Here is a 230686-nt window from a genome sequence, read left to right on the forward strand (position 1 = left end):
AACCCGGTGAGCCCGTCAACGCAGACGATGAGGACATCGCGGACACCACGGTTGGCGAGTTCGGCGCAGACGGACGCCCAGAACTTCGCGCCCTCGGCGTGTTGGACCCAGATCCCGAGGACGTGCTTGATGCCGTCCATATCAACGCCGACAGCGATGTGCGCGGCCTTGTTGCGGACGTGGCCGCCGTCACGGACCTTGATCACCAGGGCATCGAGGTAGATGACGGGGTAGAACGCCTCCAGCGGCCGTGACTGCCAGGCCAGGACCTCGTCGGCGATCTCCTCGGTGATGTTGGAGATCGTCTCGTGGCTGAGGTCGACGCCGAGGGTTGCGACAAGGTGATGCTCGATGTCGCGGACGGTCATCCCGCCGGCGTAGAGCGAGACGATCATCTCGTCCAACTGCGACAACCGTCGCGACCCGGTCGGGACCAGCCGCGGCGTGAACGTGCCGTTGCGGTCCCGGGGGATCTGCAACTCGACCTCGCCCGCCGTGGTCCCCACCGTCTTCGGAAACGACCCATTCCGGGAGTTCGGATGCAGCGCCGCTTCGGGGTCGCCCTTCTCATAACCGACGTGCTCGGTCAGCTCCGCCTGCAGCCCCCGCTCGAGACCGGTCTTGATCAGCTGCTGAATGAAGCCGCCGTCGCCATCGAGCTGAACCTCGCCGGCGTCGATCTTCGCGAACAAGTCATCCAGCATCCCGGACTCGATCAGACGCTGAGCACCCTCAGCCTGGGCCTTACGCCGCTCTTCACGCGACGCCTTGTCGATAGCCAACAGTGTGATTCCTTTCGTAAGGAGACCCACCCCTTACACACACCATTTGACACGCTCTCGACCGATACGCCGCGGAGAATCAGTTCAAAAAAGGGATGCTCAGCACAGCTTCGGACCCCACCGGATTCGGCACCCACACCCTTCGTATCGAGTGGACTGCCGACGCCAATGCGTCGACTGCATCAGCCAAGAGCATTCATCTCGACTCGTTCGAGATCCTCGATTTCTCTGCTATCGAGGGCAGGCCCATCACGGCAACCCCTCCGTCCGCCTCAGAGCCGTACGCCAAACGATCGGGGCTCACGCTGAGCTGGCCGCAAGTCGAAGCTGCGAACAAGTACTACATATACAGGTCATCGTCCGGGCAGCCTCGCGAACGCGTCCTCACCGTCGAAGGGCACGAAAACACCCAGGCCTTCGACGCAGGACTCGAGTTCGGGCGGACCTATACCTACGACGTGACTGCCGTCTCATTTGGCGGCACCGAATCGCAGCGATCGCAAACCGTCGTGCACCAGCAGCCGTACCTCCAGCCTCGCTCGGCGGACGTCTCCACTTGCCCACCACCCACAGTCGTAGTGTCGAACACGGAGGACGCGAACGCTGCGATCGCAGCCGCTACGCCCGGTACATCGATCCGCCTCTCGGACGGGGTCTATGGCCCACTGACCGTCAGCCACAAACACGGCAGCGCATCACAGATGATCTCCCTTTGTGGGTCTCGCAATGCAGTGGTTCAGGCCTACCCAAACCCTGTCAACATGAACGGCGACATCGGAGTGCGCGTCTACAACAGCTCGTTCATTCACGTAAATGGCTTCACCATCACCAACGCTCAGAAGGGCGTGGAGTTGCGATACACGGACGACTCCCGCTTCTACGGGTTGCGAATCAAGAACACTGCACAAGGCGGCATGTACGCGCAGAAGAACTCCAGTAACAACCTCTTCGCCGCAAACACGATCTCCGACACGGGCCTCGACGGGACGATACCCGGCGACGGCGTGACATGGTTCCAAGACGGCCGATATGGCGAGGGCATCTACATCGGCAACTCCCAAGGCAACAACAGCTGCACCGGCCCGTGCGATGTGGACAACAGCGACGGAAACATCGTCGTCTGGAACACCATCACCAACGTCACCGCCGAGGGAATCGAAGCCAAAGAGAGCTCAACCGGAGGCCTCATCTACAACAACACCATCGTCTTCTCCGCCCAGCACGAACAAAGCATCTACGCCGCTCTCCAGGTCAAAGGCGACGACTATCTCGTGATGAAAAACACAGTCACCAGCGGGCTGAGGTTCGGGATGCGAACGACCACCACGCAAATCGGTACCCGCGATTGGGGGTACCGAAACGTCTTCGCGGACAACGCCATCACCCTCACGGGAGCCATCGAGCCTCCCGAGATGGGCTTCTACGAGAGGGAGGACCGTTCTCGCAACGTCTTTGGATGCGACAACACGCTGGCATCCAGTTCGCCTGTCCCTCTGCACCCGGCGACGACCGTGTGCGAGAAGTAGCGCCGCAATCGGAGTACAAGAGGCCGCCCCTGGGACACCCACCCCTCCCATGCCCAGCGCTTCGCTCCTCGACTTACCCTCTTCCCCCGGGGTCTTCGATGGGGTCAACTTGGCGAGGTTCGCGGTTTCTTCGGCGCGGGCGGCTTGAAAATCGTTGAGAAGCCGGCACCGACAATGAGTGCGACTACCAAGGCGAGTAGGACGCACGCAGGGGCAACGAGCCAGGAGGCGGGCGTACCCCAGACGCTGGCGGACCAGTTCCAAAGCCAGAACGCAGTGAGCGCGCCGACTGCCCCAAGGATGATCGCAAAGACGAGGTTGAAGACGTTGAGATTCCGGGCCAGCCTCACGGTCTCTCGTCCTCGTAGCCCCTCGGCCTGAACTGCCACGAGTTTGTCGAGGGCATCGAACGCGGCCGACTCGGCGGGCACAGCCGAAAGGGCTTCTGCGGCGTGCTTGAGTCGACGGTACTCCCCAGGGTCCCGGTTGCTCGTAAGCAGTGAGCCAAGCAGGCCGAGCACGGGGACGGCGAACGCTACGAATATCTGCCAGGTCATAGCTGGAGCATAGGGTCTAATCTCGACTCAAGAATGGGGGGCGTGATGAGCGAGTCACAGGCACGAATCGGCGAGTCACCACCACGCCCGAGGCGACGGGCGTGGCCATGGATCGCGGGTGGCGTTGGTGTTCTCGTCGTCGCCGTTGCGATCGCCATTCCGGTATCCGTGCACGCTGCCCAACAAGCTGCCGCTGACGAAGCCGCACGTATCGCTGCGGAACAGGAAGCCGCCGAGGCGGCGCGCCTGGACACGTTTCGGGACCGACTCACGAAATGCGGGGTCACGTTCTCGAGTACCGTACAGATCCTTGACTCCGGAGAGGCCGTGCAGTTGAACCGGGTCACGAAGTACGACGGCCCGACCTACTCGCAGATGACGTGCGTCCTCAATAGTCTCGACGCGCCGGCTGCGATCGAGGCCGAGATCAGTCAGACCCGGGCGCTCGACGGCCGCCAGACTGACGAATGGGACGGCTACTCGATCTCATGGTCGTATCACCCGCACAACGGCGCGAGCATTCTTATCGAGCACGCGGACTGAGATCTCCCGGCTGAGTCGGCTTCACGAATGCATTCGGGATGCGTTCTTCGATCACGCGGCGGGAACGCGCCGCAGGCGGCCAGCCTTGTTGATGCCGAGCGACGATGATCTAGACGCGGTCGCGGCCGCCTTGGACACCGCTCGAACTCGAGAATCGGAACGGAGTCAAGGATGAACCACGTAGCCCCGCCTGGGACACTCGCAGAGAGCTACCTGCCCGACCTTACGAGTCTTTCCGCGGATCAGAGGGCGACGTTCCGCATCGGTCTCATGGCGAGGCTCGCAGTGGCGATGGAAAGCACCGCTCGAGACGTGCACGGATGGCTACAGGACCGCCCGAATCCTGCAGATCTCAAAGACGGACCACAGAACTTTGCCGAGCTGGTGCGGGAAATCAAGAGAAGACTCGGTCCGGCCGACGAATATTTCGCGGACGCAGCCAAAGCAGCTCTCGACGACATCTACGCGGCCTATCAAGAGAGAAACCGGTACGTCCATGACCTGCTCCATGAGACAGACCTGGGTCAGTGGTCGCGCGAGAGTCTCGAATTTCACACGCCCCGACACCGCAAACCCGTGGACGAAGAAGCGCTAGTGGACGCTGTGCTGTCGATCGTGAGAGCCAACTGGCGTCTCGACGCGCTCGCTTGCCTTGTTTCCCATGCGCGTCAACATGAGACGGAACCCGAAGCGGGAGACGTTCCTCCTGACCCGCAGGAGTGGAAACCGATTCTCGAGAATCGCTTCGTTCTTACCCCCGGCGGTGGCGCCTCGATCACTTCGGAAGCCTAAAGCTTCTAGGAAATGTTGCCACCGTGTTGCCATGAGGTAAGGGACCGCGGGTCTGAATGACCCGCGATCCCTTGTCCCGACTGGTGCCCCCGACAGGAATCGAACCTGCGACCTTTGGTACCGGAAACCAACGCTCTATCCCCTGAGCTACGGAGGCGGACGGTCAAGGTTATCACCGCGCCACGACCGCCCCCGACGCCGCGGGGCCGGAGCGACCCGCGCGGCGCCGGGGCGCGGCATCCGGATCACTCGTCGCCGATGACGCCGATCCCGGTCGCCTGGTGGTCGACGTTCGGGTCGTCCTTCGTCGGGGCCTTCGACGCCTCGTCGGGGTCGTTCTCCTGGCTCGGCTTGACCGTGGGGTCGTCGCCGAGGTCGGCCGCGTCGTCGGCGGGTGCGGAGTTTTGGGGGTCGCTCATGGCATTCCTCTCGTCGCGTGTGCGTCCAGCCTGGCAAGGAGGCCGCGGGCGCTGCAGAGGCTTGACCGAGGGCGCGGCCGGGCCTATCGGCCGAACAGCGCCCGCACGCGACGGCCGAGAGACGGGGTGAGCACGACCGCGCGGCCGTTGACGTCGACGGTCACCGACGTCGCGCCGAACATCCCCGCGGGGACGGGGACCGCATCGCCGCGGACGTACGCCTCGGCCACGTCGACGTAGACGGCCAGGAGGCGGGCGCTCTCATCTTTCGACGAGGTGGCGTCGACGAGCTGCATACGGTGGCCGGTGTCGGTCTTGACCGAGAACCAGCGCGATCCCGGCGTCGAGACGACCGCCCAGCGTGCACCGCGGGCGAAACGCGCATGCGCGGCCCCGTCGCGAAGGTCCGTGGTCACCTCGAGGTCGGTGTGGGCCAAGGCGAGGATCTCGAGCATGGCCAGAGCCTCCGCCGCGGTGACGTAGTCGGCGCGATCGGCGCTCAAGCCGCCCCACTCGAATCGGCGCTCGCCCATGTCCCTCCCCGAATCGCGTTCCCCGAGCGTAACCCCGGTGAGGAGCGCGGCGGCGGGGCCCGGCATCCGGATCCGAAACCTGAACGGAAGCTGAGAGACCTCTACGATGAGCGCATGCTGACTTCGAGCCCGTCCATCACCGACCAGACCTCGATCTTCGCGCTGAGCGCGACCAACTCGCTCATCGGCCTCGCCGTCTACGTGCTGCTCGTCGTGGCGCTGTGGCGCGTGTTCACCAAGGCCGGGTACCCGGGGTGGCTCGCGATCATCCCGATCGTGAACGTCATCTTCCTGACGAAGATCGCGGGATTCTCGGGCTGGTTCGCACTGCTGTACATCATCCCGATCGTCGGGTTCGTGTTCTACATCATCGTGTCGATCCGCATCGGCCGCGCCTTCGGCCACGGCTGGTTCTTCTCGATCGTGCTGCTGGTGCTGCTGCACATCATCGGGTACCTGATTCTCGCCTTCAGCAGCGACACATACCGCGCTGAGCGCATCTGATCCCGATCGGGATGCCGAGGCGGAGGGCCCCGACGAACGCACGCCCGCGGTCGTCGGGGCCCTCGCGGTCTCGGGCCCGCGTCAGGCGGGACGCAGGCGATCGTCGGGGTGCAGGCTGCGCAAGCGGACCGACCCCTCGACGATCGCCCGCAGCGCCCGCGGGCTGAGCTCGAGCTCGGCCGAGACACGATCGAGCCCCGCCCCCGACGACACGGCCGACCGCAGCGCCGCCTCGGCATCTCGCGCGGCGTCGTCGACGTCGGCGGACGTACTCGCGACGAACGCGGCGAGCCGCGCCTGGGCGGCGCGGATCGCCGCGCGCTGGCGCTCGAGCGCACTCGCAGCGCTCACGGAGACACCTCGGCGGTCTCTCGAGCAGCAGGGCGCAGCCGTGCGCCGAGGCGCGCGGCGCCCGCGAGCGTCAGTCCGGGTACGTAACAGCGCAACAGGGCCAGGCCGATGGCCGGCAGATGCGTGGCGTCGGGGTAGATCATCCACATCGGCGCGAACTCCGGCTGGAACTTCTTCTTGAAGTTCGCGAGGGAGCGGAACCCGTACGCCGGCTCGAGCAGAGCGCTGAGCTGTTCGAGCACACGATCGACGGCGGGGAGGTCGGCGGCATCCCCCTCTCGATGGGATGCCAACGGCGAGCCGGACAGACTGAGGACCGAGCACCCCTCGCCCCGGGTCTGCTCCACCACGGCTCCGATGACGAACTCCATGACACCGTTCATCGCGTCGTCGCGGCGGCGCATGACGTCAAGCGCGTAGCCGACGACGCCGTCCGATCCGCGCACGGGCAGCCAGCTCGTCACCGCGACGATGCGCCCCTCACGATCACGCGCGAGCATGAGACGCACCGCCGGATCCGCCGTCTCGTCGAGACCGCCGAGCGTGAAGCCCATCTCCGGGATCGTCTTGTCGGCGACCCACCCTTCGGAGATCTCGCGCAGCTGCGCGCGGTCGAGGAAGGTGAGGTCCATCCAGCGCGTCCACTGAGTCGTCACGCCCTCACGAGCCGCGCGGTTCGTCGCGGTCCGGACGTCCTGTCGCTTCTTCCCCGTCGGCGTCCACGTGCGCGGGTCGAGCAGGGCCTCATCGGCGACGCTCGTGTGCTGCCATCCGAGATCCGCGAGGGCGTCCCGCGTCTCGTCGTCGGCGCTGTAGAACACGGGGGTCCAGCCGTGCTCGCCGCAGAAGTCGACGAACGCGCGTCCGATATCGGGCCGCGCGCGGTCGGCACCGAACGCTCCCCCGAGCGTCACCGCGACGCCACCGGAGACGCGATACGCGAACGCCGCGTCGGCGTCCGGGGCGAACCAGTAGGCATTGCCCGGCCAGGTCGTCATCCACGCGAGCGTTCCGCCGCCCCCGCGCTCGAGCACCGCGCGCGCCCGCACGCGATCACCCGTGGCATGGGCACCGCTCGGACGGACAACGAGGCGGAGGGCGGCCACGAGGCACACGGCCCAGAAGGCCGCCGGCGGGAGGTACCAGATCGCCTGTGCCCACGGCGTCAGCGGAACGAACTGCACCGACTCGACGGGGAGCAGGGTGGGCGGGAGCAACCGCAGCGGCAGCGTCTGCACGAGGAAAGCCGCGTCCGGGCGGGGGCTGAACTGGTCGGCGAATCCCAGCGTCCCCGCGAGCGTGAACGCCAGGGTCGCCGACGCCGCGATCGCGACGGTCAGCATGAAGGACGAACGCGCGCCGGCGACGGACGGCACGGGCGCGGCTCGACGGAACACGAAGAGCGTCAGTGCGACGACGAGAGGAACCGAAGCGCTGACGGCGAGACCGACGAGCGTCTGCCACACCGAGATCGCGTCGGCCGGACGCACGGCGGCCAGGTCGGCGAGCGTGGAAGGCTCCGTGACCACGAAGAGGTATGCCACCCCGGCGAACACCAGCAGGTTCATCGCGATGGCGAGACCGAGAGCGCCGCGGCGTCCGCGCAGGATCCCCCACGATGCGACGAGGAGGATCGCCAGCGGCAGGATGGCGATCCATCCCGCGAGCGGTTGCAGTTCCGCATAGTTCTCGGCGGACGGGCACGGCAGGGCGGATGAGCCCACGCACACGAACCCGTCGGCCGATGTCAGGGGGTCCATCGACAGCCACCCGTAGACCGAGAGCAGACCGGCACCGCTCCCCCACACCGTGGCGATGACGGGTCCGATCGCCGTCACCGCGGTGAGGGCCGAGAGAAGGACCCGCGTCTCATGGTGGGAGCTCCGCTGGACGCGGAGCCGCGCGCGCCGACCGCCCGCGAGCATGCCGACCGCGAGCCCGACGGGCAGAGCGACGAGGGCGTACAGGTCGCTCGCCGACGCGGAGTAGAGGAACAGGGTCAGGGCGACGAAGACGCTCGCCAGCCGCACACGGCGGCGCCACAGCGCGCCGGCGAAACAGCTGGAGGCCATGGTCACCGCGAGGAGCGCGGCGATCGGCGGTGCACCCTCGAACGGCGGAGAGTTCAGCGGCAACGCGGGCAGGAACGACGTCTCGACCACGCCGATCGCGAGCCCCAGGACCGAGATGGCGACCCCGCCTCCGATATACGCGAGGAGCACGCGCCGAGCCCCCATCACGCGCTCGGCACCGGCCCCGATGAGCAGAATCGCCGCCACGATGAACGGGAGCAGCCGGAGGTCGTCGACCCGGAACAGAGCGACGAGGACGGCACGGAGGTCGAGCGGGGCGTCGAGGAACGCGGCCGCGCCCAGGGGCGAGAGGCTCACCGTCGTCACGACGGCGGCGAGCGCCAGCGCCGCGAACGGCATCGTGAACCGACGAGCGCGGTGAGAATCCACCACAACGTCGATCGAGGGGTCGGTAAGGGGAGGCGGTGCCGAGGCGACGGTCGAGGGCATGAAACAGTGCTCCGAAGCGGTTCGTCGCACGCGCGGAGCGGCGGCGACACTTCATGCTCTCCGACCGAGGTGAACGAAGGCATCCACCTCAGGGTGTATTCGTCTCCGCTGGTCGGCGGGGCTCGCCTCGCTACACCGGGCGATACACGTCGACGCTGTCGGGGCGCTCCGACGCCGCCGCGACGAGCGCGACGACACCCAATCCGAGGGTCGGGGCGAGAAGCGACAGCACCCCGATCATGTTGGCCGCGACCAGGACGTCCTGCCCCGCCCCGGCACCGAAGAGAATGGCAACGAGCGCGTACTGCAACGCCGCCGCGCCGACGCTCACGCAGAGAGCCCACATCGGCATCAACCGCCAGCGGCGCGGCACGCCACCCAGCCGCGCGATCTGCACCGCGGCGACGAGTCCGGCCGCCAGAGAGACGATGGTCCCACCCCAGGAGACGACGGATGCCGCGACGGCCGCGGGATCGTCCGGCGAACGCACCTCCGGCAGGGCGAGGACCACTCCGTCCGAGACCAGCGGGGTCACCGCGACGATGATGAGCGCCGTCATCCCGAGCGGGCGCCGGACGACGACACTCGCATCGCGGGAAAGACCCACCGCGAAGACGAGCACACCGGAGGCCCAGACGAGGTCGATCACGACTCGCAGGGCGAACGCGCTCAGCATGTACTGCCCCGCGAGGAGCGTCAACACTCCCGCGACTCCGAGCAGGATGCCCCCGATCCGCCACGTCCTCTTTCTCGCGCGCATCTCCTCAGGATATGAGGCCGGGCCGAGAACGACGGATGCCACGGACGCGCGGTCGCATCCGTGGCATCCGGTTCAGTCGCCCTTCACGTTGACGATCTGCCGCAGCGTGTGGCGCACGGTCACCAGGTCGGCGGCATCCGCCATCACCCGGTCGATCGGCTTGTACGCCTGCGGGATCTCGTCGATGAACGCGTCGGTGTCGCGGTACTCGATACCCGCCATCGCCTCACGCAGCTGCTCGTGCGTGAAGGTCTTGCGAGCGGCGGAGCGGGAGTATTCCCGGCCCGCGCCGTGCGGCGACGAGTTGAGAGAGAGGGGGTTGCCCTTCCCCTCGACGACGTACGAGGCGGTGCCCATCGAGCCGGGGATCAGCCCCGGGCGACCGGCATCCGCCATGATCGCGCCCTTGCGCGACACCCACACCTGCTTGCCGAAGTGCCTCTCGGACTCCGTGAAGTTGTGGTGGCAGTTGATCCGCTCGCGCTCCTCGACAGGCGTGTCGAGGAAGCGGCCGAGCTGGTTCGCGACGCGGTCCATCATCTCCTCCCGGTTGAGCAGGGCGAAGTGCTGGGCCCACCGCAGCTCGCGGATGTACCGGGTGAACTCCGGCGTCCCCTCGACCAGGTAGGCCAGGTCGGGGTGCGGAAGCTCGATCCACCACTGCTTCGCCAGGCGCTGCGCGACCTTGATGTGGTGCTGCGCGATGCGGTTGCCGACGCCCCGGGAGCCGGAGTGCAGGAACATCCACACGTCGTCGTTCTCGTCGAGCGAGATCTCGATGAAGTGGTTGCCGCTGCCGAGCGAGCCGAGCTGGTTCCGCCAGTGCCCCGCGTAGGCCGCCGGGTCGAACTCGGCCTTCTCGGCGAGCGCTTCCAACTCGGCGACACGCGGCTCGGCGGTGGCGACGATCTTGCGGTTGTCACGACCGGCCGAGAGCGGGATGGCGCGTTCGATCTGCTGCCGCAGCTCCGCGAGGTCCCGGCCCTCGAGGTCGGAGGCGTGGAACTGCGTCTTGACGGCGATCATGCCGCAGCCGATGTCGACGCCGACGGCCGCGGGCATGATGGCGCCGAGCGTCGGGATGACCGAGCCGACCGTCGCGCCCAGGCCCAGGTGGGCGTCGGGCATGAGGGCGAGGTGGGGGTGGATGAACGGCATGGTCGACGAGGTGCGGGCCTGCTCGATGGTCTTGTCATCGATCAGGCTCGCCCACGACACCAGTCGTTCGGTGAGCTTCTGCATGGATCCTTTCCTTCTTGTGGTGCGCGGATGCGCGGTGAGTGAGCCTCGGATCGGGGCACGCTCCCACTCGCGTGGAAAGAGAAACGCCCCGACCTGACGGTGCGGGGCGTTGTGAAGACGGGTGTCTAGACGACCGGCGCCGGAGGGTACGACGGGAGGAGGAACGGCAGGTACTGCTGCTCCGTGCGGCGATCGCGCTTCGCGGTCATCGTCTCGTCTTTCCTCGGCTCTCCGCGCCGGCTGGCACGGGCTTGCGAACATAACGGATGCCGCGGACTCAGCGCAAGAGTCTCGGCATCCTGGTCACCCCTCGATCGATCGGGTGCAGCCGTCAGGCCTGGGTGGGCTGATCGAAATCCCAGTCGATGGCCCCTTCGCCGTCGGCATCCGAATCGGGCTCCACCATGCGCAGCTGCGTGTGCGGGAAGAAGCGGTGGTCACGGAGTTCCTTGGCCGCGTGCGAGAAGTCGGGTTCCTCGTCATCCCATTCGACCGGCGCGGAGAGAACGTCGTTCCCGACGCCGATGACGAGTTCGGCCTGAGCAACCTTGTTGTCGCTCGTGACGATGGGGATGCTCACCGCCTCGGCCTGCCCCTCTTTCGCCACCGCCGCCGTCAACTCGATGAGTGACGAGGCGACGTCGTCGGTCGTCATAACGGTCTCTCCGGCATATGTCACGCAGCGCATGAATTCACCCTGAGGGGATGACACGCACACGGGGGGGTGGGTTGCCGAGATGGGAACCGTACGGTACGGATCAGTCGCGACGCTGCGTGGAACGGAACATCGCCTGGTCGAGTTCGAACCACACCGCGCGGACCGTCTCGAACTCGCCGAACGGTTCGGGAGGCGGGTCGGCGAGCGAGAGGCGGTAGCCGCGGGGTAGGTCGTCGACGTGCTGTCCGTCGCGCGGGCCGCCGACGATCACATAGATCACGAGGACTCGACCGCCGCGTCCTCGATGGCGCCGTGCTCGCCGGAGCCGCCCTCGACGGCGACGCCGTCGACGGCGTCGCTCATCCGGCGGAGGAAGGCCACCACCACGGCGGACTCCTCGGGCGTCATGTCGATGACCGCCGCGAGCATGCGCTCGTGCATGTTGCCCAGCGTCTGGCGCACCTCGGCGTCGGCCCGGGGCGTCGAGCGGATGAAGATACTGCGACGATCGCCGGGGTTGGCGACGCGAACGATGTGGCCGGAGCGTTCCAGCCGGTCCAACAGCGCCGTGGTCGAGGCGGTGGAGAGCCCGAGGTAGCGCGTCAGTTCGCCCGGGCGCACCTCTCGTGACGGGTCGCGCAGAAGGTAGCGCAGCACGAGGAGCTCGTTCTCGCCCATCGACATCGAGTCGCGCGTACGGCGGCGCATGGCCACCTCGGCGGCACGATAGACCCGGAGGGCTTCGAGCACCGTCTGGTGCCGCTGCCGACGATCGGAGGGCGCGTCGCCGTACCAGTAGCTCGGCTGGGCGGCGGTCGTGCCACGGTTCGCGACATCGACATCCGTCATGGCAGACCTCCCCTCAGTTTGGGGCGACTATACCTCAGAATAATAGTTAGGCGAACTAGTTACTAAGCGAGTATGTTCTTAGAAGAGCTAACCGCTGAGGAAGGAGCAACACATGGGCAACATGTTCTACGCCACGTCGACCGAATCGATCGAGATTCCCGACCGCCTGCTTTCGCACGTCAAGGTGGTCGTGACGACCAAGCTCCGCCGTAGCGAGAGCTTCACCCTCAGCTGGACCCACGTCGACGGCACCCCCGGCCGCTCCACCCTCTGGCTGCAGCCCTCGATTCCTCTCCGGTTCGTCTTCGACACGGCCGAACCCGAGACGCTGAACGCGACCGTGTTGAAGAACATGGCCGAGATGGCGAACTCATCGGCCGGGCTCATGGTGGACCTCTCCGCGGAGATCCCAGCGCACGACGCCGAGAAGCGCGTCTCCCCCTCGCGCCCGACCCCCGTCTCCTCGCGACGTTCGTCGCTGACCGCGGCGGCCTGACATGACGATCACGTCCCCACAGGTACCCGCCCCCGCTCGCACGGCGCTCTCTCGCACGGCCCCCGCGCGCACGATGTGGGCGAAGGTCGACACCGGGTTCTGGGTCGCTCACCACGGCGGTGAGTACTTCGGATCCGTCGACGAGGTCGCGGGCGGGTACGTCTCCCGCGACGCGCACGGCATCCCGATCGGCCGGTACGACGATCTCGACGCCGCGAAGGCCTCTCTCCGCTCCACCGCGCATCCCGTGAACGCCGCCCGTCGACGCCGCACCGAACGCCTCTCGCTCGCCGCGGCCACCGCCCTCGGCGCGACCGCCCTCGGCTTCGCCCTGACCGCCGGCGCTCTCGCGCCGCTCCTGTGATGACCGTGGACGGCAGCGACATGCGCCACGTCGACCTTCGCGACGCCGATCTGCGTGACGAGGCGGACGACTTCGAAGACGCCGCGGCTGCGGCCTTCACGGCGCGCTACGGGGTCGTGCCTCTCTAGCGGTGTCGACCCCCTGGACACACCCACCGGGGCATGCCAGCGTCGCTCGCGGGCCACCGAAGCGGCCCGCGACGAGAAGGAGAAGACATGACGAACCACGACGGTCGCGCCGACGACGCCCCCGACGAGAACTCCAACGGGGCCGGAAGCGAGTCACCCGATGAAGGCGCTGCCGCGCAGAAGGATGCCGACGAGGCGGCCACCACGTCGGACTCGCCGGCGGGTGACATCTCGTAGCGGCGCTCAGAACGCGTAACGAACGCGGCAGTACGGCAGCCTCTCGGCGATGAGTCCCGTCAGCGCGGCGACGCTCTGCGCTTTCAGCGGATGGCGGTACCGGACGTTGACGGCACCGTTCTGCGATCGCTTCTCTTCTTGCAGCCGCGGCGTCCACAGAAGCTCTTCACCTCTCGGATGCCAGCCGAGGTTGACCTGGTGCAGGCCCTCGTTGTGTGTGAGGAAGATCACCTCGCACGCGAGCTGCGCCTTGGCGCGCGGGTGCAGAGTGGCATCGATCTCGTCGAGGAGTTCTCGCCAATCGGTGAGCCACGTCGGGGTGAGGATCACCGGCGAGAAGTTCACGTGGACCTCGAACCCCGCGTCGACGAAATCGTTGATCGCGGCGATGCGCTCCGAGATCGGCGACGTGCGGAGGTCGGTGACCTTCGCCGTCGCCGTCGGCATGAGCGAGAAACGGATTCGCGTGCGTCCCGCCGGATCCCACTCGAGGAGGTCACGGTTGACGAACTTGGTCGCAAAGGACGCCTTCGCCGTGGGCATCATGCGGAACAGATCGCACACGTCGCGGACGTTCTCGCTGATCATCGCGTCGACGGAGCAATCGCCGTTCTCTCCGATGTCGTAGACCCACGCCTCGGGGTCGCACTGGTTGGGATCCGTCTTGGGTCCGCGCGCAGCGACATGGCGGGCGAGGTGCTTCGTGATCTGCTCGATGTTCGCGAAGACGGTGATCGGGTTGCTGTAACCCTTCGGTCGCGGCACGTAGCAGTAGCTGCAGGCCATGGCGCAGCCGTTCGACAGAGATGGAGCGATGAAGTCGGCCGACCGGCCGTTGACCCGGGTGGCCACGCTCTTCTTCACCCCCAGGACGAGCGCCTCGGTCTTGATACGCACCCACCGAGCGACGTTCGTCTCGTCGCCGTGGACCTCGGGGATCTGCCAGTGCGAGGCGATCGGAACGATGTCGGCGTCGGGCCACCGCGCGACGATCTCGCGCCCGCGTTCGAGCTCGAGCGCCGCGTCTTCCGCGTAGATGCGGGTGACGCGCAGCAGATCCTCTCGAGCGACGGCCATCGTCCCGTTCTACTCCGGGGTTCCGACATCGGTGCCCGACGGCATCGGCTGGCATCGCGGACACCACCAGGTGCGGCGCTGCTCGGCGTCGCCCGCGACCTCCTCGCGCACGTGCACGCGCGTCCCGCAACGCAGACACGGTCGACCCGCGCGGCCCACCACCCAGTGCGACCGTCCCTTGCCCCGGTCTCCCGTCGTCACCTGGTACATCCCCGGGATCGTCGCCGAGATCCGCAGACACCGCGCGGCCAGAGCGACCAGGGCGTCCAGATCCGTCGCCCCGATGGGAGCGAGGGGATGGATGCCACGCAGGAAGGCGAGCTCGTTGACCCACAGGTTGCCGAGGCCGGCGATCCGCGTCTGATCGAGCAGCGCGGCGACGAAAGGCCGAGCGGGCGAGAGCGACAACCGTCGCACCGCTTCGACGGCATCCCAGTCCTCTCGCAGCGGATCGGGACCGAGATACCCCACGGCGTCGGCCTCTCGCGCGGTCGGGAGGAGTTCGACCACGGGAAGATCGAGCCCCCAGAGCTCACGGCCGTCGTCGAGGCGGAGGCGTACACGGGCCTTGTCCCGCACGGCGGTGGGGAGAGCACGCCCCGCGCGGGTCAGCGTCCAGCTGCCCTGCATCCGCAGGTGCGTGTGCAGGGTGGTGCCGTCGTCGAACCGGGTCAGCAGGTGCTTGCCGTGCGTGTCGTACCCCTGGATCCGTCGGCCCGCGAGCGAGGTGCCGGCGGCAGGGCCCGAACGCAGTTCGCCGTCGCGCACGCGCTCCCCCGTCGTGGCCGCGTCGAAGCGCTGCCGTAGGCGATAGACGCTGTCGCCCTCCGGCACGTCTACGCGGCCGAGACGATCTGGTCGTCGCGCGGCGCGAGATCCGGTCGCAACCGCGTGCCGAACTCGTGCCGCAGGGCGCTGAGCGCCGCCTGCCAGCCCGCGAGCCCGTGCACTCCCGGTCCGGGACTCGTCGACGAGGAGCACAGGTACACCCCTCTGATCGGGGTGCGCCAGGGGTCGGGGCTGTAGACGGGGCGCCCGAGCAGCTGAGTGAACGTGGGGGCTCCGGCGGAGATGTCACCACCGGGGAAGTTGGGATTCCACGCCTCGATGTCTTCCGCGGTCCGCGAGGCCGACGCGAGGACGACGTCACGGAACCCGGGCGCGAATCGCTCGATCTGACGGACGATCGCCTCTTCGCGGTCGGCGGTGCTGCCCGACGGCACGTGCGTGTAGGCCCACAGGACGTGCTTTCCCTCCGGGGCGCGGCTGCGGTCGAACAGCGTCGGCTGGGCGGCGAGCACGTACGGCGCGTCGGGGAGACTCCCGCGGACCACCGCGTTCTCGGCCGCCGCGATCTCGGCCCGGGTGCCGCCGATGTGCACCGTACCCGCGCGGGCGATGTCGGCGTTCGCCCACGGCACGGGCTCGCTCAGCGCGAAGTCGACCTTGGCGACGCCGCCGCCGTAGCGGAACCTTTCGAGGGCACGACGGTAGGCCGCCGGCATCCGATCCCCCGCGAGGCGGACGAGCGCACGCGGCGTGGTGTCGAGCAGGACGGCACGGGAGGGTGGGAGCTCGTCAAGCGAGGTGACCTCGACGTCGGCGTGCAGCATGCCGCCGTGCGCGCGGATGTCGGCGATCATCGCGTCGGCGATCGCCTGGCTGCCGCCGATCGGAATCGGCCACCCGCGACCGTGTCCGTAGGTCGCGAGCACAAGACCCGCCCCGCCCGCAGCCAGGCTCGGCTGCGAGAGGATCGTGTGCGCCGAGACGCCCGTGATGAGCGCCGGAGCGACCTCTTCGCGGAACCGTGTGTTCCACCAGGGGCCGCCCTGTTCGAGCGAGCGGATGCCGAAGAAGAACGCCGCGAGAGGGTCTCCGGGAATGCGCAACAGGGCATTGCCGGTGAAGTCGGCCACGCCGCGGAGATGATCGACCAGTGGACGCATCAGGCGCTCGTACGCCGCTCCATCGACGCCGAGGGCGTCGGCTGCCCGCTCGAGGTCGCGGAAGGCGAGGCCGGCACGGCCCCCGTCGAGCGGGTGGGCGTACGACACCTCCGGCACGACCAGCGGCACCCGGCGATCGAGCCCGAACTCACGGAAGAACCACGACTCCAACGCGAGCGGGTGCACGGCCGAACCGACATCGTGGTGGAAGCCGGGGAGCGTCAGCTCGGCGGTGGAAGCCGCTCCCCCGAAGGTCGCAGAGCGCTCGTACACCGCCACCGACAGTCCCGCGCGGGCGAGGGTCACGGCGGCGGCGAGACCGTTCGGCCCCGAGCCGACGATGATCGCGTCGTAGTTCTCGCTCATCGGTCGATCGGCTCCCGTTCGGCGGTCGACTCGTGACCGCGCGCCGCCGAACCACCGCTCGTCCCGGGCGCACCACCCTCGGCGAGGTAGGCGAGACGGTGAAGCGTCTCGGCGTTGCGCCATCGGGTGATGGCGTCGAAGACGACGTCCGGAAGCAGCGTGGTCGGACCGGTGACGGGTTCCTCTTGCAGGCGGACGACGCACATGTCGCCGCGCGCCTTGACGTCGACCGCCACACGCGCGATGCCGATCGGGCCCCCGTGCGGCTCGAGCACGGCACGCCGGGGCGGATCCCACACCCGCATGATGGTCGTGTCGTTGACCAGAGCGGGCCAGGATCCGAAGGAGTGATGAAGCGTCGCCCCCTCGGCGGGCCACTCCTCCGCCACGTCGCGCATGCGCGAGGCGCCGACGACCCACAGCGGGTAGAGCCATCCGTTGGAGAGCACGCGGAAGACGTCCTCGGGAGCACAGCGCATCAGACGCACATTGCGGGCCACGGTCGCTCCTCCTCGTCGGTGGGATGTCCGTCCACGCTACGGCCCGGTCACGAGGCTCGTCGCGACGGTTGCGCTCAGGCGGATCGCCCGGTAACCGTCACGCCGCCGCCGGGAGCACGAACCACGCGCGCGTCCCGCCCTCCGGAGACGCGTCGAGGCCGATCGAGCCGTTATGCGCGTCGACGATGCGTTGGCAGGTCGCAAGCCCGATGCCGATTCCCGGCACGTCGGCACCGTGTCCACGCTGCATGGGCTCGAAGACGCGGTCGCGCATCTCGGGTTCGAGCGCCTCACCGTTGTCGTCCACGTTGATCCTCCACCCGTCGGGCAGTGTCTCGACCGTGACGCGGATCCGCGGAACCCGCTCGGCGGCGACCGTGAACTTCACCGCGTTCGCGATGAGATTCTGCAGCAGTACCCGCAGGAGGGTGTCGTCGGCGCGGACGAGGGTGGACGCGTCCACCGTCACCTCGGCCCCCGCGCTGACGAGGCTTCCGTCGAGGTCCTCCAGCACGGCGTCGACGGTGTCGGCCACGTCGACCTCGGTCACGCGAGGTCGCGTCCCACCCATTCGAGCGAAATCGAGCAGGTCGGTGACCATTGCGGTCATTCGTCCGGCGGCAGCCTCCGCGCGCGCGAGAGACTGCGCCGCCCGGGGCGCCTCCGCCATCTCGGGGCTGTCGGCGGCGAGTTCGATGAAGCCGGTCAGCGCCGTGAGCGGGTTGCGAAGGTCGTGGCTGACCTGGACCGCGAACTGCTCGAGCTGCGCGTTGGACTCCACCAGCTCACGCTGGATACGCCGCAGTTCGAGGACATCGATCACCTGGTGGGCGAGCAGGTCGAGGGCTCGGCTGCTGGCATCCGAAAGCTCTCCGACGACGTCGTCGAACACGCACAGCGTGCCGATCGCGACGCCCGCGGGCGTGATCAGCGGACTGGAGGCGTAGAACCGGACGCGGGCGATCTCGCCGGTGACGAAGGGATTCTGGGCGAAACGCCTGTCGAGCTGGGCGTCGGGGACGACCACGCGTCCCGGAGAGCTGATCACGGCCGCGCACATCGAGTCCTCGCGGGAGCAGACAGCCGCCTGGATGCCGACAGCCGCGATCTGGTGCTGCATCCGGTCGTCGATGATGTTGATCACCGCGGTGGGAACGCCGCACATCGTGGCCGCGAGTTCGACGAGCCCCTGCAGATCGGGCTCCGACGGCTCCCCGATGAGCCGGTACTGCGCGATCGCCTCGCGTCGCGTCACATCATGCGCTGTGGACACGTCGTCCCCTCTTTGTGGTACTCCCCTCCCCCGAGCCTAGTGCGGTTACACCCCCTGCGGCCGGGGTGGAAGGGGGTCGCATCCGCCCCGACTCGCGCGAAGAGTGACGACATGAGCACTCCGACCCCCTCCCCTCAGACGCCCACCGAACCCGGCACCCCGACAGCGCCCGAGCCCCTCGCCCCGAACCCCGCAGAGCCCACGGTGCCGCTCCCGCCCGAGACCGCCCCGGCTCCTTCCGGAGTCACGCGATGAGCGGCGGGAAGAGCGACGAGTCAGCCGGCGCTTTCGCCGAGGACGAGGCCGAAGCCGTCGGCACCGCGGAGATGGATGCCGACAACCCGGTCGAGGAAGACATGATCGAGGCCGTGGACCCCGGCGGCAGCCCCGACTGACCTCGCGGAACGAACACCCCGCGGAACGACGAGGGGGCGACGCCATCGCGGCGTCGCCCCCTCGTCGTTCGTTCAGGTCACGGGTTCCCGCGGGTCCAGAGCAGAAGGATCGCGACGACCTGCAGGACAAGGCACCCGACCAGGATCGCGGCACGGCGACGCGGGGTCGACGACCAGCGCTCGTCGGCCATCATCGGCGCCATCGGCATGAGCAGACGGAACGTGCTCTGCTGCGGAAGGAACACCGCGAGGATGTAGACCCCGTAACTGAACGCGTACGACACGACCATGAGTCCGAGACGGCGGACCGGACGCGACCACATCAGCGCGACGAAGGCGACGATCAGGGCGATCACCAGCACGATGCCGACGACGCCGAGGTGCGTGCCCGCCTGGCGGAACCACGGCGTGAACGGCGTGAACGCGTCGTTGCCGACGTAGTCGAGCCACCAGCCGAGCTCGGTGCGGATGTAGGCGTTGTGGGTCCCGGTCACGTACTGCGCGATGTGGTTCCACGACAGACCGGCGATCGCGATGGTTCCGCCGGTGACCATGAGAGACGCCCACTCGCGGACGGGGAACGGATCCACGCGGCGACGGAAGAACCGCACCAGGAAGACGATCCCGAGAGCGAGCCCGAGGGCGAGGACACCCGGCCGCGTGTAGGCGGTGATGAGGCCGATGGGGAGGATCCAGAGGTACTTGCGCTTGATAGCGAGCAGCATCGCTCCGAACATCAGCGCCATGAACAGGCCCTCGCTGTACCCGATGACGAAGAGGAACGACATCGGCGCGAAGGAGAAGAACACGACCGCCCACCAGGCCGGCTGGGGCTTGGTGACGGTGCGCAGCAGGAGGAAGAGCAGCCAGGTGGCGCCGAGGCTCGCGCCGAGGCTGAGGAGCACCGCGATGGGCTGCCACCCGAGGCCCGTGGCATCCGAGAGAACCCGGACGAGTCCGGGGAAGACGGGCAGGAACGCCCAGTTGTTGGGGAGGATGTCGCCCGACACGTTCATCGGGAGCGACATCGGGTACCCCTGCGCCGCGATCTGCCCGTAACGGTCGGCGTCCCAGCCGGTGAGGTAGTCGAAGAAGGTGCCGAGGCGCTCGCTGTCGGGACCGAAGCCCCAGCGGGCGGCCTTCGCGATCGAGTAGAAGCCCCAGAGGAATCCGAAGTTCACCGCGCGCGCGACGGCCCAGAGCAGCAGAACCCGGGTGAACGATCCGCGCTCCACGGGCACCGCGCCCTGCGGCGGACGCAGGACGTCTTCGCCGTACTGCCGCAGTGCACGGCCGATGCGCGACCCGCGCAGGCGGTCGAGGCGACGGTATCGGCTCGGGCGCTCGATGACGCGCGAGGGACGCGTCGGGGAGGCAAGCTCGCTCGGCGGTGCGCTCACTCGGAACCTTTCACAGAGGAAGATGTGGGCGAGTGACGACGGTGTCGGGCCCGGACAAGTGCAGTGAAGCCAGATCGTAGCGGATCAAACCGAACGTTCCATCCGGTTGACTTTCAGGAAAAGTCCCTGGTCAGTGGGTGTCGCTGACCAGCTTGAGGCCGACGACGCACCCGACGAGCCCCAGCACGAGCAGCACCTTGACCACCGAGAGCGCCTCAGCTCCCGTGGCCATGGCGAAGACGACCGTCAGGGCCGCACCGATTCCGACCCACACCGCGTACGCGGTGCCGGTGGGAATCTCGCGCATCGCGAAGGCGAGTCCGCCCATGGATGCCACGAGCGCGACGCCGAAGACCACGGTCGGCCAGAGCCTGGTGAAGCCCTCCGAGCGGCCGAGCGCGGTGGCCCAGACCGCCTCGAGGATTCCGGACACGATGAGGACGATCCACGACATGGCTGTACTCCCTGGCCAGTCTTGTCGCGCTCCGGGTACTGATCCCTCGTCCGGGGACGCGATCGAGCGTCCTCCTCCTACGGTAGGGAACGCGCCTGGGCAGAGCCCATGCGGGGCACCGGGGGTCGGCATCCGCTCGTCCGTGATGTGGGTTGCCGGAGCGGGGCGGGTCCTGCGCGGGGTGCGGGTGCGGGCGGGTCCTGCGCGGGGTGCGGGTGCGGGCGGGTCCTGTGCGGGCGGGCGCATAAACGCGATTCGCGCACGGAAACACGCTCTCCTCGCGTTTCTGTGTGTGAACGCCGTTTGTGCGCGAGGCGGCTGCTCCGCGGAGCCCCGACCGGGATACCGACAGCACCCGGAAGGCGCGTCAGAGCAGGAAGATGGATGCCGCCGACGGATTGTGCGCGTGCACGAGCACGCCGAAGACCACGGCGTCGAAGAGCAGGTGCACCGTCACGACGTACCAGAGCGAGTGGGTCTTCAGGAACAGGAAGCCCTGGACGATCGCGAAGGGCACGGTGAGCAGCGGTCCCCACGCCTGGTAGCCGAGCTCCCACAGGAACGAGACGAACACGATCGCCTGCAGGAGGTTCGCTGTGAGGTCGGGGAAGTGCCGGCGCAGCAGCACGAACACGGTGCAGATGAAGAAGAGCTCGTCCCAAATGCCGACCGCGCCGACCCCCACGAACAGGCGCGCGACGAGGTCGGGGGTGTCCACGACGGGCCAGTTCATGTAGACGCCCGAGGTGATGAAGTAGAACGGCAGGATCAGATACCCCAGCACGATCACCCCGGCGAGCCACGCCCACTGCCACCAGGTCCAGCGTCCGCCGCCGCGCCAGGGGAAGCGGATCGCATAGTCGCGGTAGACGAAGCGCGAGATGACGTAGGGAACGACGACCGCACCGCCGAGGGCGAGGGTGAACCGCACGAAGGCGGCGTTGTCGAGTTCGGCGTGCAGCGGGATCAGGCTGACGATGAACTGCCCGATCGCGACGAGCGACACGTCGCGGGCGATGCTGGGCTCTTCGCTCCGGGCGAGGGCGACCCCGTTGCGGCGGTCGACGAGGACCGCGGATGCCACGGCGAGAGCCAGCAGCAACCACCCGAGCCACACGATCTGGACGACGAACAGCACCGGGGCGGCGAGGCACACCAACAGCGCCGGGAGGAGCTTCGGCGTCCAGGTGGAACGCTCGCGCACCGGCACCGCGGTGTGCGCGGTCACGGGGAGACCCGTGTATAGGTCAGGTCGCGGATGTCGCGGCCGACCCGGAGACCCTTGCGCTCGAAGGCGGTGAGCACGCGGCCGTCGAAACGCTCGGCCCACTCCCCCGCGAACGCCCGCTCGAAGCCATCGGCCTCGTCGAGGACGTCGCGCATCTGGTCGGCGTAGTCCTGCCAGTCGGTCGCGAGGCGCAGGGTGCCACCGGGGCGGAGCGCCCGCGCGGCGACGCGGGCGAAGTCGGGGGCGACGAGGCGCCGCTTCATGTGCTTGTTCTTGTGCCACGGGTCGGGGAAGAAGACCCAGAGCTCGTCGACGGATGCCGCGGGCAGCATATGCTCCATCACCTCGGGGGCATTGGCCTCGACGAGGCGTAGATTCTTCACGCCCTCGCGGTCGGCGTCGAGCATGGTGCGCGCGAGGCCCGCCGTGAACACCTCGACCGCGAGGAAGTCGGTCTCGGGGTCGCTGGCTGCGGCCGAAACGATCTGGTGGCCTTGCCCCGAGCCGATCTCGACGACGAGGCGGGCCGAGCGCCCGTAGACCTGCGCGAGGTCGACAGTCGCACCGGCCTTGACGCTCGTCGCCGCCGCGGCGCGCTCCACGGGCAGCAGGTAGAACGGCGAGAGCTCGGCCCACGCGCGGTCCTGCGCCTCGGACATGCGGCCGCTTCGACGCACGAACGACACCGGCTTGTCGCGGAACACGGGCGCGGCATCCATGGCATCCAGGTTATCCGCCGCGTGAGGGGTCATTTTCTGTCGCTCGAGCGACGCGGAAGCGACAGATTCTGACCCCTCACGCGAGAGGGCACGCTTGCGGCCGCTCACGGGACGGTCACGAAATCGATGAGCTCCTCGACGCGGCCGAGCAGGGCCGGTTCGAGGTCGCGGAACGTGGTCACTCTCGACAGGATGTGCTGCCAGGCACGGGCGAGGTCGGCCTGCTCTTCCGCGGGCCAGCCGAGGGCGCGGCACACGCCGACCTTCCACTCGATCGAGCGGGGGACCTCGGGCCAGGCGGCGATCCCCAGGGCACGGGGCGTGACGCACTGCCAGACGTCGACGAAGGGGTGACCGACGATGCGCACGTGTGCCCCGTGCCGCCCCCGGGCGATCTTCTCGGCGATGCGCGACTCCTTGGAGCCCGCGACGAGGTGATCGACGAGCACGCCGTAGCGTCGCTCGGCGGTCGGGGGCTCGGCATCCAGGGTCTGTTCGAGCAGGTCGACGCCCTCGAGGAACTCGACGACGACGCCCTCGGCGCGCAGGTCGGCGCCCCAGACCTTCTCTACGAGCTCGGCGTCGTGCTTGCCCTCGACGAAGATGCGGCTCGCGCGCGCCGTGCGGGCGCGCTGGTCATCGACGGCGAAGGAACCGGATGCCGTGCGCGTACGGCCCTTCGCGGCGGCGGCCGGGGCGGTCAGCACGACCGGCTTGCCGTCGACGAGGAAGCCTCCGCCGAGGGGGAAGAGTCGGCGCTTGCCGAAGCGGTCCTCGAGTTCGACGTTCATGCCCTCGACGCGGGTCACGGCACCCACGAAGTCCGTACCGGCGACCTCGACCACCAGATCGACGGATGCCGCCACCTGGGCGGGCTTTACTCGTCCGGCGTCGCGCCAGCCGCGGGCGAGCACATCGGTGCCGTAGCGGTCGTCCATTCCTACCTCCGAGCGTCCGAGCCTATGCGGCACTCCTGTGCGCTGAGAGCGGACGCGCCGCTCCTACCCCCGTGTCCGAGGTCGTTTATAGAGTGGTCGGGTCCGCAGCCGAAGGGGGAGGGATGCGAAAGCCCGGTGCCGCGAAAGCGACGGTGGCTCTGCTCGTGCTGGTCGCGGGGGTGCTCGGGTGGCCGCTGTCGGCCGCCGCCGTCCCGCCGCCCACGCTGGGCTCGAGCTACGTCCTCGATCAGGCCGACGTACTGACCAACGCCCAAGAGGCCGAGGTGCAGTCCCGGTTGCTGCGGCTCACGAACGAGACCGGCTTCGACATGTGGGTCGCGTACGTCGACGAGTTCACGCAGCCCGAGGCGGCGGCGGACTGGGCCAACGAGACGGCGAACCGCAACAACCTCGGTCCGCACCAGTACCTGCTCGCCGTCTCGGTCGGCGGCCGCGCCTACTACCTGTCGGGCGACGTCGACGACGGTGCCCTCACGTCGACGCAGCTGGCCGACATCGAGCAGGACCTCGTCCAGCCCGCCCTTTCGAACGGTGACTGGGCCGGGGCGGCGATGAAGGCCGCGGACGGGCTCACGGCCGCCGAGCGCGCCGCTCCCGCTCCCGCCCCGCCGACGCCCGCCGGGAGCGGGCCCGACATCGGCCTCATCGCGCTCCTCGTCGTGCTCGTGCTGGCGATCGGCGGCGGCCTGCTGTGGTTCGGGCTGCGCCGTCGGCGCGCGGCATCCGGGGGCTCGTCGACGCGCGAGGAAGACATCGACGATCTCGTGAAGCGGGCGGGGTCGGCGCTCGTCGCCACCGATGACGCGATCAAGAACAGCGAGCAAGAACTCGGGTTCGCCCGCGCGCAGTTCGGCGACGAGGCCGCGGCCCCGTTCGTCGAGGTCCTCGCGCAAGCGAAGGCCGACCTCGACCGTGCTTTCACGATCTCGCAGCAGCTCGACGACGAGACGCCCGAAAGTCCCGAACAGCGCCGCGCGGGGTACACCGAGATCCTCCGCCTATGCGGGTCGGCCGATGAGGCCCTGGATGCCAAGGCGGCGGCGTTCGAAGAGCTTCGCGCTCTCGAGGCCGAGGCCCCGGAGGCCCTGGCGCGCGTGCAGGAGCAGCACGCCGCGGCCGCGGCCGCGCTCCCCGGCGCCGAGGCCGAGCTCGCGCGACTACGCCAGCGATACGCCGACACCGCTCTCGCCCCCGTCGCCGACAACCCGGCGCAGGCGCGGGCGCGGCTCGACCTCGCCGCGCAACAGATCGCGGCGGCCTCGACCGCTCTCGCAGCGGGTGACACGGGCGAGGCAGCCGCCGCCCTGCGCGCGAGCCAGGTGGCCGTCAGCCAAGCCGACACGCTCGAGAAGGCCGTCTCGACGCTGGCCGCCGATCTGGCGACCGCGGAGAAGCGCTGCGCCGACCTCGCGGCCGAGATCGACGGCGACATCGCCGCCGCGGGCGCCCTCCCCGACCCTGACGGCCGGATCGCGGGGGCCGTGGCTGCCGCGACGGCGCAACGCAACGCGGCACGCGCCTCGCTCGGCGGGGAGCGCTCGGACCCTCTCGGAGCACTCGGCACGCTCGAGAAGGCCAACGCGACCATCGATGCGGTCCTCGCCGAAGCGCGGGACGCGGCGGAGCGCCAGCGGCGCGCCGCATCTCAGCTCGACAGCACCCTCGTGCAGGCGCGTGCGCAGGTGTCGTCGACCGAGAGCTTCATCGCCGCGCGGCGAGGAGCCGTCGGGCCCACGGCCCGGACGCGTCTGGCCGAAGCCGGCGCCGCCCTCGTGCAGGCCGAGCAGTTGCGCGCGAGCGATCCGGTGACGGCGCTGTCGCTCGCGCAGCGCGCGGTCCAGCTCTCCGGCGAGGCCGGATCCCTCGCCCAGAACGACGTGGGCGGGTTCGGCGGCGGCTCCGGTGGCGGACCTGATGTGCTCGGCGCGATCCTGGGTGGGATCGCGGTGAACTCGCTGCTCGGCGGGGGCGGTTCGCGCTCGCGCGGCGGCTTCGGCGGCGGTTTCGGCGGAAGCGTTCGCTCCGGCGGCTCCCGATCGCGCTCCGGCGGTGGCGGCATGCGTTCGGGCGGCTCGCGGAGCAGCGGCGGCGGCCGGTCGCGTCGCGGAGGCGGGCGCTTCTGAGCCACCGCCGCAAGCCGATCCCGGCCGTCACAGAAAATTCGTAGCATTCGACACCAGACTCGACATCGTCGCCCTAGGAAGGAACCCCCGCATGGCCAAGCAGTCCATCTTCGGTCGCATGACCACCCTCGTCCGCGCGAACATCAACGCGCTCCTCGACCAAGCCGAGGACCCGCAGAAGATGCTGGATCAGCTCGTCCGCGACTACTCCAACTCGATCGCCGACGCCGAATCGGCGATCGCCGAGACCATCGGCAACCTGCGCCTCCTCGAGCGCGACCACCAGGAAGACCGCCAGGCCGCCGCGGAGTGGGGCAACAAGGCCCTCGCCGCGAGCCGCAAGGGCGACGAGCTCCGCGCGTCGGGCAACATCGCCGAGGCCGACAAGTTCGACAACCTCGCCAAGATCGCCCTCCAGCGTCAGATCACCGCCGAGGGCGAGGCCAAGGCCGCCGAGCCGACCATCGCCGCGCAGACCGAGGTCGTCGACAAGCTCAAAGACGGTCTCAACGGCATGAAGACCAAGCTCGAGCAGCTGAAGGCCAAGCGCAACGAGCTCACGGCACGGGCGAAGGTCGCCGAGGCGCAGAACAAGGTGCACGACGCGGTCCGCTCGATCGACGTCCTCGACCCGACGAGCGAGCTCGGCCGCTTCGAAGACAAGATCCGCCGTCAGGAGGCCCTGGCCGCCGGAAAGCAGGAGCTGGCCGCTTCGAGCATCGACGCGCAGTTCAACGCCCTGGAGGACGTGGGCGAGCTCACCGAGGTCGAGGCGCGCCTCGCCGCCCTCAAGGTCGGCGGACCGCAGCGGGCCGCGATCGACGCCCCGAGCCCCGACCAGGTCTGATCCGTTCCGAGAGTGCATCGCCCGGCCCGCCGGGCGGTGCACTCTCGGTCTCTTCCGGAGGTACCCATGGCGCGTTTCATCGTCGCTCCCCAGTGGCAGGGATCTTCCTCGTCTCGGGCGATGCAGCTCATCGACGGGGCCGAGGCGATCGCGGGCGACCTGCCGCGCGCCTCCACCACGGTGCTCGACGCCGTACCCGAGGCCGGCGACGCGCAGGGCACCGGCATCCACCGGCTCAGCGCGCTGATGCGGATGCGCGAGCGGATCGAAGACGCCGTCCGCGCGAGTGCCGATCCCGCGATCGTCGTCGGCGGCGACTGCGGCGTGGCCCTCGGCGCGGTCTCCCCCGTCGCGGGCGACGACCTCGCCGTCGTGTGGATCGACGCCCACGCCGACCTGAACACCCCCGTCTCCTCCCCCAGCGGGGCGTTCCACGGGATGGTTCTGCGCGCGATCACCGGCGACGGTGAAGATCTCCACCGCCTCGAGCCCGGAATCTCGCCGTCCCGGATCGTTCTCGCAGGAACGCGGGCCCTGGATGCCGAGGAACAGCGCTTCATCGACGAGCACGGCATCCGCGTGATCGCGCCGGACGCTCTCGCCGACCCCGAGGTGCTGGCCGAGGCGGTGCAGGCGACCGGAGCCTCCCGTGTGTACGTGCACGTCGACCTCGACGTGCTCGACCCGGCGGAGATGACCGGCGTCGCCCTGCCCGAGCCCTTCGGCGCGCGCACGACCGACGTCGTGGCATCCCTTCGTCTTCTGCGAGAGCGGGTGCCTCTCGCGGGGGCCACGCTCACCGAGTTCTCGCCGTCGTCGCCCGCGGCCGCCGTCGACGACCTGGGGACGATCCTCCGGCTCATCGGGGCCTTGGCGTGAGCCCGATCCCGAGACCGCCCACCGGATGGCGTGAGCGTGCCGACCGGGCTGTCGCGCGCGGGCGCTTCTGGGACCGCTTCATTCCCGGCTTCCTGCTCGACTCCCCCGTCAGCCGCGTCGGGTACTGGTACGGCTGCACCGTCGGATGGGTGTGGGGATCCCTCTGGAGCACCGGTCGCGTCGAGAAGCGACACGGCCTGTGGGTTTTCCGCGGGCTCCCCTCGTGGGCGTATCCCCGCGGCGGCGTCTGCGTCGGCGGGTGCTTCCTCACCGGCGACGCCCGCCCGACCGACACCGTGCTCGGCCACGAGGCCGTGCACAAACGCCAGTGGCAGCGCTACGGCTTCCTCATGCCGGTCCTTTACGCCCTCGCCGGCCGCGACCCCTTGCGCAACCGCTTCGAGATCGAGGCGGGGCTGGCCGAGGGCAACTACGTGCCGCGGGGCAGCTGAGCGGCGCGGTCTCGCGGCGGCGCGGTGTCGGTGCCGCCTCGTTCCCCGCCGCCCCGGCGCTCCGCGCGCCGGCGCACGGCACCGCCGCCGAACGCGCATAAACGCCATCCGCTCACAGAAACACGAGCACAGCGCGTTTATGCGCGCGGATCGCGTTTATGCCGTACCGAAAGCGCGCACGCGCCGGCGCTCCGGGGCCCAGCGCTCCGCGGGCCCGCGCACGCCGTGCGACGCGACGCCGTGCACACGCATAAACGCCATCCACTCACAGAAACACGAGCACAGCGCGTTTATGCGCGCGGATCGCGTTTATGCAGCGCCGAAACGCGCGCGGCACGCCAATCACGCGCGAGCGAGCCGATCCTCGGCCGCGCTCAGCGCGCGGTCGCGAGGCCGAAGCGCTCGGGCGTGTGGATCGACTGCGCATCGACGCCGTGGCGGGCGACGAGCTCGTCCACGATCTCGGCCGTGCCGAGATATCCGCCCAGCAGGAAGATGCGGGTGTCGTCGTCGTCGCAGCACAGCATCTCGCCGGCCCAGCCCGAGACGGCGCGCACGAGAGCCTCGCCCGCGGCACAGCAGCGTCCCGTTCCGGGCGCACCACCGCGGCGCGAGCGATCGAGCCAGGTCAGGGTCATGCGCGCGGGAGCCGCGATCCGGCCGATCCACGACGCATCGGGGACCTCGATGAACACGCGCCCCGTCGAGCAGATCGGCAGCGTCGCCAGCAGGGCCTCGAGCTCGGCGAGAGAGGTCTCGTCGGCGGTCACGAGGTGCTGCACACGGGTGTGCCGCGACGCACGGCAGGCGGCGTCGTTGTGCTCGGAAGAAAGGGACATGATGCCCCCACTATACCCGCGAAGAAGGGTTGCCTAACCTGAGTTCCTGCTTTGTATCGCGACGTCGAGCAATCGCTCAGTCGATCAGCACGTCGTGCAGGCGGCGCACCTCGTCGTCGCTCATCCCGTGGGCCCGGAGGTATCCGGCGGGTGAGCCGTACGCGCGATCGAGACGGTCCAGCAGAGCACGCATCGCGGGGGCCGGTGACCGGGTCGCCAGGGCCTCGGCGTTGACGTTCTCGGGATGAAACGCTCGGATCGCCCGCAACACGGCCGCGTTGCGCTCGGGCGGCAGGAGGGCCTCGGTACGCGCGTAATCGGCGACCACGGCCTCGCGGTCGACACCCGCCGCCGCGAGCGCGATCGCGACCGTCACCCCGGTGCGATCCTTGCCCACCGTGCAGTGCACGAGTACGGGCTGGGCCTTCAGGATGCCGCGCACCGCCGACACGATCCGATCGGCGGACTCCTCGACGAGCTCCGCGTAGAGCTCGTCGAGCGTCACGTCACGGGCGAAGAACGAGTCGACGGAGCCGAGGAACAGCGGCTCGTGCTGCACCTCCACGGGCAGGTCGTCGAAGCGGCTCGGCGCGTGGGCGAGCTCGGTCCCATCGCGCAGGTCGATGACGCGGCGGATGCCCAGCGCGCGCAGCGTGTCGATGCCGTCGTCGTCGACCGCGACGAGATTGCCGGAGCGGAAGAGGACCCCGCCTCGCGTCCGGCCGTCACCCGCGGGCAGCCCGCCGACGTCGCGGAAGTTCGCCGCCCCCGAGACCAGCGACGTCACGCGGTCTCCCCGTGGTCGTGAGCCGCGCGCGGCGGGACGGGGTATCGTCCCGCGATCGCCACGCGGTTGAACGCGTTGATCGCGACGAGGATCCACGAGAGCGCCACGTACTCGGCTTCGCTCAGGATGCCGCCAGCCTGGTCGTAGACGTCGTCGGGGATGCCGTCCTCGTGGATGAAGGTGAACGACTCGGTGAGTTCGAGAGCCGCCCGCTCCCGCTCGTCGAACACGCCCGACTCCCGCCAGGTGGCGATCTGCGCGATCACGTCGGCGTCGAGGCCGGCCTTGACCGCCGCGTCGACGTGCGCACGCACGCAGTACGCGCAGCCGTTGAGCTGGGAGGCGTGGATCTGCACGATCTCGCGCAAGCGCGCGTCGATACCGGCATCGGCGGCGAGCCGCCCAACGGTGCTCGAGAACGATCGCAGCGCGGCGTACGCCTCGGGGGCCTTCTTCGACAGATGAACGCGCTTCTCCTCACCCATGGCCACAGCCTACGGCGAGCGCGCGACGCGGGCGCCGAAAGGGACGGCGCAGTGGCGGCCCGCGGGCGCGGGTGGGAGGGTGGATGCCATGCCCGAGGTCGACGAGTTCTCGTTCCTTCCCGCCCAGGCCGCCGAGGCCGGCCGCCCGACACCGACCGTCGAGCGCGTGCAGCTGACGCTCGACGACGGGCGCGTCCTGAGCGGTCTGCGGTGGGGCGACGCTCCCCCCGCGGTGACGCTCCTCCACGGCGCGGGCCTGAACGCCCACACGTGGGACACGACGCTGCTGCACCTCGGGCTCCCCGCGCTCGCCCTCGACCTCCCCGGGCACGGCGACTCGTCGTGGCGCGAAGACGCCGCCTACGTCGCGCGCATCCTCGCCCCCGACGTGGTGACGGCGATCGAGACATGGGCGGAGGGACCGCAGACGCTGATCGGCCACTCGCTCGGCGGTCTCACGGGCGCCGCTGTCGCGGCATCCCGTCCCGACCTCATCGAACGACTCCTCGTCGTCGACATCACGCCGGGCATCGACCCGAGCGGCGGTCCCGCGCAGCTGCGGGCGTTCTTCGCCGGCCCCACCGACTGGGCGTCGCGCGACGAGCTGGTGGAGCGCGCGCTGTCGTTCGGTCTGGGCGGTTCGCGCGCCGCCGCGGAACGCGGGGTGTTCCACAGCTCGCGCGTGCGCCCCGACGGGCGGGTCGAGTGGAAGCACCACTTCGCCCACCTCGCCGCCGCCGCGGTGAACGCCGGGGCGGATCCCTCGACCCCGGATGCCGTGCGCGCGGTGCTCGCGACGACGGGCTGGGACGACGTGGCCCAGGTCACTTCCCCGATCACCCTCGCCCGCGGCGAGCGCGGGTTCGTGACCGCCGACGACGCCGACGAGCTCGTGCGGCGCGTGCCGACCGCCGACGTCCGTGTCCTCTCGACCGGACACAACGCCCAGGAGGAAGACCCCGCCGGTCTCGCCGCCCTGATCCGCGAGGTCGCGTCCGCGCACTGACGCCCTGCGCGCGGCGTCATCCTGCGTCGCGCGGCGTCATCAACGGCGTGCGGGGAATACGGGTGAAAGTAGGCTGTTTGCACCCCTGCACGGCATCCACAGCACTCGGATGCCTTCGGCCTGCGAAAGGACATCCCGCAATGCTGCGCCGCACTGCCCTCGCCACGAGCGCGCTCCTGATCTCAGCCCTGCTGCTCACCTCGTGCACGGGCTCGAACACCGCGCCCGGCCCGACCGGCGAGGCCGACCCGAACGCCACTCTCACGGTGCGCCTGTCGCTCGAGCCGTCGAACCTCGACATCCGCCACACCAGCGGAGCCGCCCTCGAGCAAGCCCTCGTCGACAACGTCTACCAGGGCCTCGTGACCCGCAACGGCGACGAGAACAACGCGATCGTGCCCGCGCTGGCCACCGAGTGGAACGTCTCGCCCGACGGTCTGACGTACACGTTCACGCTCCGTCAGGGCGTCACGTTCCACGACGGCAGCGCGCTCACCGCCGACGACGTCGTCACCTCGCTGCAGACCGCGAAAGACGACGCGACGGTGCAGAGCAGCGCCGACCTCGCGAATGTGGCATCCCTCTCCTCCCCCGACGCGTCCACCGTCGTCGTCACGCTCGCGAAGCCCAACATCGACTTCCTGTTCGCGCTGACGGGTCGCGCGGGCCTGATCTTCAAGAACGGCGACACGACGAGCCTCCAAACCGCCGAGAACGGCACGGGTCCCTTCCGCGTCGCGTCGTGGAACACGGGACAGAGCCTCACGCTCGCCCGGTACGACGGCTACTGGGGCGACAAGGCGGGAGTCGCCGAAGTCGTGCTCGACTACATCCCCGACCAGAGCGCGGCCACCAATGCGGCGGTCAGCGGCGACGTCGATGTCGCGCTCGAGATCGACCCCGACCTGCAGGGCCAGATCGAGGGGACCGGCAACTTCACGATCGAGTCCGGGCTCACCACCGACAAGGGCACCCTCGCGTTCAACAACCAGCGCGCCCCCCTGAACGACCAGCGCGTGCGCGAGGCCCTGCGTCTCGCGGTCGACCACAACGCGCTCGTCGAAACGCTGGTCACGGCGCAGCCGCTGAACGGTCCGATCCCCCCGCTCGACCCCGGCTACGAAGACCTCACGGGCAGCGTGTCGTACAACCCCGATCGTGCGCGCGAGCTGCTCGCCGAGGCGGGGGCCGACAACCTCACGCTCACGCTGAAGATCCCGAACGTCTACCCGAGCACGCTCGCCACCTTCCTCGTGTCGTCGTACGCCGATGTGGGAGTCACGCTCAAGGTCGACTCCGTCGACTTCTCCACGTGGCTGACCGACGTGTACACCAACCACGACTACGACCTGAGCTTCGTGCGCCACGTCGAGGCCCGGGACTTCGGCAACTGGGCCGACCCGACCTACTACTTCGGCTTCGACAACGCCGAGGTCCAGCGACTGTACGCGGAGGCCCTGGCGAGCACCGACGACCAGCAGTCGTCCGACCTCCTCGCCGAAGCCGCGCAGATCGTCGATGATCAGGATGCCGCCGACTGGCTGTTTCTCTCGGCCCCGCGCACCGCGGTCGCCACGAACGTGTCGAACTTCCCGAAGAACTCGCTGAACGTGCGCCTGCCGCTGGCGGGCGTGACCGTCTCGTCGGAGTGATCCGCTACGCGCTGACACGGCTGGGCCTGCTCGTGCTGGGCCTGGCCGTGGCCAGCGCGCTGATCTTCCTCTCGCTCCGGGTGCTCCCGGGCGACGTCGCCCAGCTGGTCGGGGGCACGCAGGCGAGCCCCGAGCAGGTCGCCGCGTTGCGCGAGAGGCTCGGGCTGAACGTCCCGCTGTGGCAGCAGTACCTCGACTGGATCGGCGGACTCTTCCGCGGCGACCTCGGCAGTTCGCTTCTCACCGGCACGCCGGTGATGAGCGAGCTGCTCAGCAAGGCGCAGGTGACCGTGCCCCTCGCGGCGATGTCGCTCACGGTGGCCCTCGTCGTCGGCATCCCCCTCGGAGTGATGTCGACCCTGGGCCGTCGGAGCGCGGGCGGGACCGCGATCAGCGTGGGGGCGCAGGCTCTCGCGGCCGTCCCCGTCGTGTGGGCGGGGATGATGCTCGTCGTCGTGTTCGCCGTGTGGCTGGGGTGGCTCCCACCGCAGGGCTTCCCCCGTGCCGGCTGGAACGATCCGGCTGCGGCGTTCCGGGCGCTCGTGCTGCCGGCGGTGACGATCGGCGTGGTCGAGGGGGCGATGCTCCTCCGCTTCGTGCGGAGCGCGACCCTGCAGGCGCTCGGCCAGGACTACGTGCGCACGGCGGCCGCGAAGGGCCTCACCCGGACGCGGGCACTGCTGCGCCACGGCCTGCCCAACGTGGGCCTGTCGATCATCACGGTGCTGGGGCTCCAGATCGCGGGGATCATCGTGGGCGCTGTCGTCATCGAGCAGCTGTTCACCCTCCCCGGCGTGGGGCGCATGCTGGTCGCCGACGTGGCGGCGCGCGACCTCCCCAAGGTGCAGGGAGAGCTGCTCGCCCTGACCGGTTTCGTGCTCATCGTCGGCTTCGTCGTCGATCTCGTCCACCGGCTGATCGACCCCCGGCAGAGGGAGGCCTCGTGAGCACCCTCAGACGTCTCTGGGCCCTCGGCACCGGGCGGTTCGGCATCCTGATCGTCGTTCTGCTGGTCGTGGTCGCCCTCGTCTCGTTCGTGTGGACGCCGTTCGACCCCGCCGCGGTCGATGCCCGCGCGCGCTGGACCGACCCGTCCTGGCCGCACGTACTCGGCACCGACAACAACGGCCGCGACATCGCGAGCCTCCTCATGGCCGGCACGCGCACGACGATCGCGGTCGCGGTGGGCGCCGGGGTCGTCGCCTCGGTGCTCGGCATCGCCCTCGCCGCTCTCGGCTCGCTCACCGCCCGGTGGATCCGCGAAAGCGTCGCGGTGCTCGTCGACATCCTCGTCGCCTTCCCCGTGCTGATCATCGCGATGATGATCTCGGCCGTATGGGGCGGCTCGCTCGCCGTGGTGATCTGGGCCGTCGGGATCGGCTTCGGCGTGAACATCGCGCGCGTCACCCGACCGGAGCTGCGCCGGGTGCTGCAGAGCGACTTCGTCCTGGCGGGGCGCGCGAGCGGGCTCACGACGTGGCAGAACCTCACGCGGCACCTGCTCCCGAACGTCGCGCCCGTCTTCATCGTGCAGTTGTCGTGGGGCATGGCCGTCGCCGTCCTCGCGGAGGCGGGCCTGTCGTACCTCGGCTTCGGCGCCCCGATCACCCAGCCGTCGTGGGGGGTGCTTCTCAACGACCTGCAGGCCTACATCGCCGTGCACCCGCTGACGGTGGTGTGGCCGGGGCTCGCGATCACCCTCACCGTGCTCGGACTCAATCTGCTCGGAGACGCTCTCCGCGAGGCCGCCGATCCGACGCTCGCCGAGCGCACGTCCGCCGCTCGCACCCATGTGCCGGGGGTGGTCGCGTGAGTCTCCGGGTGACCGACCTGCGCGTCGAGATCGACGGTCGCGCCGTCGTCGACGGGATCTCGTTCGAGGTGCCCGACGGTGCCCGCGTCGGTCTGATCGGCGAATCGGGGTCAGGGAAGTCCCTGACGGCCCTCGCGATCCTCGGGCTGCTCCCGGACGGCGCCCGCGCGACGGGGAGCGTCCGCTGGAACGACCGCGAGATCCTCGGCCTTCCGGATCGCGACCTCGCGAGCCTGCGCGGCGACGACATCGGCATGGTCTTCCAGGAGCCCCGCACCGCCCTGAACCCCCTCCACACGGTGGGCCGACAGATCGGCGAATCCGTGCGCATCCACGAGAGGGTCTCGCGTCGTGAAGCGCTCCGACGCGCCGTCATCGAGGCCGAGCGCGTGGCCCTGCCCGACCCCGAGCGCATCGTGTCGCGCTACCCGCACCAGCTCTCGGGCGGTCAGCGTCAGCGGGTCGCGATCGCGATGGCACTCGCATGCCGTCCGCGTCTGCTCATCGCCGACGAGCCGACCACCGCTCTCGACGTGACCATCCAGGCCGGTGTCCTCTCGCTGTTGCGTGAACTGGTCCAGGATGCCGGGATGTCGCTCGTCTTCATCACCCACGACCTCGCGGTCCTCGCGCAGGTCGCGACCCACGCGGTCGTCCTCGAGCACGGACGCGTGGTCGAGCGGGGCGAGGTCTCGGAGCTGCTGCGCGCACCGTCGTCCCCGATCACGCAGGCCCTGCTGCGGGATGCGACGGCGACGCTGTGGCATCCGGAGCATCCTGGTCGGGATGCCGGGACCCCGGACGATCCGCCCACGTTCGCGCACGGCGAAGGTTTCGCGGACGAGGAGGCGCCGTGAGCGAGACGCTGATCCACGCGCGCGGCCTGTCGCGGAGCTACCCCGCACCCCGCCGCGGCTTCGGCCGGCCCGAACGCACGGTCGGTCTCGACGACGTCGACCTGACGGTCCGCGCGGGCTCCGCCGTGGGTGTCATCGGCGAATCGGGATCGGGCAAATCGACGCTCGTCCGCCTGCTGCTGGGTCTCGACGTGCCGACGACCGGCACCGTCGAGGTCGACGGTCGGGCCGTCGACGCGCGCGGGTCGGCCCGGTCGCTGCACTGGCTGCGGCGGGCGACGGGCATCGTCTTCCAGGACCCGTACGCCTCGCTCGACCCCCGCATGAGCGTCGGCCGGATCGTCGGCGAGCCGCTCTGGGCGCTCGGCATCGAGGGCGACCGGCGCGCGCGCGTGCGCGAGGTGCTCGAGCAGGTCGGGCTCGATGCCGACATCGCCGCGCGCTTCCCGCACGAGTTCTCGGGAGGCCAGCGCCAGAGGATCGCCCTCGCGCGCGCGATCGTGCACCGCCCGCGCATCCTCGTCGGCGATGAGCCGCTGTCGGCGCTCGACGTGACCGTGCGCGCGCAGATCCTGCGGCTGCTCGCCCGCCTGCGCGCGGAAGAAGACCTGACGCTCCTGCTCGTCTCGCACGACATCGGTGTGGTGCAGAACGTGTGCGACCAGGTCGTCGTCATGAAGGACGGCCGCGTCGTCGAGCAGGGACCGACCGAGAAGGTGCTGTTGCAGCCCCAGGCCGCGTACACGCGGCAACTGTTGGCATCCGTTCCGACGCTTCCGCGCTGAGCGCACGGATCACTTTGGCGCCACGCGCGAGGTCGGGCACCTGGGCGTGCCGGCGACCGAGGCACGAGAACCGCGAGAGCCGACCCGTCCTCGTCTCGTCCCGTGCTCGGGGCGACGGATGCCGCGCCCCGGCGCCCGCGGACTCTTCGCGCAACTGTGGACAAGGGATGTCTCAACGTCGGAGGTCGGCGCTAGCCTCGGCGCATGATCCCCGGAATCGTTCCCCCCTTCCTGCTCGATCGGCTCGCCTCGACCGATGACCCCCGTCTCGCGCGAGCGGCCGCCGCCGCGCGGAAGACGCTCGCGATGCCGCGGCCGCAGCGTGCCACCCGTCGACGGCTGCGCCTGTCGATCGACGGCGATGCGCTCGTCGCCGAGGCCGTACCGGCACCCGACCGGGTCGTCTCCGACGCACGGAACACCGAGAACCTGCCCGGCCGCCGGGTGCGCAGTGAAGACGAGCCGCCGTCCGTCGACAGCGCCGTCGACGAGGCATACGACGGCCTCGGGGCCACGTACGACTTCTTCTGGGACGCCTTCGCTCGCGACGGCATCGACGCCGCCGGCGGCTCGCTGCTCGCGACCGTCCACTTCGGGGACGACTACGACAACGCGTTCTGGAACGGCGAGCGCATGGTCTTCGGCGACGGCGACGGCGAGGTGTTCGTGGGGTTCACGCGATCACTGAGCGTCATCGCGCACGAGCTGGGGCACGGGGTGACCGAGGCCGCCGGGGGCCTCGAGTACCAGGGGCAGTCGGGTGCGCTGAACGAGTCGCTGTCGGACGTGTTCGGGGCACTCGCCGAGCAGCACCACCGCGGCGAGCGGGCCGACGAGGCGTCGTGGCTGATCGGGTCCGGCATCTTCGCCGAGGCCGTCCAGGGCGAGGCGCTGAGGTCGATGAAGGCGCCGGGTACCGCGTACGACGACGACGTCCTCGGCAAGGACCCGCAGCCGGGGCACATGCGTGACTACGTCGAGACCGACGACGACAACGGCGGTGTACACATCAACTCCGGCATCCCCAACCGGGCCTTCTTCCTGGTCGCGACCCAGCTCGGCGGGTTCGCGTGGGAGCGTGCGGGCCTCATCTGGTACCGCACCCTGACCGCCGGAACGCTCTCGCCCACGGCCGACTTCGCCGCGTTTGCCCGCGCCACCCTGGCCGCGGCGGCGACCGAGTACGGTGAGGAGTCGGAGGAGGTCGCCGCCGTCCGCGCCGCGTGGGCCGGGGTCGGCGTCGAGGAGGATGCCGCAGCCTGACACCGACGAACGCTTCGCCATCGTGGTGGTTCGCTCCGGTGGGATCGCCGGCCTGTCGAAGCAGTGGCGGGCGGAACCCGATCCCGACCGGGCCCCGCATTGGCGCGAGCTCGTCGAGAGCTGCCCGTGGGATGCGCCTCCGACCCCCGCCACCGGGGCCGATCGGTTCCAGTGGCGCATCGAGGTGCGTCGTGGCGACACGGCGGTGCGCCAGGCGCGGCTCAGCGACCAGCAGGTCGAGGGGCCGTGGCGGTCGCTCGTCGACGAAGTGCGCCGGATCGCGGTTCAGGACCGACCGAGCGGGCAGAACTCCTGAGAAACCGGACGTCGATCCTCCCGCAAGCGCGGCACGCCGCATCCGGGGCGGAAACTCAGGAGTTCCGCCCGCCTCCCTGCCGCCGACACCGCGCGCGGCTCAGCCGAACAGCTTCCGCCGCTTCTTCTTCGACGGGATGCTCTTCTGCAGGTAGACCACGCCGAGCCACCGGCCGAACTTGAAGCCGACGCGACCCATACGGCCCACCTCGGTGAAGCCGAGCTTCTCGTGCAGGGCGATCGACGCGTCGGCGCCCTTGTCGCTGATCGCGGCGACCATCTCTCGGATGCCGAGATCCTGGCACGCCGCGATCAGCGCCTCAAGCAGCGCGCGGCCGAGCCCCTTGCCCGCGGCCGCCTGGCCCAGGTAGATCGAGTTCTCGACGGTGTAGCGGTAGGCGGACTTCGACTGCCACGGCTGCACGAGCGCGTATCCGAGCAGTTGGCCGCTCGGCGACTCCGCCACGAGGAACGGAAGTCCGAGCCGCTTCAGCGTCGCGAACTTGTCGCGCCACTTGGCGATCGACCACGCCTTCTCGTCGAAGGTGACCACGGAGTTGCGGACGTAGTAGTTGTAGATCTCGCGGATGTCGGGGATGTCCGCTTCCGTCGCGGGGCGGATCTCGTACGAGAAGGGGCGTTCCGGCTCGGGTGCGCGACGCAGGTGCGCCGGCAGCCGCCGACGGCTCTTCTCGTACTCTTCTTCCAGCACGCACGCCACTCTACGCAGACAGGCGTTTCGGGCGTATGACCCGAGCCGCGTCGACCCCAGCCGCGCGAGGACGTCCTCAGGCCGGAAGGCGCCAGTCCACGGGCTCCGCGCCCTGTTCCTCGAGCAGCGCGTTGACCCGCGAGAACGGCTTCGACCCGAAGAACCCGCGACTCGCCGACAGGGGTGACGGATGCGGCGACGAGACGATCGCCGTGTCGCCGAGCAGGGGCGTGAGGTTCATGGCGTCCCGGCCCCACAGCACCGCCACCAGCGGGGCGTCGCGCGCGACGAGGCAGCGGATCGCGTGCTCGGTGACACGCTCCCAGCCCCAGCCGCGGTGGGAAGCCGGGGCTCCCGGCGCCACCGTCAGCACCCTGTTCAGGAGCATGACGCCCTGCGCCGCCCATGCCGAGAGGTCGCCGTGGGGAGCGGGCGAGATGCCGAGATCGTCGGACAGCTCGCGGTAGATGTTCCCGAGGCTGCGGGGCAGCGGCCGGACGTGCGGGTCGACCGCGAAGGACAGGCCAATCGGATGCCCGGGCGTCGGGTACGGATCCTGGCCGACGATCAGCACGCGCACCGCGTCGATCGGCGTGCGGAATGCCCGCAGCACGAGGTCCCCCGCCGGCAGATAGGGCTTAGCCTCGCTGCGCAGACGCTCACCGATCGCGGCGATGTCGGCGGCCACCGGGGCCAGCGGCTCGACCCACGACGCGTTGATCAGCCCGGCATCCGCGAGCTCGACGAGAGACTTCGCCGTCACGCCGCGTCTTCTTCGTGCACCGACCCCTGGAACGACCAGGGGAAGTCGATCCACAGGTCGGTGTCTTTCCACGAGTAATCGGGCGTGATGATCGTCGACGGCTTGGTGTAGATCACCGCGGATCGCGTCTCGGCACCGTGCCGGGTGAGGAGCTTCACGGCGAGGTCCAGCGTGCGGCCGCTGTCGGCGACGTCGTCGACGAGGAGCACGCGGCGCCCGCTCAGGTACGACAGGTCGAGGGCGGGAGGGAGGACCTCGGGGTCGTCGAGCACCGTGCCGACCCCGGTGTAGAACTCGACGTTCAGCGCCCCGCAGTTCTTGGCTCCCAGGCCGTAGGCGATCGCGCCACCGGGGAGCAGTCCGCCGCGTGCGATCGCGACGACGACCTCGGGCTCGAAGCCATCCGCCACGATCGCTCGCGAGATGTCGCGGGTCGCCGCTCCGAAATCGTCCCAGCTCAACCGCTCACGCTCGTCCGTCACGCCGGACTCCTCTCATCGACTGCTTTCACCCTAGGGCGCGGGCCGCCGCTCTCGCGCCGCGCGCTCGCGAAAGCGACTACCGGATGCCACGCCCCCGCGGTGCTATCGTCGCGCCATGTCGCGCGTCTCCGGCGCGGTCGGCCGGGTGCGCGGGTCCGCGCTCGGGGTGACCGCGGGTCTCATCGGCTGGTTCGTCGTGGTCGAGCTCGCCAGCGGCATCCTGCAGGGGTACTACGTGCCGCTGCTGCCGGACATCGTCGTGCATCTCGGCATCCGCGATGCCGACGTCAACTGGTTCGAGGCCGCCCAGCTCCTGCTGTCGGCGCTCGTCCTCCCGATCCTCGCCAAGCTCGGCGACATGTTCGGGCACAAGCGCATCCTGCTCGCGTCCGCGATCGCGACCGCCGCGGCCAGCTGGTGGCTCGTCTTCGCCGACTCGTTCACGTCGTTCCTGCTCGCGTGGGCGCTGCAGGGGTTCTACGTCGTATGGCTGCCGCTCGAGATCGCCCTCATCTTCGACCGCGGCCGACGCCTCCAGCGCGGCGTCTCGCGCACCCGCAGCGCCGCGGGCCTGCTCGTCGTCGGCCTGCAAGCGGGCGCCATCATCGGCGCTCTCGCTGCCGGCCGCCTGTTCGCCGCGACGGGCGGAGACCTGCGACTCGCCCTCGCCGTCCCCGCGGTGGTGGTGACCCTCGTCTGCCTCGTCATCTGGCTGGGCGTTCCCGAGTCGGAGCGTACTTCCGACCCGCGGCGACTCGATGTCGGCGGCTTCGCGATCCTCGCGGGTGCACTCCTGTGCGTCACGGGCGCCCTCTCGTTCGTCCGGCTGCCGGAGGGGCCCGGACCCGTCGCGATCGGTGCGCTCCTCGTCGCGGGCGTCGCACTCGGCGCGATCTTCGTCTTGTTCGAGCTGCGTCAGCCCGATCCGGCGGTCGACATCCGCGTCCTCCGTCGCCCCGAGATGTGGCCGGTGCAGACGACCGCCTTCCTCGTCGGCATCAGCCTGCTCGGCGCGCAGGGCCCCCTCGCCACGTACGCCGGAACCGACCGGGCGCTCGGGTACGGACTGGGATTGGATGCCACCGACCGCTCGAACGTGATCGGTGTCTACCTCGTCTCGCTCATCGTGGGGGCCGTGCTGTTCGCCGTGACCTCGCGCCGCGCGAGTCCGCGGGCGGTGCTGATCGGCGCGGCGGTCCTCGTCGGTGCGGGATACGCGTTGCTCCTCCCCCTGCACGTCGAGCTGTGGCAGGTGCTGATGTGCCTCGCGATCGCCGGGCTCGGCTCGGGAGCGCTCGTCGCGGCGATGCCCGCGGCAGCCGCCGCCGCCGCACCGCGCGGGCAGACGGGTGTGGCATCCGCTCTCACGAACACGACGAAGACCGTGGGCGGAACGATGTCGTCCGCGGTGTTCGGGGTGGTGCTGGCGGCCGGGGCGGGCTCGGCGGTGGCGGCGACGGCCGCTCCCCTCGCGGGTTACCTGACCGTGTGGTCGATCTGCGCCGCCGGCGGGTTCGCCGCGGCGGTGCTGCTGCTCTTCGTCCCCCGCGTCGCGTTCGCCGACCGCCCCGAGGCCGAGGTGGATGCGCGCGCCGCGCAGGGCGACGTGAGCTGATCCTCGCCGTTCAGGGGCGCCCGAGGAGGAAGAACCCGACGACCAGCGCCACGACGATGCCGAACGACACCCAGGCCGCGAGGCCCCACGACGTCCTCAGACGGCGACCGGCCGGCGCCACCTCACCGGTGTCGCGCCGGAGCCCCGTCACCGCGGGGTCGTCTCGGAGCTGGCCCTCGCGCCAGCGCTCCCACTGCTCGAGCTTCGCGGCGAAGGCGTCCGCGGTGCGCATGACCTCGACCCACCGCTCCGGGTCGGTCGTGACGACATCGCGCGGGTGCACGAGAAGGAGCAGATCGTCGACGATCTCGATGTCCCATCCGCCCGCGTCATCGATCGCCTGGGCCATGACATCGGGCGTGAACAGGTAGAGCGCATCCGCCTCGTACCCCTCGGGGCAGTACAGGTCGAAATGCTCGTCGAAGTCGCCCTCGAGCGAGAGCCTCTGGGCCGAGTCGGGGACGGCCGCCACCGCGAACGCGCGGGTTCCGCGCCGGGCCGCGCGCACGATGATGTGCGGCAGCGGGCGCCGGAGGCCGATCCTGATCCACCCGCCCACGGGCGGGTAGGTGAACCGGCGGGTGGCGTTGCGGATCTCGTAGTCCGCCCACTCGACGGTCCGCCCGTCCGCGTTCTCGCGCGTCATCGCCCGCGAGACGGTGTGGCCCGTGATGCTCCACCACGCGCGCATCGTGCCCGAGCGCGGACCCGGGGTGTAGATGAGGCCGTTGTCTTCCGCGAAGTGCGCGAGGGCCCAGTGTTCGCGGGGGCGCGTGCGCCCTTTGGCCGTGCGGATGACGCCCCACACGCTGAAGACGAACACCCCGAGGAACATGAACGCGAACAGGGCCATCGGCCGGACCTCGTCGGACCCGCCGTGGCGGATCTCCGACGTGATGGTGGCCCACGACCCCAGCGCGCCGATCGTCGACACGATCAGGAGGAAGGTGAAGACGGCCCGCCGCCCCCTCCTCTCGGGGTCGCGGACGCGCGGGTACTCCCGCCGGAACCGCGCCCAGAACTCCCGGAGCTCGGCACGGCTCGGGCGCGCACGCAGCGCCTCGACGTCGAGCGTCGTCGGCTCGGTCACGACAGCGGGCTCTGCGTCACCGGGTTCGCAGAGGTCCCCGCGCCAACAGGTGCTGGGCCGACTGAGCGACCGGCCGCACGGTCACGAGGTCGAGGTTCACGTGCCCCGGGGCGTCGAGGGCGTACGCGATCACGTCGGCGACGTCGTCGGCCACGAGCGGCGCCTCGACGCCCTCGTAGAGCTTGTCGGCGGCATCCTGATCGCCACCCAGCCGGTTCAGCGTGAACTCCTCGGTGCGGACCATGCCCGGCGCGATCTCGATCACGCGGAGGGGCTCGCCGTTCAGCTCCTGACGCAGCGCGTGCACGAGCATGGATTCGCCGGCCTTCGCGGCGTTGTACCCGCCGCCACCGGGGTAGGCGGTCTGGGCGGCGGTCGAGGTGACGAAGAGCAGGTCGGCGTGCCCGGCGGCGTCGGCGGCGCGGCGCAGCGAAGGCAGGAGGGATGCCACGAGCCGCTGCGACGAGAGGACGTTGGCCTCGAACATCCAGCGCCAGTCATCGGGATCGCCGTCTTCGACGCGGTCGCTGCCGCGCGCCCCACCGGCGACGTGCACGAGGGCGTCGACCCCGCCGGTCTCGTCGAGCCAGTCGCTCAGGGCCGTGATGTCGTCGGCGTCGGTCAGGTCGGCCGCGCGGGCGACGACCCCCGTCTCGGCCTCGAGAGCCACGAGTCGGTCGGCGCGGCGGGCGACGCCCACGACGTCCCACCCCCGCGCGCGCAGGAGGCGAGCGGTCGCCTCTCCGATACCCGAACTGGCCCCGGTCACCACTGCGCGTCGCGTCATGGCATCCACGCTACTCGTCCCCTCCGACGTCGAGCCGGCAGGGCCGTGACCGCGTGTGACGGTGGTATTACGGCCCGTGACCCCGGCGGTTGTCGGTGTCGGAGGGGATCCCTACGCTCTCAGAAGGCCACGGCGACCGCCTCGGCCCCCAGACCAGAGGAGCAGCCATGTCGGCACCCGAGAACTGGCGTTTCGAGACCAAGCAGATCCACACGGGCGCGCAGCCCGACCCGGTGACGAAGGCCCGCGCCACCCCGATCTACCAGACCACGTCGTACGTCTTCGACAACGCCGACCACGCCGCGAACCTCTTCGCGCTGGCCGAGTTCGGCAACATCTACACGCGCATCCAGAACCCCACGCAAGACGTCGTCGAGCAGCGCGTCGCGGGCCTCGAGGGCGGCACCGGCGCCCTCCTCGTCGCCAGCGGCCAGGCAGCCGAGACGTTCGCGGTGCTCAACATCGCGCAGGCCGGCGACCACATCGTGTCGTCGAGCTCGATCTACGGGGGCACGTACAACCTCTTCAAGTACACCCTCGCCAAGCTCGGTATCGAGACGACCTTCGTCGAGAACCAGGACGACCCCGAAGAGTGGCGTGCCGCGATCCGCCCGAACACGAAGCTGTTCTTCGCCGAGACGATCGGCAACCCGAAGATCAACGTGCTCGACATCCGCACGGTCGCCGACGTCGCGCACGAGGCCGGCGTCCCCCTCATCGTCGACAACACGATCGCGACGCCGTACCTCATCCGTCCCTTCGAGCACGGGGCCGACATCATCGTGCACTCGGCGACGAAGTTCCTCGGCGGGCACGGCACCACCATCGGCGGTGTCATCGTCGACGGCGGCCGCTTCCCGTGGTCGGAGCACTCCGAGCGCTTCCCGGGCCTGACCACGCCCGACCCCTCGTACCACGGAGCGGTCTACACGCAGGCGGTCGGCGACGGCCTGGCCTACATCATCAAGGCGCGCGTGCAGCTGCTGCGCGACCTCGGTGCCTCGATCTCGCCGCAGAGCGCGTGGCAGCTCATCCAGGGCATCGAGACCCTGTCGCTGCGCATCGAGCGTCACGTGCAGAACGCGCAGGAGATCGCGGAGTGGCTCGAGAGCCACGACGATGTCGCGAGCGTCAACTACTCGGGGCTTCCCACCTCGCCCTGGTACGCCGCCGCGAACAACTACGCCCCCAAGGGCGTCGGCGCCGTGCTGTCGTTCGAGCTCAAGGGCGGCGTCGAGGCGGGTCGCGAGTTCGTCAACTCGCTGAACCTCTTCAGCCACCTCGCGAACATCGGCGACGTGCGCTCGCTCGTCATCCACCCCGCGTCGACCACGCACTCGCAGCTCACCCCCGAGCAGCAGCTGACCGCGGGCGTGACCCCCGGTCTCGTGCGCCTGTCGGTGGGTCTCGAGAACATCGACGACCTCAAGGCCGACCTCGACCAGGCCCTCGCCGCCGCGCGCCGCCTGTCGGAGGCCGCTCGCGCCTGACCCTCGCGCAGACACGCCCCGATCCGGCTTCGGCCGGGTCGGGGCGTCGTCGTGTGCGCCACCCCGTGCCGGTGCCGGGCATTCCGGTGACGAGCGGAGGGCGTGGGATGCCGGGAGGACCCGCGCCGCGAGATCCTCCTCCCTCCGTCCCTGCCCCTCCCTCCGTCACACCTTCTGCCGCGGCCGGAGGCTCCCGAGACCCCCGTCGACGCCGAGCACCTGGCCGGTCATCCAGGCGTTCTCGGGCGACAGCAAGAATTCCACCGCACGGGCGACGTCATCCGGCTCGCCGAGGCGGCCCAGCGGGTGCATCACCTCCGACACCTTCCGCGACAGGTCGCTCGAGGTGAGCTTCTCGGTCAAGCGCGTCTGGACGAGGCCGGGGGCGACCGCGTTCACCCGCAGACCGTGGGCCGCGTAGCTCGCCGCGGCCGACAGCGTCAGCCCGATCACCCCGGCCTTGGCCGCCGCGATCCCGTCGTGGTTCGGAAGCCCCGCGAGCGCCGCCGCCGACGAGACCAGCACGACCGCCCCGCCGCCGCGCAGGTGGGCCCCCGCGGCTCGGACCGCGGCGAACGCGGTCGTCAGCGACGCGGCGATCAGGCCGTCGTACTGTTCGCGCGAGATCAGGTGCGCGGGCTTGAGCAGCATCGATCCCGCGAACACCGCGATGCCGTCGAGCTCGCCCGCCTCGCGCACCACCCGGTCGACGGCGTCGAAGTCGGTGGCATCCAGGACGAAGTCGGGCTCGATGACCGAAGAGTCCCGTGCCGTGGTCAGGACGCGGTGGCCCGCGTCGCGCAGTCGCGTCGTGGTCGCGCGGCCGATGTCGCTCGACGCCGCGATGAGGAGGAAGGTCGCCATGCGGCGATCATCCCCACCCCCGCTTGCGGAGAGCGGGGGCTGGACAAGGCGCTCAGTCGGTGGTGAGCGCCGCGCGCAGCCTCTCGTTCTCGGCGAGCCACTCGGGATCGCCCTCCCACAGATCAGCGAGCTCGCCCTCGCCGGACGTCGCGACGGCGAGCGCCGAAGCGGCGAGGTCCACCAGCTCGGCAGACGGCGGCGACACCCGCGCCACGAACGCCTCGACGCTCTCGGCGGAGTCCGTCACCCGCCCCCGGCCCCGCGCCACGACCTCTGCCGCGGCGATCGCCGTCACCGCGTCGTCGGAGTCGAGGTCTGCCGGCGCCGACTCCGTCGCGACGCGCAGGGCGTCGCTCACGACGCTCCAGTCGCTCGCGTCGTCGAGCTCGTACGCCCAGTCGGCGGCACTGTCGTTTCCGAACGGTTTCGCGCTCCATGTCCCCATGCGTGGCATCGTAGACCGCGGTTCCGACATCGCCGTAACAGTCCGGTGAGGCTCCACCGGACCGGAGAGAATGGATGCCATGGACTGGCAGATCTCCGAAGACACGGTGCCCTCGGCACCGATCACGGAGGCCGACGCCCGCTCCCTGCTCGGCCGTCCTCCCGCGACGGGCGCCTGGCGCGACGGCGACCCGGTGGGCGAGCGCCGTTTCGCCGCTTTCGGAGCGTTCGCGCCCGAGAACGGCGAGTCCCTTCCGGCGTTCCGTCTCGCGTACGAATCGTGGGGTGAGCTCTCCACCGCACGCGACAACGCCGTGATCGTGCTGCACGCCCTGACCGGCGACAGCCACGTGCGCGGAGCGGCAGGTCCGGGCCACCCGACCGCCGGCTGGTGGAGCGATCTCGTCGGCCCGGGAGCCGCGATCGACACCGACCGGTGGTTCGTCGTCGCTCCCAACATGCTCGGCGGATGCCAGGGCTCGACGGGACCGGCGAGCATCGCGCCCGACGGTTACGAGTGGGCGTCGCGCTTCCCTTACCTGACCATCCGCGACCAGGTCCGCGCTCAGGCGCAGTTGGCCGACGCGCTCGGCATCGACCGCTGGGCCGCGGTGATCGGTGGATCGATGGGCGGAATGCACGCCCTCGAATGGGCGGTCGGGCACCCCGACCGGGTGGAGCGCGCCGCGATCCTGTCGGCCCCGCCCATCACCACCGCCGACCAGATCGCGCTCAACTCGGTGCAGCTCGACACGATCCGGATGGACCCGCGCTTCGCGGGCGGCGAGTACTACGACTCCGGCGACGGCGACGGCCCGCACCGCGGACTCGCCCTCGCCCGCCGCATGGCGCTGCTGAACTACCGCAGCCCCACCGAGCTCAACCAGCGTTTCCAGCGGTCGTGGCAGTCGGGCGTGAGCCCGCTCGGGCGCGGTGGCCGTTTCGCGGTCGAGTCGTACCTCGACTTCCACGGCAACAAGTTCACGCGGCGTTTCGACGCGAACAGCTACCTCACCCTCGTCGAGGCGATGAACTCCCACGACGTCGGGCGCGACCGCGACGGCGTCGAAGACGCTCTGCGTCGTGTCACCGCCGCGACGCTCGTGCTCGGCATCGACAGCGACCGTCTGTTCCCGATCGACGGTCAGCACCGCATCGCGCGCGGCATCCCGAACACGCTCGACGGCGACGAGGCGGTGGTCCTCGCGAGCGACTTCGGCCACGACGGCTTCCTGATCGAGACCGCGGCCGTCGCCACGCACCTCCGCCGCCTGCTCGCGACCTGACGATTCCGGATGCCGGGCCCCCGGCATCCGTCCCGCTCGCGCCACTCGCGGTCGGGCTGTGCCGCGCTCGCGTTGACTGTCCAAGACACGCCGTAACCGCCGGGCGCTCTACGGCGTGTCTTGGACACTCAACGGGCTAGGGCGCGGCGCGGGCGCCGCCGGGCTCAGCCCTGCGTCGGGATCGAGCCGGTGATCGCGGTGGTCGCGGCCTCGGCGGCCGGCATCCGGTGCTCGGGGTGACGACCCGAACGGTCCTCGACGCGGTACGACACGACGGCGACGATGAGCCCGCCGAGGGCCAGCACCGCGCCCACCCAGGCGGGGGCCACGAGCCCCAGGCCCGCGGCGATCGCGAGGCCGCCGAGGAACGCACCGAGGCTGTTGCCGATGTTCAACGCCGAGTGGTTCAGCGCGGCGGCGATGGACTGGTTGTCTTCGGCGACGTCCATCAGCCGGGTCTGGATGCCAGGGCTCAGGGCGGCGCCGCAGAACGCGACGAGGAAGGCGAAGACCACGAGCGTGACGATCCATCCGGCGGTGAGCGCGAGCCCGACGGACGCCGCGCCGAGCGCGAGCAGGCCGACGAAGAGCCAGAACCGCAGGTCTTTGTCGGCGAGCGCCCCGCCGACCACGTTGCCCACCGTCATGCCGACGCCGACGAGCACCAGGACGAGCGACACGGCCCATTCCGGCTGCCCCGCGACCTCGGTGATCATGGGCGCGATGTAGCTGTACATCGCGAAGAAGCCGCCGAAGCCGACCGCGCCGATCCCGAGGGCGAACCAGACCTGGCCGATACGGAACACGCGCAGTTCGTCGCGCAGCCGTCGTCCCGGCGCGCCGGGATGCTTCGGGACGAACAGGGCGATGCAGATCGTCGCGAGCACGAAGATGCCGGTGACGACCGCGAACGCGGCGCGCCAGCCGACCTGCTGTCCCAGGAGCGTTCCGAGGGGGACGCCCACCACGTTGGCGATCGTGAGTCCGGTGAGGACGAAGGCGACGCCCTTCGCGCGGTTGCCGGGTCCGAGGGCATCGGCGGCGACGAGAGCGCCGATGCCGAAGTACGCGCCGTGCGGGAGTCCCGCGAGGAATCGCGACGCCGCGACGAGCTCGAACGTCGGGGCGATGACGGTCAGAAGCGTGAAGAACGCCAGGGCGGCCGCGAGCACGATCATCACCCGGTGCCGCGGGAAACGCGCGACCGATCCCGCGATCGTGGGGGCGCCGACGACGACGCCGAGGGCGTAGAGCGACACGAGCCAGCCGGCTTGGGCGATCGCGTCGTCGGGCGACGCGGCCCACACGGTGGGCACCAGTTCGCGGGCGATGTTGGGCAGGAGACCCATCACCACGAACTCGGTCATGCCGATGCCGAAACTGCCGATGGCGAGAGAAAGGAGCGCCCGCATCGCCGCACCTCTCGAGGTCGTCGAAGAGGTCACCCGACGATGGTAGTCGGCGGGAGAACGCCTGTCGAATCGTTTCGAGGCGAGGGGCCGCCGCCCGCGTGAACGCCGGATGCCGACGAACGGCAGTGGGGTCGGATGTCAAGCTCGGCCCCCGAATCCGGCGATGTCAGCGGGACCGACTACGATCGACGGCGGCTGCCGGACGGTGTTCAAGGGGGACGGATGTCAGTGGGGAAACCTGTAAAGGGTCGGCGTGCGCTGCCGCGCGTCATCGCGGCGATGGTCGCTGTCGGCGCGCTCGTCACGGTGACCGCGTGCACGAACGGCGAGGCGCAGATCACGCCCACCCGACTGCTGCAGTCCGTCGCCGTCGGGGTCACCACCGACGCCGCCATCCAGAGCGTGCAGTCCACGACGATCGCCATCGGCAACTCCCCCTCGGAGACGACCAGCGAGACGGCCTCGTTCACCCCGGCCGACGTCGCGAACGACATCCCCGTGCGTATCCGCACCTCGTACCGCACCGCGGACTCGAGCGGCACCGACCTGGGCGACCTCAAAGGCTACTCGGGCCGCGTCGAGATCGACGTCACGGTCGAGAACCTCACCGTGAAGCCCCAGGAGCTGACCTACGACGCCGCGGGTCAGTCGCGCACACGCGAAGCGCTCGTGGGCGCGCCCCTGACGATCGCCGCGTCGACCGTCCTCGGAGGCGTGGCCCCCAGCCGCGTGGTCATCGACTCCGACACCGACTCCGCCGTGACCAACGGCGTGCTGAGCCGCTCCGACGACGGCGACGCCGTGGTGCAGTGGGCGTCGCTGCTCGCCCCGCCCTCCGGTCGCGCCAGCAGTACCCTCACCCTTGTCGCCGACGTCGACGACTTCTCGGTGCCCGCGTTCGACATCGCGGTGCAGCCGGGGATCTCGACCGATCCGTCGATCGGCGGTGTCCTCGACGCGGCGTTCAACGACGACCCCACGTCGCAGCTCGCCCTCCAGCGCCGCACCATCGAGGTCGTCGCGGCGGTCAACGAGGTGCTCGGCCGCGCGGGCACCACGATCACCGAGGTACGCACGAACCTCGAGAGCACGGCCGACACCCTGGGTGTGCGCACGGCGCGAGAGCTCGCCGATAGCACCACCTCGCTCGGAACGTCGATGCGGGGTCTCACCGCGCAGCTCACGGGTCTGCAGTCCGACCTCTCGACGACGGTGAACGGAACCAACTCCGCCGTTCTGCAGCAACTCGGCAGCGCGCTGTCCGCGGTGGACGGCATGCTCGGCGACACCAGCGCACCGCCGCCCCCGTCGATCCCGAGCGGCAGCGGATGCTCCGCGACGTCGACGATGCCGGGCGAAGCGAACACGATCTACGGCAACATCCAGCGTCTCGCGGTCGAGCTCGACAACTACGCCTCCGCCGCCGACGAGTGCAAGGGCGAGGTGCAGAACGCGCTGCGCTCGACCATCGGCCCCGACGCTCCCAGCGCCGACACCTGCCAGACCCCGTCGACGACGTGCGCCCTGTTCAGCGCCCAGGGCGAGGTCAACGCGACCCTCGCCCAGCTGGTGGTCGACGGTCGCGAGCTCGTCGACTCTCTCAAGCCCGAGCTCATGTCGTCGGTCGTGACGCAGTTCGACCATACCTCGCAAGCCGTCGAAGCCGTTCAGGACGCGACGAAGAAGGTCACCGACGGCCTCCCCGACGGCTCCGTCCCGCAGTCGCTGGGCGAGGTCAGCGCGGCGCTCGACACGCTGTCGGGTTCGCTCGGATCGCTCAACTCCGCGCTGTCGCAGGTCAACCAGATCGCTCGCGACGCCCAGACGGAGTTGGGCAACCCGGATGTGCGCGGCTCGATCCGCGAGCAGGCGAACCGACTGGCGGACGAGATCTGCACTCTCGCCCCGGACGACGACGGGACTCCCCCCGGCGGCGGCAACGAGCCCACGCCCAAGCCCACCTCGACGTCCGGAACGGGCGGCGACGGCACCGGTGACGACTCCGACGCGAAGAGCTCCTCCTCCCCGGTCGTCATCGGCGGCCCGACGCTCGCCGAGGTCGACCGTCTGCGCTCCTTCCTCACGTCCGAGGGATGCGAAGGAGACCAGCTCTCGACCCCGTGGGGTTATTCGACACCGCTCCTCGACCGCCTGAAGGCCGACACCGCCGCGTGGATCAGCGTCGATGAGAAGACGCAGCCCTCCGGCGACCTCGGCACCGCCATCGCGGGCCTGCTCGACCAGACCTCGAAGGTCCGCGACGCGGTCAACCGCATCAGCTCCTCCGCGTGGAACGGCAACGAGAACCTCACCGCCCTGGTGACCTCGCTGACCGACTCGACGAAGGCCCTCGCCGACCAGCGCTCCGAGCTCGACCAGCGCATCAACGCCCTCAAGAAGCAGCAGGACGGCCTCGGCCCGAGCATCGAGCGGGCATTCGCCGACGCCGACGCCGAGGCGGCCAAGAAGGTCTCGGCCCTCATCGAGGAGCAGGTGCGCGTCATCTCGGCCCGCGGGAAGACGGATGCCGCCACCATCGGCGCCATGTTCGACCGTTCCGTGTCGGGTCTGACCTCGACCTCGACCGACATCGCGCAGAGCGGCAAAGAGACCGTCGAGTCGCAGCGCGACGATCTCACCGCCGCCGGCGAGGCGATCTCGCAGAGCGTCTCCGCGCAGACCCTGTCGTCGCTGTCGTCGATCTCGTCGAGCATCGGCGCCGCCACCCGTGACACGGACGGCGCGTCCTCGCTCCTGCAGGCCGACCTGAACAAGGTCCTCCTCGACCTCGGCGATCGCCAGGTCAACGGGTCGGGACTGCTGGGGTCGATGGTCACCAGCGCCGCGAAGGTCGACACCGCCGACGTCCAGCTCGCCCTGGCCTCACAGCAGGCGCAGGGGTACGCCAACGTGCGCTCCGAGGACGTCGCCGGCATCCTGCTCCAGCAGGCGCAGACGCAGGCCTCCCTGGAAGCGGGAGCGAAGCTGCCGCCGTTCCACATCGAGGCTCCCGCGGGCGCCGCGACGCAGACGGTGTACACCTTCCGGATCGGAGACGGCAAGTGAAGCGTCGCACCGTCGCCCTGATCGCCGGGGCCGCCGCCGTGGTCCTCGTCGCCGCCGGGGTCACCACCTGGTCGCTCACGCGCCCCACCGAGGCCCAGGCGGTCGGCTCGATCCCCGTCGCGATCTCGGCACCGGTCCCCGATGGCCTGACGATCGGCGTGATCGTCTCGCTCGCCTCCGCTCCGGGCGAAGGCGCGGAGTGGAAGGATGCCGCGAACGGCGCGGTCGTGGCCGCCCGCCGCCTGGCGCTCGGCGGTCACGACATCACGGTCCGCGCCGTGGACGACAAGGGAACCGCCGACGGCGCTCGCGCCGCCGCGCAGGAGCTCGTCGACGACGGAGCCGCCGGCATCGTCATCGCCACGAACGGGTCGCACGTCACCGGCGCGGTCGAGGTCGCCCGCTCGGCGGGCGTCCCCGCCGTCCTTCCGTACGTGAGCGACGGCTCGCTCGCGGGCGACGGCGTCTGGTTGACGGGCCCCACGAGCGACGCGATCAGCGCGGCTCTTCCCGCAGCGCTGAAGGGCGCCTCGTCCGTCCTCCTCGTGGACGCCGGGTACGGTACACCCGCGGGTCTCTCCCCCGCCGCCATCGTGCCGTTCGCCGCCGGCGGTGACGCCGCGGCCTTCCGTGCCGCCGTCGCCGCGGCCCGTGGATCGCGTCCCCTCGACGCGGTTCTCATCAACGGGCCCGCCTCGACGCAGGCGAGCGTGGTGCAGCTGCTCCAGAGCGACGACGCCGATCTCCCGATCGTCGTCACCCCCGAGGCCACGTCGCCGGCGTTCTCCGAGGCGCTCGTGTCCGCGGGCGGCACCCTCTCGACCGACCTGACCACGGTCGGCGCGGGCTGGAGCGACACCGTCGCCCTCTCGTCCGACGCCGATGGCCGAGCCATGTCCGCCTTCCTCGCGGGCGTGCGCGTCGTCGCCGACGACTCCTCGGCCACGACGCTCTTCGAGGACCGCTCGTTCGCCTCCGTCGCCGGCCTCGCCGACTCGCGCAGTCACGACGCCACCGTCCTGCTCGCGCTCGCCGCGGCATCCGCCGGTAGCACCGAACCCTCCGCGGTCGCCTCGGCGCTCGGCACATTGTCGGCCGGCGCGGCCGACGGCATCGCCGGTCCGCAGCTCGACGGCACGAAGCCCACCGCCCTGGTCCCCGGAATCGTTCCCCTGTATTCGGCGGATCAGAACCTGGGTCTGCGCCCCCTGTCGACCGACACCACCGCACCGCTGGTGTGGTTCGCCGGACAGCCCGACTGACATCTCCCGGAGGCTCCGATGCGTCTGCTAATCGCGATCGACGAAGACGAGCAGGTGGTCGACCTCGCCCGTCACCGCAGCCAGGCGACGCTGGGCGAACTGATCGCGGCGGCGACGGGACACGATCTCGCCCCCGACACCCTCGTCGCGGTCGATGCCGAGCGTCACCCCGCCTCGACGGCGCTGAGCGAGGTGCTGATCCTCGAGGGCACCCGCATCGCCCTCTCGGCGTCGCCCCGACCGAAGCCCGCGACAGACTGGACGGCGACCCTGTCCGGCGGGTTGGAGGCCGGACCGGTCGTCGACGTGCCGCGCGGGCGGGCGCTGATCGCGGGACGCTCCCCCCAGGCCGACCTCAGGCTCCCCACCACGAGCGCCTCGTGGGAGCACTTCTCGGCCGCGCGCGACGAAGACGGGCTCCGCGTCGACGACCGCGGATCGACGAACGGCACCCTCGTCGACGGCACAGCCGCCGCCGAGGACGGCACGGTCGTCGAGGGTCCCGCCGTCATCACCGCGGGAGGCACGACCGTGCTCCTGCGCCCCTCGATCGATGAGACCCCCGCCCCCGAGCCCGGTTCGCTGCACAACATCACCCCGGCCGCGACCGCGCCCTTCAACCGTCCGCCTCGGCCCGGTCGGCCCCCGGAGCCCGACCCGATCACCCCGCCCACTCGCAAGGACGTCCCCCCGGCCTCCAAGTTCAGCATCATCACGGTCGCGGCTCCCCTGGTGCTCGCTTTCGCGATGGTTCTCATGCTCGGCGACGCACGGTACGCCCTGTTCGCCGCCCTCAGCCCCGTCCTGGGCGTCGGCGTCTGGTTCGAGCAGAAGCGCCGCCACACGAGGAACGTCAAGGAAGAGGACGAGCGGTTCGCGCAGGCCCTGCAGACCCTGCGCGACGACATCGCCTCGGCCGGTCAGGCCGAGAAGGCCCGGAGGATGGATGCCATCCCCGACCCGGCCACGACGCTCCGGCGCGCCGCGATCCCCGCGACCACGCTGTGGCAGCGCCGCGCGGGCTCGCCCGACCTGCTCGCGCTGCACGCCGGCATCGGCGATGTCCCGTGGCGCCCCGCGATCGACGAGCGTTCCGGCACCCGCCTCGAGGACGAGGTCCGCGAGATCATCGACACCGCCGCGATCCCCGCGGCGCCCGTCGAGATCGACCTCACCGCGGGCGGGGTCGTGGGAATCGTCGGCGACCGCGACGGCGCTCTCGCCCTGGCCCGGAGCCTCGTCATCCAGGCCGGGATCCACGTCGGCCCGGCCGATCTGACCGTCGGCGTTTTCTGCGATGCCGGCCGCTCTCCCGAATGGGCGTGGGCGGGTTGGCTCCCGCACACGCGCCGACAGGGCACGGGCACCCAGGAACGCTGGATGTCCGACAACCGCGAACGCAGCACCGACCTTCTGCGGGGCCTTCGCGACGGCATCCACGACATCCCGACGGCGGCCGTTCTGTTGGTGCTGGACTCCGACGTCCTGACCGAGGGGCGCAATGCTCCCGCGCGCGAGTTGCTCGGCCATGGCCGTCCGGACGGTGCGACCACTCTGTCGCGCGACCGCCAGGGCGTGCAGGTCTCGGGGATCGTCCTCGCGTCGTCCGAAGAGCAGCTCCCCGCCGCGTGCACCGTCGTGGTGCGGGTGGCGCCGGATGCCGCGGCCACCGTCACGCGTCCCGGTGACCTCGTGACGGTCGACGACGTCATCCTCGCGGGCATCGACGTCGACACCGCCGCGGCGGGAGCCCGCGACGTCGCCCGCTTCGACGATCCCGAGCTCGTCGTCCCGGGCGCAGCGCTGCCCGGCCTCGTGCGCCTCCCCCCGCTCCTCGGCCTGGACGAGGTGACGGCGGACGCGGTCCGCGAGCTGTGGGCCAACGCCCGCGGTATCACGGCCCCGATCGGGACGGGCGAGGGCGGCACGATGGAGCTCGACCTCGTGCACGACGGCCCGCACGGCCTCGTCGGCGGCACGACCGGCTCGGGCAAGAGCGAGTTCCTCCGCTCGCTCGTCGCGGGGCTCGCCCTGCGCAACGACCCCACCCGCCTGAGCTTCATCCTCATCGACTTCAAGGGCGGCGCGGCCTTCGCGGCGTGCGAGCGGCTCCCGCACACGATCGGCACCATCAGCAACCTCGACGAGCAGCTGGCCGACCGCGCCCTCCGCTCCCTCGAGGCCGAGATGCGGCGGCGTCAGCGCATCTTCGCCGCGGCGGGCGAAGGCGTCGACAACCTCGACGCCTACCTCGCGACGAAGCCCGCCGAGCCCATGCCGCGGCTGCTGCTCGTCGTCGACGAGTTCGCGATGCTCGCCAAGGACTTCCCCGACGTGCTGTCGTCGCTCGTGAGCGTGGCCGCCGTCGGCCGTACGCTCGGCGTCCACATGATCCTCGCCACCCAGCGCCCCGCGGGTGTCGTCAACGACGACATCCTCGCGAACACGAACCTCCGGGTCGCTCTGCGCGTGCAGAGCCGCGACGACTCGAACAACGTGATCGGTGTCCCGGCGGCATCCGCGATCGGTCGCGCCCAACGCGGTCGCGCGTACATCAAGCGCGGACAGGACGACATCGCGCCCGTGCAGACCGCGCTGGTCACCGGCGCCTCGGAGCGCGCCGTCGTCGAGGCCGTCGAGCTGCAACCGGTGACGTTCTCGGGGATTGCTCCCGCGGCGAAGACGACGGTGGTCGACGACTCGACGACCGACCTCGACGTCGTGATCGAGGCCATCCGCGCGGCGGCCGACGAGGCGGGGATCGCCGCTCCGCGACCGGTGTGGCCCGAGGCGTTGGGCGCCCGTGTGCCGCTGGCCGGGTTCGGCGACGACGCCACGGCGTCGGGGGTCCTCGCGGTGGGCGGCGTGCAGGGTGCGGAGGTGTTCTTCGCCCTCGCCGATGAGCCGGACAGTCAGCGGCAGGTCGCCGCCGGGTGGAACCTGTCGCGGGGCAACCTGCTCGCGGTCGGCATCCCCGGCAGCGGCACCAGCACGGCCCTGTCATCGATCGCTCTGGCCCTCGCGGCCGAGTCGCACCCCGACGACCTCGACATCCTCGTGCTCGATGCCGGTGCCCGCGACCTCGCGCCCCTCGCCGACCTGCCCCACACCGTGGCCTACGTGGGGGCCGGGGGCGGTGCGCGCGAGCAGCAGGCGCGATTCCTGCGCCACCTCCGCACCGACCTCGAGCGGCGCCGCGCCGACGAGGGACAGCGGCGCCGCGCGATCGTGCTGATCGACGGGCTGGCGGCCCTGCGCGACGAGTTCCAGGACCACGAGGGACAGCAGCTCCTCGACGGCCTCTACCGCGCGTACGCCGACGGCCCCGAGCTCGGCCTGCATTTCGCCGTGTCGACGACCCGCGCCAAGGCGGTCCCCTCGGCGATCGACGAGGTCACCACCCAGAAGTGGATGTTCCGCCTCGCCGACCCCTACGACTACACCTCCGCGGGCCTGCGCCCCAAGGACGCCCCGGCATCGGTACCGGGTCGCTGCGTCCTCGCCGAATCGGCCCGGCAGGCGCACGTCGCCACCCCCGTCGGCGGCTTGGCCAGCGCCGTCACCCGCGTGAAAGAGACGTACGCGGGCGCCGCGCCGAAGGCTCCCGTGGTGGGCCGCCTGCCCGAGCAGGTCGGGATCGCCGACCTCGGCGTCGCGGCCGACCTCCGGCAGGAGCCGTGGCGCATCCCCATCGGCGTCGCCGAGTCCGACCTCGCCCCCGCTTTCCTCGAGGTCTACGAGGGCGAGCACGTCCTCGTCGCCGGACCCGCCCGCTCCGGCAAGTCGACGCTGCTCCTCGCGATCGCGCAGGCCCTGCGGACGACTCCGGATGCCACGGCCCCGGTGACCGTGTGGGGTGTCTGCGGTCGCCGCTCACCGCTGGCCACGGCCGACCTCGACCGCGTCGTCGTCGGATCCGACGACATCCCCGCGCTCGTGGCATCCGTGCGTCTCGAGAAGGGGCCGGTCGTCATCCTGGTCGATGACGCCGAGTCGTTCGAGGATTCCGACCAGTCGCTCGCGGGGCTGCTCACGATGTCGCAGCCGCACGTGCTGGTCATCGCGGCGGGACGCTCCGCCGACCTCCGCGCGCAGTACTCCGGCTGGACGAAGACCCTGCGCAAGTCGCGCTGCGGGGTGCTGCTGCAGCCCGACGTCGACTACGACGGCGATCTGCTGGGCGTCACGCTCCCCCGCCGCGCCCCCGTCGCCGTCACCACCGGCCGCGGGTACGCGTGCGTCGCGGGCGCGGCCCGCTTCGTCCAGGCGGCGGGGCCGTCGGTCGCCGTCCCCGCGGGCTGAGCGGAACGCCTGCTCCGCACGCGACTCGGCGCGCCCCAGCGCGACTCCGCGCGCCTCAGCGCGTCGTGATGCCGAACGGCGGGCTCACGAGGTCGGTGAAGTTGCCGACCCGCGCACGGACCGTGCAGTCGGGGGCGACCGACAGCGCCGTCACCACGAGACCGTCCGATGAGACCGTCAGCGCTCCGGCGCACCCGTCGCTGAAGCGCACCCCGCTGGTCCCCCCGGCGACGGCGTCGAGCATGGCGCTCGGCTCCCCGACCGACGGGCTCGTGAACAGGGGGTTCACCGGATCCGGACCGCTGGGCCAGACGGGGAGCAGCGTGACGGGCAGCGCCGTCCCGCCGACGGTGCGAGAGGGCGTCGTGACCTGAACGCTGCGCAGCCGCTGCACGGGATACGCCGCCCCCGACACCTCGGAGTCCGAGATCGCCTTCGTCGTGGCCGCCGCGGCCGCCTTCAGCCAGGCATCGACGGCCTCTTGGCCGTTCAGCGCGATCGAGACCTGGGCGGTGACGGTGACCGAATCCTGCGTCGGGACGGTCAGGCCGTCGACGCTCCATCCGCACGGCACCGAGATGCCGGTGACGCTCGCCTGGTTGCGATCGACCGTGGCGTCCGACCACGTGACGGCGGGACACGCGTCCGATTCCGCGGCGCCGGGCAGCACCTCGAGGAACGGCCCGCCGAGGGGAGCATTCTGCGCGCCGTACTCGATCGTGACGGTCGCCAGCTTCTTCTCCGGGTCGTAGCTGACCGAGCGGCTCACGCTCAGTCCGGTCGGCAGGGCCCGGTCCTGCTGGCTGGAGGTCACGACGGGTCCGGCCGCGGCCGGTGCGGCCTCCCCCGCGGGAGGACGGAACAGGAAGAACGCCGCGACCGCGGCCACGGCGACCACCGCGGCTCCCGCGATCCAGAGGGCGCGGCCGCGCGGCATCCGGGTCCACAGCGAGGTCTTCGTCTCGGTCTCTGCCTCGACCGGCTGGGGCGCCTCGCGGCGGGGCATCGGCCGGAGCACGGTGGCCTGGCTCGCCGCACCGAGGTCGGGGGCGGGCTCATCCGACGGCACCGCCACCGGTTCGGGCCCCGTCGGGGCGACGCCCCGGAGCACGGTTGCGGGCCTTTCCGCCTCGGCGAAACCCTCGGGAGCGGCGACCGGCGTGAGAGCCGCGAGCTCCGCGACCGACCCTCGCAGGCGCCGCAGGGTCGTCGCGGCCTCCGCGGCCGAGGGGCGATCCGCCGGGGCCTTCGCGAGCAGGCGGGCCAGAACGCGCCAGAGGTCATCGGGCACGTCGAGCGGGGGCACTTCTGCGCTGACGTGCCGATACGCGACGGTGAAGTCGGTGCCGGGGCCGGCGAACGGCGTCCGCCCGGAGAGGAGTTCGTAGAGCAGGATGCCGCTGGCATAGACGTCGCTCGGCGGCCCGGCCTCTCCGATGGTGACGAGCTCGGGCGACATGTACTCGGGCGTGCCGATGACCGCGGTCGTCGAGCGCCGACGCTCGTCGAGCACGCGCGCGATGCCGAAGTCGACGACACGGACGGCAGCCCCGGGGTCGTCGCCGTCTCGCGCGTCACGATCGAGCAGCACGTTGTCGGGCTTGATGTCGCGGTGGACCGTGCCCACCGCGTGCGCGGCGGCGAGCGCGTCGAGCACGGCCGCGGTGAGGGCGACGGCTTCGGCGGGCGGCAGGGTGCCGCGCTCGTCGAGGGCCTGACGCAGGCTCCCGCCCTCGACCAGGTCCATGATGATCGCGAGGCGCTCGCCCTCGACCACGAGGTCGCGCACCGCGACGACGTGCGGGTCGCGCAGTCGGGTGAGCACGGTGCGCTCGCGGATGAAACGTTCGACGAGGTCGGCATCCTGCGCGTGTTCCCGGCGGAGCACCTTCGCGGCGCGCAGTGATTCGTCGCGCACGTCGCGCACACGCCAGACTTCGCCCGCGGCGCCGGATCCGATCCGGTCGACGAAACGGTACGAGGCGCCCAGCGCCTCACCGATCTCCGGTTCCACCCGTTCCCCCCGCTCTCCCTCTCTCAATTTATCCGGCCGCGCGCTTCGATCCTGACGCTTGCGCGGCGCGTGGTCCCGCCGCTTGCGCGACGCGCGACGGCGCGGCAAGGGGCCGCCGAGCGGACGGCCGCGCGACGCCCGCCCGGGTCAGCGCGGACTCACTCCGATGCGGCGTCGTCGATCGCGCGCTCGAGGCGCTCGATCTTGCCGTCGATCTCGCCCGTGCGGCCGGGTCGGATGTCGGCCTTGAGCACGAGCGACACGCGCGAGCCGTACGGCAGGACCGCCTCGGTGGCGCGCTTGACGACGTCGAACACCTCGTCCCACTCGCCCTCGATCTCGGTGAACATCGAGGTGGTGCGGTGAGCGAGGCCCGAGGAGCGCACGATGGAGACCGCGGCCGCCACGGCATCGTGCACCGACCCGTCGGTGTTCTCGGCAGACAGGCTGCCCGTTCCGGACGGGGCGACGGAGAAGGCGACGAGCATGCTGTCGAGGTTAGTCGGCCGTCGCCGCGACCGTCGTCGTGCGGCGGCCCGTCACCAACTCGCGCAGGTCGCCGGGGCGCGCGACGCGCCCCACGGGCACCCGCACCACGCGCACGATCGCCCACACCATGAGCACGAGCGCGAGGATGTTGCGCGCCTCGAGCAGGAAGACCGGGAAGGGAGCGGGGTGCGTGGCCATCAGGCCGTCGTAGACCATCGGGTACATCCACTGCGTGAGCCCGGCGATCACGAGGGTGAGCGCCGCGAGACCGTACCACCGACGACGATCGATTATCAGCCCGAGGATCACGGGGGCGAACACCCACACGTAGTACTGCGGCGAGCCGACCTTGTTGAGCGCGATGAACGCGGTCACGAGGGCCAGCGAGAGCGGTGGGAACAGGGTCACGAAGGTCGCGCCCGCCCAGAGCTTGCGCGCACCAACGACCGCGACACCGGCCATGACGAGGAGCATCAGCGGGGTCATGATCGCGATGACCGGCTCGACGCCGGGACCGGTCACCTGGAACGTGAGCACGCCGCCGTCGTAATAGACCTCCGAGCCCGGGACGTAGAACGAGGCGAGGATCATGTACAGACCCCCGACGGGCGCCTCCATCTGGATCCCACGCGAGGTCTGATCCCCCACGAAGCCGAGCACGAACGGCGCACCGCCCAGCGCCACCACGGGGATGACCGTGGCCAGCGACACCGCGACCGCGCCCCAGACGAGCGAGAGCCGGCGACGCACCACGATGAGTCCCGCCGCGAGGATCGCCGCGGGCCATACCTTCATCCACACCGCGATCGACAGGAGGACGGATGCCACGAACGGCCGCCGCACGAGCCAGATGCTGCCGAGGATCGCGAACGGCACCGTGATCCCGTCGATACGGTAGAGCCCCACCGGCCCGATGAGCAGGATCGCGGCGAGCCAGAACCACGCGGCCACGACCCGGCCGGTCGAGCGGCCCTTGCCGACGAGGATGACGAAGGCGACGAGGTTCGCCAGCGACACGGTGAGCGCCCACGCCGGGGTGTAGCCGATCGCCCACGCGAACACCCACGCGAAGGTCATGGGCACGAAGGCGAGCTGCGGGTAGATCCACTTCTCGGTGATGCCGGGCCATTCCCACGTCGTGGACCGCGTGCACGAGGTCACGTCGATGCCCCCGAACAGCGCGCAGCGCGACCAGGGTTCGTACACCAGGTACACGTCACCCATGGGTTCGTTCGGCTGCTGGTAGCCGAGGACCGCCACGGTGACGTGCACGGCGACGAACGCGATCAACAGGGGAACGACACGCCTCAGCACCGCCTCATCCTAAGCGGGAGACCCCCGACGGCCCGGACGGGCAGCCGCCCTCGGCCGGTGCGGACGCGGCAACCGTTACGCGATCGAGTCCGACAGCACCTCCGCGATCACCCGCGGCAACGCCTCCGCCACGTCGAGCGCGGTGATCGGCCCGCCCGCTCCCCCGTGGATCCCGGATGCCGCCCGCCCGGCCGTCCCGTGCAGCCACGCCGCCGTCGCGGCGCACGCGGCGAGGTCGTCGAGACCGACGCGATCCTCGGCGACCGCGCCCGCCGTCACGGCGCCGAGAACTCCCGCGAGCACGTCACCGGTCCCCGCGGTCGCGAGCCAGGGTGTGCCCGCCCGCACCCGACGGGTCCACCCGCCCGCGGTCGCGACGATCGTCGTCGCCCCCTTCAGCAGGACCACGCCGCCGAACGCCGCAGCGGTCTCGCGCGCCGCCTCCTCGCGAGCGTCGTCGTCCGTGGCATCCATCGACGGCAGCCCCAGATCGGAGCGGAGACGATCGAGTTCCCGCGCGTGCGGCGTCACGATGACGGGGGCGCTGGCCCCGACGACGAGATCGAGCGCACCGGCGTCGACGACGACGGGGAGGTCGCCGTTCAGCAGGCCGCGCAGCGCCGCCGTCTCGGCCGCGTCACGCTCGGCGGCATCCGTTCCCGATCCGATCACCCACGCCTGCACGCGCCCGTCGGCGGTCACCGTCTCGGGTCGGCGCTGCAGCACGAGATCCTGCGCGCGCTCGGGTCCGAGGTAGCGCACCATGCCCGTGCCGGTGCGCCACGCGGCCTCGACGCCGAGCATCGCGGCGCCCGGGTACCGGGTCGATCCCGTGCGAAGACCCACCACCCCGCGGGAATACTTGTCGTCGCGGGCCGTTGGCCTCCGCAGGGCGCGGGAGGCATCCTCCCCGGTCCATTCCTTCGCCGTCATGGCGTCACCATAGAACGCAAAGGTCCCCGTGAGCACCCTCTTCACACCCCTGTCCGTCCGCGGTATCGAGACGCGCAACCGCCTGTGGGTCTCGCCCATGTGCCAGTACAGCGCGACCGAGGGGATGCCGAACGACTGGCACCACGTCCACCTCGCCCAGTTCGCGGCCGGGGGTGCGGGCCTCGTCATCGCCGAAGCGACCGCCGTCTCCCCGGAGGGGCGCATCTCGCCCGACGACGTCGGCCTCTGGAACGACGCACAGGCCGAAACGTGGGCCCCGATCGTCGCGGCGATCCGCGCGCGCGGTTCGGTCGCGGGCGTGCAGCTCGGCCACGCGGGACGCAAAGCGTCGACCACGTCGCCGCTCACCGGTGGCCGCGGCAGCGTCGCGCCCGCGGACGGCGGCTGGACGACCGTCGCCCCCTCGGCGCTCGCGTACGACTCCTTCGCCGAACCGGTCGCGTTGGATGCGGCAGGCATCGAGAAGGTCGTCGCCGATTTCGCGGATGCCGCCCGCCGGGCGGTCGCGGCCGGATTCGAGGTCGTCGAGATCCACGCCGCCCACGGCTACCTCCTGCACCAGTTCCTCTCGCCGCTGACCAACCACCGCGACGACGCGTACGGCGGCTCCTTCGAGAACCGCGTGCGCCTCGTCGTGCGCGTGACCGAGGCCGTGCGCGCCGCCGCTCCCGACGCCGCCGTGTTCGTCCGGTTCTCGGCGACCGACGCCGCCGAGGGCGGGTGGGACGTGGCCGACACCGTCGCCGCGTCCCGGCTGGTCGCCGAGGCGGGCGCCGATCTCATCGACGTCTCGAGCGGCGGGCTCGTGCCGCATCAGCACATCGTCCCCGGGCCGGGATACCAGGTCGACTACGCGGCGACCGTCCGCCGCGAGACCGGGCTGCTCGTCGCCGCCGTCGGAATGATCGACGACCCGACCTTCGGCGAGCAGATCCTGGCCGACGGCCGCGCCGACGCGATCCTGTCCGCCCGCGAATGGCTCCGCGACCCGCACTACGCGCTTCGCGCCGCGGCGACGCTCGGCGACCCCGTTCCCGCTCCCGCGCAGTACCTCCGCGCCTACTGATCCGCCTTCGAAGAACACCGGATGCCACGAGGCCAGGGCCCCGTGGCATCCGGTGTTCTGCGTTCAGGCGAAGCGGCGACGCGCGGTCGCGTCCTGCACCTCGCCGACCAGCTCTTCGATGACGTCCTCGAGGAAGAGCACCGCGCGCACGTCGCCGGCCTCATCGCGCACCTGCGCGAGGTGACGACCGGAGCGGCGCATGAGAGCGAGGGCGTCCTCCAGGTCGGTCGTCTCGAGCACCGACACCATGTGGTGGATGCGCTTGCTCGGGATGGGGCGCGCCATGTCGGCATCCGACCCGTCCGCCGCGCGGAGCACGTCCTTGAGGTGCACGTAGCCCGTGGGATGGCCGGCCTCGTCGACGATCACGTATCGCGAGTAACCGTGCTGCGCGACCGCGCGCTCGATCTCGCCCGGCGTGGTCCGCTCCGGCAGCGTGACGAGCTCGGCCATCGGCACGGCGATGTCGGCGGCCTTCTTCTCGGTGAACTCCACGACCGCCGTGACCGTACCCGCGGCGTCGTCGAGCACGCCCTCGCGCCGCGACTGGTTCACGATGGTGGCGACCTCATCGAGGGTGAAGGTGGATGCCGCCTCATCCTTGGGCTCGACCCGGAAGAGCCGCAGCACGTGGTTCGCGGTCCAGTTCAGCGCGACGATGATCGGGTGGAACGCCTTCGACACCGCGACGAGCGGCGGGGCGAGCATGAGCACCGCCCGGTCGGGCAGCGAGAACGCCAGGTTCTTCGGAACCATCTCGCCGAACACGACGTGCAGGTACGACACCAGCAGCAGGGCGACGACGAAGCCGACCACGCCGACGGCCGCCTCGGGCAGCCCGGTGAGCCCCAGCGGCCCCTCGAGCAGGTGGTGGATCGCCGGCTCCGAGACGTTCAGGATCAGCAGCGAGCAGATCGTGATGCCGAGCTGGCACGTGGCCAGCATGAGCGTCGCGTGCTCCATCGCGTAGAGGGCCGTCTTGGCCGCGCGAGAACCGCGCTCCGCGAGCGGCTCGACCTGCGAGCGACGCGCCGAGATGACCGCGAACTCCGCGCCGACGAAGAAGGCGTTGGCCACCAGCAGCACGACGAGCCAGGCGATTCCTGCCCAATCGCTCATCGCTGATCACCGCCCTTCGCGGCGCGCACGAGGTCGTCGATGTTCTCCTCCACCGGGTTGGCCGTGTACTCCACGCGATCGACACGACGGCCGTCCATGCGGTTCACGGTCAGGACGCCCTCCTCGATGTCGACGGTGTCCCCCACCGCGGGGATCCGTTCGAGGGTCGCCATGATGAAGCCGCCCACGGTGTCGTAGGCGTCGCCCTCGGGCACGCGGACGCCCGCACGGTCGAGCGCCTCGTCGGGACGCAGGTCGCCGGGGAAGGTCAGCGACACGGCCGTGCGCACCACGCCCGCGCGCGAGCGGTCGTGCTCGTCGAGCACCTCGCCGACGATCTCCTCGACGAGATCCTCGAGCGTCACGATGCCCGCTGTCCCGCCGTACTCATCGACGACGATCGCCATCTGGTAGCCGCGCGAACGCAGCTCCGACACGAGGGCGTCGAGGTGCACCGTCTCGGGAACGCGGAGTGGTTCGGTGGCGAGGGCCGCCACCGGCACCTCGCCGCGCTTCTCGCGGGGCACGCCGATCGCGGCCTTGAGGTGCACGACGCCGACGATGTCGTCCATCGACTCGCCGTACACGGGAAAACGGCTGTGCCCGGTCCGTCGGGCGAGCTGCACGACGTCGTCGGTGGGGTCGCCCGCGGCGAGCGCGTGAACGCTCGGGCGGGGCGTCATGACGTCGGCCGCGCTGAGGCGCGCGAACGTGAGGCTGCGATCCAGCAGCGAGGCGGTGTCCTTCTCGAGCATGCCGGCGCTCGCCGACCGCTTGACGAGGCTCGACAGCTCCTCGGCCGACCGGGCCCCCGACAGCTCCTCCTTGGGCTCCACGCCCATGGCGCGCAGCACGCCGTTGGCGCTGCCGTTGAGCACGACGATCGCGGGCTTGAAGACGGCGGTGAAGGCGACCTGGAACGGGATGACGAGCTTCGCCGTCTGCCGCGGGATGGCGAGCGCGAAGTTCTTCGGCACCAGTTCGCCCAGGATCATCGACAGCACGGTCGCAAAACCGACGCCGATGACGGCCGCGACCGAGACGGTCACCGCCTCGGGCAGTCCCCACGACGCGAACACGGGGCGCAGCAGGTTCGAGATCGCCGGTTCCATCGTGTAACCGGTGAGAAGCGTCGTCAGCGTGATGCCCAGCTGCGCGCTCGACAGGTGCGTCGAGGTGATGCGCAGTGCATCGATCGTGAGCGACAGTCGGGACTCGCCGGCTTCGCGGCGGGCTTCGAGGTCGGCGCGGTCGAGGTTGACCAGCGCGAACTCGCTCGCGACGAAGAGTCCGGTTCCCACGGTGAGGAGCAGCCCCACGCCCAGCATGACGTAATCCATCAGGCATCACCCCCGCTCGAGCGGTCGGCGGGAGAGGGTCGTTGGGGCCTGGGTCTACAACTGGGAGGGTCGTCCATCGTGCCGACGATTCTAGGGCAGCCCCGCATCCCTCGCGGCCGGTCCGATCAGATCCGTTCCGCGGGCAGGATGGGGGAATGGATGCCACCTCCCCGGCGCAGGCGCGCGCGATGTCCGCCGAGGCCGCCGTCGTCCGTCGCTTCGTCCATCGCTTCGGCCCGGTCGCGTGGGCGCACGCCGCGGCGCCCGGAGTCTCGGGGGCGCGCACGTGGCACTACTGGTGGCATGCGCATCTCGTGCACGCGTTCAGCGAGGCGCAGGAGCACCGCCCCGATCCGCGCCGCGCTCGCCTCCTGCGGGAGCTGCACCGCGGCGTCACCCTGCGCACGCTCGGGCGCTGGACCACGCCGTTCTACGACGACGTCGCGTGGATGACCCTCGCCCTCCAGCGCTACGACCTCGGGGATCGGCGGATCGAGCGGCTCGTCCGCCGACTCGACGACGCGATCGACCCCGCCGTGGGGGCTCTGCCGTGGGCGGTGGGCAGCAGCCTCTACAACGCGCCCGCCAACTCCCCCTCCGCGATCGCCCTGGCGTGGACCGCGCGACGCGGCTCGGCCGTCGATCTCGACGCGTGGGTCGCCCGGGCCCTCGACGACCCCGGGACGGGACTCGTCCGCGACGGCGTCGAGCACGGCGTCGTCCGGCCCGAGCTGTGGACGTACAACCAGGGGGTGGCGATCGGCTCGGCTCTCGCCCTCGCGGAGACGGCGCCCGACGCCGATTCCCGCGATGCGCACCTCGCTCGCGCCGCGGGCCTCGTCGCGGCGGTCGAGCGCTGGTGCGCCCCGGACGGCGGCCTGTTCCCCGCCGTCGGGGGCGGGGACGGCGGTCTGTTCGCCGGCATCCTCGCCCGCCATCTCGCGGAGGCCGCCGTGTCGTTCGCCGACGACCCCGCGGACGACGAGCGTCGAGCGGTCTCGGACAGCGCGCGACGCCTGGTTCGCGTCAACGCCGAGGCGCTGTGGGAGGGCCGTCGCGGCGACCTGTTCCCCGCCGACCCGCGTTGGGCGGCACGCGCCGACGGCGACGACCTCGACCTCTCGGTCCAGCTCGGGGCGTGGATCACGCTCGAGGCCGACGTCGCGGCATCGGTCACCGACTGACGGCCTTCACCAGCTGACGGGAAGGGCCTTGCCCTCTTCGTAGCCGGCGGCCGACTGGAGTCCGACGCGCGCACGCTCGTGGAACTCCGCCACCGTGGCCGCACCCGCGTACGTGAACGACGAGCGCACGCCCGAAGTGATCATGTCGAGCAGGTCTTCCAGGCCCGGACGCTGCGGGTCGAGGTAGATGCGCGACGACGAGATGCCCTCGGCGAAGAGCTCTTTGCGGGCGCGTTCGAACGGATCGAGCCGGCCGAAGCGCCCCTGCACAGCCTTCGTCGAGGCCATGCCCCACGACTCCTTGTAGATGCGACCGCCCTCATCGGTGCGGAGGCGCCCCGGGGACTCGATCGTCCCCGCGAACCACGAGCCGATCATCACGGATGCCGCGCCCGCCGCGAGCGCGAGGGCGACGTCGCGGGGGTAACGCACGCCGCCGTCCGCCCACACGTGCGCCCCGACGCCGCGCGCCGCCTCGGCCGTCTCGAGGACGGCCGAGAACTGCGGGCGACCGACGGCGGTCATCATGCGGGTCGTGCACATCGCGCCCGGACCGACACCGACCTTGAGGATCGACGCACCGGCATCGGTGAGGTCGCGCACGCCCTCGGCGGTGACGACGTTGCCCGCGGCGATCGGGATGCCGAGGTCCAGCGCCGCGACCTCGCGGAGCGCGCGCAGCATCTGCGCCTGGTGCCCGTGCGCCGTGTCGACGACGAGCACGTCGACCCCGGCCGCGGCGAGCGCGCGGGCCTTCCCCGCGACATCGCCGTTGACGCCGACGGCCGCGGCGACGATCAGGCGCCCCTCAGCGTCGACGGCCGGACGGTACACCGAGTCGCGCAGCGCGCTGCGCGCGGACAGCGTGCCGACGATCCGGTCGCCGTCGACCACGGCGACGATGTCGGCCTCGCCCACGAGCGCGAACACCTCACGGGGATCGCCGACCTGCGTCACCTCGACCAGCGGCGCGTCCGTCCGGGCGATGTCGCCGAGGGTGGCATCCGGGAGCGCCGTGGCCAGGCGCGGAGCGGGAACGATGCCGCGGAAGTCGGTCAGGGCGATCACGCCGTCGTCGCGGGGATCGGCGACGACGATCCCGCGGCCCGGCACGGGAGGGAGGATGAGACGTGCGTCGGCGACGGTCGCCGACGGGGGAAGGACGAGCGGAGCGTCCCACGCCACGGGCTGCGCCTTGACCCAGCCGACCGCGTCCACGAGCTCGGGCAGCGGCAGATCCTGCGGCAGGACGCCGAGACCGCCACGGCGCGCCAGCGTCGCCGCCAACCGCGTCCCGGTGACCGAGTTCATGTTGGCCGAAACCAGCGGCAGGGTCGCCCCGCTGCCGTCCCCCGGGGCGAGGTCCACATCGAGGCGGCTGCGCACCTCCGAATGCCGCGGGACGAGGAAGACGTCCGAGTAGGTCAGATCGACGTCAGGCTGAGCACCGGAGAACTCCATGGCATCCACCTCACCACATCAGGGGAATGTAAAGACCCGGAAGCCGTCCAGAAACCTCGGCTAGGGTTGAGAGAGTGCGTGACGGTGACGTCGTGCGCATTCCACAGGAATCTTCATCGAGGAAAGCAGGCGATCGACTGTGTCGAGCCAGGTGACGGGCGTCGGTACTTCGAGCGAGGGCGAGTTCGGCGCGAACGAGTGGCTCGTAGACGAACTCTACGAACAGTTCAAAGTCGACAAGCACTCCGTGGACAAGGCCTGGTGGCCGATTCTGGAGGCGTACCACCCGGTCGTCGACGGATCCGCCGCGGCCGGCAGTCCTCCCTCGGCCCCCGCGGCCGAGCCGAAGCCCGTGACGGCCCCCATTCCCGTGGTCGGTCAGGCTCCCGTGGCCCGCACCACGACGAAGCCCGCGGCTCCCCAGCCGATCCCCGCGCAGGCGCCCGCCGCGGCGCCCTCGTCGGGGACCGAGAGCACCGAAGAAGACCGCGTGACGGTCCTGAAGGGGATGCCGAAGGCACTGGCATCCAACATGGACGACTCGCTGACGGTCCCGACGGCGACGAGCGTCCGCACGATCCCGGCGAAGCTGATGATCGACAACCGCATCGTCATCAACAACCACATGTCGCGCACGCGCGGCGGCAAGGTGAGCTTCACGCACCTCATCGGGTGGGCGCTGATCCAGGCGCTCAAGGAGTTCCCGAGCCAGAACGTCTCCTACGCCGAGATCGACGGCAAGCCCTCGGTCGTGGCGCCCGCGCACATCAACCTGGGCATCGCGATCGACATGCCCAAGCCCGACGGGTCGCGCGCCCTCCTCGTGCCGAGCATCAAGCGCGCCGACACCCTCACGTTCGGCGAGTTCCTCGCCTCGTACGAAGACCTCGTGCGCCGTGCGCGCAACAACAAGCTGACCCCGGCCGACTTCCAGGGCACCACGATCTCGCTGACGAACCCCGGCGGCATCGGCACGGTGCACTCGGTCCCCCGCCTCATGCGCGGCCAGGGCGCGATCATCGGCGCCGGTGCGCTCGACTACCCGGCCGAGTTCCAGGGCGCGAGCGAGAAGACGCTCAACGAGTTCGCGATCGGCAAGACGATCACCCTCACCAGCACCTACGACCACCGCGTCATCCAGGGGGCGGGCTCGGGCGAGTTCCTCAAGAAGGTGCACGAGCTGCTCATCGGGCAGCGCGGCTTCTACGACGACATCTTCGCGGCGCTGCGCATTCCGTACGCACCGATCCACTGGGCCGCCGACATCAACGTCGACATTTCGGAGCGCATCGACAAGAGCGCACGCGTGCAGGAGCTCATCAACTCCTACCGCGTCCGCGGCCACCTCATGGCCGACATCGACCCGCTCGAGTACGTCCAGCGCACGCACCCCGACCTCGAGATCGAGTCGCACGGACTCACGTTCTGGGACCTCGACCGCGAGTTCGTGACCGGGGGTCTCGGCAACCGGCGGGTGGCGAAGCTCCGCGACATCCTCGGCGTTCTGCGCGACTCGTACTGCCGCACCATCGGCGTCGAGTACATGCACATCCAAGACCCCGTGCAGCGCACCTGGTTCCAGAACAACGTCGAGGTCAAGTACACCAAGCCCGGCCACGACGAGCAGCTGCGCATCCTGTCGAAGCTGAACCAGGCCGAGGCGTTCGAGACCTTCCTGCAGACGAAGTACGTCGGCCAGAAGCGCTTCAGCCTCGAGGGCGGCGAGTCGCTCATCCCGCTGCTCGACCAGATCCTTCAGGGCGCCGCATCCAAGGGCCTCGACGGCGCCGCGATCGGCATGGCCCACCGCGGTCGTCTCAACGTGCTGACCAACATCGGCGGCAAGACGTACGGCCAGGTCTTCCGCGAGTTCGAGGGCGCCGTCGCCGTGGGCAGCAAGCGCGGCTCGGGCGACGTGAAGTACCACCTCGGAACCGAGGGCACCTTCGTCGGCGACAACGGCGAAGAGCTCCCCGTGTACCTCGCTGCGAACCCGTCGCACCTCGAGACCGTCGACGGCGTGCTCGAGGGCATCGTCCGCGCCAAGCAGGACCGCAAGCCCATCGGGACCTTCTCGTGGCTGCCCATCCTCGTGCACGGCGACGCCGCGTTCGCGGGTCAGGGCGTCGTCGTCGAGACGCTGCAGATGTCGCAGCTGCGCGGCTACCGCACCGGCGGCACGATCCACGTCGTGGTGAACAACCAGGTCGGCTTCACCACCACGCCGACCGACGCCCGCACCTCGGTGTACGCCACCGACGTCGCCAAGACGATCCAGGCTCCCGTCCTGCACGTGAACGGCGACGACCCCGAGGCCGTCGTCCGCGCCGCGGAGCTCGCGTTCATGTACCGCGAGGAGTTCCACCGCGACGTCGTGATCGACCTCGTCTGCTACCGCCGCCGCGGTCACAACGAGGGCGACGACCCCTCGATGACGCAGCCGCTGATGACGAACCTCATTGAGGCGAAGCGCTCGGTCCGTCGCCTGTACACCGAGTCGCTCGTCGGCCGTGGTGACATCACCGAAGACGAGTACGAGCAGGCCAAGCAGGACTTCCAGAACCGTCTCGAAGTCGCTTTCGCCGACACGCACGAGGCCGAGACCGGGACGAACCCCGTCATCTCGACCGAGGCCGCCGACGACGTGCCGACCGGCGCGCCCGAGACGACCGGCGTGTCGCGAGAGGTCGTCCACCACATCGGCGACGCCTTCGTGAACAAGCCCGACGGCTTCACGGTGCACAACAAGCTCCAGCAGCTGCTCGAGAAGCGATTCGACATGAGCCGCAACGGCGGCATCGACTGGGCCTTCGGCGAGCTCCTCGCCTTCGGCTCGGTGCTCATGGAAGGAACGCCCGTCCGCCTCGCGGGTCAGGACTCGCGCCGCGGCACGTTCGTGCAGCGTCACGCGGTGCTTCACGACCGCAAGAACGGCCAGGAGTGGCTACCGCTCGCGAACCTGAGCGAGAACCAGGGTCGATTCTGGGTCTACGACTCGCTGCTGAGCGAGTACGCCGCGATGGCGTTCGAGTACGGCTACTCGGTCGAGCGCTCCGACGCGCTCGTGCTGTGGGAGGCGCAGTTCGGCGACTTCGCGAACGGCGCCCAGTCGGTCATCGACGAGTTCATCTCGTCGGCCGACCAGAAGTGGGCGCAGCAGTCGAGCGTCGTGCTGCTGCTCCCCCACGGCTACGAGGGTCAGGGTCCCGACCACTCGTCGGCACGCATCGAGCGCTACCTGCAGATGTGCGCGCAGGACAACATGATCGTCGCGCGTCCCTCGACGCCCGCGTCGTACTTCCACCTGCTGCGTCGCCAGGCGTACCAGCGCCCCCGCCGTCCGCTTATCGTCTTCACCCCGAAGGCCATGCTGCGCCTGCGCGGGGCGACGAGCCCGGTCGAGGACTTCCTCGAGGGGCGCTTCGAGCCGGTGCTCGACGATGACCGCGGTCTCGACGGCGGCGCCGTGAAGCGCGTGCTGCTGCACGCCGGAAAGATCCACTGGGATCTGCGGGCCGAGCTCGACAAGAACCCGAACCCCGAGATCGCCCTCGTCCGGCTCGAGCAGTACTACCCGGCGCCGATCGAAGAGCTCACCCGCGCGCTCGACCACTACCCGAACGCCGAACTGGTGTGGGTGCAGGACGAGCCCGAGAACCAGGGCGCGTGGCCCTTCATCGCGCTCGAGGTCGACGACAAGCTGGGTCGCCCGATCCGCGTCATCTCGCGCGCTGCCGCAGCCTCCACGGCGACCGGCTCACCCAAGGTGCACGCGAACGAGCACGCCGCGATCATGAAGGCTGCTCTCGAGCGCTGATCCTCCCCACGAGAAGGGCCCGGTCGGAAGACCGGGCCTTTTCTCGTGCGCGCCCTCACGCCGTCTGGGCCCGTGCGCTCCCGACCCGCGCGGGTCCATGGCCCCGCAGGACGCCGGGACCCGTCAGGGCACAGGCGCGTCAGGACGCGGGCGGAGCCAGACCGAGCACCGGGGCCAGCACGGGGAGGGAGTACGCGAGGCTGGCATCCAGTGCTTCACCCGTGTGTCCCGCTCCCGGCACGACGTAGGTCACGACGGTGAATCCCGCGGCCTGGGCGGCCTCGGAGTTCGCCTTCTGCCCGGGGCCGTAGGTGGTGTCCTCGCTCCCCCACGTGAAGATCGCGAGGTGGCCGGTGTAGGTGCCGGGCAGCGCGGCGGCCATGATGACCGACGGCTTCGTCGCCTGGAACGCGTTCGCGTCGCCGTTGAACACCTCCGCGACGGTCTTGTCGACGTGCTCGGACCCCGGGAACTCGTTGCCCATGATGTCGAGCATCTGACCCCACACCTCGGGATGCTTCGCGCCGTACACCGCGGCGCACGACCCGCCGTTCGAGAACCCGCCGATGGTCCAGTATCGGTGGTCCTTGACGATGTTGAGCTTCGCCTCCGCCCACTGTGGCACGAGCTGGTTGATGTAGGTCGACACGGCGCCGTACTTCGCGGAGTCGACGCAGGCCGGGTCTCTGTCGGGCGCACCCAGCTGGTCGACGACCACGGCGATGGGAGCGAGACCGTTGTGCTGAGCGGCGAACGCGTCGAGCGCCTTGGCGAGGTTGGTCGGGTCGGGGGAACCCGGCTGCCCCATCATGAACACCAGGAGCGGCAGAGCCGGCGGGTTCGCGACCTGCGCCGCCGGCGGCAGGTAGAGCGAGGCGTCGCGCGCGGCGTACTGCCCCGTCGGGATCTTGGCATCCCCCGTCAGGGCGCTCACCGAGCCCTTCGACGGCATTCCCGCGGGGGGCTGCCAGTTCTGGTACAGCGTCGCCGGATCGCCCGCTGTCGCGGTGGGTGCGGGCAACGACGCGGGGTCGAGGGCCTGCACGCCCAGAATGGCCGCGAGGTTGTGCGTGACGCCGTACGACGTGTTGACGCCGAGCGCGGCCGCGAAGAGGCCGGCGAGCACCGTCACCACGCCCACCACCCGACGCCCCCACGGGCGGCGGCAGATGCCCACGACACCGATGGCGACGGCGACGATCCCGCCCGTGGCCCAGGTGGCCGCGTGCGCCGGCAGCGGCCCCTGAAAGAGTCCCCTGGCTTCCAGGATGTGCGCGACGATGTACATGAGGATGCCCGCGCTGGCGCCGATGAGCAGCGTCGGGACGATCCGCCGCGGCGACCACGCGATCACGGCGATCACGCCCAGACCCGCGATCACCGCGCAGATCGTGAGCAGGGGACTGTCGATGAGTTCGAAGGACAGCACGAAACGGTTCACCGGCGCCCCTCCCATGCGGTTCTCGCCAAAGCGACGATCTCACGGCGCGACGCGTCGGGGAGGTAGGCGCGGCCGACGGCCGCCCCGATCGCCGGAAGCTGGAGCGGGTCACGGTAGGCGAGCGAGAGCGGGCGGTACCGCGGGCGGAACTTGCCCTTGAATCGGAACAGCGACGCGAAGCCGTACGCGGGTTCGAGCACCTCGGCGAGCCACCGCAGCAGAGCCCGCAGCGGACCGGGGTCGCCGTCCGCCGGCTCGTCGGGATCGTCCGCGAGAGGCGCTCCCGACAGGCTGAGGACCGTCGCCCCCTCCGACTGCAGCTGCAGGGCCGCCTTCGCGATGAGGAACTCCATCATCCCGTTGGGCCCGTCGGTGCGTCGACGCATGAAGTCGAGCGTCCACCCCGTGAGCTCGCCGTCGGTCCAGCTCGGCATCCAGCTCGTCACCGCTTCGATGCGGTCGTCGGGCCCGACCGCCAGGAGCAGACGGACGTCGCGGTCGCGCAGCTCATCGAGGGAGCCGAGCGTGAAGCCCATCTCGGGCAGGGCGCGATCGGCCACCCATTCCTCGTCGATGGCGGTCACCTGCGACACCTGCGACACCGTCAGCTCGTGCCATCGGGTCCAGACGGCGGTGTAGCCCTCGCGCTCCGCGCGCGTCATCGGCTGCCGGACCTTCTGCCACGCTTTGCCCGCGAACGTCAGCCCGGGAAGATCCATGACCGTCTCGACGCCGACGGGGATCTGCCTCCACCCGAGATCGCGCAGATCGTCCGCGGTATCGGAATGGATGCTGTAGAACGCAGGTGTCCACCCGTGCTCGACGCAGAAATCGGTGAAGGCCCGTAGCGCCTCGGGGCGCCCACCGGGCGGCGTCAGGGGGTCGCCGACGGCGAGCGCCACGTCGCCGACCAGTCGATACGCGATGGCACTCTGCCGATCGGCCGACGACCAGTGCCGGTTTCCCTCCCACGTGCCGAGGAAACCGAGGGTGTCGCTCCCCCGCCGCAGCAGTTCCCGGTAGAGCGAGTCGTCGTCGGCATCCGGGCGCTGCACCCGGCGGTACAGCCACAGGATCGCCGCGATCACGATCGCCCAGAAGAGAACGCCGACCCACTGGTAGGCGAAGAGGGCCACGCCGTGGTGCGGGAATCCCGAGGCTCCGGGCGTGGTGTACGACGGCGGGAAGAACCGGCGCAGCGTGAGTCCCAGCATGTCGAGCACCGAGATCTCGCGGTCGAAGGCGCGCCGCCCCAGCTCCTCGGTGACGAAGAAGCCCGAGCCGATGGCGACGAAGGCGAGCCCGACGATGACGGCGAAGGTGCGCGCCGCGCGCCGCGTCGCGCGCACGGGGAAACGGCGCCTCGCCACCACCAGGGCGGCGGCAAGAACCAGGGGGATGACGACGGATGCCAGGGCCCACAGCACATACTCGGCACCACTGCCGTCGACCCACGGATCGATGCGCAGCCGGCCGTTCGCCAGGGCGACGAGGGGCGAGACGGCGGACATCACGAGGGTGAGGACCGCGAGGACGAGAGCCGCGCGGCGACCCTGGCGCAGCCCCCACGCGGCGACAAGCATGAGGGCGAGGGGAACGATCGCCAGCAACGCCGGTCCCAGCCCCCGGGTCATCAACAGCGCGACCTGCTCGTTGCAGACCGACTCCGAGAGCTGTTCGCACCGCGCGAGGAGGGCGTCGTCGTACTGGGTGTACGCGTCGACCACGAGAGACAGGGGTCCGCGGCCGCCGCCGCTGATGAGCGCGACGAGTGGCCCGCTCCCCACGACGGCGACCATCAGTGCCAGGAGCGTCCGCGTCTCGCGCGCGGAGCTGCGATGCCAGGACCGTCGCTCGATCCCCCGGGCGAGCACCGCGCCCACGACGAGTCCGATGGTCGCCGCGATGATGCGGTACCAGGAGTCCGCGTCACCGGCGTAGAGCGCGAAGAGCGAGAGCAGGGCGAACCCGACCAGGCGGAGTCGACGACGCCACAGGGTGAGGGCGAAAGCGCTGGCCACCATCACGACACCCGCGAGCGGTGTCGTGGGGTCGAGGACCGGCACCTCGGCGGCCACGACCGGCCGCAGATCGGTCACCGACCAGACGGCCGCGTGCATACCCACACCGGCGAGAAGCCCGACGATCCCGATGACGAGATACAGGATGCCGGTCCGCCGGGAGCCGAGGAGTCGTTCGGCCGCGGCGAGCGCCGTCAGGGCGAGAACCACCGACGTGATCGCGTCGATCGGCGAGTCCGGGATGAACAGCGCGGTCGCGATCGTCCACCACCGTCCGGAGGCGAACGTGGCGAGGGGACCCGCGCCCCAGATGAGAGCGTCGTCACCCCAGAGCGTGCCCGTCGCCGCCGCCGACGCGGTGACCAGCACCGCGATGCACACCGCGACCGGGTTGGCCCGTACGTATCGCCCGAGGGCCGCCGCGAGGGCGCGCGGATCGACCCGGAACCGCGAGCGCCGCGGCGGGGAGGGGGGTGGGGCGTCGGACATCGGCAGGAGGTTACGGGGCGACCCTATGAGAGACGCTCAGTACCAGATGTCCAGGAGAGGGGCGACGTCCGGAACGAAGGCGGCGTCGACCGCGGCCAGTGCCGCCGCCGAACCGCGCACGAGGCCCGCGGCAGCGAGCTCACGGGCTCGGACGCCGCCGAGCAGCAGCGAGCTGAGCGCGGCGACAGACAGCTCGACGTCGACGTCGCGGGACTCGGGGGCCGCGTCGACCTCCGCCACCCCGTCGGCGTCGATGCGCAGGCTCCACGCGCCATCGGCGAAGCCGAGGGGATCCTCGACCCGCAGGACGACGTCGAGAGCACGCGCGTAGCGGCGCGCGCTCAGGGCCCCGGGCACGTCGAGGATGCGCAGCCAGTGGTGGTCGGTGAGCGTCGCCGTCACGGCCCGACGGTCGGCGACCATCCACTGAACCGGCGGGACGGCGGGCTGCAGCGACGCCTTGACCTCGCCGACGAGATCGTGTTCGATCGCGAAGCGCCACAGCGCGGCTGCGGCCTCGTCGCCGTCGGCGAAGAGCGCCCGCACGCTCAGGACGTGCGCCGAGTAGTCGTCGTTCGGTCCGGGGTCGAGCGTGTACACGAGGATGCCGCGTTCCTCGCCCGCCGCGTCGCGGTACGACACGGCGCGCACCTTGTTGCCGTCCTTGGCGTCGGGGGTGAGACCGGCCATGCCGCGCCAACGCCCCTCCCAGCCGGGCACGGACCCGGGACGTTCGAGGCGAACCCTCTCGTGGACGCGGCTCAGTCGCTCGGGGAGGCTCTCGCGCGAGACGAAGTCCAGGCGCCCCGGCGCGACGGGACCGGTCCACCGCGCGCGCCGCGTGTCGACGACGACGTCGGAGGCCCAGGCGGCGGGAGAGAACCCCCACCGCCCGTAGATCGTCGCCTCGGTGACCGTCAGTCCGGCGAGCGGAAAGCCCGCGGCGGCCGCGGTGCGCAGTTCGCCCGTGAGCATCGCGCGGGCGATCCCCCGGCGTCGGTGGGTCGGAGCCACCGTGACGGCGCTGATCGACCAGAGGGGGATCGTCCGCCCGGGCGACACGGTGAGCTCGGTGGCCCACGAATCGACGGTCGCGACGGGTGACTCGGGGGCGACGCCCGCACGGTCGAACACGCCGGTCAGACGACGCGGCGTCAGCGCCCGGCGAGCACTCTCGACCTCGTCCGCGGAGGGATCCTCACCGAGGAATCCTCGTGACACCGCACGCAGGAAAGGCTCGAAGCCCTCGTGGTCGGCCTGTACAAGGGCGTACTGGAGGCCGCTGGCCTCCAGGTCGGCGGCGGAGGTGGCGTCGAGAGCGAGAGCGCGCGTGTCGGTCGTGGCCATACCCCCAGCCTACGGACCCGCGTGCGGCCGCCGCCCGTCCGCGTCAGTGAGCGGCCTGAACCGAGCGGAGTCTGGCGAGCACCTGGTCGCGGAGTTCCTCCGGCGCCGTCTCTTTGCAGGCCCGCGCGACCACTTCGGTCAGCGTGCGGGCGACGAGCGCCTCGTCCTGGCATCCGGGGCAGTTCTCGAGATGGTCCCGGATGTCCTTCGCCTCGGTCTTGCAGACCTCGTTGCGGAGGTACTCCTCCAGGTCGCGCCGTGCCTGGTCGCAGCCGCAGTCGCTCATTTCTTCTCTCCTGTCGCGGCCTGGAAGCCGCGTTCTTTCGCGTAGTCCGACAGCAGGTCGCGCAGCAGCCGTCGGCCGCGGTGCAGACGACTCATGACCGTGCCGATCGGGGTTTTCATGATGTCGGCGATCTCTTGGTAGGCGAAGCCCTCCACGTCGGCGAGGTATACCGCCAGGCGGAAGTCTTCGGGGATCGACTGCAGCGCGTCCTTGACGACCGACGCGGGCATGTGATCGATGGCCTCGGCCTCGGCCGAGCGCGCGCTGGTCGCGGTCGTCGACTCGGCGCCGCCGAGCTGCCAGTCCTCGAGGTCGTCGATCGCGCTCTGGTACGGCTCGCGCTGCTTCTTGCGGTACGTGTTGATGTACGTGTTCGTGAGAATCCGGTACAGCCACGCCTTGAGATTGGTGCCCTGGGTGAACGTCGCCCACGACCCGTAGGCCTTGACGAACGTCTCTTGCACGAGGTCGGCCGCGTCGGCGGGGTTGCGCGTCATGCGCATCGCCGCCGCGTACAGCTGGTCCATAAAGGGCAGCGCCTGCTCTTCGAACTGCGCGCGGGGTTCCGCCACCGGCGGGAGGGTGTCTGCCGTGTCGTCCATTGGGCGCCAGTCTACGTCGGGCGTGTCGACGACCACCGGGATGGTCATGCGCACGCCGGAGCGCTCGAGAAGTGCGGTCACGTGTTGTCCCCTTTCAGTAGGCTAGAAACCGATGACACGTCTCGGGTATTCCCCTTCCGCCGCCACTCCTCGTGGGGCGTGGAACGCGCCCGTCGCCGACGCAGCGGTGGATGCCACCGTCACGGTGCCCGGCTCCAAGTCGCTCACCAACCGCGAACTCGTGCTCGCCGCGATCGCCGACGGCCCCGGCATGCTGCACGCTCCGCTGCACTCCGACGACTCGGCGCGCATGGTCGAGTCGCTGCGCGAACTGGGGGTCGGCATCGAAGAGGTGGCCACCGACTCACCCTTCGGACCCGATCTCCTCGTCACCCCGCCTGCCGCGTTCTCGGGCGACGTCACGATCGACTGCGGGCAGGCCGGTACCGTGATGCGCTTCGTCGCACCGGTCGCGGGGCTCGCGCGCGGCGACGTCCACGTCACGGCGCACGAGAGCGCGCTGCACCGTCCGATGGGCGCGATGATCTCCGCGCTGCGCGAGGTCGGCGTCGACATCGACGACGGCGGCCACTGGGCGCTCCCGTTCACCGTCCGCGGCCACGGTCACGTGCGCGGCGGCGAGGTCGAGATCGACGCGAGCCAGTCGAGCCAGTTCGTCTCGGGCCTGCTGCTGGCCGCTCCGCGTTTCGACGTCGGTCTGCACCTGCGCCACGTGGGCTCTCGCCTGCCGAGCATCCCGCACATCGACATGACCGTCGAGGCCCTCGCGCACCGCGGCATCCATGTCGAACGACCGGCCGTCGGCGAGTGGATCGTCCCCGCGGGCCCGATCCGCGCGAAAGACGTCGCGATCGAACCCGACCTCTCCAACGCCGCTCCGTTCCTCGCCGCGGCGATGGTCACCGGCGGATCCGTCACGGTCACCGGATGGCCCCTCCACAGCACGCAGCCCGGCGCGCTCCTGGCCGACATCCTCAGCGAGATGGGGGCCAGAGTGAGCCGCCGGGGCGGTGCCCTCACCGTGTCGGCGGGCGAGCGCATCGCGGGACTCGAGCTCGATCTCTCCGCCGCCGGCGAACTCGCCCCGACCCTCTTCGGTCTCGCGGCGTTCGCCGACGGCCCGACGACGCTGCACGGCATCGGCCACATCCGGGGTCACGAGACCGACCGCATCGCGGCGCTCGTCGGCAACCTGCGCTCGCTCGGCGGCGAGGCGCACGAACTCGAAGACGGCATCCGCATCGTGCCGCAACCCCTGCGCGGCGGCGAGTGGAAGGCGCACCACGACCACCGCCTGGCGACGACGGGCGCGCTGATCGGCCTGCGGGTCCCCGGCGTCGAGATCGACGACATCGGCACGACCGCGAAGACGCTCCCCCAGTTCGCCGGACTGTGGCACGCCATGCTGGGTCTGGACGAGGGCACGGATGCCGAGCGCTGACGCCCGGAGCACCGGGTGAGCTGGCTCGACGACGGCGACGACGACGACCTCGAGTACGACGAGTCGTCGATTCGGGTCCGCCCCAACCCCAAGGCGAACCGGCCGCGCACGAAGCGTCGGCCCGCGCACGCGGACGCCCGGATCGCCCGTGTCCTCGGCGTCGACCGCGGTCGCTACACCGTGCTGCTCGACGAGGACGAGCCGACCGAGCGCAGGGTCCTCGCGACCCGCGCGCGAGAGCTGCGCAAGCAGCCGATCGTCAACGGCGATCGCGCCCGCGTCGTCGGAGACCTCTCCGGCGACGAAGGCACGCTCGCGCGCATCGTCGGGATCGAGGAGCGCACGTCCCTGCTCCGCCGCAGCGCCGACGACACCGACCAGGTCGAACGGGTGATCGTGGCGAACGCCGACCAGATGCTCATCGTCGTCGCGGCGGCCGATCCCGAGCCCCGGGAGCGGCTCGTCGACCGGTACCTGGTCGCGGCGCTGGACGCCGGCATCCGTCCCCTGCTCGTCGTCACGAAGACCGACCTGGCCGATCCGACGGAGTTCCTCTCGCACTTCGACGGCATCGACCTGCGCGTCTTCACCAGCGCGCAGGGAGCCATGCCGCTCGATGAGATCGGCGAGGCCATCGCGGGGCACTCGACGGTGTTCGTCGGGCACTCCGGCGTCGGCAAGTCGACGCTCGTGAACGCGCTCACCGGATCGGAGCGCGCGATCGGGCACGTCAACACCGTCACGGGCCGCGGGCGCCACACCTCGTCATCCGCCGTGTCGCTGCGCTACCGCGGTCCCGCGGGTTCCGGCTGGGTCATCGACACCCCGGGCGTGCGCTCCTTCGGCCTCGGCCACGTCGATCCCGCCCACGTGCTCGGGGCCTTCACCGACCTCGCCGAGGCCGCGGAGGACTGCCCTCGTGGCTGCACGCACCTGCCCGACGCCCCGGACTGCGCGATCGCCGAAGCCGTGGCATCCGGTCGCCTGGGCCCGGGGGCCGAGGCCCGACTCGACTCGCTTCACCGATTGCTGACCACTTTCCAGGCCATCGAGCGTTCTAGGCTGGAGGGGTGACGAACCTCTCAAAGGGCGACACCGCCCCCGACTTCACCCTGCTCGACCAGGACGAGCACCCCGTCTCGCTGAGCGACTTCCGCGGGCGCCGCGTGATCGTGTACTTCTACCCGGCGGCGCAGACCCCCGGCTGCACGACGCAGGCATGCGACTTCCGCGACAGCCTCGCGTCGCTGCAGGGCGCCGGTTACACGGTGCTCGGCGTCTCCCGCGACACCACCGAGAAGCTGCGCGCGTTCCGCGACAGCGACGGCCTGACCTTCCCGCTGCTCAGCGACCCCGACCACGCCGTGCACGAGGCGTACGGCGCGTGGGGCGAGAAGCAGAACTACGGCAAGACGGTCACGGGCGTTCTGCGCTCGACCTTCGTCATCGACGAGGACGGCACGATCGTCGAGGCGCAGTACAACGTCAAGGCCACGGGCCACGTCGCGCGCCTGCGCAAGGCGCTCGGCCTCGCCGCCTGACACGGACGCCACGGCCCCGCCCCGCGCTCGCGGTGGCGGGGCCGCTTCGTTCCCCGCGCGGCGCGCCGCCCGCGCGGTGGCGGGGCCGCTTCGTTCCCGGCGTCGCTGCGTTGCGCGGCGCCGTGCACCTCGGCCCACACGCCCCATAAACGCTCTCCGCTCACATAAACGCGAGCAGCACGTGTTTCTCAGCGCGGATAGCGTTTATGGCGAGGGCGGGCGGGCTCACCGCTGACCCTGCCCGCTCGGCGGGACCGGCTCACGGCCCCGGCCCCCGGCCACACCGAGCACGGTCGGATCCGCGACGGCGCGCGGTCGACACGACCCATAAACGCTCTCCACTCGCATAAACGCGAGCAGCGCGTGTTTATGAGCGCGGATTGCGTTTATGGCGAGGAAACGCGACCCACACCGTCGGCGCTCACGCCCCGACCGATGCCCTGCGACGTCGTCGCCGCGGATGGGCGAACGTCAAGCGCCGTCGCCGTCGGCAGCGTCACGGCGACGCGGCGCGGCGGCCCGAACGGCGAGCACGAGCAGCACGAGACCGATCACCGCGGGAACCGCGATGAGCAGCGCGACCGCGGGCGCGGCCCACTCCCCCGTGATCGCACCGAGGGCGACCGAGAGGATCAGCAGCTGGGTCACGATGCCGCCGGAGCGTCCGGCCGATACGCCGCGCGCGGTGGCCACGCCGAACGCCGCGACGATGACCGCACCGATGACGGTGAGCACGATCAGGGCGATCGAGCTGACGACGGAGTCGGTATCGCCGCCGATGAGGGCGACCACCTGCCAGCCGGCGAGGGCCAGGATGCCGAGGGCTTCGAGGCCCAGAACGAGCGCGGCCCAGAGGCGAACAGGCATCGGAAAAGCCCTCCCGGCGGAGATCATCACGCCGTTACGATCCGGAAACCTACCGGTTACCTCTTGATCGTGCGGAATCGCTATGGGAGCATGGAACAAGCCGTGTGCTCCCACAGCGAAGTGGGGCGAGCAATCGCTCGCGTTCCCACCAGGGTACCGGACCCGAATGCCGGTGCCGAATCGACCATTTTTTCTGTTACAAGGAGCACCCCCTATGGATTGGCGCGACAAAGCAGCCTGCCTGACCGTCGACCCCGAGCTGTTCTTCCCCGTGGGCAACACCGGCCCCGCGGTCGACCAGATCGAGAAGGCCAAGTCGGTCTGCGCTCGCTGCACCGTCACCGAGGTCTGCCTGCAGTACGCCCTCGAGTCCGGTCAGGACTCGGGCGTGTGGGGCGGTCTGAGCGAAGACGAGCGTCGCGCTCTCAAGCGCCGCGCCGCTCGCGCTCGCCGCGCGTCCTGACCTCGCGGCATCCGCCGTTCGACGAAGCCCGTCCCTCCGGGGGCGGGCTTCGTCGTGTGTCCGCGCGGCCCCGCGAGAGCAGGTCGGACCGACGGAGAACGGGCCACCCCGGGACGATGTGTCATCCCGGCGGACTTGCGGGACGGCCCGGGAAGTACGGCGCGTACCGTCACGCGGAGTCGGTCGGCGACACGCCGCGTGGACGTGACGACCCCCGGCGCGTCGCGCACGGACTCCGCCGGACGGCACAACCCGGCGGCCCGACACTGGACGGCCCGGGAAGTACGGCGCGTACCGTCACGCGGAGTCGGTCGGCGACACGCCGCATGGGCGTGACGACCCCCGGCGCGTCGCGCACGGACTCCGCCGGACGGCACGACCGGGCGAGCCGACAGGCCCGCGCGCGACGGATGGGTGTTCTCCACGAACAGGAATCCGCCGTCCCCGCCGTTCTCGGCGGCGCCCGCCGAAGCGCGCGTCAGACGGACGTACCGCCGATGTAGCGCAGCGGGATCTCGATCGTGACCTCGGTGCCGCTGCCCATGAGCGTGTGCCAGTCGATCGTTCCGCCGAGCTCGCCCTGGATGAGCGTGCGCACGATCTGCGTGCCGAGACCGCGGCCGACCTGTCCCTCGGGCAGGCCCACCCCGGTGTCGCGCACGCTCACCGCGAGCACCTCGTCGGTGCGCTCGGCGGCGATCTCGACGTCGCCCTCTTGGCCCGCGAGACCGTGCTCGACGGCGTTCGTGACGAGCTCGGTCAGGGCGAGCGCGAGCGGCGTCGCGAACTGGCTCGGCAGGGTGCCGAACTGCCCCGTCGTGCGGGTGCGCGCGCGGGTGTTGGGTGCCGCCGCGACCTCGGCGACGAGCTTGAGCACGCGGGCGAACACGTCGTCGAAGTCGACGTTCTGCGCGAGGCCTTCCGAGAGCGTGTCGTGTACGACGGCGATGGCCGAGACACGCCGCATGGCCTGGGTGAGCGCGTCGCGCGCCTCGTCGGAGTGTGTGCGACGGGCCTGGATGCGAAGGAGTGAGGCGACCGTCTGAAGGTTGTTCTTGACGCGGTGGTGGATCTCGCGGATCGTCGCGTCTTTGGTGATGAGTTCCTGTTCCTGGTGGCGGATCTCGGTCACGTCGCGGCTGAGCACGATGGCGCCGATGCGCGTCCCGCGATCGCGCAGCGGGATCGTTCGCAGCGACACCTGCACCCCGCGCGCTTCCATGTCCGCGCGCCACGGCGCGCGGCCGCTCACGACCACGGGGAGCGACTCATCGACGTCGAGCCGCTTGGCGGGAAGGATCCGCGCGGTCACCTCGGCGAGCGACTCCCCCTCGAGCTCGTCGTCGAACCCCATGCGGTTGAAGGCCGAGAGCGCGTTGGGGCTGGCGAACGTGGTGATGCCGTCGACGTCGAGGCGGATGAGACCGTCCGAGGCGCGCGGAGCGCCGCGCCGCGGTGCGGTGGGGGCGGCGAGATCGGGGAACTCGGCCGAGGCGATCATGCCGAAGAGATCGTCGGCGCAGTCGTTGAACGTGATCTGCTGGCGCGAGGGGGTGCGCGTCTCGCCGAGATTGGTGTGCCGCGTGAGCACGCCGACCGTCGTCACCGCGTCACCCTCGCGCGAGAGCTCACGCACGATCGGTACCGCGCGGACGCGGGTGGGCGTCTCTTCGAACCAGTCGGGGGATGCCGAGTCGACGATGCGTCCGCTCTGGAACGCATCGCGGACCTGGGTGCGCCACTGCGGGCGAACCCGGTCACCCACGATGTCGCGGTAGAACAGGGTGGCCGCTCCCCCGGGCCGCGTGTGCGCGACCGCGACGAACGAGTCGTCGGGCGTCGGCACCCAGATCACGATGTCGGCGAAGGCGAGGTCGGCGAGGAGCTGTCCATCGCCGGCCAGGCGGTGCAGCCACTCGACATCGGCCTCGCTGGCGCGGCCCTGGGCGTAGACGAGTTCACTGAGTGTCGACACCACTCCACACTAGAGGCCGCGCCCCTTCCCGGCGGTGCGCGGAACGCCTACCCTCTCCCCACAGGACACATTCTTCTGAATGCGCCATGCATCCCGTGGGTGAGGCCGTTCTCCCGGCCATACGGCGGACATAATGAGGGCGTGACCGACATGAGTTCACCTCCGAGCCGATACGTGGACCCGGATGCCGTCGCCTCGCGCCTCGGGATGACGCGCGACGAGGTGCTCGGGCTCGTCGGTCGCGGCGAGATCCGCGGCATGGAGGTCGGCACTCCCCCGCACTGGGTCATCGACGAGGAGAGCGTCACGTCGTACGTCGACGACCGTATCGAGATCGCCCGGCGGGCTGCCCTGTGGAATCAGTCCCAGGAGGCGAGCTTTCCCGAGCTGTGGGGAGAGGGCGACATCCGGCATCCGGACTGACCGCTCTTCCCCATGCATTCACCCTGCGTTTCTTATCCACAACCTGAGTTCCTCACCCCGTCGACGGGGGTGGCGGTGTCCTACTGTCGAGCGACGAAGACCGCTTCCACCGCCGCCACACAAGGAGGAACGTATGACCGTTCCGCTCACGATCGTCGACTCCGCTCGCCTCGCGCCGGCCTCGCAGGTCGATGATTTCGCCCCGCAGAAGACCCCCGCCGCGCGACTGCCGCGCGCAGACGTCTTCACGCGGAACATCGTCCGCGGCGTCTTCGAGGTCTTGGCAGGTGTTCGCGAGGTCGAACAGTTGGCGCGCTGGACGTCGGAGGAGGTCTACCGCTCGCTCGTCGTGCGCGCCAGTCTCGCGAAACGTGCACGCAGCGCCCGCGGTGTTCCCGTGCCGCGCGACGTCCACGAGATCCGGAACGTGCATCTCTTCGCCCCGACGGACGGGGTCTTCGAAGCGACCGTGACGGCCGCAGCCCGAGCACGGACGCGCGCCGTCGCCCTGCGTCTCGAGGGCATCGACGGACGCTGGCGCGTCACCGCCCTCGCGCTGCTCTGAGGGTTGGCGGCCGAGGGCTCAGGGCCGCGGGTTCAGGGCCGCGGGTTCAGGGCCGCGGGTTCAGGGCCGCCACGAAGCGAGGAAGTTGCCCAGGCGTTCGATCGCGTCACTGATCACGCGAGCCTCGGGCAGCGTCACGATGCGCACGTGGTCGGTCGCGGGCCAGTTGAAGCCCGAACCCTGCACGAGCAGGACATGCTCGGCGACGAGGAAGTCACGGACGAACTTCGCGTCATCGGGGATCTCGTAGACCTCGGGATCGAATCGCGGGAAGGCGTACAGGGCGCCCCGAGGCATGACGCACGAGACACCCGGGATCGCCTCGAGGCCCTGCCACGCGGCATCCCTCTGCTCGTGCAGACGACCGGTGGGGGCGATCAGCGCGTCGATCGACTGCACCCCCGACAGCGCCGCCTGCACCGCGAACTGCGCCGGCACGTTGGGACACAGACGCGTGGATGCCAAGAGGTTGATGCCCTGCAAGAAGCCGGCCGCGTGCGTCTTGGGGCCCGTGATCGCGAGCCACCCGGAGCGGTAACCCGCCACACGGTAGGTCTTGGACAGCCCGTTGAAGGTCAGCACCAGCAGGTCGGGTGCGACAGTCGCCATCGGGATGTGCACGGCGTCGTCGAACAGGATGCGGTCGTAGATCTCGTCGGCGAGCACGAGCAGCGAGTGCTCGCGCGCGATGTCGGCGATGCCCTCGAGCACCTCGCGCGAATAGACCGCACCCGTCGGGTTGTTCGGGTTGATCACGACGATCGCCTTGGTGCGCGGAGTGACCTTGGACCGGATGTCCTCCAGGTCGGGCTGCCACTCGCGCGACTCGTCGCACAGGTAGTGCACGGGCGTTCCGCCGCCGAGGCTCGTCATCGCGGTCCACAGCGGGTAGTCGGGGGCCGGGATCAGCACCTCGTCCCCCTCGTCGAGGAGCGCCTGCATGGTCATCGTGATCAGCTCGGACACGCCGTTGCCGAGGTACACGTCGTCCGGGTCGAGGTGCGGGAAACCGGGCTCCTGCTCGTACCGCGAGACCACCGCGCGCCGCGCGGAGAGCACTCCCCGGCTGTCGCTGTAGCCGTGGGCGTTCGGCACGGCCGCGATCATGTCGCGGACGATCTGGTGCGGCGCCTCGAACCCGAAGATCGCGGGGTTGCCCGTGTTGAGCTTGAGGATCGCGTGCCCCTCGGCCTCGAGCCGGTCTGCCTCGACGAGGGCCTCTCCACGGATCTCGTAGAGGACATCCTTCAACTTCGACGACTGATCGAGGGGGCGCAACGGGCTCATCGGTTCAGGATATCCCCGCCCCCTCCGAGCCAATCGACACCGGGTGGACTGTCCTTGGACACACGGATGCCGCGCCCCCGGCGAGCGTCAGGGGCGCGGCATCCGTGTGTTCGTTACTTCTTCTTGCCGGCGGCGCGGCGATCGGCACGGTTGTTCGCCACGGGCTGCTCGGGAGCCTCGGTGCGCTGGCCGAAGGCGCCGCGTGGTCCGCTCGGCGCCGCGGCCTCGGCGGCGGGAGCCTGCGCGGCGGCCTGACGCAGGCGGTTCGTCGCCGCCTGCTGCACCTGGCCGCGGTCGTTGCGGACCTCGACCTCGCCGGCGTCGTTGGCCGCGGAGTACTCCAGGCGCTGGCCCTCGACGGGAGCGGGGGCGAGACCCTTCGCCTCGACCTGAGCGCTCTCTTCGCCCTCGACCTTGCGGACCTCGACCTCGAGGTTGTAGAGGAAGCCGACCGACTCCTCCTTGATCTGCCCCATCATCGACTGGAACATCTGGTAGCCCTCGCGCTGGTACTCGATCAGCGGGTCGCGCTGAGCCATGGCGCGCAGGCCGATGCCGTCCTTGAGGTAGTCCATCTCGTACAGGTGCTCGCGCCAGCGGCGGTCGAGGACCTGCAGCACCACGCGGCGCTCGAGCTCGCGCAGGGCGGGAGCACCCAGCGACTCCTCGCGGTTCTGGTAGGCGATGCGGGCGTCCGAGATGATCTCGCGCTTGAGGCCCTCGGCGGTGATGCGGCCCTTGTTGCCGCCGGCCTCGGCGACGACCTCGTCGATCGTCACGCTCACCGGGTAGAGGGTCTTCAGCTCGGTCCACAGCGCGTCGAAGTCCCACGACTCGGTGTGCCCCGAACCCGTGTGGTCGTCGATGACCGCGGTGATGGCGTCTTCGATGAAGTGCTGCACGCGGTCGGCGATGTCATCGCCCTGCAGCATGTGGCGGCGGTCGGCGTAGATCGCCTCGCGCTGGCGGTTCAAGACGTCGTCGTACTTGAGGACGTTCTTGCGCATCTCGGCGTTGCGCGCCTCGACCTGAGACTGCGCGCTCTTGATCGCGCGCGAGACGAGACCCGACTCGATCGCGACGTCGTCGGGGAAGTTCGTGCGGGCGAGGATCGCCTCGGCCGCGCCCGACTGGAACAGACGCATGAGGTCGTCGGTCAACGACAGGTAGAAACGGCTCTCGCCGGGGTCGCCCTGACGGCCGGAGCGACCGCGCAGCTGGTTGTCGATGCGGCGCGACTCGTGACGCTCGGTGCCCAGCACATACAGGCCGCCGGCCTCGACGACCTTCGCCGCCTCTTCCGCGACGGTGTCGCGCACGCCCTGGTACACGGCATCCCACTCGGCCTCGTAGGCCTCGGGCGTCTCGACCGGATCGAGGTTCTTCGCCTTCATCTCTTGCACGGCGAGGAACTCGGCGTTGCCGCCGAGCATGATGTCGGTTCCACGACCGGCCATGTTCGTGGCCACGGTGACGGCACCGAGGCGTCCCGCGCGCGCGACGATCTCGGCCTCGCGTGCGTGGTTCTTGGCGTTGAGCACCTCGTGCTTGATGCCCTTCTTCGCGAGGAGGCGCGAGAGGTACTCGCTCTTCTCGACGCTGGTCGTTCCGACCAGCACCGGCTGGCCCTTCTCGTGACGCTCGGCGATGTCTTCGACCACCTGCGCGAACTTGGCCGTCTCGTTCTTGTAGACGAGGTCGGGCTGGTCCTTGCGGATCATCGGCTTGTTCGTGGGGATCGGGACCACGCCGAGCTTGTAGGTCGACATGAACTCGGCCGCCTCGGTCTCGGCGGTACCCGTCATGCCGGCGAGCTTGTCGTAGAGGCGGAAGTAGTTCTGCAGGGTGACCGTGGCCAGCGTCTGGTTCTCGGCCTTGACCGGCACGTTCTCTTTGGCCTCGATGGCCTGGTGGATGCCCTCGTTGTAGCGGCGCCCGACGAGGATGCGACCGGTGTGCTCGTCGACGATCATGACCTCGTCGTTCATGACGACGTAGTCGGTGTCGCGCTTGAACAGCGCGATCGCCTTGATCGAGTTGTTCAGGAACGAGATGAGCGGGGTGTTGGCCGACTCGTAGAGGTTGTCGATGCCGAGGTAGTCTTCGACCTTCTCGATGCCGGGCTCGAGCACACCGATCGTGCGCTTCTTCTCGTCGACCTCGTAGTCGACGCCGGGCTCGAGGGTGCGGGCGAGCTTGGCGAACTCGGCGAACCAGCGGTTGGCCTCGCCGGACGCGGGACCCGAGATGATCAGCGGGGTGCGCGCCTCGTCGATGAGGATCGAGTCGACCTCGTCGACGATCGCGAAGAAGTGGCCGCGCTGAACGAGGTCTTCCTTACGCCACGCCATGTTGTCGCGCAGGTAGTCGAAGCCGAACTCGTTGTTCGTGCCGTAGCTGATGTCGGCCTCGTACTGCTGGCGACGGACCTCGGGGGTCTGCCCCGAGATGACGGTGCCGGTCGTCATGCCGAGCGCGCGGTACACGCGGCCCATCAGCTCGGACTGGTAGCTCGCGAGGAAGTCATTGACGGTGATGACGTGCACGCCCTGGCCGGCAATGGCGTTCAGGTACGCGGGGAGCGCCGCAGTGAGCGTCTTGCCCTCACCGGTCTTCATCTCGGCGATGTTGCCGAGGTGGAGGGCGGCACCACCCATGATCTGCACGTCGTAGGGACGCTGACCGAGCGTGCGCTTGGCGGCCTCGCGCACCGCGGCGAAAGCCTCGGGCATCAACTGGTCGAGGGTCTCGCCGGCTTCGTACCGAGCGCGCAGTTCGACGGTCTCGTTGCGCAGCTCGTCGTCGGTGAGGTGTTCGTAATCCTCTTCGAGCGCACCGGTCGCCTTCACGACGCCCTGCAAGCGGCGCAGGATGCGTCCCTCACCGGCGCGCAGCAGTTTCTCGAGCGGATTGGCCACGAAGCATCTCCATCTGTCGGGTGCGACGCCCGTGCGGACGCCGGCCTGCGAACAGGCATACATCGCCCATGCTATCCGTGTTACCCGTTCGTGACCTGCGAGCCGGCCCGATGCGCTCGCGCCCGTAGCGAACACACGGCTCCCTCCTCGATGACGCGGCCTAGGATCATGCCATGGCCGGTTTCTGGGGCAGAAGGAAGCGCGAAGAACAGGATGCCGCGGACGCCGATCTGGCGCGACGGGCGGAGCTTGCGATCGTCGCGGCGGACGAACGCGTGCGGCTGACGTCGGACGAACTCGACTTCGCCCGCGCCGAGCTCGGCGACAAGGCCACGGAGGACCTCGCCGCCGCGCTGGACTCGGTGAAGACGCACCTTGCGGAAGCGTTCCAGCTGCACCAGCTCAACCACGACGAGATCCCCGACACCGCCGAGGAGCTGCGCACGCGCAACGCGCGCATCATCCAGCTGTCGAAGTGGGCGGAGGACCTCCTCGAGGAGCGCACGCTCGTTCTGCAGCCCAAGATCGACGCGGTGCGCCGCGCCCCCGAGATCCTCGCCCGGGTACGCGCCGACCGCGAGCGTCTCGCGGAACGCGTGCCGCACGCCCGCGACGTCGTCGAGCGTCTCTCGCACCGGTACAACGATGCGGCCCTGCAGCAGATCGGCGGGAACCCCGACGAGATCGACCAACTGCTGGACTTCGCCGTGCACACCGCCGGCGTCTCCGAGCGCCGACGCGAAGCGGGTCAGCGCGAACAGGCGTCCGTCGCCCTCGAGGCGGCCACCGAAGCGGTGCGCCGAGCCGAGTCGTTGCTCGACGCCGTCGACACTTTCGAGATCGAAGCCCTCCGCGCCGAATCGACGCTCGCGGCCGTCATCGACGACTCCCGCAGCGACCTGGCCGAGGCCCGCCGCGGGCCGATGACGCCCATCGTGACCCGGGCGATGGCGAACCTCGAAAAGGCCCTCGCTTCCCTTCCTCCGGCCGGGTCGCGGACCGACCCGTTCAGCTCGCTCTCGGCACTTCGCCAGGCCAACGCCGAACTCGACGCGGCGCGTGAGCGTGCGGCGCGTCCCGTGCCCTCTCAAGAACAGGTCGACCACGCGATCGACGACGCCGACCGCCAGCTCGCCGTCGCACGCGGACTCATCACCGGACACCGCGGGTGGATCGGTGCCGACGCCCGTACGCGCTTCGTCGAAGCCGAGCGCCTGCGCTCGGGACTCCCGCTCGGCCCCGTCGCCGAGGACGACCGCGAGACGGTGCTCGCCACCGCCCGACGCACGGGAGCGTTGGCAGCCGAGGCCCTGCAGATCGCGCAACGCGATATCGAGCAGTCCCGACCCTCGGACTGGGGTGACGGCGGCGGCTGGGGCGGCGGCGGTCGCGGACAGCGGGGCATGAGCGGCGGCAACATGGTCGGCGGGATGCTCGGCGGCCTCGTCATCGGCTCGCTCCTCGGCGACATCTTCGACGGCTGACCCGCCGTCGCATACATTCAAGAAGCCCCCGGCCGATGGCCGGGGGCTTCTGTACGTACGTGGGCGGGCTTCAGGACGCGACGGCCTGCGGCGGAGCCTGTGTCGACAGGGCGATCACGCCGTAGTCCCAGCCCTTGCGGCGGTACACCACGCTCGGGTGGTCGGTGCGCGCGTCGATGAAGAGGAAGAAGTCGTGGCCGACCAGTTCCATGCGGTCGACGGCCTCTTCGGCCGTCATCCACTCGGCGCCGAACTCCTTCTCGCGGATCACGACGGGCGAGTAGTCCGCTTCGTCGGCGGAGTCGTTCTGCACGGGAACCTCGCCCGTGGCGACCGCCCGCAGGACGTCGACCGAGGCCGGCTGCACGTCGATTCCGGAGAGCTCGCCCGTGCCCTTCTCGAACTTGGCTCCGCGGGGGTGGTTGCGCGCGTCGATGCGCTTGTCCTTGGCTCGGCGGATCTGCTCCGAGATCTTGTCGACCGCGAGGTCGAGGGCGGCGAACTTGTCTGCGTCAGTCGCTTCGGCACGGACGACGGGGCCCTTGCCGTCGAGTGTCAGTTCGACGGTGTCGTCCTCCATCCGCCCGTTGCGATAAGAGCGGTGAGTGACCTTGACCTCGAGCGCCTGCGCTCGCGGGGCCAGGTGCTCGATACGGCTCACCTTTTCTTCGACCACCGAGCGGAAACGATCGGTGATACCGACTCCCACGCCGACGATGTTGGTGTCCATCCGTGACCTCCTTGTTCCGGGTTCCGCCCGGTCTAAGGGCGGAACGTCCGTCGCCTTCAGTCATCCCCACGCTAGTAGCGCGACCGCCGCCTGTCACGCGTGAATCACCCTTTCGTCATCCGCTCTTATCCTTCGCATGCTGTCTCGACCGATCGACGCGGAGGGGCGTGTGCGCGAGCGTCGCCGCGACGACCTCCGCGGCTCCAGCGACTCGGAGTGCTCTCGACGCGTCGTCCAGCGTGGCGCCGGTGGTGACGACGTCGTCGACGAGCACCACGCGGCGCCCGCGGACCGGGCGCGAGACGAACACTCCCCCGACATTGGCGCGCCTCGCCTCTCGATCGAGCCCCCGCTGATCGCGCGGAGCACGCGCCACCCGAAGCAGCGGAACGGGAGCGTGTCCCCCGCGGCGCACGAGCAGGTCGACGGGTCGATAGCCGCGACGCCGATACGCGGCCCGTGACGAGGGAACCGTCGCGACGACGGTGTCGGGGGCGACCGCATCGGCGAGCACGAGCGCCAGCGGAGGCGCGAGAGCACGCGCCAGCGACGTCCGCCCCTCCTCCTTGAGGGCACGGAGGACGCGCGCGGGCACGCCGGAGAACTCCATCGCGCTGGTCACGACCAGCCCGTCCGCGGTGCGGCGGCGGTGCGGGGCCGCGGCCAGTGCCGCGCGGCATCCGGAACACAGCCCGACATCGAGCGCGCCGCACCCGGCGCACGCGATCGGCAACCAGAACGTCAGCGCCTCGTGCAGGGCGGGGACGACGGCGGCCGACAGGGCGGAGCGGGAGACCATGCCCTCATGCTCGTCGACCGGCCCGCGGCGGCGGGCTCGGCATCCGTCCATCCGTGGAGGGGTCGCGCGGACACCGTCATGGGGAGGACGAGTGCGGTCAGGATGCCGTGCCCTGCTGCGCCGCCAGGACGCGGATGTCGTCGGCCACGAGCGTCCAGGAGCTGCCGCGTCGGCTGAACAGCCGACCGGTGTCATCGAGCACGCGCACGCTCGTGCTGCCGCCCGCGACGCTCCGCGCGCCGTCGGGGGCGCCGCCCGTGGTGCCTCGGCCTCCCACACCGAGTTCGCGCAGGTGACTCACGCCGTCGTCGAGGGCGAGGATGCCGAGGGTCGCGTCGTCCAACCACGCCAGGTCGAAGGCTCCCGACTCGGTGAACGACAGCACGTGGGGCGGCCCCAGGTTGATCTCGCTCGACGTGCGCTGGATGCCGGCGAGCCAGACCTCGCGGACGCCCGCCACCGTGACGATCGCCGCGACGCGCGTTCCGTCGCGCGAGATCTGGAAGGCGGTGATCTCGGACGCATCCGGCCACGCGTTCCCGATCTCGGACGGCACGCCCTCGGGCGTGAAGGCGCGCAACTGCGAGGGCGACGACGACGGCACGCTCCAGATGAGCCCGGTGGAGTCGATCGAGGGTGCGACCAGCCCGGGCCGGTCGTCGAGGAGGAAGGTCCGGCCGTCGGCGAGCGCGCTGGCCACGGTTCCCTGGGTCGTGCGGACCGCGGCGAGGGAGCGATCGGCCTCGAGCTCGATCGACTGGGGAGACAGCGACTCGACGGCATCCGAGAGTCCGGGGATCGTCGTCACCTGATCTCCGGAGAGGATGCCGAAGGTCCCGTCCGTGGTCATGACGGCGGGTGGCGGATCGACGCGCGTGACGCGGACCGGCACCTCCTCGGCCGCGATCGGGGTCCCCTCGACCGTCATCTGAACCTCGCTGATGCCCGCCGTCGAGAGGCTCCGGGTCAGCTGCGTCTGCATGCGGTTCAGCGTCGTGGTGTCCAGACTCAGCGCGGCCCGGGGAAGCTGCACCTGGGCGACACCACCCGACGAGAGCGTCACCGAGCGCCCGACGAGGGAGAGGTCCTCGGGGAACGCGTTCTTCACCGCCCCCTCGAGCCACGCGCTCGGCTGCCCGTCGACGAGCGCGGTCGCCACGCGACTCGCCACGAGCGGGCGCGGGAACCAGCGCACGTCCGGCACGATGAACGTCCAGGTGGGATCGAAGTACGCGATGGATGCCGACTGGTAGACGGTCGGGAAGACCTCCTCGTACAGCACCACGCCGTCCGGAGCGGCACTGATACGCCACTGGTCGTCGACGCGCACCAGCGAGTAGCCGAGCGAGTCGGTGGTGCCCGCCACGCTCGGCGAGTAGGCGCCGTTCCCGTCGACGCTCGCGACCGTGGACAGCGACACGGTCACGGTCGCCCCGTCGGAGGACGCGGTGGCGCGGCGATCGGCCAGTCGGTCGATCGTGACGCGCGCGCGAGGATCCCACTGGGTCCCGGGGGCGAGGAACAGCTTCGCCGTCGCCCAATCGTCGGCGGGGCCTGAACCTGCTCGAAGGAAGCCCTCGACGATCTCGGCGGGCGAGGCGTCGTCCTGCGGGCCGTCGGGGACGAACGCGAACGTCTGCGCGTCGTCGCTCTGCGGGCCCCGACCGGGGTTCACGTATCCCGAGGTGGGAAGGCCCGTGCACGCGGTGAGCAGGAGCACCAGCGCCAGGCTCACCACCGACAGTGCGCGCTTCATGTGGCCCTCCCGGTCGTGCGCCCGAGCGAGATCGGCTGGGTGATGCCGAGCGCGCCCAGAGTGCCGCCCTGCTCGTCCTCGGGGACGAGGGGCAGGGGCGAGATTCCCAGCGGGCGACCGTCGCGGGGCAGGGTGAGGACGAAGTTGGAGCCACGGCCCGACTCCGACCACACGGCCAGGGTGCCCCCGTGCAGGCGCGCGTCCCCGAGGGCGATCGAGAGGCCGAGACCGGTACCGCCGATCGTGCGCACACGCGACGGATCGGCACGCCAGAACCGGTCGAACACGCGGTCGACGTCTTCGGCGCGCATGCCCAGACCGAAGTCGCGCACCCCGAGGGCCACGGCATCCCGACCGCTGTCGACGGACACCACGATGGGCCTGCCCTCGCCGTGCTCGATCGCGTTGCCGAGGAGGTTGCGCACGATCCGCCGGATGCGGCGGGCGTCCATGTCGACGGGCGTGTATCCGCCCGGGGCGACCAGGCGCACGTCGGTACCGTGCTTCTCGGCGAGTTGCTCCATCGACGCGATCACGTCTTCGGCGAGCGAGGCGAGGCTCGTGGGCTCGAGTTCGAGCTGCACGGATCCCGCGTCGTAGCGGCTGATCTCGAGCAGGTCGGTCAGCAGCACCTCGAAGCGCTGCACCTGTGCGTGGAGGAGTTCGGCGGCGCGTCCCGTGACGGGGTCGAACTCGTCGCGCTGATCGTTGATCATGTCGGCCGCGAGCTTGATCGTGGTCAGCGGCGTGCGCAGTTCGTGCGAGACGTCCGAGACGAACCTCTGCTGCACGAGCGACAGGTCGGCGAGCTCCTTGATCTGGGACTCGATGCTGTCGGCCATCGCGTTGAAGGAGCGGTTCAGAGTGGCGAGCTCGTCCTCGCCGCGCACGGGGAGCCGCACTCCCAGATCGCCCGCGGCGAGCTTCGCGCTGGTCTCAGCGGCATCCGCGATCGGCGTCGTCACCGAACGCAGCACGACCCAGGCGATCGCCCCGATCAGCACGACGAGGATCAGGCCGACCACCCACAGCAGCACCTGGACGAACGACAGCGTCTGCGCGGCGCTCGCGAGGTCGTATCCCATGTAGAGCTCGTAGTAGTCGACCCCGTCCTGCGCGGGGAAGCGCAGCTGATGACCGACCAGGATGCCGGGAACCTCGCGATCGTTCTCCGCCGGCAGCGCCACCGACTGCCACCACTGCAGGTCGGGGCTCGACTGGACCTGCGTGCGCAGCTCGGGCGTGACGAGGTCGGACTCGAAGGTCGGAGAGATGAAGGGCTGCGGCGCGAGGGGCGACGGAGGGCCGATGCGGTACAGCGCGATGAGGTCGCTCGACGACTGCTGCGACAGTCGCGTCGCGATGCCGTTCATGAGGGTCTGCGCGGCGGCCGGGTCGGTGGAGTCGACGGCCGCGTCGAGGGTGGCCTGCGCCGAGGCGGTCGCGCGCTGCGCCTCGAGGAGCACCTGGTCTTTGCGGGCGGTGAAGAGCTCGTTCTGGATGACCAAGGCCATCGCGAGGCAGGTCACGAGGATGGTCGTCGCGGTCAGGGCGACGGTGATGACGATGGTGCGGAAGCGCAGCGAGCGACGCCACAGGGTGATGAGCCGGTCCCGGTTCGCGCGCCAATCGCGCGTGCGCCACCCCCGCGGCGTCGCCAGAGTGCGCACCGCGCCGGTCATGACGACCTCAAGCCACCGCGCCGGCGCGATAGCCCACACCGCGCACGGTGGTGACGATGCGAGGGTTGTCGGGGTCGGCCTCGATCTTGGCCCGAAGTCGTTGCACGTGCACGTTCACGAGACGCGTGTCGGCCTTGTAGTGGTAGCCCCAGACCTGCTCGAGCAGCATCTCGCGAGAGAAGACCTGCTGCGGCTTCTCGGCGAGCGCGACGAGGAGCTCGAACTCGAGGGGCGTGAGAGCGATCGGGGTGTCGCCACGGCGCACCTCGTGCGCGGCCACGTCGACGACAAGATCGCCGATACGCAGCGTCTCGTCGACCGGCGCCTGCACGGGGCGTAGGCGCGTGCGGATCCGGGCGACGAGCTCCTTCGGGTTGAAGGGCTTCATGATGTAGTCGTCGGCACCCGACTCCAACCCCTTCACCACGTCGGCGGTGTCGGTGCGGGCCGTCAGCATGATGATCGGGACGCCGGACTCGGCGCGCACGCGCGTGCAGATCTCGATGCCGTCGACGCCCGGCAGCATGAGGTCGAGCAGGATCAGGTCCGGCCGCTCGGAGCGCCAGGCCTCGACCGCCTGCGCGCCGTCGGCGCAGAAGACCGTGTCGAATCCCTCGGTGCGCAGCACGATGCCGATCATCTCGGCCAGCGCGGTGTCGTCATCGACAACCAGGATCCGTGAAGTCATCGGGTGTACGTCTTCCGTCTCGAAACCCGCTCGGGAACGGGCCAGGGCCCCCCGGGTGAGGGAGCGATCCATAAGAGCGTAGTCGACATGCCCGGGAAGGGGCCGAGCGCGCAGGGGTGTCCCCATGACGGGGTGTCGGAGGTCTGTGACACGATGAGGACACGGCCGACCACCGAGGAGGCGTCATCGTGACCGCGTACCCCGCCTGGACCCCCGCGTCGCGTCCGGGGATCGTCCCGCTGCATCCGTTCGGGTTCGGCATGATCCTCGGCCGGTCGTTCACTGCCCTGCGCCACAACCCCCGCGTCCTGCTCGGTTTCGCGCTCGGGGTGCAGACCGTCGCCTACATCGTGCTGAGCGCGGCCATCGCCGGTGCGGCCATCGCGAGCTTCTCGCGACTGGACACCCTGGTCGAGGGCAGCGACGACTTCAATGCCGTGATGGCCGGCTCGTTCGCGCTCACGGCCGTCGTCGCGCTCGTGCTCGGGGTCGCGGCGAGCGGCCTGAGCGTGCTGGTGCAGGGCGTCGTCGTCGCCGAGGTGGCGCACGGCGTGGTCGCCGAGAAGCCGACGTTGAAGGTGGTCTGGCGGCGGGTTCGCCCGGTCGTCTGGCGCCTGATCGGCTACGCCGCCCTGACGTTCACCGCGGTGATCCTCGTCCTGGCCATCCTCGCCGGAATCGTCGTCGCGGTGTCGTTCGCTTTGCTGCCGGTGGGCATCCTCCTGGGTCTTCTGCTCGCCCTCGGGTGCGTGCCCCTTTACCTGTGGCTCGCGACCAAGCTCTTCCTCGTCCCCTCGGTGATCATCCTCGAGGGCACGGGCATCCGGGCCGGGATCGCCCGGTCGTGGCGGCTCACCCGCGGGCGATTCTGGTCGACGCTCGGTGTTCTGGTCATCATCTCCGTCGCGTTCAGCGTGGTGGCGCAGATCATCTCGTTCCCGCTGAGCTTCGGTGCAAGCTTCCTCTCGACGCTGCTCGCACCCACTGGAGACCCCGAGCCGGGAGCGATCGTCGGCTTCATCGTCGTGCAGCTGCTCGGGCAGGCCGGCGTCCTACTCGTGCAGTGCATCGCCCTCGTCGTGCAGTCGACCTCGGCGGTGCTCGTCTACGTCGACGCGCGCATGCGCACCGAGGGACTCGATCAAGATCTCGCCGCCTACGTGGAGGCGCGCGATGCCGGCGCGGACGACCTTCCGGATCCGTACCGCGTGGGCGTCGGCCGCAGCATCGCGCCGCTCCAGCCGTGGGGCGCTCCCCCGCCGGGTGGGGCGCCGGGAGCGTGGGGTCCCCCCGCGGCGGCTCCGTACGGCGCTCCTACGGGTGTCCCCTCCGGCGCGGCACCGGCTGCACCGCCGTACGGCGCTCCCGCGGGCGTCCCCTCTGGCTCAGCGCCGCCGTATGGCTCAGCTCCGCCCTACGCTGCCGCGCCCGCCGCGCCGCCCTACGGCGCCCCGCCGACCGCGCCGCCCTACGCTGCCGCGCCCGCCGCTCCGCCGGTCCCGCCCGCGCCGCCGCACGGAGCCGCACCCCCCTCAGCCCCCTCCGGCACCGTGGTGCCCCCGCCGCCCTCCTCTCCGACGGACGGCGCGGCCGATGCGGCGGGTCGCGAGCCCACGTCGACGGATGCCACGGGCACCTCGAGCACTTCCACGCCCTCGACGACGACCTGGGCCGCGCCCGGAAGCCGGTCCGACGACGCATGAGTCCCTCGCTCTCAGCGGCGGTCGCGGTGGTGACCTCGCTCCTCCCCGACCCGGACGAGGCGCGGGAGTGGGCCGAGAAAGAGCTCACCGACCCCGCGTATCGGGCCGCCGAGCCGACGCCGATCGACCGTCTCGCACGAGCCGTCGTCGACTTTTTCGGCAGGCTGCTGCAGAACTCGGCGAACGGCGACTGGGGGCCTCCGGCGCTGATCGTGCTGGCGATCATCATCGTCGTCGGGATCGTCATCGGCATCCTGATCTGGGGGCGACCGAGAGCGATCGCCCGTGCGCAGCCTCCGGCACGCGCGCTCTTCGACGGCGATGACGGCCGCTCGGCCGACGAGCTCCGCGGGGATGCGGCCGCTGCGGCGGCTCGGGGAGACTGGGATGCGGCGATCGTCCTGCGGTTCCGCGCTTTCGCCCGTGGCCTGACCGAAAGAGGTCTCGTCGACCCACCGCCCGGCGCCACCGTGCGGGCGTTCGCGCGCGCCGCTTCGGCGGCTCTCCCCGGGCTCGTCCCCGGGCTCGACGAGGCGGCCGCCATCTTCGACGACGTCCGCTACCTCCGCCGCCCGGGCACCGAGCAGCGCTACCGCGTGGTGGCCGACCTCGACGCCGAGGCCGTCCGCACGCGCCCCGCGCCCGTCACCGCGGCGGCGACATCGTGACGGCCGTCTCGGCAGCGCCGCTCGCGGTGCGCCCCCGCCGTCGGGCCGCGCTCGGGTGGATCGGCATCGCCCTCGCCCTGCTCCTGATCGGACTGGTGGGAACGACCCTGGTGTACGGGGGCTGGACGCAGAAGGACGCGCTCGACCCCGAATCCCCGGCGCCGGACGGCACCCGCGCACTCGTCCGCATCCTCCAGCAACAGGGCGTGGCCGTCACCGTCGCGCGCGACCGCGCGGCGGCGGAGCGGGCCCTGGCCGACCACGACGCCACGCTCGTCCTGCGCGATGCCCCGATGCTGTCGGATGCCACCCTGACCGCGCTCGCCGACCGCGCACGCGACGTCGTGCTCATCGAGCCGCGCTCGCGCACCCTCGACGTGTTGCTGAACGGCTCCTCCCTCGGGGGCTTCGCGAACGACCGCGCCACCGAGGCCGGATGCGAGCTGCCCGCCGCGCGCACGGCCGGGACCGCACGGACGGGTGAGCTGATGATCCCCGGCGCGGGCGTCACCGGCTGCTACCCCGTCGACGGCGAGTACGGCCTGCTCTCGACCGAGGCGAGCGGCGGCCGCACGGTCACCGCCCTGGACGGGTCGGCGACGATGACGAACGCGACCCTCCCCCTCGACGGGAACGCGGCGCTGGCCATCGGCGTGCTGGCTCGGACAGACGCGGTCGTCTGGTACGTCCCCTCCCTCACCGATGCCGACGCCGGCTCGGCGCCGCAGACGATCGGCGACCTCACACCGCCCTGGGTCACGCCCGGCATCGTGCTGCTCCTGCTCGCAGCGAGCGTCGCCGCGATCTGGCGCGGTCGACGGTTCGGCCCGCTCGTGACCGAACGCCTCCCGGTCATGGTGCGCGCGACCGAGACGACCGAGGGTCGCGCCCGCCTGTACGCCACCTCCGGCGACGCGGCCCACGCCCTCGACGAGCTGCGTCGAGCGACCCGCACCCGGCTGGTCCGCCGGCTCGGGCTCGCGGCCCACACCCCGGCGGAGCAGGTCGCCGACGCCGTCGCCGACCGCCTCGGCGCGGATCGAGCGGCGATCCGCGGCATCCTCCTCACCGACATCCCCACGACCGCCCGCGACCTGGTCGCCGCGAGCGACCGCCTCCGCGACCTCGAGACGAGCGTGCATGCCGCGTTCGCCACCGAAAGGACCACCCGATGACCGACAGTCCTCTCGACGCTCCCCTGCCGCCCGCCGCCGAGAACGCGCCGAGACGCTCGGAGCCCGCCCCGACGACCCCGGGGCTCGACGACGCAGCCCTGCGCGAGGCGATGAACCGGGTGCGGGTCGAGGTCGGAAAAGCGGTGATCGGGCAGGACGGCACGATCACCGGACTGCTCATCGCGCTCCTCTCGCGCGGACACGTCCTGCTCGAGGGCGTCCCGGGCGTCGCCAAGACTCTTCTCGTGCGGTCCTTCAGCCGCGCGCTCGGCCTCGACACGCGGCGCGTGCAGTTCACGCCCGACCTCATGCCCGGCGACGTCACCGGCTCCCTCGTCTACGACGCCCGCGCCGGGGAGTTCGAGTTCCGCGCGGGACCGGTGTTCACCCACGTGCTCCTCGCCGACGAGATCAACCGCACGCCGCCGAAGACCCAGGCCGCTCTGCTCGAGGCGATGGAGGAACGACAGGTCTCGTCGGACGGAGTCAGCCGCGCTCTCCCCGACCCCTTCCTCGTCGCCGCGACCCAGAACCCGATCGAGCACGAGGGCACGTACACGCTGCCCGAAGCCCAGCTGGACCGCTTCCTGATGAAGCTCGTGGTCGACCTCCCGGGACGCGAGGCCGAAGTCGGTGTGCTCCGGCGCCACGCCGGCGGCTTCGACCCGCGCCGCCTCGACGCTGCGGGCCTCGACCCCGTCGTGACCGCTGACGAGATCCTCGCCGCCCAGCGCGCCGCGGCGACCGTCGCCGTCGACGACGACCTGTTGGGCTACATCGTCGACCTCGCGCGGGCGACGCGACAGAGCCCGTCGGTGCTCCTGGGCGTCAGTCCGCGCGCGACCACGGCCCTCCTCGCCGCGGCGAAGGCCTGGGCATGGCTCGGCGGATACCCGGCGATCACCCCCGACCACGTGCAGACGATGCTCGTGCCGGTGTGGCGTCACCGCATCCGGCTGCGCCCCGAGGCCGAGATCGAGGGCGTCTCGGTCGACGCGATCCTGACCTCGGTGCTGCAGCAGACCCGCGTTCCCATCTGATGTTCGTCACCGGCCGTCTCGCGCTCCTCGTCGCCCTGGGCGTCGTCCCTCTCGTGCTCCTGAGCACGGCGGGCGTCCCGGCGTGGCTCGCCGTGGGCGGGTGGGTCGTGCTCTGTGCGGTCGGAGCGCTGGTCGATGTCGCCGCCGCGGCCGACCCGCGCGCCGTCGAGATCACGCGACGTCTCCCGGACCGCACGCTGCTCGACGAACCGGTCGCCGGTGAGCTGCGGGTGCGCAACCTCGGGACCCGCGCGCTCCGCGCCCGTGTGCGCGACGCGTGGCAACCCACGGCCGGTGCGCCCGTGGAACGGGCGCGGTTCGTCGTGCCGCCGGGCGAGCGCCGGAGCGCGCCCCTCCCTCTGCTCCCCCGTCGCCGCGGCGAGATCCGCACCGATTTCGTCGTGGTGCGCTCGGCGGGTCCCCTGGGTCTGGCCGGCCGGCAGGCGGTCGTCGCCGCTCCCGGCCGGATCCGCGTCCTCCCTCCCTTCACCTCGCGGCGGCACCTCCCGTCCCGGTTGGCGCGCCTGCGCGAGCTCGACGGGAACACGAGCCTTCAGGTGCGCGGTCAGGGCACCGAGTTCGACAGCCTCCGCGAGTACGTCCGCGGCGACGACGTGCGCTCGATCGACTGGCGGGCGACGGCGCGCGCGGGCACGACCATGCTGCGCACGTGGCGTCCGGAACGCGACCGGCACGTCGTCATCGTCATCGATACGGGCCGCACGGCCGCGGCGCGCGTCGGCGACGGCGCGCGCCTGGACGCAGCGATGGAGGCCACGCTGCTGCTGTCGGCGCTGGCGACCCGGGCGGGCGACCACGTCCACCTGGTGATGTTCGACCGCGTTCCGCGGGCCCGTGTCACGAAGGTCGACGGTTCGCAGCTCCTCCCCGCACTCGTCGACGCGATGGCCCCCGTCGAGCCGCAGCTCATCGACACCGACTGGGATGCCGCTTTCGCGCAGGTCCGCCAGCTCGCGGTGCGGCCCGCTCTCGTCGTCCTGCTCACGGCGCACGATGACCCCGAGGCAGCCCGTGGTTTCCTCGCGGCGCTGCCGACGGTGGCGGCTCGCTCGCGACTGCTGGTCGCGACGGCGACGGACGGGCCGGGCGACGACCCCGAGCGGACGGATGCCGCCTCCGTCTACGCGGCGGCCGCGATCGAGCGCGCGCGCCACGACGCGGACCGCGTGCGCGCCGCCGTGGTCCGCGCCGGTGGCGACGCCGTCTCCGCCTCAGCGGAAGACCTGCCCCCGCTCGTGGCCGACCGCTACCTCGCGCTCAAGGCTGCCGGGCGGCTCTGAAGCGCGCACCCGGCCGGGTTAGCACACCCAGGCCCCATGCAGCCCGGGACATACGTCGCGGCTTATCCTGGGGGGTACCCTTCGAGCCGACAGCGCGTCCCCTCCGCGCTCGGTTGCGCCGTCTACGCACAGGATGCGGGAGAACTCTTGCCAGGAAACGCCACGACCCGGTTCGACGATGTGGCTCTTGTATCGGTGGCGAGCGTCCTGCCCAGCCGTGTGACCACGTCGGACGACATCGAGGACCGCCTCGCTCCCGCTCTTCATCGTCTAAAGCTCAAGCCCGGCCTCCTCCGCCGGGTCGCCGGCGTCAACGAGCGGCGCAACTGGGCCGACGGCGAGTCGAGCGACGAGGCGACGATCGCCGCGGGCAAGCAGGCGCTGGCCGAGGCGGGAGTCGACCCGAGCGAGATCGGGCTCATCATCAACACCTCGGTGACGCGCAAGCACCTCGAACCCTCCGTGGCCGTGCGCCTGCACCACGGCCTGGGCCTTCCGAGCTCGGCGATCAACTTCGACGTCGCCAACGCCTGCCTCGGCTTCATCAACGGCATGAGCCTCGCCGCCGGCATGATCCAGTCCGGACAGGTGAAGTACGCACTGATCGTCAACGGCGAGGATGCCGACGAGATCCAGGTCAACACGATCAACCGGCTCGTGCGCGAGAACCTCGACCGCGACGCGTTCATGCAGGAGTTCGCGTCGCTGACGCTGGGCTCCGGCGCGGCCGCCGCGGTGCTCGGCCGCGCGAGCGACCACCCCGAGGGACACCGGATCGTCGGCGGCGTGACGCGCGCGGCGACCCAGTTCTACGACCTCTGCGTCGGAAGCGTCGACGGAATGTTCACCGACGCGAAGGCTCTGCTCAAGGGCGGCCTCGATCTCGTCGTGTCGGCGTGGAAGGAGGCGAAGGGCGAGTTCTCGTGGACGGGCATGGATCGCTACATCACCCACCAGGTCTCGTCGGTGCACACCTCGGCGATCGTCCGCGCGGCGAAGCTCGACCGTGACCGGGTGCCCGTGACCTATCCGCACCTGGGCAATGTGGGCCCGGCATCCATCCCGATCACCCTCGCCGACGAGCAGAAGACGCTGCGTCGGGGTGATCGCGTCCTTCTGATGGGAGTGGGCTCCGGGCTGAACACCGGCATGCTGGAGCTGGCCTGGTGAGGGTCACCGCCCCGGACGCGACGCTTCCCCCCGCGGGCCTCCCCGGTCTCGACCCGGCGCTCTCGCGTCTGATCGACGTGCCCGGTGCCGCCGCCGATGCGGGCACGACGCGCACGTGGCACGTGCTCGACACCGGCGCAGCCCTCGCCGCGCGCGGTCTCGAACCTGTCGGCACGATCATCGCCGTGCACGGCAATCCGACGTGGTCGTACCTGTGGCGCGCGCTCGTGAACTCCTCGCTCGACCGCGCCGAGGCCGGTGCCACGGCGTGGCGGGTCGTGGCCGTGGACCAGCTCGAGATGGGCTTCTCGGAGCGCTCGGGCCGCCGGCGCACCCTGGCGCAGCGCATCGCCGACCTCGACGCGCTCGTCGGCGAGCTCGGCATCCGGGGTCCGATCGTGACCATCGGGCACGACTGGGGCGGTCCGATCTCGCTCGGCTGGGCCGTCGAGAACCGCGACCGTCTCGCCGCGGTCGTCGCCCTGAACACCGCCGTGCACCACCCCGACGGTGCGCCGCTGCCGTTCGCGCTGCGCGTGGCCACCGCCCGCGGCATGCTCGCCGCGGGCACCACCGGCACCACCGCCTTCCTCGACACCACGCTCGCCCTCGCCGATCTCGACCCCGCTGTACGCGCGGCTTTCCGCGCGCCGTACGCGACCGTCGCGCGACGCCGCGGGATCGGCGGCTTCGTCGCCGACATCCCCGCGACCGCGGCCGACGAGAGCACTCCCGCGCTTCGCCGGATGTCGGCGGGGCTCCGCGAGCTCGACGTGCCCGCACTGCTTCTGCGTGGACCGAAGGACCCCGTCTTCGGCGAGGGTCACCTCGACGACCTGACCGAGCGACTTCCGCAGGCCGACGTGCACCGCTTCGAGGGCGCGGGCCACCTCATCGCCGAGGAGCGCCCGTACGCCGACGTCGTGCTCGACTGGCTCGACGAGAAGGGCGTGGCGACGGATGCCGCGGCCCCGGGCTCCGCAGCCGCCACCGCGCCGCCGGGCTCAGCCGCCACCGCGTCCCCGCGCTCCGCAGCCGCCACCGCACCGACCGCCGCCGGCCACCTCTGGGACGCCCTCGACGCGCGCCGCGACGACGACGGCACCGCCGTGATCGACATGACCACCGCCCGCGACGGCGCGCCGCTGCGCGTCAGCTGGCGGCAGCTGTCCGCGCGCGTCGACGAGATCGCCGCGGGCCTCGACGCCTTCGGTGTGCGCCCGGGAGACCGAGTCTCGCTGCTCGTTCAGCCCGGCCCCACGCTGACCGCAGCTCTGTATGCGTGCTTGCGCATCGGCGCGGTCGTCGTCGTGGCCGACCGGGGTCTCGGCATCCGGGGGCTGTCGCGCGCCGTCAGAGGTGCCGTTCCCGACGTCGTGATCGGCGAGATCGCCGGGCTCGCCGCCGCGCGCGCCCTCGGCTGGCCGGGGCGGCGGATCTCGGCCGCGGCCCTCCCCGCCGCGACATCGCGCGCGCTCGGTGTCGAGGCGAGCCTGTCGGACCTCGCCCGCGCCGGTCGCGGCCGGACGCTGCCGGAGCCGCCCGCGCCCGACGCCGACGCCGCGGTGCTGTTCACCTCGGGTTCGACGGGGCCCGCGAAGGGCGTCGTGTACACGCACGCGCAGCTGACCGCCCTGCGCGACACCCTCGCCGCGCACTTCGGCGTGACGGTCGACACGGGCCTGGTGACCGGCTTCGCCCCCTTCGCCCTTCTCGGCCCCGCGCTCGGCACGCGCTCCGCGACGCCCGACATGGACGTCTCGGCCCCCCGCACCCTGACCGCCGCGGCGGTCGCGGCGGCCGTGCGCGCCTCCGACGCGCGGATCGTGTTCCTCTCCCCCGCGGCTGTCGCGAACGTCGTCGCCACCGCGAGCGCCCTCGACGCCGACGACCGAGCGGCCCTCGCGCGCGTCGAGACCTTCCTCTCGACGGGAGCCCCCGTGGGCATCGACCTCCTGCGCCGCGCGCACGAGCTCATGCCGAACGCCGTCGCGCACACCCCGTACGGCATGACCGAGTGCCTGCTCGTCGCCGACGTCACGCTGCCCGAGATCGAGAGCGCGGCGGGCGGCCGCGGCGTCTGCGTCGGACGGCCGCTGGGCACGGGCCAGGTGCGCATCTCGGCGATCGACGCCGAGGGACGCGCGACGGGTGAACCGACGACGGATGCCGGGATCACGGGCGAGATCGTCATCTCGGCGCCCCACCTCAAGCGCGGATACTTCCGCCTCTACCTCACCGACCGCGAGGCGCGTCGCGGTCTCGCCGACCGTTGGCACCGCACCGGCGACGTCGGCCACCTCGACGCCGACGGGCGACTGTGGGTCGAGGGGCGACTCCCCCACGTCATCACCACCGCCGAGGCTCCGGTGACCCCTGTCGGCATCGAACAGGATGCCGAGACCGTCGAGGCCGTCACCCGTGCCGCGGCGGTGGGTGTCGGGCCCGTCGGCCGACAGGTCGTCGTCGCCGTCGTCGAAGCCGGTGCCCGACGCCCCGGCCTCGCCTCTCCCGAGCTGACGGATGCCGTTCGCGCCGCGACCGCGCAGCCGCTCGCCGCGGTCCTCGTCGCGCCGACGCTGCCGACCGACATCCGACACAACTCGAAGATCGACCGGTCCCGCCTCGCCGCGTGGGCCGAACGCCTGCTCGCGGGCGAGAAGCCGACCGCGCCGTGAGGGTCCTCGCCACCGGGGCATCCGGCTTCCTCGGCCGGGCCGTCGTCCGCGCCCTCCAGGACGCGGGACACGAGGTGCGCACGCTCCAGCGCCGCCCCTCCGGTGTCGCCGGCGCCGACGACCGGCTGGGCTCGGTGACGGATCCGGATGCCGTGGCATCCGCTCTCGACGGGATCGACGGCGTGGTGCACCTCGCTGCCAAGGTGTCGCTGGCGGGAGACCCCGCTCAGTTCCACGCCGTCAATGTGGAGGGCACGCGCATTCTGCTGGACGCCGCCGCCGCGGCGGGGGTCTCGCGGATCGTGCACGTGTCGTCGCCGTCGGTCGCGCACGCCGGCCACGCCCTCGCGGGGGTGGGGGCCGAACCCGCCGATCCCGAGGCCGCGCACGGCGAGTACGCCCGCACGAAAGCCGAGGCCGAGCTGCTCGCGCTCTCCCGCGCGGGCGACGGCCTGTCGCTCGTCGCGATCCGTCCGCACCTCGTGTGGGGTCCGGGCGACACACAGCTCATCGCGCGCGTGGTCGACCGCGCACGCCGGGGCCGGCTGCCCCTGCTGAACGGCGGCACGGCGCTCATCGACTCCACGTACGTCGACAACGCGGCATCCGGAATCGTCGCCGCCCTCGACCGGGTCGACGACGTCAGCGGCCGCGCGTACGTCCTGACGAACGGCGAACCGCGCCCCGTCGGCGACCTCCTGGCGGGGATCTGTCGCGCCTCGGGCGTCGAGCCGCCGCGCTTCAGCGTGCCCGCGGGACTCGCCAAGGCCGCCGGGGCCCTGGTAGAGCGCGTCTGGGCCGTCCGCCCGGGCGAGGACGAACCGCCGATGACGCGCTTCCTCGCCGAGCAGCTGTCGACCGCGCACTGGTTCGACCAGACCGACATCCGCCGCGATCTGCGCTGGGCCCCGGCGGTGTCGCTGGACGAGGGCCTCCGCCGCCTCGCGCGAGCCTGACCTCACGCGTCTCTCGCCTGAGCCCCCCCCTCCGCTGGCGTGTCCCACTTTGTGCGAACCGGAGGGCCTGGCTCTGCACAAAGTGGGACACGGATGCCGGCATCGACCATCGCGCCGAAACGCGACCGGTCGGGCGCTCAGACCAGGTCGAACCGGTCCAGCTCAGTGACCTTGCGCCACGCGGCGACGAAGTCACGGACGAACTTCTCCTTCGCGTCGTCGGAGGCGTAGACCTCGGCGAGCGCGCGCAGCTCGGAGTTCGACGAGAACACCAGGTCGACGCGGGTGCCGATGCCGACCTTCTCGCCCGAGCCGTCCTTCGTGCCCTCGAACGCGTGCTTGCCGCTGTCGAGCGGCTTCCACGTCGTGCCGAGGTCGAGGAGGTTCACGAACACGTCGTTCGTCAGCGCACCGGGGGTGTCGGTGAACACCCCCCAGTCGCTGCCGTCCCAGTTGGCGCCGATCGCGCGGAGACCGCCGACCAGCACGGTCATCTCGGGCGCGGTGAGCGTGAGCAGGTTGGCCTTGTCGAGCAGCAGGAACTCCGCGGGCAGCCGCGCCTCGCGCGAGGCGTAGTTGCGGAAGCCGTCGGCGACCGGCTCGAGCCAGCGGAACGACTCGATCTCGGTCTGCTCCTGCGACGCGTCGGTGCGGCCCGGGGTGAAGGGCACCTCGACCTCGACGCCGCCGGCGCGCGCCGCCTGCTCGACACCGGCGTTGCCGGCGAGAACGAGCAGATCGGCGATCGAGACCTTCTTCTCGCCCTGCCCGTCGAACTCGGCCTTGATCTTCTCGAGGGTCTCGAGAACGGATGCCAGCTGCTCGGGGTTGTTGACCGTCCAGCTCTTCTGGGGCTCGAGGCGGATGCGCGCGCCGTTGACACCGCCGCGCTTGTCGCTGCCCCGGAAGGTGGATGCCGCGGCCCAGGTCGTCGTGACGAGCTGCTGCACCGTGAGGCCGCTGTCGAGGATCTGCTGCTTGAGCGCCGCGGCATCCGCCGAGTCGATCAGCGGGTGGTCGACGGCGGGCACGGGGTCCTGCCAGACGAGCACCTCGGAGGGGACCTCAGACCCGAGGTAGCGTTCACGCGGGCCCATGTCGCGGTGGGTCAGCTTGAACCATGCGCGGGCGAAGGCATCCTGGAACGCGGCGGGGTCCTCGGCGAAGCGGCGCGAGATCTTCTCGTACGCCGGGTCGACCCGCAGAGCGAGGTCGCTCGTGAGCATGCGGGGCTCGCGACGACCCTCGGAGTGGGCGAGGGGGACCATGTCGGCTCCCCCGCCGTTCTTCGGACGCCACTGGTGCGCGCCCGCGGGGCTCTGGAAGAGCTCCCACTCGTACGCGAAGAGGATGTGGAAGAACTCGTTGTCCCAGCGCGTGGGGTGATAGGTCCAGGTGACCTCGAGGCCGCTGGTGATCGTGTCGTCGCCCTTGCCGGTGCCGTGATCGTTCTTCCAGCCGAGGCCCTGGTCGTTGATGTTGGCGGCTTCGGGGTTGGGACCGACGTGCGAGTCGCTCGCCGCGCCGTGCGTCTTGCCGAAGGTGTGACCACCGGCGATGAGGGCGACGGTCTCCTCGTCGTTCATGGCCATGCGGCCGAACGTCTCGCGGATGTCGTTCGCCGACAGCTGCGGGTCGGGGTTGCCGTTCGGCCCTTCCGGGTTGACGTAGATGAGCCCCATCTGGACGGCCGCGAGCGGCTTCTCGAGCTCGCGGTTGCCCGTGTAGCGCTCGTCGCCGAGCCAGGTGGTCTCGGGACCCCAGTACACGTCGTCGTCGGGCTCCCACACGTCCTGTCGGCCACCGGCGAAGCCGAAGGTCGGGAAGCCCATGTCCTCGAGCGCGACGTTGCCGGCGAGGATCATGAGGTCGGCCCACGAGATCGCCTGACCGTACTTCTTCTTGACCGGCCACAGCAGGCGGCGGGCCTTGTCGAGGTTGACGTTGTCGGGCCAGCTGTTCAGCGGGGCGAAGCGCTGCATGCCCGCGCCCGAGCCGCCGCGACCGTCGGTCACGCGGTAGGTGCCGGCGCTGTGCCACGCCATGCGGATCATGAGCGGGCCGTAGTGACCGAAGTCGGCGGGCCACCAGTCCTGCGAGGTCGTCATGACCTCCTTGAGGTCCTGCTTGACGGCGGCGAGGTCGAGCGCCTCGAACGCCGCCTTGTAATCGAAGCCCTCATCGAGCGGGTCACGCAGCGCGTTGTTCTTCGCGAGGATCTTCACATTGAGGGACTCGGGCCACCACACACGGTTGGCCGATCCCTGGGTCGGGTGGGGCAGGGCGCCGGCGGGCTCGCTGTCGGCGGGGGCTTCACCCACCGGCAGTCGGTTGTCGTCGGGGGCGGCTCCATCGTGGAAGACGGGGCACCCGTTCAGAGCGTCGCTCATCGGGATCCTCTCGGTTTTTCGGCTTCGGTCGTCGCTCGACAGTCGGGGCAGACCCCCCAGAACGTCACTTCGGCGGTCTGGATGGTGAACCCGCTCCCCTCCGGCACATGCAGGCACGGCGCTTCCCCGACGACGCAGTCCACGTCGTCGATGCGTCCGCACCCGGTGCACACCACGTGGTGGTGGTTGTCTCCCACGCGCAGTTCGAACGTGCCGGCGTGACCGGCGGGTTCGATGCGACGAGCGAGTCCCGCGTCGGCGAAGTCGCCGAGCGCGTTGTACACCGATTGCTTGCTCGTGCCGGGGAGCGTCCCGCGGATGCCGTCGTACACGGCATCCGCGGTGGCGTGCGGGCGGGCGCGCAGGGCTTCGAGGACGGCGACCCGCGTCGCCGTCACCCGCAGTCCGGCACCGCGGATGAGGGCATCCGCGGTGGCATCCGTCCGATCGTCGAGCACGACCCTACTCTAGCTTCTTTTGAGTAAATCAAAAGTGACACGCGGAGAAACGAACGGATGCCGTCAGCCCGCGGTGAGCGTCGGAGTCCCCGCCTCGTACTCGGTCAGGTCGCCCGTCTCGCCCGCGCGCGCGGCTCGCTTGCCGACCCACAGCATGTAGAAGAGAAAAACTCCGAGCGCCACCGCACCGATCGCGATCTTCACCTGCCACGGCCAATCGCGCGGCGTGACGAACCCCTCGACGACCCCCGAGAGGGCGAGGGCGAAGATCAGGCCGACCGCGACCGTGGCCAGGGAACGACCCTCGGCCGCCAGCGCGGCGCCGCGCGTGCGTCGGCCGGGAGCGACCCACGCCCAGAAGATCTGCAGGCCCGCGGCCCCCGCGACGAAGATCGCCGTGAGCTCGAGGAGGCCGTGCGGGAGGATGAACTGGAAGAACACGTCGGCGCGGTCGAAGGCGATCATGACCGCGGCCGATTGCCCCACCCCGATCGCGTTCTGCATCATCGCCATCAGCGGCCAGATGCCCGTGACGCCGAACAGCACGCACTGCGCGGCGATCCAGGCGTTGTTCGTCCACACCGACCCCGCGAAGATCGCGTTGGGGTTCTCACGGTAGTAGTTCACGAACTGCTCGTCGGCGTAGTTCTGCAGCTCGCTGCGGCTTCCGAGGGCGGCGACCGTCGCGGGGTCGCCCGAGATCCACAGGGCCACCATCGTCGCGACGATGACGAAGCCGACGGCGACGACCAACGTCGTCCACCGCACGCGATACAGCGCGGCCGGCAACTGCAGGAGGAAGAAGCGGGGCATCTGCTTCAGCACGTTCTCGCGCACACCGGTCAGCCGCAGGCGCGTGCGCGCCAGCAGGATCGAGACGTAGTCGCCCTGGGGCGTACGTCCGGCGGAAGTCTTGATATCGGCGAGATCAGCGGATGCCGCGCGGTACCGCGTGACGAGCTCGTCGACCTCGCGGCCGCTCAGGCGTCGTGTGCGCCCCAGTTCGTCCAGACGCGCCCATTCCTCGCGGCGAGCGGCCGTGAGGGCGTCGAGGTCCATGTGATCAACTGTACGCATGGCTTCGTCGACGGCATCCTCACGGACCGGAGTCCGTGCGCCCGCGGCGCGCGGTGTCACGCTCGTCGACACCGCCTCCGAGGAGATCCTGACCGGCGAGGCCGTCGCCCTCGACGTGCAACCGCTCGGATTCTTCCTGCGGGCCCTCGGCTGCCTGATCGACATGATCGTCGGCGTCGTACTGCTGATCGGCGGCGGCCTGCTGCTCGTTACCATGGCGGCATCCGGGACCCTTCCGGACAGCGCCCTGCGGATCGCCGTGATCACGCTCATCGTGCTCGTGCTCGTCGTCCTCCCCACCGCCGTCGAGACGCTGTCACGCGGACGCAGCCTCGGCCGACTCGTCGTGGGTGGGCGGATCGTGCGCGTGGACGGCGGCGCCGCGGGTTTCCGCGCGGCGTTCATCCGCGCGCTGATCGGCGTCCTCGAGCTGTGGCTGACCCTCGGCGGGATCGCCGCGGTCGTCGGGATGTTCACTCCGCGCGCGCAGCGCCTCGGCGACCTCGTCGCGGGCACGGCGAGCGAGCGGACCCGCACGCGGCCCCTCCCCCCTCCCGCCCCGGGGATTCCGGCAGGGTGGGAGTCGTGGGAGCAGGTGGCCGATGTCTCGCGCCTGCCCGATCGCCTCGCCGCCCGCGTGTCGCAGTTCGTCCGGGGGGCTGACGCGCTCGATCCGGCCGCGCGGGTCCGTCTCGCGTCCGCGCTGGCCGATGCGGTCGCCCCGTTCGTTTCGCCGCGGCCGCCTGCCGAGCCCGAGGCGTTCGTCCGCGCCGTCGCCGCCGTGCGGCGCGATCGCGAGTACCGGGCGCTCGTGATCGAGCGCGAGCGGGCAGCGGCGCTCACCGACCGCTGAGAAGCGTCAGGTCCGAAGCGTCTCGTGGCGCACGACGACCCAGCCGCGCGGCACCGAGAGCCGGTCGGCGTGGATCGCACAGAGGTCGTGGGCGTGCGGGTCGTCGACGCGTCCCAGCGGGCCCAGCGCGGCCATCTGGTCGCCGTAATCGTAGGTGAGCGTGCTCATCGCCTCGCGGGCGCATCCCACCTTCGAGCAGAGTCTGTCGCGCATCGCGGGCAACACTAGCCCGCCGCCACCCCGGCGCCGACGCGCCGCGCCGTCGTGAGCCCACCCCGACCGAGGGTCACGCCGTCCCGGACGAACGTAGGATGGGCGCATGGTGCGTCGACGAACCCGCGAAGCCCGGCCGGTCGCCCGCCCCTCCCGCCATGGCCGACACGGCCGCGAGAACCGCAGTCCGGTCGTTCGTCCGCCGCTCCCCCCGATCGACACGAGGGTCGAACGCTTCGACGTCGCCGTCGGCGCCGCGGCGGAGTTCCTCCGCTCCGCCTGGAGCGAGCTGCGGGAGGTCTCGTTCGAGATCGGCATCATGCCCCCGGCCGCCACCGATGGCATCCCTCGATGGACGGTTCTGCGCGATGAGAAGCGCATCATCCTCTACCGCGTGCCGATCGAGCGGCTCGGTCACCCTCATCACGACGACGACCTGCACCGCCGGATGATGATCGAGGGTGCCGTCTTCCGCGCCGCCGCCGAGTACCTCGACCGCGACCCGTGGGATCTCGGCCCCGAGCGCTTCCGCTACTTCTGACCCGGCGTGGCCGCGCGCTCCGCGTGCCGCCGCGGGCCCCGCGCGCGCCGGACCACGCGTCCCCGCGCTGTCCCCAGGAACCCGCGCCGGACTGGCTCCCCATGCCCGCGCGTGCTCGGCGCTGACCGGCCCACCCTCACGCATATACGCGATTCGCGCACAGAAACACGTGCTCCTCGCGTTTATGCGAGTGGATCGCGTTTATGGTCGCCCGCCACGATGCCGACGCGCTCGAACGCGGGAGACCCGCACGGCGCCGGGAACGCCGGGGCGCCCGCCGACACAGCCTCAGCGGCAGCGGTACCCGCCGCGCCCGGCACCCCGCCCTTGAGGCCGACGCGCTCCCTGTTGGAGCCGCCCCTCTTGCATAAACGCGATTCGCTCACGAAAACACGTGCTCCTCGCGTTTATGCGAGTGGATCGCGTTTATGCGCGCGGGCCGCGACGCAACCAGCGCGCACCGCCGCCCCGCCGCGCGCAACCACGCCGCGCGCAACCGCGGAACGCCAGACCTACGGCAGGACGGTCACCGCCGACTCGGCGGTGTTCGCCGGCCACAGCGGATACCCCGCGAGAGCGCCGGTCGACGAGTACGTCACCGCGCCCCGCACGGGCGTGCTCGCCTCGAGCGTGTAGACGCCCGCGGCGACCGCGGTCGAGACGCTGCCCCCGTCGGGCACGGCGAGGGTCAGCGGTGCACTGCCGTCGGTCGGGGTGAGTGTGACCGTGGCGTCGCCCCCGCCGGCATCCGTCGTGAGCACGAGCGCGGCACCGGCGCCCGCCGCCACCGCCACCGCGCTGGAGACCGCGATCCGGGGGGCGGGGCTGTACCACGCGAAGTCGGCGCCCTGGCCGAACCCCGTGGTCGACCACGCGCCGGCGACCACGGGCTGATCGGCGGTGATGTCGACCGTGTACGCCCCGAGGTCCACCCCCGACAGGTCGAGCGAGGTCGGCTTGCCCGCCTCGAGCGGGACGGTGCGCGGCGTGCCCGGGGTCGCCGTGCCCACCGGGATGAGGGTCACGGTCGCGGTGGCTGCGGCACCGGGGGCGAGCAGCCGCAGGACGGTCCCCGCGTCGCCGCCGCCCGCCGTCAGGATCTGCACGCCGGGGATCACCAGGTGCGTATCCGCCTGGGCGGAGGGGGCCGCCTGGTCGACGCCGCCCGGAAGGAGCAGACGCGTGAGGCTCGCCTGAAGCGACGCGTGCACGGGGGCACCCGACGCTGTGACGCGCACGACGGGGCTCTCTTCGCCGAGCAGAAGGCCGGCCAACGGCACCACGCGCTGCGTACCCGGCGCCACGACGAGGTTGCTGCCACCCGGGGGCGTCGACACGCCCTGCGCTCCATAGACGGACAGCTGCACGGTCGCGGGCACATCGCCCGGATTGCCCAAGACGACGAGGTCGTTCGCCCCGGTCGTCGTCGCGCCGGCGACCAGCCAGGACTCGGCCAGCGGAGGGCGGCACGCGGATGCCGCGAAGCCGATGAGGTCTTCCGAGGTCGCCGTCGCGGAGCCCGCGGCGGCGAGCGGCGCGGGCGCCCCGCCGAGAGGTTGGGCGCGAAGCGCCGTCGCATCACCCGAGCCGTCGCCGGTGGATCCGGTCAGCGCGCTGTCGACCGCGCCGCTGTCAGCCGGTCCGCTCAGGACCTGCTGGGGCGCGGCCGCGCTGAGCGCCCCCGCCTGTTCGGCACTGCGCCCGAGCGCCAGCAGCGGACCGTCGCACGCGAGCACGGTGTCGGACGCGGCGGGCGTGGCCTCGATGCGGACGGGGCTCGCGGTGAGCGTCGGCCAGGGCGCGGCGATCCCGGCCACCGTTCCGACCACGACCGCACCGGCCACGACGGATCCGGCGACGACGCGGGCGCTGGTCGTCGCCCAGCGGACGAGTCGGCGGTCGCTGCTCATCGGCTTCCTCCCGGGTTCGGGCCCACGATGCGGGGCGTGCGGCGCGCGACCCGGCGGGAGGCGCTGGTGGGCACGGCCAGCAGCAGGGCGACCAGGAGGACGCCCAGCGACCCGAAGGTCACGAGGCTTTGCACGCGCGCCTGGTGGTCGTCGAGCGGCGGCCGCGGCTGCACGGACGCGGTCACGCGCCACAGGTCGCCGCGCGAGGTGGTGCCGACGCCGTCGAGCGCGTCGCGCTGGTCGAGCGACGTCGCGGACGCGAGGCGCGCACCGCGGATGACGTCGTTCTCGCCCGCCGAGGCGGACTGGAGCAGGACGAATCCGATCCCCCGCTCCCCCAGACGCTCGATGACGTCGTCCGACGAGGGGGTCGTGAGATCGGCGGCCAACGCGGCGAGCTCGCGGTCGGCGGGCTGCGCCTCGATGCGCGTGGCCTGGACCGTGCTCTGCCCGCCCACGGTGGCGCTCCCGCCCCACACGACGTCCACGCGCAGACCGTCGGCGCGCGGGTCGAGCACGATCGTGCCGATCGCGGTCGAGCCTCGTCCTTCCGCCGCGACGAAAGCCGGAAGCGTCGAGGTCGGGCCGTTCGTGAGCACGGAGCGCGGGTGCGACTGATCCAGGGATGCCGTGAGCGCGGGGCTCACGGCGACGAGCAGGGCCGCGAGAGTCACGAGAGCGCCGATCGGCCGGAGCACGCGCACGCGTTCGACGATCCCGGCATCCAGAGCCACCATCGCACTGCCGACCACGCCCAGCCACGCGAGGCTGAGGCCCGCACCGGGCCAGAGCGGCACCGCCGTGCCGTGGTCGAAGGAGACGGCCACCCCGACCGCCGCGAAAGCCGTCGCGAGGCCCACGGCCGCGATGATCAGCAGGGCGGATGCCGTCACCCAACGCGGGGTGAGGACAGCCAGCAGAGCGAGGACGGCGAGCGGCGCGATCAGCAGCCCGACCCACCAGACGGGGCCGTCGATGACGCTCGCCCATCCGCCGGGATCCGAGCTGGGAAAGCCCGCGGCGAGGAGCGCGCGCCCCAGCGGGTCGGCCGAGACCTCGTTGCCCGCGTAGGGGATGCCGGGGTCGGCGAGCAGCCCCCAGGGATTCCCGGTGCGCACCTGCGTCCACACGAGGGGCGCGAACACCACGATCGAGGGCACCACGAGCCAGACGACGCGCGCCACCCCGCGTCCGGCGACGAGAGCCACGACCACGAGGGCCGCCGACCACAGGACGACGGCGGCCGGCGCGAGCGACGGCGCGCACGCCAGCACGAGCACGAGCAGAACGGATGCCGCTCCCGCCGGCGCCCAGGCCCGGTGGGCGACGCTTGCGGCGTAGAAGAGCCAGGGCAGGAGCAGGTGGGCGATCAGGGCGGCGGGACGACCCTCCACGATCGCGGCGAGGAACGTCGGGGCGAGCGCCCACGCGACCGCGGCGGTGATACGCAGCAGCGACGACTCGGTGACGCGCGTCGCGGCGAACCACCCGCCGAGGACGGCGAGCGGGAGCGCGAGAACCCAGAGGACGACGAGGGCGCGAGAGGGATCGCCGGGTGACAGCGTGCCGATGACCGCGATGATCGCGGAGAACGGATCGGCCGGGCCGATGGCATCCAGGCCCAGGGGGCGCTCGCCCCACGCGGCGTCCTGCCACAGCTGCACGACCGTGGCACGCAGGGGCGCGAGAGCGCCGCCTCCCAGCACGGGCCAGGCCAGCAGCGGGAAGAAGAGCGCGGCCGAGACCGCGAGGGCGCCGAGCACGGCCCACGCGCCTCCGCCGACGAAGAAGCGCAGTTCGGGGCGGACCGGGGCGTCGGTGACACCGCTGTCCGCGGCCTCCCACCGCAGCCGCATCTCGGAGCGCGAGACGCGCAGGGGGGCGATGCGGGACCAGCCGACCGAGCGGACGGCGCGGATCCGGCGCCGCGCGCGCGCCACCGCCGCGATGCGGGCCATGACGAGGATCGTCGCACCCCACTCGGGGAGGACGCGGTAGGGCACCTTCCCGATGAGGTGGAGGATCGTGCGCCACAGCGCCAGCGGGAGGAAAGACAGCCAGTGCAACGGGACGGCCGCCGCCGGTGCGTAGACGAGACGGCGGTGCAGCTGCGCGGTCCGCTCCGCGAAGGCGCGGCGGCGCGCGCGGCGGCGACCGCGGGCCATGGCCGCGACGCCGTCCCCGGCGACCGCGACGCGCGCCGCGGGGACGAGGGAGACACGGTCGCCGGCCAGGCGGGCGCGGACACCCAGGTCGACGCCTTCGTCGGCACCGCCGAGGGCGGGGTCGAGACCGCCCAGGGCCGTCCAGGACTCGCGGCGGATCAGCAGTCCGCGGACGTCCGCACCGAGGACGTCGGCGTCGCCGTCGTGCTGGCCCTGGTCGAACTCGCCCGCCGCGAGCTCGACCGTGCGCCCGTAGCGCGTGAGGCTGATACCGAGGGAGACGATCCCGTCCGGCTCGTCCCAGCGGACGAGCTTGGGAGCCGCGACCGCGAGTGACGGCGAGAGCTCGAGCGCCCCCGCGAGCCGGACGAGGGCGTCGGATTCGGGGGCGGTGTCCTGGGCGAGGAGCCAGACCGCGTCGCCGGTGAGCCGGGGGGTGGCCAGGGCGGTGGCGACGGCGAACGGAGTTCCGGCCGAGGCGGTGATGACGCCTTCGGCACCGGATGACGCGGCCAGTTGGGTCAGCTCGGGATCGGCCCCGCACAGCACGATGGTGAGCGCATCGACGGGTCGGCTCTGCGCGGAGATCGCCGCGAGCGTGCGCTTCAGATGGTGCGCGGCGGGAGTCCGGCCCTCGGGGCGGACGACGAGAATGGCGTGAACACGGGCGGGCATGGCGCAGTCAGCCTAAGCGCGCTCCCGCACGTTCGCGGACGCCGCGCCGGGGTGAGGGCGATCGCCCGGAAAGGACCGTCGCGTCGGACGACGGATCAGGCGCGGCGCTTCAGCTTGCGACGCTCGCGCTCGCTGAGACCGCCCCAGATGCCGAAGCGCTCGTCGTTCTGGAGGGCGTACTCGAGGCACTCGGACTTGACGTCGCACGAGGTGCAGATGCGCTTCGCGTCGCGCGTGGAGCCGCCCTTCTCGGGGAAGAACGCCTCGGGGTCGGTCTGCGCGCAGAGCGCATCGGTCTGCCACGCGAGCGTGTTCTCTTCGACGGCGTCGATGTCGCGACGGACTCCGGGGACACCGAGGTCGACCGGATCGACGAACCAGTTGTCCGGAACACCGGACCGGTACTGCGACGTCATGTCGTCCTCCCCCACAGTCGAGCCCTCGTGACGCGGATTCGCGTACGAGTAATTACACCTGTGTCATTCGGATTGGTCAAGTCGCGGATCGTAAACCCTCAAGGCAGACCTGAACCTTCACGCGGGCCGTCGGCGTGTCGCGGCTCACTCCCCCGGCATCGCGACGAACACCTCGCCGCCGCTCACGACGAGGGGACCTTCGTCCGCCGTGGCGAGAGCCGCCTGGCCGGGCGCGAGCGCGACGCTCGTCCCGGACGCGCCGGTGACGGTCGCCTCCCCCGACACGCCCACCGCGATCGAGACACCGCGCAGGGTGACCCGCGCCGGTGCCGCCGACGGCGCGACGTGCGCGAGGGCGAAGTCGGCGATGCCCGGGGCGAAGAGTTCGACACCGGAGTCGTCCGCTCGCGGTTCCAGGCGCGGCGGCGCCGCCGGGCGGAAGTCGACGAGGCCGAGCAGCTCGGCGACGTCGATGTGCTTGGGCGTCAGGCCTCCGCGCAGGACGTTGTCGCTCGCGGCCATGATCTCCACCCCCAGGCCCGCCACGTACGCGTGGAGCACGCCGGCCGGAACGAAGATCGCCTCGCCGCGGCGCAGCTCGACGAGGTTCATGAGCAGAGCCACGACGATGCCGGGGTCGCCCGGGTACTCGGCGCGGAGGTGGCGGACGAGGGCCGCCTCGGCGGCGAACTCCGGGGAGATCACGGATGCCGCGGCCTCGACGATCTGCTCGATCTGCGGCGTGCTCGCTTCGCCGAGCGCCCAGCCGATCGCCCCGCGCAGGGCCGAGGCCGGGTCGACGTCGGCGAGGCGCTGCCGGAGCACCCGGACGCCCTCGTCGTCGCCGAGAGCGTCGACGAGGCGCCGCGTCTGATCGAGGTCGCGCAAGCCGGCGAGAGCGGTGAAGGTGTCGCTGAGGGCGACGATGACCTCGGGCTTGTGGTTGTCGTCCTTGTAGTTGCGCGAGCCGGCGTCGCGCGCGACGCCCGCGGCCTCCTCGCGGGCGAAGCCCTCGACCGCCTGGTCTTTCGAGGGGTGAACCTGGATCGAGAGCGGGGAGCCCGCGGCGAGCAGCTTCAGCAGGTACGGCAGTCGCTCGGGGGCGCCGGGCGTCGTGGGAAGCCACTCGTCGAGAGTGCGCCCCGAGCCGTCGAGCACCTGAGCGGGCGAACCGGGGTGATCGCCGAACCACACCTCCGCTTCGGGGGCGCCCGTGGGGACGCGCCCCTCGAGCTCGGCGAGGAGGGTCGGGCTTCCCCAGGCGTAGTCACGGGGAGTGTTCGAGAGGGCAACCAGCACGGGCGAAAGCCTAGCGTTCCGGCCCGTCGTCGATCGGACCCGGACGGTAGCCTGAGTCCACCATGGTCATGTACACGAACCACCCGGTCTCGGCGCCGCCCTCGGCTCCCGTCCGCGAGACCACCGGGCACCTGCTGCTGCGGGCGTGGTGCGCGTTCGTCATCGTCCTCGCGCTCGGCGGTGTCGGTCTCGTCAACGCCGTGGGCCCGGTGGTCAGCACCGTGATCGTCATCGCGACGGCGGTGGTCTCGGCCGTCGTGTGGATCGTCGTCCGCCCGCCCGTGGCCTGGCGCCGGCTCCCCTGGCTCGCGTTCGGGTACGTCGCGTGGGCGTTCCTCTCCGTCCTCTGGAGCGCCTGGCCCGCGGCATCCGTCCTCACTCTCCTGCTGCTCGGGATCACGACCTTCCAGGGGCTGTTCGTCGGTGCGGTCCTCACGTGGCGCGACGTCGTGCGCGCGGTGGCATCGGCGGCGAAGTGGATCGTCGGTCTGTCGCTGCTGTTCGAGCTCGCTGTCTCCGTGGTCGTGCGCGGACCGATCCTGCCGGGCTTCGCGCTGCCGGCCTCGCGCATGGACCCCATCGTCTACTGGTCGCGCGACAACCTCTTCGACGGCGGACGCATCCAGGGCATCTTCGGCAACGCGAACCTGCTGGCATCCGTGATGCTCGTGGCGATCATCGTGTTCGCGATCCGCTTCGCCGCCGGCGCTCCCCGTCGCCTGTGGCTGCTCGGCTGGATTGTGGTCGCCGGGTTCCTCTTCGTCCGCGCGGGGTCGGCGACCGCCCTCGTCTCGGCGGCCTTCGTGGCGCTGGTGCTGGCGACCGTCCTGGTGATGCGCACCGCGCGACGTCCCGGCGAGCGCACGCGGTGGTACGTCCTCTACGCCCTCGTGGGGCTCGGCGGCGGCGCGGCCCTGTGGTTCGGCCGCGACACGGTGTTCGGACTGCTGGGGCGAGGGGCCGACCTCACCGGCCGCGAGGGCATCTGGGCTGACGTGCTCGCCCGCGCGGCTGAGCGTCCGTTCACCGGCTGGGGCTTCTCGACACCCTGGATCGCCTCGGAGCCGCTCATCGACGGCTGGATCGTCGACCACGGCCAGACGGTCGTCCAGGCGCACAGCGTGTGGATCGACGTGTTCTTCCAGCTCGGCGGCGTGGGGATCGTCCTGCTCGCGCTCGTCTACCTCGCCTATCTGTGGCGCTCGTGGTTCTTCGCGATCGATCGCCCGCGGTGGGATCTGCGGGCCGATCGCCCGTACTCCCCCCTCACCCTCCTGCCGACCCTCATCGGGGCGCTTCTCGTGGTGCAGGGGCTGACCGAGTCGGGGCCGCTGCTCCTGTGGGGCTGGATGTTCGTGGTGCTCTTCGGAGCGAAGATCAAGCAGGCGCCCCTGGTCGGCGTCGGCCCCGCCGAGCAGAGCATCGCGATCGAGCGCGGCGAGCCCCAGAGCCACGGATCGTGAGGGCGGCGCCCGCCCTGCTCGCCTCGGCGGGCTTCGCGCGAGCTTTCACCCTCACGGTCTTCGCGGCCGTCTTCGGCTCGACCGCCATCCGCGGGGTGTCCGGCGACGTGACCCTCGCGACGATCGTGTTCGGATTGTGCGCCCTCGGCGTGGGAGTGCTCGTCGTTCGACGGCGCGAGATCGAACTCGTCCGCCTCGCCCCCACGACCCTCGTCCTCTTTCTGGTGTGGGCCGGCGCGAGCGTCCTCTGGAGCGCGGATCCCCTCTCGAGTCTCGGCGGGTGGGCCGAGCTGGTCGCGGTGTCGTTCCTCGCCGTGGTGATCGGGCACGTGCGCGACGCCCTGCAGACGGTGCGCGCCCTGGGAGACGTGCTCCGGTGGCTCCTCGGCACCTCGCTCGCGCTCGAGATCCTCAGCGGCATCCTGCTCGACCTTCCGATCCCGTTCCTGGGGATCCAAGGCGACATCGCCTCGCTCGGCCCCGTACAGGGGCTGTTCGGCACGCGCAACGTGCTCGGCTTCGTCACCGTCATCGCCCTCATCACCTTCCTCGTGGAGTACCGCACGCAGTCGGTGCGCGCGGGGACGGCGATCGCCTCGGTCGTCCTGGCCGGATCGCTCGCCACGCTGAGCGGCTCGCCCACGGTGATCGCGGTGGCCGTGACCACCGGTGCCGCGACCCTCGCGCTCACGCTCGTGCGTCGCCTCTCGGCACCTCGCCGCCCTCTCGCGCAGCTCATCCTCGGCGTCGGCGTGATCGCGGCCGTGGCGACCGGCTACGGCATGCGCGACACGTTCGTGGCAATGGCCGACGCGCGCGCCGACTTCTCGCTGCGCACCGACCTGTGGTCTCGCCTGCTGACCTACGTGGCCTACCGGCCGGTCGAGGGTTTCGGCTGGTTCGGGGCGTGGTCGCCCGATTCGTTCCCGTTCGCGTCGCTCAACTTCGCCCTCGGCGAGCAGCACACCTCGGCGCTCGACGCCTACCTCGACGTGCTGCTGCAGCTGGGCTGGGTCGGACTCCTGCTGTTCCTGACCCTCGGCGCCCTCGCCCTCGCCCGGGGCTGGCTGGTTGCGACCGAGAGACGTTCGACCGTGCACGCGTGGGGCCCGCTGACCCTCGTCGCGCTGCTGACCTTCTCGCTGTTCGAGAGCTTCACCCTCTCCGGCGCGGGGCTGCTCCTGCTGGTCGTCTGCGCGGTGCGGGCCGGGCAGTCGCGCTCCTGGCGCGAGAGCCTCGGACTCCGGATGCCGCCGGCCCCCGCGCCGCACGAGGGGCCGGGCGTTCAGGGCCCGCCCACCGCTGCCGGGTAGACTCCGGGTCGGCCGCCCGACGGCCTGCGCCTTCGACGAAAGACCCTTCGTGACGTACACCCTGCAGAACGCCGTGCTCCCGCTCGACCGCGACCCCGACCTTCTCCCCCTGTACGTCGACCCCGAGACGTGGTCGACGATCGATGAGGAGCCGGTGCGCGTGACCAACGTCGCCCAGTTGAGCAACGTGCTCGACCGCCACCGCGCCCGCATCGTGGCGGGGCGCCGCGTCTCGTTCGGCACGTACTTCAACGCTTTCCCCGCGTCGTACTGGCAGCACTGGACCGCGGTCCGCCGGGTGCGCCTGACCGTGCACACCTCGGGTGACGCGACGATCCTCGTCTACCGCTCGAACGGAGCCGGGACGAAGCAGCGCATCGAGACCCGTGAGGTCCGCGGTGATTCCGCCGAGACCGCGTTCGAGCTCGTCCTCGACCAGTACAGCGACGGGGGCTGGATCTGGTTCGACGTCGCCGCCGACCGCTCGGACGCGATGTTCGAGGGCGCGACGTGGACGACCGACGAAGAGCCGGTGCGCGCGGGCAAGGCCAGCATCGGCATCACGACATACAACAAGCCCGACTACTGCGTGAACACGCTGCAGGCCCTCGCCGACGCCCCCGACGTGCTCGACGTCGTGGACCGCGTGTTCCTCATCGATCAGGGCACCGATCTCGTCGCCGATCAGGCCGCGTACCCCGAGGTCGCGTCGCGCCTGGGCGAGACCCTCCAGGTGATCCGCCAGCCGAACCTCGGCGGTTCGGGCGGCTTCGCCCGCGCCATGACCGAGACCCTGCAGCGCCCCGAGAGCGACTTCGTCCAGCTGCTCGACGACGACGTCCGCATCGAGCCCGAGTCGATCCGCCGGTCGGTCGTCTTCGGGCGCTACGCCTCGGTCCCCACGATCGTCGGCGCGCACATGTTCGACCTGCTCGACCGCCCCAAGCTCCACGCCTGGGCCGAGGTCGTCGACGACGCGCCCTTCATGTGGCGGGCGCTGTACCAGGAGCGCCTCCCCCACGACTTCAGCGTCGCGAACCTCCGCCAGAGCCCGATCCTGCACATGCGCCTCGACGCCGATTACAACGGCTGGTGGATGTGCCTCATCCCCACCAGCATCCTGCGCGAGATCGGCCTGTCGCTCCCGGCGTTCATCAAGTGGGACGACGCCGAGTTCTGCCTGCGGGCTCGGGATGCCGGCTACCCGACGGTGTCGATGCCCGGTGTCGCGCTGTGGCACGTCTCGTGGGTCGGCAAGGACGACTCGATCGACTGGCAGGCGTACTTCCACGCCCGCAACCGCATCGTCTCGGCTCTCCTGCACTCGCGCTCACCGCAGGGCGGCACGCTCATCCGGCACAGTCGACGCCTCGACCTCAAGCACCTCATGATGATGCAGTACTACCCGGTCGAGCTCCGTCATCGGGCGCTCCGCGACGTGCTGTCCGGCCCCGCGCACATGCGCCGCGGTCTCGCGACCGCGATGCCCGAAGCACGGGCCATCGCCAAGAAGCACCCCGAGACGATCATCCACAAGGACTCCGGAGTGCCGCTGCGCTCGCGCCGCGGACGCCAGGTGTTCCGTCGCCTCAAGCGCCACGAGTTCGACAGCCCGACGGGCGTGCGTCTACGTGTCTTCACGCTGCGCACGCTGCTCTCGCACTGGTTCCACACCCCGCGTCCCGAGAACGTCGCGCAGCCCGAGGTCGAGTTCGGCAAGGGCGACGCGCACTGGTGGCGGGTGCCGCACTACGACAGCGCTCTCGTCAGCGCCGCCGACGGGTCGGGACAGAACATCTACACGCGCGACCGGGCGCAGTACCGGCGGATGCTGCGCGAGAGCCTGCGTCTGCACCGTCGCCTGCAGCGTGAGTGGCCGCGCCTGTCCGAGCAGTACCGTCGGGCGCTGCCCGACCTGGTGTCCGAGGCGCAGTGGCGCGCGACCTTCGAGGAGCGTTCGTGAGCATGGCATCCTTCGATCCGACGACCGCGACCATCGTCGTCGTCACCTACAACCGCACGCACCTGTTGACGCGTCTGCTCGAGAGCATCGAGCGCATGGACCCCGCCCCGGGACACCTCGTCGTGATCGACAACGCCTCGACCGACGACACGACCGAGGTCGTCGAGTCGTTCCGCGATCGCCTGCCCACCGAGCTGGTCTACCGCCGCCTCGAGACGAACACGGGCGGCTCCGGCGGATTCAGCGAGGGGATGCGCGTCGCCTACGAACTCGGGGCCGAGTGGATCTGGCTCATGGACGACGACGTCGAGGTGGTCTCGGACGGCCTCGCCCGCATGGGCCACTGGACGCCGCGGTTCCGCAGCATCCAGGGTCGGCGCTACGACTACGACGGCAGCGAGTTCTACTGGCAGTACCGCGTCGCCGAGTCGATGGCGATCCCGATCCCCTTCGCCCCGGCCGGATTCGACGACTCCGGCTTCAAGCCGATGAACTCCGGATGCTTCGAGGGCATGTTCATCCACCGCGACATCGTCGCGAAGATCGGCCTGCCCGACCCCCGCTTCTTCATCTACTGGGACGATCAGCTCTACGGCTGGCTCGCCTCGCGTCAGACGCCGTCGGTCATCGTGAACGAGTTCGTGCTGCGCCGCACCCGCGAGATCAAGCAGTGGGACATGGGCATCCGGCACATGAACGCCTCGAGCGACGCGTACCGGTACTACATCATGCGCAACAGGGCATACCTGCAGAAGTACTACCGGGAGCTCGGCGTCTACCAGCCCCTCCCCTTCTCGGCCGGCACGGCGCTGACGTTCGTGAAAGAGCTGATCCGCCTCGTCGTCGTGGAGCGCAAGGTCCGCGGAACGAGCCACCTATTCCGCGGGCTGCGCGACGGCCGCCGGATCCTGCGTGACACGTCGTGGACGCCGATGCCGCCGCTGGAGCGCGCTCAGCCCGTCGGCTGACGCCGCTCGCGCGACGGCCGCCTGCCCGGGCGGCTCAGCGCGTGGCGTAGTCCTCGTTGTAGCGGTCGAGCACCTCGGCGATCGGCGCGTCGAGCTCCAGCCGTCCGCCGTCGAGATACAGGCCGCGACGGCAGAAGCGCCGCAGGTCTTTCTCGTTGTGGCTGACGAAGAAGAGCGTGCGCCCCTCGGCGAGGAGTTCGTCGATGCGGCGGTAGCACTTCTCGCGGAACGCACGGTCGCCCACAGCGAGCACCTCGTCCACGAGGAGGATCGGCTCGTCCAGCTGCGACACGACCGAGAACGCCAGCCGCACCTTCATGCCGTTGGACAGGTGCTTGTACGGGGTGTCGACGAAGTCGCCGATCTCGGCGAAGGCGATCATGTCGTCGAAGCGGCGCGCGACCTCGGCGCGTGGCATCCCGTGCAGTCCGGCGGTCAGGCGGACGTTCTCGCGGACCGTGAGGTCGCCGACGAACCCGCCGGTGATCTCGATGAGCGGGGCGACTCCGCCGTCGACCTCGACGCCGCCCTCGTCGGGGAGGAGGACACCGGCGACGAGCTTGAGCAGCGTCGACTTCCCCTGGCCGTTGCGGCCGACCACGCCGATGGACTCCCCGGGCTCCACGCGGAACGACACGTCGCGCAACGCCCAGAACTCGTCGGGCCGGGAGCGCCGCTCCGCGCCGCCGAACAGATCTTTGAGGCTGCGGGTGCCGCGGCGATTGCGGCGGAACCGCACGCCGAGCCCGTGCACATCGATCGCGGGGCCGACCATCACAGCTCCTTCAGCACGGGACGTTCGAGGCGCGGGAACACCAGCAGCCCCAGTCCCAGGATGCCGAGGCTCACCGCCGCCCCCACGAGCACCGTCATCGTGTCCCACTGATCGGGGAAGAAACCGACGCGGTAGAGGGTGAAGATACCCGCGAGCGGGTTGAACGCCGCGATATCGGCGAAGACACCCGGGAGGTTGCCGACGCCGTAGATGATCGGCGAGGCGTAGAACAGGGCGCGCAGCACGAGACGCGTGGTCCGCTCGAGGTCGCCGAACATCACGCACAGCGGAGCGACGATCAGGCCGAGCCCGACGAGGAGGACCGTCTGCAGGATCACCGCGAGGGGGAAGGCGAGGAGCGCCCACGACACCTGAGCCCCGCCGAAGACCGCGAACAGCACGAGCACGGGGAGGGAGAACAGGAACTCGATGCCCTTGCTCACCACGATGCGGTTGACCCAGATCCAGCGCGGGATCGAGGTCGAGCGCACGAGACGGGCGTCCTTCTTGAACGCTTTCGTGAAATCGGTGACCGCGGAGTTGAACCACACCCAGGGCAGCAGCGCCGTGATGAGGAAGACGATGTACGGGTCCTCACCCACCGAGCGGTGGAACACCTGGGTGAACACGAACCAGTAGATGCCGCTCATCACGAGCGGATCGAGCACCGACCACAGGTACCCCAGAGCGCTGGTGGAGTAGCGCACGCGCAGGTCGCGCGACGACAGCAGCCACAGCGAGTGGAGGGAGCGCCGCGCCGAACCGGGGGCGCCGACGGTGGCGGGGGTCACCCGAGAATCCTATGTGCGAGCGTCATCCGAGGCTGGGGGGAAGCTGCTCGGCCAGCAGGGGCGCGAGGGTCGCGGCGTACGTGCGCGACAGGTGGTTGTCGTCTCGGTACAGTGCGACGTTGCCCACGACGCCGACGCACACGTCATCGGGGCAGATCCACGGGGTGAGGTCGACGAGCTGGACCCCCGCACGATCGAGCACGACGGCCGGATTGTCGTCGGCGAGCGAGCCCGCGCGCGGCACGGCACACTCCACAGGATCGGCCGCCTCGGCGACGCAGCTGTACATGTCGAACCCGAACCGCGGGTTGTCCCGGATGCCGAGGACGTCGATGCCGGCGTCGCCCATGCGATCGAGGAAGCGGTCGATGCCGGGGCGGAGCGCCTCGTCGGCCTCGCCGTGGTCCGATCGCGTCACGACGGTCACGACGGCATCCGGTCGCATCCGTTCGACGTGGTCGACCGCAGCCTCTCGCCACGCGTCGCACGTCGGGTCCATTCCCGGTTCGTCGAGCCCCATCGAGCAGCCGCCCTTGACGAGCATGACCACGCCCCACCCGTTCTGCTCCGCGAGGGGCGCGAGGGCCGCGGTGATCTGCTGCGAGTGAGAGTCGCCGACGACGACGATCGTCCGTCCGGCGCGGGCCGTGTGCGTGGTCTCGTTGCACGTGCCGATCAGGATCTCCGCCGTCGGCACGCGATCGCCGGTGCAGGGGCGGTCGAGTTGCATCCACTCGTCCTCGAGAGCGGCGGGCATCGGGAGCAGGACCGCGTCGGCAGGCGGCTCGGGCAGCGTGGGATCGTGCAGCACGGCCGCACCCGGGTTGGAGATGGCCGCGCGCGCCGCGACGGCCCGCGCCTCGAGCTCGCTCGAGACCTGCCACGCGGTCACGGGCACCACGACCACCGCCGCGGCGACGACCACCACCGCGATGGGGACGAGCCGGGAGGGGTCGCTTCTCCTCCACGCGCGGACGGGGGTGTCGACCGCCGCGGTCAACGCCCGGGCGAGGGCGAGCGAGAGCACGATGACGAGCGTTCCCCCGACGATCCCGGCGCCTTCCCTGCCCGTCACGACGAGGAAGGTGACGAGGATCGGCCAGTGCACCAGGTAGAGGGCGTAGGCGTCGCGACCGAGGAGCCGCAGCGGGCGGGATGCCAGGAACCGCCCCGGTCCTCCGCGAGCCGCGCCGCTCCCCGAGACGACGATCGCGGCCGCGCACAGCACCGGCCACAGCGCGAGGAAACCGGGGAACCCGCCCTGCACGTCGACGACGAGACCGAGGACCAGGAGTCCGAACAGCCCCGCCCACCCGAGCAGCGCGCGGATCACCGGCCCCGGGCGCACGTGCGGCAGCACGACGACGAGGAGCGAGCCCGCGGCGAACTCCCACAGGCGCGCGCCCGTGTCGAAGTAGGCACTCTGCTGCTCCGCCGCGGTCCGGACGATCGAGTACGCCAGCGAGAGCGCGAACACCGCGCCGAAGACGAGCCCGACGACGCGATCCGGTGACGCGCCGAAGCGGCGGACGACGATCTGGCACCCGGCCAGAAGGACGACCCAGAGCACGAAGGCCTGGCCCTGCACCGACATCGACCAGAAGTGCTGCAGCGGACTCGGCACCTCCGTCCGCGCGTAGTAGTCCACGGCATCCGCCGCCAGCAGCGCGTTCTGCACGTAGAGGAGCGACGCCCAGGTCTGCTCCCAGATCGCGCGCCACGTGGCCGGCGGGAAGAACGTCCAGGCGAGGGCGAGAACGCCCACCAGCGTCACCGCGGCCGCGGGCAGCAACCGGCGGAAGATGCCGATGAGGTGCGCGACCGGACGAACGGGTGTCGGTCCGTCCATCCGACGCACGAAGCCGCGGGTGAGGAAGAACGCCGACAGCATGAGGAAGACGTCGACGCCGCCCGAGACCCGGCCGATCCACACGTGGTAGGTCACGACGAGCAGGATCGCGACGGCGCGCAGGCCGTCGATGTCGGGGCGATACGCCCAGCGCCCCTCGTCCGCCCGGTCAGCGCTCGCCGACCGGACCTCGGACCCGTGGGTCATACGCACGGAGGCGTCACGCGAGCTGGTTGTTCCACATCGACAGGGCGGAACCGATGGCCATGTGCATGTCGAGGTACTGGTACGTGCCGAGGCGACCACCGAAGTGCACGTCGCGCTCGCCCTTCGCCAGCTCGCGGTACGCCAGCAGACCGGCACGGTCGTCGGCGGTGTTCACCGGGTAGTACGGCTCGTCCGCGCGGGTCGCGAAGCGGGAGTACTCGCGCACCACGACCGTCTTGTCGGTCGGGTAGCGGTCGGCACGCTCGGGGTGGAAGTGCTTGAACTCGTGGATGCGCGTGTACGGCACATCGGCGTCGGCGTAGTTCATCACGCTCGTGCCCTGGAAATCGCCGATCGGCAGGACCTCCTGCTCGAAGTCGAGCGTGCGCCACGACAGCTCGCCCTCGGCGTAGTCGAAGTACCGGTCGACCGGGCCGGTGTACACGACGGGCACCTGGCCGACGGTGGCCTTCTTGTTCAGCGGCTGCGACTCGTCGAAGTAATCCGTCGACAGCTTCACCTCGATGTTCGGGTGGTCGGCCATCCGCTCCAGCCACGCGGTGTACCCATCGACCGGGAGACCCTCCCACGTGTCGTTGAAGTACCGGTTGTCGTACGTGTACCGAACGGGCAGACGAGAGATCACCTCGGCCGGCAGATCCTTCGGGTCGGTCTGCCACTGCTTCGCCGTGTAATCGCGGATGAACGCCTCGTACAGCGGGCGTCCGATGAGGGCGATCCCCTTCTCCTCGAGGTTCGCGGCATCCTTCGCATCGAACTCGCCCGCGAGCTCCTGAACGAGCGCCTTCGCCTGATCGGGGGTGTACGCGGCCTGGAAGAACTGGTTGATCGTGCCGAGGTTGATCGGCAGCGGGAACACCACACCCTTGTGCGTCGTGTAGACGCGGTGGACGTAGGAGGTGAAATCCGTGAAGCGGTTGACGTACTCCCACACCGTCGGGTTGGACGTGTGGAACAGATGCGCCCCGTACCGGTGGACCTCGATCCCCGTCTCGGGCTCGTCCTCGGAGTAGGCGTTGCCACCGATGTGGGCGCGACGGTCGATCACCGTGACGCGGCGCCCGGCGGCAGCCGCCCGCTCCGCGATCGTGAGACCAAAAAAGCCCGAACCGACTACCAGAAGATCCATGTACGCGAACAACTCTCGTTTCGGGGAAGAACGCCGACCATCCTACCCGCGGGCCCCTCCGCGGTTGCACGGGGCGGCTCAGCGGGCGCGCAGAGACCGTCGGATACGATGACGTGTCGAAAACGGAACTGACGGAGACGGATCGTATGGGTGACTGGATCAGCGCCGTTCCGTCGTACGTCGTCGTCGTCCTGGTCCTGATCCTCCCCGGCGCCGCCGTGGTCGCGGCCGGATGGGGCGTACGCAATCCGCAGCGCCTGCTGTTGGCTCCCGCGATCTCCGCGACCCTCGCCGCGGCCGCCACCACGATCGCGCACTTCGTCGGGCTGCGGTGGGGCCTCCTGCCCCTCGCGCTGTTCACCCTCGTCGTGGTCGGCATCGCGCTGCTGCTACGCCGCGGAAACGGAGCCGACCCGGCACCGGCTGCGCGCCGCACCCTTCTGACGGCGGTGCTCTCGCTCGCGGCGACCGCCGCGGTCACGACCGTGATGTTCGCTCGCGCGTTCGGCTCCCCCGACAACATCGCGCAGCGGTTCGACAACATCGTCCATCTCAATGCGATCGCCCTGGCGGTGCAGAACGGCGACGCCTCCGGCTTCCAGATCGGCGCGACGAGCGACATCGGGTTCTATCCCAACGGGTGGCACGCCCTGACCACGCTGGCCGTCGAGCTCACCGGTGCCTCCGTGCCGGTCGCCGTCAACGGCGCGAATCTGGCCTTCGTGTCGGTGCTGTGGCCGGCGTCGATCATGGCCCTCGTCGGCGCCCTGTTCGCGCAGCGGCGGACCGCCTACGTCACCGCCGCCGCGCTCTCCGCGGGCTTCGGAGCCTTCCCCGCTCTCTTCTTCAACTGGGGGGTGCTCTACCCCAACCTCATCGGCTACGCGATGGTGCCGGCCGCGTTGTCGACGGTGGTCACGGCGCTGGACGACCGCGGTCCGCGGGCGCTCACGCGTGCCCTCCTGCTCGTCGCGCTGCTCGCGGGCGGCGTTTTCCTCGGCCATCCGAACGCGTTCCTCTCGCTCCTCGCCTTCTCGGCCGCCCTCGTCATCGGCATCCTGGCCATCCGCGCGGTCGACGCCCGCACCCGTTCGTCGGTGGTCGGCGTCGCGGTGGCGATCGTCGGGTTCGGTGCCATCATGGCCGTCGTGTGGGCCGTTTTCCGCACGGGCGCCGAGCACTCCCGCTGGGAGCCGTGGCAGAACCTCGCGCAGGCCGCGGGCGAGGGACTCTTCGCCTCGCCCCGCGGTTTCAGCCCGACCATCGTCGTGGTCGCGCTCCTCGTGGCCGGATTCGTCGCCGTCGCCCGTCGTCCCCGATGGATCCCCGTTCTCGCTGTGTTCGCCGTCGCCGTGGCGCTGTTCATGGTGGTGTCGGGCCTGCGCATCGACTCCCCCGTGCGCCAGCTGCTGACGAACCCCTGGTACAACGACTCGAACCGCCTCGCCGCGCTCCTCCCCCTCGCCGCGATCCCCGTCGCGACCCTCGGCGCACTCGCGATCGTCGATACGGCTCGACGGTGGGCGACGCGGTGGTCACTGCCGCGATGGACGCGCGTGACGGCCGCGGTGGTGGCGGTCATCGCCGTCTTCTCTGTCGTGGTCGGCCCCAACGTCCGGATCGCGCTCGCCCAGGTGCGCGAGGCCTACGCCTACACCGACGACGCGCTCATCCTGTCCGCCGACGAGCACGCCCTGCTCGAACGTCTCGACGACGAGACCCCCGACGACGCGCTCATCATCGGCAGCCCGCGGACGGGGACGTCGCTGGCCCTCGCCCTCGCCGACCGCGAGGTGACCCAGCGGCACGTCTTCGGCTCCCCCTCCCCCGAGCTCCTCTTCCTCAACTCCCACCTGCGCGACATCGAGACCGATCCCGCCGTCTGTTCCACGGTCGACGACCTCGGGATCGACTACGTGCTCGACTTCGGTCGGCGCGACGTCATCGACGATCCGTACGGAGCCCTGCCGTACGACGGCATCCAGGACCTCACGCCGTCATCGCACCTCGTCCTCGTCGACTCCCAGGGCCCGGAGGCCCGCCTGTTCCGGATCGAGGGGTGCTGATCATGGCGCGCGAGACGACGGTCGCGGTCGCCTACGACTGCCTCTTCCCCTACTCCACCGGCGGCGGCGAGCGCCAGTACCGCGCGCAGGCCGACGAGCTCGGTCGTCGCGGGCTCGAGGTCGACTACCTCACGGCCGTGCAGTGGGACGGTCCGACGCCGACCGAGGAGCACTTCCGCATCCGGCCTCTCACGGGCCGCCTGAACCTGTACTCCCCCGGCGGGGTCCGGCGTATCCCGGCGGCCCTGCGGTACGCGGCCGCGCTTTTCCGTGCGCTCGTTCGCCGCCGCCGTCGCTACACCGCGCTGATCGTGAGCGGCCTGCCGATCTTCAACGTCTTCGCGGCCCGTCTGGCCCTTCTCGGCTCGGGAACCCGGGTCGTCGTGGACTACCTCGAGGTCTGGCACCGACGCCAGTGGGTCGAGTACTCGGGCCTGGTCACGGGGACGATCGCGTGGCTGCTGCAGCGCGCGGCGATCGCGATCACCCCCCTCGCCACCTGCCACTCCCAGCTCACGGCGACGCGCCTGCGCGCCGAGGGGCTGCGCCGTCCGCCTCTCGTCAGCCCGGGGCTGATCGACGACGCCGTCGAGGTCGAGACCCCCGGCCCCGCGGCGCACCCTCCCTACGTCCTCTACGTCGGCCGCCACATCCCCGACAAGCAGGTCGAGGTCATTCCCGCCGCGGTCGCCGCCGCGCGCGAGAGCCTCGCCGACCTCTGCCTGGTGATCCTCGGCACCGGCCCGAGCTCCGACGCCGTGCGCGCCGAGGTGCGCAGGGTCGGCGGAGAGGAGTGGACCGAGTTCCCCGGATTCGTCTCGGATGCCGAGCTCGACACGCTCCTGCACGGAGCACTCGCGCTCGTGCACCCGTCGCGCCGCGAGGGCTTCGGTCTCGTCGTCGTCGAGGCCAACGCCCACGGCACCCCGGTGGTCCTCGTCGCGCACGAGGGCAACGCCGCCACCGAGCTCATCGACGAGGGCGTCAATGGCGTCGTCGCCCCGACCACCCGCCCCGACGATCTCGCCCGCGCCATCCGGGCCGTCGCCGACGGGGGTGACGACCTCCGCCGCACCGCGCGCGCCTGGTACGACACCGCCGTCCGCACCCGCACCATCCGCCGCACCGTGGAGGGCATCGCGTCGGCACTCGCGTTGCCGAAGCGCTCCACGGTGAAGACGAAAGAAGACACGCCTTGACCAGTCCCGTACCGACCGATCCCGCCTCGAGCGATCCCGCCCCGCACAACGACGTCGAGCTGACGATCCTCATGCCCTGTCTCAACGAGGCGGAGACCCTCGAGGTGTGCATCCGCAAGGCGCAGGGGTTCCTCGCGCGCAGCGGCATCCGCGGTGAGGTCCTCATCTCGGACAACGGCAGCACCGACGGATCGCAGGCGATCGCCGAGCGGCTCGGCGCCCGCGTCTCGCACGCCCCGCGACGTGGCTACGGAGCAGCGCTCATCAACGGCATCGAGACGGCCCGCGGCCGGTTCGTGATCATGGCCGACGCCGACGACAGCTACGACTTCGAGAACCTCGAGCCCTTCGTCGAGCGCCTCCGCGCCGGCGCCGATCTGGTCATGGGCAACCGCTTCCGCGGGGGCATCGCCCCCGGCGCCATGCCGCCGCTGCACAAGTACCTCGGAAACCCGGTTCTGTCCTTCATCGGGGAGCTGTTCTTCCGTCCCGGCATCCGCGACTTCCACTGCGGTCTGCGCGGTTTCAACCGCGCGCGCATCCGCGACCTCGACCTCCAGACGACCGGCATGGAGTTCGCCTCCGAGATGGTCGTGCGCGCCTCGCTCGCGCGGTACCGCATCGAAGAGGTCCCGACGACGCTGAAGAAGGACGGACGCTCGCGCCCGCCGCACCTGCGCAGCTGGCACGACGGCTGGCGCCACCTCCGGTTCCTGCTGCTTTTCGCCCCGCGGTGGCTGTTCGTCTACCCCGGGCTCGTCGCGTTCTTCCTGGGCGCGATCACCGTCGCCGTGCTCTCGTTCGGCGGTGTCGAGATCGCCGGGGTCGGGTTCGACGTCACGACCATGGTCTACGCCAGCGCCCTGTGCGTGATCGGCTTCCAATCCCTGCTGTTCTTCTGGCTCACGAAGCTCTACGCCACGCAGGAGGGGTTCCTCCCCACGAGCGAGAGATATCGACGGATCGTCGCGAAGTGGTCCGCCGAGCGCGGTCTGCTCATCGGACTCGGCCTCTTCCTCCTGGGCGTCGTCATCGGCATCGTGCAGGTGACGCTGTGGGGAAGCCTCGACTTCGGGCAGCAGAACGCGGCCCAGGCGGTGCGTATCGCCGTGCCGAGCGCCCTCACGATCATCCTCGGCTTCCAGACCGTGATGATGAGCTTCTTCTCGGGCGTCCTCACCACGCCGCGACGCGAGCAGCGGCCCGAAGCCGTCATCGAGAGCTGATGGCCGCGCGCCGCATCCTCGTCGACCTGCTCGGGTTCACCGGCTCACGCGGCGGGACCGAGACCTACGTGCGGGAGCTCCTCCCGCGCCTCGCCGAACGGATGCCGCACGCCCGCTTCGCCGCCCTCACGGGGCGCGCAGGGAGCGGGCGCGTCGCCACCTTCTTCCCCGGCGCCGTACAGATCGTGCCCTGGGTGGGGGCCGACCCGGCGACGTGGGCGCTCGGCGCGGTCACGTCGACCGATCTGCTCGCTCGTCGCTACGGAGCCGACCTCGTCTGGGCCCCGGCGAACTTCGGACCGATCTTCCGCGGCGTCCGGCGCGTGGTCACCGTCCACGATGCGATCTACGACGAGGTGCCCGGTGGCATGGCCGATCGCGCTCAGCGCGCCGTCACGTCGTTCCTCATGCGCCGCTCGGCCCGCACTGCCGACCACGTCCTCACGGTCTCGCACGCGGCCGCCGCGAGCGTCGGCGCCCACCTCGGCGTTCCCGCGGAGCGCATCGCGGTCGTCCACAACGGCAGCACCGACCCCCGCCCTCAGGACGACCCCGCACGAGTGCTCTCCTCCCTGGGCCTCCCCTCCGACCGGCCGATCGTCCTCAGCGTCGGCAACCGGATGCCGCACAAGAACTTCCGCGGACTGCTCGAGGCCGTGGCATCCCTTCCCCCCGCCGAGCGGCCCGTCACGGTCGTCGCGGGCAGCCGGCTGCCCGACCCTCTCGCCGCCGACGTCGATCGCCTGGGCCTCGCCCGCGACGTGGTGCTCCCCGGTTGGGTGAGCGACGCTCAGCTCGAAGCGCTGTTCCAGGTCGCCGACCTCTACGCCTGTCCCTCGCTGGTCGAGGGGTTCGGTCTCCCCGTCGTCGACGCCCTGCGGCGAGCCGTTCCCGTCCTCGCGAACGACGTCCCCGTGCTCCGCGAGGTGGGGGGCACGGCCGCCCGGTACGCCGATGCGACGGATGCCACGGCCTTCGGCGCGGCGATCCGCACGGTCCTCGCGGATCCACCGGATGCCGCGACGCGCGACGCCGCTCGAGAGTGGGCCTCGCGATTCACCTGGGACGATGCGGCGGACGGCGTCGCGACGGTTCTCGATCGCGCCCTCGGGGAGCCGCGATGACCGACACCGCGGGGCCGGCGCCGCTGCGCGGACGCCTCGTGGGGTTCATGGTGGTCCCCGCGATCGCGGCGATCTCCCCGCTCCTCGTCCTCCCCCTGATCTCGCGCCTCGCGGGCGACGGCGGCTGGGCGAGCGCGGTCGCGGGCGAAGCCATCGGCACGTTCGCCGCGATCGCGATCGGCTACGGGTGGACGGCCGTCGGCCCGGCCCTCATCTCGATCGCCCCCGACGACGACCGGCGCGCGCGGCTGTACCGTGACTCGATCGTCGTGCGACTCCTGCTCGCCGCGATCGTTCTGCCCATCCTCGCGGTGGTGTGCTGGTTCGTGGCGTCGCCCGGATCCGAGCTGCTGACGGTGCTGATGGGCGTTCAGGGCGCCCTGATCGCCCTGTCGTTCACGTGGTACTGCGCCGGGGTGGGCGATCCGCGCACGATCATCTTCTTCGACGCGGTCCCGCGCGTTGTCGCCACCGCCCTCGCCGCGGGAGCGATCCTTCTCACCGGGATCGTCGAGCTCTACCCGATCGCGGGCATCCTCGTGACGCTGGGCGGCACGACGCTGTTCAGCGCGCGGCTGCTGCGTCGGCATCCGGGTCCTTGGCCTCCCGCGCGCGAGGTCCCCGGACTCCTGCGCGCGGGTCTGCCGGTCGCGGTCAACGATGCCGCTCTGAGCGCGTACTCGAGCGTTCCCGCGCCGCTCGTGAACGTCACGGCGCTGCCCTCGGCTGCGGCGGGATACGCCTCGGCCGACAAGATGTTCAAGCTCGGCAGCGTGCTCCCGTTCACCCTGGCGAGCGCCTTCCAGAGCTGGGTGAGCGAGGGCGATCCCCTCGACCGCCGACGCCGCCTGCGCGTCGCCCTCGGCACGCACGTCGCCTTCGGTCTCCTGGGCGCCGTCGTCCTCACCGTCCTCGGACCGTGGGTCAGCCTGGTGATGTTCGGGGAGTCGGCCGCGGCAGGGCTCGATCTCGTCGCGGCGATGGGCCTCGTCTTCCTCTTCCTCTCCGTCCGTACCTCCATGACACGTCACGTGCTCTTCCCCGCGGGTAAGGCCCGTCTGGTGATGACCGTTACGCTCGTTGCGACGGCGATCGGCGTCCCCGCCATGGTCGCGATGGCCATCGTGATCGGCCCCCTCGGCGCAGCCCTCGGCTACGCCCTCACCGAGGGCCTGGCCACCCTCCTGCTGTGGCGACCGTGTGCCCTCGCGATGCGCGACATCGCGTCCCCTCCGGCCCGACGAGAACAGGACCGCACCGCATGACCCCCTCCCCCCGAGATGCGACCACGCGCATCGGCGCCGTCGTCCTGACCTGGCGCGACCGTGTCCAGACCGTGGAGTGCGTGACCGGGCTCCTCGCCTCACCGGCCGTCACCCGTGTCGTCGTCGTCGACAACGAGGCCGATGGGACGATCCAGGATGCCTTCGCGCCCGACGACCGCATCGAGTTCGTCGAGCTGAGCGCCAACACCGGATTCGCGGTCGGGGTGAACGCGGGGATGAAGGTCCTCCTCGCCGACGACGAGATCGATCTCCTGCTCGTGATGAACAACGACGCCACCCTTCCCGTCGACGACATCGACCTTCTGCGTGAAGCGCTGGCCACGGATGCGTCCCTCGGGGTCGTCGGACCGCGCATCGTCACCCCCGACGGCCAGCGCTTCTCCGCCGGCGGGATCGTGAACCGCCTGACCTGGGGGATCCGACAGCCGCGCCCCGGGGAGCAGCCGGACTTCCTCACCTGGGCGTGCGTCCTCCTGCGACGCTCGACGCTCGAGACGGCGGGACTCCTCGACGAGCGCTTCTTCATGTACTGGGAGGACGTCGAGTACGGCTTCCGCCTGCGTGAGCGGGGCATCGGGTTCGCCGAGGTCGCCGACGCCGTGCTCACCCACGCGGTCTCGTCCTCCCACTCACGCGCGGGCTCGCGCATCCTCGCGTACTCGAGCCAGGCATTCCGTCACTTCCTGACCCTGCACGGCGGCGCCACGACCGCCACGGGCCTCGCCCGCCTCAGCGCGAAGGTCCTGCTCACCCTGGCCCAGGGAGATCGACGCGGTGCCGCCTACGTTCGAGCGGGCTGGCGTCTCGGTTCCCCCGCTCCCGATCCGGCCTACCCGGCCGTCAACGCCCTGCCCTGAGAGGACGCCCCATGACCATCGGCTTCGTCGTGACGACCCTGGGGCGGCTCGAGCCGCTCCGCGCGCTTCTCGCCTCCCTCGAGGACCAACTGAGGGAGGGCGACCACGTCGTCCTCGTCGCGCAGGGCGCCCAGGACGATGTGGCGGCCCTCGCCGCCGAGTTCGCCGCGCGCGGTGTTCCGGTGACCGCGACGACCTCGGCCCGGGGTGCCTCGTTGGGCCGGAACACCGGCGTCGCCGCCCTCCCGGCCGGCGATGCCGTCGTCACCTTCCCCAACGACAACACGACCTACCCGGCGGGCACCGTCGCCGCCCTGCACGCCGCCGTCGACGGGGCCGATTTCCTCGCGGGCGGGTTCACCTCCTGGGATGAGCGCGGCCCCAAGACGACGCTGCCGTCCGCGGGAACGCCGCTCGACAAGTACAACGTGTGGTCGGTCATCGAGATGGGCATCCTCATCCGCCGCTCGCTCTTCGACGCCGTCGGCGGATTCGACGAGAACATGGGTCCCGGGTCCGCGTCGCCCTGGCAGGTGGCCGAGGGCACCGATCTGCTGCTGCGCGCGATGGCGCAAGAGCCGCGCCTGGTCCGCGAGTTCCGGTGGCTCCCCGCCGACGTCCACGTCGATGGGATCTCGACCGGCTTCGGGCTGAGCACGGCGGAAAGGCGACGCAAGCTGCGCGCCTACGGCCGCGGCACGGGGCGCGCGTTCGCCGTCCACGGATACCCGCTCTGGTGGCGACTCGCCTTCACCGCCGCGGGTCTGCTCTACGGTGTCCGCAACCCGCGACCGATCACCCTCGGCGACGGGTGGCCGATGTTCCTCGGTCGCCTCGAGGGGACCCTCGGGCGCACCTTCGGCCAGGCGCGCATGGTCTCCGCGACCCGCTGAGCGCCCGAGACCCCGCTGTTACGCTGAGAACGTGTCATCCAGAGTTCTCATCACCGGCGGCGCCGGCTTCATCGGGTCCCATCTCTCCGAGCGCCTCCTGGCCGAGGGCAACGAGGTCATCTGCGTCGACAACTTCTTCACGGGGTCCCGTCGCAACGTCGAGCACCTCTTCGACAACCCGCGATTCGAGCTTCTCCGGCACGATGTGACCTTCCCGCTGTACGTCGAGGTCGACCAGATCTACAACCTGGCGTGCCCCGCGTCGCCCGTGCACTACCAGCACGACCCGGTGCAGACCACGAAGACCAGCGTCATGGGCGCGATCAACATGCTGGGCCTCGCCAAGCGCCTGCGCGTGCCGATCCTCCAGGCATCGACCTCCGAGGTCTACGGCGACCCGGCCGTGCACCCGCAGACCGAGGACTACTGGGGCAACGTGAACCCCATCGGCACGCGCTCCTGCTACGACGAGGGCAAGCGCGCCGCCGAGACGCTGTTCTTCGATTACCGCCGCCAGCACGACCTGTCGATCAAGGTCATCCGCATCTTCAACACGTACGGCCCGCGCATGCACCCGAACGACGGGCGCGTGGTCTCGAACTTCATCGTGCAGGCCCTCCGCGGCGAGCCGATCACGATCTACGGAGACGGCTCGCAGACCCGCTCGTTCTGCTTCGTCGACGACCTCGTCGACGGCATGGTCCGTCTGATGAACACCGGCCACGACGTGACCGGCCCCATCAACGTCGGCAACCCGGGCGAGTTCACCATGCTCGAGCTCGCGAACGCCGTGCTCGAGATCACCGGGAGCTCCTCCACGATCGAACACCGCCCGCTTCCGCAGGACGACCCCAAGCAGCGGCAGCCCAACATCGACCTCGCGCGCCGCGAGCTCGGGTGGGAGCCGACGGTCGCGCTGCGTCCCGGCCTCGAGCGCACGATCGACTACTTCCGCTCCGTCCTGACGGACTGATGCTGTCCGCTCTCCGCTCGCGCGTGCGCGCCGCGCGGGACTCCGCCCTCCTGCGCCCCGTCGTCGCGCGGGCCGATCGCATCTGGTGGGCACGGGTCATCCGGCGCGCGGGCATCGTCGACCTCGCCTACGTCCGCGCGCAGACCGGGAAGACGCTCTCCGAGGCCGCGGCCGTGCGTCGATACGTGAACGGCGGATTCCGCACCGGCCTGCGCCTGTCGCCTCTCTTCGTCGACACCGCCGTGGGCGACCACCTCCCCGAGGCGTGGCGCGTCCCGGCCCTCTACGCCTACCTCGTCGCCGACCCTCGGGGTCTGCAGGTGAGCCCGCTGTGGGACGCGCACGCCTACGGCGCCCGACACCCCGACGCGTGGGACGCCCCGGGCGGCCCCGTGGGGCACGCGTGGCGACGCCGCGAAACGCATTCGCTCCCGTACGGTCCCGAAGCCGAACCCGCCGCGGCGTCGTGGGCCGAACTCTCGACCGTCATCACACGGGCCGCGCATCGGGCGCGCGTCGGCGGCGAAGTGCCGGCCACCCCCGGGGAGCGCCCGCTCGAACGCGAGCTCATTCTCGCGCTCGGACCCGACGAATGGGACTTCGACGAATCCCTCGCCGAGGCGGTGCTCTTCGCCGATCGCGACGACCAGGGCGTCGCCATCGCGGTGATGGACGGCCGCGCCGAGGACTGGACGCTCGCGTCGATGATGGCGGCCTCGCACCCGCGGGTCCGCGTAAGCCGTCGTCGCCACGACGATCCCGCCCGGGCTCTCGACGAACTCCTGCGAAGCTCGACGGCCGAGGTCGTCGTGGTTCGCGGGCCCAATGAGACGCTCACCGCCGCGGACGCGGTCCGTCTCGCCGAACGCGTCGAGACCGAACCGGTCGGCACGGCCGTGGCCCCGGTCTGGCGCGACGGTGACGGGACCATCGCGGCCGTCGGCGCCGACGCCGAGGGACGTTTCCTCGCGGGGCACCCCGTCGAAGACATCTCCGCGCTCGGCACCGACACGAACCTCGAGGTGCCCGCTCTCGCCGGCCTCACGTTCGCCGTCCGCCGCGACGACGTCCGGTCCGACCTGCGCGGATCGGATGCCGCGAGCCTCGTCGGAGCGCGTGCGATCGTCGCGCTCGACCTCGAGACGCGTACTCGCTCGACCGCCCCACGCGCCGACCTCGACGGCATCCGTTCCGCGGTGAGGCTCATCGAGACCGACGACCTCCTCCTTCGCGCGGGCTGGGAACGTGTGCCCGAGGGGCCGTCGCCGCGCGTGCGACGCCCGCCCCGCCGCACGACGCTCGCCGACGGAACGGACGTGCCTGTCCTGCGCTGGGCGCTGCGCACCGCCATCCCGGTCGGACCCCGCGCCGAGGGGTGGGGAGACACCCACTTCGCACGCGCCCTCGCGGGGGCCCTGCGCCGTCTCGGACAAGAGGTGGTCATCGACTCCTACGCCGCGCGCAAGCGTTCCACCCGTCACCTCGACGACGTCACCGTCGCCCTACGCGGCCCGGAACCCCTCGAGGCCTCCCCCTACGGCGTCTCGCTCCTGTGGGTGATCAGCCACCCCGACGAGATCACCCGCGCCGACGTGGCCGGTTTCGACCGCGTCTTCGCCGCCTCGGCACCCTGGGCTCGCGCGGCCGGCGCCGAGCTCGGGGTCGACATCAGCCCGCTCCTGCAGTGCACCGACGCGACCCGCTTCCGTCCGACCGGTCGGCCGCGCGGCGATGACATCCTCTTCGTCGGCACGGCTCGCGGCATCCTGCGCCCGTCCGTGGTCGAACCGATCCGCGCCGGGATTCCCGTCACGGTGATCGGACCGGACTGGCGCGGGTGGATCCCGGCCGCGCACATCCGCGCGACCGGCGTCGCGAACGACGAGCTCCCGGCGCTCTACGAGAGCGCCGGTGTCGTGCTCAACGACCACTGGCCCGCCATGCAGCGCCGCGGCTTCATCGGCAACCGCCTCTTCGACGTGGTCGCCGCGGGCGGACGTGCCATCAGCGACCGGGTCGAGGGGATCGACGCCCTGTTCGGCGGGGCGGTCGCGACCTACGACACGGTCCCGGAGCTCATCGAGATGCTGTCCGGAGATCGGGATGCCGTGTTCCCCGACACCGCGACCCTGACGGCGGTGTCGGAGCGCGTCCGCGCCGAGCACTCCTTCGATGCGCGCGCCCGGACGCTGCTAAATGCCGCTCTGCAGGCGGTGCTGACACGGTCACGCGGCGTCTCGGACAGCACAGCGCGGCTGGCAGAATAGAATCCATGCCTTCGGAGTCCCCCTCGCCGCGCGGGTGGGGACTCACCCGCCTCTGGTCGTCCAGCCTCGTGCGCTACCTCGTGGTGGGCGGCCTCGCGTTCGCCTTCGACTTCGGTCTGCTCTGGCTCCTCCACGACGTCGCCGGGGTCCCCCTCGCCGTCGCGACGCCGACGGCGTTCCTCGCGAGTTTCGTCGTGACCTACACGCTCCAGCGGCTCCTGGCCTTCCGGGCTTCGGATGCCGTGGCCCCGAGCGTCGTGCGCTACGCGCTGCTCGTCGCGGCGAACACGCTCCTCACCACGGGCATCGTGGCGCTGGCCGACGCCGTCGGCTGGTCGTGGGTCGTGGGGAAGGTCCTCGCTGTCGCGGTGACGACCGTCGGCAATTACTTCGCGTACCGTTACTGGGTCTTCGCCCGCCCGAAAGGTTCTCACTCGCATGTATAAAGGCGCCATCATCGCCGCGGTCGTTCCCGCGTACAAAGAGGAGAAGATGATCGCCCGGGTCATCGAGACGATGCCCGACTTCGTCGATCACATCGTCATCGTCGACGACTGCAGTCCGGACGACACCAGCGGAGCCGTCACGCGGGTCGGCGACCCCCGCGTGGCCCTCATCCGCCACGAGGTGAATCAGGGCGTCGGCGGTGCCATCATCACCGGTCACCGTGCCGCGCTCGAACTGGGCAGCGATGTGAACGTGATCATGGCCGGCGATGCGCAGATGGACCCCGCGTACCTGCCGGCACTGCTCGATCGGGTGGTCGAAGACGGGTACGGGTTCGCGAAGGCGAATCGCTTCTACTCCCCCGAGTCCTTCACCGGCATGCCCGGATACCGCGTCTTCGGCAACATCGCGCTGTCCTTCATCACGAAGCTGTCGTCGGGCTACTGGAACCTGTTCGACCCGCAGAACGGCTACACCGCGATCCGAAGTGAGGCGTTGCGCCGTGTACCGCTGGATCGCGTCGCCAAGCGTTACAGCTTCGAGAACGACCTCCTGATCCACCTCAACATCCTGCAGGTGTCGGCCGTCGACGTCCCGATTCCCGCCGTCTATGGCGACGAGGTGTCGAGCATTCGCCTGAGCAAGGTGGTCCCCGAACTCGTGCACCGCTTGACCGTCGGCTTCTGGAACCGCATCTGGTACCGCTACGTGCTCTGGTCGTTCTCCCCGATCGCGCTGCTCCTCTTCCTGGGTCTACTGTTCCTCGGCTTCGGCGCGATCGTCACGATCTGGCTGTTCTTCCAGATCCTCGGCTCGGCCATCGCGACCGCGGCGACCGTCATGCTCGCGGCCCTCCCGCTCATGCTGGGAACGCAACTGCTGATCAGCGCACTGCAACTGGACATCCAGGCCACGCCGTCGACACCGGAGCACACCCCGTTCGCGGCCCGGTGAGAGCCCGAAGCGAAAGCGCCCACCCCGGAAGGGGCGGGCGCTTTCGCGTGTTCTCCTCAGCCGTCAGAACGCGGCACGCTGGCCCATGCGGATGAGTCGTCCGTCGTCGGATGCCGACTCCAACGACGCCTCGACCACGCTGAGCACGTGCACGGCCTCGCGCATGGTGGAAAGAAGGGTGGGCTGCCCGTTCACGGCGTCGCGGAACGCCTCGAGCTCGGAGCGCAGGGGCTCGCGCTTCGGGAACGCGAACCGCGTCACGTCGCCCTCGGACACTCCCCGGAAGGTCGAGACGGACTCCCACTCCAGAGCCGCCGTGCCGTTGCGGTGCAGTGTGAGGTCGGCCGTGGCCGTGTCGGCGATGAAAGTTCCCCGCTCTCCCGTCACGACCGTGACGCGCTCCTTCATGGGGCTGAGCCAGTTGATCAGGTGGTTCACCACCGCGCCGTCCTGCAGACGTCCCGAGATGGCGATCATGTCCTCGAACGACCGCCCGCTCTGGAACGCCGTCTGGGCCGACACAGCGGCGTACGACGACTGCGCCACCCATGCGGTGAGGTCGATGTCGTGGGTGGCGAGGTCTTTGGCCACGCCCACGTCGCCGATGCGTGCGGGGAAGGTGCTCTGACGACGCGTGGCGATCTGGTAGACGTCGCCGATCTCGCCCTCTGCCAAGCGGGCCCGCAGCTGCTGGAGCGCGGGGTTGAAGCGCTCGACGTGACCGACGGTGCCCACGAGACCGCGCGCGTCGAACAGGTCGGCCAGGATGCGGCCCTCTTCCGAGCTGTCGGCGATCGGCTTCTCGACCATCACGTGCACGCCGGCCTCGGCCAGCGTCGTGGCCGCCGCCGCGTGGAAGCGTGTGGGGACGGCGACGACGGCGATGTCGAGACCCGCGGATGCCAGGGCCTCGACGTCCGGGAGGACGGGAAGTCCCCCCGCGACCCCGTGCACGTCGCCGGCAGGATCGGCGACGGCGATGAGGTCGATCCCGTCCATCTCACGGAGGAGACGCGCGTGGTGGCGTCCCATCATCCCCAGGCCCAGCAGGCCGGCGCGCAGCGCCGCGGTCATGCGCCCGCTCCCGCCACCGCGACGACCGCCGTCACGATGCGCCCCAGGTCGTCGTCGCTCAGCGAGGGGTGCACGGGGAGCGAGACCACCTCCTGCGCGGCGCGCTCGGTCTCGGGCAGATCGAGACCGGGGGCGAACGAAACCAACGAGGGAAGCCGGTGATTGGGGATCGGGTAGTAGACGCCGCTGCCCACCTGATGCTCCTCGCGGAGGGCCGCGACGAACCCGTCGCGGTCCTCTGGAACGCGCACGGTGTACTGGTGGTAGACGTGATGGACCCCCGCGGCGACGGCGGGGATCTGCACGCCCGTCAGGTGCGTGTCGAGGAACGCGGCGTTGTCGCGCCGCTTCTGCGTCCACGCGTCGACCTTCGTGAGCTGCACACGACCGATCGCCGCGTGCAGGTCGGTCATGCGCGCGTTGAACCCGACGACCTCGTTCTCGTACTGCCGCTCCATGCCCTGGTTGCGCAGGAGGCGCAGCATCCGGGCGACGTCGGATCCGCCGGCGGTGACCATACCCCCCTCGCCGCTGGTCATGTTCTTCGTCGGGTAGAGCGAGAACATCGCGAACGAGCCGAAGGTTCCCACCGGCTGGTCGTTCAGCCGCGCGCCGTGCGCCTGGGCGGCGTCTTCGAACAGCATCAGGCCGTGCCTTTCGGCGAGAGCCGTGAGGCCGACCATGTCGGCCGGATGACCGTAGAGGTGAACGGGCATGATCGCGCGTGTGCGCGGGGTGATCGACGCCTCGACGCTCGCGACGTCGAGGGTGAAGCTCACGGGGTCGATGTCGGCGAACACGGGGGTCGCGCCGGTAAGGGCGACCGAGTTACCGGTCGCGGCGAAGGTGAACGACGGCACGATGACCTCGTCTCCGGGGCCGATGCCGCACGCCAGCAGACCGAGGTGGAGACCCGACGTACCTGAGTTGACCGCGACCGTTTCGCGTCCCTCGACGAAATGCTCGGCGAACTCGCGCTCGAACGCCGCGACCTCGGGACCCTGGGCGATCATGCCGCTGCGCAGCACGCGGTCGACGGCGGCACGCTCGTCCTCGCCGATGAGGGGCTTGGCGGCGGGAATGAGATCAGGCATGGGTTTCCTCCTTGAGAACACCATCGGTCTCGATGAAACGCGCGCCCGTCCGAGGACAGGCCCAGACCTCACCCTGCTTCTCGAGAGGGACGCCGGCGGGCCCGACCCACCCGATACGGCGAGCGGGGACCCCGGCGACGAGCGCGAAGTCGGGGACGTCCTTCGTCACGACGGCACCGGCGGCGACCGTCGCCCAGCGTCCGACGACCACCGGGGCGACGCACGTCGCGCGCGCACCGATCGAGGCGCCCTCGCGCACCGTCACGCCGACCGGCGTCCAGTCGGCCGCCGACTTGGGGCTGCCGTCGGGGTTGATCGCCCGCGGATACGTGTCGTTCGTGAACACCACCGCCGGCCCCACGAAGACGCCTCTCTCCAAGCGCGCCGGTTCGTAGACGAGGGCGTAATTCTGGATCTTGCTTCCGTCCCCGACCACGACACCGGGACCGACGTAGACACCCCGGCCGATCACGCAGTTCACACCGATCGCCGCTCCTTCTCGGATCTGGGCGAGGTGCCAGACCGACGAGCCGGTCCCGATGGAGGCCCCCGTCACATCGGCGGAGGGGTCGATCCGAGGGGGCGTTTCGGCGAGAGAAGAAGGAGTTGCGGAGTGGTGCACGGCGGACCAGCTTATCGGGGTGGGGCGAGAGCTCCCGGAGAAATCACCCGGAGCGAGCGGGAATTCAGGATCGAGTCACACCGGCGAACGAGACGCTGGCGGCCACGGTCCCCACCGTCACGTCCTCGCGCGTCCGGACGGTGAAGAGCGCGCCCTGGGCGAGGCCGTGGCTGCTCGGCTCGCTGACTCCGGCGGCGTTCGCGTTCACGTAGTACTGACCCGCGCCGAGGTTGACCGAAGCGATACGCAGGTCGATCGACACCGGTCCCGTGATCGGGTCGAGACGGTGCTCGAGCATCTCCGTGTTGGATGCCAGCACCATGTGCCCGAGAGGCGTGTCGATGCTGAAGCCGAGCTCCCAGCGTTCGATGGGCTTCATCGAGTCGACGTGCACGCGGATCGTGAGGGGGTCGCCCTCCTGCACGGTCTTGGTGCGGGTGCCGTCGTCGGCGAGGAGTTCGACCCGCTTGACCTGGATGGGATGCACCGTCTGCTCGGGCGGGGCCTCACCGACGCGACGACCCTCGAGCACGTCGCGCAGCGCGCCGATTGCCTCGCGGGTCTCGCCGTCGAAGACCACCGCGCCGTCCTTCAGCACGATGCCTCGGTCGCAGAGCTCGGCCACCTGCTGGGCCGAGTGCGTCACGAGGATGATCGTGCGCCCCTGCTCTCGGAACTCGTTGATGCGGTCCATGCACTTGCGCTGGAAGGTCTCGTCGCCGACGGCGAGCACCTCGTCGACGAGCAGGATGTCGGGGTCGGTGTGGATCGCGACCGAGAACGCGAGGCGCACGTACATCCCCGACGAGTAGAACTTCACCGCGGTGTCGATGAAATCACCGATGCCGCTGAACTCGACGATGTTGTCGAACTCGCGATCGATCTCCTCGCGGGTCATGCCGAGGATCGAGGCGTTCAGGTAGACGTTCTCCCGACCACTCAGGTCGGGGTGGAAGCCCGCGCCGAGCTCGAGCAGGGCGGCCATCCGCCCGCGCGTCTCGATGTACCCGTCCGACGGCGAGAGGATCCCGCCGATCAGCTTGAGCAACGTGCTCTTTCCGGATCCGTTCGCCCCGAGAAGTCCGACGGTGGTTCCGGCCTGGATCGTGAGCGAGACATCGTCCACCGCGACGAAGTCGCGGCGGAAGGACTTCCCCAGACGGCCCAGGTGGACCACGCGGTCTTTCAGGCTGTTGTCTTTGCGCACGCGGAAGTGCTTCGAGACCGAGGTCAGGCGCACGATGTCCGGCGCGACGGTTGCGGTGTCCGACATCACAGCTCCTGAGCGAAGTTGCCCTGCATCCGGGTGAACACCCGGTGCGAGATCACGAGCAGAACCAGACCGACCACCCCGGCGATCAGCATCCGCAGCCCCAACTGGGCGGGGTAGTCCTCGAGCGTCCCCGCGCCCCAGAACGCGCGGTGGAATCCCAGGACGGCGATGGTCAGAGGGTTCGAGGCGTAGACGTCGAGCACCCATTCCGGCAACTGGAACCGAACGATGACGTCCTGCACCATGCGCCACGAGTAGACGATGGGCGATCCCCACATCGCGAGCATCAGCACGACCTCGGTCAGGTACTGGATGTCGCGCAGATAGACGTTCAACGCTGAGAGCAGCAGACCGATGGCGAGACCGTAGATGGTGATCAGGATGACCGACGGGAAGAACCAGAGCATTTCGGCGGGCTCGGGCAGGGCGCGGAACAGCAGAGCCGCCACCACGAGGACGCCGAGCTGCACGAGGAACATGAACCCCGCTCCGCCGATGCTCGCCAGGGGGAAGATCTCACGAGGCAGGTAGATCTTCTTGACCAGTCCGCCGTTCTGCAGGATCGACCCCGTCGCGCCGAACACCATGTCATTGAAGAACACGTACAGCGTCAGACCGGAGAACAGATAGATCGCGAAGTTGTCGATGCCCTCGGCCGCGCGCAAGAACTGCCCCAGCACGATGAAGTACATCAAGAACTGGATGAGCGGACGGATGACGGTCCACAGGAATCCGAGGAAGCTGTCGCGGTAGCGCGCCTGCAGGTCGCGACGCACGAGGAGGTTCAACAGGTCGCGGCGCTTGAGGATCTCGCCGACCTTGCCGAGCCGGCCGGTGGTGCGGCGACCCTTCGCATCGACGACCGCGTACGGCGCTTCGGAGATCCGCGCGAATCGCGCCACGCTCTCCTGGCTCATCGCTGCCATTCTCGCTGTCCCGTCATGAGTTCTTTCGTCGTTTCTTCAGCCCGCGCGCGGCCCGGTCGATCCATCGACCCGGGCTCTTGGTCGGGTCCATCACTCGCCTCATCCGATGCACGGTGCCCATGTGATTCAGGCGCATGTACATCCTGAGGAAGTCTTTTCCGGAGCCGGTGCCCACGAATCCGAGCGCCCGAAGACGATCGATCTTCTCGAAGGCGTATCCCGGAGTCGTTCCGGCCATTTCATCGAGCTTGTAATCGAGCGCCGTGTGGCTGATCGCCGCATAATCGGGTGCGACGATCGTCCGGCTGTGGTAACCCAATTCTCCTGCCGCGTACGACGGCATGCGTTCCAGGATATGTGCCAGCCCCCCGTCCTGGTACGCCTCCACGCCGCCGAAATCGGAGTATTCCCAGGGATGCTCGACGAGCAGACGAAGGGCTTCAGGCCGGGCGAAGAACATCGAGCCGTATGGGGCCAACGGCGACACGTCATCGAGGGGAACACGAATGCCCAGCTTCTCCGCGAGCCGTTCGAAACCGGGCTTGTTCGACCACCAGGCACGACCCAGGGTGGGGTAGCCGATGTGGATCATCGGCGGGAACGCGAGCCCCAGCCCCGGCTCCCGCTGGAAGAGCGCGAGCACACGCGAGGTGTGGTCCTCGTCGTGCAGGAGGTTCAAGAACTGCTGCTCTCGGAAATGCGAGCCGACGTTGTAGCCGTCCTGGGGTGTCTTCTTGCTGTGGAGCTTGACGACGAGGTCGTAATCACCCGACAGCAGGACGTCGCGGCATCCGACGAGGAAGGCGCTCTGGTCGCGGCCGTCGTTCGAGGCGACGACACGCACCTCCACCGATCCGCGCCGACCTGGCAGGGCGGCGATCCGCGACTCGATCCGCCGCGCACGCTCGGCGTCGGGGGTCGTGACGACGAGGTCGTAGGGTCCGGGCACGGTGTTCGCCCGCTCGATCATCTCCTCGGTCATCTCGTCGTAGAAGATGTGGGCGATGACGACCACGCGCAACGCCGCGGTCGGATCGTAGGGGGCGTGGTCCGGGCCCACCACGTCCATGAGTCCGGCGTCGGCGTTCAACACCTTCGGCGCGACGTTGCGCGCAAGATTTGAAAGGGCGATCTCGACGGGATATCCGCCCTCGGCCGCCGCCTCCAGCGCCCACCTCCCGATCACCGCGTGACGGTCGAGGAACGGGGGCCAGTGGAAGAAGGGACGCCGTTTCAGGATCGGGCAGCCGTCTTCGATGAGCGCGCGCGGGGCGAAGAGCGAGGCGTTCACCACCGCATAATCGTCGGACGCGAACGCCGCCTCTCCCACGAATCCGCTGCCGGCGAATGCCGCACGGAAGACGAGTTCGTGGTGGACGACGGCGTCGACGTAGGTGGAGATGTCGGGGAGCTCCGCCCAGTAACGCCGCCACCGCTCGGTCTGGAACATCTCGCGGCGCACCGCGATCCAGAACGACTGGAAGTGATACGGCAGGGTCCCCGAGCCGGTGATGGGGTTATGGTCCTCGGCCGCGTGATCGGTCATCGCCCAGAAGTGCACCGGACGGGCGTTCATGCGGTCGAAGAGGGGCCCGAACGGCCGCACCGGGCCGAACCACGTGTCGTTGGTCAGCACGATCTCGTCGAACTCCGCGACCCGCTCACCGAGACGCGCCAGGGCATCACGCTGCGCACCGATGTCGAAGCCGGCGTTCTCGCGCTCGATGATCTCGTCGACGGCATCGACCAGTCGCGTCCGCCCGGCGTCGGTCAGATCGCCGTTGACCACGGCGATGACGCGGTCGGCGTGCATGCGAAGCGCCGCCAGGGCGTGCAGGACGTAGTCCTCGACCTCTCCGCGGCGGTCGTAGATCGTGTACACGATCAGCCGGCGGCCGCCGTCCGGGAAGGGCAGGGGCGGCGCGATCTCGGTACCGCTCACCGGCGGACTCCCTTCACCAGGGCGCGGCCGGCCGCGGCCCCCGCGCGAACCCGGCGCAGCACCGCACGCGCGCCCTGTCCGAGCGGGTGCATGACGGGGTCGAGGCGCTGGACGACCTTGTTGTGGTTCGTCTTCATGTACATGCGGAAGAAGGCCACCGCGCCCGCGGTGCCCATCCAGCCCGCACGGTGCAGGAACTGGATCTGCTCGATCGGATACCCGGGAAGGTTCACCGCGAGCTGATCGATCTTGTACTCGATCGCGAGGTGGGTGAGGCTCGCGTGTTCGGCGTCCAGCACCGTCCGCACGTGAAGGCCCTGCTCCCCCACCGCGACGGAGACGAGACGCTCCAGAAGCCGCTGCAGATCGGGCACCAGCTCGCGCGATCGATCACGGAAGTCGTCGTAGGTCCAATCCGCCGACAGGTAGGACCGGAGCCCCGCGGGTCGTCCGATCCACATACCGCCGAGCGGGGAAAGGGGGGTGATCCCGTCGAGCGGAACCCGGATGCCGAGATCGTCGGCGACATCTTGACCCATCCCCCGATACCACGACCAGCCCTCACCGGTCGTGGCATAGCCCGTCTCGATGACCGGGGGGAAGACGGCACCGAGCCCCGGCTCGCGCACGAACAGGGCGAGGAGGTTGGCGATGTACGACGGACTTCCCACGAGGTTGTCGCGCATGTACCGGCGGAAGTACTCCGACACCGTGCGTCCTCGGCGGACGGGGAGACGGTCGTGGAGCTTGACGAAGACGTCGTACTGGTCGCTGAGCAGTTCGGCTCGGCATCCGATCAGGAAGGCGCTCATGTCGCGGCCGTTCGGCGACGGGACGACGCGGACCTCGGCCGCGGACACGTTCTGACCATGGGTTGACAGCAGCTCGTCGAGGGCGGGCGCGAGCCCCGCGTCCGACGTGGTGACGATCACGTCGACCGGTGCCGGGAACCAGCTGAGCCGCTCCACGAGCGGGGTGACCGAGGCGATCCCGGTCGCGTGGATGACCACGAGCACGCGCAGGGTCGAGGGATCCTCGGATGCCGTGACCACCGTGCGGGGGAGGATGTCGAGCATCGCCAGATTGGTGTTGATCACCTTCGGCGGAACCGTCCGCGCCAAGTTCTCGAAGATCAGCGCGGTCGGATAGCCGTGGGCCGCGACCTTGTCGAGGATCGCGCGACCGATCACCGCATGACGGTCGAGGAACGGCGGCCAGTGGAAGAACGGGCGGCGCTTGACCAGCGGACATCCGTCGTCGATGAGGAGCGTGGGATTGAACAACGCCGGGTGGTCGGTCGGGTAGTCGGCCGACGCGAAGGCCACCGCCGAGGTGAACCCCGCCTCGGTGAAGGTCTCAGTGAAGATGGTCTCGTGCTTGAGCACCGCGTCGAAGTACGACGGCATCTCGGGGAGATCCCGCCAGTAGCGCTCCCAGCGCTCCGACGTGAACATGCGCCGGCGGACGGCGATCCAGAACGACTGCAGGTGGTACGGCAGAACGCCCTCGCCCGTGAAGGGGTTCGGCTCCTCGCGGGCGTGGTCGGTCATCCCCCAGAAGTCGGCGTCGAGGGCGTCCATGCGGTCGAAGACGGGTCCATACGGACGCACGGGACCGAACCACGTGTCGTTGGTGAGCACGAGCTCGTCGAAGTCCGCCAGTCGCGACCCCATGTGGTCGAGGGCATCCTTGTGCGCCCAGATGTCGAAGCCGACGTTCTTCCGCAGCAGGATCTCGTCCGTCACCGGTTCGAGGCGTCGTCTCGCGTCGTCCGAGAGCTTGCCGTTGATCACCGCGAGGATGTGGGTGGTGCGGTCGCGCATCCCTTCGAGGGCGTGAACCACGTAATCGTCGACACCGCCACGCCGGTCGTACACGACGTAGACGACGAGTCGTCGTCCATCGGAGGGGAAAACCAACGCATGCTCCACTTCAGCCCCCTCGATTCATCCCGCGGTTCTCTCGAATGCGGCAGGGGCCTTGACCGCACGCAGACCAACGGCGAGCTTAGAGGGGGCCGTCGACGCTTCCCTGTGCAAGGGCCTTGAGCAGGTACTGCCCGTATCCGCTCTTGACGAGCGGCTCCGCGCGTTCGCGCAGTTCCTCATCGCTGAGGAACCCCATGCGCCACGCGACCTCTTCAGGGCATCCGATGGACAGCCCCTGGCGCTTCTCGACCGTGCGGATGAACTCGGTCGCCTCGCTGAGCGAGTCGAACGTACCGGTGTCGAGCCACGCGGTGCCGCGTGGGAGCAGCTCGACGCGCAGACGCCCCTGCTCGAGGTAGGTGCGGTTCACGTCGGTGATCTCGAGCTCTCCGCGAGGCGACGGCTTCAGTTCGCGGGCGATCTCGATGACGTCGTTGTCGTAGAAGTAGAGCCCGGGCACGGCGTAATCGCTCTTTGGGACGAGGGGCTTCTCTTCGAGAGAGACCACGCGTCCTTCGCGGTCGAACTCCACGACGCCGTAGGCGGTCGGATCGGCGACGCGGTATCCGAAGACGACCCCGCCGTCGAGATCGGTGTACTGGCGCAGACGCGTACCCATGCCCTGCCCGTAGAAGATGTTGTCGCCCAACACGAGAGCGACCGACTCGGAGCCGATGTGCTCCTCGCCGAGAAGAAAGGCCTGCGCGAGGCCGTCGGGCGAGGGCTGAACGCGGTAGGTCAACGAGATGCCGAAACGCGAGCCGTCGCCGAGCAGGCGCTGGAATTGCTCGGAATCCTGCGGGGTGGTGATGATGAGGATGTCGCGGATGCCGGCGAGGATCAGCGTCGACAGCGGATAGTAGATCATCGGCTTGTCGTAGACCGGCACCAGTTGCTTCGAGATGCCCAACGTGATCGGGTGAAGTCGCGAGCCCGTGCCGCCCGCCAGAATGATTCCGCGCATGGGGTCAAGTTTCCCTCATCGCGGCACCCACGCCAATCCAGCGGGGACGGGGGCCGAACAGCAACCCAGCTACCCTATGGACCATGAGTCGTCTTCTCGTGACCGGTGGCGCCGGTTTCATCGGTTCCAACTTCGTGCACCACGTCATCGCGCACACCGACCACACGGTGACGGTGCTCGACAAGCTCACCTACGCGGGCAACCGCGCGTCGCTCGAGGGCCTCCCCGAGGACCGCGTGCGTCTCGTCGTCGGCGACATCGCCGACGCGGCCGTCGTCGACCCGCTGGTGGCTGAGGCCGACGCCGTGGTGCACTACGCCGCCGAGTCGCACAACGACAACTCGCTGCACGACCCGCGCCCCTTCCTCGACACCAACATCATCGGCACGTACACGCTGCTCGAAGCCGCGCGCCGTCACGACGTGCGCTTCCACCACATCTCGACCGACGAGGTGTACGGCGATCTCGAGCTCGACGATCCGGCGCGCTTCACCGAGTCGACGCCCTACAACCCGTCATCGCCGTACTCGTCGACGAAAGCCGGGTCCGACCTCCTCGTGCGCGCGTGGGTGCGCTCCTTCGGCGTTCGCGCCACGATCAGCAACTGCTCGAACAACTACGGCCCCTACCAGCACGTCGAGAAGTTCATCCCCCGCCAGATCACCAACGTCATCCGCGGAATTCGCCCGAAGCTCTACGGCACCGGGGAGAACGTGCGTGACTGGATCCACGCCGACGACCACTCCTCGGCCGTGCTCACGATCCTCGACAAGGGCGAGATCGGCGAGACCTATCTCATCGGCGCGGACGGCGAAAAAGACAACAAGAGCGTCGTCGAACTGATTCTGCAGATCGCCGGTCAGCCCACCGACGCGTACGATCTCGTCACCGACCGGCCCGGCCACGACCTGCGCTACGCCATCGACTCCACCAAGCTGCGAACCGAGCTCGGCTGGACGCCGACGTACGGCGACTTCGAGTCCGGACTCGCGGCCACCATCCAGTGGTATCGCGACAACGAGGCCTGGTGGGCACCGTCGAAGGACGGCGTCGAAGCCTTCTACGCCAGCAAGGGACAGTGACCGCCGTGTCGATCGATTTCGGCAAGGCGCTGTCGGTGCGCGAAACGCCCATCCCCGGGCTCGTCGTGCTGGATCTCCCCGTCCACGGCGACGCGCGCGGATGGTTCAAAGAGAACTGGCAGCGCGAGAAGATGACCGCCGCGGGTGTCGACCTGCCCGACTTCGGTCCGGTGCAGAACAACATCTCGTTCAACGACGCGGTGGGCACGACCCGCGGCATCCACGCCGAACCGTGGGACAAGTACGTGTCGGTCGCGACCGGACGGATCTTCGGCGCGTGGGTCGACCTTCGCGAGGGCGACTCGTTCGGTGCGGTCTTCACGACGGAGCTCGACCCGTCGACGGCGATCTTCGTCCCGCGAGGCGTCGGCAACTCGTACCAGACCCTCGAACCCGACACCGCGTACACGTACCTCGTGAACGACCACTGGTCGCCCGACGCCACCTACACCTTCCTCAACCTCGCCGACGAGACCGCCGCGATCGACTGGCCGATCCCGCTCGACGACGTGGAGATCAGCGCGAAGGACAAGAACCACCCGCGTCTCGCCGACGTCGTGCCGATGCCCCCGAAGAAGATCCTCGTGACCGGGGCCAACGGCCAGCTCGGCCGGGCCCTGCGCGAGGAGTTCGGCGACCACCCGTGGATCGAGTACGCCACGCGCGCCGACCTCGACCTGACCTCGCCGGATCTGGATGCCGCGCGCCGCTGGCGCGACTACGGCACGATCGTCAATGCCGCCGCGTACACCAAGGTCGATGTCGCCGAGACGCCCGAGGGCCGCACCGAGGCCTGGGCGGCGAACGTCACGGCCGTGGCCGCGTTGGCCCGTATCGCGACGGCCAATGGGATCACGCTGGTGCACGTCTCGAGCGACTACGTCTTCGACGGATCGAAAGAGGGCGCGTACGCGACGACCGACCCGGTGTCGCCCGTAGGCGTCTACGGGCAGACGAAGGCCGCGGGCGACGCGATCGTCTCCGCGGTTCCGCGGCACTACATCCTGCGGACGAGCTGGGTCATCGGCGAGGGCAACAACTTCGTCCGCACGATGGCGTCGCTCGCCGAACGCGGTGTCGATCCTCGCGTCGTGAACGATCAGCGAGGACGCCTGACCTTCACGACCGACCTCGCCGCCACGGTGCGCGCGCTGCTCGAGACGGGAGCACCCTCCGGCGTCTACAACGTGACCGGAGCCGGCGATCCCACGACGTGGTACGACATCGCACGCGACGTCTTCGAGCTCACCGGCCACGACCCCTCCCGCGTCACGGGGGTCAGCACCGAGGAGTATTTCGCCGCGGCGACGGCACCCGTCGCGCCCCGGCCGTCGAACAGCGTTCTCGAGCTGGCCGACCACGGCCCCGTCGTCACCGCTCCGGCGCGCGAGCGCCTGCGCTCCTACCTGTCGGCGTGACAGGATCCGTGCGGGGGCGGCCGTCCGCCCCCGCACGGATCACTTGACGACCTCGTAGATGTGCATCGTCGTCGGGCCTTCCTGGACGGTGTCCGACAGCGTGACGCACGCCGAGTCGATCGGAGCTTCGCTCAACACCCACGTGACGTGTTCGCGCGCGAAGGGCGCGCAGGCGTCGAAGGTCATCTGCACCTGATCGGGATACGGGTTGCGCGGCGACGGGTCGCCCGTGCCCAGGACCCAGGACACCATCCCCAGACGGTTCCATCGCTCTTCGGCGGCACCGGTCGGGTCGATCTCCGACCACATCTCGCGGGACGGCGCACCCTGGAACCCGTTCAACGCCGTGACGCCCGACTCGACGAGCATCATGGTGGGGAGCTGGCTCGATGTGATGCCGACCCATGTGCCCGGTTCTTCTTCGTCGCGCTGCTGGATCGCATGCACCGTCGCCGTGTCCCTCAGGTCGAGCACACCCCGGTAGAGCGGGTTGACACCCAGCCCGGCCAGGAGGGACACCACCAGCAGACCGATGGCACCGGTGGTCATCCCTCCGCGGGCGATGGCGACGACGGATGCCACGAGCAGCAGCGCCGAAATGACGCCGACCGCGACGGCCGACGGTTCGATCCCGTCGAAGTGCACGTCCAGCCCGGTCTCACGGTGGATGCGCCACAGCACGACCGCCATCGACGCGAGGGCGACGGCGGCGGTGGCGCCGGCGACCCACCACGGAGGCCGCCCGGCCCGGCGCGCGCGACGTTCGTCGATCTCGCGACCGACGACGAGGACGAGGACGAAGCTGAGCACGCCGAAGCCGATGCGGATTCGCGGCGAGGTCGTGCGATCGAGGAAGAGGAGGTGGGCGATGGCATCCCACCCCGGAACGATCAGGAAAGCGAGCATCACCGCTCCCACGACCAGGAGCGCGATCGTCACGGGATCCAGCCGTCGTGACGCCCGCCACCGGACGACGAGCAACCAGACGACGGCGACGATGAGCAGGATGCCCGGCAGGAAGAAGGTCGACGCTTCCGACATGTTCACGGCGAACGGCAGGCCCGCGGTGCGGCCCAGATCGAACGAGAGGAACCCCCAGAACAATTGGGCGGTTTCCGACCAGCCGCCCTCGCCGACCTTCTGCAGCCGCTCCCCCGGGTACACGGTGGACGTGAAGCCCTGGATGGTGGACCACCGGGTGACGAGCCAGATCAGCGTCACCAACACCGCGGCGGCACCGCCGACGAGCAGGGGGACGAGCCGGCGGACGCGGACACCGAAGGACTCGGCCTGCGGCACGGGGGTGAGGACGACACCGACGACGAACGCCGCCGAGACGAGCACCACGGGCACGATGAACGGGGCGTACACGCCGACGGCCATGGCTGCAGTCGTCCACGCGGTGAGCGCCGACAGCACCCACGCTCCGACGCGTCTGCTCGATCGCACGCACCACATCGCCGTGGCCATGACCAGGAACGCCCATGCCGCCGGATACAGGGTCGTCGACAGGTACCACCACTGGAAGAACGGGGCGAAGAAGAATCCGACCGAGAGAGCCGCCGCGGCCACGGGCCGGCGGGGCATCAGCACGACCGCGAGAAGGTACCCCGCGCCGATGACCGCGAACCCGGGTAGCCACCATTTCAGTGCCATCGCCTGATCGAGAGGGAGGAAGAAGAAGCCCCACAGGTGCGGACGCAGCACCGTCGACCAGTCGGTCGTGGGCAGGTCGTTCTGCACGGTGGCATCCATGCCGCCGGGGAAGGTCTCGTTCCGGGCGGGGAGATCCTGCTCCACCTGCGAGATCACCCACGAGGTCTGCACGAACCACTCGTCGCTGCGGATCGCTTCCGGCTCTCCCGCGATGAGGGCCGGGTCGTCTCCCTGGCTGATCAGGTCGTGGACGATCCCCGTCGACGAGCCGGTGAGTCCCAGCGCGACGAACGCCACCAACACCACGCCCAGCAGCCCGAGGGGAAGGCCGACCACGGCCCGGTTGGGCAGCCCGTCGGGACGCGGGGTGGTCCAGCGGGCGTATCGATCGCGCAGCGCGCTCAGGGAGGAGGTGTGTGTCACGGAGCAGGTCTCTCTCGAAAAGGCCGACCCTCCAGTGTCGGGCATCGACCTGTGCGTCGCGCGCAGACCCGCACTGCGGCGGACCCGGATCAGCGGATCTGCGCCATCACGTCCCACCCGATGCCGGCACGGAACCGATCTCCCTGCCACCCGCCTCCGCCGTCGCCGCGGTAGAGGTAGAGGTCGCCGTTCGAGGCGCGGCCGAGGACGTCGGGGCCACCGTTCCCATCGAAGTTGCCCGGGCTGAAGACCGTCTTGAAGACGTTCCAGCCGGTTCCGATCTGGCGGATGGACCCCCAACTGCCCCGTCCGTTCGTCCCGTACAACCACAGGGTGCCGTCCGTCTTGCGCGCGATGAAGTCGTTGATGCTGTCGCCGTCGACGTCACCGGCCGCGGAGAGCGAATTGATGACGTTCCATCCCACCCCGATGACCTCGCCCTGACCGGTGAGCCAACCGCCCATCCCGTCGCCGCGGTAGAGCCGCAGGGCGCCGGTGGCATCGCGAGCGACAACATCGACCCGCCGATCACCGTCGAAATCGATACCGCCGGTCACCAGGCCGAAGCCGCTCCACCCACTGCCGATCGTGGTTGCGGAGGCGAAGGTGCCGTCTCCCTTGCCCCGCAGGAGCTGGAACGTCCCATCCGAGGTGATGCGCCCCAGATCGGCACGCCCGTCGCCGTCGAAGTCGCCGAGCGGGACGACCGTCGCCGAGCCCCACTTGGCCTGCACCTGGATCGGGCCGAGCCACCCACCGGACCCGTTGCCCGGGTACACGCTCATCACGCCCTTGTTCGATACGGCAACGACGTCGCTCGCCCCATCGCCCGTGAGGTCTCCGGCGCCGCCCGGGAAGGACTTGCGCCATCCGGGCTTGGGTCCCTCGCTGGTCACGACGCTCATCACCGACCATCCGCTGCCCACGGGCGTGGACACGCGACCGAACGTGCCGCCGTCGCCGCGCGTGTAGGCCCACATCACGCCGGACCGGTCGACCGCCAAGATGTCCGTGCGGCCGTTCCCCGTGAAGTCGCCCGGTGCGAGGATGGACCGCATCGTGTCCCAGCCGCCGCCCAGATAGTCCCGCCCGTCTCGAAAGCCGCCCGAGCCGTCGCCGCGATAGACCCAGAGAGCACCGGAGGCGTCACGCGCGAGGATGTCGGGGGTGCCGTCACCGGAGATGTCCGCGCCGCCGACGAGCGCGGTGAACCCCGTCCATCCGCTGCCCACCTGCCGCGGGGCGGCGAACGTCCCGTAACCCGTGCCCTTCCAGAGCAGCAGCAGGCCGGCCTTGGTGGTCGTATAGACGTCGGGGACCCCGTCGCCGTCGGCATCGCCCGCGGCCGTGATCAGCGCGGCGTCCGACCAGTCGACGCCGATGCGCTTCGCGGGGAGATCGCCGTCGCGCGATTGCAACGGGCGGAGCCACACCTTCTTCGACGAATCGAGGACGATCATGTCGCGGCGGCCGTCACCGTCGAAATCGCCCATCGAGAGCACCCGATCCGACTTCGACAGCCCCCCGGCCGTCTGCACGCGGTCACCCCACGTGCTGCTCTTGAAGGGGTAGGAGACGACGTTGCCCGACGGGTCCACCGCGACGACCGAGGAGTCCACGCCGTAGGTCGGCCGGGGCGGTGTGTACCGGGTCGTCCCGAACCAGTCCGTGAACGTCCGCCAGAAGTTGCGGTTGCCGTAGGCCGAGCAGCGGTCTCCGGTGCCGTACAGGTTGTTGAGGGCGGCCTGGTTCGGCACGTACGGCGTGTAGATGTACAGGCCCGCGGTGGCCGCATTCTCGATGAAGACACGCTGCGTGCCGCAGCTGCTGTCGGGGTTGTAGAGGATGTTGTTCCACCGACCCTGCTGGTAACCCCACCAGGTCGGGTTGAGACGGTAGACCTCGAACTGCCGCGCGCCGTAATAGACCTGGTAGAAGAAGCCCGAGGTCGACGGATCGCACGGAGCCGTGTCGGGGCATCCCTGGCCCGTGGCCGCTTGGTAGTTCCAGTCCGACGGCGCCGTCGACGTGATCAGGCCCTGTTCCTTCTGCAGGAGGACGAGAAGCGCCTTCTGACTGATCCCGCAGGAACGCGCGACCTTGTCGATGATGGTCGACGCGCTCTCGTTGGGCCGTCCCTGGTAGCCGTTGCAGTACTTGTCCGCGGGCCGGTCGTCGGTGTTCTGCCGATAGTCCTTGATGCAGGTGTAGCCCGACCGGCAGGACGGCACCTGGCGCTCCATGAATGCCTGGATATCGTTGGAGCTCATCGCGTCACCGTTGTAGAACACGGCGTCATCGATGATGTTGCCCGCGTTCCAGTCCGAGGCGTTGGCGGCCGCGGCGGAGTCGACGGGAGCGACCGTAGCCGGCAGCGCCACGGGCACCGCGACCAGGACGGCGATCGCGCAGGCCCAGGCCGCGATGACCGCCGCAACGCTGCGGCGGCGCGAGCGCGCCGTCACTGACCGGTCTCGATCGTCGCGGTCGCCGAGAACGCGCGCAGTTGCGGCGACTCGTAGCCGACGTGGAAGGCCACCTCGGTTGCGCCGTCGGTGATGGGCAGCGACATCAGCCCGCAGTACGTGACGCCCTTGCCCTCGGTGGCCGTCACCGAGACGGTCTCGTCGGTGTCGTTGCGCGTCAACGTGCACGTCCCGCCCGACTCGGCGACCCCCGGCACCATCGCCGTGACCTCGAGTGATCCCTCGCGCACCTCCGACGTCACCACGAGGATCTCGCCGTTGTAGGGCGTGTTCGGTGTAGCGCTCTCGCTCGGCGTCGGATCGGGCGTCTGCGTGGCCGTGGGCGCGGGCGACATGGTCGACGAAGAGGACAGGGAGGGGCTGGGTGAGGGAGCCGCCCCGCGGATCGGCGTCGCGCAGGCCGACAGCGACAGGGCTCCGACGAGGAGGAGCAGAGCGGGCAGCGCGACACGCGCGCGCCTCGAGCGAGACGGGACAACGGTGTCGTGGCGGGGGTTCACGCGTTCATTATGCGGGGCGCGGAGTCCGAATCGCGGTATTGTCCGCGATCGGTAGACGCCCGTTATCGACGTCCGAACCGGCGACGAAGCCCACGGACGCGCGAGAGAAGGGGCTGATGCGCGTCGATCTCGCGACGGACGTCCTCGCGCAGCTCGGCCCTCAGACGGTCGACGGCCGCGTCGACATGCGCGGCTAGCTGCGTGTGGAGGGACGAGAGGTACAGCGGCAGCCCGGGGCCCTCGCGCTGTACCCACTCGGCGAGAGCGCGGTCGCGCACCACCGCGTCGTCGCGCGCGTGCTCGGCCGCGAGACCGAACATGCTGTTCGCGTCCAGACCGACCGAGTCGGGCCGCTGCGTCCAGAACGCGAGCGGCTCCCCCGCGAGGAACCCGATCTCGTGCTCGCGCAGGATCCGCAGATACAGATCCCAGTCCTCGACGGCATCCAGGGTCTCGTCGTACCAGCCGACCTCGTCGTGCAGGCGGCGACGATAGACGACCGAGATGGGAACGGCCCGGTTCACGCTCATCATCTCGCCGAGCGAGATCCGGCTCATGCCCGCCCAGAACGGGGCTCGACCGACCTCGATCCACGTCCCGCCGCGGTTCTCCTCGTACACGATCTCGGTCGCGGCCGACACCGCGCCGTGCGCGGGGTGCGCGTCGAGCCACGCGACCGTGCGCTCGAGGAAGGCGGGATGCCAGCGGTCGTCGTCGTCGTGGAGAACGACGTACTCCGTGTCGAGGGCGCGCACTCCCGTGTTCGCCGCGATGCAGCGCCCACCCTCGCCCGCGGGGATGTGGATCACCTCGGCGCGCTCGCCGAGCCCCGCCGTCTCGACGACGGCGTCGACCTCGGCCGCGTCACCGCCGTCGTTGACGACGATCAGCCGCCAGTCCTCGAACCGCTGGGCGGCGATGTCGCCGAGGGCCCGGCGGAGGAACGCCGGGCGGTGACGGGTGCGGATGACGATCCCGGCGCGTGCAGGCATGCGTCCGAGCATAGGGGCCGGAGAGTGCCGAGACGCGGCACCGGGCCGGTCTCAGAGTTCGGCGTGCAGCGCCCAGATCCGGTCGGCGCAGGCCTCCCACGCGAAGCCCTTGGCGCGGTCGCCGGCGAGCACGCGCAGCCGTGCGCCGTCGTCCCCGAGGGCCCTCTCCAACGCGCCCCCGAGGGCGTCCGCGGGGGCGAGCGCCGCGGCATCCGCCAGTACTTCCCGGTGGACGGGGGTGTCGACCGCGACGATCGGGATGCCGACGGCCAGGGCGTCCACGGCGCGCCAGGGCCAGTCCGTCCGTGCGCACCCGGTCACGAACGCGGCGGCGTGCGAGAGCACCGCGGCGCGGTCCCACTGGTCGAGCGAACCGCGGGCGTGAACGCGCGCCTCGGCGATGCCCGCGGCGGCGGCGAGCTCCACGACGGCGGGCTCCTCCCCCTCGGGCACGTCGAGGACGACGACGTCGCCGTCCCACCCAGCGGCGGTGACGGCGGCGAATGCGTCGGCGACTCCGTCGGACGGGGCGCGGCCACCCGCGAGCGCGAGGAACGATGTCGGAAGCTCGAGGGCGCGCAGGCGTCCCACCGCGTCGGACGGGACGCGCATGCCGGCGGCGGGGGCTCCCCCAATCACGCGGACCTTCGCCACGAGCTTGGACTTGGCCACTTCTCCCAGCCGCGCGGCCATTGCGTGGGTCGGGACGACCACGGCGTCGGCGTGCTTCGTCACGCGGGAGAGCAGCGCGCGCGAGGCGAGCGCCTCGGCGCGGGGCAGTTCGTCGGGCGCTTCCCACGCGCGCAGGTCCCACAGGGTCACCACGATCTGGTGCGTCTCGTTGACGCGGTCGTGGCGCACAAGCGGGGCAAGAGCGGTCGGCGAGTGGATCAGTCCCTTCCCGACGCCGGGGGCGACCCCGAGCTGCCAGGATGCCGCGAGCTCGCGCCGTCGCATGCTGAGGCGCGTCTCGGCCGACAGGCCGGTCACCCCGGCGTCATCGCCGAGCCCGGGTGCGGGAACGATGCTCGCGACATCGCAGCCGCGCGGGGCGGTGTCGACGAGAGCCTGAGCCAAGGAGGCCGACGCCTCGGCGAGATCGCGGGACGTGGGGGCGACGAGCTGATCCAGCACGACGCGCAGCGTGACGGTCACGGGGAGGGCGCCGCCGTCTCGGTGGGCGGATGCAGCTTGTCGTGGACGATCTGCTGGACCTGGGCGTAGTCGGGGTCGAACTCGTCGATCCCGCCCTCCGGCGTCAGCTCGATGGTCGAGACGGGCTGGTCCTTGGCCTTGAGGGCGAGATCGACCAGCGTGGGGGCGATCAGGCTCTGGGGAAGGTCGGTCTCGACGGTGTTGGTCCCGGCCGCCGCGACCTCTTGGAAGTGCGTGAGGACGTTCTGAGGGGTGAACTGCGCGAGGATCGCCTCCTGCAGCTGCCGCTGACGCCGCATCCGGTCGAAGTCGCTCGTGGTGTACCGCGAACGCGCGTACCACTGCGCCGTGTCGCCGTCCATGTGCTGTGCACCCGGTTCGATCCACCCGAATGCCCAGTCGTCGACGGGCTGCCCGTCGTAGGCGGGGCCGCCCTTCGGGAGTCGCTCGTCGACCGTGATGTCGACGCCGCCGAGGGCGTCCACCACGTCGGCGAACCCCTTCATGTCGAGGAGCACGTAGTACGGGATCTGGATGCCGAGGATGCCCTCGGCCGCGTCCTTGGTGGCCTCGATGCCCGGCTCGGACCCCCGTGACTCGGCATCCGGGTACAGGGCTTTGCCGTCCTGACAGACTTCGACCTCGGTGCGCAGCTGGTTGATGCCGCTGCCCCACCCGCAGTCCGGGTCGAACTTGCCCTCGTGGCCGTTCGGGTACTTGTCCTGCATCGGACCAGGCGCGAAGGGGAAATGGGGCATGTCGCGCGGGATGCCGGTGATCGTGACGGCACCCGTGGAGGCGTTGATGGAGACCACCGAGATGCTGTCGAAGCGCATCGAGTCGCGCCCTTCGCCGGAGTCGCCGCCGAGCAGCAGGATGTTGTAGTACCCGTCGGAGGGCGGGACGACGGGGGCGGACTGAGCGAAGATCTCGGCGATTGTGTCGCGGGTCGTCCCCGCGGTCTGCACCGCCCACCCCGCCCCGGCCACGAGCATGCTGGTGAGGCCGATCGAGACGATCGCGATGCCGAATCGCGCGAGCGGGCCGGTCCGGACGAGGCGGACGAGGCGGAGCGTGTCGATGGTCAACACGATCCACAGCACGGCGTACCCCACGAGCAGCGCTTGCACGATCGTGAGCGGAACCCAGCGGAACCACGACAAGAAGTCGGGGATGAACGATCCGGTCGCCAGGGCGAACAGGCTGCTCGGCGCCAGCAGGGCACCGAGAGCGACGAGCACGAGTCCGACCCACAGTGCCAGGGTCGCGGCGAGGCCGAAGCGCCCGAGACGCCTGTTGCCTGCGAGCACCTGAGCGGAGCCCGGGATGAGGAGGTTCGCGACGACGAGCCACCAACCGCGCCGGGTCATGACCGCGGTGGATCCGAGATCGGGGTTGCGCAGCGGACGCTGTTCCACCAGCGGCGAGCGCGACGACGCGCGCGGGGGCGCGAGGGTCATAGCGACTCCTTGAGCCGTCGGTTCTTGTCTTCGACCTGACTCTCGAGGTCGCGGGCGTATGCCTCGATCCGATCCGCGATCTCGGCGTCCGCCGACCCGAGGATGCGTGCGGCGAGGAGCCCCGCGTTCTTCGCCCCGTTGATCGACACCGTGGCGACCGGGATCCCCGCCGGCATCTGGACGATGCTCAGCAGCGAGTCCAGCCCGTCGAGGGTGGCCAGCTGGACGGGCACGCCGATCACGGGAAGAGCGGTGACGGATGCCAACATGCCGGGCAGGTGAGCGGCTCCCCCGGCACCGGCGATGATCGCCCGAAGCCCGCGGCTCCGGGCCTCGCGGCCGTACCGCACGAGCTTGTCGGGCGTGCGGTGGGCCGAGACGACCTCCACCTCGTGCGGGATGCCGAACTCGCTCAGTACCTCGGAGGCGGCGTTCATCACGCGCCAATCCGAGTCGGAGCCCATGACGACGCCGACCACGGGCGTCTCGGAGGAATGCAGCGGCCGGGTCACCGGTCCAGGCTAGGGCGGCTCGCTGGAAGAAGGCGGAACGGCGCGCTCAGACGCTCAGCTCAATCGAAGAAGGCGGCCGTCGCGCGTGCCTCGTACACGGCGTCGTCGAGGTCGTCGCCCGTCACGTTGACGTGTCCGACCTTGCGGCCGGGGCGCGGAGCCTTGCCGTACGTGTGGATCTTGGCGTGCGGGTGCGCGTCGAGCGCCGCGGGGAATCGTTCCTCGAGCGTCCCTTCGGCGGGCCCGCCGAGCACGTTGATCATGACGGACCAGGGGGCCTTGGCATCCGTCGCTCCGAGGGGGAGGTCGAGGACCGCCCGCAGGTGCTGCTCGAACTGGCTGGTGACCGCCCCGTCCTGCGTCCAGTGGCCGCTGTTGTGGGGACGCATTGCGAGCTCGTTGATGAGGATGCGCTCGTCGCTGGTCTCGAACAGCTCGACAGCCAGCATCCCGGTGACGCCGAGGCCCTCGGCCACGGCGACGCCGATGTCGGCGGCGACCCGCTGGACACGCCCGTCGGCACGGGGCGCGGGTGCGACGACCTCGGCGCACACTCCCCCGCGCTGCACGGTCTCGACGACGGGATAGGCGCGCACCTCGCCGGACGGCCGGCGCGCCACCTGCTGCGCGAGTTCGCGCGTGAAGTCGACGAGCTCTTCGGCGAGCAGCGATCCCCCGTGGCCGTCCTCGGCGAGAGCGGCGAACCAGTCATCCGCCTCGGTCGCCGCGGCGACGACGCGCACGCCCTTGCCGTCGTAGCCACCGCGGGGCGTCTTCACCACGGCGCGACCGCCGTGAGAGTCGAGGAAGTCCTGCAGCTCGGCGACGTCGGCGACGGCGGCCCAGTCGGGCTGGGGAAGGCCCAGTTCGGCCATGCGCGTCCGCATGACGAGCTTGTCCTGGGCGACGGCGAGCGGGGCGGGTCCGGGGTGAACGGAGACCCCCGCGTCGACGAGGGCGGCGAGGACATCCTGCGGGACGTGCTCGTGGTCGAAGGTGATGACGTCGACGTCGCGCGCGAAGGCCAGGACGGTATCGGCGTCGCGGTAGTCGCCCACCGCCGACGCGGCGAGCGCCGCCGACATTCCCTCGTCCTCGGCGAGGACACGGATGTCGATCCCCAGTTCGACGGCGGGCGCGATCATCATCCGCGCCAGCTGTCCGCCACCGATCACTCCGACTCGCAGCGTCATGCCGCTCCCTTCGTCGGCATCCATTCTGTCGGGCTGCTCGCGGGGGCGCGAGCCGAGGCGGGACGGCGCGGGGGTACCGGTGGCTTCGACAAGCTCAGCCACCTCGACGCGACCGGGGTCCCTCAGCATGTCGAAGGGACCCGAACTCCCCCGGACGCCGGTTGCTTCGACAGGCTCAGCCACCTCGACGCGACCGGGGTCCCTGAGCTTGACGAAGGGACCGGAGCTCCCTCGGACGCCGTCGGCTTCGAGGGGCTCGGCCGGGTCCGGCGACGAGACCGCAGCCCGCGTCAGAGACCGACCGCGCCGGAGCCGAACGCCTGGGAGTCGCGGTGAGCGAGGATCTGGTTGACCTCGACCTGGTCGACCAGGGTCTCGTGCAGCAGCACGGCGTTCGGGACGTTCTTCAACCGCAACGGGGGCTCGACACCGTTCGACAGCGTCAGCGTCCCCGCACCCCACAGGCGCTGCAGCACGCCACGGCGCATCTGGATCGAGTACCCGCGCACGTGCGAGATCTCCTGGCTGCGCGAGCCGAAGAAGCCCGAGCGCTCGATCACGCGACGGGTCGTGATCGTCCACGTGTGCGACAGCCAGACGAGGTAGGGGACCACGACGAGCAGCAGCACGATCGCGGCCGCCGCGCTCACCAGCATCCAGTTCTCGAACGGCGCGGGCAGATTGTCGTAGAAGTACGCCGTCGCGCCGGCGACGCCGATCAGCACCATCGCCGACCACACGAGACGTCGCGCGTGCGCGTGGATCCGCGCGATGCGCAGCTCGGGCGCTGCGGCACCCGGCGCCGGCATACGCGGGCGCCCTCCGTAGCTGGTCGGCTGGGTCACCCTCTCATTGTGCGGGGTCGCGCCCGCAGCCCGCGGCGCACACGCGGGACGCCCGGGGCCTCAGCGCACGTGCACCACGTCGCCCGCCGACACCGCCTCGACGATCGTCCCCGCCTCCACGACGAGTCGGCCCGTCTCGTCGAGCCGCGTCGCGCGGCCCGACAGCGTCGTCCCGTCGGGCAGCGAGACCGACACCTCGCGGCCGACCGTCGCACAGAGCTTCTCGACGTCGCCGTGCACGCGTTCCTCCTGCCCGGCCGCGAGAGCCGCGAGCGACTCCGAGAGCCCCGAGACGTAGTCCGCCAGCAGCTGGTCCTCGTCGCACTCCGCCCCGAGCGCCGCGAACGACGTCGCGGTCGCCACGGGAAGATCCGCGCGGCTCATGCGGGTGTTCACTCCCGCTCCGACCACCACGGTGTCGAAGGTTCCGGGCACGGCTTCGGCCAGGATGCCGCAGATCTTGCCGCCCTCCACGAGCACGTCGTTCGGCCACTTCAACTCCACTGCGCCGCCGTGCCCGCCGAGCTGCGCACGCACCGCGCGGGTCATCGCCGCCCCGGCCACCAGCGGAATCCAGCCCCGCAGCGGCAGCGGCACGCGGGAGGCGTCCACGACGACCGAGACGGCGATCGCGGTTCCCGCGGGCGCGGTCCACGTGCGATCGAGGCGCCCGCGCCCCGCGCGCTGGTCGCGCGTGACGAGGAGAGAGAGGTGCGGCCAGCCGGCCGGGTCCGCCGTCACGGCCGCGACAACATCGGCATTGGTGGAACCGGTGGTCTCGACCACCTGGACGCGGGGGCTGACGGCGGCGGTCCGCGGGTATCCGGCTTCGGGGATCGGCATGCCCACACCCTAGAGAATCGTCGAGGCGATGGCATCCGCTTGCGCTTCATCGTTTCGGCGGCGGCGCCCAGCGACCCGAAGCGGATGACTGGACGGATGCCACAGCGCCTCACCGTTTCGCTTGTGCGCACCCTCCAACCTCGCCGCGGAGGCTGTCGCTAGGGTGGAAGGCGTGACCGACCAGCCCGATCTCTTCACCACCGCCGGCAAGATCGCCGACCTGCGCACCCGGTACCAGGAAGCGGTCGTCGACGCCGAAGCCGCCGCCCGCGACAAGCAGCACGCGAAGGGCAAGCTCACCGCCCGCGAGCGCATCGAGATGCTTGTCGATCCGGGCTCGTTCGTCGAGATCGACGAGTACGTGCGCCACCGCACCACGGCCTTCGGCATGGACAAGTCCCGTCCCTACGGCGACTCGGTCGTGACGGGCACGGGCACGATCCACGGCCGCACCGTCGCGGTCTACGCGCAGGACTTCTCGACCTTCGGCGGCTCGCTCGGCGAGGTCGCCGGCGACAAGATCATCAAGGTCATGGAACTCGCGCTGCGCAGCGGCATCCCGATCATCGGCATCCTGGACTCCGGCGGCGCGCGCATCCAGGAGGGCGTGGTCGCCCTCGGCAAGTACGGCGAGATCTTCCGCCTGAACACGGCGGCCTCCGGCGTGATCCCGCAGATCTCGCTCATCATGGGCCCCGCCGCGGGCGGCGCGGTGTACTCCCCGGCGCTCACCGACTTCGTCATCATGGTCGACAAGACCAGCCAGATGTTCGTCACCGGGCCGGACGTCATCAAGACCGTGACCGGCGAAGACGTCGGCATGGAGGAGCTGGGCGGCGCGCTCACCCACAACAGCCGGTCGGGCGTCGCGCACTACCTCGCCGACGACGAGGACGACGCGATCGATTACGCGCGCACGCTGATCGGCTACCTGCCCGACAACAACCTCGCCGAGATCCCGGTCTACGAGACGCCGTTCGAGTTCGAGACGACGGATGCCGATCGCTCGCTGAACACGATCATCCCCGACTCCCCCAACCAGCCCTACGACATCCACACGGTGATCTCGGGGATCGTGGACCCTTCGACAGGCTCAGGGACCGGAGAGTTCTTGGAGGTGCAGCCGCTGTTCGCCCCGAACATCGTCATCGGCTTCGGGCGGATCGAGGGGCGCACCGTCGGCATCATCGCCAACCAGCCCTCGCAGATGGCCGGCACGCTGAACATCGACGCCGGCGAGAAGGCCTCGCGATTCGTGCGCTTCTGCGACGCGTTCTCGATCCCGATCGTGACGCTCGTCGACGTGCCCGGCTACCTCCCCGGCACCGATCAGGAGTGGACCGGCGTCATCCGCCGCGGCGCGAAGCTGCTCTACGCCTACGCCGAGGCCACCGTGCCGCTGGTGACCGTGATCCTGCGCAAGGCCTACGGCGGTGCGTACATCGTCATGGGCTCGAAGCAGCTCGGTGCCGACATCAACCTCGCGTGGCCCACGGCCGAGATCGCCGTCATGGGCGGGCAGGGCGCGGTCAACATCCTCTACCGCGGCGAGATCAAGCGCGCCGAAGAGGCGGGCGAAGACGTCGCCGCGGTGCGCACGCGCCTCGCGAACGAGTACACCTACAACGTGGCATCCCCGTTCCTCGCGGCCGAGCGCGGCGAGCTCGACGGGATCATCGAGCCCGCGCAGACGCGCGTGTCGATCGCCAAGGCGCTGCGGGCGCTGCGGAACAAGCGCGCGAGCCTGCCCGCGAAGAAGCACGGGAACATCCCGCTGTGAGCGAGAACGCACCGCTGGACCCGCCCGAAGCCGTCGCGCGCGTCGTGCGCGGCACTCCCACGCCCGAGGAGCTCGCAGCGGCGATCGTCGTGGTGGGCGAGGCCTACGCGCGGGAGAGGGCGGATGCCACGGCCCCCGAGGCCACGGCGCGGTCGAGCTGGGAGCTGACCGCGCGGGGCCTGCGCGCCCCGCTGAACCGCGACGCCGGCTGGCGCGGGTTCACCGGCTGACTGTCCCCCGAAATACCTACAGACGCGCTCGATCACCTCGCGGATACTGGAGGAGCTGGAACGCTTTGTGCGTTCGGCCGGGCCGCTCATCGAGCCGGTTCCGGCCACCGCGGCCGGTTTTCGGGTAACCGTCCGCATGGGTGGGGGGCTGGCGATATCGCCGCCCCCCACCCCCATCCCCCTGGTTTGTGCGACTCCGGCGCGGCCGCGATCGGCGATCAGGCGGGGGCCGATCGGCTCCCGGTCCACCCAGGACGCGCGGGCCCGACGTCGCCGGTGATCCCGCTGAGCCGACTCCCCGATCGTCAGCGCGGGCGACGGATCTCGCGCCAGAGGTCGACCTCGTCGTCATCTCCGCCCGCACCCTCGCCGGTCGAGCGGCCCACGACCGTGACCGCGATCCCGTTGTGCGGCGAGGTGCGGATGATGAGCCGCTCCGACACGGCGCCGCGCAGAATGTCGGCGAGCTCTGCACGGATCTCCCCCAGCGCCGGCGCATCGAGACCGTCGAGACCACCCTCATCGAACAGAGTGACCGCCGAACCCCGGCGCCGCGCGGCATCGATCTCCGCGCGCACGCCCTGGTCGAGCAGACGCGGACTCCGCAACTCGTCGCGGAGGCTCTGCTCAGCCAAGCGCGCGGTCTCCCGCTCGGACGGGCGGAGGTTGCCGCCCGTCTCGATCACACGAGCGAGCACCGGTCCGGCGACCGCGAGCGCGCGCTGGACGTGCAGTCGCCGCTCCCGCTGGCGGCCGCTCTGCGCCGCCTGCCACGCGGACGCCGCCTGTTGCAGGTCGGATAATTGAGCCGCGTCACGCGCGGTGCGGTCGAGGGCGATCGACATGAGCTGGGCCACGGTCACCCAGACGAGCGAGCCGACCAGCCCGAGGCTCAAGGCCGAGACCACGCCGAGCCAGACGGACGCCGACACCGTCAGGGCCGCCATACCGATCCAGGCGATGATCGGCCGGTGCCGAACCATGACGATGGTCATGAGGGCGCCGATACCGCCGATGACCCACGTGACGAAAGGTTGGGTCCGCCCATCGGGCACGGCGGCGAGGAAAGCCGCGTTCGGCACCACGACGGACGCCACGAGCGCGAGCGCCGCGGCCCACCCTGGCATCGTGGATCGCTCGCCCGGCGCCCCGACCGGGGCGCCGGGGCGCCGCGAACCGGGCAACAGGATCCACAGCCACGTGATCGGCAGGTAGATCACCAGAGCGGCGATGATCAGCCAGCCCCGCTCCACCGTTTCGGGGCTCGTCCACAGCAGACCCCGCGCCGCGAGGTAGGCCGTGAAGGCGAGAGCGATCACGGACAGCACGGCGCGGACGGTCACCAGCGGTCCCCGCTCTCCCACTCGAGCGTCACGGTCGTGCCCGAGGGCCCGGACTCGATGTCCGAGCGTCCTCCCACCGCCGTCACGCGCGCCATGATCGATCCGCGGATGCCGAGGCGATCCGCCGGGATCGCGTCGAGGTCGAACCCGGCACCCGCGTCACGCACCCGTACGACGACGCTCCCGGGATCGGCGTAGCCCGACACCTCCACCGCGAGCCCTCGGGCTTCGGCGTGCTGCACGGCATTGGCGACGGCCTGCATGGCCGCGAGGACGAGCGCGCGCGCGACGCGTCCGGGGACACGCGGCGTGGCATCCTCCAATCGCCGTCGAACGGTGAGGTTCACTCCGAAGTCGCGTGCGGACGCCTCGATGTCGTCGGCGAGGCGCGCGGCATCCACCGGCGCGTCGCTGCCCTCGAGGGCGTCCTTCTCGGCGTTCGCGAGGCGGGTCAGCGCCTCCCGCGCCATGCTCACCGCGAGCGTGCGTTCACGAGGCGTCGAGGCCCGCTCAGCCGCGAGGAGCGCTCCCAGAACGCTGTCGTGCATGAGAGCGGCGACCGCCACGCGCTCGTTCTCCGTCGCTGCCGTGGCGGCCGCCTCGGCGTAGCTCGACACCGCCTGCGCGCGCGTCTCGTCGACGTGAGCGGCGATCGAGCGGTACATCCAGACCAACGTCACCAGGACGCTGCCGAGGATCAAGGCGAATGAGACGTCGAGGGCGACGGGGACGAAGAACTCGCTGCGGCCGCCGGCCTGGATCAGCCGCACCACACCGAAGAGAAGAGGAGCGGCAACCGTCCAGACGATCTGCAGCGACATCGGGAAGGCGACCACGGCCGCCACCGTCGCGACGTTGATCAGGTAGAAGATCCAGGGGTTCTCCAACGGCGACGGAGGTGGCCCTCCGGCTGTCGCGAGGGGCCAGAGCGCCAGAGCGGCCATGAAGACGACGGCGAACAGTCCGGTGAACAGCCGAGCGAACCGCCCCACCGCGCACGCCACGATCATCGCGGCGAGCGGCACGAACACCCCGAGCACCAACGGGAGGTGCCAGCCGTCGCGCTCGTCGGCCCGGCCGAACGCCGCGACGAGCGCTTGGGACCCGAGGGCGAGCGAGGCAGGGCCGACGAAGATCGTCAGGACGCGTTCGATGCGCTTCTGGGTGAACGAGCCGGGGTCGTCGCTGGATTCGCGCGAGTGCGGAATCCTCCCCCAGGCCTCTTCGAGAACCGTCCGCTGGGCCTCCGAGCGGAGGTTCTCAGGCATCGTTCCCGGCTTCGGGGGCGTCTTGCAGGATGCCGTCCTCCATCGCCCGCCGCAGCAGGTCGACCTTCGTCGGGGCGGGACGGCCGACCTCGACGTACTTCACGCGGACCCGCGTGATGTTCTCCTTCGCGGTGGAGTACGCGACGCCGAGTCGCTCCGCGACGGCTTTGAGCGGCAGTCCCGCCGCGTACAGGCGCAGCACCTCTCGCTCGCGAGCGGAGAGCTGAGCGTCCGCGAAGGCGCGGTCGCCCTCGACGGCACTGGCCCATTCGACGTTGTCGAGCAGGTCGCCGCGAGCAACCGTCCTGATCGCCCCGAGCACCTCGTGCGTCGGCGACGATTTGCTCACGATGCCGGCCGCTCCCGCGGCGAGGGCCTCGCGCACGGCCGCCGGGCGGTCGGCGACGCTGTGGATGATCACGCTCGAGCCGTCGCGCACGACCCGGTCGACGTTCTCGGAGACGGTCGTGCCGTCGCCGAGGGTGAGGTCGAGAACCACGACGTCGGCCGGGGACTCGACCGCTGCGCGACGCCAGTCGAGGTACGCGGCGACGTTCGCGCCCGAGAACACGACTTCGGTCGCGGCGGTCTGGGTCAGCGCCGCCTCGAGACCGAGACGAACCGACTCGTGATCATCGATGAGGGCGACGCGCGTCATCCCCTCATCGTATCCACGGGATTTCTCAGCGCAGGGCCTGGACATCCCCCGGTCGGCGGGTCATCGGCGCAGAACGACGACCGCTTCGACGTGGTGGGTGTGAGGGAAGAGATCGACGCCGCGGATGCCGTTCGCGGCGACGTAGCCGTGTTCGGCGAAGGTGGCCAGGTCGCGCGAGAGCGCGACGGGGTCGCACGCGACGTACACCACCGTCGCGGGCGCCAGCGCCGCGATGCCCTCGACGACCTCGCGCCCGGCCCCCGCGCGGGGCGGATCGAGCAGGACGACGCCGTGGGAGAGACGCTCGCGCTCCCGCTCCGACGCACCGGCGGCGAGCGACGCGACGAAACGATCCGCCCGGGCGGTCTCGGCCCGCGCCCCGATCCACTCCGCGAGGTTCTCGCCGGCGTGCTCGGTCGCGCGCGGGTCGGACTCGACGCTGATCACGCGCGTCGACGAACCGCCCAGTTCGGCGAGGGTCGCCGCGAACAGGCCGACTCCGCCGTAGAGGTCGAGATGGAGCCCCTCGGGGTCGACTCCCCCGGCCGCCGTCAGCTCGTCTCTGACGAGACCGGTCAGGGTCCGCGCGGCGAGCCGGTGCACCTGCCAGAAACCTCCCGCGTCCACCCGGAACAGGCGCTCGCCGACCCGCTCCTCGACGACCTCGGGGGTCGGACGCGAGCGGTCTCCGTCCGGACGCGCCAGCACCCGCACGCGCCCGTCGGCCGGCTGCACGAGGTCGACACGGCCGGGTCGCGCTCCGCGCACGGCGAGAGCGGCACGCTCGACCTCCGCCGTGGCCAAGGGCAGATCGAGGGTTTCGATGACGCGGTGCGAGCGCGCCGCGTACGCGCCGACCCGACCTCCCTCGTCGACGTGCAGGCTCAAGCGCGTGCGCCAACCCGTGCCGTCCGCCGCCTCGACATCGTCGGCGGCACCGGCCGGGCGCACGTCGACCGGGAGGTCGAGCTTGCCCACGCGTTCGAGAGCCTCGCGGATGACGCGCTCTTTCAGTCGTCGTTGATGCCCGAGCTCGATGTGGCCGAACTCCGCTCCACCGGGACGGTCCTCGGGCGCCACATCGATGTCGGCCGCCGCCCAGACGTGCCGCTGACGCTCGGGAGCCGCCTCGAGCACCTCGACGGCGTCGGCCCGCCAGAACGCCTTCTTGCGCGTGTCGGTGACACGCGCCCGGACGCGCTCCCCGGGAAGGGTGTCGGGAACGAAGACCACGCGGCCCTCGTGCCGGCCGACGAACACTCCCCCGTGGGCGATGCCGGTGATGTCGAGATCGATGAGGTCGCCGTCGTGCATTGTCCGAGCCTGTCACACGCGGCCGGGAGATCGCCGGGCCGGTGGCTTCGACAGGCTCAGCCACCTCCGCCGCGAGGACACTGCGTCTGCCGCCGGGTCCGGCGGCTTCGACGGGCTCAGCCACCTCCGCCGTGAGAACCCGGGCCCCCGAAAGGTCCGGCGGCTTCGGCATGCCGACCACCGCGGCCCCAGGACCCTGAGCCCGTCGAAGGGTCCGGTACCGGGACGGAGTCAACAGCGAGGGCCGCGATGACTACCGTGGACGCATGCGCGTGTGCTTGGCATCCACTTCTCCCGCTCGTCTCATGCTCCTGCGGCAGGCGGGCATCGAGCCCGAGGCGCGAGCGCCCCGGGTCGACGAGGAGGCGGTGATCGCGGAGGTCGAGGAAGCGGACGGTCGGCGCCTTCCCGCTCCCGAGCACGTGCTGCTCCTCGCGCGACGCAAGGCCGCCGATGTCGCCTTCCGTCTGCACGAGGAGGACCCGAGCTTCGACGGCGTGGTGATCGGCGGCGACTCGATGTTCGAACTCGGCGACGAGATCCTCGGCAAGCCCTACACGCCCGAAGCTGCGACGGAGCGCTGGCGCGGAATGAGGGGGCGGACGGGCGTGCTGCATTCCGGACACAGCGTGTTCCGCGTCACCCCCGGCGCTGCGCCGACCGAGGCGCACGCGGTCGCCGAGGCGAGCGTGACCTTCGCGGCCGACGTCGACGACGACGAGATCGCCGCCTATGTCGCCAGCGGCGAGCCGCTGCTGGTCGCCGGGGCGTTCACCGTGGACAGTCTCGGCGGCGCTTTCATCGAGCGAGTCGAGGGCGATCCGTCGACCGTCGTCGGAATGTCGCTGTCGACGGTGCGCCGACTCGTCCGCGAGCTCGGGGTCTCGTGGACGGACCTCTGGAATCGTTCGTAGGGTCCCGCACACGTTTTTCGGCGTTTCTTGTCGAGGAGGGTCAAAAGACCGGGGTACCCCCTCGATAGGCTGGGAGGATGCCGAAGATCGCCAAGGTCCTTGTCGCCAACCGCGGCGAGATCGCCGTCCGAGTCATCCGCGCCGCCCGAGATTCGGGCAAGGCCTCCGTCGCCGTCTACGCCGATCAGGACCGCGACGCCCTGCACACCCGCCTGGCTGACGAGGCGTACGCCCTCGACGGCTCCACGAGCGCCGACACCTACCTGTCGATCGAGAAGATCCTCTCGGTCGCCCGTCGTTCCGGTGCCGACGCCGTGCACCCCGGCTACGGCTTCCTCGCCGAGAACGCCGACTTCGCTCGCGCCGTCATCGCCGCGGGTCTGGTCTGGATCGGCCCCTCGCCCGACGCGATCGAAGCGCTCGGCGACAAGGTGACCGCGCGTCACGTCGCCGAGAAGGTCGGCGCCCCGCTCGCCCCCGGCACCCCCGGCCCCGTCTCGGGTGCCGACGAGGTGATCGCGTTCGCCGAGCAGGTCGGCCTCCCCATCGCCATTAAGGCCGCCTACGGCGGAGGCGGACGCGGTCTCAAGGTCGCCCGCGAGCTCGACGAGGTCGCCGAGATGTTCGAGTCGGCCACGCGAGAGGCCGTCGCGGCGTTCGGCCGCGGCGAGTGCTTCGTCGAGAAGTACCTCGACAAGCCGCGCCACGTCGAGACGCAGTGCCTCGCGGATGCCGCCGGCAACGTCGTGGTCGTCTCCACGCGCGACTGCTCGCTGCAGCGCCGCCACCAGAAGCTCGTTGAGGAGGCCCCGGCGCCGTTCCTCAGCGACGAGCAGAACGCCATCCTCTACTCGGCGTCGAAGGCCATCCTCAAGGAGGTCGGCTATGTCGGCGCCGGGACCTGCGAGTTCCTCATCGGCGCCGACGGCACGATCTCGTTCCTCGAGGTGAACACGCGCCTCCAGGTCGAGCACCCCGTCTCTGAAGAGGTCACGGGCATCGACCTGGTGCGCGAGCAGTTCCGCCTCGCCGAGGGCGAGGAGCTCGGGTACGACGACCCCGCACCCACGGGCCACTCGATCGAGTTCCGCATCAACGGCGAAGACCCGGGCCGGGGCTTCCTTCCGCAGCCCGGCCCGATCCACGTCTTCAAGACGTTCGGCGGCCCCGGCATCCGTCTCGACTCCGGGGTGACCGCGGGCGACAGCGTCTCGGGAGCCTTCGACTCGCTGCTCGCGAAGATCATCGTGACCGGCCGCGACCGCGCCGAGGCGCTCGAGCGCTCGCGCCGCGCCCTCGACGAGTTCGAGGTCGCCGGCATGCCGACCGTGCTGCCCTTCCACCGCAAGGTCGTGCGCGACCCCGCATTCACCGCCGAGAACGGCGAGTTCGGCGTGTACACGCGCTGGATCGAGACGGAGTTCGTGAACGACATCCCCGCGTGGGACGGCGAGCTCGAGGCCCCCGCCGAGGAGCAGGGTCGGCACACCGTCGTCGTCGAAGTCGGCGGCAAGCGCCTCGAGGTCAGTCTCCCCGACCGCATCGCGGCTCCCGCAGCCAAGCCCGGGCGTCCGGCCGCCGCCCCGCCGTCGCGGCGCTCGCACGCAGCCTCCCCCACCGCCGGCGCCACCGGCGATGCGGTGAAGTCGCCGATGCAGGCCACGGTCGTCAAGGTCGCCGTCGAGGAGGGCCAGCAGGTCGTCAAGGGCGACCTCGTCGTCGTGCTCGAGGCGATGAAGATGGAGCAGCCCATCCAGGCGCACAAGGACGGCACGATCGCCGGCATCGACGCGAGCCCCGGCACGACGGTGTCGGCGGGTCACCAGCTGCTGCTCATCAGCTGACCAGCCCTTCGTCCGCACGGCGCCGCACTCCCTCGGGGGTGCGGCGCCGTCGTTCGTACGGTCTCCCCTGACGCATAAACGCGATCCACGCGCATAAACGCGAGCACACCGCGTTTATGCGCGCAAACAGCGTTTATGCGTCGACCGACACCTCACGAAACACCCCGGAGCGACGGATGCCGCGAGCCCGCGGCATCCGCAATGCTCGGCACCCGTCGGATCGCCCCATCCCCGCACATAAACGCGATCCACGCGCATAAACGCGAGCACACCGCGTTTATGCGCGCAAACAGCGTTTATGCGTCGACCGACACCTCACGAGACACCGGAGGACAACGGATGCCGGGGCCCGGCATCCGCCTTGCTCAGTCCTCGCCGGGATCGTCGCGGTCGACGATGTGCATCGCGCGCGCCGCGTCGGTGATGCTCGACGTGAGCGAGGGGTAGACCGCGAAGACGCGGGCGACCTGGTCGACGGTCAGCCGGCGTTCCACCGCGATCGCCAGGGGGTAGATGAGCTCGGACGCCTTCGGTCCGACGATGACGCCGCCCATGACGGTGCCACTGCCCTTGCGGGCGATGAGCTTCACGAACCCGTCGGTGATGCCCTGCATCTTCGCGCGGGGGTTCGCCGACAACGGCAGCTTCTTCACGACGCCGGCGATCTTGCCGTCGACGACGTCCTGCTCGCTGAACCCCACCGTCGCGATCTCGGGCGCGGTGAAGATGTTCGCCGTGATCCGGCGCGTCTCGAGCGGGATCACGATGTCGCCGAGCGCGTGGAAGATCGCCTGACGGCCCTGCATGGATGCCACGGATGCCAGGGGGAAGAAGTTCGTGCAGTCGCCGGCCGCGTAGATGTTCGGCACCGAGGTGCGCGCGACGCGGTTGACGCGGATGTGCCCGGACGAGGTCATCTGCACCCCCGCCTCCGCGAGGCCGATCCCCGCGGTGTTCGGGATCGAGCCGACCGCCATGAGGCAGTGGCTGCCCTCGATCGTGCGGCCGTCCGCGAGGGTCACGGTGACACCGTCACCGGTGTTCACGACCGAATCGGCACGAGCCTTCGCCAGCAGCGTCATACCGCCGCGCTGGAACACGCGTTCGAGGACGGCCGCGGCATCCTGATCCTCCCCGGGAAGCACCTGGTCGCGGCTCGAGACGAGTGTCACCTTGGCGCCGAGGTTCATGTAGGCCGAGGCGAACTCGGCGCCCGTGACACCCGAGCCGACGACGATGAGGTGCGTGGGAACGGACTTCATGTTGTAGAGCTGCGTCCACGTGAGGATGCGCTCGCCGTCGGGCTTGGCCGAGGGCAGCTCGCGCGGCGAGGCCCCCACCGAGACGACGAGGGTCTCGGCCTCGATGCGGTCGAAGTCGGTGCCGCCGGCCTCGGTCGACACGACCACGGCGCCCGGACCGTCCAGCCGTCCGTGACCCGCGATGATGCGGACGCCCGCCTCGAGCAGCGACGCCCGCATGTCGTCGGACTGCTGCCGAGCGAGCGACAGAAGGCGCTGGTTGACCGCCGCGAGGTTGATCGCGACCTCGGGGGTGAGGGGCTTGCCCCGGTCGTCGCGCGCGAAGAGCTGCACGCCGAGCTCGCTGGCGTTGCGGATGGCGACGGCCGCATCGGCGGTCGCGATGAGTGTCTTCGACGGCACGACGTCGGTGATGACGGCCGAGCCGCCCACGCCCGCCCGTTCCACCAGAGTCACGTCGGCGCCCAACTGGGCGGCCGAGAGAGCCGCTTCGTAGCCGCCGGGGCCACCGCCGACGATCGCGACGGACTGCTTGCGCTCGAAGCTCTGCACCATGGCATCCATTCTTCCCTAGGGTGCTTCCTTCGAACGACGCGCGGTCCGCGTCTGGCCCGCGAGCCCGCCGCTTTCTAGAGTGGGGGGATGTCCAACAGCACTTCTCACCCGCTCGACGATCCGGCCGTCGACCCGTTCGAGGTCGCCGCAGCCGCGGCGGCCGACATCGCCCGCCTTTCCGGTGTCGAGCACCACGACATCGCCGTCACCCTCGGGTCGGGCTGGGGCCGCGCCGCCGAGCTCATCGGCGAGGAGACGGCGTCGTTCCCCGCGACCGAGGTCGTCGGTTTCTCGAAGCCCGCCCTCGAGGGGCACGTCGGCACGCTCCGGAGCGTCCGCACCCCCGGCGGCAAGAACGTCCTCGTGATCGGCGCCCGCACCCACTACTACGAGGGCCACGGCGTGCGCCGGGTCGTGCACAGCGTCCGCACGGCGGCCGCCACCGGCGCCACCACGATGATCCTGACGAACGGCGCGGGCGGCATCCGCGAGACGTGGAAGCCTGGCCAGCCCGTCCTCATCAGCGACCACATCAACCTGACGGCCGACTCCCCCCTCGAGGGAGCGACCTTCATCGACTTGACCGATCTGTACTCGAAGCGGCTGCGCGACCTCGCGCGGTCGATCGACCCGACGCTCGACGAGGGTGTGTACACGCAGTTCCGGGGACCCCACTACGAGACTCCCGCCGAAGTGCAGATGGCGAAGACGATCGGTGGGCACATCGTCGGCATGTCGACGTCGCTCGAGGCGATCGCGGCCCGCCAGGCCGGCATGGAGATCCTCGGCTTCTCGCTCATCACGAACCTGGCCGCCGGCATCCAGCAGACGCCACTGAGCCACGCCGAGGTCCTCGAAGCCGGTCGCGAGGCGGAGCCCGTCATCTCGGCGCTGCTCGCCCGCGTGGTCAACGCATTGTGAGCGAGTACCTGGCCGCGGCCCGCGCCTGGTTGGCGCAGGACCCGGATGCCGTCACCCGCGAGGAGCTCGCCGCGCTCATCACCCGCGTCGAAGACGGCGACGACGCGGCCGCCGCCGACCTCGCGGACCGCTTCTCGACGCGCTTGGCCTTCGGGACGGCGGGACTGCGCGGCACGCTCGGCGCCGGCTCGAACCGCATGAACCGCGTGCTCGTGGCTCAAGCGGCGGCCGGTTTCGCCGCGTATCTCCGCGAGAAGCAGCCGGACGGAACGCCGACCGTGGTCGTCGGGTACGACGGTCGACGCAACTCGGACGTGTTCGCGCGCGACTCGGTCGAGATCTTCGCGGGGGCGGGGCTGCACGCGATCCTCCTGCCACGCCTGTTGCCCACGCCCGTTCTCGCTTTCGCCGTCCGCCACCTCGGCGCGGATGCCGGCGTCATGGTCACGGCGAGCCACAACCCGCCCGACGACAACGGCTACAAGGTCTACCTCGGCGGCGCCGACGACGGCGCGCAGATCGTCTCGCCGGCCGACGCCGAGATCGCCGCGCACATCCAGCGCGTGGCGGACGACGGTGACGTCACGATCTTGCCGCGCTCGGTCGGGTACGCCAATGCCCCGGAATCGGTCGTGGAGGCGTACGTCGCCGCGACCGCCGCCGTCGCCCCGGCGCCGGCGGGCGCGGAGGGGCTCCGCTGGGTCTACACCGCGATGCACGGCGTGGGATGGGAGACCGTCTCGCTGGTGCTCGCCGAGGCCGGCTACCCGGCGCCGGTGGTCGTCGAGGCGCAGATCCACCCCGACGGACGCTTCCCCACCGTCGCGTTCCCGAACCCCGAAGAGCCCGGCGCGATGGACCTCGCGTTCGAGACCGCGCGCGCGGCCGACGCCGAACTGGTGATCGCGAACGACCCGGATGCCGATCGCCTCGCGGTCGCGATCCCGGATGCCGAGACCGACGGCGGATGGCGCCGGTTGAGCGGCAACGAGATCGGTCTGCTGCTGGGCTGGCGCGCAGCGCGAGCCGCAGCGGCCGCCGGGACGGGCGGAACGCTCGCGTGCTCGCTCGTGTCGTCGCCCGGGCTGCAGGCCGTGGCCGAGCACTACGGTCTCGACTTCCGCTCGACGCTCACCGGGTTCAAGTGGATCTCGCGCGCCCCGGGCATCGTCTTCGGCTTCGAGGAGGCGCTGGGTTACCTCGTGAACCCCGACGTCGTGCGCGACAAGGACGGGATCTCGGCCGCGGTCGCCCTGCTGGGGATGGCCGCCGAAGCGAGGAGCCAGGGCCGGAACGTCGCCGACCTCCTCCGGGAGTTCCGCGAAACGTTCGGCGCGTTCGCGAGCGACCAGATCTCGGTGCGCGTCACCGACGTGAGCGAGATCGCCGGGATCATGGCATCCCTCCGCGCCCAGCCGCCGTCCGCGGTCGGCGAGGTCGCCGTGTCGAGAATCGACGACCTGATGCTCGGGGTCGACGGGTTACCCCCGGGCGACGTACTGCGCATCTGGCTCGAGGACGGCTCGCGCCTCATCGTGCGCCCGAGCGGCACCGAGCCGAAGCTCAAGCTGTACCTCGACGTGCAGGCGAGCTCGGCGAAGAAGGCGAACCGGCGTCTGGCCGCGCTGCGCGCCGGTGCCGAGGCGTTGCTGACCGCGGTGCGCTGACCCGCCTGCCCCGTTTGGGGCGCGTTTCCGCTCTGCGGCTCGGGGCTTAGGGCGCGTTTCTTCCGCCGGGGCGCGATTCTTGCGCCCTGACGAGAGAATCGCGCCCCAGACCCGGGTTGCGCGTGACGCCCGAACTACTCCTCCCCAGGACGCAATCTTCCGGCACACATCACGGGATGCCACGGAGCCGGGTGCCGCGGTCGCGAACCCCGCCACACTGTCGGTCATGTCCGCACTCGTTCTGCTGTCCCGCGACGACCTCGCCGAGGACGGCGTGAGCTCGTCGGCACTCCGACGACTTCTTGAGACCCGTGAGATGATCCGACTCCGGCTTTGGGGCGCGAACCTTCCGCCGGGGCGTACTTCCGACGCCCCATCCCACGAAACGCGCCCCGAACACGGAAGGCGGACGGATGCCGCCGCCCCGGGATCCGCGGATACGACCACCCCGAGCCCCAGATCGCGGGCGAGCGAGGATGCGTAGCCGCGCCTCAGCCGTCGATCACCGCGACCAGCTCGTCCAGGAATGCTGCGAAGTCCGTGCCGCGCCGCACGATGCGCTGCACGCTGTCGCGCTCGCTGAACACCTCGACGAACTGCTCGAACACCGTCTGGAACGCCTCGCGGTCGGCCTCGCTGAACGCCACGAGGGCCACGACCTGCACGCGCCCCTCGCCCCAGGCGATCGAGGGGTCGGCGATGCCGATCGCGATCCGCGTCTGCGTCGCCGTCATGCCCATCGCGTGCGGCACCGCGAGCGCGTCGGTGAACGCCGTCGACGAGATGGCCTCGCGCTCGACGGCCCGGGTGACGTAGTCGTCGGCGATGACCCCCTGGTTCGTCAACAGCGCGCCCAGGTCGCGGATGACGCCCGCCTCGCCGTCGGCCCCGTCGAGGCCGCGCACGAAGGCGTCCGGAGAGAAGTAGCGCTCCAGCTCGGCCCGGAGCCGCGCGAGGCGCCTCCCCCGCCGCACACGCCCGGCCGCCGCCTGCACGCGCTCGACGTCGGCGTCGGTGAGGAACGGCTGGATGCGGACGAACCGGTCGCCCGTGCGGGGAGGGTCGATCGTCGTCAGCACCAGGTCGGTGTCGATGCCCTCCCAGACCGGATCGATGCGCGTCTCGACACCGACGACCTCGATCGCCTGCCCGAGCGAACGGTCCACGCTGGAGCGCAGCAGCTCGTGCAGTTCGTAGTACCCCGGGCACACGATCGTCGCGGTGAGGAGCTGATCGGCGCGGCGGCTGCGCTCGAGGCGCCCGCCGACGTGCATCGCGACATACGCGATCTCGTCGTCGAGGATCGGGATGCCCAGCGAGTCCTGGAGCCCGGTCGCGATGTAGACCGCCACCTCGAAGATCATCGGGTACGTCGACTTCAACGACCGCGTCAGGGGGTTCCGCGACCACGCCTGCTCTCGAGAGCGGTGCAGCAGGTTCTGCACGTGCAGCGCGAGGCGCAGGATGAAGTCCTCGTGCGCGATGTCGACGAGGAACTGGGATGCCGCCGCCTCGACGACCGCGCGGACGGCTGCCTCGACCTCGGGCGACAGGCGGGAACGGACGTCGTCGGCCGCGGGGGCGCCCGGAGCGACGATCCGTGTGAGCACCAGGGTCGCGAGGTGGCGGAGGTCGCCCTGCCCGAGCTGCACCCCGATGTGCTTGAGGGTCAGACGGTCCAACAGATCCGCGACCGCCGCCGTGGCATCCGATACGTCCGCACCGGTCGATCCGAGGGCCCGGTCGCGGGTGGTCCGGTCCGCGGCGATCGCGATGTGCATGACGACGTCGCCGATGCCGATCTCGTTCACGAAGTAGCCGAGGGCGCCGAGCTCGGCGACCAGCTCGGCCTTGAAGGGACCGAAGGCCCGCGCGCCGACGGACCTCTCGCCGAGCGTTCGCCGCAGCGCGTCGAGGTCGAAGTGCCCGGCATCCATCTCGTCGTGCGCGAGCTTCGACAGCAAGCGACGCTGCGCCACCTCGGTGCCCCGGAGGCGAGCGAGGGATGCCGAGCGCTCGAGCGTCAGCTCGGTCCCGCCGAGCAGCCCCCGCACGCGTGAGAGATCCGCTTCGAGCGTGGCCGCGCTGACGTGCAGAGCGTCGGCCGTCTCGAAGACGTCGATGCCGTCGGCCGAGTCGAGGAGGCGCCGCACCAGGGTGTGGAGGCGATCGCGGGGGGTCCCGGCATCCAATCCCCCGTTCGCCCGCAGCGCGACGGCGGCGTCACTGCCGGCCCGGTAGCCGAGCGGCCCCGACTCGATCGCGCTCATGCCCCCGGCGCGGGCGTTGATCGCCGTCACGTAGGAGCGGATGCTCCGCGGGGTCACCCCGAGGGCGTCCGCCAGAGATGCAGCCGTCGACCACTCCCCGTCGCGCAGCAACAGGGCCAGCAGGCGGTCTTGGCGAGCTTTCGTCGTCACGATCCGTCCTCCGCGCCGCGCCCGGTATGGCAGCGCACCCTCCATCCAACCACGCGACCCGGGTCGCTGCGCGGGCGACCGGCATCCACGTTCCGGGGGGTGGGAAACGAACCTGGTTGTCCGCTGGGAGCCGCTTCCAGACAATCGAGAGGTAAGGAGGCGGGTTCGATGAGGATCCTGGTGGTCTGTGGTGCGGGTGCGTCCAGCACGTTCGTCGCGCAGCGGGTACGCCGCGCGGCCCACGAGCGCGGCCTCGACTATGCCGCCTCCGCGGGAACGCTGCGTTCGCTCCCGATCGATCTCGACGGATGCGATGTCGTCCTCGTCGGCCCCCACCTCGCAGGCGACCTCGACGCGATCGAACGGGATGCCGCGACGCGCGGCGTCAAGGTGGTCCTGCTGCCACCCGACGTGTTCGCCGACCTCGACGGCACGCGCGCCCTCGCCCTCGTCCAGGGGGCGCTCGGCGCCCGACCGCTTCTGACTCACGAGAAGGAGTGATCCCATGCCTCGACTCACCCGCACCGTCCGGATCGGATCGTCCCACGGCCTGCACGCACGCCCCGCGAAGCTGTTCGCACAGGCGGCGAAGGAGTCCGGAATCCCGGTGACCATCGCCAAGGATGCCGGCGCCCCGGTCAACGCCGCGAGCATCCTCGGCATCATCGCGCTGGGCCTGGAGTACGGCGACTACGTCACCCTCACGGCCGACGGCGACAACGCCGAAGCGACCATCGATCGTCTCAGCGAACTGCTGACCACCGACCACGACGCCGCATAACGGCGCGCAGTAAAGGAAACAAGCACATGACGGAACTCCGTGGAGTCGGAATCGGACTGGGCGTCGCCCAGGGGCCCATCGCGCGCATGGCGGAGCCCCTGCCCGCCCCGAAGGACGCGAAGAGCGAGCTGAGCGTCGAGGACGAGACCGCGCGCGTGCGCGAGGCCATCGGCGCCGTCGCGCGCGAGCTCGAGGCCCGCGGGGCACAAGCGGGCGGCGCCGCCCGCGACGTGCTCGAGGCCCAGGCGATGATCGCCGAGGACCCGACCCTCGAAGCCGAGGTCGACAGCCGTCTCGCCGCCGGCAAAACCGGCGAGTTCGCCGTGCACGACGCCTTCGCCTCGTTCCGTGAGCAGCTCGTCGCCCTCGGCGGCTACCTCGGCGAGCGCGCCGCCGACCTCGACGACGTCGCCCAGCGCGTCATCGCGCGCCTGCGCGGCGTCGCGGCGCCCGGCATCCCGGACCCCGGTCACCCGTTCGTGCTGGTCGCGAAAGACCTGGCCCCCGCCGACACCGCCCTGCTCGACCTCGACAAGGTGCTCGCGCTGGTCACGACCGAGGGCGGCCCCACCTCGCACACGGCGATCCTCGCCCGCGAGAAGTCGATCGTCGCCGTCGTCGGCGCCGCGGGCGCCAAGGACCTCGTCGATGGACAGTCCGTGATCGTCGACGCCGCCGCGGGCGTCGTCACCGTCGACCCGACCGACGACGAGAAGGCCCGCGCGGCGAACCGTGCCGAGGCCCGTGCCGCCGCGGCATCCGCCCCTCTCACCGACGGCGCCCTCGCCGACGGCACCAAAGTGCCCCTGCTCGCCAACCTCGGAAAGCCGGGCGGCGCCGCCGAGGCCGTCGAGCTGGGGGCCGAGGGCGTGGGCCTGTTCCGCACCGAGTTCCTCTTCCTCAGCTCCAGCTCCGCCCCGACCGTCGAGGAGCAGCGCGCCGCGTACACCGAGCTGCTGAGCGCCTTCCCGGGCAAGAAGGTCGTCGTGCGCATGCTCGACGCCGGTGCCGACAAGCCGCTGCCGTTCCTCAACGACGCGCACGAGGAGAACCCGGCTCTCGGCCTCCGTGGCCTCCGCGCACTCCGCGCGAGCGAGGACATCCTCCGCGAGCAGCTGACCGCGCTGGCGGAGGCGGATGCCGCGACCCGCAAGACCGAAGCCGGACCCGCCGACCTGTGGGTCATGGCCCCCATGGTCTCGACCGTCGAGGAGACGCGCTACTTCACCGAGCTGGCCCGCGACTACGGCCTGAAGACGACCGGCGTGATGGTCGAGGTCCCCTCGTCCGCGCTGATGGCGGACCGCATCCTCCAGATCGCGGACTTCGTTTCGATCGGGACGAACGACCTCACGCAGTACACCCTCGCCGCCGACCGCCTGCTCGGTTCCGTCGCATCGTTCCAGGACCCGTGGCATCCGGCCGTTCTCCGCCTCATCCGCGAGGTAGGTGCGGCGGGCCGGGTGAACGGCAAGCCCGTCGGCATCTGCGGTGAGGCGGCGGCCGATCCGCTGCTGGCGGTCGTTCTCGTCGGACTCGGCGCGACGACGCTGTCGATGGCCCCCACGGCCCTCGCGGACGTGCGCGCCACCCTCCTCGGCCACACCCTCGACGACGCCCTGCGCATCGCCGAGGCCGCCCTGTCCGCCGATGACGCGGCATCCGCCCGCGAAGCAGCCCAGGCCGCTTCCTCGACCCGTGAGGCCGTCCCCGCGGCCTCGTGAACCACCCGGGGGCGGTGACCGCCGCCCCCACCTGCACCACGGCACACGCCGTTCCCCCCACCAGCGCGGCGCCCGCCGCGCACCATACAAGGAGACACAGCAATGACGACGACGTCACCCGCCAAGAAGCCGGGAGGGGCTCGGATCGCGGTACAGCGATTCGGCACGTTCCTCTCCGGCATGATCATGCCGAACATCGCGGCCTTCATCGCATGGGGTTTCATCACCATGCTCTTCATCCCGGCCGGATTCTTCGGTGCGGAAAGCCCCTTCGGACCCGCGTGGCACTGGGCACCGGTCGCCGAGATCCTCGGCGGCGGCGGCGACGCCGCCACCATCGGCTGGCCCGGCGCGATGACCGCCCTCAGCGCGACCGAAGACGGCACGACCTACCAGGGCTACGTGGGCCTCGTGAGCATCATGATCACGTACCTGCTGCCGCTGCTCATCGCCAACACCGGTGGACGCATCGTCTACGGTGCGCGCGGTGGCGTGGTCGGCACGATCGCCGTGATGGGCGTCATCGCCGGTACCAACATCCCCATGTTCCTCGGCGCGATGATCATGGGCCCGCTCGCGGCCTGGATCACCAAGCAGATGGACAAGCTGTGGGACGGCAAGATCCGCCCCGGCTTCGAGATGCTCGTCAACAACTTCTCGGCCGGCATCCTCGGCATGGTCCTCGCGATCGTCGGTTTCTTCGCCTTCGGCCCGGTCTTCCTCGGCATCAGCGCGGTCCTCGGCGGCATCGTCGGCTTCCTGGTGCAGTTCAACCTGCTGCCGGTGCTGTCGATCATCGTCGAGCCCGCCAAGGTGCTGTTCCTCAACAACGCCATCAACCACGGCGTGTTCACCCCGCTCGGCGTCGAACAGGTCGCCGACACGGGCAAGTCGATCCTCTTCCTCATCGAAGCGAACCCCGGCCCGGGCCTCGGCCTGCTCCTCGCCTTCACCTTCTTCGGTGTGGGCGCGGCGAAGGCCTCTGCCCCCGGCGCCATCGTCATCCAGTTCCTCGGTGGCATCCACGAGATCTACTTCCCGTACGCCCTCGCCAAGCCCATGACGATCCTCGCCCTGATCGCCGGTGGCGCCTCGGGTGTCGCCACGAACATGATCTTCCAGGGCGGTCTGGTCTTCCCCGCGGCCCCGGGCAGCATCATCGCGGTGACGGCTGCCGCCGCCGGCGGTGGCGTCGCGAACGTACTCGTCGTCCTGCTGTCGGTCGTCGTCGCCGCTGTCGTGACCTTCCTGATCGCCGGCATCATCCTCCGCGCCTCGCGCAAGCGCGACCAGGAGGCCGAGGGCGACAGCTTCGCCGCGGCCATCGACCAGACCGCCGCGAACAAGGGCAAGGAGTCCGCCGCCCTCGGCGCCCTGCGCACCCGCGCGGCCGGCACCACGGGCGCGGGCACGACCGACGCCGCCGAGAGCGACGTCGACGGCGCCCTCGGCGGTCTCGAGGGCGGCGTGGCCACGAAGCAGCTGAACACCATCGTGTTCGCCTGCGACGCGGGCATGGGCTCCTCGGCCATGGGCGCGAGCGTGCTGCGCAACAAGATCAAGAAGGCCGGCATCGAGGGGGTCACGGTCACCAACCAGGCGATCGCGAACCTCGACGGCTCGGCCGACCTGATCATCACGCAGAACCAGCTGACCGACCGCGCGAAGGCGCAGTCGCCCGACGCGGTGCACGTGTCGGTGGACAACTTCATGAACTCGCCGAAGTACGACGAGGTCGTCGAAATGGTCCGCTCGCAGCACGAGACGAAGTAATCCCCTAGCACGGAGGGGCCGGGACACAACCCCGGCCCCTCCGTCTTCCCGTCCGGCCCGCGGTTTGCGAGGCTGGACAGCACGACGAGAAAGGCGAGAACCCATGTCGAACGTCCTCCGCATCGAATCCGTCCGCATCCACCCCGGAAGCGCCACCCGCGAGGAGGCGATGAAGGAAGCGGCCGACCTGCTCCAGGCCACCGGTGCCGTCACCGACGAGTACTTCGCGGCCATGCAGGCCCGCGAAGAGACCGTGTCGACCTACATGGGCAACGAGCTCGCCATCCCCCACGGCACGAACGAGACCAAGCAGGCGATCCTCGAGTCGGGCCTCTCGGTCGTCCGCTACGACGGCGGTGTCGACTGGGGCGGGGAACCCGTCACCTTCGTCATCGGCATCGCCGGCAAGGGCGATGAGCACCTCGAGATCCTGTCGCAGATCGCGATCCTCTTCTCGGAGGAAGACGACGTCACGCGCCTGAAGGCGGCCTCGTCGCCCGTGGAACTGTTCGAGGCGCTCTCCGGGTCCGTCAACGCATGAAGGCCGTCCACTTCGGCGCCGGCAACATCGGGCGCGGCTTCGTCGGACTGCTGCTGCACGAGGGCGGGTACGACCTCGTCTTCTCCGACGTGTCCGCCGCGCTCGTCGAGGCCATCAACGCAGCGTCCTCGTACACCGTCCACGAGGTGGGCGAAGGGGGCGTCGACAAGGAGGTGACCGGTTTCCGGGCGATCGACAGTTCCGTGGATGCCGAGACCCTGGTCGACGAGATCGCCACCGCCGACGTGGTGACCACCGCCGTCGGACCCACGATCCTGAAGTTCGTGGCCCCGCACATCGTCGCGGGCCTCGCCCTGCGCGACCCGGCGCTCGCTCCCCTGCAGATCATGGCGTGCGAGAACGCGATCGGCGCGACCGACCAGTTGCGCGAGCACGTCATCGAGCTCGCGGGAGAGTCCTGGGACGCTCTGGCATCCCGTGCCGTCTTCGCCAACACCGCGGTCGACCGGATCGTGCCGGCGCAGTCGGGTGGAGGCGTCGACGTCACCGTGGAGCCGTTCTACGAGTGGGCGATCGAACGCGCGCCCTTCGGGGACACTCCCCCGCACATCCCCGGCGCGCATTTCGTCGACGACCTCGAGCCGTACATCGAGCGCAAGCTCTTCACGGTCAACACCGGCCACGCCACCACGGCGTACTTCGGTGCGCAGGCGGGAGTCGACCGCATCTCCGACGCCCTGGCCGACCCGGCCATCGCGGCGAAGGTCGAGGCGGCTCTCGAGGAGACGAGCGCCCTGCTCGTCGAGAAGCACGAGCTCGACGCCGACGTGCAGGGCGAGTATCGCGCGACGATCCTGCGCCGCTTCCGCAACGCCGCCCTGCCCGACACGGTGTGGCGCGTGGGACGGCAGCCGCTGCGCAAGCTCTCGCGCCACGAACGCTTCGTCGGTCCCGCCGCCGAGGCGGTCGAGCGCGGCCTCCCCGTCGACGCCCTCGTCGCCGCGATGGCCGCCGCCCTCGAGTTCCAGGATGCCGAAGACGTCCAGGCCGTCGACCTGCAGCGCATGCTGCGCGAGCTCGATGCCGAGGCATTCACCGCCGAGGTGACGGGCCTGGAGCCTTCGCATCCTCTGTTCGCCCGCGTGGTCGAGATCGTCGCCGCACGACAGGCGGCGATCGGCGCCTGAGACGTCCGTTGTTCGGACATCACCGCCGACGTGTCGCCTCGCGCGCGACGTCGGCGGTGGCGTTTGGTGCGAGGCATGGTCCCGGCGGGCGGGGATACGCTCGAGAGGTGACCGATCGCGAGCCCCCTGCCGACTCCCCTGCCGCGCCCCCGCGCCGTCGACGTCGGTGGCTCCGCTGGACGCTTGGCGGCCTGGGTGCCCTCGTGATCCTGCTGGTCGGTGGCATCCTGATCTACAGCCAGGTCGGCGTGATGGGTCCCGAAGCGGGCCCGCTCGCCGAGGCCGAGGCGAACCCCGGGCTCACGATCACCGACGACGGCGCGGGCATCGTGCTCACGCCGACGTCGGGGGCGTCCGGTCAGGGTCTGGTGTTCATCCCCGGAGCCAAGGTGGCGGCCGAGGGCTACATCGCGACCTTCGCCGACACGGTGGTCGATGACGGCGTCACGGTCGTCATCACGCGCCCGTGGCTGAACCTCGCGTTCTTCGACCCGCGCCCCCTCTCGACGTTCACCGACCTCGCACCTGATGTCGCGGTGTGGGCGGTCGGCGGACACTCCCTGGGAGGCGTGCGCGCGTGCCAGCTCGCCACCGACGCCGACGCGCTCGTGCTCTTCGCCTCGTACTGCGCGAACGACCTCTCGGCATCCGGAATCCCCGTGCTGAGCCTGTCCGGCTCGGAAGATGGGCTGAGCACCCCGCAGAAGATCGCGGATGCCAAGCCCGAACTGCCCGCGGACGCCACCTTCGTCGAGATTCCCGGCGCTTCCCACGCCTCCTTCGGCGCCTACGGCCCGCAGCCCGGCGACGGCACCCCCACCGCGGATCCTGCCGAGGTCGACCGTGTGATCGCCGAGGAGCTCGCGGGCTTCCTGCCGCAGCCGTAGCGCGCGTCGGCGTTTGCGGCCGCTCCGGCGCCCTGCCATCAGGTCGCCTCGCCGCCCCGGCGCGCTGCCACCCGGCGCACTGCCACCCGCGCCCCGCCGCCCCGGCCGTGCGGGCTCAGGGCGTTCCGGGCGCCCGGAGCGAGCGAAACTCCTGAAAAACCCGCGCTCGCACGCGAGGTCATCCTGCCACGGGGCGTCTCACGACGAAAAGTCAGGAGTTTCGCCCAAGCGAGAGAGCCGATGGACTCCTCCTCCCCCGCGGGAGTTGTCCACAGATCTGGCCCCACAGCCGTTCCACGGCGGTCGGAACGGCCAGGGTGGGCCGATGGCATCCCTTCCTCCTCCGTCCGGAGAGAATCGCGATGTGGTGTGGACGACGCGCGAGCTCCACGCGGCCGGGTGGTCACGGCGGGCTCTCGCCCGCGCTGTCATCGACGGGACCATCAGGCGGGTGCGGCAGGGGCGGTTCGTCGCAGCCGACACGCACGATGACGTCACCGCGGCGGCGCGTGTCGGCGGGCGGCTCGATTGCATCAGCCTCCTGGCGCTGCGTGGAGTGTTCGTGCACCGTCATGCGGAACGCCACGTGCAGCAAAACCGCTCGGCCAGTCGACGTCCCCCGGCTCCGGACGGCGTCGTCTACCACTGGCGCTCCTCGTCTGCACCGCGAGACTGCTCGACCGTCGGCCTCGTGGAGGCTCTCGCGCAGGCGATCCGCTGCCAACCGCCTCGATCGGCCATTGCGACGCTCGACAGCGCATGGCATCTCGGACTGGTGGACGAAGCCGACATCGCCGAGATCTTCGCGCGCGTCCCGCGTCGCTTCCGGGTGCTGCGTCGCCTGTTGGACCCGCGTGCCGAAGCCGGCACCGAATCGCTCGTCCGTCTGCTGCTTCGCCACCTCGGCTGCGACGTGGAGCTCCAGGTCCGCATCGACGGAGTGGGTCGCGTGGATCTCCTGGTGAACGGGTGGCTCATCGTCGAGTGCGACAGCGAGCGATTCCACGGCACGTGGCACGTCCACAAGAGTGACCGGCGCCGCGACATGGCGGCGCTGGAGCGCGGCTATGCCACGCTTCGCCTCCTCGCCGAAGACATCCTGTACCACCCGGACCGCGTCCGCACCGCACTCGAGCGCATCCTCGCGCACGGCGTACCCGGGCGAAACTCCTGAAATTTCGGTCCTTCGAGCCTGACGAGACCGCTCCTGCCGCCAATCCACCGGATTCTCAGGAGTTCCGCACGACACTGCCCGCCGCTGCTGCTCGGCGACGTGCCGCGGCCCGGCCTGCGGTGAGCAGCAGTCAGGCGGGCCCCCGCCTGCGGTGGGCAGCAGTCAGGCGGGCCAAACTCCTGAGAAACAGAGCGGGCGCGGGCGCGAACCGGGTCTGGTTGACCTCGCGAGCGCGAATCTCAGGAGTTTCGCACGCCGGCACGAGAGACCGCCCTCGCGGGACGCGAAGGGGCGCGGACCGAGAACGGCCCGCGCCCCTGACGGCGCTCCTCAGCGCCGGAAGCCCTCCGAGATGATCTCGATCAGCTCCTCGCGCTCCTCCACGGGCAGGAAGGCGCCGGCCGCGGCGTTCAGCTGGAACGCCTCGAGGTCGTCGAGGTCGTACTCGAACGCCTGCGCCAGAAGCCCCAGCTCGCGCGTGAGCGTGGTCGCGCTCATCAGGCGGTTGTCGACGTTCACGGTGACCGAGAAGTCGAGCTGGTAGAGCAGGTCGAACGGGTGGGCGTCCATCGTGTCGCCCCACGCCGTGACGGCCCCCGACTGCAGGTTCGACGTCGGCGAGAGCTCGAGCGTGATCTCGCGGTCGCGCACCCAGCGGGCCAGGTCGCCGAAGGTGACCTGCACCTCCTCGCCCTCGCGCGAGACGACGTCGAGGTCGTTGGCGATGCGCACGCCGTGGCCGAGGCGCAGCGCGCGACCGTCGATGAGGGCGGAACGGATGGATGCCAGCCCCGCCCCCTCACCGGCATGCACCGTCGTGGGGAAGAACTGTTCGGCGAGGTAGTCGAACGCCTCGCGGTGACGCGACGGCAGGAAGCCGTCCTCGGGACCCGCGATGTCGAAGCCGACGACCCCGCGCCCCCGCCATGACACGGCAAGCTCCGCGATGTCCCGCGCGTTGTCGTTATGGCGCAGGGCGGTGAGCAGCTGACCGACTCGGATGTCGTGACCGCGGGCGTCCGCGGCATCCTCTCCCGCCTCGATGCCCTCCTGGACCGCATCCACGACCTCATCGAGGCTGAGGCCCCGCGTGAGGTGCTGCTCCGGAGCCCACCGCACCTCGCCGTACACGACGCCGTCGGCCGCGAGGTCCTCGACGAACTCCTTCGCCGTGCGCACGAGGCCCTCGCGCGTCTGCATCACGCCGACCGTGACCGAGAACTTCTCGAGGTAGTCCTCGAGCGAGCCGCCGTCGACGTGGTCGGAGAACCATGCCTCGAGACCCTTCGCGTCGTCGGCGGGCAGGTCGAGACCGACCTCATCGGCCAGCTCGAGCACCGTCTGCGGGCGGAGACCCCCATCGAGGTGATCGTGCAGAGAGACCTTGGGCAGATCAGCGATTCTCGTCCGCCCGATGCGGAACTCTTCGGATGCCATGGAGCTCTTCTTCCCGGATGCCATTACGCGGTGATCCGCTCACGCACGAGCGGCGACGCGGCCGGAGCGGTGTCGCCGATCTCCAGCGCCCCCTCGACGGCGCCGAGAGCACGCTCGAAGCGCGACCCGTCGTCGGCCGACAGGGTGAACAGCGGCTGACCAGCGGTGACGGCCTGTCCGACGGTCACATGCAGGTCGATGCCCGCCGCGTGCACGACGGCGTCCTCGGCGCGCGCGCGTCCGGCACCCAGGCGCCAGGCTCCGATGCCGAAGGGCAGCGCCTCGACGCGGGTGACGACACCGGAGCGCTCGGCGATGACCGTGTGAGTCTCGCGCGGCGTGGGGAGGGCGGCATCCGGATCCCCGTCTTGCGCACGGATCATGCGGTTCCAAACGTCCATCGCGCGGCCGTCCTTCAGCGCTGCTTCGACGTCGGCGTCGGGCTTGCCCGCCAGCGTGAGCATCTCGCGGGCGAGGGCGACCGTGAGCTCCACCACGTCGGCGGGGCCGCCGCCGGCGAGCACCTCGACCGACTCGCGCACCTCGTTGGCGTTGCCGATGGCGAGACCCAGCGGGGTGTTCATGTCGGTGAGCAGGGCCGTCGTGTTCACGCCCGAGTCGGTGCCGAGCGCGACCATCGTCTCGGCGAGCTCGCGCGCGCGGTCGATGTCCTGCATGAAGGCGCCGGAGCCGAACTTCACGTCGAGCACGAGCGAGTCGGTGCCCTCGGCGATCTTCTTCGACATGATGCTCGACGCGATCAGCGGGATGGCCTCGACGGTGCCGGTGACGTCGCGCAGCGCGTAGAGCTTCTTGTCGGCGGGGGCCAGCCCCGTGCCGGCGGCGCAGATGACCGCGCCCACGTCGCGCAGCTGCGCCATGATCTCGTCGTTCGACAGCGCTGCGCGCCAACCCGGGATCGACTCGAGTTTGTCGAGCGTGCCGCCGGTGTGGCCCAGGCCACGACCCGAGAGCTGCGGCACGGCGACACCGAAAGCGGCGACCAGCGGGGCGAGCGGGAGGGTGATCTTGTCGCCCACTCCCCCGGTGGAGTGCTTGTCGACGGTGACCTTGCCGAGGGACGAGAAATCCATGCGCTCGCCCGAGGCGATCATCGCGTCGGTGAGCACGCGGATCTGGTCACGGCCGAGGCCGTTCAGCAGAACCGCCATCGTGAACGCGGACATCTGCGCGTCCATGACGTAGCCACGCGTGTAGGCGTCGACCAGCCAGCGGATCTCGCCCTCGGTGATCGCCCGCCCGTCGCGCTGCGCGCGGATGATGTCGACGGCGTCGTAGGCCTCCGGCACCGGTCCCTGAGCCTGTCGAAGGGTCACCGCGCCGCCTCCTCGAGGTCGCGCGGGCCGAAGGCGTCGGGCAGGACCTCATCGATGGTCCGGATGCCGCTGACGGTCTCGAGCAGCATGCCCGGGATCGCGTGCTCGAACAGAAGCTGACGGCAGCGTCCGCACGGCATGAGCGTGCGCCCCTCGCCGTCCACGCAGACGAACGCGACCAGCTGGCCACCGCCCGACATGTGCAGTTCGGACACCAGTCCGCACTCGGCGCACAGCGTCACGCCGTACGAGGCGTTCTCGACGTTGCATCCGGAGACGATGCGGCCGTCGGCGACCAGCGCCGCGGCGCCCACCTTGAAGCGGGAGTAGGGCGCGTACGCGCGGTGCATGGCGTCCGTCGCGGCGGAACGGAGTTCGTCCCAATCGATGTCGGTCATCGTGGAGCAGGGGGTCCTCTCGTGAAGGGAAAGCGGGCTGGGTCAGCCCTTGACGTACGGTTTACCGGCGGCCGCGGGGCCGCGGACCTTTCCGACGAGACCGGCGACGGCGAAGATCGTGACCACGTACGGCAGCATCAGCATGAACTCGCTGGGCACGGGTGAACCGATGACGCCGAGGGTGTTCTGCAGGTTTGACGCGAAGCCGAAGAGCAGAGCCGCGAGCGTCGCGCGAATCGGGTCCCACTGGCCGAAGATGACCGCCGCCAGGGCGATGTAACCGGCACCGGCCGTCATCTCCTTGTTGAACGCGCCGACGGAGCCGAGCGTGAAGAACGCGCCGCCGAGGCCGGCGATGGCGCCGCCGAGCGAGACGTTCCAGAAGCGGGTCTTGGCGATGTTGATGCCGACGGTATCGGCGGCCTGCGGGTGCTCGCCCACGGCACGCAGACGCAGACCCCAGCGGGTGTGGAAGAGGCCGACGTAGACCAGGGCCACCGTGACGTACATCAGGTACACGATGATCGTCTGGTTGAACAGCATCGGACCGATGATCGGGATGTCCGCGAGCACGGGAATCGGCAGGCGCGGGAAGCGCGGGGGCGAGTTGAGCGTGGTGGCGTTGGGCGAGAGGACCTGCGAGAACAGGAAGCTCGTCAGGCCGACGACGAGCACGTTCAGCACGACACCGACGATCACCTGGTCGACGAAGTACTTGATGGCGAAAGCCGCCAGCACGAACGACACGAGAACACCCGACACGGCAGCGGCGAGCAGACCGACGAAGGGGTTGCCCGTCGCGGTCGCCACGACCGCCGAGGTGAAAGCGCCCGCGAGCATCTGGCCCTCGATCGCGATGTTGACCACACCCACGCGCTCGCTCAGCACGCCCGCCATGGCACCGAAGATCAGCGGCACCGAGAGGCTGAGCCCACCGGCGAGGAGGCCCGTGAGCGGGATGACCGCCGTCGTGGCGCCCGCGGCAGCCCACGTCAGGAAGCCCACCATGAAGACGAGCGCGAAGATGACGGCGAGCCAGATGGGCGGACGGCGGCGGGCGCGCACCATGAGCGCGCTCACCACGGTGACCACGGCGAGCAGCACCGTGCACACGATGCCGGTGACGACGCCGCCGAGCACCACCTCGGGCAGCTGCAGGAACTCACCGGGGCTGGAGATGCGGAACACCGCGTCGCCGTCCTGGCGGGCGATGACGAAGAGCACGAGCGACAGCAGCGTGATCACGCCGTAGACGATGGGCGCCTTCCACCCGACGACGACGGCCTTGTCGAGCGCGGGCGCGGCGGCCTCGGGCTGTGCGGCGGTGGTGGTCACCGGGCCGCCTCCTTCTTCTTGGCGACGCGAGCCTTCGAGGGGCGCGCTCCGGGGGTCGGCAGGCGGAAGATCGCACGCACCAACGGCGGCGCCGCGATGAAGAGCACGATGAGCGACTGCACGACGAGGACGATGTCGACGGGAACGCCGTTGGCGGCCTGCATGGCGAAGCCGCCGGCCTTGAACGCACCGAACAGGATGCCGGCGACCAGCACGCCGACGGGAGTGGAGCGGCCGAGCAGCGCCACGGTGATCGCATCGAAGCCGATGCCGGCGTCGATGCCGCTGGAGAAGCCGGTCGTGACGGTCCCGAGCACCTGGTCGACACCCGCGAGCCCCACGAGGGCTCCGGAGATCAGCATCGCGTAGACGTACATCGACTTGACGTTGATGCCCGCGACGCGTGCGGCGTTGGGGTTCAGACCGACGGCACGGAAGCGGAAGCCCAGCGAGGACCGCTCGAGGATCCACCAGACCACCGCGACGGCGACGATCGAGAGGATGAAGCCGAAGTGCAGGTTGTAGCCCGAACCGAGCAGGTCGGGGAACACCGCGGTGTCCTTCATCGCCGGGGTCGTCGGGTTGTTCGAACCCGGGGCCTGCAGCAGACCGGGGGTGCGCAGCAGGTAGTACACGATGTAGAACGCGACGTAGTTGAGCATGATGGTGACGATCACCTCGTGCGCGCCGGTGCGCGCCTTGAGCACACCCGCGATCCCGGCCCACAGCGCACCGGCGACGACACCCGCGACGAGAGCGACGATCATGTGGATGCCCCACGGCAGATCGAACGCGAAGGCGACCCAGCCGCCCGCGGCGGCCGCCACCAGCATCTGGCCGCGGCCACCGATGTTGAACATGCCGACGCGGAACGCGAGGGCGACACCGAGACCCGCCGCGATGAGGGGGGTCGCGAAGGTGAGCGTCTCGGTCAGCGGGCGGATGCCAGTGGCGAACTCCGGGCGACGGAAGTTGTAGATCGCGCCCTGGAAGAAGGACGAGTACGCACCCGACACCGAGGTCCAGATGGCGGAGAGCGTGTCGCCCGGACGGGCGAAGAAGTACGCGGAGGCCGCTTGCACGTTCTCGTCGGTGGCGGCGATCATGATCGCGCCGACGATCAGGGCGAGGATCACCGCGAGAACCGAGATGATCGCGTTGCCCGTCGCGATCTCGCGGAAGGCGCGACGCCAGCGGTTCTCATCGGCCGCCGGCTCCGGAGCGACCTTGCGGGCGCCCGAGACGGGATCGACGACGGCGCTGCCCTCGAGCGCGAGGTCGGCCTGACCGGCCTCCGCGACCTCGGCGGCGCGATCCGCGCGCGCGGCGGTCGGGTCGTGGGGGCTGTGCGAATCGCTCACGCGGCGACTCCTTCGTTCTGGGGCGCTTCGCCGGCCATCATGAGGCCGAGCACGTCACGCGAGGTGTCTCCGGGGACGATGCCCACGACGCGACCGCGGTACATGACCATGATGCGGTCGGCCAGGGCCGTGACCTCGTCGAGCTCGGTCGAGACGACGATGACGGGGACGCCGGAGTCGCGCGTCTCGATGACGCGCTTGTGGATGAACTCGATGGACCCGACGTCGACACCGCGAGTGGGCTGCGCCGCCACGAAGAGCCGCAGGTCGCGGCTGAGCTCGCGCGCGAGCACGACCTTCTGCTGGTTGCCGCCCGACAGACGCCCGACGGGGGTCTCGATCGAGGGCGTCCGCACGTCGAACTCCGACACCTTCTCGCGAGCGAAGTCGGCGAGCGTCGAGAGCTGGATCGCTCCGCCCTTGATGAACGGCGCCCCGTCGGCGCGGTCGAGCATGAGGTTCTCGGCGATGGAGAACTCCCCCACGAGACCGTCTTCTTTGCGGTCCTCGGGGACGAAGCCGACGCCCGCGTCGAGCACGGCGCGCACGCTCCGGCCGTTCAGCTCGGAGCCGTCGAGCACGATGGACCCTTCGACGCGCTCCTGCAGACCCAGCAGCGCCTCGGTGAGTTCGGTCTGCCCGTTGCCCTGGACACCCGCGATCGCGAGGACCTCGCCGCGACGGACGTCGAAGCTGACGTCATTGACGACGAGCTGACCGATCGCGTCGACGACCGTGAGGTTCGAGACCCGCAGGCCGACCTCGCCGAGGGTCGGTGGCTCTTTCTGAACCGTGAGCTCGACGGCACGGCCCACCATGAGCGAGGCCAGTTCGGCGTTGGATGCGGTGGGCTCGGCTTCTCCGACGACCTTGCCGAGGCGGATGACCGTGATGCGGTCGGCGACCTCGCGCACCTCGCGCAGCTTGTGCGTGATGAAGACGATCGAGGTGCCCGCGTCGCGCAGCTGACGCATGATGGCCATCAGCTCGTCGGTCTCCTGCGGCGTCAAGACGGCGGTGGGCTCGTCGAAGACCAGCACCCTGGCATCGCGCGAGAGCGCCTTGATGATCTCGACACGCTGCTGCACGCCGACGGGGAGGTCGTCGACGAGGGCATCGGGGTCGACGTCGAACCCGAAACGGTCCGAGATCTCGCGCACCTTGGCGCGCGCAGCGGCGAGGTCGAGGCGCCCGCCGATCTTGGTGGGCTCGTGCCCGAGCATGACGTTCTCGGCGACGGTGAAGACGGGGATGAGCATGAAGTGCTGGTGCACCATGCCGATACCGGCGCGCATGGCGTCACCGGGGCCGGAGAAGTGCTGGACGACGTCGTCGAGCAGGATCTCTCCGCCATCGGCCTGATAGAGGCCGTAGAGGACGTTCATGAGGGTGGACTTGCCGGCACCGTTCTCGCCGAGCAGGCAGTGGATCTCTCCGGCCTCCACGGTGAGGTCGATGTGATCGTTCGCCACCAGGGATCCGAAGGTTTTCGTGATCCCGCGGAGTTCGAGCTTCATGTTCCCGATCCTAAGTTCTGTGGCATCGGACGCGGGAGGCATCCGACGAGACCGACCGGCCTTGTGGGCGGATCGGAGTCTGGCGAAGCGGGCGGGATCCGCCCGCTTCATGAGGAGGGGAGGCCGGCAAGACGCCGACCTCCCCCGGTGAGTGGGTTCTCTCAGCCGGCCAGGTACGACTCGACCTTGATCTTGCCGCTGATGATGTCGGCCTTGAGGGCGTCGACCTTCGCCGTCAGGTCGGACGACACGCGGTCGGACCAGTCGTGGTAGGGCGCCAGGCCCACGCCGTCGTTCTCGAGCGTGCCGATGAACGGCGCGGTGTCGAAGTTGCCCTCACCCGCGGCGACGATGGCGTCCTTGGTACCGACATCGATTCCCTTGAGGATCGAGGTCAGCAGGATCTTCTGGACGTTCGGGTCGGTGTCGGTCTCGTACACATCGGCGTCCACACCGACCATGGCGATCTCGCGACCGGCGTCCTGGATGGCGACGGCGGCGGACTGGTAGATCGGGCCACCGACGGGCAGGAGCACGTCGACGTTCTGGTCGATCAGGGCCTGCGCGGTCTGGCGCGCGGTGTCGTTGGCCTCGAAGCCACCGGTGAACGAGCCGTCCTTCGCGGCGCGGTCCCAACCCACGACGCGCACCGAGGTGCCGTTGTCGGCGTTGTACTTCTCGACGCCCTGCGCGAAGCCGTCCATGAAGATGGTCACGGTCGGGATGTTCATGCCGCCGAAGGTGCCGACGACGCCGGTCTTCGAGGTGCCCGCGGCCAGGTAGCCGGCGAGGTACGCCGCCTGAGACGTGTCGAAGATGATCGGCTTGATGTTGGGCGCGTCGGTCTTGCCGTCGAAGTCCTGGTCGACGGTGTCGTCGATCGAGACGTACTGCAGCTCCGGGTTGGCCTTCGCGGACTCGAGAGCGGCCGGAGCCAGCAGGAAGCCGACGGTGATGATCGTGTTGCACCCCTGGTCGACCAGGTTCTGCAGGTTCGACGCGAAGTCGGTCTCGGACTGCGACTGCACCTCGATGGGCTTCTTCGAGCCGAGCTCGGAGGCGGCGGCGTCGAGGCCCTCCTTGCCGAGCTGGTTGAACGACTTGTCGTCGAATCCACCCGAGTCGGACACCATGCAGGGCAGGTAGTCACTGGCACCGGCGGCCGCGGACGAACCGTTGCTCTCGGGTGCAGCGCCGCAGCCGGCGAGCAGCACCGCGGTGCCGATCATGGCGAGACCGCTGAAAACGGCCTTCTTCGTGGTCTTCACGAATGGTCCTCCAAGACGAGGGCCCCCAACGGGTTCGGGGGACGATCCCGTCACGTTACCCACTGTGACGATCCGCTTGTGCACCGGGAGGCCCCGCGCGCGGCAATGGTTACAAAGACGCAATCTCGCGTGATCCCTCCGCCACAGGACACCGCGTAGCGAGGAACCGGATGCCAGACATCCTGGCATCCGGTGTCTTACAGGACGTCGCCGCGACCGGTGAGCTTGAGCGCGTCGACGACACCCTTGACGCGCTGGGCGTTCTCGGCCGTCGTCACCAGGAGGGCGTCCGGGGTGTCGACCACCACGATGTCGCGTACTCCGATGAGGCTAATGACGCGCTTGGTCTGGGTGACCACGATGCCGCTGGAGGCGTCGGCCAGCACGCGCGCGTCTTCACCGAGGATCGCCAGCTCGTTGCGTCCGTGCGAGTTGAGCTTCGACAGGCTCGCGAAGTCACCCACGTCGTCCCAGTCGAAGTGACCGGGGATGACCGCGAGGCGCCCCTTCTCGGCCGCGGGCTCGGCGACGGAGTAGTCGATGGCGATCTTCTTCAGACTCGGCCAGAGGCGATCGACCGCCGGGCCGCGACGATCGCGATCGTCCCAGGCCTCGGCCAGCTCGAGCAGCGCGGCGTGAAGTTCGGGCTCGTTGACGGCGAGCTCGGCGAGCAGCACGTCCGCGCGCGTGATGAACATGCCCGCGTTCCAGAGGTAGGCGCGGTCTTCGAAGTACTGCTTGGCCGTGTCGAGGTCGGGCTTCTCGACGAAGCGCTCCACCATGTACGCCTCGGGGGCGCCGTCCACGATCAGTTCGCCGGCCTGCTTGATGTAGCCGAAGCCCACCGAGGGCTCGCTGGGCTGGATGCCGATCGTGCAGATGTATCCCTCGCGCGCGACGGCGACGGCCTGACGCACGGCGAACTCGAACTGGCGCGTCTGACGGATCACGTGGTCGGCCGCGAACGAGCCGATGATGACGTCGGGCTCGCGGCGCACGAGGATCGCGGCGGCGAGACCGATGGCCGCGGACGAGTCCCGGGGCTCGGACTCGAGGAAGACGTTGTGATCGGGGACGCCCGGGAGCTCGCGCTCGACGGCGGCGCGGTGCGCCCGGCCGGTGACCACGGCGATGCGCCCCTCCCCCGACAGCGGCGCGAGGCGATCCCAGGTGTCGCGGAGCAGCGTCTGCCCCGACCCGGTCAGGTCGTGGAGGAACTTGGGGGCGTCGGCGCGCGAGAGCGGCCAGAGCCTGCTCCCGATCCCTCCGGCGGGGATCACGGCGTAGAAGTCGTCGATAGCGGGGTCTGCCATGGCACCGACCCTAGTGGCATCGTGTTTCCCTCCCTTGTCGGGCGGTGTGCGGACACGTGACGCGCACCACGAAGCGGGGCCGAAAGTATCTCGATGTCGAGAGACTGTTAGGCCGCCCTAATCCCCTCGATTCATAGCTCGGACGTAGTATTTCCTGGCGCCCGTGTGACGCTTGGGGCCTCTGCCGGCTCCCCCACCGTGTTCGATCAGGGAGGACGACCGTGTCAGCACCAGCACGTGCCACGCCGTCGGTGAAAGAGACCACCTCGAAGAGACCGCGCGGCACTCTGTACCGCGGTCGCGAGGGCATGTGGTCATGGGTCCTGCATCGCATCACGGGTGTGGCGATCTTCTTCTTCCTCCTCGTGCACATCCTCGACACGGCACTCATCCGCGTGTCCCCCGAGGCGTACGACGCGGTGATCGGCACCTACAAGAACCCGATCATGGGCCTCGGCGAGGTCGCCCTCGTCGGCGCGATCGCGTACCACGCCTTCAACGGTCTGCGCATCATCCTCGTCGACTTCTGGCCGTGGGCCACGCGTCACCAGCGTCAGCTCTGGTGGGGTGTCCTGGGCCTCTGGGTCGTCACGATGCTCGGCTTCACCCCGCGCCACCTCATCAACGTCTTCAGCGCCGTCACCGGGAGCCACTGATGTCCGTCGCCCAGGAAGCCAGCACGATCCCCGCCCCGCGCACGCCCAGCGTGCGCAAGAAGGGCTCCAACCTCGAGAAGTGGGGATGGATCTACATGCGCGCCTCCGGCGTGCTGTTGATCGTCCTCATCTTCGGCCACCTGTTCGTCAACCTGATGACGAACGAGGGCATCCACCAGATCGACTTCGCGTTCGTCGCCGGCAAGCTCGCCTCGCCCTTCTGGCAGTGGTGGGACGTGCTCATGCTGTGGCTCGCCCTCATCCACGGCGCGAACGGCATGCGCACGATCGTGAACGACTACGTGACGAACGCCACGGTCCGCAAGGTCCTCGTGTGGTCGCTGTGGCTGTCCGCCGGATTCCTCATCCTGCTCGGCACGCTCGTCGTCTTCACCTTCGACCCCTGCCTCGGTGTCACCGAGAGCAGCTCCCTGTGGGACGTGTGCCAAGCGGCGTGAGCCCGTGGCATCCCTTCTTTCCCCTGACAGCAGAGGTATCGCACACGTGAGCACTCAGACTTCTTCGGACTCCGTCGTCAAGGACGGCGTCCACTACCACCAGTTCGACGTCGTCATCGTCGGCGCGGGCGGCGCGGGTATGCGCGCGGCCATCGAGGCCGGTCCCGGCGCGAAGACCGCCGTCATCTCGAAGCTCTACCCGACCCGCTCGCACACCGGTGCTGCGCAGGGCGGTATGGCGGCGGCCCTGGCCAACGTCGAAGAGGACTCGTGGGAGTGGCACACCTTCGACACCATCAAGGGCGGCGACTACCTCGTCGATCAGGATGCCGCGGAGATCCTCGCCAAAGAGGCCATCGACGCCGTCATCGACCTCGAGAACATGGGCCTGCCGTTCAACCGCACGCCCGAGGGCAAGATCGACCAGCGTCGCTTCGGTGGGCACACCGCCGACCACGGCAAGACGCCCGTGCGCCGCGCGTGCTACGCCGCCGACCGCACGGGCCACATGATCCTGCAGACGCTGTTCCAGAACTGCGTGAAGCTCGGCATCAACTTCTTCAACGAGTTCTACGTGCTCGACCTCATCACGGTGAAGGATGCCGCGGGTGGGACCCAGGTCGCCGGCGTCGTCGCGTACGACCTCGCCACGGGCGAGCTGCACGTCTTCCAGTCGAAGGCCGTGATCTTCGCCACCGGCGGCTTCGGCAAGATCTTCAAGACCACCTCGAACGCCCACACCCTCACCGGTGACGGCGTCGGCATCGTGTGGCGCAAGGGCCTGCCGCTGGAGGACATGGAGTTCTTCCAGTTCCACCCGACCGGCCTCGCCGGGCTCGGCATCCTTCTCACCGAAGGTGCCCGCGGCGAGGGCGCGATCCTGCGCAACGCCAGCGGTGAGCGCTTCATGGAGCGCTACGCCCCCACGATCAAAGACCTCGCGCCCCGCGACATCGTCGCGCGGTGCATGGTGCAGGAAGTCGCCGAGGGGCGCGGCGCCGGCCCCCACCGCGACTACGTGCTGCTGGACTGCACGCACCTGGGTGCCGAGGTGCTCGAGACCAAGCTCCCCGACATCACCGAGTTCGCCCGCACCTACCTCGGTGTCGACCCGGTCGTCGAGCCGGTGCCGGTCATGCCGACCGCGCACTACGCGATGGGCGGCATCCCGACCAACATCAAGGCCGAGGTGCTCGCCGACAACGACACCGTCGTGCCGGGCCTCTACGCCGCCGGTGAGTGCGCGTGCGTGTCGGTGCACGGCTCGAACCGCCTCGGCACCAACTCGCTGCTCGACATCAACGTCTTCGGCAAGCGCGCCGGCCGCAACGCGGTCGAGTACGTCAAGACCGCCGACTTCGTGCCCCTGCCCGAAGACCCGGCCGCCGAGGTGCGCGGGATGATCGAGGGCCTGCGCAACAACAGCGGCACCGAGCGCATCGCCGTGCTCCGCAAGACGCTGCAGGACGAGATGGACAAGGGCGCGCAGGTCTTCCGCACGCACGAGTCGCTCGCCCACGTCATGGATGTGATCGCGGACCTGCGCGAGCGCTACAAGAACATCCATGTCGACGACAAGGGCAAGCGCTTCAACACCGACCTGCTCGAAGCCGTCGAGCTGGGCTTCCTGCTCGATCTCGCCGAGGTCGTCGTGTACTCGGCGCAGAACCGCGAAGAGAGCCGTGGCGGTCACATGCGCGACGACTTCCCCACGCGCGACGACGAGAAGTACATGCAGCACACCATGGCGTACCTGTCGGGCGACCCCCACTCGTCGCACCCCGCCGATCACATCGAGCTCGGCTGGAAGCCCGTGGTGTTCACCAAGAACGAGGCTGGGGAGCTGCGCTACCCGCCGCTGGAGAGGAAGTACTGAGATGGCATCCACCGCCCTTCGACAGGCTCAGGGACCGGAGACCTCAGCGGACACCTCGGACGAGGTCGAGCAGACTCCTGAGGACACCGGCATCCAGTCGTTCCTCGTCACCTTCAACATCCGTCGTTTCGACCCCGAGGTCGACGACGAGCCCCGCTGGGTCGACTACGACGTCGAGCTGTACTCGACCGACCGAGTGCTCGACGCCCTCCACAAGATCAAGTGGGAGGTCGACGGTTCGCTGTCGTTCCGCCGCTCGTGCGCGCACGGCATCTGCGGTTCGGATGCCATGCGCATCAACGGTCGCAACCGCCTGGCGTGCAAGACGCTGATCAAGGATCTCGACATCTCGCAGCCGATCTACGTCGAGGCGATCAAGGGCCTGCCGCTCGAGAAGGACCTCATCGTCGACATGGAGCCGTTCTTCGCTTCCTACCGCGAGGTGCAGCCCTTCCTCATCTCGAACTCGAAGCCCGAGCCCGGCAAGGAGCGCATCCAGTCGATCGTCGACCGCGAGGTCTTCGACGACACGACCAAGTGCATCCTCTGCGCCGCGTGCACCTCGTCGTGCCCCGTGTTCTGGACCGACGGGCAGTACTTCGGCCCCGCGGCGATCGTGAACGCGCACCGCTTCATCTTCGACTCGCGCGACGACGCGGGCGACGTGCGCCTCGACATCCTCAACGACAAAGAGGGCGTGTGGCGCTGCCGCACCACCTTCAACTGCACCGAGGCGTGCCCCCGCGGCATCGAGGTCACCAAGGCCATCGCCGAGGTCAAGCAGGCCGTCCTTCGCGGCGGTCGCTGATCCCTCCCTCTTCGAACGGCGGGTGCGCTCCGGCGCCCCGCCGTTCGGCGTCTGCGGGCCCGACCCCGCGGCATCCATTCATTAGGCTCGACGCGTGACCGACAGCCGCCACGACCCGCGCCCGCTCCCCGCGGCCGGCGAAGAGGAGCGCACGCTGCGCGACCGCTTCGACGCGGCTCAGCTGGCGGTGCGGGAGCGCCTCGACGAACCGCTCGCACGGGCGGCCAAGGTCGTGCAGTGGTTCCCGATCCGGGTCTGGCGGCACTTCCTCCAGCACAACGGTTTCCTGCTCGCCGCGGGGATGAGCTACCAGGGGCTGTTCGCCGTCTTCTCCGCGCTGTACCTGTCGTTCGCGGCGGTGGGGATCTGGCTGGGCGGAAGCAAGGCTGCGATCGACGGGCTCATCGGCATCATCAACAGCTACATCCCGGGGCTCATCAGCAAGAACGGCCTGGTGCAGCCCGACAAGGTCGAGGCCGTCGCGCAGGAGAGCGGGAAGCTGCTCGGCATCACGGGTGCCGTCGCAGCGATCGTCGTCATCTGGACGGCGATCGGGTTCGTGACCTTCACCCGCCGCGCGGTACGCGACACGTTCGGCCTCCCCTTCGACATGCGCAACTACGCGCTGTTGAAGGCCCGTGACTTCGTCGCATCGCTGTTGTTCGGGCTCGCGCTCCTGGTCGGCGCCCTGCTCGGCTCCATCACCACCGGCGCCGTCGACCTCGTGTTCGGCATCCTCGGGTGGGATCGCGAGACACCCGGGTGGACGATCGGTGCGCGGGCCATCTCGACCCTGGTGGCGTTCGGGGTGAACACCGTGGCGCTCGCCGCGCTCTTCCGCTTCCTGACCGGGACGAGCCTGAGCTGGCGGCGGGCCTGGCCGGGCGCACTCGTGGGCGCCGGCGGAATGGTCGTCCTGCAGATCGGTGCGGGATTCCTCCTCGTGTACACCCCGACGAACCCCCTCCTCGGAACGTTCGCCGCCCTCATCGGTTTCCTCCTCTGGTTCCGCCTCATCGGAATCGTCATCCTCGTGTCGGCCGCCTGGATCGCCGTCGCGGCGGGCGACCGTGACGTGCCCCTGCGTTCGCCGGAGGACAGGCTCGCGATGGAGCAGGCGGCTCTCGTCATCGCCGCGCAGGTGGGGGTGCGCGAGGCCGAGCGAGCGGCCGCGACCGCCCGCTGGCCGTGGCGCTGGCGCGCACGCCGACGGGTCGCCGCGGCCCGGAGGAATCTCGCTCAGGCGCAGGCCGCCGTTCCCGCTCCCCGCCGCACGTCGCTCCTCCCCGACTGACCGGGCCGATGTCGGAAGCCCCCGTTAGGCTCGTGGGGTGGCTCGTTCCGTACGCATCGTCTCGATCAACGTCAATGGCATCCGTGCCGCCGTCCGTAAGGGCATGACCGAATGGCTCGAAGCCTCGGGCGCCGACATCGTCGCCCTGCAAGAGGTGCGCGCCACCGCCGACCAGCTCTCGGAGGCCCTCCCCGGGTGGGAGATCGTCAACGACGAGGCGCTGCAGAAGGGCCGCGCGGGCGTCGCGATCATCAGCCGGCTCCCCGGCGTCGACACCCGCACGCACCTCGGCCCCGAGCCTCTCGACGCGTCCGGCCGTTGGATCGAGACCGACTTCGACATCGACGGCGAGACCATCACGATCGTCAGCGCCTACGTGCACAGCGGTGAGGTCGACACCCCCAAACAAGACGCGAAGTGGTTGTTCCTGGATGCCATGGAGCAGCGTCTCCAGACCCTCAAGGCCGAGCGCGAGCTCGCTCTCGTCACGGGCGACCTGAACGTGGGGCACCGCGAGCTCGACATCAAGAATTGGCGCGGCAACCGTAAGAACGCGGGCTTCCTCCCGCGCGAACGTGCGTACTTCGACCGCTTCTTCGGGCCCGCCGGCGAGAAGGTCGAGGGAGTCGACGGCTCCGTCGGTACCGGCCTCGGCTGGATCGACGTCGGGCGCCGACAGATGGGCGAGGTCGAGGGACCGTACACGTTCTGGTCGATGCGCGGGAAGGCGTTCGACACCGACAGCGGATGGCGCATCGACTACCACGTCGCGACGCCCGCGCTGGCGGAGCGGGTGACCGAGTACCGCGTGGATCGAGCGCCCTCTTACGACACGCGCTGGAGCGACCACGCCCCGGTGATCGTGGACTACGCGCTCGGGCGCTGAGGGCGGGTCCGCGGCCAGGCCGCGGGAGCGGGGTGCGGCACCCTGTGCTGGTGTCCGCGTCCAGGGCACGGGGGCGGAGTCTTGCGCGCGGTGCTGCGGCCCTCGCCACGATGCTCACCGCAGGGTCCGGGCGCGGCGTGCCCGACGCCTAGGATCGAGGGGTGACTCAGCAGCGCCTCTACTCCGGAATGCAGCCCTCCGCCGACAGCCTTCAGATCGGCAACTACATCGGTGCGCTGCTGCAGTGGCGTCAGCTTCAGGACGAGTACGACGCCTTCTTCTCGGTCGTCGACCTGCACGCCCTCACGCAGCCGGGCGACCCCGCCGAGCGTCGCGAAAAGACCCGCCGCACGGCCGCTCAGTACATCGCCGCGGGCATCGAGCCGTCGCGCTCGACGCTCTACGTCCAGTCGCACGTCCCCGCGCACGCGGAGCTGCAGTGGGTGCTCTCGACCATGACCGGGTTCGGCGAGGCCGGGCGCATGACGCAGTTCAAGGACAAGTCGGCACGCTACGGAGCGGATGCCACCAACGTCGGCCTCTTCACGTACCCGGTCCTCATGGCCGCCGACATCCTGCTGTACCAGACCGACGTCGTGCCGGTCGGCGACGACCAGAAGCAGCACATCGAACTCACCCGCGACCTCGCCGAACGTTTCAACAAGAGCTTCGGCGAGACCTTCACGATGCCGAAGCCGATGATCCAGCGCGAAACGGCCCGCATCTACGACCTGCAGAACCCCACCTCCAAGATGTCGAAGTCGGCCGAGTCCGACGCCGGCGTGCTGTGGATGCTCGACGAGCCGAAGGTCAGCGCGAAGAAGATCATGCGGGCGGTCACCGACTCGGAGGGGTCCGTGCGCTTCGACCGCGACGAGAAGCCGGGTGTCTCCAACCTCCTCGTGATCTACTCCGCCCTCACCGGCCGCGACATCACCGCGATCGAGGACGAGTACGCGGGCCGTGGTTACGGCGACTTCAAGAAGGGTCTCGCCGAGGTCGTGGTGAACGAGTTCGAGCCGGTGCGCGAGCGTGCGCTCGAGCTCCTCGCCGACCCCGCCGAGCTCGACCGCGTGCTCGCGACGAACGCCGAGCGGGCGGCATCCGTCGCCGAGAAGACCCTCGCCGACGTCTACGACCGCATCGGGCTCCTGCGCCGAGGCTGAACGAGAGGTCTGCCGCGCAGCGGATTCGGAAACGGGCAGCAGATCCGGATGCCAGGGCTCACCGTCGTCCGAATCCGCGACGCATCTCCGAATCCAGCGCCCCCTGCCTCGACGAACCGAGACGCAGCGCACCGACGCAAGGGTCGTGACGATGTCGGAGACCCATGGCAGCATGGGCGCATGCCGGAGATGCCTGAGGTCGAGGGGCTCGTGGGGTTCCTGCGCGGCCGTGTCACGGGGCTGCACGTGTCGAAGGCAACCGTGTCGGCGATCAATGCGCTGAAGACCTACGACCCGCCTTTGACGGCTCTGGTGGGCTCGGCCGTCACCGCCGTCGACCGGCACGGCAAGTTCGTCGACGTTTCGACCGACGCGGGAGTGCACCTGGTCTTCCACCTCGCGAAGGCGGGGTGGCTGCGCTGGTACAACGCGTTGCCGTCCACGATCATCAAGCCCGGGAAGACCCCGATCGCCCTGCGCGTCGGCTTCGACGACGGCTCGGGCTTCGACCTCACCGAGGCCGGCACGAAGAAGTCGCTCGCCGTCTATGCGGTGCGCACCCCCGACGAGGTGCCCGGCATCGCGCGGCTCGGTCCCGACCCGCTGAGCGACGGCTTCGACCGCGCCGCGTTCGGCGCGCTGCTCACCGGACGCCGCACGCAGATCAAGGGCGTGCTGCGCGATCAGTCGATCATCGCCGGGGTCGGCAACGCGTACTCCGACGAGATCCTGCACGCTGCGAAGATGTCTCCATACGCCCTCGCCGCGACGCTCACCGACGACGAGGTCGACCGGCTCTTCCGCGCGATGGTCGAGACGCTCACCGAGGCGATCGACGAAGCGCGCGGCAAACCGCCGGCGGAGCTGAAGGATGCGAAGAGGCGCGGCATGCGCGTGCACGGACGACGTGGTGAGGCGTGTCCCGTCTGCGGCGACGAGGTGCGCAGCGTGTTCTTCGCCGACAACTCGCTCGAGTACTGCCCGACGTGCCAGACCGGCGGCAAGCTGCTGGCCGACCGGCGGCTGTCGCGGCTTCTGAAATAGCGCGCGGCCGGCGCCTTCGTGTCAATCCATGTCGGGGAATGAAACCGGCCACACTACGTTGACTACACTTCGAAGTGCAAACAACGTGCTCCGGGGTCGGTGAGAATCCGAACCGGCGGTGACAGTCCGCGAACCCCTCCGCCTGTGCGGTGGGGCCGATCCGGTGGAATTCCGGGACCGACGGTGATGCGACGGGAAACCGACGCTAGTCCGGATAGGAGGCAGCACGGACGGCGCATCGCGCCTTCCCGCTGGCCCTGCCCCGACGCCGCGGGAAGGACAGGGAAATGGCATCCGCCGTCGAGATCGACGCCATGCGGCGAGCGCTGGAGCTCGCCCGGCGCGGCCCGCGCGGGCTCAACCCGCAGGTCGGCGCGGTCATCCTCTCCCCGACCGGCGAGATCCTCGCCGAGGGGTACCACCGCGGCGCAGGGACTTCGCACGCCGAGGTCGACGCCCTCTCGCAGCTCCCGCCCGGCGCGGCCCGCGGCACGACGGCGGTCGTGACCCTCGAGCCCTGCAACCACACCGGGCGCACCGGCCCGTGCGCCGTCGCGCTCATCGAAGCCGGCGTCGACCGTGTGGTCTTCGCTCTCGATGACCCCACCGCGGCGGCCTCCGGTGGAGCCGACCGGCTGCGCGCCGCCGGTGTCGACGTCGAACGCGGCGTCGAGAAGGACGCCGCGGAGCAACTGATTCACGACTGGGTCGCCCTGCAGCGCACCGGTCGCCCGCACGTCACCGTCAAGTGGGCGCAGAGCCTCGATGGCCGTGCCGCCGCCGACGACGGGACGAGCCAGTGGATCACCGGTCCGGACGCACGTCGCGACGTGCACTCCCGCCGGGCGGGCGCGGATGCGATCGTGGCCGGCACCGGAACCGTGCGCGCCGACGACCCGGCTCTGACCGCGCGGGATGAAGACGGTAAGCCGCTCGCGGCCCAGCCCGTGCCTGTCATCATCGGCGAGAGCGAGACGGCTCCGGATGCCGCCGTCCGTCGGCATCCGCGAGAGCCCCTGTTCTTCGCGACGCACGACCTGCAGACCGTCCTCGCCGAGCTCGCCGGCCAGGGCATCCAGCGCGTCTTCGTCGAGGGCGGGCCGACGCTCGCGAGCGCCTTCATCCGCGACGGCCTCGCCGACGAGCTGCTGGTCTACGTCGCGCCCGTGCTGCTCGGCGGCTCGCGCCTCGCCCTGGGCGACGTGGGTGTCCCCACCATCGACGCCGCCCGGCGCCTGGTCGTGGCATCCGTTCAGAACCTCGGCGACGATCTGCTGATCGTCGCCCACCCCACCACCCGAACGCAGGGAGATCACTGATGTTCACCGGAATCGTCGAAGAGATGGGCGCCATCACCGCGGTCGAACCGTCGGGCGACGGCGTGCGCGTGACCGTGCGCGCTCCCCTCTCGGTCTCGGATGCCGGCCACGGCGACTCGATCTCGGTCAGCGGCGTGTGCCTCACCGTCGTCGACCAGGGCGAGGACTGGTTCACCGCCGACGTGATGAAGCAGACGCTCGACATGTCGACGCTCGCCGACGTCGCACCGGGTCGCCCCGTGAACCTGGAGCGCGCGACGGCGGCGCACGGGCGCCTCGGCGGTCACATCGTGCAGGGCCACATCGACGGCACCGGCGTGGTGCGCGAGGTGCGTCCGGGCGCGCAGTGGAGCGTCGTGCGCATCGGCATCCCGAAGCACCTGGCTCCCCTCGTCGTCGACAAGGGATCGATCGCGATCGACGGCGTCTCGCTGACCGTGAGCGCCGTGAGCGATGCCCACGAGGCGGAGCAGTGGCTCGAGGTGTCGCTCATCCCCGAGACGCTCGCCGCGACAACCCTCGGCGAAGCGGTGGCCGGCACCCCGGTCAACCTCGAGACCGACATCCTCGCGCGCCACGTACAGCGCATGCTCGCCTTCCGTGCATCTGAGAACCCCGCGGCTGACGCCGCATCGACCGAGAGGGGCTCCGCATGAGCCTGTCCACCATCCCCGAGGCCCTGGAGGCCCTGCGCGCCGGACGGCCGATCCTGGTCGCCGACGACGAGAACCGCGAGAACGAGGGCGACGTCATCCTGTCGGCCGCGCTCGCGACCCCCGAAGTCCTGGCCTGGACCGTCCGCTGGTCCAGCGGGTACGTCTGCGCGCCCATGCCCGCCGAGTGGGCGGACCGCCTCGACCTGCCGCCCATGGTCGCGGTCAACGAGGACGCGCGCGGCACCGCGTACACCGTGAGCGTCGACGCCGCGTCGGGTGTGACGACCGGCATCAGCGCCGCCGACCGCGCTCGCACGCTCAACGTCCTCGCCGACCCCGAGTCGGTGCCGACGAGCGTCATCCGCCCCGGCCACATCCTCCCGCTGCGCGCCGTCGACGGCGGCGTCCGCGAGCGGGCCGGCCACACCGAGGCGGCGGTCGACCTCATGAAGCTCGCGGGCCTCGAGCCGGTCGCCGCCATCGCCGAGGTCGTCGCCGAAGACGGCAGCATGATGCGCCTGCCCGGACTCTTCGAACTCGGCGAGCGCGACGGCATCCCGGTCATCACGATCGAGCAGCTCATCGGCTACCTCAACGAGACCGAGCCGCTCGATGCCGCGCCCGCGCCCCGCCGGCGGGTGAGCCTGCGCGCCGAGTCGAACGTGCCCACCACGCACGGCGTCTTCCGCTTCCTCGCGTACAAGGACCGCGTCACCGGGACCGACCACATCGCGGTCGTCTCAGGTGAGCTGGGCACGGAGGCCCCACTCGTCCGCGTGCACTCCGAGTGCCTGACCGGTGAGGCGTTCGGCTCACTGAAGTGCGAATGCGGCCCCCAGCTCGACGCGGCACTCGACCGCATCGACAAGGACGGCGGCATCGTCATCTACATGCGCGGCCACGAGGGGCGCGGCATCGGCCTCATCAACAAGCTGCGGGCCTACAACCTGCAGGAGCGCGGCCTCGACACCGTGGATGCCAACCTCGCCCTCGGCCTTCCCGCCGACGCGCGCGACTACGCCGCCGCGGCCGGCATCCTGGCCGACCTCGGTGTCGAACAGGTGCGCCTGTTGACGAACAACACCGACAAGGTGAACCAGCTGCGCGGCTTCGGCCTCGACGTCGTCGAGCAGGTTCCGCTCCTCGTGGGCGTCGGCCCGAACAACCACCAGTACCTCGAGACGAAGCGCGACCGGATGGGTCACATCATCGCCGAGGACGACCTGCGCGACGCCCTCGCGCACATGAAGGAAGAGGACGCCTGATGGCTGGTAGTGGAGCACCCGAGACCGGCGGCGTCGACGCGTCGGGCCTGAACGTCGTCGTCATCGCCGGCACCTGGCACGAGGTCATCACCGACGGCCTGATCGCCGGGGCGAAGAGGGTCCTGGATGCCACGGGTGCCACGTACCGCGTCGTGCGCGTTCCGGGGTCCTTCGAGCTGCCGGTCGCCGCGAAGGCCGCGTTCGACGGCGGGGCGGATGCCGTCGTCGCCCTCGGCGTGATCATCCGGGGCGGGACGCCGCACTTCGAGTTCGTCTCATCGGCTGCGACCGACGGCCTCACCCGCATCGCGCTCGACGCGGGCAAGCCCGTGGGCTTCGGCGTGCTGACCCTCGACGACGAGCAACAAGGCCTCGACCGCGCCGGCCTGGAGGGGTCGAAGGAAGACAAGGGCGAAGAGGCCGCGGACGCGGCGATCCGTACCGCGCTGGTCCTGCGGGAGCTGCGCGGCTGATTTCGCGTGGGGGGCGGACTCTTCGACAGGATCAGGGACCGTCCTTCCAGCCCCACCGCCGGGGCACGCTCCCTCACCCGCCCTGACGATGGACCGGGGCCACGGGAAGTGGGGTGCCCGACGGCGACACTGGAGCCGTGCCCGCCCCCTCCCGTGCCCCCGTACTCCATGTCATCCTCCGAACCACTCCGAGTGAGAATCGCAAGAACCGTCCCGCGTGGTACAGCAAGGGCCGGTGTATTGCGTCGGTGTTCGCAGCGGCCGACCACGCGCGAGCGACGGGCATCGACGTCCGAGTGACCGTCGCCGTCGACGTCTCGTCTGGACTCGCCTTCCCCGGTTCCGTCCCCCGACTCCTGCGTCGCGCGGACGGGTTCCTCATCGTGCGCGGAGGCACCGCCGCGAAGTCGTGGCGCCCCGTCATCCGCGCCGTCCGATCGAGAATTCGGCCCGATGACGACGACCTCGTCTACTTCGTCGAAGACGACCACCTCCATCGACCGGAGGCTCTCCGACTGCTGGTCGATGGCACCGCCGACTACCGATTGCTGTACGCCCTCGCCTCGGAGCACGGCACCATCAGCCCGTTGCGCCCCGGATGGGCCCACGTCCCGGGGGGTACCTCGAGTTTCGCCGTGACCGGCCGGGCATTCCGGGAGGACGCCACGCGCCATCTGTGGATGTCGTGCGGCGGCGGTGCCTGGGATGAACTCTCCTGGAGGGCTCTGGGATCCCATGTCTCGAAGCCCGGGCTGACCTACGTCCTCGCTCCGTTCCACCCGACCCCGAAATGGCCACGCCCGTGGGGACTGCGCCCCCTCCGGCACGCGACGTTCCGGCTCCTCTGTCTCCTTCTCGCGCGCGGACGTCGGCGCTCCATCGAGCTGCGCCTGCCGATCCAGGTCACGCACTGCGAACAGGGGATGCTCGCGGGAGACACCGATTGGGCGAGCGTCGCCCTCTCGATGGACACGCAGCCGGATGCCGAGCCCGCGCCCGCTCACGTCTCGGACGTGATCAGAAGGATCCTTCCGTCCACGCGACGACGCGACACGCGCGCATTTCTCGCCGCGCTGGGCTGAACGTCGTCGTCAGCCGATGGCGAGCACGTCGATCAGACGCCGTGCGATGGCATCCCATCCGAAGCGCTCCTCGGCCACGCGGCGCGCGGCGCGGCGCCGATCGGTGTAACGAGGGTCGGTGGCAATCCGATCGACGGCATCCGCGAGCTCGACAGCGCTCGCGTGGGGTGAAAGCACCACACCGCCCGCCTCCGGTCCGACGACCTCGGGGATTCCCCCGCGCGCGACCGAGACGACAGGTGTACCGACGGTCATGGCATCCAGGAGAACCATGCCGAAGGGCTCTTCCCACTGGCACGGGTAGAGGAACACGTCCGCCTCGGCCAGTTCGGCCGTCATGAGGTCGGGCGGCACGAATCCACGGATGTTGACCGTGGCACCGGGGTGGCGTTCGCGCACCTTTTCGGCAAGCGAACGCAGAGTCCGCGTATACGGGGACTCTCCGACGGCCGCACCAGTCGCCTTCGCCCCGAATACATCCAAGACGACACTGCGGCGCAGGGCGAGTTCAGCCACCGCTTCGACAGCCTGCAGCGCCCCCTTCTCAGGGATCAGACGACCCGCGTAGGCGATCCTGAGCGGCTCGCCCACCTCGTGCCAGAGCGGCTGTGCACGCGAGACCGTGGCGCCGTTCGGTACGACGACCGCATCGGTGATGCTGAACTCCCGGCGCGCGAGCGTCGCCAAGTACTCGCTGCAGAACACCCAGGCGTCGACGGCCGATCGCACTTCGTCGAGGGTCGCGCGCGGCCACGACGTGCCGCATGTGCGACGGATCGCACCGACGGGATCGTTGTGCATGTGCAGGACGATTCGGCCTCCGTAGCCCGAGCGTCGCAGCACCGCCGCGTATGCCGGCTCGTTGTGCACGTGCACGACCGTCGAACGCCGGAGCACGGGGGTGAGCCACCACACCCAGAGACGGCCGGACAGCGTCAGAACACGGACGACACCGTCCGGATTGCGGCGGAGCAAACGCGCCACGGGGCGTGCCGCGACGCGGATGAGAGCGTCGAGAGAGTCGAAAAGAGGCAGGCGGACACGCACGGCGCCGTCGTCGAACGCGGAGTCACCGCGCGGGCAGAAGACTCCCACCGCGGTGTCGGCGGGAAACGCACCATAGGCGTTCCGGACCCACGACGCGATCGCCCCGCCGGTCCCATCGAAACGCTCGTCAGCGGGGAGCAGGACGGCGACGTCGAGGTCCGGGGCGCGCACGACCTTGGCGCGAACGGACTGAACGATCGCGCTCACCGTCGAATCACGACTGAGGAGCACGGCCAGCCCGAAGGCGCATGCACCGGCGACCACCTGCGCACCGAGTCGCACGAGCGGAGAGGCGACCTCTGTGAGCCACCCGACAGCGAGGACAGCCGCGACCGGCGGAAACGAGAGGACGATCGGTGTCACGCTGGCACGGAGATAGGCGCCTGGCGAGGTGGGCACGACGTGGTGGAGACACACGTAGCCGAGCACGTAGCTGACCACGGCCATGACGACCATCGACCACGCCGCACCGTCGACGCCCCACGCGAGCGTCATCCCCAGGATCAACGGCACGTTGACGATGGTTCGGCCGACGTTGAGGAAGACCCCGAGACGGAGATTGTCGGTGCCCGCGAGGAGGGAGCCGACCGGATAGCCGAGCGAACGGAGCGCCCCCGCCAGGGCGAGGACAGCCAGAACCGGCCCGAACGGGGCCCACTTCTCGCCGTAGACGACGGTCATCGCATCGTCCGCCACCAGGCTGACGCAGACCAGCACGGGGATGTTCAGGATGCCGACCAGCGTCAGCATCTTCAGGTAGGCGTCACGAACGCGCGTCTTGTCGTCCTGAATGATCGCGAAGTACGGGAAGAGCACGCGTGTGAGGATGGGGCTGACGCGTCCGGCCAGACTCACCCCGAGGGTGAAAGCCAGGTTGAAACCGCCGAGGGCGGCCGTGCTGACGAAGCGCCCGGTCGCGATGGTCGCGAGGGTGTTTCCGATGTAGTTCAGGACGCCGTCCGCCGACTGCCACACGCCGTAGCGCAAGAACCGGCGGAGCTCGGCGAGGCGGAAGTGCGCACGGATGCGCGCCACCCGTCTCGCCGAGACGACGAAGACGACCGTACGAGCCGCTGCGCCCAGGACGAGTCCCACGGCCGCGCTCATCGCCGCCCACCCGGCGAGCGCGAGAAGCACGGCGCTGACGAGCGACACGAGAGCGAAAGCCACGTCCGCGATGCCGAGCGGTCGGAAGTCGAGTCGCTTCTCGAGCACCGCACGGTGCGCCTGACCCGCCGCGGTGAAGACGAAAGCGAAGGCCGTCACGACGACCAGAGGAGCCGCAGCCGGCGCGCCGAACAGTGCCGCGATCGGTCCGGATCCGGCCCAGACGGCGCCGAACGCGATCAGGGCCAGCGCGAGGTTGGCCCAGTGGACGCTCGAGAGTTCACGGGACGTAACTCTTCGACGCTGGATGAGCGCGGCCGTGAGGCCCAGCCCGACGAAGATCTCGAGGAACGACGAGCAGATCAGAACGGTCGAGACCAATCCCATCTGCTCGAGATCGAGGATGCGGGCGAGGACCAGCATCATGGCGAGCTGGGCGGCAGAGGTCGAGAAGACGGACACCGCCGTCCAACTCGTGGCGGCCGTCGCGCGCGAAGCAGTCACTCGGACCTCCGGGAGCGGAAAAGCGGGGAATCGTCGGACGCGGTCGGGCGGTCACTTCACGATGCCTCCAGTGAAACAGCGGTATCCCGGGCGGCTCCCGCCGGCTGTTACGTTCCCACCCGTGCACGCGCGAAAGATCACCACGGCCATCGCCAAACGCCTCCGCATTGCGGGTTGGCGCGCCACAGCGGCGATCCGCCGTCGGCCCGTGGTGGGCGATGCTCCCGCGGTGGTGAGCCTCACCTCCTATGGGCATCGGATCGCCACCGTGTTCGCGGCGATAGAGTCCATCGGCGAAGGCTCCGTGCGTCCCCGACGGCTCATCCTGTGGCTCGCCCACGACGACCTCGACGCAGGCATCCCCCGCGTGCTCCGTGACCTGCAGCGCAGGGGACTGGAAGTGCACGGATGCGACGACTTCGGTGCGCACAAGAAGTACTACCCGTACGCGACGCGGTGGCGCGATGCGGAGGTGCCCCTGGTGACGGCCGACGACGACGTCCTTTATCCGCACCGGTGGCTGGAAACGCTCCTCGACCGGCATCGGGAGTATCCCCGGAGCACGATCGGCTATCGCGGTGAGGTGATGCGCTTCCTCGACGACGGCTCCGTGGCCCCGTACCGAACGTGGGGATTGAGCACGACATCGAGGCCGGACATCCGACTGGTGCTCAACGGAGTCGGCGGCGTCCTCTACCCGTTCGCCGTCCTCGAGGAGGCCTGCCGATACGGGACGCGCTTCCTCGACGAGTGTCCGCGCGGCGACGACCTCTGGCTTCATCGTGCAACCGTCCGCAGTGGATTCTCTCCGCGACAGGTGTTCGACACTCCCGTTCACCACCCCGCGGTGCCGGGCTCTCAGCGCACGGCGCTCATGGCGACGAACGTTCTGGACGGAAACGACGAGCAGGTTCGCCGCACTTACAGCGAGGTCGACCTCGAACGGCTGAGGGTGTCTACGACGTCGTGAGTGCTCGAGACGGCGACGACGATCGAGAAGAGGCTGAACCAGGTCAGCCACCCCAGGGAGTCGATCGCGTCGATGCGCAGAGGCGTCTCAGCGATCCCGCACCCCAGGAGCGTCACGGTCGCGAAGAGTCCGGTGCGACGCCCACGGCCCGTCGTGCGGAGCAGGCCGTACAACGCCGTCGCGACGACGCCCAGGAACGCGACCAGGGAAAGCAGCCCCGAGGTCGTCATGATGCTGACGAACTCGTTGTGACCGTGGTAGGTCGGAGAGCCGTGATCGAAGACGGCGAAGTGGCCTCCGACTCCGTAGTACTCCAGCCCCTGTCCGAACAGGAACGATTCCGTCGTCGCCCCCCAGGTCGCGCGGGAGATCATCCAGATCGACCCGCGCTGAGTGAATGCCTGCGGGTCGGACGTGCCGAGCGGAACCCAGAACGACACGATGACGAGACCGACCGCGCCGAGGGCGGCCACGAGGCCGGACAGGAATCGATCCCGCACGCACACGACGATGACCCCGATCACCGCGGCGCCCGCCACGCCGATCAGCGTGCTCCGGCTTCCCGTCAGGACGAGGAAGAACGTCAGCAGCCCGAAAGCCCCCAGGCGCACCCACATGCGGCGGAACAGGAAAACGAACGGCAGGGTGACGCCGAGCGCCAGCCCGAGAACGTTGCTCTGGCCGAACGGGCCGGCCATCAGTTGCGTGCCGATGAGCGCCTTCTCTTGGAGCACGACATCGGCTGCCGGCATCCAGGTCTTCCCGGACGGCAGCAGCAGAACCGAGATCGCGACGATCACCAGACCGACGGACCCGAGGACTCGAAGATCTTCCAAGCGGGGCTGAATGGACCAGATCGTGAGAGCGAGGAGGAGGGCGATCCGTGAGCCGGAGCGGAGCTCGCCACCCGATGCGGCCAGGTTCGCCACGGCGATGGCGGCGAAGAGCAGCATCATCGACGCGAGCGGCCAAAGGGGGCGGGCCCGCGCCGGGTCTCTCACGAGATTCCACACGACGATGCTCAGACAGCCGGCGACGCAGAGCGGCGCCCCCCAGGATTGCACCAGCACCCCGAGTTCCGTATCGGCGATACGTCCCGTCGACAGCCGGTCGGCCGGCAGGCGTCCCGCGATGATCAAGCTGACGAGCGGACCGGCGGCGCACCACCACCCGCCGAGAAGGAGGACCACGGCGAGTTGACGACGACGGCGGCGGTCTTCATCCGACGGAACGGGCGATGGCAGAGCGCCTGCTGCACCCGACGCGATGCGCAGGCGGTACCGGGATGCGTCCGTCGCCGAGGTCACGCGCCCACCCGCAGCGTCGTCACCAGGTCGCGGAGCATACGCCCAGTCGTCTCGGGATGGTGCGCGCGCAGGGCTGCGACCCCCCTCGCGCTCAGCTTCTGACAACGGTCGTCATCGCCCAACAGGGAAGACAGGTCCGCCCGCATCGACGACGCGTCGTCCGCGACGAGGAGGGCGGGCAGGAGAAAAGACAACCCGCGCGCCCCGATGGTCGTCGTGACGATGGGAAGGCCGTGGGCCATGGCCGGACCGATCTTCATGTTGACGCCGCTCCCGGAGAAGATCGGGTTCACGAAGACCCGGGCGCGGTCGTAGACCTCGGCGGCTTCACCAACCTCACCGAGGAATTCGACGCCCGCAGCGGAGCGGAGGAGTGATGTCAGCGCCGGGCTCGCGCGCCGGCCCGCGACGACGAGCCGCGTCGTGGGGTCCGCTTCGTGGAGCACGGAGAAGACCTCCCGCACGAACCACCGAAGCCCCTCCTCCGTGTGCGACGAGTCGAGCGCGCCGATGAATCCGATCGTTCGCCCCGGCTTCGGGCGCGCACGCGCGCGTGGCGCGATGTCGAAGGTCGGGGGGACCACTGACACGGGGATGCCCGTGCCCGCGTACGCGTGCTCGTCGGCCGGCGAGATCACCGCGGTCGCCGCGACGCCCCTCCACATCTGCTGGTGCCGCAGCGCCCTGCGGATTCGCGCGCTCTCGATACGGAGATAGATCCGCTTGGAACCGGTCGCGTGTGCCGCGAGCGATCGGTAGTACGCGACCTCGTCGTTGTGGCTGCGCAGCACGATCGGCGGACGGCCCAGTGCCGACGAGATGCGGCGAGCAGCGGGGAGTGTCCACTCGTGGCTGGCGACGATGGCGTCCACCGAGCCGGCACAGGCCCCCACGATCTCATCGACCACCGTGGGCGGCATCGCCCGGGACGACACCTGGTACGGCGAGGCCGGGTGCCGGCACGTCGCGCGGACGAACCCGCGCCGTGCGACGAACTGGACGGAGTCCGCCAGAGCCATCGTCCGGCGACGATCGTCGTCGCTGATCTGCTCACGATGAAAGACCACGAGGTGCACCGTGACGCCGGCGAGCTCGAATGCGCGGAGCTCACCCCACAGCTCGAGCCGACCGCCGCTCGTGAGGGGGTGGATGGCGTCGTCGGAGACGAAAACGATCTGGGGCACCTTTTCCTCCGACTTCGCGCGCTCGGGAGGGCACACGCCGTCCAGGGTCGCACCAGGGGGCGCGGGCCCCTTCCGGCTCACGGCTGTTTTCGCCCGAGCCGAGCCCCGAGTTCACGCGCTCGGGGCCGCTCGGCTTCGCACGTCGCGGTGAGGCCCGCCTTCCTGGCGTCGGAGCCGCGGGATCCCTACCCTGACCGGTATGGAGATCCTGCGTCACGCCGTCGTCCTCGTCCACCTCGTGGGGTTCGCGATCCTCTTCGGCGCGTGGGTCGTCGAGGCCGTGGCACGGCGGGTGCGCGTGACGCCGCTGATGAACTATGCCCTCGTGATCGCGCTCGTCTCGGGTCTGGCCCTGGCGGCCCCGTGGGGCCTGGATCACGACCTCAACTACACCAAGATCGGCGTCAAACTCGTCGTCCTCCTCGCGATCGGCGCGCTCCTCGGCATCGGCTCGGCGCGACAGAAGCGCGGCGCCGACCTGGCACCCGCGGTGTTCTGGCTTGTCGGCATCCTGACCCTGCTGAATGCCGCGCTCGCGGTGCTCTGGCGCTGACGCGTCCGCCCTCCCAGCGCGCGCATAGACTGAACGGTCGGCGGTCCCCATCCGGGATCGCCTCCGGGTGCTGTTCGGCGATCCCGGATGCCAGCACCCCCGGCATCCGTCCCGCCCCACCCCGCGCTCCCACGACGGACGCAACCGATCGCTCTCTCGTCAGGCCATCATGACTTCCTCATCCCCCACCGTCCCCGCGTCGTCCGCTCCCGCCAATCCGCGCTCCCGTGTCATCACCGCGAGCCTCATCGGCACGACGATCGAGTTCTACGACTTCTACGCGTACGCCACCGCCGCGGTCCTCGTCTTCCCCGTCCTCTTCTTCCCGACCGGCAACGACACGACCTCTCTGCTGCTCTCGTTCAGCGTCTTCGGCGCCGCCATGGTCGCCCGACCTCTCGGCGCGATCGTCTTCGGCCACTTCGGTGACCGCTTCGGCCGCAAGGCCACTCTCGTGGCATCCCTTCTCACCATGGGTGTCGCGACCTTCCTCATCGGATGCCTGCCGACCTTCAACGAGATCGGTGTCTGGGCGGCGATCCTGCTGCTGATCATGCGTCTCGCGCAGGGGTTCGCCCTCGGCGGCGAGTGGTCGGGCGCGGCCCTCGTGGCGACCGAGAACGCCCCGAAGGGCAAGCGGGCCTGGTACGGCACGTTCCCGCAGCTGGGTGCGCCGATCGGCTTCATCATCGCCAACGGCATCTTCCTTATCATCAACTTCGCCCTGCCGCACCCCGACGGCACCGCCCAGCGTTCGGCGGAGTTCCTCGCGTGGGGCTGGCGCGTGCCGTTCCTGTTCTCGGCCGTCATGGTGATCGTCGGCCTCTGGGTGCGACTCAAGCTCGTCGAGAGCGAGTCGTTCGCCAAGGCCGAGAAGACCGGCGTCATCAAGAAGTTCCCGCTCGGCGAGGCCATCCGCCGCAACTGGAAGCAGCTGATCCTCGGCACGTTCATCATGCTGGCGACGTACGTGCTCTTCTATCTCATGACGAGCTTCACGCTCTCGTACGGCACCAAGCCCACGGAGGCCGGCGCCGCCGCGGCCGCGGAGAAGGCGGGAACGCCTTTCGATGCGGCCGCGTACGTCCCCGGTCTGGGCTTCGGATACACCGACTTCGTCATCATGCAGATCATCGGCGTCGTCTTCTTCGGCATCTTCACGATGCTGTCGGGACCGGTGGCCGACCGTCTGGGGCGCAAGCGTCTGCTGATCGGGGTGACGATCGCGATCATCGTGTTCGGTCTGACGTTCTCGTTCTTCCTCACGCCGCAGACCGACGCGGGCTCCACGCGCCTCCTCGTCCAGGCCTTCCTCATCATCGGCTTCCTGCTGATGGGGACGACGTTCGGCCCGATGGGCGCGGTGCTGCCCGAGCTGTTCCCGACGAACGTCCGCTACACCGGCTCGGCGATCTCGTACAACGTCTCGTCGATCCTCGGGGCGGCCCTCGCGCCGATCGTCGCGGTGGCGCTCTGGGCGGCCGGCGACGGCAACCCGTGGCTGGTCGGCGTCTATCTGTCGGCGATGGGCGTCCTCACCCTCATCGCGGTGGTGCTCTCCCCCGAGACGAAGGACGTCGATTACGACGAGAACATCGCCGCCGGGGCGACCGCGCCGTAACCTCCGGATGCGGAACAGCGGATGCCACGGGGCCTCGGCCTCGTGGCATCCGCCGTTCAGGGGTCGACGCCGGTCAGTCGAGGAACAGGGCGCGCAGGCGCTTGGTCGTGAAGAACAGGCCGACCGCGATCATGACGACGTAGTAGAGCACGTGCCAGAGCAGCGCGGGCGAGAGCGACCCGGTCGTGAGCCCCCGGATGAGTTCGACCCCGTGCCAGAGCGGGAAGGCTTGCACGAGGTACTGGATCGGCTCGGAGTACGTCGTGATCGGGAAGAACGTCGCGGAGAACAGGAACATCGGCAGCATGATCAGGGTGATCCAGTCCATGTGCTGGAAAGTCTTCATGTAGCTCGTGATCGCCATGCCGAGGCTCGCGAAGCCGAACGCGATGAGCACCACCGCGGGAAGGGCGAGGATCGCGGTCGGCGCGAGATTCAGCCCGAACAGCTGCATGATGACCATGAAGCCGCACGCATAGACCAGCCCGCGCATCAGCGCGTACAGGATCTCGCCGAGCGCGACGTCGAGCGGACCCAGCGAGGTCGACAGCATCCCCTCGTAGAGCTTGCCGTAGTTGAGCTTGAAGAAGACGTTCCACGTCGAGTCGTAGACGGCGCCGTTCATCGCCGAGACCGCGAGAAGCGCCGGCGCGATGTACGCGGCGTACGGGACGACCATGCCCGTGGAGGTCGTGACCTCACCCACGAGCGCGCCCAGACCGATGCCCATCGACGCCAGGTACAGCACCGGCTCGAAGAAGCCCGATACCACCACGACCCAGTTCGACGACCGCGCCGCCAGGAAGCTGCGCTGCAGCACCGCCTGCGGGTTGCCGGCCCAGAGGGCTCCGACGCCGCCGCGGCGACGCGCGGGGCGCTCGGTCGTGACGGCGCTCATGCGGCGAGCCTCCGTTCGAAGATGCGTCGCGCCACCAGGTACCCTCCCGTGGCGAGCGCGAGCAGGTACGCCAGGTGTCCGAGCGCCGGAAGCGGCTCGAGGGGACCGTACGTGAGCATGCGTCCGACCTCGGTCGCGTGCCACAGCGGCGAGACCCATCCGATGGGCTGCAGGAACCACGGCAGCGTCGAGAGGGGGTAGAACGTGCCCGAGAACAGGAACATCGGGACGAAGACGAACCGTTGCACGAGAGCGAACTGCCCCTTGTCCTCTTCGAGGGAAGCCGCGAAGGCCATGAGGGGCGCGCCGAAGCTCACCCCGGCGAGCAGGCCCACGGGGATCGACAGCCATCCCGTGGCGGGCTCGGGGACGGCGCCGAACAGCCAGATGAAGAGGTAGTAGGCCGCGACGCCGACGAACATGCGTGCCGAGGCACCCAGGACGACGCCGTTCGCGATCTGCGCCGACGACAGCGGCGAGGCGTTGAAGCCGTAGAAGTAGCGGCGCCACTTGAAGCCCGACATCACGGGGTACGTGAACTCCTCGGATGCCACTCCCACGGCCGCCGTGGCCAGCAGCGCGGGCGCGATGAAGACGAGGTAGGGCACGGCACGCCCGCCATCGTCGATCTGGCCCTGGATGAGCGCGGCGAGGCCGAGGCCCAGACCGAGCAGGTAGAGGATCGGCTGACCGAGGGCGCCGACGACGATCGTCCAACCGTAGGCGCGCATCGTGCGGACCATGTGCTCGGTGACGTACCAGGAGCCGTATCGGCGCGGCTTGCGCGCCCACGCGAGCACCTCCGCGCGCAACTCGTCGGCGGAGGGGTGGCGAACGGCATCCGGGGTCTGGGGTGTGCTCATTCGATCAGCGACCGTCCGGTGAGGCGGAGGAAGACGTCTTCGAGGCTCGATCGCCGCACGAGCGACGTCAGGGGCGAGTACCCCGCGGCCACGACGCGTTCGAGGGCGGCTTCGCCGTCGTGGGCGTAGACGAGCACCCGGTCGGGGAGCACCTCGACGCGGTCGCCGATGCCGCCGAGGGCGCGGGCGGCCTCTTCGTTGCGATCGGAGCCGAATCGCACCTCGAGCACCTCGCGGCTCGAGTGCTCGCGGATGAGCGACGCGGGCGAGCCCTCGGCCATGATCCGGCCCTTGTCGACGACGATGAGCCGGTCGCACAGCTGCTCGGCCTCGTCCATGTAATGCGTCGTCAGCACGAGCGTCGTACCGCGTTCCTTGAGGCGGAAGAGGCGGTCCCACAGCACGTGTCGCGCTTGCGGGTCGAGTCCGGTGGTCGGCTCGTCGAGTAGCAGGATGCGCGGATCGTTGATGAGCCCCCGGGCGATCGTGAGACGGCGCTTCATTCCGCCGGAGAGTTGCTCGACCTTGCTCGTCGCCTTGTCTTCGAGCTGGGCGAACGCCAGCAGCTCTTCGGCCTTCTGCGCGCAGACTTTGCCGGGCAGCCCGAAGTAACGGCCGTAGACGTAGAGGTTCTCGCGCGCGTTCAGCTCGGCGTCGAGGTTGTCTTGCTGGGGGATCACACCGAGCCGCGAACGGATCTCGGGACCGTAGTGATCGGGGTCGAGGCCGAGGATGCTCAGGTCGCCCGCGGTTCGCGTCGAGACGGCGCCGATCATCTTCATGGTCGTCGACTTTCCCGCGCCGTTGGGCCCGAGCAGGCCGAAGGACTCGCCCGGCGCCACCTCGAACGACAGCCCGTCGACCGCGACGAAGTCGGCCTTGCCCTTCGCGCGGTAGCGCTTGACCAGGTCTCTTGCGGCGATCACGGGCTCAGACACGGCTCCACCATATCGAGGGGCTCCGACATGGGCCGGGGCGGGGCCGTGGTGTCCCGGGGGCCTGCCGCGGGGCGGGGCCGTGGTGTCCCGGGGGCCTGCCGCGGGGCGGGGCGGGGCTGCCCCGGGGGCCCACCGCGGGGCGGGTGGCCGGGGCGGGCGGCCGGGCGGGTCGCGGCAGGGGCCGCCTGAGGGCGTGGCGGGCCAAACTCCTGAGTTCCTGCGCTGTCAGGCCTCGGCCGCGGCTGACATCGCGCGGCCGCCGAGGGCTTCTCAGGAGTTTCGTCCACCGGCGAACCAGCTCGACCGGCCGTGTCGGCGGTGAGGGGTACGGTCGAAGCACCCCATCTTCCTTTCCCGAGGTCCGCATGTCTTCTCCCGCCCCCGCGCGTGGCCGGCGCGGCCGTCGCACCCCCGAAGGGCCGCGCGCGTCGTTCCGCCAGTTGCTGCCGTTCCTGCTCGAGCACAAGCGCACCCTCGCCGTGGTCGCCGTACTCAGCGTGCTGGGCGCCGCCGCGACGCTCGCGCAGCCCCTGCTGGTCGGCGAGGTCATCTCGCGTGTGCAAAACGCCGTACCCCTCGGCGCCCTCGTCTGGCTGCTCGTAGCCTTCGTCGTGCTGTCTTCGGTGATCTCGGGTTTCCAGCACTACCTGCTTCAGCGCACGGGCACCGCGGTCGTGTACTCGTCGCGAAGGCGCCTGATCGCCCGCATCTTGCGCCTGCCCATCAGCGAGTTCGACGCCCGCCGCACCGGCGATCTCGTCTCGCGCGTGGGCACCGACACCACGCTGCTGTATGCCGTCCTCACGCAGGGATTCGCGGATGCCGTGGGCAACGCGCTCATCCTCGTCGGCGCCGTGATCGCGATGGCGTTCATCGACCCGCTGCTGCTCGGACTGATCGTCGTCGTCGTGGGTGCCTCGCTGGCGGTTGTCGTGTTGCTCAGCACGCGCATCCGCGCGGCCTCCGCCGACCACCAGGCGCGGGTCGGCGAGCTCTCGTCGGGGGTCGAGCGGGCGGTGGGCTCGATTCGCACCATCCGCGCCGCCGGGGCGACGGAACGGGAGGCCGCGGCTGTGACGCGAACCGCCACCGCCGCGTACGACGCCGGGGTGCGCATCGCGCGGGTGTCGGCTCTGATCGTTCCGATCGCCTTCGTCGCGCTACAGGTCTCGCTGCTCGTCGTGCTGGGCGTCGGCGGGTACCGCGTGGCATCCGGAGCGATCGACGTCGCGTCGCTCGTCACCTTCGTGATCTTCCTCTTCCTGCTCGTGCAGCCCCTCGCCTCGGCGATCGGTGCCATCACGTCGGTGAATCAGGCGCTCGGCGCACTCGGACGCATCCAGGAGGTCCTCGATCTTCCCCTCGAGAGCGATGGCGACCAGCCGCGGGCGGCGGGCTCGATTCCGGATGCCGCTGCGTTGGAGTTCCGCGACGTGCGGTTCCGGTACCCCGAGCACGTCGTGAAGGCACGCGAGGCGGCGGCCCGGGAGGCCCGCTCGGTCCTCGCCGATGTCCACCTCGAGACGGAGGAGCTTCCCGCGGAGAGCGACCGCGAGGTGCTGCGCGGGGTGTCGTTCACGGTGCCCCGCGGGTCGCGCGTGGCACTGGTGGGGCCGTCGGGGGCGGGCAAGAGCACGATCCTGTCGCTCGTCGAGCGCTTCTACGACCCGACCGACGGCGCGATCCTCGTCGACGGCGTGGATGCCCGCGAGCTCGCGCGCGACGAGCTGCGGGCCCGCTTCGGGTACGTCGAGCAGGACGCCCCGACCCTGGCCGGCACAATCGCCGACAATCTGCGGCTCGCCTCGCCCGCGGCATCCGATGCCGACTGCGAGCGCGTGCTGCGCGAGGTCAACCTCGGCGACGTGCTCGAGCGGAGCCCCCTCGGCGTCGACGCCCCCGTCGGCGAAGACGGCGTGATGCTCTCGGGCGGCGAGCGTCAGCGCCTCGCGATCGCGCGAGCGTTGCTGGCGGCTCCCCCTGTGCTGCTGCTCGACGAGTCGACCTCGTCGCTCGACGGCGTGAACGAGCAACGTATGCGCGAGGCGATCGACGCGGTGGCGACCGACCGCACCCTCCTGGTCATCGCGCACCGCCTGTCGACGGTCGTCGACAGTGACCTCATCGTCGTGCTCGAGAACGGCCGCGTCGTCGGTCAGGGCACGCACAGCGAGCTCGTGGCATCCACTCCCCTGTATCGGGATCTGGCGAAGCATCAGCTGCTGGTGTAGCGGGGTCGGCTTCGGCCGGCGGTCGGGCGCGGGGTGGGTCGCTGCTGGCCGCGGGCGGCTCGGGGCTTCGGGGCGGGTGTGCGCGCACGCATAAACACGATCCGCGCACGGAAACACGCTCTGCACGCGTTTGCGTGAGCAGACAGCGTTTATGCGCGACCGCCACGGCGCGGACGCCCCGCGCGGACGCGCCCCGATACCACGGACCGCTGTCCGCGCGGGCTCCCGCGCCGCCGCTCGCCCGCCAGCACGCATAAACGCGATCCGCGCACAGAAACGCGCTCTGCACGCGTTTCCGTGAGCAAGCAGCGTTTATGCGACGAACCGGTGCCGCGGGAGCGCTCGCGCGACAGCTCAGCGCCGCACCAACGCCATCGCAACGGCTCGGCGCCACGCGAACGCCAGCGCAACGGCCCCGGCGCCGCGGCAACGCCCGTGCGACGGCTCGGGCCGGCGGGACGCCCGCGGGGCGCGGGTCACGCCCGGCGTGGACGTACCGATGCCCCTCCTGCGCGCCAAGAACGGGAGGGGCATCGGATTCGAAGGGCTCACCCCGCCCGCGCGGGAGGCGGGACGGGGCGAGCGGAATCAGGCGCGCTGCAGGCGGTAGCGCAGGGCCGCGAGCTCGGCGCGGAGGGCGGCGGGAAGGTGCGAACCGAAGGTGTCGAAAAACTCCTCGGTCAGGTCGGCCTCGGCGAGCCACGAGTCACGGTCGATCGCGAACAGCTCATCGAGGTCGGTGGCGGGGATCTCGAGACCCGACAGGTCGAGGTCGTCCACGCGGGGCAGGCGGCCGATCGGGCTGTCCACGGCGTCGACCTGTCCGTCGACGCGGCGGATGATCCAGTCGATCACGCGGGCGTTGTCACCGAAGCCGGGCCAGAGGAAGCGGCCGTCGTCGCCCTTGCGGAACCAGTTGACCTGGAAGATGCGCGGAGCCCGGTCGAAGCGGAGCTTCTGGCCGACGTTCAGCCAGTGGCCGAAGTAGTCGCCCATGTTGTAGCCGCAGAAGGGCAGCATCGCGAACGGGTCGCGGCGCAGCTCGCCAACGGTTCCCTCCTGCGCGGCGGTCTTCTCCGAAGACACCGTCGAGCCGAGGAAGACGCCGTGCGACCAGTCCGTGGCCTCGACGACGAGCGGGACGTTCGTCGCGCGGCGTCCGCCGAACAGGATGACGTCGAGAGGAACGCCCTCGGGGGCCTCCCAGTCCTGCGCGATCTGCGGGCACTGCGCGGCGCCGACCGTGAAACGCGAGTTGGGGTGCGCGGCGGGGCGGCCCGACGCGGGCGTCCAGGGCTTGCCCTCCCAGTCGATGAGCTGCGGGGGCGCCTCGTCGGTCAGGCCCTCCCACCAGACGTCGCCGTCGGGGCGGAGCGCGACGTTCGTGAAGATCGTGTTGCCCCACAGCGTCTCGATCGCGGTCACGTTCGTGGACTCACCGGTGCCGGGAGCGACACCGAAGAAGCCGGCTTCGGGGTTGATCGCCCAGAGCCGCCCGTCCTCACCCGGACGGATCCAGGTGATGTCGTCTCCGAGGGTCTCGACGCGCCACCCGGGGATCGTCGGACGGAGCATCGCGAGGTTGGTCTTGCCGCAGGCCGAGGGGAACGCGGCGGCGACGTGGTACGCCTTGCCCTTCGGGTCGATCACGCGGATGAGGAGCATGTGCTCGGCCAGCCAGCCCTCGTCGCGACCGATGACGGAGGCGATGCGCAGGGCGAAGCACTTCTTGGCGAGGATCGCGTTGCCGCCGTAGCCCGAACCGAACGACCAGACCTCGAGGGTGTCGGGGAAGTGGACGATGTACTTCTCGTCGTTGCACGGCCACGCGACGTCGGACTCGCCCGGCGCGAGCGGCGCGCCGACCGAGTGCACGGTCTTCACCCACGGAGCCCCCGCGGCGATCTGTTCGGTGACGGCGCTGCCCACGCGGGTCATGACGCCGATGGATGCCACGGCGTAGGCGCTATCGGTGATCTGGACGCCGATGTGGCTGAGGGGGCCGCCGACGGCGCCCATCGAGAAGGGGACGACGTACATCGTCCGACCGCGCATGGAGCCCTCGAAGACGCCGTTCAGCGTCTCGCGGATCTCGGCCGGGGCGATCCAGTTGTTGGTGGGGCCGGCATCCTCTTCGCTCTCGGATGCGATGTAGGTGCGCGACTCGAGGCGGGCGACGTCGCCGGGGTGCGAACGCGCGAGGTAGGAGCCCGGGCGCCACTCGGGGTTGAGCTTGATGAGCTTGCCCTCGTCGACCATCTCGCGAAGGAGTGCGTCGTTCTCGGCAGCGGAACCATCGACCCAGTGGATGCGGTCGGGCTGCGTGAGGGCGGCGACCTGGTCGACCCAGGCGAGGAGGCCGGGCATACCGGGACCGTCGACGTCAGGACGCGCGCCGTAACCGGGGCGGGCGACGGGAGCGGTCGCGGCGGCGCGGCCGGTGGGGCGGGCGAAGATGTCGGCGAGGGCCATGTCGTCTCCTTTGAGCGGAATTCTGTGGTGTTCCCCTACTCTGACCGGCTCCTAGCCAATCTTTAGGCCAAAAGTTGTCATAAAAACTGCCGTTCTTTCGATATGGTCAAGGAATGGCCTTGTCGCTCGAACTGACCACGCTCGGA

Annotated in this window: 201 protein-coding genes, 1 tRNA gene and 1 riboswitch (1 of these 203 cut by a window edge); of the genes, 97 read left to right on the forward strand and 105 right to left on the reverse strand. The window is 70.4% G+C overall.

Going from position 1 to position 230686, the window contains the following annotated elements; translation table 11 throughout:
* Positions 1 to 704 (reverse strand): IS256 family transposase (locus tag AB0O24_RS05520; RefSeq protein WP_363373515.1); only part of this gene is annotated, 704 nt, incomplete at its 3' end.
* A 173-nt stretch (positions 705 to 877) separates the two neighbouring features.
* On the opposite strand from AB0O24_RS05520, the gene AB0O24_RS05525 reads away from it, so the two are divergent.
* Entirely contained in the window at positions 878 to 2308 is a 1431-nt protein-coding gene (locus AB0O24_RS05525; RefSeq protein ID WP_363373189.1) for a right-handed parallel beta-helix repeat-containing protein, read from the forward strand.
* Between the two features lie 104 nt (positions 2309 to 2412).
* Here AB0O24_RS05525 and AB0O24_RS05530 read toward each other — a convergent pair whose 3' ends face one another.
* A complete protein-coding gene (locus tag AB0O24_RS05530) occupies positions 2413 to 2865 on the reverse strand; it encodes a hypothetical protein (RefSeq protein ID WP_275797190.1) in 453 nt (150 codons plus the stop codon).
* Between the two features lie 45 nt (positions 2866 to 2910).
* Between AB0O24_RS05530 and AB0O24_RS05535 the strand changes: the two genes are divergently transcribed.
* A complete protein-coding gene (locus AB0O24_RS05535; RefSeq protein ID WP_275797188.1) occupies positions 2911 to 3408 on the forward strand; it encodes a hypothetical protein in 498 nt (165 codons plus the stop codon).
* A gap of 171 nt (positions 3409 to 3579) precedes the next feature.
* Complete coding sequence (locus AB0O24_RS05540) at positions 3580 to 4200, forward strand: hypothetical protein (protein ID WP_275797186.1); 621 nt, start codon at positions 3580 to 3582, stop codon at positions 4198 to 4200.
* 81 nt (positions 4201 to 4281) lie between these two features.
* Here AB0O24_RS05540 and AB0O24_RS05545 read toward each other — a convergent pair.
* From AB0O24_RS05545 to AB0O24_RS05555, 3 genes are all read right to left on the reverse strand, one after another.
* Positions 4282 to 4357: transfer RNA gene (locus AB0O24_RS05545), tRNA-Arg, on the reverse strand.
* Between the two features lie 88 nt (positions 4358 to 4445).
* Positions 4446 to 4619: a hypothetical protein gene (locus AB0O24_RS05550; RefSeq protein WP_193751225.1), complete on the reverse strand. Its 174-nt coding sequence runs from the start codon at positions 4617 to 4619 to the stop codon at positions 4446 to 4448.
* A gap of 83 nt (positions 4620 to 4702) precedes the next feature.
* Entirely contained in the window at positions 4703 to 5152 is a 450-nt protein-coding gene (locus tag AB0O24_RS05555) for a hypothetical protein (RefSeq protein ID WP_275800406.1), read from the reverse strand.
* A 114-nt stretch (positions 5153 to 5266) separates the two neighbouring features.
* Between AB0O24_RS05555 and AB0O24_RS05560 the strand changes: the two genes are divergently transcribed.
* Entirely contained in the window at positions 5267 to 5656 is a 390-nt protein-coding gene (locus AB0O24_RS05560; protein WP_275800407.1) for a DUF5684 domain-containing protein, read from the forward strand.
* A gap of 81 nt (positions 5657 to 5737) precedes the next feature.
* Here AB0O24_RS05560 and AB0O24_RS05565 read toward each other — a convergent pair whose 3' ends face one another.
* From AB0O24_RS05565 to AB0O24_RS05595, 7 genes are all read right to left on the reverse strand, one after another.
* Complete coding sequence (locus AB0O24_RS05565) at positions 5738 to 6007, reverse strand: hypothetical protein (RefSeq protein ID WP_058614592.1); 270 nt, start codon at positions 6005 to 6007, stop codon at positions 5738 to 5740.
* Positions 6004 to 8529, reverse strand: a complete 2526-nt coding sequence (locus AB0O24_RS05570) for a phosphatidylglycerol lysyltransferase domain-containing protein (protein ID WP_363373194.1) — start codon at positions 8527 to 8529, stop codon at positions 6004 to 6006. The genes AB0O24_RS05565 and AB0O24_RS05570 overlap by 4 nt, the downstream gene beginning before the upstream one ends.
* A gap of 130 nt (positions 8530 to 8659) precedes the next feature.
* Complete coding sequence (locus tag AB0O24_RS05575) at positions 8660 to 9289, reverse strand: hypothetical protein (RefSeq protein ID WP_275801468.1); 630 nt, start codon at positions 9287 to 9289, stop codon at positions 8660 to 8662.
* A gap of 72 nt (positions 9290 to 9361) precedes the next feature.
* Positions 9362 to 10531: an RtcB family protein gene (locus AB0O24_RS05580; protein ID WP_275801469.1), complete on the reverse strand. Its 1170-nt coding sequence runs from the start codon at positions 10529 to 10531 to the stop codon at positions 9362 to 9364.
* A 331-nt stretch (positions 10532 to 10862) separates the two neighbouring features.
* Positions 10863 to 11186 (reverse strand): hypothetical protein, encoded by a 324-nt coding sequence (locus AB0O24_RS05585; protein WP_275801470.1) that lies wholly within the window; start codon positions 11184 to 11186, stop codon positions 10863 to 10865.
* 103 nt (positions 11187 to 11289) lie between these two features.
* Positions 11290 to 11469, reverse strand: a complete 180-nt coding sequence (locus tag AB0O24_RS05590) for a hypothetical protein (protein ID WP_363373198.1) — start codon at positions 11467 to 11469, stop codon at positions 11290 to 11292.
* Entirely contained in the window at positions 11466 to 12038 is a 573-nt protein-coding gene (locus AB0O24_RS05595; RefSeq protein ID WP_363373201.1) for a MarR family transcriptional regulator, read from the reverse strand. The genes AB0O24_RS05590 and AB0O24_RS05595 overlap by 4 nt, the downstream gene beginning before the upstream one ends.
* A gap of 112 nt (positions 12039 to 12150) precedes the next feature.
* On the opposite strand from AB0O24_RS05595, the gene AB0O24_RS05600 reads away from it, so the two are divergent.
* From AB0O24_RS05600 to AB0O24_RS05615, 4 genes are all read left to right on the forward strand, one after another.
* Positions 12151 to 12534: a hypothetical protein gene (locus tag AB0O24_RS05600; RefSeq protein ID WP_307382103.1), complete on the forward strand. Its 384-nt coding sequence runs from the start codon at positions 12151 to 12153 to the stop codon at positions 12532 to 12534.
* Position 12535: 1 nt separating this feature from the next.
* Entirely contained in the window at positions 12536 to 12898 is a 363-nt protein-coding gene (locus AB0O24_RS05605) for a hypothetical protein (RefSeq protein WP_307382106.1), read from the forward strand.
* Positions 12898 to 13026: a hypothetical protein gene (locus AB0O24_RS05610; RefSeq protein WP_307382107.1), complete on the forward strand. Its 129-nt coding sequence runs from the start codon at positions 12898 to 12900 to the stop codon at positions 13024 to 13026. The genes AB0O24_RS05605 and AB0O24_RS05610 overlap by 1 nt, the downstream gene beginning before the upstream one ends.
* Before the next feature lie 87 nt (positions 13027 to 13113).
* Positions 13114 to 13263, forward strand: coding sequence for a hypothetical protein (locus AB0O24_RS05615; protein WP_307382110.1), 150 nt, complete (start codon positions 13114 to 13116; stop codon positions 13261 to 13263).
* Positions 13264 to 13269: 6 nt separating this feature from the next.
* On the opposite strand, the gene AB0O24_RS05620 is transcribed toward AB0O24_RS05615, so the two are convergent.
* The 5 genes from AB0O24_RS05620 to AB0O24_RS05640 all read right to left on the reverse strand — a co-directional run bounded on the left by AB0O24_RS05620 (position 13270) and on the right by AB0O24_RS05640 (position 18428).
* Positions 13270 to 14340: a spore photoproduct lyase family protein gene (locus tag AB0O24_RS05620; RefSeq protein WP_363373204.1), complete on the reverse strand. Its 1071-nt coding sequence runs from the start codon at positions 14338 to 14340 to the stop codon at positions 13270 to 13272.
* Positions 14341 to 14349: 9 nt separating this feature from the next.
* On the reverse strand, positions 14350 to 15174 hold the full coding sequence (locus AB0O24_RS05625; protein ID WP_363373207.1) for a DNA-formamidopyrimidine glycosylase family protein: 825 nt from the start codon (positions 15172 to 15174) through the stop codon (positions 14350 to 14352).
* 2 nt (positions 15175 to 15176) lie between these two features.
* On the reverse strand, positions 15177 to 16655 hold the full coding sequence (locus tag AB0O24_RS05630) for an NAD(P)/FAD-dependent oxidoreductase (RefSeq protein WP_307387364.1): 1479 nt from the start codon (positions 16653 to 16655) through the stop codon (positions 15177 to 15179).
* A complete protein-coding gene (locus AB0O24_RS05635) occupies positions 16652 to 17155 on the reverse strand; it encodes an SRPBCC family protein (protein WP_275801480.1) in 504 nt (167 codons plus the stop codon). Before AB0O24_RS05635 ends, AB0O24_RS05630 begins: the two co-directional genes overlap by 4 nt.
* Before the next feature lie 97 nt (positions 17156 to 17252).
* Complete coding sequence (locus AB0O24_RS05640; RefSeq protein ID WP_363373210.1) at positions 17253 to 18428, reverse strand: GAF domain-containing sensor histidine kinase; 1176 nt, start codon at positions 18426 to 18428, stop codon at positions 17253 to 17255.
* Positions 18429 to 18539: 111 nt separating this feature from the next.
* On the opposite strand from AB0O24_RS05640, the gene AB0O24_RS05645 reads away from it, so the two are divergent.
* Positions 18540 to 18683 carry a hypothetical protein gene (locus AB0O24_RS05645; protein WP_275801482.1) on the forward strand — a complete coding sequence of 48 codons (144 nt, stop codon included), beginning with the start codon at positions 18540 to 18542 and terminating at the stop codon, positions 18681 to 18683.
* A complete protein-coding gene (locus tag AB0O24_RS05650) occupies positions 18680 to 18823 on the forward strand; it encodes a hypothetical protein (RefSeq protein WP_275801483.1) in 144 nt (47 codons plus the stop codon). Before AB0O24_RS05645 ends, AB0O24_RS05650 begins: the two co-directional genes overlap by 4 nt.
* Before the next feature lie 77 nt (positions 18824 to 18900).
* Here AB0O24_RS05650 and AB0O24_RS05655 read toward each other — a convergent pair whose 3' ends face one another.
* From AB0O24_RS05655 to AB0O24_RS05675, 5 genes are all read right to left on the reverse strand, one after another.
* Positions 18901 to 20223, reverse strand: a complete 1323-nt coding sequence (locus AB0O24_RS05655) for a hypothetical protein (RefSeq protein WP_307382123.1) — start codon at positions 20221 to 20223, stop codon at positions 18901 to 18903.
* Between the two features lie 130 nt (positions 20224 to 20353).
* Complete coding sequence (locus tag AB0O24_RS05660) at positions 20354 to 20677, reverse strand: SMR family transporter (protein ID WP_307382124.1); 324 nt, start codon at positions 20675 to 20677, stop codon at positions 20354 to 20356.
* Between the two features lie 10 nt (positions 20678 to 20687).
* Positions 20688 to 20752: riboswitch (guanidine-III (ykkC-III) riboswitch) on the reverse strand.
* A gap of 292 nt (positions 20753 to 21044) precedes the next feature.
* Positions 21045 to 21905: a CPBP family intramembrane glutamic endopeptidase gene (locus tag AB0O24_RS05665; RefSeq protein ID WP_363373214.1), complete on the reverse strand. Its 861-nt coding sequence runs from the start codon at positions 21903 to 21905 to the stop codon at positions 21045 to 21047.
* The gene (trmB, locus tag AB0O24_RS05670; RefSeq protein WP_363373217.1) at positions 21902 to 22657 is read right to left on the reverse strand and encodes a tRNA (guanosine(46)-N7)-methyltransferase TrmB; all 756 of its coding nucleotides are present in this window, start codon (positions 22655 to 22657) and stop codon (positions 21902 to 21904) included. Before trmB ends, AB0O24_RS05665 begins: the two co-directional genes overlap by 4 nt.
* A 71-nt stretch (positions 22658 to 22728) precedes the next feature.
* Positions 22729 to 23562 carry a DUF3097 domain-containing protein gene (locus AB0O24_RS05675; RefSeq protein WP_058629617.1) on the reverse strand — a complete coding sequence of 278 codons (834 nt, stop codon included), beginning with the start codon at positions 23560 to 23562 and terminating at the stop codon, positions 22729 to 22731.
* Between the two features lie 122 nt (positions 23563 to 23684).
* Here AB0O24_RS05675 and AB0O24_RS05680 point away from each other — a divergent pair, with 122 nt between their 5' ends.
* The 4 genes from AB0O24_RS05680 to AB0O24_RS05695 all read left to right on the forward strand — a co-directional run bounded on the left by AB0O24_RS05680 (position 23685) and on the right by AB0O24_RS05695 (position 27884).
* The gene (locus AB0O24_RS05680) at positions 23685 to 25706 is read left to right on the forward strand and encodes a TPM domain-containing protein (RefSeq protein WP_363373221.1); all 2022 of its coding nucleotides are present in this window, start codon (positions 23685 to 23687) and stop codon (positions 25704 to 25706) included.
* A 91-nt stretch (positions 25707 to 25797) separates the two neighbouring features.
* On the forward strand, positions 25798 to 26553 hold the full coding sequence (locus AB0O24_RS05685) for a PspA/IM30 family protein (RefSeq protein WP_307382136.1): 756 nt from the start codon (positions 25798 to 25800) through the stop codon (positions 26551 to 26553).
* A 66-nt stretch (positions 26554 to 26619) separates the two neighbouring features.
* A complete protein-coding gene (locus AB0O24_RS05690) occupies positions 26620 to 27432 on the forward strand; it encodes an arginase family protein (protein WP_363373225.1) in 813 nt (270 codons plus the stop codon).
* Positions 27429 to 27884, forward strand: coding sequence for a Fe-S oxidoreductase (locus AB0O24_RS05695; RefSeq protein WP_363373228.1), 456 nt, complete (start codon positions 27429 to 27431; stop codon positions 27882 to 27884). Before AB0O24_RS05690 ends, AB0O24_RS05695 begins: the two co-directional genes overlap by 4 nt.
* A 374-nt stretch (positions 27885 to 28258) precedes the next feature.
* Here AB0O24_RS05695 and AB0O24_RS05700 read toward each other — a convergent pair whose 3' ends face one another.
* From AB0O24_RS05700 to AB0O24_RS05710, 3 genes are all read right to left on the reverse strand, one after another.
* On the reverse strand, positions 28259 to 28723 hold the full coding sequence (locus AB0O24_RS05700; protein WP_363373231.1) for an SIP domain-containing protein: 465 nt from the start codon (positions 28721 to 28723) through the stop codon (positions 28259 to 28261).
* Positions 28724 to 28799: 76 nt separating this feature from the next.
* A complete protein-coding gene (locus tag AB0O24_RS05705; protein WP_363373233.1) occupies positions 28800 to 29510 on the reverse strand; it encodes a tyrosine-protein phosphatase in 711 nt (236 codons plus the stop codon).
* Positions 29507 to 29995, reverse strand: coding sequence for a carboxymuconolactone decarboxylase family protein (locus AB0O24_RS05710; protein ID WP_363373235.1), 489 nt, complete (start codon positions 29993 to 29995; stop codon positions 29507 to 29509). Before AB0O24_RS05710 ends, AB0O24_RS05705 begins: the two co-directional genes overlap by 4 nt.
* 88 nt (positions 29996 to 30083) lie before the next feature.
* Here AB0O24_RS05710 and AB0O24_RS05715 point away from each other — a divergent pair, with 88 nt between their 5' ends.
* From AB0O24_RS05715 to AB0O24_RS05750, 8 genes are all read left to right on the forward strand, one after another.
* Positions 30084 to 31001 carry an alpha/beta hydrolase gene (locus AB0O24_RS05715; protein ID WP_363373238.1) on the forward strand — a complete coding sequence of 306 codons (918 nt, stop codon included), beginning with the start codon at positions 30084 to 30086 and terminating at the stop codon, positions 30999 to 31001.
* Positions 31002 to 31141: 140 nt separating this feature from the next.
* Positions 31142 to 32653 carry an ABC transporter substrate-binding protein gene (locus AB0O24_RS05720; RefSeq protein ID WP_307382143.1) on the forward strand — a complete coding sequence of 504 codons (1512 nt, stop codon included), beginning with the start codon at positions 31142 to 31144 and terminating at the stop codon, positions 32651 to 32653.
* Positions 32650 to 33600, forward strand: coding sequence for an ABC transporter permease (locus tag AB0O24_RS05725; protein ID WP_363373240.1), 951 nt, complete (start codon positions 32650 to 32652; stop codon positions 33598 to 33600). The genes AB0O24_RS05720 and AB0O24_RS05725 overlap by 4 nt, the downstream gene beginning before the upstream one ends.
* Positions 33597 to 34466: an ABC transporter permease gene (locus AB0O24_RS05730; RefSeq protein WP_307382144.1), complete on the forward strand. Its 870-nt coding sequence runs from the start codon at positions 33597 to 33599 to the stop codon at positions 34464 to 34466. Before AB0O24_RS05725 ends, AB0O24_RS05730 begins: the two co-directional genes overlap by 4 nt.
* A complete protein-coding gene (locus tag AB0O24_RS05735) occupies positions 34463 to 35323 on the forward strand; it encodes an ABC transporter ATP-binding protein (protein WP_363373243.1) in 861 nt (286 codons plus the stop codon). Before AB0O24_RS05730 ends, AB0O24_RS05735 begins: the two co-directional genes overlap by 4 nt.
* Entirely contained in the window at positions 35320 to 36108 is a 789-nt protein-coding gene (locus AB0O24_RS05740) for an ATP-binding cassette domain-containing protein (protein ID WP_307382146.1), read from the forward strand. Before AB0O24_RS05735 ends, AB0O24_RS05740 begins: the two co-directional genes overlap by 4 nt.
* Positions 36109 to 36312: 204 nt before the next feature.
* Positions 36313 to 37371: a M4 family metallopeptidase gene (locus tag AB0O24_RS05745; RefSeq protein ID WP_363373246.1), complete on the forward strand. Its 1059-nt coding sequence runs from the start codon at positions 36313 to 36315 to the stop codon at positions 37369 to 37371.
* Complete coding sequence (locus AB0O24_RS05750; protein WP_363373248.1) at positions 37358 to 37687, forward strand: protealysin inhibitor emfourin; 330 nt, start codon at positions 37358 to 37360, stop codon at positions 37685 to 37687. The genes AB0O24_RS05745 and AB0O24_RS05750 overlap by 14 nt, the downstream gene beginning before the upstream one ends.
* 99 nt (positions 37688 to 37786) lie before the next feature.
* Here the strand turns inward: AB0O24_RS05750 and AB0O24_RS05755 are convergent, their stop codons facing one another.
* The 3 genes from AB0O24_RS05755 to AB0O24_RS05765 form a co-directional block, all read right to left on the reverse strand.
* Positions 37787 to 38398 (reverse strand): GNAT family N-acetyltransferase, encoded by a 612-nt coding sequence (locus AB0O24_RS05755; RefSeq protein WP_058596554.1) that lies wholly within the window; start codon positions 38396 to 38398, stop codon positions 37787 to 37789.
* Positions 38399 to 38474: 76 nt separating this feature from the next.
* Positions 38475 to 39161 (reverse strand): uracil-DNA glycosylase, encoded by a 687-nt coding sequence (locus tag AB0O24_RS05760; RefSeq protein WP_275800865.1) that lies wholly within the window; start codon positions 39159 to 39161, stop codon positions 38475 to 38477.
* Positions 39158 to 39643 carry a phosphoribosyltransferase gene (locus AB0O24_RS05765; RefSeq protein ID WP_275800866.1) on the reverse strand — a complete coding sequence of 162 codons (486 nt, stop codon included), beginning with the start codon at positions 39641 to 39643 and terminating at the stop codon, positions 39158 to 39160. Before AB0O24_RS05765 ends, AB0O24_RS05760 begins: the two co-directional genes overlap by 4 nt.
* 115 nt (positions 39644 to 39758) lie before the next feature.
* Here AB0O24_RS05765 and AB0O24_RS05770 point away from each other — a divergent pair, with 115 nt between their 5' ends.
* A complete protein-coding gene (locus tag AB0O24_RS05770) occupies positions 39759 to 41258 on the forward strand; it encodes an MFS transporter (RefSeq protein ID WP_275800867.1) in 1500 nt (499 codons plus the stop codon).
* 10 nt (positions 41259 to 41268) lie between these two features.
* Here AB0O24_RS05770 and AB0O24_RS05775 read toward each other — a convergent pair whose 3' ends face one another.
* Positions 41269 to 42348, reverse strand: a complete 1080-nt coding sequence (locus tag AB0O24_RS05775) for a hypothetical protein (protein ID WP_363373253.1) — start codon at positions 42346 to 42348, stop codon at positions 41269 to 41271.
* A 16-nt stretch (positions 42349 to 42364) separates the two neighbouring features.
* Complete coding sequence (locus tag AB0O24_RS05780; protein WP_363373255.1) at positions 42365 to 43135, reverse strand: SDR family oxidoreductase; 771 nt, start codon at positions 43133 to 43135, stop codon at positions 42365 to 42367.
* A 167-nt stretch (positions 43136 to 43302) separates the two neighbouring features.
* Here AB0O24_RS05780 and AB0O24_RS05785 point away from each other — a divergent pair, with 167 nt between their 5' ends.
* On the forward strand, positions 43303 to 44625 hold the full coding sequence (locus AB0O24_RS05785) for a bifunctional o-acetylhomoserine/o-acetylserine sulfhydrylase (protein ID WP_363373258.1): 1323 nt from the start codon (positions 43303 to 43305) through the stop codon (positions 44623 to 44625).
* A gap of 165 nt (positions 44626 to 44790) precedes the next feature.
* Here AB0O24_RS05785 and AB0O24_RS05790 read toward each other — a convergent pair whose 3' ends face one another.
* Complete coding sequence (locus AB0O24_RS05790) at positions 44791 to 45489, reverse strand: SDR family oxidoreductase (protein ID WP_307382153.1); 699 nt, start codon at positions 45487 to 45489, stop codon at positions 44791 to 44793.
* Between the two features lie 52 nt (positions 45490 to 45541).
* Complete coding sequence (locus tag AB0O24_RS05795; RefSeq protein WP_275800625.1) at positions 45542 to 45934, reverse strand: DUF4259 domain-containing protein; 393 nt, start codon at positions 45932 to 45934, stop codon at positions 45542 to 45544.
* Between the two features lie 79 nt (positions 45935 to 46013).
* Here AB0O24_RS05795 and AB0O24_RS05800 point away from each other — a divergent pair, with 79 nt between their 5' ends.
* Complete coding sequence (locus AB0O24_RS05800) at positions 46014 to 47219, forward strand: homoserine O-acetyltransferase (protein ID WP_275800627.1); 1206 nt, start codon at positions 46014 to 46016, stop codon at positions 47217 to 47219.
* A gap of 164 nt (positions 47220 to 47383) precedes the next feature.
* Here the strand turns inward: AB0O24_RS05800 and AB0O24_RS05805 are convergent, their stop codons facing one another.
* Entirely contained in the window at positions 47384 to 48631 is a 1248-nt protein-coding gene (locus AB0O24_RS05805; RefSeq protein WP_345799724.1) for an MFS transporter, read from the reverse strand.
* A gap of 228 nt (positions 48632 to 48859) precedes the next feature.
* Between AB0O24_RS05805 and AB0O24_RS05810 the strand changes: the two genes are divergently transcribed.
* The 3 genes from AB0O24_RS05810 to AB0O24_RS05820 are packed head-to-tail and all read left to right on the forward strand — an operon-like array spanning position 48860 to position 57261.
* On the forward strand, positions 48860 to 51697 hold the full coding sequence (locus tag AB0O24_RS05810; protein WP_363373264.1) for a hypothetical protein: 2838 nt from the start codon (positions 48860 to 48862) through the stop codon (positions 51695 to 51697).
* Positions 51694 to 52959: an ABC transporter substrate-binding protein gene (locus tag AB0O24_RS05815; RefSeq protein WP_363373267.1), complete on the forward strand. Its 1266-nt coding sequence runs from the start codon at positions 51694 to 51696 to the stop codon at positions 52957 to 52959. Before AB0O24_RS05810 ends, AB0O24_RS05815 begins: the two co-directional genes overlap by 4 nt.
* 18 nt (positions 52960 to 52977) lie before the next feature.
* Positions 52978 to 57261 carry an FtsK/SpoIIIE domain-containing protein gene (locus AB0O24_RS05820; protein WP_363373270.1) on the forward strand — a complete coding sequence of 1428 codons (4284 nt, stop codon included), beginning with the start codon at positions 52978 to 52980 and terminating at the stop codon, positions 57259 to 57261.
* Between the two features lie 55 nt (positions 57262 to 57316).
* Here the strand turns inward: AB0O24_RS05820 and AB0O24_RS05825 are convergent, their stop codons facing one another.
* The 4 genes from AB0O24_RS05825 to AB0O24_RS05840 all read right to left on the reverse strand — a co-directional run bounded on the left by AB0O24_RS05825 (position 57317) and on the right by AB0O24_RS05840 (position 62011).
* Complete coding sequence (locus AB0O24_RS05825) at positions 57317 to 59275, reverse strand: serine/threonine-protein kinase (RefSeq protein ID WP_275800636.1); 1959 nt, start codon at positions 59273 to 59275, stop codon at positions 57317 to 57319.
* 158 nt (positions 59276 to 59433) lie between these two features.
* On the reverse strand, positions 59434 to 59763 hold the full coding sequence (locus AB0O24_RS05830) for a thiamine-binding protein (protein WP_275800638.1): 330 nt from the start codon (positions 59761 to 59763) through the stop codon (positions 59434 to 59436).
* 10 nt (positions 59764 to 59773) lie between these two features.
* Positions 59774 to 61078 (reverse strand): glycosyltransferase family 87 protein, encoded by a 1305-nt coding sequence (locus AB0O24_RS05835; RefSeq protein ID WP_275800640.1) that lies wholly within the window; start codon positions 61076 to 61078, stop codon positions 59774 to 59776.
* A gap of 75 nt (positions 61079 to 61153) precedes the next feature.
* The gene (locus AB0O24_RS05840) at positions 61154 to 62011 is read right to left on the reverse strand and encodes an ADP/ATP-dependent (S)-NAD(P)H-hydrate dehydratase (protein WP_363373274.1); all 858 of its coding nucleotides are present in this window, start codon (positions 62009 to 62011) and stop codon (positions 61154 to 61156) included.
* A gap of 28 nt (positions 62012 to 62039) precedes the next feature.
* Here AB0O24_RS05840 and AB0O24_RS05845 point away from each other — a divergent pair, with 28 nt between their 5' ends.
* Positions 62040 to 63098: an NADH:flavin oxidoreductase/NADH oxidase gene (locus tag AB0O24_RS05845; protein ID WP_363373276.1), complete on the forward strand. Its 1059-nt coding sequence runs from the start codon at positions 62040 to 62042 to the stop codon at positions 63096 to 63098.
* A gap of 63 nt (positions 63099 to 63161) precedes the next feature.
* Here AB0O24_RS05845 and AB0O24_RS05850 read toward each other — a convergent pair whose 3' ends face one another.
* Complete coding sequence (locus AB0O24_RS05850; RefSeq protein ID WP_275800645.1) at positions 63162 to 64217, reverse strand: hemolysin family protein; 1056 nt, start codon at positions 64215 to 64217, stop codon at positions 63162 to 63164.
* A complete protein-coding gene (locus tag AB0O24_RS05855; protein ID WP_275800647.1) occupies positions 64214 to 65557 on the reverse strand; it encodes a hemolysin family protein in 1344 nt (447 codons plus the stop codon). Before AB0O24_RS05855 ends, AB0O24_RS05850 begins: the two co-directional genes overlap by 4 nt.
* A gap of 155 nt (positions 65558 to 65712) precedes the next feature.
* On the opposite strand from AB0O24_RS05855, the gene AB0O24_RS05860 reads away from it, so the two are divergent.
* A complete protein-coding gene (locus AB0O24_RS05860) occupies positions 65713 to 66741 on the forward strand; it encodes a glycoside hydrolase family 76 protein (RefSeq protein ID WP_363373281.1) in 1029 nt (342 codons plus the stop codon).
* A 6-nt stretch (positions 66742 to 66747) separates the two neighbouring features.
* Here AB0O24_RS05860 and AB0O24_RS05865 read toward each other — a convergent pair whose 3' ends face one another.
* Positions 66748 to 68202, reverse strand: a complete 1455-nt coding sequence (locus tag AB0O24_RS05865) for a GuaB1 family IMP dehydrogenase-related protein (RefSeq protein ID WP_363373284.1) — start codon at positions 68200 to 68202, stop codon at positions 66748 to 66750.
* A 139-nt stretch (positions 68203 to 68341) separates the two neighbouring features.
* Between AB0O24_RS05865 and AB0O24_RS05870 the strand changes: the two genes are divergently transcribed.
* On the forward strand, positions 68342 to 72019 hold the full coding sequence (locus AB0O24_RS05870; RefSeq protein WP_363373287.1) for a multifunctional oxoglutarate decarboxylase/oxoglutarate dehydrogenase thiamine pyrophosphate-binding subunit/dihydrolipoyllysine-residue succinyltransferase subunit: 3678 nt from the start codon (positions 68342 to 68344) through the stop codon (positions 72017 to 72019).
* 139 nt (positions 72020 to 72158) lie between these two features.
* On the opposite strand, the gene AB0O24_RS05875 is transcribed toward AB0O24_RS05870, so the two are convergent.
* Genes AB0O24_RS05875 through AB0O24_RS05895 form a run of 5 tightly spaced genes read right to left on the reverse strand, consistent with a single transcriptional unit; the run spans position 72159 to position 78205 of the window.
* Complete coding sequence (locus AB0O24_RS05875; protein WP_363373294.1) at positions 72159 to 73460, reverse strand: alpha/beta hydrolase-fold protein; 1302 nt, start codon at positions 73458 to 73460, stop codon at positions 72159 to 72161.
* Entirely contained in the window at positions 73457 to 75970 is a 2514-nt protein-coding gene (locus tag AB0O24_RS05880) for a DUF2156 domain-containing protein (RefSeq protein ID WP_363373297.1), read from the reverse strand. The genes AB0O24_RS05875 and AB0O24_RS05880 overlap by 4 nt, the downstream gene beginning before the upstream one ends.
* 36 nt (positions 75971 to 76006) lie before the next feature.
* On the reverse strand, positions 76007 to 77317 hold the full coding sequence (locus AB0O24_RS05885; protein WP_363373299.1) for a GNAT family N-acetyltransferase: 1311 nt from the start codon (positions 77315 to 77317) through the stop codon (positions 76007 to 76009).
* A gap of 43 nt (positions 77318 to 77360) precedes the next feature.
* Entirely contained in the window at positions 77361 to 77603 is a 243-nt protein-coding gene (locus AB0O24_RS05890; RefSeq protein ID WP_058597188.1) for a zf-HC2 domain-containing protein, read from the reverse strand.
* The gene (locus tag AB0O24_RS05895; RefSeq protein WP_058597207.1) at positions 77600 to 78205 is read right to left on the reverse strand and encodes a sigma-70 family RNA polymerase sigma factor; all 606 of its coding nucleotides are present in this window, start codon (positions 78203 to 78205) and stop codon (positions 77600 to 77602) included. Before AB0O24_RS05895 ends, AB0O24_RS05890 begins: the two co-directional genes overlap by 4 nt.
* A 112-nt stretch (positions 78206 to 78317) precedes the next feature.
* Here AB0O24_RS05895 and aroA point away from each other — a divergent pair, with 112 nt between their 5' ends.
* The 3 genes from aroA to bcp are packed head-to-tail and all read left to right on the forward strand — an operon-like array spanning position 78318 to position 81208.
* Complete coding sequence (gene aroA, locus AB0O24_RS05900; RefSeq protein ID WP_363373302.1) at positions 78318 to 79667, forward strand: 3-phosphoshikimate 1-carboxyvinyltransferase; 1350 nt, start codon at positions 78318 to 78320, stop codon at positions 79665 to 79667.
* 15 nt (positions 79668 to 79682) lie between these two features.
* On the forward strand, positions 79683 to 80741 hold the full coding sequence (gene rsgA / locus AB0O24_RS05905) for a ribosome small subunit-dependent GTPase A (RefSeq protein ID WP_058597186.1): 1059 nt from the start codon (positions 79683 to 79685) through the stop codon (positions 80739 to 80741).
* A complete protein-coding gene (gene bcp / locus AB0O24_RS05910; RefSeq protein WP_275798921.1) occupies positions 80738 to 81208 on the forward strand; it encodes a thioredoxin-dependent thiol peroxidase in 471 nt (156 codons plus the stop codon). Before rsgA ends, bcp begins: the two co-directional genes overlap by 4 nt.
* 471 nt (positions 81209 to 81679) lie before the next feature.
* Here the strand turns inward: bcp and AB0O24_RS05915 are convergent, their stop codons facing one another.
* The gene (locus tag AB0O24_RS05915) at positions 81680 to 82075 is read right to left on the reverse strand and encodes a histidine kinase (RefSeq protein ID WP_275799060.1); all 396 of its coding nucleotides are present in this window, start codon (positions 82073 to 82075) and stop codon (positions 81680 to 81682) included.
* Positions 82076 to 82289: 214 nt separating this feature from the next.
* Here AB0O24_RS05915 and AB0O24_RS05920 point away from each other — a divergent pair, with 214 nt between their 5' ends.
* A complete protein-coding gene (locus AB0O24_RS05920; RefSeq protein ID WP_013583608.1) occupies positions 82290 to 82538 on the forward strand; it encodes a WhiB family transcriptional regulator in 249 nt (82 codons plus the stop codon).
* A 478-nt stretch (positions 82539 to 83016) separates the two neighbouring features.
* On the opposite strand, the gene AB0O24_RS05925 is transcribed toward AB0O24_RS05920, so the two are convergent.
* Positions 83017 to 84513, reverse strand: coding sequence for a PAS domain-containing sensor histidine kinase (locus tag AB0O24_RS05925; protein ID WP_058597206.1), 1497 nt, complete (start codon positions 84511 to 84513; stop codon positions 83017 to 83019).
* Positions 84514 to 84663: 150 nt separating this feature from the next.
* Here AB0O24_RS05925 and AB0O24_RS05930 point away from each other — a divergent pair, with 150 nt between their 5' ends.
* Both AB0O24_RS05930 and AB0O24_RS05935 read left to right on the forward strand, forming a co-directional pair.
* Complete coding sequence (locus tag AB0O24_RS05930) at positions 84664 to 84936, forward strand: DNA-binding protein (RefSeq protein ID WP_275801411.1); 273 nt, start codon at positions 84664 to 84666, stop codon at positions 84934 to 84936.
* A 133-nt stretch (positions 84937 to 85069) separates the two neighbouring features.
* Positions 85070 to 85501 carry an Rv3235 family protein gene (locus AB0O24_RS05935; protein WP_275801409.1) on the forward strand — a complete coding sequence of 144 codons (432 nt, stop codon included), beginning with the start codon at positions 85070 to 85072 and terminating at the stop codon, positions 85499 to 85501.
* Positions 85502 to 85561: 60 nt separating this feature from the next.
* Here AB0O24_RS05935 and AB0O24_RS05940 read toward each other — a convergent pair whose 3' ends face one another.
* Complete coding sequence (locus AB0O24_RS05940) at positions 85562 to 86788, reverse strand: pyridoxal phosphate-dependent aminotransferase (protein ID WP_058597182.1); 1227 nt, start codon at positions 86786 to 86788, stop codon at positions 85562 to 85564.
* A gap of 113 nt (positions 86789 to 86901) precedes the next feature.
* Positions 86902 to 89706, reverse strand: coding sequence for a preprotein translocase subunit SecA (gene secA / locus AB0O24_RS05945; protein ID WP_363373308.1), 2805 nt, complete (start codon positions 89704 to 89706; stop codon positions 86902 to 86904).
* Between the two features lie 173 nt (positions 89707 to 89879).
* On the opposite strand from secA, the gene AB0O24_RS05950 reads away from it, so the two are divergent.
* Positions 89880 to 91190: a hypothetical protein gene (locus tag AB0O24_RS05950; protein ID WP_363373311.1), complete on the forward strand. Its 1311-nt coding sequence runs from the start codon at positions 89880 to 89882 to the stop codon at positions 91188 to 91190.
* Positions 91191 to 91260: 70 nt separating this feature from the next.
* Here AB0O24_RS05950 and raiA read toward each other — a convergent pair whose 3' ends face one another.
* The 5 genes from raiA to mtrA all read right to left on the reverse strand — a co-directional run bounded on the left by raiA (position 91261) and on the right by mtrA (position 96845).
* Positions 91261 to 91920, reverse strand: a complete 660-nt coding sequence (raiA, locus tag AB0O24_RS05955; protein WP_058598172.1) for a ribosome-associated translation inhibitor RaiA — start codon at positions 91918 to 91920, stop codon at positions 91261 to 91263.
* Positions 91921 to 92035: 115 nt separating this feature from the next.
* Positions 92036 to 92719, reverse strand: a complete 684-nt coding sequence (locus AB0O24_RS05960) for a phosphoribosyltransferase family protein (RefSeq protein WP_363373314.1) — start codon at positions 92717 to 92719, stop codon at positions 92036 to 92038.
* A 97-nt stretch (positions 92720 to 92816) separates the two neighbouring features.
* The gene (locus tag AB0O24_RS05965) at positions 92817 to 94475 is read right to left on the reverse strand and encodes an LpqB family beta-propeller domain-containing protein (protein WP_363373316.1); all 1659 of its coding nucleotides are present in this window, start codon (positions 94473 to 94475) and stop codon (positions 92817 to 92819) included.
* A complete protein-coding gene (mtrB, locus tag AB0O24_RS05970; protein WP_363373319.1) occupies positions 94472 to 96157 on the reverse strand; it encodes an MtrAB system histidine kinase MtrB in 1686 nt (561 codons plus the stop codon). Before mtrB ends, AB0O24_RS05965 begins: the two co-directional genes overlap by 4 nt.
* 7 nt (positions 96158 to 96164) lie before the next feature.
* Positions 96165 to 96845, reverse strand: coding sequence for an MtrAB system response regulator MtrA (gene mtrA / locus AB0O24_RS05975; RefSeq protein WP_058598168.1), 681 nt, complete (start codon positions 96843 to 96845; stop codon positions 96165 to 96167).
* A gap of 188 nt (positions 96846 to 97033) precedes the next feature.
* Between mtrA and AB0O24_RS05980 the strand changes: the two genes are divergently transcribed.
* The 8 genes from AB0O24_RS05980 (at position 97034) to AB0O24_RS06015 (ending at position 107536) form a co-directional block, all read left to right on the forward strand.
* Positions 97034 to 98548, forward strand: coding sequence for a glycerophosphoryl diester phosphodiesterase membrane domain-containing protein (locus tag AB0O24_RS05980; RefSeq protein ID WP_307382218.1), 1515 nt, complete (start codon positions 97034 to 97036; stop codon positions 98546 to 98548).
* Positions 98545 to 99216: a DUF4129 domain-containing protein gene (locus tag AB0O24_RS05985; RefSeq protein ID WP_363373323.1), complete on the forward strand. Its 672-nt coding sequence runs from the start codon at positions 98545 to 98547 to the stop codon at positions 99214 to 99216. Before AB0O24_RS05980 ends, AB0O24_RS05985 begins: the two co-directional genes overlap by 4 nt.
* A complete protein-coding gene (locus AB0O24_RS05990; protein ID WP_363373326.1) occupies positions 99213 to 100391 on the forward strand; it encodes a DUF4350 domain-containing protein in 1179 nt (392 codons plus the stop codon). Before AB0O24_RS05985 ends, AB0O24_RS05990 begins: the two co-directional genes overlap by 4 nt.
* Before the next feature lie 110 nt (positions 100392 to 100501).
* Positions 100502 to 101431, forward strand: coding sequence for a MoxR family ATPase (locus tag AB0O24_RS05995; protein ID WP_363373518.1), 930 nt, complete (start codon positions 100502 to 100504; stop codon positions 101429 to 101431).
* Positions 101431 to 102732 (forward strand): DUF58 domain-containing protein, encoded by a 1302-nt coding sequence (locus AB0O24_RS06000; RefSeq protein ID WP_363373328.1) that lies wholly within the window; start codon positions 101431 to 101433, stop codon positions 102730 to 102732. The genes AB0O24_RS05995 and AB0O24_RS06000 overlap by 1 nt, the downstream gene beginning before the upstream one ends.
* A gap of 147 nt (positions 102733 to 102879) precedes the next feature.
* Positions 102880 to 103902 carry a 3-oxoacyl-ACP synthase III gene (locus AB0O24_RS06005; RefSeq protein WP_275801397.1) on the forward strand — a complete coding sequence of 341 codons (1023 nt, stop codon included), beginning with the start codon at positions 102880 to 102882 and terminating at the stop codon, positions 103900 to 103902.
* Positions 103899 to 106580, forward strand: a complete 2682-nt coding sequence (locus tag AB0O24_RS06010; RefSeq protein ID WP_363373330.1) for an alpha/beta fold hydrolase — start codon at positions 103899 to 103901, stop codon at positions 106578 to 106580. The genes AB0O24_RS06005 and AB0O24_RS06010 overlap by 4 nt, the downstream gene beginning before the upstream one ends.
* Positions 106577 to 107536 carry an NAD-dependent epimerase/dehydratase family protein gene (locus AB0O24_RS06015; RefSeq protein WP_363373332.1) on the forward strand — a complete coding sequence of 320 codons (960 nt, stop codon included), beginning with the start codon at positions 106577 to 106579 and terminating at the stop codon, positions 107534 to 107536. The genes AB0O24_RS06010 and AB0O24_RS06015 overlap by 4 nt, the downstream gene beginning before the upstream one ends.
* A gap of 137 nt (positions 107537 to 107673) precedes the next feature.
* On the opposite strand, the gene katG is transcribed toward AB0O24_RS06015, so the two are convergent.
* The 3 genes from katG to AB0O24_RS06030 form a co-directional block, all read right to left on the reverse strand.
* Positions 107674 to 109926, reverse strand: a complete 2253-nt coding sequence (katG, locus tag AB0O24_RS06020) for a catalase/peroxidase HPI (protein ID WP_363373335.1) — start codon at positions 109924 to 109926, stop codon at positions 107674 to 107676.
* Positions 109923 to 110384 (reverse strand): Fur family transcriptional regulator, encoded by a 462-nt coding sequence (locus tag AB0O24_RS06025; RefSeq protein ID WP_363373338.1) that lies wholly within the window; start codon positions 110382 to 110384, stop codon positions 109923 to 109925. Before AB0O24_RS06025 ends, katG begins: the two co-directional genes overlap by 4 nt.
* A gap of 63 nt (positions 110385 to 110447) precedes the next feature.
* A complete protein-coding gene (locus AB0O24_RS06030) occupies positions 110448 to 111443 on the reverse strand; it encodes a stage II sporulation protein M (RefSeq protein ID WP_307382238.1) in 996 nt (331 codons plus the stop codon).
* Between the two features lie 16 nt (positions 111444 to 111459).
* Here AB0O24_RS06030 and AB0O24_RS06035 point away from each other — a divergent pair, with 16 nt between their 5' ends.
* Positions 111460 to 112314 carry an RDD family protein gene (locus tag AB0O24_RS06035; protein ID WP_275798239.1) on the forward strand — a complete coding sequence of 285 codons (855 nt, stop codon included), beginning with the start codon at positions 111460 to 111462 and terminating at the stop codon, positions 112312 to 112314.
* Between the two features lie 6 nt (positions 112315 to 112320).
* Here the strand turns inward: AB0O24_RS06035 and AB0O24_RS06040 are convergent, their stop codons facing one another.
* A complete protein-coding gene (locus tag AB0O24_RS06040) occupies positions 112321 to 112527 on the reverse strand; it encodes a DUF3499 family protein (protein ID WP_275798240.1) in 207 nt (68 codons plus the stop codon).
* 106 nt (positions 112528 to 112633) lie between these two features.
* On the opposite strand from AB0O24_RS06040, the gene AB0O24_RS06045 reads away from it, so the two are divergent.
* A complete protein-coding gene (locus AB0O24_RS06045; RefSeq protein WP_193751336.1) occupies positions 112634 to 113068 on the forward strand; it encodes a hypothetical protein in 435 nt (144 codons plus the stop codon).
* 512 nt (positions 113069 to 113580) lie between these two features.
* Here the strand turns inward: AB0O24_RS06045 and AB0O24_RS06050 are convergent.
* From AB0O24_RS06050 to manA, 4 genes are all read right to left on the reverse strand, one after another.
* Positions 113581 to 114978 carry a DUF5719 family protein gene (locus tag AB0O24_RS06050; RefSeq protein WP_363373343.1) on the reverse strand — a complete coding sequence of 466 codons (1398 nt, stop codon included), beginning with the start codon at positions 114976 to 114978 and terminating at the stop codon, positions 113581 to 113583.
* Complete coding sequence (locus AB0O24_RS06055; protein WP_363373345.1) at positions 114975 to 117818, reverse strand: glycosyltransferase; 2844 nt, start codon at positions 117816 to 117818, stop codon at positions 114975 to 114977. Before AB0O24_RS06055 ends, AB0O24_RS06050 begins: the two co-directional genes overlap by 4 nt.
* Positions 117819 to 117913: 95 nt before the next feature.
* Positions 117914 to 118234 (reverse strand): WhiB family transcriptional regulator, encoded by a 321-nt coding sequence (locus AB0O24_RS06060; RefSeq protein WP_013583637.1) that lies wholly within the window; start codon positions 118232 to 118234, stop codon positions 117914 to 117916.
* Between the two features lie 144 nt (positions 118235 to 118378).
* Positions 118379 to 119533, reverse strand: coding sequence for a mannose-6-phosphate isomerase, class I (manA, locus tag AB0O24_RS06065; protein WP_363373347.1), 1155 nt, complete (start codon positions 119531 to 119533; stop codon positions 118379 to 118381).
* Between the two features lie 62 nt (positions 119534 to 119595).
* Here manA and AB0O24_RS06070 point away from each other — a divergent pair, with 62 nt between their 5' ends.
* The 4 genes from AB0O24_RS06070 to AB0O24_RS06085 are packed head-to-tail and all read left to right on the forward strand — an operon-like array spanning position 119596 to position 125240.
* Positions 119596 to 120996, forward strand: a complete 1401-nt coding sequence (locus AB0O24_RS06070; protein WP_363373349.1) for an O-antigen ligase family protein — start codon at positions 119596 to 119598, stop codon at positions 120994 to 120996.
* Positions 120993 to 122309, forward strand: a complete 1317-nt coding sequence (locus AB0O24_RS06075; RefSeq protein WP_363373351.1) for an O-antigen ligase family protein — start codon at positions 120993 to 120995, stop codon at positions 122307 to 122309. Before AB0O24_RS06070 ends, AB0O24_RS06075 begins: the two co-directional genes overlap by 4 nt.
* Positions 122310 to 122358: 49 nt before the next feature.
* Positions 122359 to 124272 (forward strand): glycosyltransferase, encoded by a 1914-nt coding sequence (locus tag AB0O24_RS06080; protein WP_275798249.1) that lies wholly within the window; start codon positions 122359 to 122361, stop codon positions 124270 to 124272.
* Positions 124273 to 124274: 2 nt separating this feature from the next.
* The gene (locus AB0O24_RS06085; protein ID WP_275798267.1) at positions 124275 to 125240 is read left to right on the forward strand and encodes a glycosyltransferase family 2 protein; all 966 of its coding nucleotides are present in this window, start codon (positions 124275 to 124277) and stop codon (positions 125238 to 125240) included.
* 34 nt (positions 125241 to 125274) lie between these two features.
* On the opposite strand, the gene AB0O24_RS06090 is transcribed toward AB0O24_RS06085, so the two are convergent.
* The 4 genes from AB0O24_RS06090 to glf are packed head-to-tail and all read right to left on the reverse strand — an operon-like array spanning position 125275 to position 130012.
* Positions 125275 to 126015 (reverse strand): ABC transporter ATP-binding protein, encoded by a 741-nt coding sequence (locus AB0O24_RS06090; RefSeq protein ID WP_275798251.1) that lies wholly within the window; start codon positions 126013 to 126015, stop codon positions 125275 to 125277.
* Positions 126015 to 126806 carry an ABC transporter permease gene (locus tag AB0O24_RS06095; protein WP_275798253.1) on the reverse strand — a complete coding sequence of 264 codons (792 nt, stop codon included), beginning with the start codon at positions 126804 to 126806 and terminating at the stop codon, positions 126015 to 126017. The genes AB0O24_RS06090 and AB0O24_RS06095 overlap by 1 nt, the downstream gene beginning before the upstream one ends.
* Before the next feature lie 22 nt (positions 126807 to 126828).
* Positions 126829 to 128862 carry an acyltransferase family protein gene (locus tag AB0O24_RS06100; RefSeq protein ID WP_363373356.1) on the reverse strand — a complete coding sequence of 678 codons (2034 nt, stop codon included), beginning with the start codon at positions 128860 to 128862 and terminating at the stop codon, positions 126829 to 126831.
* A gap of 13 nt (positions 128863 to 128875) precedes the next feature.
* Positions 128876 to 130012: a UDP-galactopyranose mutase gene (glf, locus tag AB0O24_RS06105; protein ID WP_275798258.1), complete on the reverse strand. Its 1137-nt coding sequence runs from the start codon at positions 130010 to 130012 to the stop codon at positions 128876 to 128878.
* A 146-nt stretch (positions 130013 to 130158) separates the two neighbouring features.
* Here glf and AB0O24_RS06110 point away from each other — a divergent pair, with 146 nt between their 5' ends.
* Genes AB0O24_RS06110 through AB0O24_RS06160 form a run of 11 tightly spaced genes read left to right on the forward strand, consistent with a single transcriptional unit; the run spans position 130159 to position 143304 of the window.
* The gene (locus AB0O24_RS06110; protein ID WP_363373360.1) at positions 130159 to 132078 is read left to right on the forward strand and encodes a DUF6541 family protein; all 1920 of its coding nucleotides are present in this window, start codon (positions 130159 to 130161) and stop codon (positions 132076 to 132078) included.
* A gap of 2 nt (positions 132079 to 132080) precedes the next feature.
* Positions 132081 to 133277, forward strand: a complete 1197-nt coding sequence (locus AB0O24_RS06115; protein ID WP_363373362.1) for a glycosyltransferase family 4 protein — start codon at positions 132081 to 132083, stop codon at positions 133275 to 133277.
* Complete coding sequence (locus AB0O24_RS06120; RefSeq protein WP_363373365.1) at positions 133274 to 134503, forward strand: glycosyltransferase family 2 protein; 1230 nt, start codon at positions 133274 to 133276, stop codon at positions 134501 to 134503. Before AB0O24_RS06115 ends, AB0O24_RS06120 begins: the two co-directional genes overlap by 4 nt.
* A complete protein-coding gene (locus AB0O24_RS06125) occupies positions 134503 to 135627 on the forward strand; it encodes a glycosyltransferase family 1 protein (RefSeq protein ID WP_363373368.1) in 1125 nt (374 codons plus the stop codon). Before AB0O24_RS06120 ends, AB0O24_RS06125 begins: the two co-directional genes overlap by 1 nt.
* Complete coding sequence (locus AB0O24_RS06130) at positions 135624 to 136892, forward strand: lipopolysaccharide biosynthesis protein (RefSeq protein ID WP_363373370.1); 1269 nt, start codon at positions 135624 to 135626, stop codon at positions 136890 to 136892. The genes AB0O24_RS06125 and AB0O24_RS06130 overlap by 4 nt, the downstream gene beginning before the upstream one ends.
* Complete coding sequence (locus AB0O24_RS06135; protein WP_363373373.1) at positions 136889 to 137770, forward strand: glycosyltransferase family 2 protein; 882 nt, start codon at positions 136889 to 136891, stop codon at positions 137768 to 137770. Before AB0O24_RS06130 ends, AB0O24_RS06135 begins: the two co-directional genes overlap by 4 nt.
* An 11-nt stretch (positions 137771 to 137781) precedes the next feature.
* Positions 137782 to 138663 carry a glycosyltransferase gene (locus AB0O24_RS06140; RefSeq protein ID WP_363373375.1) on the forward strand — a complete coding sequence of 294 codons (882 nt, stop codon included), beginning with the start codon at positions 137782 to 137784 and terminating at the stop codon, positions 138661 to 138663.
* Between the two features lie 31 nt (positions 138664 to 138694).
* The gene (locus tag AB0O24_RS06145) at positions 138695 to 139636 is read left to right on the forward strand and encodes a UDP-glucuronic acid decarboxylase family protein (RefSeq protein ID WP_363373378.1); all 942 of its coding nucleotides are present in this window, start codon (positions 138695 to 138697) and stop codon (positions 139634 to 139636) included.
* Positions 139636 to 141903 (forward strand): glycosyltransferase, encoded by a 2268-nt coding sequence (locus tag AB0O24_RS06150; RefSeq protein WP_363373380.1) that lies wholly within the window; start codon positions 139636 to 139638, stop codon positions 141901 to 141903. Before AB0O24_RS06145 ends, AB0O24_RS06150 begins: the two co-directional genes overlap by 1 nt.
* Positions 141904 to 141908: 5 nt before the next feature.
* On the forward strand, positions 141909 to 142349 hold the full coding sequence (locus AB0O24_RS06155; RefSeq protein ID WP_307382291.1) for a GtrA family protein: 441 nt from the start codon (positions 141909 to 141911) through the stop codon (positions 142347 to 142349).
* Positions 142342 to 143304 carry a glycosyltransferase family 2 protein gene (locus tag AB0O24_RS06160; protein ID WP_307382294.1) on the forward strand — a complete coding sequence of 321 codons (963 nt, stop codon included), beginning with the start codon at positions 142342 to 142344 and terminating at the stop codon, positions 143302 to 143304. Before AB0O24_RS06155 ends, AB0O24_RS06160 begins: the two co-directional genes overlap by 8 nt.
* 63 nt (positions 143305 to 143367) lie before the next feature.
* Here the strand turns inward: AB0O24_RS06160 and AB0O24_RS06165 are convergent, their stop codons facing one another.
* The 8 genes from AB0O24_RS06165 to rfbA all read right to left on the reverse strand — a co-directional run bounded on the left by AB0O24_RS06165 (position 143368) and on the right by rfbA (position 153127).
* A complete protein-coding gene (locus AB0O24_RS06165; RefSeq protein WP_363373383.1) occupies positions 143368 to 144378 on the reverse strand; it encodes a Gfo/Idh/MocA family oxidoreductase in 1011 nt (336 codons plus the stop codon).
* The gene (locus AB0O24_RS06170; RefSeq protein WP_363373385.1) at positions 144375 to 145472 is read right to left on the reverse strand and encodes a DegT/DnrJ/EryC1/StrS family aminotransferase; all 1098 of its coding nucleotides are present in this window, start codon (positions 145470 to 145472) and stop codon (positions 144375 to 144377) included. Before AB0O24_RS06170 ends, AB0O24_RS06165 begins: the two co-directional genes overlap by 4 nt.
* Positions 145465 to 146094, reverse strand: a complete 630-nt coding sequence (locus AB0O24_RS06175) for an acyltransferase (RefSeq protein WP_363373387.1) — start codon at positions 146092 to 146094, stop codon at positions 145465 to 145467. Before AB0O24_RS06175 ends, AB0O24_RS06170 begins: the two co-directional genes overlap by 8 nt.
* A 64-nt stretch (positions 146095 to 146158) precedes the next feature.
* Complete coding sequence (locus AB0O24_RS06180; protein ID WP_363373389.1) at positions 146159 to 147367, reverse strand: ABC transporter ATP-binding protein; 1209 nt, start codon at positions 147365 to 147367, stop codon at positions 146159 to 146161.
* On the reverse strand, positions 147367 to 148284 hold the full coding sequence (locus tag AB0O24_RS06185) for an ABC transporter permease (RefSeq protein WP_307382311.1): 918 nt from the start codon (positions 148282 to 148284) through the stop codon (positions 147367 to 147369). Before AB0O24_RS06185 ends, AB0O24_RS06180 begins: the two co-directional genes overlap by 1 nt.
* A 22-nt stretch (positions 148285 to 148306) precedes the next feature.
* Positions 148307 to 150235: a rhamnan synthesis F family protein gene (locus tag AB0O24_RS06190; RefSeq protein ID WP_363373393.1), complete on the reverse strand. Its 1929-nt coding sequence runs from the start codon at positions 150233 to 150235 to the stop codon at positions 148307 to 148309.
* Positions 150232 to 152154 carry a rhamnan synthesis F family protein gene (locus AB0O24_RS06195; protein WP_363373396.1) on the reverse strand — a complete coding sequence of 641 codons (1923 nt, stop codon included), beginning with the start codon at positions 152152 to 152154 and terminating at the stop codon, positions 150232 to 150234. The genes AB0O24_RS06190 and AB0O24_RS06195 overlap by 4 nt, the downstream gene beginning before the upstream one ends.
* Positions 152155 to 152242: 88 nt before the next feature.
* Positions 152243 to 153127, reverse strand: a complete 885-nt coding sequence (gene rfbA, locus AB0O24_RS06200) for a glucose-1-phosphate thymidylyltransferase RfbA (RefSeq protein WP_307382317.1) — start codon at positions 153125 to 153127, stop codon at positions 152243 to 152245.
* Between the two features lie 83 nt (positions 153128 to 153210).
* Between rfbA and rfbB the strand changes: the two genes are divergently transcribed.
* Positions 153211 to 154209 (forward strand): dTDP-glucose 4,6-dehydratase, encoded by a 999-nt coding sequence (gene rfbB, locus AB0O24_RS06205; RefSeq protein WP_363373400.1) that lies wholly within the window; start codon positions 153211 to 153213, stop codon positions 154207 to 154209.
* A gap of 5 nt (positions 154210 to 154214) precedes the next feature.
* Positions 154215 to 155627 (forward strand): bifunctional dTDP-4-dehydrorhamnose 3,5-epimerase family protein/NAD(P)-dependent oxidoreductase, encoded by a 1413-nt coding sequence (locus AB0O24_RS06210; RefSeq protein WP_363373402.1) that lies wholly within the window; start codon positions 154215 to 154217, stop codon positions 155625 to 155627.
* Positions 155628 to 155666: 39 nt separating this feature from the next.
* On the opposite strand, the gene AB0O24_RS06215 is transcribed toward AB0O24_RS06210, so the two are convergent.
* The 10 genes from AB0O24_RS06215 to AB0O24_RS06260 all read right to left on the reverse strand — a co-directional run bounded on the left by AB0O24_RS06215 (position 155667) and on the right by AB0O24_RS06260 (position 167692).
* Entirely contained in the window at positions 155667 to 157706 is a 2040-nt protein-coding gene (locus AB0O24_RS06215; protein ID WP_363373405.1) for a hypothetical protein, read from the reverse strand.
* 89 nt (positions 157707 to 157795) lie between these two features.
* Positions 157796 to 160171: a VCBS repeat-containing protein gene (locus tag AB0O24_RS06220; protein WP_363373408.1), complete on the reverse strand. Its 2376-nt coding sequence runs from the start codon at positions 160169 to 160171 to the stop codon at positions 157796 to 157798.
* Positions 160168 to 160692 carry a hypothetical protein gene (locus tag AB0O24_RS06225; RefSeq protein WP_307382329.1) on the reverse strand — a complete coding sequence of 175 codons (525 nt, stop codon included), beginning with the start codon at positions 160690 to 160692 and terminating at the stop codon, positions 160168 to 160170. The genes AB0O24_RS06220 and AB0O24_RS06225 overlap by 4 nt, the downstream gene beginning before the upstream one ends.
* Positions 160693 to 160754: 62 nt before the next feature.
* Positions 160755 to 161684 carry a glycosyltransferase family A protein gene (locus AB0O24_RS06230; protein WP_363373411.1) on the reverse strand — a complete coding sequence of 310 codons (930 nt, stop codon included), beginning with the start codon at positions 161682 to 161684 and terminating at the stop codon, positions 160755 to 160757.
* 51 nt (positions 161685 to 161735) lie between these two features.
* Complete coding sequence (locus AB0O24_RS06235; RefSeq protein ID WP_307382334.1) at positions 161736 to 162839, reverse strand: glycosyl transferase; 1104 nt, start codon at positions 162837 to 162839, stop codon at positions 161736 to 161738.
* Complete coding sequence (locus AB0O24_RS06240; RefSeq protein ID WP_363373415.1) at positions 162836 to 164299, reverse strand: LCP family protein; 1464 nt, start codon at positions 164297 to 164299, stop codon at positions 162836 to 162838. Before AB0O24_RS06240 ends, AB0O24_RS06235 begins: the two co-directional genes overlap by 4 nt.
* Positions 164296 to 164763 carry a 5-(carboxyamino)imidazole ribonucleotide mutase gene (purE, locus tag AB0O24_RS06245; RefSeq protein ID WP_275797949.1) on the reverse strand — a complete coding sequence of 156 codons (468 nt, stop codon included), beginning with the start codon at positions 164761 to 164763 and terminating at the stop codon, positions 164296 to 164298. Before purE ends, AB0O24_RS06240 begins: the two co-directional genes overlap by 4 nt.
* Positions 164764 to 164870: 107 nt before the next feature.
* The gene (locus AB0O24_RS06250; RefSeq protein WP_307387030.1) at positions 164871 to 166004 is read right to left on the reverse strand and encodes a 5-(carboxyamino)imidazole ribonucleotide synthase; all 1134 of its coding nucleotides are present in this window, start codon (positions 166002 to 166004) and stop codon (positions 164871 to 164873) included.
* Positions 166005 to 166294: 290 nt separating this feature from the next.
* Complete coding sequence (locus AB0O24_RS06255; RefSeq protein ID WP_307382339.1) at positions 166295 to 166849, reverse strand: PH domain-containing protein; 555 nt, start codon at positions 166847 to 166849, stop codon at positions 166295 to 166297.
* Positions 166850 to 166909: 60 nt separating this feature from the next.
* Entirely contained in the window at positions 166910 to 167692 is a 783-nt protein-coding gene (locus AB0O24_RS06260) for a biotin--[acetyl-CoA-carboxylase] ligase (protein ID WP_307382341.1), read from the reverse strand.
* A 172-nt stretch (positions 167693 to 167864) separates the two neighbouring features.
* Between AB0O24_RS06260 and AB0O24_RS06265 the strand changes: the two genes are divergently transcribed.
* On the forward strand, positions 167865 to 169472 hold the full coding sequence (locus AB0O24_RS06265; protein WP_275797935.1) for an acyl-CoA carboxylase subunit beta: 1608 nt from the start codon (positions 167865 to 167867) through the stop codon (positions 169470 to 169472).
* Positions 169469 to 169702, forward strand: coding sequence for an acyl-CoA carboxylase epsilon subunit (locus tag AB0O24_RS06270; RefSeq protein WP_363373420.1), 234 nt, complete (start codon positions 169469 to 169471; stop codon positions 169700 to 169702). The genes AB0O24_RS06265 and AB0O24_RS06270 overlap by 4 nt, the downstream gene beginning before the upstream one ends.
* A gap of 305 nt (positions 169703 to 170007) precedes the next feature.
* Here the strand turns inward: AB0O24_RS06270 and AB0O24_RS06275 are convergent, their stop codons facing one another.
* Genes AB0O24_RS06275 through AB0O24_RS06290 form a run of 4 tightly spaced genes read right to left on the reverse strand, consistent with a single transcriptional unit; the run spans position 170008 to position 174285 of the window.
* Positions 170008 to 171045 (reverse strand): hypothetical protein, encoded by a 1038-nt coding sequence (locus tag AB0O24_RS06275; RefSeq protein ID WP_363373422.1) that lies wholly within the window; start codon positions 171043 to 171045, stop codon positions 170008 to 170010.
* Positions 171042 to 172313, reverse strand: coding sequence for an ATP-binding protein (locus AB0O24_RS06280; protein ID WP_275796488.1), 1272 nt, complete (start codon positions 172311 to 172313; stop codon positions 171042 to 171044). Before AB0O24_RS06280 ends, AB0O24_RS06275 begins: the two co-directional genes overlap by 4 nt.
* Positions 172306 to 172971 carry a response regulator transcription factor gene (locus AB0O24_RS06285; RefSeq protein WP_275796486.1) on the reverse strand — a complete coding sequence of 222 codons (666 nt, stop codon included), beginning with the start codon at positions 172969 to 172971 and terminating at the stop codon, positions 172306 to 172308. The genes AB0O24_RS06280 and AB0O24_RS06285 overlap by 8 nt, the downstream gene beginning before the upstream one ends.
* Positions 172972 to 173031: 60 nt before the next feature.
* Complete coding sequence (locus AB0O24_RS06290) at positions 173032 to 174285, reverse strand: TRAM domain-containing protein (RefSeq protein WP_363373425.1); 1254 nt, start codon at positions 174283 to 174285, stop codon at positions 173032 to 173034.
* 266 nt (positions 174286 to 174551) lie between these two features.
* On the opposite strand from AB0O24_RS06290, the gene AB0O24_RS06295 reads away from it, so the two are divergent.
* Positions 174552 to 175199, forward strand: coding sequence for a Maf family protein (locus AB0O24_RS06295; protein ID WP_275796482.1), 648 nt, complete (start codon positions 174552 to 174554; stop codon positions 175197 to 175199).
* Positions 175200 to 175276: 77 nt separating this feature from the next.
* Positions 175277 to 177043, forward strand: coding sequence for a biotin carboxylase N-terminal domain-containing protein (locus AB0O24_RS06300; RefSeq protein WP_363373429.1), 1767 nt, complete (start codon positions 175277 to 175279; stop codon positions 177041 to 177043).
* A gap of 365 nt (positions 177044 to 177408) precedes the next feature.
* Here the strand turns inward: AB0O24_RS06300 and AB0O24_RS06305 are convergent, their stop codons facing one another.
* Positions 177409 to 178869 carry an NAD(P)H-quinone dehydrogenase gene (locus tag AB0O24_RS06305; RefSeq protein WP_275798335.1) on the reverse strand — a complete coding sequence of 487 codons (1461 nt, stop codon included), beginning with the start codon at positions 178867 to 178869 and terminating at the stop codon, positions 177409 to 177411.
* Positions 178870 to 178947: 78 nt separating this feature from the next.
* Between AB0O24_RS06305 and AB0O24_RS06310 the strand changes: the two genes are divergently transcribed.
* Positions 178948 to 179781, forward strand: a complete 834-nt coding sequence (locus tag AB0O24_RS06310) for a purine-nucleoside phosphorylase (protein WP_275798337.1) — start codon at positions 178948 to 178950, stop codon at positions 179779 to 179781.
* Positions 179778 to 181448: a phospho-sugar mutase gene (locus AB0O24_RS06315; RefSeq protein WP_363373431.1), complete on the forward strand. Its 1671-nt coding sequence runs from the start codon at positions 179778 to 179780 to the stop codon at positions 181446 to 181448. The genes AB0O24_RS06310 and AB0O24_RS06315 overlap by 4 nt, the downstream gene beginning before the upstream one ends.
* Before the next feature lie 491 nt (positions 181449 to 181939).
* Here the strand turns inward: AB0O24_RS06315 and AB0O24_RS06320 are convergent, their stop codons facing one another.
* Complete coding sequence (locus tag AB0O24_RS06320) at positions 181940 to 183868, reverse strand: PTS sugar transporter subunit IIA (protein ID WP_363373434.1); 1929 nt, start codon at positions 183866 to 183868, stop codon at positions 181940 to 181942.
* 168 nt (positions 183869 to 184036) lie between these two features.
* Between AB0O24_RS06320 and AB0O24_RS06325 the strand changes: the two genes are divergently transcribed.
* The 8 genes from AB0O24_RS06325 to AB0O24_RS06360 all read left to right on the forward strand — a co-directional run bounded on the left by AB0O24_RS06325 (position 184037) and on the right by AB0O24_RS06360 (position 191896).
* On the forward strand, positions 184037 to 184369 hold the full coding sequence (locus AB0O24_RS06325) for a PTS sugar transporter (RefSeq protein WP_275798343.1): 333 nt from the start codon (positions 184037 to 184039) through the stop codon (positions 184367 to 184369).
* Positions 184370 to 184373: 4 nt separating this feature from the next.
* Positions 184374 to 184649 (forward strand): HPr family phosphocarrier protein, encoded by a 276-nt coding sequence (locus AB0O24_RS06330; RefSeq protein ID WP_275798345.1) that lies wholly within the window; start codon positions 184374 to 184376, stop codon positions 184647 to 184649.
* A gap of 26 nt (positions 184650 to 184675) precedes the next feature.
* Entirely contained in the window at positions 184676 to 186373 is a 1698-nt protein-coding gene (gene ptsP / locus AB0O24_RS06335; protein WP_363373437.1) for a phosphoenolpyruvate--protein phosphotransferase, read from the forward strand.
* Between the two features lie 102 nt (positions 186374 to 186475).
* The gene (locus AB0O24_RS06340; RefSeq protein ID WP_275798348.1) at positions 186476 to 188146 is read left to right on the forward strand and encodes a PTS mannitol transporter subunit IICB; all 1671 of its coding nucleotides are present in this window, start codon (positions 186476 to 186478) and stop codon (positions 188144 to 188146) included.
* Between the two features lie 103 nt (positions 188147 to 188249).
* A complete protein-coding gene (locus AB0O24_RS06345; protein WP_275798350.1) occupies positions 188250 to 188687 on the forward strand; it encodes a PTS sugar transporter subunit IIA in 438 nt (145 codons plus the stop codon).
* Positions 188684 to 189835, forward strand: coding sequence for a mannitol-1-phosphate 5-dehydrogenase (locus tag AB0O24_RS06350; protein WP_275798352.1), 1152 nt, complete (start codon positions 188684 to 188686; stop codon positions 189833 to 189835). Before AB0O24_RS06345 ends, AB0O24_RS06350 begins: the two co-directional genes overlap by 4 nt.
* A 107-nt stretch (positions 189836 to 189942) precedes the next feature.
* Positions 189943 to 190722 carry an alpha/beta hydrolase gene (locus tag AB0O24_RS06355; RefSeq protein WP_275798354.1) on the forward strand — a complete coding sequence of 260 codons (780 nt, stop codon included), beginning with the start codon at positions 189943 to 189945 and terminating at the stop codon, positions 190720 to 190722.
* A 325-nt stretch (positions 190723 to 191047) separates the two neighbouring features.
* Entirely contained in the window at positions 191048 to 191896 is an 849-nt protein-coding gene (locus AB0O24_RS06360) for a type IV toxin-antitoxin system AbiEi family antitoxin domain-containing protein (protein WP_275798356.1), read from the forward strand.
* A gap of 330 nt (positions 191897 to 192226) precedes the next feature.
* Here the strand turns inward: AB0O24_RS06360 and AB0O24_RS06365 are convergent, their stop codons facing one another.
* The 8 genes from AB0O24_RS06365 to AB0O24_RS06400 form a co-directional block, all read right to left on the reverse strand.
* Positions 192227 to 193333, reverse strand: coding sequence for an adenosine deaminase (locus tag AB0O24_RS06365; protein WP_275798358.1), 1107 nt, complete (start codon positions 193331 to 193333; stop codon positions 192227 to 192229).
* 23 nt (positions 193334 to 193356) lie between these two features.
* A complete protein-coding gene (locus AB0O24_RS06370) occupies positions 193357 to 194670 on the reverse strand; it encodes a thymidine phosphorylase (RefSeq protein WP_275798360.1) in 1314 nt (437 codons plus the stop codon).
* Positions 194667 to 195068: a cytidine deaminase gene (locus AB0O24_RS06375; protein WP_058231121.1), complete on the reverse strand. Its 402-nt coding sequence runs from the start codon at positions 195066 to 195068 to the stop codon at positions 194667 to 194669. The genes AB0O24_RS06370 and AB0O24_RS06375 overlap by 4 nt, the downstream gene beginning before the upstream one ends.
* Positions 195069 to 195110: 42 nt before the next feature.
* Positions 195111 to 196403 carry an ABC transporter permease gene (locus AB0O24_RS06380; RefSeq protein ID WP_363373443.1) on the reverse strand — a complete coding sequence of 431 codons (1293 nt, stop codon included), beginning with the start codon at positions 196401 to 196403 and terminating at the stop codon, positions 195111 to 195113.
* The gene (locus AB0O24_RS06385; RefSeq protein WP_275798364.1) at positions 196400 to 197764 is read right to left on the reverse strand and encodes an ABC transporter permease; all 1365 of its coding nucleotides are present in this window, start codon (positions 197762 to 197764) and stop codon (positions 196400 to 196402) included. The genes AB0O24_RS06380 and AB0O24_RS06385 overlap by 4 nt, the downstream gene beginning before the upstream one ends.
* A complete protein-coding gene (locus tag AB0O24_RS06390; RefSeq protein WP_275798366.1) occupies positions 197761 to 199281 on the reverse strand; it encodes an ABC transporter ATP-binding protein in 1521 nt (506 codons plus the stop codon). Before AB0O24_RS06390 ends, AB0O24_RS06385 begins: the two co-directional genes overlap by 4 nt.
* Before the next feature lie 161 nt (positions 199282 to 199442).
* Entirely contained in the window at positions 199443 to 200549 is a 1107-nt protein-coding gene (locus AB0O24_RS06395; protein WP_275798368.1) for a BMP family ABC transporter substrate-binding protein, read from the reverse strand.
* A gap of 197 nt (positions 200550 to 200746) precedes the next feature.
* A complete protein-coding gene (locus AB0O24_RS06400) occupies positions 200747 to 201862 on the reverse strand; it encodes a mannose-1-phosphate guanylyltransferase (protein WP_275798369.1) in 1116 nt (371 codons plus the stop codon).
* Positions 201863 to 202083: 221 nt separating this feature from the next.
* On the opposite strand from AB0O24_RS06400, the gene sdhC reads away from it, so the two are divergent.
* The 13 genes from sdhC to AB0O24_RS06465 all read left to right on the forward strand — a co-directional run bounded on the left by sdhC (position 202084) and on the right by AB0O24_RS06465 (position 214845).
* Positions 202084 to 202518, forward strand: coding sequence for a succinate dehydrogenase, cytochrome b556 subunit (gene sdhC, locus AB0O24_RS06405; protein ID WP_013583715.1), 435 nt, complete (start codon positions 202084 to 202086; stop codon positions 202516 to 202518).
* Positions 202518 to 202976: a succinate dehydrogenase hydrophobic membrane anchor subunit gene (locus AB0O24_RS06410; RefSeq protein ID WP_275798372.1), complete on the forward strand. Its 459-nt coding sequence runs from the start codon at positions 202518 to 202520 to the stop codon at positions 202974 to 202976. Before sdhC ends, AB0O24_RS06410 begins: the two co-directional genes overlap by 1 nt.
* Before the next feature lie 46 nt (positions 202977 to 203022).
* On the forward strand, positions 203023 to 204852 hold the full coding sequence (gene sdhA / locus AB0O24_RS06415) for a succinate dehydrogenase flavoprotein subunit (RefSeq protein ID WP_275798374.1): 1830 nt from the start codon (positions 203023 to 203025) through the stop codon (positions 204850 to 204852).
* 1 nt (position 204853) lies between these two features.
* Positions 204854 to 205660, forward strand: a complete 807-nt coding sequence (locus AB0O24_RS06420; protein WP_275798376.1) for a succinate dehydrogenase iron-sulfur subunit — start codon at positions 204854 to 204856, stop codon at positions 205658 to 205660.
* Positions 205661 to 205754: 94 nt separating this feature from the next.
* Positions 205755 to 206954: a YihY/virulence factor BrkB family protein gene (locus AB0O24_RS06425; RefSeq protein WP_275798378.1), complete on the forward strand. Its 1200-nt coding sequence runs from the start codon at positions 205755 to 205757 to the stop codon at positions 206952 to 206954.
* Between the two features lie 37 nt (positions 206955 to 206991).
* The gene (locus AB0O24_RS06430) at positions 206992 to 207840 is read left to right on the forward strand and encodes an exodeoxyribonuclease III (protein ID WP_363373450.1); all 849 of its coding nucleotides are present in this window, start codon (positions 206992 to 206994) and stop codon (positions 207838 to 207840) included.
* 161 nt (positions 207841 to 208001) lie between these two features.
* Positions 208002 to 209006, forward strand: coding sequence for a tryptophan--tRNA ligase (trpS, locus tag AB0O24_RS06435; protein ID WP_275798382.1), 1005 nt, complete (start codon positions 208002 to 208004; stop codon positions 209004 to 209006).
* 180 nt (positions 209007 to 209186) lie between these two features.
* On the forward strand, positions 209187 to 210050 hold the full coding sequence (locus tag AB0O24_RS06440; protein WP_275798384.1) for a DNA-formamidopyrimidine glycosylase family protein: 864 nt from the start codon (positions 209187 to 209189) through the stop codon (positions 210048 to 210050).
* Positions 210051 to 210337: 287 nt separating this feature from the next.
* Positions 210338 to 211369 (forward strand): bifunctional diaminohydroxyphosphoribosylaminopyrimidine deaminase/5-amino-6-(5-phosphoribosylamino)uracil reductase RibD, encoded by a 1032-nt coding sequence (gene ribD / locus AB0O24_RS06445; RefSeq protein ID WP_363373454.1) that lies wholly within the window; start codon positions 210338 to 210340, stop codon positions 211367 to 211369.
* On the forward strand, positions 211369 to 212025 hold the full coding sequence (locus tag AB0O24_RS06450) for a riboflavin synthase (RefSeq protein ID WP_275798703.1): 657 nt from the start codon (positions 211369 to 211371) through the stop codon (positions 212023 to 212025). Before ribD ends, AB0O24_RS06450 begins: the two co-directional genes overlap by 1 nt.
* A complete protein-coding gene (ribA, locus tag AB0O24_RS06455; protein WP_363373457.1) occupies positions 212022 to 213290 on the forward strand; it encodes a GTP cyclohydrolase II in 1269 nt (422 codons plus the stop codon). Before AB0O24_RS06450 ends, ribA begins: the two co-directional genes overlap by 4 nt.
* Positions 213290 to 213763 carry a 6,7-dimethyl-8-ribityllumazine synthase gene (ribH, locus tag AB0O24_RS06460; protein WP_275798699.1) on the forward strand — a complete coding sequence of 158 codons (474 nt, stop codon included), beginning with the start codon at positions 213290 to 213292 and terminating at the stop codon, positions 213761 to 213763. The genes ribA and ribH overlap by 1 nt, the downstream gene beginning before the upstream one ends.
* A 137-nt stretch (positions 213764 to 213900) precedes the next feature.
* Positions 213901 to 214845 carry a hypothetical protein gene (locus tag AB0O24_RS06465; RefSeq protein WP_275798697.1) on the forward strand — a complete coding sequence of 315 codons (945 nt, stop codon included), beginning with the start codon at positions 213901 to 213903 and terminating at the stop codon, positions 214843 to 214845.
* 9 nt (positions 214846 to 214854) lie between these two features.
* Here the strand turns inward: AB0O24_RS06465 and AB0O24_RS06470 are convergent, their stop codons facing one another.
* A complete protein-coding gene (locus AB0O24_RS06470) occupies positions 214855 to 217503 on the reverse strand; it encodes an MOP flippase family protein (protein WP_275798695.1) in 2649 nt (882 codons plus the stop codon).
* A gap of 121 nt (positions 217504 to 217624) precedes the next feature.
* Between AB0O24_RS06470 and AB0O24_RS06475 the strand changes: the two genes are divergently transcribed.
* The gene (locus AB0O24_RS06475) at positions 217625 to 218473 is read left to right on the forward strand and encodes a hypothetical protein (protein WP_275798693.1); all 849 of its coding nucleotides are present in this window, start codon (positions 217625 to 217627) and stop codon (positions 218471 to 218473) included.
* Here the strand turns inward: AB0O24_RS06475 and AB0O24_RS06480 are convergent.
* Positions 218425 to 219780: an O-antigen ligase family protein gene (locus tag AB0O24_RS06480; RefSeq protein WP_275798690.1), complete on the reverse strand. Its 1356-nt coding sequence runs from the start codon at positions 219778 to 219780 to the stop codon at positions 218425 to 218427. The two genes, AB0O24_RS06475 and AB0O24_RS06480, sit on opposite strands and share 49 nt — an antisense overlap.
* Complete coding sequence (locus AB0O24_RS06485; RefSeq protein ID WP_275798688.1) at positions 219777 to 220964, reverse strand: glycosyltransferase; 1188 nt, start codon at positions 220962 to 220964, stop codon at positions 219777 to 219779. Before AB0O24_RS06485 ends, AB0O24_RS06480 begins: the two co-directional genes overlap by 4 nt.
* A 199-nt stretch (positions 220965 to 221163) precedes the next feature.
* Here AB0O24_RS06485 and AB0O24_RS06490 point away from each other — a divergent pair, with 199 nt between their 5' ends.
* Both AB0O24_RS06490 and AB0O24_RS06495 read left to right on the forward strand, forming a co-directional pair.
* Entirely contained in the window at positions 221164 to 221517 is a 354-nt protein-coding gene (locus tag AB0O24_RS06490) for a Fe-S protein (protein ID WP_275798687.1), read from the forward strand.
* A gap of 169 nt (positions 221518 to 221686) precedes the next feature.
* A complete protein-coding gene (locus tag AB0O24_RS06495; protein ID WP_275798685.1) occupies positions 221687 to 223138 on the forward strand; it encodes an MFS transporter in 1452 nt (483 codons plus the stop codon).
* 73 nt (positions 223139 to 223211) lie between these two features.
* Here AB0O24_RS06495 and AB0O24_RS06500 read toward each other — a convergent pair whose 3' ends face one another.
* The 3 genes from AB0O24_RS06500 to AB0O24_RS06510 are packed head-to-tail and all read right to left on the reverse strand — an operon-like array spanning position 223212 to position 225837.
* Positions 223212 to 224036: an ABC transporter permease gene (locus AB0O24_RS06500; protein WP_275801368.1), complete on the reverse strand. Its 825-nt coding sequence runs from the start codon at positions 224034 to 224036 to the stop codon at positions 223212 to 223214.
* The gene (locus tag AB0O24_RS06505) at positions 224033 to 224899 is read right to left on the reverse strand and encodes an ABC transporter permease (RefSeq protein ID WP_275801369.1); all 867 of its coding nucleotides are present in this window, start codon (positions 224897 to 224899) and stop codon (positions 224033 to 224035) included. The genes AB0O24_RS06500 and AB0O24_RS06505 overlap by 4 nt, the downstream gene beginning before the upstream one ends.
* Positions 224896 to 225837 (reverse strand): ATP-binding cassette domain-containing protein, encoded by a 942-nt coding sequence (locus AB0O24_RS06510; RefSeq protein WP_275801370.1) that lies wholly within the window; start codon positions 225835 to 225837, stop codon positions 224896 to 224898. Before AB0O24_RS06510 ends, AB0O24_RS06505 begins: the two co-directional genes overlap by 4 nt.
* Positions 225838 to 226202: 365 nt before the next feature.
* Here AB0O24_RS06510 and AB0O24_RS06515 point away from each other — a divergent pair, with 365 nt between their 5' ends.
* Positions 226203 to 228068 carry an ABC transporter ATP-binding protein gene (locus AB0O24_RS06515; protein ID WP_363373465.1) on the forward strand — a complete coding sequence of 622 codons (1866 nt, stop codon included), beginning with the start codon at positions 226203 to 226205 and terminating at the stop codon, positions 228066 to 228068.
* A 588-nt stretch (positions 228069 to 228656) separates the two neighbouring features.
* Here AB0O24_RS06515 and AB0O24_RS06520 read toward each other — a convergent pair.
* The gene (locus AB0O24_RS06520; protein WP_363373468.1) at positions 228657 to 230540 is read right to left on the reverse strand and encodes a phosphoenolpyruvate carboxykinase (GTP); all 1884 of its coding nucleotides are present in this window, start codon (positions 230538 to 230540) and stop codon (positions 228657 to 228659) included.
* A 113-nt stretch (positions 230541 to 230653) separates the two neighbouring features.
* Here AB0O24_RS06520 and AB0O24_RS06525 point away from each other — a divergent pair, with 113 nt between their 5' ends.
* Positions 230654 to 230686, forward strand: partial view of a helix-turn-helix domain-containing protein gene (locus AB0O24_RS06525; protein WP_363373470.1) — the start only. The gene runs 1407 nt beyond the window's last position; only the first 33 of its 1440 coding nucleotides appear in the window; it begins with the start codon at positions 230654 to 230656; its stop codon lies beyond the right edge, outside the window.

Source organism: Microbacterium sp. NPDC086615 (assembly GCF_040686055.1).
In the GTDB taxonomy this organism is placed as follows: Bacteria; Actinomycetota; Actinomycetes; order Actinomycetales; family Microbacteriaceae; genus Microbacterium.

Excerpts from the sequence above, each read along its gene's own strand:
- AB0O24_RS06520 (WP_363373468.1), bottom strand. The coding sequence starts at position 230,540 with ATGGCCCTCGCCGACATCTTCGCCCGCCCCACCGGCCGCGCCGCCGCG.
- AB0O24_RS06260 (WP_307382341.1), bottom strand. The coding sequence starts at position 167,692 with ATGCCGATCCCCGAAGCCGGATACCCGCGGACCGCCGCCGTCAGCCCC.
- AB0O24_RS05620 (WP_363373204.1), bottom strand. The coding sequence starts at position 14,340 with ATGGCCGTCGCTCGAGAGGATCTGCTGCGCGTCACCCGCATCTACGCG.
- AB0O24_RS05700 (WP_363373231.1), bottom strand. The coding sequence starts at position 28,723 with ATGTCCCTTTCTTCCGAGCACAACGACGCCGCCTGCCGTGCGTCGCGG.
- AB0O24_RS06055 (WP_363373345.1), bottom strand. The coding sequence starts at position 117,818 with ATGCCCGCCCGTGTTCACGCCATTCTCGTCGTCCGCCCCGAGGGCCGG.
- AB0O24_RS06345 (WP_275798350.1), top strand. The coding sequence starts at position 188,250 with ATGTCGAACGTCCTCCGCATCGAATCCGTCCGCATCCACCCCGGAAGC.
- AB0O24_RS06240 (WP_363373415.1), bottom strand. The coding sequence starts at position 164,299 with ATGACCCTCGCGCCCCCGCGCGCGTCGTCGCGCTCGCCGCTGGTGGAA.
- AB0O24_RS06500 (WP_275801368.1), bottom strand. The coding sequence starts at position 224,036 with ATGAGCGCCGTCACGACCGAGCGCCCCGCGCGTCGCCGCGGCGGCGTC.
- AB0O24_RS05880 (WP_363373297.1), bottom strand. The coding sequence starts at position 75,970 with ATGTCCGACGCCCCACCCCCCTCCCCGCCGCGGCGCTCGCGGTTCCGG.
- AB0O24_RS05575 (WP_275801468.1), bottom strand. The coding sequence starts at position 9,289 with ATGCGCGCGAGAAAGAGGACGTGGCGGATCGGGGGCATCCTGCTCGGA.
- AB0O24_RS06060 (WP_013583637.1), bottom strand. The coding sequence starts at position 118,234 with ATGACGTCGCAGTACCGGTCCGGTGTTCCGGACAACTGGTTCGTCGAT.
- AB0O24_RS05585 (WP_275801470.1), bottom strand. The coding sequence starts at position 11,186 with ATGACGACCGACGACGTCGCCTCGTCACTCATCGAGTTGACGGCGGCG.
- AB0O24_RS05855 (WP_275800647.1), bottom strand. The coding sequence starts at position 65,557 with ATGGATTACGTCATGCTGGGCGTGGGGCTGCTCCTCACCGTGGGAACC.
- raiA (WP_058598172.1), bottom strand. The coding sequence starts at position 91,920 with ATGGACACCAACATCGTCGGCGTGGGAGTCGGTATCACCGATCGTTTC.
- AB0O24_RS06440 (WP_275798384.1), top strand. The coding sequence starts at position 209,187 with ATGCCGGAGATGCCTGAGGTCGAGGGGCTCGTGGGGTTCCTGCGCGGC.
- AB0O24_RS05745 (WP_363373246.1), top strand. The coding sequence starts at position 36,313 with ATGATCCCCGGAATCGTTCCCCCCTTCCTGCTCGATCGGCTCGCCTCG.
- AB0O24_RS06185 (WP_307382311.1), bottom strand. The coding sequence starts at position 148,284 with ATGAGCCAGGAGAGCGTGGCGCGATTCGCGCGGATCTCCGAAGCGCCG.
- AB0O24_RS06330 (WP_275798345.1), top strand. The coding sequence starts at position 184,374 with ATGCCTCGACTCACCCGCACCGTCCGGATCGGATCGTCCCACGGCCTG.
- AB0O24_RS05595 (WP_363373201.1), bottom strand. The coding sequence starts at position 12,038 with ATGACGGATGTCGATGTCGCGAACCGTGGCACGACCGCCGCCCAGCCG.
- AB0O24_RS05535 (WP_275797188.1), top strand. The coding sequence starts at position 2,911 with ATGAGCGAGTCACAGGCACGAATCGGCGAGTCACCACCACGCCCGAGG.
- AB0O24_RS06035 (WP_275798239.1), top strand. The coding sequence starts at position 111,460 with ATGGCTTCGTCGACGGCATCCTCACGGACCGGAGTCCGTGCGCCCGCG.
- AB0O24_RS05560 (WP_275800407.1), top strand. The coding sequence starts at position 5,267 with ATGCTGACTTCGAGCCCGTCCATCACCGACCAGACCTCGATCTTCGCG.
- AB0O24_RS05920 (WP_013583608.1), top strand. The coding sequence starts at position 82,290 with ATGGATTGGCGCGACAAAGCAGCCTGCCTGACCGTCGACCCCGAGCTG.
- ribH (WP_275798699.1), top strand. The coding sequence starts at position 213,290 with ATGGCTGGTAGTGGAGCACCCGAGACCGGCGGCGTCGACGCGTCGGGC.
- AB0O24_RS05720 (WP_307382143.1), top strand. The coding sequence starts at position 31,142 with ATGCTGCGCCGCACTGCCCTCGCCACGAGCGCGCTCCTGATCTCAGCC.
- AB0O24_RS05895 (WP_058597207.1), bottom strand. The coding sequence starts at position 78,205 with ATGGACGACACGGCAGACACCCTCCCGCCGGTGGCGGAACCCCGCGCG.
- AB0O24_RS06325 (WP_275798343.1), top strand. The coding sequence starts at position 184,037 with ATGAGGATCCTGGTGGTCTGTGGTGCGGGTGCGTCCAGCACGTTCGTC.
- katG (WP_363373335.1), bottom strand. The coding sequence starts at position 109,926 with ATGAGCGACGCTCTGAACGGGTGCCCCGTCTTCCACGATGGAGCCGCC.
- AB0O24_RS06040 (WP_275798240.1), bottom strand. The coding sequence starts at position 112,527 with ATGCGCGACAGACTCTGCTCGAAGGTGGGATGCGCCCGCGAGGCGATG.
- AB0O24_RS06250 (WP_307387030.1), bottom strand. The coding sequence starts at position 166,004 with ATGACGCTGCGAGTCGGAGTGATCGGTGGCGGACAGCTGGCGCGGATG.
- AB0O24_RS05885 (WP_363373299.1), bottom strand. The coding sequence starts at position 77,317 with ATGGCCACGACCGACACGCGCGCTCTCGCTCTCGACGCCACCTCCGCC.
- AB0O24_RS05805 (WP_345799724.1), bottom strand. The coding sequence starts at position 48,631 with ATGCGGGCGCTCCTTTCTCTCGCCATCGGCAGTTTCGGCATCGGCATG.
- AB0O24_RS06390 (WP_275798366.1), bottom strand. The coding sequence starts at position 199,281 with ATGAAGCTCGAACTCCGCGGGATCACGAAAACCTTCGGATCCCTGGTG.
- AB0O24_RS06295 (WP_275796482.1), top strand. The coding sequence starts at position 174,552 with ATGCGCGTGTGCTTGGCATCCACTTCTCCCGCTCGTCTCATGCTCCTG.
- AB0O24_RS05830 (WP_275800638.1), bottom strand. The coding sequence starts at position 59,763 with ATGCTCGTCGCCTTCTCCGTCGCCCCGTCCGGAACGGGCAGCCTGTCT.
- mtrB (WP_363373319.1), bottom strand. The coding sequence starts at position 96,157 with ATGACCGGCGCGGTGCGCACTCTGGCGACGCCGCGGGGGTGGCGCACG.
- ribD (WP_363373454.1), top strand. The coding sequence starts at position 210,338 with ATGGCATCCGCCGTCGAGATCGACGCCATGCGGCGAGCGCTGGAGCTC.
- AB0O24_RS05935 (WP_275801409.1), top strand. The coding sequence starts at position 85,070 with ATGACCGTTCCGCTCACGATCGTCGACTCCGCTCGCCTCGCGCCGGCC.
- AB0O24_RS06410 (WP_275798372.1), top strand. The coding sequence starts at position 202,518 with ATGTCCGTCGCCCAGGAAGCCAGCACGATCCCCGCCCCGCGCACGCCC.
- AB0O24_RS05780 (WP_363373255.1), bottom strand. The coding sequence starts at position 43,135 with ATGACGCGACGCGCAGTGGTGACCGGGGCCAGTTCGGGTATCGGAGAG.
- AB0O24_RS06420 (WP_275798376.1), top strand. The coding sequence starts at position 204,854 with ATGGCATCCACCGCCCTTCGACAGGCTCAGGGACCGGAGACCTCAGCG.
- AB0O24_RS06350 (WP_275798352.1), top strand. The coding sequence starts at position 188,684 with ATGAAGGCCGTCCACTTCGGCGCCGGCAACATCGGGCGCGGCTTCGTC.
- AB0O24_RS05675 (WP_058629617.1), bottom strand. The coding sequence starts at position 23,562 with ATGGACGACCGCTACGGCACCGATGTGCTCGCCCGCGGCTGGCGCGAC.
- AB0O24_RS05615 (WP_307382110.1), top strand. The coding sequence starts at position 13,114 with ATGACGAACCACGACGGTCGCGCCGACGACGCCCCCGACGAGAACTCC.
- AB0O24_RS06180 (WP_363373389.1), bottom strand. The coding sequence starts at position 147,367 with ATGTCGGACACCGCAACCGTCGCGCCGGACATCGTGCGCCTGACCTCG.
- AB0O24_RS06340 (WP_275798348.1), top strand. The coding sequence starts at position 186,476 with ATGACGACGACGTCACCCGCCAAGAAGCCGGGAGGGGCTCGGATCGCG.
- AB0O24_RS06365 (WP_275798358.1), bottom strand. The coding sequence starts at position 193,333 with ATGGCATCCGAAGAGTTCCGCATCGGGCGGACGAGAATCGCTGATCTG.
- AB0O24_RS06290 (WP_363373425.1), bottom strand. The coding sequence starts at position 174,285 with ATGCACGACGGCGACCTCATCGATCTCGACATCACCGGCATCGCCCAC.
- AB0O24_RS06305 (WP_275798335.1), bottom strand. The coding sequence starts at position 178,869 with ATGGATGCCATGGTGCAGAGCTTCGAGCGCAAGCAGTCCGTCGCGATC.
- AB0O24_RS05580 (WP_275801469.1), bottom strand. The coding sequence starts at position 10,531 with ATGCAGAAGCTCACCGAACGACTGGTGTCGTGGGCGAGCCTGATCGAT.
- AB0O24_RS06130 (WP_363373370.1), top strand. The coding sequence starts at position 135,624 with ATGACCGACACCGCGGGGCCGGCGCCGCTGCGCGGACGCCTCGTGGGG.
- AB0O24_RS05645 (WP_275801482.1), top strand. The coding sequence starts at position 18,540 with ATGAGCACTCCGACCCCCTCCCCTCAGACGCCCACCGAACCCGGCACC.
- AB0O24_RS06155 (WP_307382291.1), top strand. The coding sequence starts at position 141,909 with ATGCCTTCGGAGTCCCCCTCGCCGCGCGGGTGGGGACTCACCCGCCTC.
- AB0O24_RS05570 (WP_363373194.1), bottom strand. The coding sequence starts at position 8,529 with ATGCCCTCGACCGTCGCCTCGGCACCGCCTCCCCTTACCGACCCCTCG.
- AB0O24_RS05995 (WP_363373518.1), top strand. The coding sequence starts at position 100,502 with ATGAACCGGGTGCGGGTCGAGGTCGGAAAAGCGGTGATCGGGCAGGAC.
- AB0O24_RS05680 (WP_363373221.1), top strand. The coding sequence starts at position 23,685 with ATGCGAAAGCCCGGTGCCGCGAAAGCGACGGTGGCTCTGCTCGTGCTG.
- rfbA (WP_307382317.1), bottom strand. The coding sequence starts at position 153,127 with ATGCGCGGAATCATTCTGGCGGGCGGCACGGGCTCGCGACTTCACCCG.
- AB0O24_RS06515 (WP_363373465.1), top strand. The coding sequence starts at position 226,203 with ATGTCTTCTCCCGCCCCCGCGCGTGGCCGGCGCGGCCGTCGCACCCCC.
- AB0O24_RS06285 (WP_275796486.1), bottom strand. The coding sequence starts at position 172,971 with ATGACGCGCGTCGCCCTCATCGATGATCACGAGTCGGTTCGTCTCGGT.
- AB0O24_RS05795 (WP_275800625.1), bottom strand. The coding sequence starts at position 45,934 with ATGGGGACATGGAGCGCGAAACCGTTCGGAAACGACAGTGCCGCCGAC.
- AB0O24_RS06360 (WP_275798356.1), top strand. The coding sequence starts at position 191,048 with ATGGCATCCCTTCCTCCTCCGTCCGGAGAGAATCGCGATGTGGTGTGG.
- AB0O24_RS06400 (WP_275798369.1), bottom strand. The coding sequence starts at position 201,862 with ATGGCAGACCCCGCTATCGACGACTTCTACGCCGTGATCCCCGCCGGA.
- AB0O24_RS05790 (WP_307382153.1), bottom strand. The coding sequence starts at position 45,489 with ATGGCGACCTTCCTCCTCATCGCGGCGTCGAGCGACATCGGCCGCGCG.
- AB0O24_RS05690 (WP_363373225.1), top strand. The coding sequence starts at position 26,620 with ATGGCGCGTTTCATCGTCGCTCCCCAGTGGCAGGGATCTTCCTCGTCT.
- AB0O24_RS05785 (WP_363373258.1), top strand. The coding sequence starts at position 43,303 with ATGTCGGCACCCGAGAACTGGCGTTTCGAGACCAAGCAGATCCACACG.
- AB0O24_RS05630 (WP_307387364.1), bottom strand. The coding sequence starts at position 16,655 with ATGAGCGAGAACTACGACGCGATCATCGTCGGCTCGGGGCCGAACGGT.
- AB0O24_RS05930 (WP_275801411.1), top strand. The coding sequence starts at position 84,664 with ATGAGTTCACCTCCGAGCCGATACGTGGACCCGGATGCCGTCGCCTCG.
- trmB (WP_363373217.1), bottom strand. The coding sequence starts at position 22,657 with ATGACCCCTCACGCGGCGGATAACCTGGATGCCATGGATGCCGCGCCC.
- AB0O24_RS06070 (WP_363373349.1), top strand. The coding sequence starts at position 119,596 with ATGGTCATGTACACGAACCACCCGGTCTCGGCGCCGCCCTCGGCTCCC.
- AB0O24_RS05960 (WP_363373314.1), bottom strand. The coding sequence starts at position 92,719 with ATGGTCTCCCGCTCCGCCCTGTCGGCCGCCGTCGTCCCCGCCCTGCAC.
- AB0O24_RS05965 (WP_363373316.1), bottom strand. The coding sequence starts at position 94,475 with ATGAAGCGCGCACTGTCGGTGGTGAGCCTGGCGCTGGTGCTCCTGCTC.
- AB0O24_RS06170 (WP_363373385.1), bottom strand. The coding sequence starts at position 145,472 with ATGCCTGATCTCATTCCCGCCGCCAAGCCCCTCATCGGCGAGGACGAG.
- AB0O24_RS06090 (WP_275798251.1), bottom strand. The coding sequence starts at position 126,015 with ATGGTCGGCCCCGCGATCGATGTGCACGGGCTCGGCGTGCGGTTCCGC.
- AB0O24_RS06490 (WP_275798687.1), top strand. The coding sequence starts at position 221,164 with ATGGAGATCCTGCGTCACGCCGTCGTCCTCGTCCACCTCGTGGGGTTC.
- AB0O24_RS05840 (WP_363373274.1), bottom strand. The coding sequence starts at position 62,011 with ATGACGGCGAAGGAATGGACCGGGGAGGATGCCTCCCGCGCCCTGCGG.
- AB0O24_RS06230 (WP_363373411.1), bottom strand. The coding sequence starts at position 161,684 with ATGCCTGCACGCGCCGGGATCGTCATCCGCACCCGTCACCGCCCGGCG.
- AB0O24_RS06300 (WP_363373429.1), top strand. The coding sequence starts at position 175,277 with ATGCCGAAGATCGCCAAGGTCCTTGTCGCCAACCGCGGCGAGATCGCC.
- AB0O24_RS06140 (WP_363373375.1), top strand. The coding sequence starts at position 137,782 with ATGACCATCGGCTTCGTCGTGACGACCCTGGGGCGGCTCGAGCCGCTC.
- AB0O24_RS06375 (WP_058231121.1), bottom strand. The coding sequence starts at position 195,068 with ATGACCGACATCGATTGGGACGAACTCCGTTCCGCCGCGACGGACGCC.
- AB0O24_RS06110 (WP_363373360.1), top strand. The coding sequence starts at position 130,159 with ATGGGTGACTGGATCAGCGCCGTTCCGTCGTACGTCGTCGTCGTCCTG.
- AB0O24_RS05850 (WP_275800645.1), bottom strand. The coding sequence starts at position 64,217 with ATGAGCGATTGGGCAGGAATCGCCTGGCTCGTCGTGCTGCTGGTGGCC.
- AB0O24_RS06045 (WP_193751336.1), top strand. The coding sequence starts at position 112,634 with ATGGTGCGTCGACGAACCCGCGAAGCCCGGCCGGTCGCCCGCCCCTCC.
- AB0O24_RS05660 (WP_307382124.1), bottom strand. The coding sequence starts at position 20,677 with ATGTCGTGGATCGTCCTCATCGTGTCCGGAATCCTCGAGGCGGTCTGG.
- aroA (WP_363373302.1), top strand. The coding sequence starts at position 78,318 with ATGACACGTCTCGGGTATTCCCCTTCCGCCGCCACTCCTCGTGGGGCG.
- AB0O24_RS06050 (WP_363373343.1), bottom strand. The coding sequence starts at position 114,978 with ATGAGCAGCGACCGCCGACTCGTCCGCTGGGCGACGACCAGCGCCCGC.
- AB0O24_RS06030 (WP_307382238.1), bottom strand. The coding sequence starts at position 111,443 with ATGGACCTCGACGCCCTCACGGCCGCTCGCCGCGAGGAATGGGCGCGT.
- AB0O24_RS05865 (WP_363373284.1), bottom strand. The coding sequence starts at position 68,202 with ATGGAGTTCTCCGGTGCTCAGCCTGACGTCGATCTGACCTACTCGGAC.
- AB0O24_RS05550 (WP_193751225.1), bottom strand. The coding sequence starts at position 4,619 with ATGAGCGACCCCCAAAACTCCGCACCCGCCGACGACGCGGCCGACCTC.
- purE (WP_275797949.1), bottom strand. The coding sequence starts at position 164,763 with ATGGGCTCCGACTCGGATTGGCGCGTGATGAACGCCGCCTCCGAGGTA.
- AB0O24_RS06085 (WP_275798267.1), top strand. The coding sequence starts at position 124,275 with ATGGCATCCTTCGATCCGACGACCGCGACCATCGTCGTCGTCACCTAC.
- AB0O24_RS06505 (WP_275801369.1), bottom strand. The coding sequence starts at position 224,899 with ATGAGCACACCCCAGACCCCGGATGCCGTTCGCCACCCCTCCGCCGAC.
- AB0O24_RS05530 (WP_275797190.1), bottom strand. The coding sequence starts at position 2,865 with ATGACCTGGCAGATATTCGTAGCGTTCGCCGTCCCCGTGCTCGGCCTG.
- AB0O24_RS06450 (WP_275798703.1), top strand. The coding sequence starts at position 211,369 with ATGTTCACCGGAATCGTCGAAGAGATGGGCGCCATCACCGCGGTCGAA.
- AB0O24_RS05685 (WP_307382136.1), top strand. The coding sequence starts at position 25,798 with ATGGCCAAGCAGTCCATCTTCGGTCGCATGACCACCCTCGTCCGCGCG.
- AB0O24_RS06495 (WP_275798685.1), top strand. The coding sequence starts at position 221,687 with ATGACTTCCTCATCCCCCACCGTCCCCGCGTCGTCCGCTCCCGCCAAT.
- glf (WP_275798258.1), bottom strand. The coding sequence starts at position 130,012 with ATGGATCTTCTGGTAGTCGGTTCGGGCTTTTTTGGTCTCACGATCGCG.
- AB0O24_RS05860 (WP_363373281.1), top strand. The coding sequence starts at position 65,713 with ATGGATGCCACCTCCCCGGCGCAGGCGCGCGCGATGTCCGCCGAGGCC.
- AB0O24_RS05985 (WP_363373323.1), top strand. The coding sequence starts at position 98,545 with ATGAGTCCCTCGCTCTCAGCGGCGGTCGCGGTGGTGACCTCGCTCCTC.
- AB0O24_RS06115 (WP_363373362.1), top strand. The coding sequence starts at position 132,081 with ATGGCGCGCGAGACGACGGTCGCGGTCGCCTACGACTGCCTCTTCCCC.
- AB0O24_RS05600 (WP_307382103.1), top strand. The coding sequence starts at position 12,151 with ATGGGCAACATGTTCTACGCCACGTCGACCGAATCGATCGAGATTCCC.
- AB0O24_RS05940 (WP_058597182.1), bottom strand. The coding sequence starts at position 86,788 with ATGAGCCCGTTGCGCCCCCTCGATCAGTCGTCGAAGTTGAAGGATGTC.
- AB0O24_RS05650 (WP_275801483.1), top strand. The coding sequence starts at position 18,680 with ATGAGCGGCGGGAAGAGCGACGAGTCAGCCGGCGCTTTCGCCGAGGAC.
- AB0O24_RS05820 (WP_363373270.1), top strand. The coding sequence starts at position 52,978 with ATGCGTCTGCTAATCGCGATCGACGAAGACGAGCAGGTGGTCGACCTC.
- AB0O24_RS05610 (WP_307382107.1), top strand. The coding sequence starts at position 12,898 with ATGACCGTGGACGGCAGCGACATGCGCCACGTCGACCTTCGCGACGCC.
- mtrA (WP_058598168.1), bottom strand. The coding sequence starts at position 96,845 with ATGACTTCACGGATCCTGGTTGTCGATGACGACACCGCGCTGGCCGAG.
- AB0O24_RS06125 (WP_363373368.1), top strand. The coding sequence starts at position 134,503 with ATGGCCGCGCGCCGCATCCTCGTCGACCTGCTCGGGTTCACCGGCTCA.
- AB0O24_RS06280 (WP_275796488.1), bottom strand. The coding sequence starts at position 172,313 with ATGCCTGAGAACCTCCGCTCGGAGGCCCAGCGGACGGTTCTCGAAGAG.
- AB0O24_RS05950 (WP_363373311.1), top strand. The coding sequence starts at position 89,880 with ATGGCCGGTTTCTGGGGCAGAAGGAAGCGCGAAGAACAGGATGCCGCG.
- AB0O24_RS05890 (WP_058597188.1), bottom strand. The coding sequence starts at position 77,603 with ATGAGCGACTGCGGCTGCGACCAGGCACGGCGCGACCTGGAGGAGTAC.
- AB0O24_RS05710 (WP_363373235.1), bottom strand. The coding sequence starts at position 29,995 with ATGGGTGAGGAGAAGCGCGTTCATCTGTCGAAGAAGGCCCCCGAGGCG.
- ptsP (WP_363373437.1), top strand. The coding sequence starts at position 184,676 with ATGACGGAACTCCGTGGAGTCGGAATCGGACTGGGCGTCGCCCAGGGG.
- AB0O24_RS05555 (WP_275800406.1), bottom strand. The coding sequence starts at position 5,152 with ATGGGCGAGCGCCGATTCGAGTGGGGCGGCTTGAGCGCCGATCGCGCC.
- AB0O24_RS06165 (WP_363373383.1), bottom strand. The coding sequence starts at position 144,378 with ATGACCGCGGCGCTGCGCGCCGGCCTGCTGGGCCTGGGGATGATGGGA.
- AB0O24_RS05525 (WP_363373189.1), top strand. The coding sequence starts at position 878 with ATGCTCAGCACAGCTTCGGACCCCACCGGATTCGGCACCCACACCCTT.
- ribA (WP_363373457.1), top strand. The coding sequence starts at position 212,022 with ATGAGCCTGTCCACCATCCCCGAGGCCCTGGAGGCCCTGCGCGCCGGA.
- AB0O24_RS06000 (WP_363373328.1), top strand. The coding sequence starts at position 101,431 with ATGTTCGTCACCGGCCGTCTCGCGCTCCTCGTCGCCCTGGGCGTCGTC.
- rfbB (WP_363373400.1), top strand. The coding sequence starts at position 153,211 with ATGAGTCGTCTTCTCGTGACCGGTGGCGCCGGTTTCATCGGTTCCAAC.
- AB0O24_RS06160 (WP_307382294.1), top strand. The coding sequence starts at position 142,342 with ATGTATAAAGGCGCCATCATCGCCGCGGTCGTTCCCGCGTACAAAGAG.
- AB0O24_RS05915 (WP_275799060.1), bottom strand. The coding sequence starts at position 82,075 with ATGCCTGTTCGCCTCTGGGCCGCGCTCGTTCTGGGCCTCGAAGCCCTC.
- AB0O24_RS05770 (WP_275800867.1), top strand. The coding sequence starts at position 39,759 with ATGTCGCGCGTCTCCGGCGCGGTCGGCCGGGTGCGCGGGTCCGCGCTC.
- AB0O24_RS06310 (WP_275798337.1), top strand. The coding sequence starts at position 178,948 with ATGTCCAACAGCACTTCTCACCCGCTCGACGATCCGGCCGTCGACCCG.
- AB0O24_RS06135 (WP_363373373.1), top strand. The coding sequence starts at position 136,889 with ATGACCCCCTCCCCCCGAGATGCGACCACGCGCATCGGCGCCGTCGTC.
- AB0O24_RS06100 (WP_363373356.1), bottom strand. The coding sequence starts at position 128,862 with ATGACCCACGGGTCCGAGGTCCGGTCGGCGAGCGCTGACCGGGCGGAC.
- AB0O24_RS05800 (WP_275800627.1), top strand. The coding sequence starts at position 46,014 with ATGGACTGGCAGATCTCCGAAGACACGGTGCCCTCGGCACCGATCACG.
- AB0O24_RS05605 (WP_307382106.1), top strand. The coding sequence starts at position 12,536 with ATGACGATCACGTCCCCACAGGTACCCGCCCCCGCTCGCACGGCGCTC.
- AB0O24_RS05715 (WP_363373238.1), top strand. The coding sequence starts at position 30,084 with ATGCCCGAGGTCGACGAGTTCTCGTTCCTTCCCGCCCAGGCCGCCGAG.
- AB0O24_RS05540 (WP_275797186.1), top strand. The coding sequence starts at position 3,580 with ATGAACCACGTAGCCCCGCCTGGGACACTCGCAGAGAGCTACCTGCCC.
- AB0O24_RS05750 (WP_363373248.1), top strand. The coding sequence starts at position 37,358 with ATGCCGCAGCCTGACACCGACGAACGCTTCGCCATCGTGGTGGTTCGC.
- AB0O24_RS06150 (WP_363373380.1), top strand. The coding sequence starts at position 139,636 with ATGCTGTCCGCTCTCCGCTCGCGCGTGCGCGCCGCGCGGGACTCCGCC.